General features: G+C 68.1%; 219 protein-coding genes, 3 tRNA genes, 1 other RNA gene and 5 pseudogenes (1 of these 228 cut by a window edge). 101 read left to right on the top strand and 127 right to left on the bottom strand.

Going from position 1 to position 224,026, the window contains the following annotated elements:
- Positions 1–611, top strand: the 3' portion of a protein-coding gene (locus AAHF99_RS10440; RefSeq protein WP_342164197.1) for a Gfo/Idh/MocA family protein. Its footprint begins 583 nt before the window's first position; the window shows 611 of its 1,194 coding nt (coding positions 584–1,194); its start codon lies beyond the left edge, outside the window; the stop codon is at positions 609–611.
- 23 nt (positions 612–634) lie between these two features.
- Positions 635–1,519 carry a DUF6492 family protein gene (locus AAHF99_RS10435; protein ID WP_342164196.1) on the top strand — a complete coding sequence of 295 codons (885 nt, stop codon included), beginning with the start codon at positions 635–637 and terminating at the stop codon, positions 1,517–1,519.
- Between the two features lie 4 nt (positions 1,520–1,523).
- Here the strand turns inward: AAHF99_RS10435 and AAHF99_RS10430 are convergent, their stop codons facing one another.
- The 7 genes from AAHF99_RS10430 to AAHF99_RS10400 form a co-directional block, all read right to left on the bottom strand.
- On the bottom strand, positions 1,524–2,321 hold the full coding sequence (locus AAHF99_RS10430) for a WecB/TagA/CpsF family glycosyltransferase (protein ID WP_342164195.1): 798 nt from the start codon (positions 2,319–2,321) through the stop codon (positions 1,524–1,526).
- Between the two features lies 1 nt (position 2,322).
- Complete coding sequence (locus AAHF99_RS10425) at positions 2,323–3,363, bottom strand: NAD-dependent epimerase/dehydratase family protein (RefSeq protein WP_342164193.1); 1,041 nt, start codon at positions 3,361–3,363, stop codon at positions 2,323–2,325.
- A complete protein-coding gene (locus AAHF99_RS10420; RefSeq protein WP_342164191.1) occupies positions 3,360–4,823 on the bottom strand; it encodes an oligosaccharide flippase family protein in 1,464 nt (487 codons plus the stop codon). Before AAHF99_RS10420 ends, AAHF99_RS10425 begins: the two co-directional genes overlap by 4 nt.
- Positions 4,820–6,181: an O-antigen ligase family protein gene (locus AAHF99_RS10415; protein WP_342164190.1), complete on the bottom strand. Its 1,362-nt coding sequence runs from the start codon at positions 6,179–6,181 to the stop codon at positions 4,820–4,822. Before AAHF99_RS10415 ends, AAHF99_RS10420 begins: the two co-directional genes overlap by 4 nt.
- 13 nt (positions 6,182–6,194) lie before the next feature.
- Complete coding sequence (locus AAHF99_RS10410; RefSeq protein ID WP_342164188.1) at positions 6,195–8,327, bottom strand: exopolysaccharide transport family protein; 2,133 nt, start codon at positions 8,325–8,327, stop codon at positions 6,195–6,197.
- Positions 8,328–8,590: 263 nt separating this feature from the next.
- A complete protein-coding gene (locus AAHF99_RS10405; protein ID WP_342164187.1) occupies positions 8,591–9,553 on the bottom strand; it encodes a glycosyltransferase family 2 protein in 963 nt (320 codons plus the stop codon).
- Positions 9,554–9,618: 65 nt separating this feature from the next.
- Positions 9,619–9,831 (bottom strand): hypothetical protein, encoded by a 213-nt coding sequence (locus AAHF99_RS10400; RefSeq protein WP_342164186.1) that lies wholly within the window; start codon positions 9,829–9,831, stop codon positions 9,619–9,621.
- A gap of 176 nt (positions 9,832–10,007) precedes the next feature.
- Between AAHF99_RS10400 and AAHF99_RS10395 the strand changes: the two genes are divergently transcribed.
- Positions 10,008–11,021 carry an NAD-dependent epimerase gene (locus tag AAHF99_RS10395; RefSeq protein WP_342164185.1) on the top strand — a complete coding sequence of 338 codons (1,014 nt, stop codon included), beginning with the start codon at positions 10,008–10,010 and terminating at the stop codon, positions 11,019–11,021.
- Between the two features lie 59 nt (positions 11,022–11,080).
- Positions 11,081–12,355: a nucleotide sugar dehydrogenase gene (locus AAHF99_RS10390; RefSeq protein ID WP_342164183.1), complete on the top strand. Its 1,275-nt coding sequence runs from the start codon at positions 11,081–11,083 to the stop codon at positions 12,353–12,355.
- Between the two features lie 4 nt (positions 12,356–12,359).
- Here AAHF99_RS10390 and AAHF99_RS10385 read toward each other — a convergent pair whose 3' ends face one another.
- Positions 12,360–12,488 (bottom strand): hypothetical protein, encoded by a 129-nt coding sequence (locus tag AAHF99_RS10385; RefSeq protein WP_342164181.1) that lies wholly within the window; start codon positions 12,486–12,488, stop codon positions 12,360–12,362.
- Positions 12,489–12,699: 211 nt separating this feature from the next.
- On the opposite strand from AAHF99_RS10385, the gene AAHF99_RS10380 reads away from it, so the two are divergent.
- Positions 12,700–13,065 carry a c-type cytochrome gene (locus tag AAHF99_RS10380; protein WP_243954937.1) on the top strand — a complete coding sequence of 122 codons (366 nt, stop codon included), beginning with the start codon at positions 12,700–12,702 and terminating at the stop codon, positions 13,063–13,065.
- A gap of 77 nt (positions 13,066–13,142) precedes the next feature.
- On the opposite strand, the gene AAHF99_RS10375 is transcribed toward AAHF99_RS10380, so the two are convergent.
- The 3 genes from AAHF99_RS10375 to AAHF99_RS10365 form a co-directional block, all read right to left on the bottom strand.
- The gene (locus AAHF99_RS10375; protein ID WP_342164180.1) at positions 13,143–13,661 is read right to left on the bottom strand and encodes a MarR family winged helix-turn-helix transcriptional regulator; all 519 of its coding nucleotides are present in this window, start codon (positions 13,659–13,661) and stop codon (positions 13,143–13,145) included.
- 99 nt (positions 13,662–13,760) lie between these two features.
- Positions 13,761–14,705 (bottom strand): site-specific tyrosine recombinase XerD, encoded by a 945-nt coding sequence (locus tag AAHF99_RS10370; protein ID WP_342164179.1) that lies wholly within the window; start codon positions 14,703–14,705, stop codon positions 13,761–13,763.
- Positions 14,702–14,851 carry a histidine kinase gene (locus AAHF99_RS10365; RefSeq protein ID WP_342164178.1) on the bottom strand — a complete coding sequence of 50 codons (150 nt, stop codon included), beginning with the start codon at positions 14,849–14,851 and terminating at the stop codon, positions 14,702–14,704. The genes AAHF99_RS10370 and AAHF99_RS10365 overlap by 4 nt, the downstream gene beginning before the upstream one ends.
- A gap of 268 nt (positions 14,852–15,119) precedes the next feature.
- Between AAHF99_RS10365 and AAHF99_RS10360 the strand changes: the two genes are divergently transcribed.
- The 4 genes from AAHF99_RS10360 to AAHF99_RS10345 all read left to right on the top strand — a co-directional run bounded on the left by AAHF99_RS10360 (position 15,120) and on the right by AAHF99_RS10345 (position 18,238).
- Entirely contained in the window at positions 15,120–15,713 is a 594-nt protein-coding gene (locus tag AAHF99_RS10360; protein ID WP_342164177.1) for a shikimate kinase, read from the top strand.
- Between the two features lie 10 nt (positions 15,714–15,723).
- Positions 15,724–16,842 carry a 3-dehydroquinate synthase gene (gene aroB, locus AAHF99_RS10355; RefSeq protein WP_342164175.1) on the top strand — a complete coding sequence of 373 codons (1,119 nt, stop codon included), beginning with the start codon at positions 15,724–15,726 and terminating at the stop codon, positions 16,840–16,842.
- Between the two features lie 77 nt (positions 16,843–16,919).
- Positions 16,920–16,994 (top strand) — tRNA-Thr (locus AAHF99_RS10350).
- Between the two features lie 197 nt (positions 16,995–17,191).
- Positions 17,192–18,238: a DUF2778 domain-containing protein gene (locus tag AAHF99_RS10345; protein ID WP_342164173.1), complete on the top strand. Its 1,047-nt coding sequence runs from the start codon at positions 17,192–17,194 to the stop codon at positions 18,236–18,238.
- A 6-nt stretch (positions 18,239–18,244) separates the two neighbouring features.
- Here AAHF99_RS10345 and mdcB read toward each other — a convergent pair whose 3' ends face one another.
- The 3 genes from mdcB to AAHF99_RS10330 form a co-directional block, all read right to left on the bottom strand.
- Complete coding sequence (gene mdcB, locus AAHF99_RS10340) at positions 18,245–19,066, bottom strand: triphosphoribosyl-dephospho-CoA synthase MdcB (RefSeq protein WP_342164171.1); 822 nt, start codon at positions 19,064–19,066, stop codon at positions 18,245–18,247.
- Between the two features lie 77 nt (positions 19,067–19,143).
- A complete protein-coding gene (locus AAHF99_RS10335) occupies positions 19,144–21,186 on the bottom strand; it encodes an OmpA family protein (RefSeq protein WP_342164169.1) in 2,043 nt (680 codons plus the stop codon).
- A 58-nt stretch (positions 21,187–21,244) separates the two neighbouring features.
- Positions 21,245–22,294 carry a DUF2865 domain-containing protein gene (locus tag AAHF99_RS10330; protein ID WP_342164167.1) on the bottom strand — a complete coding sequence of 350 codons (1,050 nt, stop codon included), beginning with the start codon at positions 22,292–22,294 and terminating at the stop codon, positions 21,245–21,247.
- A gap of 158 nt (positions 22,295–22,452) precedes the next feature.
- Between AAHF99_RS10330 and AAHF99_RS10325 the strand changes: the two genes are divergently transcribed.
- The gene (locus AAHF99_RS10325) at positions 22,453–22,971 is read left to right on the top strand and encodes a CreA family protein (protein ID WP_342164166.1); all 519 of its coding nucleotides are present in this window, start codon (positions 22,453–22,455) and stop codon (positions 22,969–22,971) included.
- Between the two features lie 12 nt (positions 22,972–22,983).
- On the opposite strand, the gene AAHF99_RS10320 is transcribed toward AAHF99_RS10325, so the two are convergent.
- The gene (locus AAHF99_RS10320; protein WP_342164164.1) at positions 22,984–23,331 is read right to left on the bottom strand and encodes a hypothetical protein; all 348 of its coding nucleotides are present in this window, start codon (positions 23,329–23,331) and stop codon (positions 22,984–22,986) included.
- A gap of 309 nt (positions 23,332–23,640) precedes the next feature.
- Between AAHF99_RS10320 and cysS the strand changes: the two genes are divergently transcribed.
- The gene (cysS, locus tag AAHF99_RS10315) at positions 23,641–25,023 is read left to right on the top strand and encodes a cysteine--tRNA ligase (RefSeq protein ID WP_342164162.1); all 1,383 of its coding nucleotides are present in this window, start codon (positions 23,641–23,643) and stop codon (positions 25,021–25,023) included.
- A gap of 67 nt (positions 25,024–25,090) precedes the next feature.
- Positions 25,091–25,804, top strand: coding sequence for a trypsin-like serine protease (locus AAHF99_RS10310; protein ID WP_342164161.1), 714 nt, complete (start codon positions 25,091–25,093; stop codon positions 25,802–25,804).
- Between the two features lie 66 nt (positions 25,805–25,870).
- Here the strand turns inward: AAHF99_RS10310 and ctrA are convergent, their stop codons facing one another.
- A complete protein-coding gene (gene ctrA, locus AAHF99_RS10305; protein WP_238250123.1) occupies positions 25,871–26,572 on the bottom strand; it encodes a response regulator transcription factor CtrA in 702 nt (233 codons plus the stop codon).
- A 425-nt stretch (positions 26,573–26,997) separates the two neighbouring features.
- Between ctrA and fliI the strand changes: the two genes are divergently transcribed.
- From fliI to AAHF99_RS10290, 3 genes are all read left to right on the top strand, one after another.
- Positions 26,998–28,350 carry a flagellar protein export ATPase FliI gene (fliI, locus tag AAHF99_RS10300; RefSeq protein ID WP_342164160.1) on the top strand — a complete coding sequence of 451 codons (1,353 nt, stop codon included), beginning with the start codon at positions 26,998–27,000 and terminating at the stop codon, positions 28,348–28,350.
- Positions 28,351–28,409: 59 nt separating this feature from the next.
- Positions 28,410–28,817, top strand: coding sequence for a flagellar export protein FliJ (gene fliJ / locus AAHF99_RS10295; protein WP_342164159.1), 408 nt, complete (start codon positions 28,410–28,412; stop codon positions 28,815–28,817).
- 117 nt (positions 28,818–28,934) lie between these two features.
- Positions 28,935–30,002, top strand: a complete 1,068-nt coding sequence (locus AAHF99_RS10290; protein WP_342164158.1) for a lysylphosphatidylglycerol synthase domain-containing protein — start codon at positions 28,935–28,937, stop codon at positions 30,000–30,002.
- A gap of 59 nt (positions 30,003–30,061) precedes the next feature.
- On the opposite strand, the gene flhA is transcribed toward AAHF99_RS10290, so the two are convergent.
- Positions 30,062–32,209 carry a flagellar biosynthesis protein FlhA gene (flhA, locus tag AAHF99_RS10285; RefSeq protein WP_342164157.1) on the bottom strand — a complete coding sequence of 716 codons (2,148 nt, stop codon included), beginning with the start codon at positions 32,207–32,209 and terminating at the stop codon, positions 30,062–30,064.
- Positions 32,210–32,334: 125 nt separating this feature from the next.
- On the opposite strand from flhA, the gene AAHF99_RS10280 reads away from it, so the two are divergent.
- Complete coding sequence (locus AAHF99_RS10280) at positions 32,335–32,967, top strand: hypothetical protein (RefSeq protein WP_342164156.1); 633 nt, start codon at positions 32,335–32,337, stop codon at positions 32,965–32,967.
- A 7-nt stretch (positions 32,968–32,974) separates the two neighbouring features.
- On the opposite strand, the gene AAHF99_RS10275 is transcribed toward AAHF99_RS10280, so the two are convergent.
- The 6 genes from AAHF99_RS10275 to AAHF99_RS10250 all read right to left on the bottom strand — a co-directional run bounded on the left by AAHF99_RS10275 (position 32,975) and on the right by AAHF99_RS10250 (position 40,404).
- Positions 32,975–34,210, bottom strand: coding sequence for a hypothetical protein (locus AAHF99_RS10275; RefSeq protein ID WP_342164155.1), 1,236 nt, complete (start codon positions 34,208–34,210; stop codon positions 32,975–32,977).
- A 125-nt stretch (positions 34,211–34,335) separates the two neighbouring features.
- The gene (locus AAHF99_RS10270; protein WP_342164154.1) at positions 34,336–35,577 is read right to left on the bottom strand and encodes a capsule biosynthesis protein; all 1,242 of its coding nucleotides are present in this window, start codon (positions 35,575–35,577) and stop codon (positions 34,336–34,338) included.
- A 119-nt stretch (positions 35,578–35,696) separates the two neighbouring features.
- Positions 35,697–36,350 (bottom strand): ABC transporter ATP-binding protein, encoded by a 654-nt coding sequence (locus AAHF99_RS10265; RefSeq protein ID WP_342164153.1) that lies wholly within the window; start codon positions 36,348–36,350, stop codon positions 35,697–35,699.
- Between the two features lie 73 nt (positions 36,351–36,423).
- Positions 36,424–37,209 carry a hypothetical protein gene (locus tag AAHF99_RS10260; RefSeq protein ID WP_342164152.1) on the bottom strand — a complete coding sequence of 262 codons (786 nt, stop codon included), beginning with the start codon at positions 37,207–37,209 and terminating at the stop codon, positions 36,424–36,426.
- Positions 37,210–37,395: 186 nt separating this feature from the next.
- The gene (locus tag AAHF99_RS10255; protein WP_412759862.1) at positions 37,396–38,484 is read right to left on the bottom strand and encodes a branched-chain amino acid aminotransferase; all 1,089 of its coding nucleotides are present in this window, start codon (positions 38,482–38,484) and stop codon (positions 37,396–37,398) included.
- A 126-nt stretch (positions 38,485–38,610) separates the two neighbouring features.
- The gene (locus AAHF99_RS10250) at positions 38,611–40,404 is read right to left on the bottom strand and encodes an ABC transporter ATP-binding protein (RefSeq protein ID WP_342164151.1); all 1,794 of its coding nucleotides are present in this window, start codon (positions 40,402–40,404) and stop codon (positions 38,611–38,613) included.
- 200 nt (positions 40,405–40,604) lie between these two features.
- Between AAHF99_RS10250 and AAHF99_RS10245 the strand changes: the two genes are divergently transcribed.
- The 3 genes from AAHF99_RS10245 (at position 40,605) to purH (ending at position 45,094) form a co-directional block, all read left to right on the top strand.
- Positions 40,605–41,519: a metal ABC transporter solute-binding protein, Zn/Mn family gene (locus AAHF99_RS10245; RefSeq protein ID WP_342164150.1), complete on the top strand. Its 915-nt coding sequence runs from the start codon at positions 40,605–40,607 to the stop codon at positions 41,517–41,519.
- Between the two features lie 124 nt (positions 41,520–41,643).
- Positions 41,644–43,398, top strand: coding sequence for a heparinase II/III family protein (locus AAHF99_RS10240; RefSeq protein WP_412759861.1), 1,755 nt, complete (start codon positions 41,644–41,646; stop codon positions 43,396–43,398).
- A 97-nt stretch (positions 43,399–43,495) separates the two neighbouring features.
- Positions 43,496–45,094, top strand: a complete 1,599-nt coding sequence (gene purH, locus AAHF99_RS10235) for a bifunctional phosphoribosylaminoimidazolecarboxamide formyltransferase/IMP cyclohydrolase (protein WP_342164148.1) — start codon at positions 43,496–43,498, stop codon at positions 45,092–45,094.
- A 56-nt stretch (positions 45,095–45,150) separates the two neighbouring features.
- Here the strand turns inward: purH and AAHF99_RS10230 are convergent, their stop codons facing one another.
- From AAHF99_RS10230 to AAHF99_RS10210, 5 genes are all read right to left on the bottom strand, one after another.
- Positions 45,151–46,887 (bottom strand): MFS transporter, encoded by a 1,737-nt coding sequence (locus AAHF99_RS10230; protein WP_342164147.1) that lies wholly within the window; start codon positions 46,885–46,887, stop codon positions 45,151–45,153.
- A gap of 225 nt (positions 46,888–47,112) precedes the next feature.
- Positions 47,113–48,801, bottom strand: a complete 1,689-nt coding sequence (locus tag AAHF99_RS10225; RefSeq protein ID WP_342164146.1) for a cation acetate symporter — start codon at positions 48,799–48,801, stop codon at positions 47,113–47,115.
- Entirely contained in the window at positions 48,801–49,175 is a 375-nt protein-coding gene (locus AAHF99_RS10220) for a DUF485 domain-containing protein (protein WP_342164145.1), read from the bottom strand. Before AAHF99_RS10220 ends, AAHF99_RS10225 begins: the two co-directional genes overlap by 1 nt.
- A gap of 133 nt (positions 49,176–49,308) precedes the next feature.
- The gene (gene acs, locus AAHF99_RS10215; RefSeq protein ID WP_342164143.1) at positions 49,309–51,255 is read right to left on the bottom strand and encodes an acetate--CoA ligase; all 1,947 of its coding nucleotides are present in this window, start codon (positions 51,253–51,255) and stop codon (positions 49,309–49,311) included.
- A gap of 237 nt (positions 51,256–51,492) precedes the next feature.
- On the bottom strand, positions 51,493–53,916 hold the full coding sequence (locus AAHF99_RS10210; protein ID WP_342164141.1) for a sensor histidine kinase: 2,424 nt from the start codon (positions 53,914–53,916) through the stop codon (positions 51,493–51,495).
- A 246-nt stretch (positions 53,917–54,162) separates the two neighbouring features.
- Here AAHF99_RS10210 and AAHF99_RS10205 point away from each other — a divergent pair, with 246 nt between their 5' ends.
- Both AAHF99_RS10205 and AAHF99_RS10200 read left to right on the top strand, forming a co-directional pair.
- Positions 54,163–54,654 carry a phasin gene (locus AAHF99_RS10205; protein ID WP_243955005.1) on the top strand — a complete coding sequence of 164 codons (492 nt, stop codon included), beginning with the start codon at positions 54,163–54,165 and terminating at the stop codon, positions 54,652–54,654.
- A 134-nt stretch (positions 54,655–54,788) separates the two neighbouring features.
- Entirely contained in the window at positions 54,789–55,130 is a 342-nt protein-coding gene (locus tag AAHF99_RS10200; protein WP_342164140.1) for a hypothetical protein, read from the top strand.
- A gap of 66 nt (positions 55,131–55,196) precedes the next feature.
- Here AAHF99_RS10200 and AAHF99_RS10195 read toward each other — a convergent pair whose 3' ends face one another.
- Positions 55,197–55,841 (bottom strand): L,D-transpeptidase, encoded by a 645-nt coding sequence (locus AAHF99_RS10195; protein ID WP_243955009.1) that lies wholly within the window; start codon positions 55,839–55,841, stop codon positions 55,197–55,199.
- A 207-nt stretch (positions 55,842–56,048) separates the two neighbouring features.
- On the opposite strand from AAHF99_RS10195, the gene aroC reads away from it, so the two are divergent.
- The gene (gene aroC / locus AAHF99_RS10190) at positions 56,049–57,146 is read left to right on the top strand and encodes a chorismate synthase (protein ID WP_342164139.1); all 1,098 of its coding nucleotides are present in this window, start codon (positions 56,049–56,051) and stop codon (positions 57,144–57,146) included.
- A gap of 51 nt (positions 57,147–57,197) precedes the next feature.
- Positions 57,198–58,268: a 3,4-dihydroxy-2-butanone-4-phosphate synthase gene (ribB, locus tag AAHF99_RS10185; protein ID WP_342164138.1), complete on the top strand. Its 1,071-nt coding sequence runs from the start codon at positions 57,198–57,200 to the stop codon at positions 58,266–58,268.
- A 19-nt stretch (positions 58,269–58,287) separates the two neighbouring features.
- On the opposite strand, the gene AAHF99_RS10180 is transcribed toward ribB, so the two are convergent.
- From AAHF99_RS10180 to AAHF99_RS10165, 4 genes are all read right to left on the bottom strand, one after another.
- On the bottom strand, positions 58,288–59,694 hold the full coding sequence (locus tag AAHF99_RS10180) for a vWA domain-containing protein (protein WP_342164136.1): 1,407 nt from the start codon (positions 59,692–59,694) through the stop codon (positions 58,288–58,290).
- Entirely contained in the window at positions 59,679–60,380 is a 702-nt protein-coding gene (locus tag AAHF99_RS10175) for a TadE/TadG family type IV pilus assembly protein (RefSeq protein ID WP_342164135.1), read from the bottom strand. The genes AAHF99_RS10180 and AAHF99_RS10175 overlap by 16 nt, the downstream gene beginning before the upstream one ends.
- Before the next feature lie 2 nt (positions 60,381–60,382).
- Complete coding sequence (locus AAHF99_RS10170; protein WP_342164134.1) at positions 60,383–60,976, bottom strand: TadE/TadG family type IV pilus assembly protein; 594 nt, start codon at positions 60,974–60,976, stop codon at positions 60,383–60,385.
- A 146-nt stretch (positions 60,977–61,122) separates the two neighbouring features.
- Positions 61,123–62,052 carry a histone deacetylase family protein gene (locus AAHF99_RS10165; RefSeq protein ID WP_342164132.1) on the bottom strand — a complete coding sequence of 310 codons (930 nt, stop codon included), beginning with the start codon at positions 62,050–62,052 and terminating at the stop codon, positions 61,123–61,125.
- 317 nt (positions 62,053–62,369) lie between these two features.
- Here AAHF99_RS10165 and AAHF99_RS10160 point away from each other — a divergent pair, with 317 nt between their 5' ends.
- From AAHF99_RS10160 to AAHF99_RS10130, 7 genes are all read left to right on the top strand, one after another.
- Positions 62,370–62,810, top strand: coding sequence for a hypothetical protein (locus tag AAHF99_RS10160; protein ID WP_342164131.1), 441 nt, complete (start codon positions 62,370–62,372; stop codon positions 62,808–62,810).
- 99 nt (positions 62,811–62,909) lie between these two features.
- Positions 62,910–64,913 carry an acetyl/propionyl/methylcrotonyl-CoA carboxylase subunit alpha gene (locus AAHF99_RS10155; RefSeq protein WP_342164129.1) on the top strand — a complete coding sequence of 668 codons (2,004 nt, stop codon included), beginning with the start codon at positions 62,910–62,912 and terminating at the stop codon, positions 64,911–64,913.
- A gap of 13 nt (positions 64,914–64,926) precedes the next feature.
- On the top strand, positions 64,927–65,157 hold the full coding sequence (locus AAHF99_RS10150; RefSeq protein WP_342164128.1) for a hypothetical protein: 231 nt from the start codon (positions 64,927–64,929) through the stop codon (positions 65,155–65,157).
- A gap of 138 nt (positions 65,158–65,295) precedes the next feature.
- On the top strand, positions 65,296–65,727 hold the full coding sequence (locus tag AAHF99_RS10145) for a gamma-glutamylcyclotransferase family protein (protein WP_342164127.1): 432 nt from the start codon (positions 65,296–65,298) through the stop codon (positions 65,725–65,727).
- 13 nt (positions 65,728–65,740) lie between these two features.
- Entirely contained in the window at positions 65,741–66,025 is a 285-nt protein-coding gene (locus tag AAHF99_RS10140; protein ID WP_342164126.1) for an acylphosphatase, read from the top strand.
- A gap of 55 nt (positions 66,026–66,080) precedes the next feature.
- A complete protein-coding gene (locus tag AAHF99_RS10135; RefSeq protein WP_342164125.1) occupies positions 66,081–66,830 on the top strand; it encodes a DUF599 domain-containing protein in 750 nt (249 codons plus the stop codon).
- Positions 66,827–67,126: a DUF3253 domain-containing protein gene (locus AAHF99_RS10130; protein ID WP_342164124.1), complete on the top strand. Its 300-nt coding sequence runs from the start codon at positions 66,827–66,829 to the stop codon at positions 67,124–67,126. Before AAHF99_RS10135 ends, AAHF99_RS10130 begins: the two co-directional genes overlap by 4 nt.
- On the opposite strand, the gene AAHF99_RS10125 is transcribed toward AAHF99_RS10130, so the two are convergent.
- The 5 genes from AAHF99_RS10125 to epmA all read right to left on the bottom strand — a co-directional run bounded on the left by AAHF99_RS10125 (position 67,063) and on the right by epmA (position 71,316).
- Entirely contained in the window at positions 67,063–67,890 is an 828-nt protein-coding gene (locus AAHF99_RS10125) for a YdcF family protein (RefSeq protein WP_342164122.1), read from the bottom strand. The two genes, AAHF99_RS10130 and AAHF99_RS10125, sit on opposite strands and share 64 nt — an antisense overlap.
- Positions 67,891–67,895: 5 nt before the next feature.
- Positions 67,896–68,546 carry an RraA family protein gene (locus tag AAHF99_RS10120; RefSeq protein WP_342164121.1) on the bottom strand — a complete coding sequence of 217 codons (651 nt, stop codon included), beginning with the start codon at positions 68,544–68,546 and terminating at the stop codon, positions 67,896–67,898.
- Between the two features lie 84 nt (positions 68,547–68,630).
- Complete coding sequence (locus AAHF99_RS10115) at positions 68,631–69,242, bottom strand: glutathione S-transferase family protein (protein WP_342164334.1); 612 nt, start codon at positions 69,240–69,242, stop codon at positions 68,631–68,633.
- Entirely contained in the window at positions 69,242–70,291 is a 1,050-nt protein-coding gene (locus tag AAHF99_RS10110; RefSeq protein ID WP_342164120.1) for a lysine-2,3-aminomutase-like protein, read from the bottom strand. The genes AAHF99_RS10115 and AAHF99_RS10110 overlap by 1 nt, the downstream gene beginning before the upstream one ends.
- Entirely contained in the window at positions 70,288–71,316 is a 1,029-nt protein-coding gene (epmA, locus tag AAHF99_RS10105; RefSeq protein WP_412759868.1) for an EF-P lysine aminoacylase EpmA, read from the bottom strand. The genes AAHF99_RS10110 and epmA overlap by 4 nt, the downstream gene beginning before the upstream one ends.
- A gap of 161 nt (positions 71,317–71,477) precedes the next feature.
- Here epmA and efp point away from each other — a divergent pair, with 161 nt between their 5' ends.
- The gene (gene efp / locus AAHF99_RS10100) at positions 71,478–72,044 is read left to right on the top strand and encodes an elongation factor P (protein ID WP_342164116.1); all 567 of its coding nucleotides are present in this window, start codon (positions 71,478–71,480) and stop codon (positions 72,042–72,044) included.
- Between the two features lies 1 nt (position 72,045).
- Here the strand turns inward: efp and AAHF99_RS10095 are convergent, their stop codons facing one another.
- Positions 72,046–73,029 (bottom strand): heparan-alpha-glucosaminide N-acetyltransferase, encoded by a 984-nt coding sequence (locus AAHF99_RS10095; protein ID WP_342164115.1) that lies wholly within the window; start codon positions 73,027–73,029, stop codon positions 72,046–72,048.
- 361 nt (positions 73,030–73,390) lie between these two features.
- Here AAHF99_RS10095 and AAHF99_RS10090 point away from each other — a divergent pair, with 361 nt between their 5' ends.
- From AAHF99_RS10090 to AAHF99_RS10080, 3 genes are all read left to right on the top strand, one after another.
- Positions 73,391–73,945 carry a cold-shock protein gene (locus tag AAHF99_RS10090; RefSeq protein WP_342164114.1) on the top strand — a complete coding sequence of 185 codons (555 nt, stop codon included), beginning with the start codon at positions 73,391–73,393 and terminating at the stop codon, positions 73,943–73,945.
- A gap of 195 nt (positions 73,946–74,140) precedes the next feature.
- Entirely contained in the window at positions 74,141–74,554 is a 414-nt protein-coding gene (locus tag AAHF99_RS10085; protein WP_412759867.1) for a DUF192 domain-containing protein, read from the top strand.
- A gap of 86 nt (positions 74,555–74,640) precedes the next feature.
- Positions 74,641–75,069, top strand: a complete 429-nt coding sequence (locus AAHF99_RS10080; RefSeq protein WP_342164112.1) for a hypothetical protein — start codon at positions 74,641–74,643, stop codon at positions 75,067–75,069.
- A gap of 74 nt (positions 75,070–75,143) precedes the next feature.
- On the opposite strand, the gene AAHF99_RS10075 is transcribed toward AAHF99_RS10080, so the two are convergent.
- A complete protein-coding gene (locus AAHF99_RS10075; RefSeq protein WP_342164111.1) occupies positions 75,144–76,922 on the bottom strand; it encodes a glucan ABC transporter ATP-binding protein/ permease in 1,779 nt (592 codons plus the stop codon).
- A gap of 241 nt (positions 76,923–77,163) precedes the next feature.
- On the opposite strand from AAHF99_RS10075, the gene AAHF99_RS10070 reads away from it, so the two are divergent.
- Together AAHF99_RS10070 and AAHF99_RS10065 are read left to right on the top strand one after the other, a co-directional pair.
- Complete coding sequence (locus tag AAHF99_RS10070; RefSeq protein WP_243955053.1) at positions 77,164–77,937, top strand: motility protein A; 774 nt, start codon at positions 77,164–77,166, stop codon at positions 77,935–77,937.
- 1 nt (position 77,938) lies between these two features.
- Positions 77,939–78,772, top strand: a complete 834-nt coding sequence (locus AAHF99_RS10065) for an OmpA/MotB family protein (protein ID WP_342164109.1) — start codon at positions 77,939–77,941, stop codon at positions 78,770–78,772.
- A 6-nt stretch (positions 78,773–78,778) separates the two neighbouring features.
- On the opposite strand, the gene AAHF99_RS10060 is transcribed toward AAHF99_RS10065, so the two are convergent.
- Positions 78,779–79,297 carry a CAP domain-containing protein gene (locus AAHF99_RS10060; protein WP_342164107.1) on the bottom strand — a complete coding sequence of 173 codons (519 nt, stop codon included), beginning with the start codon at positions 79,295–79,297 and terminating at the stop codon, positions 78,779–78,781.
- A gap of 126 nt (positions 79,298–79,423) precedes the next feature.
- Here AAHF99_RS10060 and AAHF99_RS10055 point away from each other — a divergent pair, with 126 nt between their 5' ends.
- Positions 79,424–80,434 carry a sensor domain-containing diguanylate cyclase gene (locus tag AAHF99_RS10055; protein ID WP_342164106.1) on the top strand — a complete coding sequence of 337 codons (1,011 nt, stop codon included), beginning with the start codon at positions 79,424–79,426 and terminating at the stop codon, positions 80,432–80,434.
- Here AAHF99_RS10055 and AAHF99_RS10050 read toward each other — a convergent pair.
- Positions 80,431–83,082, bottom strand: coding sequence for a DUF3772 domain-containing protein (locus AAHF99_RS10050; RefSeq protein WP_342164105.1), 2,652 nt, complete (start codon positions 83,080–83,082; stop codon positions 80,431–80,433). The two genes, AAHF99_RS10055 and AAHF99_RS10050, sit on opposite strands and share 4 nt — an antisense overlap.
- Positions 83,083–83,639: 557 nt before the next feature.
- On the opposite strand from AAHF99_RS10050, the gene AAHF99_RS10045 reads away from it, so the two are divergent.
- Positions 83,640–84,188 carry an HNH endonuclease gene (locus AAHF99_RS10045; protein ID WP_342164104.1) on the top strand — a complete coding sequence of 183 codons (549 nt, stop codon included), beginning with the start codon at positions 83,640–83,642 and terminating at the stop codon, positions 84,186–84,188.
- On the opposite strand, the gene AAHF99_RS10040 is transcribed toward AAHF99_RS10045, so the two are convergent.
- The 3 genes from AAHF99_RS10040 to AAHF99_RS10030 form a co-directional block, all read right to left on the bottom strand.
- A complete protein-coding gene (locus AAHF99_RS10040) occupies positions 84,189–84,449 on the bottom strand; it encodes a hypothetical protein (RefSeq protein ID WP_342164103.1) in 261 nt (86 codons plus the stop codon).
- Between the two features lie 14 nt (positions 84,450–84,463).
- Positions 84,464–85,225, bottom strand: a complete 762-nt coding sequence (locus AAHF99_RS10035) for an outer membrane protein (protein ID WP_342164102.1) — start codon at positions 85,223–85,225, stop codon at positions 84,464–84,466.
- A gap of 193 nt (positions 85,226–85,418) precedes the next feature.
- A complete protein-coding gene (locus AAHF99_RS10030; RefSeq protein WP_342164101.1) occupies positions 85,419–86,303 on the bottom strand; it encodes an outer membrane protein in 885 nt (294 codons plus the stop codon).
- 230 nt (positions 86,304–86,533) lie between these two features.
- Between AAHF99_RS10030 and AAHF99_RS10025 the strand changes: the two genes are divergently transcribed.
- Positions 86,534–86,878 carry an MmcQ/YjbR family DNA-binding protein gene (locus AAHF99_RS10025; RefSeq protein ID WP_342164099.1) on the top strand — a complete coding sequence of 115 codons (345 nt, stop codon included), beginning with the start codon at positions 86,534–86,536 and terminating at the stop codon, positions 86,876–86,878.
- A 7-nt stretch (positions 86,879–86,885) separates the two neighbouring features.
- Here the strand turns inward: AAHF99_RS10025 and glmM are convergent, their stop codons facing one another.
- The 5 genes from glmM to pal form a co-directional block, all read right to left on the bottom strand.
- On the bottom strand, positions 86,886–88,226 hold the full coding sequence (glmM, locus tag AAHF99_RS10020; RefSeq protein WP_342164097.1) for a phosphoglucosamine mutase: 1,341 nt from the start codon (positions 88,224–88,226) through the stop codon (positions 86,886–86,888).
- Positions 88,227–88,569: 343 nt separating this feature from the next.
- A complete protein-coding gene (gene ftsH, locus AAHF99_RS10015) occupies positions 88,570–90,492 on the bottom strand; it encodes an ATP-dependent zinc metalloprotease FtsH (RefSeq protein WP_243955074.1) in 1,923 nt (640 codons plus the stop codon).
- A 64-nt stretch (positions 90,493–90,556) separates the two neighbouring features.
- Positions 90,557–91,621, bottom strand: a complete 1,065-nt coding sequence (tilS, locus tag AAHF99_RS10010; RefSeq protein ID WP_342164096.1) for a tRNA lysidine(34) synthetase TilS — start codon at positions 91,619–91,621, stop codon at positions 90,557–90,559.
- Complete coding sequence (ybgF, locus tag AAHF99_RS10005) at positions 91,618–92,637, bottom strand: tol-pal system protein YbgF (protein ID WP_412759860.1); 1,020 nt, start codon at positions 92,635–92,637, stop codon at positions 91,618–91,620. The genes tilS and ybgF overlap by 4 nt, the downstream gene beginning before the upstream one ends.
- 82 nt (positions 92,638–92,719) lie before the next feature.
- A complete protein-coding gene (gene pal, locus AAHF99_RS10000; RefSeq protein ID WP_342164094.1) occupies positions 92,720–93,238 on the bottom strand; it encodes a peptidoglycan-associated lipoprotein Pal in 519 nt (172 codons plus the stop codon).
- Positions 93,239–93,595: 357 nt separating this feature from the next.
- Here pal and AAHF99_RS09995 point away from each other — a divergent pair, with 357 nt between their 5' ends.
- A complete protein-coding gene (locus AAHF99_RS09995; protein WP_342164093.1) occupies positions 93,596–93,994 on the top strand; it encodes a response regulator in 399 nt (132 codons plus the stop codon).
- Here AAHF99_RS09995 and AAHF99_RS09990 read toward each other — a convergent pair.
- A complete protein-coding gene (locus AAHF99_RS09990; protein ID WP_342164092.1) occupies positions 93,979–95,016 on the bottom strand; it encodes a WcbI family polysaccharide biosynthesis putative acetyltransferase in 1,038 nt (345 codons plus the stop codon). The two genes, AAHF99_RS09995 and AAHF99_RS09990, sit on opposite strands and share 16 nt — an antisense overlap.
- Before the next feature lie 68 nt (positions 95,017–95,084).
- Here AAHF99_RS09990 and AAHF99_RS09985 point away from each other — a divergent pair, with 68 nt between their 5' ends.
- A complete protein-coding gene (locus tag AAHF99_RS09985) occupies positions 95,085–96,152 on the top strand; it encodes a GSCFA domain-containing protein (protein ID WP_342164091.1) in 1,068 nt (355 codons plus the stop codon).
- Positions 96,153–96,180: 28 nt separating this feature from the next.
- Here the strand turns inward: AAHF99_RS09985 and AAHF99_RS09980 are convergent, their stop codons facing one another.
- Complete coding sequence (locus tag AAHF99_RS09980; protein WP_342164090.1) at positions 96,181–97,557, bottom strand: 2-hydroxycarboxylate transporter family protein; 1,377 nt, start codon at positions 97,555–97,557, stop codon at positions 96,181–96,183.
- Between the two features lie 335 nt (positions 97,558–97,892).
- Complete coding sequence (locus tag AAHF99_RS09975; protein ID WP_342164089.1) at positions 97,893–99,572, bottom strand: porin; 1,680 nt, start codon at positions 99,570–99,572, stop codon at positions 97,893–97,895.
- Positions 99,573–99,956: 384 nt separating this feature from the next.
- Between AAHF99_RS09975 and yddG the strand changes: the two genes are divergently transcribed.
- Complete coding sequence (yddG, locus tag AAHF99_RS09970; protein ID WP_342164088.1) at positions 99,957–100,835, top strand: aromatic amino acid exporter YddG; 879 nt, start codon at positions 99,957–99,959, stop codon at positions 100,833–100,835.
- Here the strand turns inward: yddG and AAHF99_RS09965 are convergent.
- Positions 100,832–101,260 carry a cupin domain-containing protein gene (locus AAHF99_RS09965; RefSeq protein ID WP_342164332.1) on the bottom strand — a complete coding sequence of 143 codons (429 nt, stop codon included), beginning with the start codon at positions 101,258–101,260 and terminating at the stop codon, positions 100,832–100,834. The two genes, yddG and AAHF99_RS09965, sit on opposite strands and share 4 nt — an antisense overlap.
- Before the next feature lie 146 nt (positions 101,261–101,406).
- On the opposite strand from AAHF99_RS09965, the gene AAHF99_RS09960 reads away from it, so the two are divergent.
- On the top strand, positions 101,407–102,033 hold the full coding sequence (locus tag AAHF99_RS09960) for a ribonuclease D (protein WP_342164086.1): 627 nt from the start codon (positions 101,407–101,409) through the stop codon (positions 102,031–102,033).
- A 199-nt stretch (positions 102,034–102,232) separates the two neighbouring features.
- On the opposite strand, the gene AAHF99_RS09955 is transcribed toward AAHF99_RS09960, so the two are convergent.
- The 3 genes from AAHF99_RS09955 to AAHF99_RS09945 form a co-directional block, all read right to left on the bottom strand.
- A complete protein-coding gene (locus AAHF99_RS09955) occupies positions 102,233–102,868 on the bottom strand; it encodes a VOC family protein (protein WP_342164084.1) in 636 nt (211 codons plus the stop codon).
- 84 nt (positions 102,869–102,952) lie between these two features.
- A complete protein-coding gene (gene glnA, locus AAHF99_RS09950; protein WP_342164083.1) occupies positions 102,953–104,362 on the bottom strand; it encodes a type I glutamate--ammonia ligase in 1,410 nt (469 codons plus the stop codon).
- Positions 104,363–104,462: 100 nt separating this feature from the next.
- Positions 104,463–104,906, bottom strand: a complete 444-nt coding sequence (locus AAHF99_RS09945) for a hypothetical protein (RefSeq protein WP_342164082.1) — start codon at positions 104,904–104,906, stop codon at positions 104,463–104,465.
- Positions 104,907–105,569: 663 nt separating this feature from the next.
- On the opposite strand from AAHF99_RS09945, the gene AAHF99_RS09940 reads away from it, so the two are divergent.
- Positions 105,570–106,607, top strand: a complete 1,038-nt coding sequence (locus tag AAHF99_RS09940) for a glutamine synthetase beta-grasp domain-containing protein (protein ID WP_342164081.1) — start codon at positions 105,570–105,572, stop codon at positions 106,605–106,607.
- A 69-nt stretch (positions 106,608–106,676) separates the two neighbouring features.
- Here the strand turns inward: AAHF99_RS09940 and AAHF99_RS09935 are convergent, their stop codons facing one another.
- Entirely contained in the window at positions 106,677–106,850 is a 174-nt protein-coding gene (locus AAHF99_RS09935) for a DUF2735 domain-containing protein (protein WP_342164080.1), read from the bottom strand.
- Between the two features lie 166 nt (positions 106,851–107,016).
- Complete coding sequence (locus tag AAHF99_RS09930; RefSeq protein ID WP_342164079.1) at positions 107,017–107,355, bottom strand: P-II family nitrogen regulator; 339 nt, start codon at positions 107,353–107,355, stop codon at positions 107,017–107,019.
- A 162-nt stretch (positions 107,356–107,517) separates the two neighbouring features.
- Here AAHF99_RS09930 and AAHF99_RS09925 point away from each other — a divergent pair, with 162 nt between their 5' ends.
- The gene (locus AAHF99_RS09925; protein WP_342164077.1) at positions 107,518–109,038 is read left to right on the top strand and encodes an NAD(P)H-hydrate dehydratase; all 1,521 of its coding nucleotides are present in this window, start codon (positions 107,518–107,520) and stop codon (positions 109,036–109,038) included.
- Here the strand turns inward: AAHF99_RS09925 and AAHF99_RS09920 are convergent.
- A complete protein-coding gene (locus AAHF99_RS09920; RefSeq protein ID WP_412759859.1) occupies positions 109,031–110,509 on the bottom strand; it encodes a multicopper oxidase family protein in 1,479 nt (492 codons plus the stop codon). The genes AAHF99_RS09925 and AAHF99_RS09920 overlap by 8 nt on opposite strands.
- Positions 110,510–110,666: 157 nt before the next feature.
- Between AAHF99_RS09920 and AAHF99_RS09915 the strand changes: the two genes are divergently transcribed.
- The 7 genes from AAHF99_RS09915 to AAHF99_RS09885 all read left to right on the top strand — a co-directional run bounded on the left by AAHF99_RS09915 (position 110,667) and on the right by AAHF99_RS09885 (position 118,421).
- Positions 110,667–110,751: transfer RNA gene (locus AAHF99_RS09915), tRNA-Leu, on the top strand.
- Between the two features lie 121 nt (positions 110,752–110,872).
- Positions 110,873–112,267, top strand: a complete 1,395-nt coding sequence (gene tig, locus AAHF99_RS09910) for a trigger factor (RefSeq protein ID WP_342164076.1) — start codon at positions 110,873–110,875, stop codon at positions 112,265–112,267.
- A 126-nt stretch (positions 112,268–112,393) separates the two neighbouring features.
- Complete coding sequence (locus tag AAHF99_RS09905) at positions 112,394–113,020, top strand: ATP-dependent Clp protease proteolytic subunit (RefSeq protein WP_243952693.1); 627 nt, start codon at positions 112,394–112,396, stop codon at positions 113,018–113,020.
- 179 nt (positions 113,021–113,199) lie between these two features.
- Positions 113,200–114,471 carry an ATP-dependent Clp protease ATP-binding subunit ClpX gene (gene clpX, locus AAHF99_RS09900; RefSeq protein WP_243930939.1) on the top strand — a complete coding sequence of 424 codons (1,272 nt, stop codon included), beginning with the start codon at positions 113,200–113,202 and terminating at the stop codon, positions 114,469–114,471.
- 241 nt (positions 114,472–114,712) lie between these two features.
- Positions 114,713–117,142: an endopeptidase La gene (lon, locus tag AAHF99_RS09895; RefSeq protein WP_243952697.1), complete on the top strand. Its 2,430-nt coding sequence runs from the start codon at positions 114,713–114,715 to the stop codon at positions 117,140–117,142.
- 107 nt (positions 117,143–117,249) lie between these two features.
- Positions 117,250–117,325: transfer RNA gene (locus AAHF99_RS09890), tRNA-Val, on the top strand.
- Between the two features lie 103 nt (positions 117,326–117,428).
- On the top strand, positions 117,429–118,421 hold the full coding sequence (locus AAHF99_RS09885) for a hypothetical protein (RefSeq protein WP_342164072.1): 993 nt from the start codon (positions 117,429–117,431) through the stop codon (positions 118,419–118,421).
- Between the two features lie 655 nt (positions 118,422–119,076).
- Here AAHF99_RS09885 and AAHF99_RS09880 read toward each other — a convergent pair.
- From AAHF99_RS09880 to AAHF99_RS09855, 6 genes are all read right to left on the bottom strand, one after another.
- On the bottom strand, positions 119,077–119,352 hold the full coding sequence (locus tag AAHF99_RS09880; protein WP_342164071.1) for a ribbon-helix-helix protein, CopG family: 276 nt from the start codon (positions 119,350–119,352) through the stop codon (positions 119,077–119,079).
- 376 nt (positions 119,353–119,728) lie between these two features.
- A complete protein-coding gene (locus AAHF99_RS09875; RefSeq protein ID WP_342164070.1) occupies positions 119,729–120,388 on the bottom strand; it encodes a hypothetical protein in 660 nt (219 codons plus the stop codon).
- A 161-nt stretch (positions 120,389–120,549) separates the two neighbouring features.
- Positions 120,550–120,984 carry a hypothetical protein gene (locus AAHF99_RS09870; RefSeq protein WP_342164068.1) on the bottom strand — a complete coding sequence of 145 codons (435 nt, stop codon included), beginning with the start codon at positions 120,982–120,984 and terminating at the stop codon, positions 120,550–120,552.
- Between the two features lies 1 nt (position 120,985).
- Complete coding sequence (locus AAHF99_RS09865; protein ID WP_342164067.1) at positions 120,986–121,477, bottom strand: hypothetical protein; 492 nt, start codon at positions 121,475–121,477, stop codon at positions 120,986–120,988.
- A gap of 398 nt (positions 121,478–121,875) precedes the next feature.
- A complete protein-coding gene (locus AAHF99_RS09860; RefSeq protein WP_342164066.1) occupies positions 121,876–122,676 on the bottom strand; it encodes a hypothetical protein in 801 nt (266 codons plus the stop codon).
- A 363-nt stretch (positions 122,677–123,039) separates the two neighbouring features.
- Positions 123,040–126,645, bottom strand: coding sequence for a phage tail tape measure protein (locus tag AAHF99_RS09855; protein WP_342164065.1), 3,606 nt, complete (start codon positions 126,643–126,645; stop codon positions 123,040–123,042).
- A 354-nt stretch (positions 126,646–126,999) separates the two neighbouring features.
- Here AAHF99_RS09855 and AAHF99_RS09850 point away from each other — a divergent pair, with 354 nt between their 5' ends.
- Positions 127,000–127,707 carry a recombinase family protein gene (locus AAHF99_RS09850; RefSeq protein WP_342164063.1) on the top strand — a complete coding sequence of 236 codons (708 nt, stop codon included), beginning with the start codon at positions 127,000–127,002 and terminating at the stop codon, positions 127,705–127,707.
- Positions 127,708–128,046: 339 nt separating this feature from the next.
- Here the strand turns inward: AAHF99_RS09850 and AAHF99_RS09845 are convergent, their stop codons facing one another.
- Positions 128,047–128,424, bottom strand: a complete 378-nt coding sequence (locus tag AAHF99_RS09845; protein WP_342164062.1) for a hypothetical protein — start codon at positions 128,422–128,424, stop codon at positions 128,047–128,049.
- Between the two features lie 95 nt (positions 128,425–128,519).
- Positions 128,520–128,975, bottom strand: coding sequence for a hypothetical protein (locus AAHF99_RS09840; protein ID WP_342164060.1), 456 nt, complete (start codon positions 128,973–128,975; stop codon positions 128,520–128,522).
- A 62-nt stretch (positions 128,976–129,037) separates the two neighbouring features.
- On the opposite strand from AAHF99_RS09840, the gene AAHF99_RS09835 reads away from it, so the two are divergent.
- Complete coding sequence (locus tag AAHF99_RS09835) at positions 129,038–129,232, top strand: hypothetical protein (RefSeq protein WP_342164059.1); 195 nt, start codon at positions 129,038–129,040, stop codon at positions 129,230–129,232.
- 532 nt (positions 129,233–129,764) lie between these two features.
- On the opposite strand, the gene AAHF99_RS09830 is transcribed toward AAHF99_RS09835, so the two are convergent.
- The 5 genes from AAHF99_RS09830 to AAHF99_RS09815 all read right to left on the bottom strand — a co-directional run bounded on the left by AAHF99_RS09830 (position 129,765) and on the right by AAHF99_RS09815 (position 132,855).
- On the bottom strand, positions 129,765–130,148 hold the full coding sequence (locus AAHF99_RS09830) for a hypothetical protein (RefSeq protein WP_342164058.1): 384 nt from the start codon (positions 130,146–130,148) through the stop codon (positions 129,765–129,767).
- Complete coding sequence (locus AAHF99_RS09825) at positions 130,135–130,869, bottom strand: Rha family transcriptional regulator (protein WP_342164057.1); 735 nt, start codon at positions 130,867–130,869, stop codon at positions 130,135–130,137. The genes AAHF99_RS09830 and AAHF99_RS09825 overlap by 14 nt, the downstream gene beginning before the upstream one ends.
- Before the next feature lie 141 nt (positions 130,870–131,010).
- Positions 131,011–131,238 carry a hypothetical protein gene (locus tag AAHF99_RS09820; protein WP_342164056.1) on the bottom strand — a complete coding sequence of 76 codons (228 nt, stop codon included), beginning with the start codon at positions 131,236–131,238 and terminating at the stop codon, positions 131,011–131,013.
- 2 nt (positions 131,239–131,240) lie between these two features.
- On the bottom strand, positions 131,241–131,453 hold the full coding sequence (locus AAHF99_RS27190; protein WP_412759866.1) for a helix-turn-helix transcriptional regulator: 213 nt from the start codon (positions 131,451–131,453) through the stop codon (positions 131,241–131,243).
- A 190-nt stretch (positions 131,454–131,643) separates the two neighbouring features.
- Positions 131,644–132,855, bottom strand: a complete 1,212-nt coding sequence (locus AAHF99_RS09815; protein WP_342164055.1) for a tyrosine-type recombinase/integrase — start codon at positions 132,853–132,855, stop codon at positions 131,644–131,646.
- 280 nt (positions 132,856–133,135) lie between these two features.
- Between AAHF99_RS09815 and AAHF99_RS09810 the strand changes: the two genes are divergently transcribed.
- Together AAHF99_RS09810 and ssrA are read left to right on the top strand one after the other, a co-directional pair.
- Positions 133,136–133,414: an adenylosuccinate synthase gene (locus AAHF99_RS09810; protein WP_342164053.1), complete on the top strand. Its 279-nt coding sequence runs from the start codon at positions 133,136–133,138 to the stop codon at positions 133,412–133,414.
- 82 nt (positions 133,415–133,496) lie between these two features.
- Positions 133,497–133,667: a transfer-messenger RNA gene (gene ssrA, locus AAHF99_RS27270) on the top strand.
- 215 nt (positions 133,668–133,882) lie between these two features.
- On the opposite strand, the gene AAHF99_RS09800 is transcribed toward ssrA, so the two are convergent.
- Positions 133,883–134,305, bottom strand: coding sequence for a GFA family protein (locus AAHF99_RS09800; protein ID WP_342164051.1), 423 nt, complete (start codon positions 134,303–134,305; stop codon positions 133,883–133,885).
- Complete coding sequence (locus AAHF99_RS09795) at positions 134,302–135,555, bottom strand: MFS transporter (protein ID WP_342164050.1); 1,254 nt, start codon at positions 135,553–135,555, stop codon at positions 134,302–134,304. Before AAHF99_RS09795 ends, AAHF99_RS09800 begins: the two co-directional genes overlap by 4 nt.
- A gap of 56 nt (positions 135,556–135,611) precedes the next feature.
- On the opposite strand from AAHF99_RS09795, the gene gcvA reads away from it, so the two are divergent.
- Entirely contained in the window at positions 135,612–136,490 is an 879-nt protein-coding gene (gene gcvA / locus AAHF99_RS09790) for a transcriptional regulator GcvA (protein ID WP_342164049.1), read from the top strand.
- 19 nt (positions 136,491–136,509) lie between these two features.
- Here gcvA and AAHF99_RS09785 read toward each other — a convergent pair whose 3' ends face one another.
- On the bottom strand, positions 136,510–137,256 hold the full coding sequence (locus AAHF99_RS09785) for a glucose 1-dehydrogenase (RefSeq protein WP_342164048.1): 747 nt from the start codon (positions 137,254–137,256) through the stop codon (positions 136,510–136,512).
- A 106-nt stretch (positions 137,257–137,362) separates the two neighbouring features.
- On the opposite strand from AAHF99_RS09785, the gene AAHF99_RS09780 reads away from it, so the two are divergent.
- Positions 137,363–137,710 carry an ArsR/SmtB family transcription factor gene (locus AAHF99_RS09780; protein ID WP_342164047.1) on the top strand — a complete coding sequence of 116 codons (348 nt, stop codon included), beginning with the start codon at positions 137,363–137,365 and terminating at the stop codon, positions 137,708–137,710.
- A gap of 15 nt (positions 137,711–137,725) precedes the next feature.
- Here the strand turns inward: AAHF99_RS09780 and AAHF99_RS09775 are convergent, their stop codons facing one another.
- From AAHF99_RS09775 to AAHF99_RS09760, 4 genes are all read right to left on the bottom strand, one after another.
- Positions 137,726–137,914 carry a putative motility protein gene (locus AAHF99_RS09775; RefSeq protein ID WP_342164046.1) on the bottom strand — a complete coding sequence of 63 codons (189 nt, stop codon included), beginning with the start codon at positions 137,912–137,914 and terminating at the stop codon, positions 137,726–137,728.
- A gap of 212 nt (positions 137,915–138,126) precedes the next feature.
- Positions 138,127–138,435 carry a hypothetical protein gene (locus AAHF99_RS09770; protein WP_342164045.1) on the bottom strand — a complete coding sequence of 103 codons (309 nt, stop codon included), beginning with the start codon at positions 138,433–138,435 and terminating at the stop codon, positions 138,127–138,129.
- Positions 138,436–138,450: 15 nt separating this feature from the next.
- Positions 138,451–138,642: a DUF3606 domain-containing protein gene (locus AAHF99_RS09765; protein ID WP_342164043.1), complete on the bottom strand. Its 192-nt coding sequence runs from the start codon at positions 138,640–138,642 to the stop codon at positions 138,451–138,453.
- Positions 138,643–138,684: 42 nt separating this feature from the next.
- Positions 138,685–140,277 (bottom strand): ABC transporter substrate-binding protein, encoded by a 1,593-nt coding sequence (locus tag AAHF99_RS09760; protein WP_342164042.1) that lies wholly within the window; start codon positions 140,275–140,277, stop codon positions 138,685–138,687.
- Positions 140,278–140,641: 364 nt separating this feature from the next.
- Here AAHF99_RS09760 and AAHF99_RS09755 point away from each other — a divergent pair, with 364 nt between their 5' ends.
- The 5 genes from AAHF99_RS09755 to AAHF99_RS09735 are packed head-to-tail and all read left to right on the top strand — an operon-like array spanning position 140,642 to position 146,149.
- A complete protein-coding gene (locus AAHF99_RS09755) occupies positions 140,642–142,237 on the top strand; it encodes an ABC transporter substrate-binding protein (protein WP_342164041.1) in 1,596 nt (531 codons plus the stop codon).
- Between the two features lie 7 nt (positions 142,238–142,244).
- Positions 142,245–143,186: an ABC transporter permease gene (locus tag AAHF99_RS09750; protein WP_342164039.1), complete on the top strand. Its 942-nt coding sequence runs from the start codon at positions 142,245–142,247 to the stop codon at positions 143,184–143,186.
- Between the two features lie 20 nt (positions 143,187–143,206).
- Positions 143,207–144,103, top strand: coding sequence for an ABC transporter permease (locus tag AAHF99_RS09745; RefSeq protein WP_342164329.1), 897 nt, complete (start codon positions 143,207–143,209; stop codon positions 144,101–144,103).
- 10 nt (positions 144,104–144,113) lie between these two features.
- Complete coding sequence (locus tag AAHF99_RS09740; protein ID WP_342164038.1) at positions 144,114–145,112, top strand: ABC transporter ATP-binding protein; 999 nt, start codon at positions 144,114–144,116, stop codon at positions 145,110–145,112.
- Entirely contained in the window at positions 145,109–146,149 is a 1,041-nt protein-coding gene (locus AAHF99_RS09735; protein WP_342164036.1) for an ABC transporter ATP-binding protein, read from the top strand. Before AAHF99_RS09740 ends, AAHF99_RS09735 begins: the two co-directional genes overlap by 4 nt.
- Here the strand turns inward: AAHF99_RS09735 and AAHF99_RS09730 are convergent.
- Complete coding sequence (locus AAHF99_RS09730) at positions 146,110–146,448, bottom strand: hypothetical protein (protein ID WP_342164035.1); 339 nt, start codon at positions 146,446–146,448, stop codon at positions 146,110–146,112. The two genes, AAHF99_RS09735 and AAHF99_RS09730, sit on opposite strands and share 40 nt — an antisense overlap.
- A 131-nt stretch (positions 146,449–146,579) precedes the next feature.
- Between AAHF99_RS09730 and selA the strand changes: the two genes are divergently transcribed.
- Both selA and AAHF99_RS09720 read left to right on the top strand, forming a co-directional pair.
- Positions 146,580–147,983, top strand: a complete 1,404-nt coding sequence (gene selA / locus AAHF99_RS09725; RefSeq protein WP_342164034.1) for an L-seryl-tRNA(Sec) selenium transferase — start codon at positions 146,580–146,582, stop codon at positions 147,981–147,983.
- Positions 147,984–148,140: 157 nt separating this feature from the next.
- Positions 148,141–148,611: a MarR family winged helix-turn-helix transcriptional regulator gene (locus AAHF99_RS09720; protein WP_342164032.1), complete on the top strand. Its 471-nt coding sequence runs from the start codon at positions 148,141–148,143 to the stop codon at positions 148,609–148,611.
- 3 nt (positions 148,612–148,614) lie between these two features.
- On the opposite strand, the gene AAHF99_RS09715 is transcribed toward AAHF99_RS09720, so the two are convergent.
- The 3 genes from AAHF99_RS09715 to AAHF99_RS09705 all read right to left on the bottom strand — a co-directional run bounded on the left by AAHF99_RS09715 (position 148,615) and on the right by AAHF99_RS09705 (position 152,715).
- Complete coding sequence (locus AAHF99_RS09715; RefSeq protein ID WP_342164030.1) at positions 148,615–149,979, bottom strand: pentapeptide repeat-containing protein; 1,365 nt, start codon at positions 149,977–149,979, stop codon at positions 148,615–148,617.
- Positions 149,980–150,033: 54 nt separating this feature from the next.
- Entirely contained in the window at positions 150,034–152,349 is a 2,316-nt protein-coding gene (locus AAHF99_RS09710; protein WP_342164029.1) for an FdhF/YdeP family oxidoreductase, read from the bottom strand.
- Between the two features lie 78 nt (positions 152,350–152,427).
- A complete protein-coding gene (locus tag AAHF99_RS09705; protein WP_342164028.1) occupies positions 152,428–152,715 on the bottom strand; it encodes an MTH1187 family thiamine-binding protein in 288 nt (95 codons plus the stop codon).
- 328 nt (positions 152,716–153,043) lie between these two features.
- Between AAHF99_RS09705 and AAHF99_RS09700 the strand changes: the two genes are divergently transcribed.
- Together AAHF99_RS09700 and AAHF99_RS09695 are read left to right on the top strand one after the other, a co-directional pair.
- Complete coding sequence (locus AAHF99_RS09700) at positions 153,044–154,420, top strand: hypothetical protein (RefSeq protein WP_342164027.1); 1,377 nt, start codon at positions 153,044–153,046, stop codon at positions 154,418–154,420.
- A 256-nt stretch (positions 154,421–154,676) separates the two neighbouring features.
- On the top strand, positions 154,677–155,234 hold the full coding sequence (locus AAHF99_RS09695; RefSeq protein ID WP_342164025.1) for a metallophosphoesterase: 558 nt from the start codon (positions 154,677–154,679) through the stop codon (positions 155,232–155,234).
- On the opposite strand, the gene AAHF99_RS09690 is transcribed toward AAHF99_RS09695, so the two are convergent.
- The 10 genes from AAHF99_RS09690 to AAHF99_RS09645 all read right to left on the bottom strand — a co-directional run bounded on the left by AAHF99_RS09690 (position 155,231) and on the right by AAHF99_RS09645 (position 159,360).
- The gene (locus AAHF99_RS09690) at positions 155,231–155,734 is read right to left on the bottom strand and encodes a hypothetical protein (RefSeq protein WP_342164024.1); all 504 of its coding nucleotides are present in this window, start codon (positions 155,732–155,734) and stop codon (positions 155,231–155,233) included. The two genes, AAHF99_RS09695 and AAHF99_RS09690, sit on opposite strands and share 4 nt — an antisense overlap.
- Positions 155,735–155,824: 90 nt before the next feature.
- Positions 155,825–156,160 (bottom strand): hypothetical protein, encoded by a 336-nt coding sequence (locus tag AAHF99_RS09685; RefSeq protein WP_342164023.1) that lies wholly within the window; start codon positions 156,158–156,160, stop codon positions 155,825–155,827.
- Positions 156,147–156,473: a hypothetical protein gene (locus tag AAHF99_RS09680; protein ID WP_342164022.1), complete on the bottom strand. Its 327-nt coding sequence runs from the start codon at positions 156,471–156,473 to the stop codon at positions 156,147–156,149. The genes AAHF99_RS09685 and AAHF99_RS09680 overlap by 14 nt, the downstream gene beginning before the upstream one ends.
- Positions 156,466–156,657 (bottom strand): hypothetical protein, encoded by a 192-nt coding sequence (locus AAHF99_RS09675; RefSeq protein ID WP_342164020.1) that lies wholly within the window; start codon positions 156,655–156,657, stop codon positions 156,466–156,468. Before AAHF99_RS09675 ends, AAHF99_RS09680 begins: the two co-directional genes overlap by 8 nt.
- On the bottom strand, positions 156,644–156,889 hold the full coding sequence (locus AAHF99_RS09670; RefSeq protein ID WP_342164019.1) for a hypothetical protein: 246 nt from the start codon (positions 156,887–156,889) through the stop codon (positions 156,644–156,646). Before AAHF99_RS09670 ends, AAHF99_RS09675 begins: the two co-directional genes overlap by 14 nt.
- On the bottom strand, positions 156,886–157,710 hold the full coding sequence (locus AAHF99_RS09665; protein ID WP_342164018.1) for a hypothetical protein: 825 nt from the start codon (positions 157,708–157,710) through the stop codon (positions 156,886–156,888). Before AAHF99_RS09665 ends, AAHF99_RS09670 begins: the two co-directional genes overlap by 4 nt.
- A gap of 34 nt (positions 157,711–157,744) precedes the next feature.
- Positions 157,745–158,116: a hypothetical protein gene (locus AAHF99_RS09660; protein ID WP_342164016.1), complete on the bottom strand. Its 372-nt coding sequence runs from the start codon at positions 158,114–158,116 to the stop codon at positions 157,745–157,747.
- Positions 158,116–158,757 (bottom strand): hypothetical protein, encoded by a 642-nt coding sequence (locus tag AAHF99_RS09655; protein WP_342164015.1) that lies wholly within the window; start codon positions 158,755–158,757, stop codon positions 158,116–158,118. Before AAHF99_RS09655 ends, AAHF99_RS09660 begins: the two co-directional genes overlap by 1 nt.
- A 64-nt stretch (positions 158,758–158,821) precedes the next feature.
- Positions 158,822–159,091 carry a hypothetical protein gene (locus tag AAHF99_RS09650; RefSeq protein ID WP_342164013.1) on the bottom strand — a complete coding sequence of 90 codons (270 nt, stop codon included), beginning with the start codon at positions 159,089–159,091 and terminating at the stop codon, positions 158,822–158,824.
- A 50-nt stretch (positions 159,092–159,141) separates the two neighbouring features.
- Positions 159,142–159,360: a helix-turn-helix domain-containing protein gene (locus AAHF99_RS09645; protein ID WP_342164012.1), complete on the bottom strand. Its 219-nt coding sequence runs from the start codon at positions 159,358–159,360 to the stop codon at positions 159,142–159,144.
- A gap of 273 nt (positions 159,361–159,633) precedes the next feature.
- Between AAHF99_RS09645 and AAHF99_RS09640 the strand changes: the two genes are divergently transcribed.
- Both AAHF99_RS09640 and AAHF99_RS09635 read left to right on the top strand, forming a co-directional pair.
- Entirely contained in the window at positions 159,634–160,503 is an 870-nt protein-coding gene (locus tag AAHF99_RS09640; RefSeq protein ID WP_342164010.1) for a hypothetical protein, read from the top strand.
- A 37-nt stretch (positions 160,504–160,540) separates the two neighbouring features.
- A complete protein-coding gene (locus tag AAHF99_RS09635) occupies positions 160,541–161,128 on the top strand; it encodes a hypothetical protein (protein WP_342164008.1) in 588 nt (195 codons plus the stop codon).
- Between the two features lie 114 nt (positions 161,129–161,242).
- Here AAHF99_RS09635 and AAHF99_RS09630 read toward each other — a convergent pair whose 3' ends face one another.
- Both AAHF99_RS09630 and AAHF99_RS09625 read right to left on the bottom strand, forming a co-directional pair.
- Positions 161,243–161,539 carry a hypothetical protein gene (locus tag AAHF99_RS09630; protein ID WP_342164007.1) on the bottom strand — a complete coding sequence of 99 codons (297 nt, stop codon included), beginning with the start codon at positions 161,537–161,539 and terminating at the stop codon, positions 161,243–161,245.
- A 148-nt stretch (positions 161,540–161,687) separates the two neighbouring features.
- Positions 161,688–162,026, bottom strand: coding sequence for a hypothetical protein (locus AAHF99_RS09625; protein WP_342164006.1), 339 nt, complete (start codon positions 162,024–162,026; stop codon positions 161,688–161,690).
- 864 nt (positions 162,027–162,890) lie between these two features.
- On the opposite strand from AAHF99_RS09625, the pseudogene AAHF99_RS09620 reads away from it, so the two are divergent.
- From AAHF99_RS09620 to AAHF99_RS09610, 3 genes and pseudogenes are all read left to right on the top strand, one after another.
- Positions 162,891–163,730: pseudogene (locus tag AAHF99_RS09620) on the top strand (aldo/keto reductase).
- A 297-nt stretch (positions 163,731–164,027) separates the two neighbouring features.
- Positions 164,028–165,082 (top strand): annotated as a pseudogene (locus tag AAHF99_RS09615) (catalase family protein).
- A 53-nt stretch (positions 165,083–165,135) separates the two neighbouring features.
- Positions 165,136–165,705 carry a type 1 glutamine amidotransferase domain-containing protein gene (locus AAHF99_RS09610; protein WP_342164005.1) on the top strand — a complete coding sequence of 190 codons (570 nt, stop codon included), beginning with the start codon at positions 165,136–165,138 and terminating at the stop codon, positions 165,703–165,705.
- Between the two features lie 110 nt (positions 165,706–165,815).
- Here the strand turns inward: AAHF99_RS09610 and AAHF99_RS09605 are convergent, their stop codons facing one another.
- From AAHF99_RS09605 to AAHF99_RS09595, 3 genes are all read right to left on the bottom strand, one after another.
- On the bottom strand, positions 165,816–166,229 hold the full coding sequence (locus AAHF99_RS09605; RefSeq protein ID WP_342164003.1) for an ester cyclase: 414 nt from the start codon (positions 166,227–166,229) through the stop codon (positions 165,816–165,818).
- Between the two features lie 428 nt (positions 166,230–166,657).
- Positions 166,658–167,770 carry an alkene reductase gene (locus AAHF99_RS09600; RefSeq protein WP_342164002.1) on the bottom strand — a complete coding sequence of 371 codons (1,113 nt, stop codon included), beginning with the start codon at positions 167,768–167,770 and terminating at the stop codon, positions 166,658–166,660.
- Between the two features lie 46 nt (positions 167,771–167,816).
- Complete coding sequence (locus AAHF99_RS09595) at positions 167,817–168,638, bottom strand: alpha/beta fold hydrolase (protein WP_342164001.1); 822 nt, start codon at positions 168,636–168,638, stop codon at positions 167,817–167,819.
- 970 nt (positions 168,639–169,608) lie between these two features.
- Here AAHF99_RS09595 and AAHF99_RS09590 point away from each other — a divergent pair.
- The 3 genes from AAHF99_RS09590 to AAHF99_RS09580 all read left to right on the top strand — a co-directional run bounded on the left by AAHF99_RS09590 (position 169,609) and on the right by AAHF99_RS09580 (position 172,543).
- On the top strand, positions 169,609–170,493 hold the full coding sequence (locus AAHF99_RS09590) for an SDR family NAD(P)-dependent oxidoreductase (protein WP_342106160.1): 885 nt from the start codon (positions 169,609–169,611) through the stop codon (positions 170,491–170,493).
- A gap of 127 nt (positions 170,494–170,620) precedes the next feature.
- On the top strand, positions 170,621–171,427 hold the full coding sequence (locus AAHF99_RS09585) for an SDR family NAD(P)-dependent oxidoreductase (protein WP_342164000.1): 807 nt from the start codon (positions 170,621–170,623) through the stop codon (positions 171,425–171,427).
- A gap of 381 nt (positions 171,428–171,808) precedes the next feature.
- Positions 171,809–172,543: a DUF892 family protein gene (locus AAHF99_RS09580; protein ID WP_342163998.1), complete on the top strand. Its 735-nt coding sequence runs from the start codon at positions 171,809–171,811 to the stop codon at positions 172,541–172,543.
- Positions 172,544–173,266: 723 nt separating this feature from the next.
- Here the strand turns inward: AAHF99_RS09580 and AAHF99_RS09575 are convergent.
- Together AAHF99_RS09575 and AAHF99_RS09570 are read right to left on the bottom strand one after the other, a co-directional pair.
- On the bottom strand, positions 173,267–173,677 hold the full coding sequence (locus AAHF99_RS09575; protein WP_342163997.1) for a response regulator: 411 nt from the start codon (positions 173,675–173,677) through the stop codon (positions 173,267–173,269).
- Positions 173,678–173,934: 257 nt separating this feature from the next.
- Positions 173,935–174,405 (bottom strand): MarR family winged helix-turn-helix transcriptional regulator, encoded by a 471-nt coding sequence (locus AAHF99_RS09570; RefSeq protein ID WP_342163996.1) that lies wholly within the window; start codon positions 174,403–174,405, stop codon positions 173,935–173,937.
- Between the two features lie 238 nt (positions 174,406–174,643).
- Here AAHF99_RS09570 and AAHF99_RS09565 point away from each other — a divergent pair, with 238 nt between their 5' ends.
- From AAHF99_RS09565 to AAHF99_RS09545, 5 genes are all read left to right on the top strand, one after another.
- The gene (locus tag AAHF99_RS09565) at positions 174,644–176,017 is read left to right on the top strand and encodes a sensor histidine kinase (RefSeq protein WP_342163995.1); all 1,374 of its coding nucleotides are present in this window, start codon (positions 174,644–174,646) and stop codon (positions 176,015–176,017) included.
- A 140-nt stretch (positions 176,018–176,157) separates the two neighbouring features.
- Positions 176,158–178,770, top strand: a complete 2,613-nt coding sequence (locus AAHF99_RS09560) for a GAF domain-containing protein (protein ID WP_342163993.1) — start codon at positions 176,158–176,160, stop codon at positions 178,768–178,770.
- A gap of 254 nt (positions 178,771–179,024) precedes the next feature.
- Positions 179,025–179,258 (top strand): hypothetical protein, encoded by a 234-nt coding sequence (locus AAHF99_RS09555; RefSeq protein WP_342163991.1) that lies wholly within the window; start codon positions 179,025–179,027, stop codon positions 179,256–179,258.
- A 76-nt stretch (positions 179,259–179,334) separates the two neighbouring features.
- Positions 179,335–180,222 carry a cytochrome b/b6 domain-containing protein gene (locus AAHF99_RS09550; RefSeq protein WP_342163990.1) on the top strand — a complete coding sequence of 296 codons (888 nt, stop codon included), beginning with the start codon at positions 179,335–179,337 and terminating at the stop codon, positions 180,220–180,222.
- The gene (locus tag AAHF99_RS09545; protein WP_342163988.1) at positions 180,219–181,142 is read left to right on the top strand and encodes a molybdopterin-binding protein; all 924 of its coding nucleotides are present in this window, start codon (positions 180,219–180,221) and stop codon (positions 181,140–181,142) included. Before AAHF99_RS09550 ends, AAHF99_RS09545 begins: the two co-directional genes overlap by 4 nt.
- Positions 181,143–181,175: 33 nt before the next feature.
- Here the strand turns inward: AAHF99_RS09545 and AAHF99_RS09540 are convergent, their stop codons facing one another.
- The 9 genes from AAHF99_RS09540 to AAHF99_RS09500 form a co-directional block, all read right to left on the bottom strand.
- A complete protein-coding gene (locus tag AAHF99_RS09540; protein ID WP_342163986.1) occupies positions 181,176–183,494 on the bottom strand; it encodes a hybrid sensor histidine kinase/response regulator in 2,319 nt (772 codons plus the stop codon).
- Positions 183,495–183,620: 126 nt separating this feature from the next.
- Positions 183,621–185,339 (bottom strand): sensor histidine kinase, encoded by a 1,719-nt coding sequence (locus AAHF99_RS09535; RefSeq protein WP_342163985.1) that lies wholly within the window; start codon positions 185,337–185,339, stop codon positions 183,621–183,623.
- Positions 185,336–185,560, bottom strand: coding sequence for a hypothetical protein (locus AAHF99_RS09530; protein WP_342163984.1), 225 nt, complete (start codon positions 185,558–185,560; stop codon positions 185,336–185,338). Before AAHF99_RS09530 ends, AAHF99_RS09535 begins: the two co-directional genes overlap by 4 nt.
- Positions 185,561–185,564: 4 nt before the next feature.
- Positions 185,565–185,759 (bottom strand): type II toxin-antitoxin system ParD family antitoxin, encoded by a 195-nt coding sequence (locus tag AAHF99_RS09525; RefSeq protein ID WP_342163983.1) that lies wholly within the window; start codon positions 185,757–185,759, stop codon positions 185,565–185,567.
- A 69-nt stretch (positions 185,760–185,828) separates the two neighbouring features.
- On the bottom strand, positions 185,829–186,821 hold the full coding sequence (locus tag AAHF99_RS09520; protein WP_342163982.1) for an HWE histidine kinase domain-containing protein: 993 nt from the start codon (positions 186,819–186,821) through the stop codon (positions 185,829–185,831).
- A gap of 84 nt (positions 186,822–186,905) precedes the next feature.
- Entirely contained in the window at positions 186,906–188,183 is a 1,278-nt protein-coding gene (locus AAHF99_RS09515) for a hybrid sensor histidine kinase/response regulator (protein WP_342163980.1), read from the bottom strand.
- An 8-nt stretch (positions 188,184–188,191) separates the two neighbouring features.
- Positions 188,192–188,617, bottom strand: a complete 426-nt coding sequence (locus tag AAHF99_RS09510; RefSeq protein WP_342163979.1) for a response regulator — start codon at positions 188,615–188,617, stop codon at positions 188,192–188,194.
- Positions 188,601–189,725: a sensor histidine kinase gene (locus AAHF99_RS09505; RefSeq protein ID WP_342163978.1), complete on the bottom strand. Its 1,125-nt coding sequence runs from the start codon at positions 189,723–189,725 to the stop codon at positions 188,601–188,603. The genes AAHF99_RS09510 and AAHF99_RS09505 overlap by 17 nt, the downstream gene beginning before the upstream one ends.
- 299 nt (positions 189,726–190,024) lie before the next feature.
- Positions 190,025–191,101, bottom strand: coding sequence for a catalase family protein (locus AAHF99_RS09500; protein ID WP_342163977.1), 1,077 nt, complete (start codon positions 191,099–191,101; stop codon positions 190,025–190,027).
- 224 nt (positions 191,102–191,325) lie between these two features.
- On the opposite strand from AAHF99_RS09500, the gene AAHF99_RS09495 reads away from it, so the two are divergent.
- Together AAHF99_RS09495 and AAHF99_RS09490 are read left to right on the top strand one after the other, a co-directional pair.
- Positions 191,326–192,408 carry a catalase family protein gene (locus AAHF99_RS09495; protein WP_342163976.1) on the top strand — a complete coding sequence of 361 codons (1,083 nt, stop codon included), beginning with the start codon at positions 191,326–191,328 and terminating at the stop codon, positions 192,406–192,408.
- Positions 192,409–192,446: 38 nt separating this feature from the next.
- Positions 192,447–193,016 carry a type 1 glutamine amidotransferase domain-containing protein gene (locus AAHF99_RS09490; protein ID WP_342163975.1) on the top strand — a complete coding sequence of 190 codons (570 nt, stop codon included), beginning with the start codon at positions 192,447–192,449 and terminating at the stop codon, positions 193,014–193,016.
- 415 nt (positions 193,017–193,431) lie between these two features.
- On the opposite strand, the gene dps is transcribed toward AAHF99_RS09490, so the two are convergent.
- Positions 193,432–193,968 carry a DNA starvation/stationary phase protection protein Dps gene (dps, locus tag AAHF99_RS09485; protein ID WP_273560961.1) on the bottom strand — a complete coding sequence of 179 codons (537 nt, stop codon included), beginning with the start codon at positions 193,966–193,968 and terminating at the stop codon, positions 193,432–193,434.
- 639 nt (positions 193,969–194,607) lie between these two features.
- Here dps and AAHF99_RS09480 point away from each other — a divergent pair.
- From AAHF99_RS09480 to AAHF99_RS09455, 6 genes are all read left to right on the top strand, one after another.
- Positions 194,608–195,552, top strand: a complete 945-nt coding sequence (locus AAHF99_RS09480) for an SMP-30/gluconolactonase/LRE family protein (RefSeq protein WP_342163972.1) — start codon at positions 194,608–194,610, stop codon at positions 195,550–195,552.
- Between the two features lie 181 nt (positions 195,553–195,733).
- Positions 195,734–197,521 (top strand): thiamine pyrophosphate-requiring protein, encoded by a 1,788-nt coding sequence (locus AAHF99_RS09475; protein WP_342163971.1) that lies wholly within the window; start codon positions 195,734–195,736, stop codon positions 197,519–197,521.
- Between the two features lie 15 nt (positions 197,522–197,536).
- On the top strand, positions 197,537–198,631 hold the full coding sequence (locus AAHF99_RS09470) for an enolase C-terminal domain-like protein (RefSeq protein ID WP_342163970.1): 1,095 nt from the start codon (positions 197,537–197,539) through the stop codon (positions 198,629–198,631).
- 247 nt (positions 198,632–198,878) lie between these two features.
- Positions 198,879–199,655, top strand: a complete 777-nt coding sequence (locus tag AAHF99_RS09465) for a hypothetical protein (RefSeq protein ID WP_342163969.1) — start codon at positions 198,879–198,881, stop codon at positions 199,653–199,655.
- Positions 199,656–199,669: 14 nt separating this feature from the next.
- Positions 199,670–200,329: a gluconate 2-dehydrogenase subunit 3 family protein gene (locus tag AAHF99_RS09460; protein WP_342163968.1), complete on the top strand. Its 660-nt coding sequence runs from the start codon at positions 199,670–199,672 to the stop codon at positions 200,327–200,329.
- A gap of 13 nt (positions 200,330–200,342) precedes the next feature.
- A complete protein-coding gene (locus AAHF99_RS09455; protein WP_342163967.1) occupies positions 200,343–202,040 on the top strand; it encodes a GMC family oxidoreductase in 1,698 nt (565 codons plus the stop codon).
- A gap of 213 nt (positions 202,041–202,253) precedes the next feature.
- Here the strand turns inward: AAHF99_RS09455 and AAHF99_RS09450 are convergent, their stop codons facing one another.
- The gene (locus AAHF99_RS09450; protein WP_342163965.1) at positions 202,254–203,333 is read right to left on the bottom strand and encodes a molybdopterin-dependent oxidoreductase; all 1,080 of its coding nucleotides are present in this window, start codon (positions 203,331–203,333) and stop codon (positions 202,254–202,256) included.
- 221 nt (positions 203,334–203,554) lie between these two features.
- Here AAHF99_RS09450 and AAHF99_RS09445 point away from each other — a divergent pair, with 221 nt between their 5' ends.
- Together AAHF99_RS09445 and AAHF99_RS09440 are read left to right on the top strand one after the other, a co-directional pair.
- Positions 203,555–204,727: a zinc-dependent alcohol dehydrogenase gene (locus AAHF99_RS09445; protein WP_342163964.1), complete on the top strand. Its 1,173-nt coding sequence runs from the start codon at positions 203,555–203,557 to the stop codon at positions 204,725–204,727.
- A gap of 84 nt (positions 204,728–204,811) precedes the next feature.
- Positions 204,812–205,618 carry an SDR family NAD(P)-dependent oxidoreductase gene (locus tag AAHF99_RS09440; RefSeq protein ID WP_342163963.1) on the top strand — a complete coding sequence of 269 codons (807 nt, stop codon included), beginning with the start codon at positions 204,812–204,814 and terminating at the stop codon, positions 205,616–205,618.
- A gap of 31 nt (positions 205,619–205,649) precedes the next feature.
- On the opposite strand, the pseudogene msrA reads toward AAHF99_RS09440, so the two are convergent.
- The 3 genes and pseudogenes from msrA to AAHF99_RS09425 form a co-directional block, all read right to left on the bottom strand.
- Positions 205,650–206,167, bottom strand: a pseudogene (msrA, locus tag AAHF99_RS09435) (peptide-methionine (S)-S-oxide reductase MsrA).
- Positions 206,168–206,845: 678 nt separating this feature from the next.
- Complete coding sequence (locus tag AAHF99_RS09430; protein ID WP_342163962.1) at positions 206,846–207,178, bottom strand: hypothetical protein; 333 nt, start codon at positions 207,176–207,178, stop codon at positions 206,846–206,848.
- 139 nt (positions 207,179–207,317) lie between these two features.
- Positions 207,318–209,276, bottom strand: a complete 1,959-nt coding sequence (locus AAHF99_RS09425) for a helix-turn-helix domain-containing protein (RefSeq protein WP_342163961.1) — start codon at positions 209,274–209,276, stop codon at positions 207,318–207,320.
- 611 nt (positions 209,277–209,887) lie between these two features.
- On the opposite strand from AAHF99_RS09425, the gene AAHF99_RS09420 reads away from it, so the two are divergent.
- The 9 genes and pseudogenes from AAHF99_RS09420 (at position 209,888) to AAHF99_RS09380 (ending at position 214,169) form a co-directional block, all read left to right on the top strand.
- Positions 209,888–210,115 carry a hypothetical protein gene (locus AAHF99_RS09420; RefSeq protein WP_342163959.1) on the top strand — a complete coding sequence of 76 codons (228 nt, stop codon included), beginning with the start codon at positions 209,888–209,890 and terminating at the stop codon, positions 210,113–210,115.
- A 95-nt stretch (positions 210,116–210,210) separates the two neighbouring features.
- Positions 210,211–210,816 (top strand): annotated as a pseudogene (locus tag AAHF99_RS09415) (N-acetylmuramidase domain-containing protein); the annotation flags it as partial.
- A 48-nt stretch (positions 210,817–210,864) separates the two neighbouring features.
- Positions 210,865–211,443 carry a peptidoglycan-binding domain-containing protein gene (locus tag AAHF99_RS09410; protein WP_342164328.1) on the top strand — a complete coding sequence of 193 codons (579 nt, stop codon included), beginning with the start codon at positions 210,865–210,867 and terminating at the stop codon, positions 211,441–211,443.
- Positions 211,443–211,619, top strand: coding sequence for a hypothetical protein (locus tag AAHF99_RS09405; RefSeq protein ID WP_342163958.1), 177 nt, complete (start codon positions 211,443–211,445; stop codon positions 211,617–211,619). Before AAHF99_RS09410 ends, AAHF99_RS09405 begins: the two co-directional genes overlap by 1 nt.
- 137 nt (positions 211,620–211,756) lie before the next feature.
- Positions 211,757–211,969, top strand: coding sequence for a hypothetical protein (locus AAHF99_RS09400; protein WP_342163957.1), 213 nt, complete (start codon positions 211,757–211,759; stop codon positions 211,967–211,969).
- Positions 211,966–212,448 (top strand): hypothetical protein, encoded by a 483-nt coding sequence (locus AAHF99_RS09395; RefSeq protein WP_342163955.1) that lies wholly within the window; start codon positions 211,966–211,968, stop codon positions 212,446–212,448. The genes AAHF99_RS09400 and AAHF99_RS09395 overlap by 4 nt, the downstream gene beginning before the upstream one ends.
- Complete coding sequence (locus AAHF99_RS09390) at positions 212,445–212,765, top strand: hypothetical protein (protein ID WP_342163954.1); 321 nt, start codon at positions 212,445–212,447, stop codon at positions 212,763–212,765. Before AAHF99_RS09395 ends, AAHF99_RS09390 begins: the two co-directional genes overlap by 4 nt.
- Positions 212,762–212,965, top strand: coding sequence for a hypothetical protein (locus tag AAHF99_RS09385; protein ID WP_342163953.1), 204 nt, complete (start codon positions 212,762–212,764; stop codon positions 212,963–212,965). Before AAHF99_RS09390 ends, AAHF99_RS09385 begins: the two co-directional genes overlap by 4 nt.
- Positions 212,966–213,311: 346 nt before the next feature.
- Positions 213,312–214,169 carry a phage regulatory protein/antirepressor Ant gene (locus AAHF99_RS09380; protein ID WP_342163952.1) on the top strand — a complete coding sequence of 286 codons (858 nt, stop codon included), beginning with the start codon at positions 213,312–213,314 and terminating at the stop codon, positions 214,167–214,169.
- Between the two features lie 89 nt (positions 214,170–214,258).
- Here AAHF99_RS09380 and AAHF99_RS09375 read toward each other — a convergent pair whose 3' ends face one another.
- From AAHF99_RS09375 to AAHF99_RS09335, 9 genes are all read right to left on the bottom strand, one after another.
- Positions 214,259–214,627, bottom strand: coding sequence for a hypothetical protein (locus tag AAHF99_RS09375; RefSeq protein WP_342163951.1), 369 nt, complete (start codon positions 214,625–214,627; stop codon positions 214,259–214,261).
- Positions 214,628–214,629: 2 nt separating this feature from the next.
- A complete protein-coding gene (locus AAHF99_RS09370) occupies positions 214,630–215,460 on the bottom strand; it encodes a metallophosphoesterase (RefSeq protein ID WP_342163950.1) in 831 nt (276 codons plus the stop codon).
- Between the two features lie 22 nt (positions 215,461–215,482).
- Positions 215,483–215,818: a hypothetical protein gene (locus AAHF99_RS09365; RefSeq protein ID WP_342163948.1), complete on the bottom strand. Its 336-nt coding sequence runs from the start codon at positions 215,816–215,818 to the stop codon at positions 215,483–215,485.
- Complete coding sequence (locus tag AAHF99_RS09360) at positions 215,811–216,032, bottom strand: hypothetical protein (RefSeq protein ID WP_342163947.1); 222 nt, start codon at positions 216,030–216,032, stop codon at positions 215,811–215,813. The genes AAHF99_RS09365 and AAHF99_RS09360 overlap by 8 nt, the downstream gene beginning before the upstream one ends.
- Before the next feature lie 10 nt (positions 216,033–216,042).
- Positions 216,043–218,544 carry an AAA family ATPase gene (locus AAHF99_RS09355; protein WP_342163945.1) on the bottom strand — a complete coding sequence of 834 codons (2,502 nt, stop codon included), beginning with the start codon at positions 218,542–218,544 and terminating at the stop codon, positions 216,043–216,045.
- Positions 218,545–218,609: 65 nt separating this feature from the next.
- A complete protein-coding gene (locus tag AAHF99_RS09350) occupies positions 218,610–219,203 on the bottom strand; it encodes a hypothetical protein (protein WP_342163944.1) in 594 nt (197 codons plus the stop codon).
- Complete coding sequence (locus AAHF99_RS09345) at positions 219,203–219,538, bottom strand: hypothetical protein (RefSeq protein ID WP_342163943.1); 336 nt, start codon at positions 219,536–219,538, stop codon at positions 219,203–219,205. Before AAHF99_RS09345 ends, AAHF99_RS09350 begins: the two co-directional genes overlap by 1 nt.
- Positions 219,539–219,540: 2 nt before the next feature.
- Complete coding sequence (locus tag AAHF99_RS09340; RefSeq protein ID WP_342163942.1) at positions 219,541–219,663, bottom strand: hypothetical protein; 123 nt, start codon at positions 219,661–219,663, stop codon at positions 219,541–219,543.
- Positions 219,660–220,685: a DUF6011 domain-containing protein gene (locus AAHF99_RS09335; protein WP_342163941.1), complete on the bottom strand. Its 1,026-nt coding sequence runs from the start codon at positions 220,683–220,685 to the stop codon at positions 219,660–219,662. Before AAHF99_RS09335 ends, AAHF99_RS09340 begins: the two co-directional genes overlap by 4 nt.
- Positions 220,686–221,019: 334 nt before the next feature.
- Between AAHF99_RS09335 and AAHF99_RS09330 the strand changes: the two genes are divergently transcribed.
- Positions 221,020–221,439: a hypothetical protein gene (locus AAHF99_RS09330; RefSeq protein WP_342163940.1), complete on the top strand. Its 420-nt coding sequence runs from the start codon at positions 221,020–221,022 to the stop codon at positions 221,437–221,439.
- Positions 221,436–221,732, top strand: coding sequence for a hypothetical protein (locus tag AAHF99_RS09325; protein ID WP_342163939.1), 297 nt, complete (start codon positions 221,436–221,438; stop codon positions 221,730–221,732). The genes AAHF99_RS09330 and AAHF99_RS09325 overlap by 4 nt, the downstream gene beginning before the upstream one ends.
- 173 nt (positions 221,733–221,905) lie before the next feature.
- Here the strand turns inward: AAHF99_RS09325 and AAHF99_RS09320 are convergent, their stop codons facing one another.
- The 3 genes and pseudogenes from AAHF99_RS09320 to AAHF99_RS09310 form a co-directional block, all read right to left on the bottom strand.
- Positions 221,906–222,787 carry a DNA adenine methylase gene (locus tag AAHF99_RS09320; RefSeq protein ID WP_342163938.1) on the bottom strand — a complete coding sequence of 294 codons (882 nt, stop codon included), beginning with the start codon at positions 222,785–222,787 and terminating at the stop codon, positions 221,906–221,908.
- 32 nt (positions 222,788–222,819) lie between these two features.
- Entirely contained in the window at positions 222,820–223,680 is an 861-nt protein-coding gene (locus tag AAHF99_RS09315) for a hypothetical protein (protein ID WP_342163937.1), read from the bottom strand.
- Between the two features lie 228 nt (positions 223,681–223,908).
- Positions 223,909–224,026: pseudogene (locus tag AAHF99_RS09310) on the bottom strand (IS5/IS1182 family transposase); the annotation flags it as partial.

The following is a 224,026-nucleotide window of genomic DNA, read 5'->3' as shown; positions in this document are numbered from 1 at the left end:
TCGAGACCGGCTGCACCTTCGAGCATGCGGGCTACGTCGTGACGCTGCTCGTCGCGATGTTCGGGCCCGTGCGGCGGGTGACGGCTCACGCCTCCCTGCTGATCCCGGACAAGGAATGCGACCAGCCGGTGCATCCGGCGCCGGACTTCTCCTGCGGTCTCTTGGAGTTCGACGGCGGCATCGTCGCGCGGGTCACGAACTCCATCGTCGCGCCCTACGACCATCGCCTGCGGATCGTCGGCGACCGGGGGGTGTTGCAGGTCGAGGAACCGTGGGATTTCGCCGGCCCGGTCCGGCTGAAGCGCACGGCGACGAGCCGGCTCGACCGCTTCCTCGAACGGCGCCTGCCGCTGCGGCGGGGCAAGGTGGTGCCGCCCGCCCGCCCGGTGCCGTTCCGGGCCGGGCGCGGGCGCCCGCCGATGGATTTCATGCGCGGCATCCGGGACTTCGCGGATGCCATCGCCTCCGGCGTGCCGGGGCGGATGGACGCGGATCTCGCGGTCCACATCACCGAAGTCACCGAGATGCTGCAGCACCCCGAACGCTTCCCGCGCCCGGCGCCGGTTTCGTCCGCGCCCGGGGCGATGCGGCCGATGGATTGGGCGGTCTGACGACCCGCAGGAGGACGCGACCCGTGGACGTTCCAAGCCCCCCGACCCTGATCACCCTGTCCTTCTCGGGCGATCTCGATTGCTGCCGCCTGCTCTGCGAGACGGCCGACCGCTTCGCCCCCGCCGGGGCGGCGCATCTCCTCGCCGTGCCGGCGGCGGACATGCCCCTGTTCCGGCCGCTGGCCGGCGGGCGCCGGGCGCTCGTCCCGCAGGAGGAGCTGCTGCCCGGTTGGCTGCGAAAGCTTCCCCTGCCGGGGCCGGAATGGCGGCGGCGCCTGCGTCTGCCCCGGCGCAACGTCTACGTCTCGTTCAAGGGGCGGCCGGTGCGGGGCTGGATCGCCCAGCAGATCATGAAGCTCAACGCCGCCGCCGGGGCGGCGACGGACACGGTGCTCCACCTCGACAGCGACACCGCCTTCGTGCGCCCGCTGCCCGCCGGGGCGCTGAGCCAGGACGGGTTTCTGCGCCTCGCCCGCTTCCCCGGCGCGGCGGACGATGCCATGCACGCACCCTGGCATCGCGCGGCCTCGACCCTGCTCGGGCTGCCGCCGACGGATTATCACGGGGCCGACTACATCGATCAGTTCGTGACGTGGCGGCGCGCCAACGTGCGCGGCCTGCTGGAGCGGATCGGCACCGTCACCGGGCGCGACCCCATCGAGGCCCTGGCCGCCACGAGCGATTTCTCCGAATACATCCTCTACGGCGTCTATTGCGAGCACGTGCTCGGCCTCGCCGCCTCCGGCCATGCCGGGGCGGAGGAGAGCCTGTGCGAGACCGTCTGGTCCGAGGGCGGCGGCATCCCGGAGGTCCGGCCGGGCCGCTACGGCCTCGGCATCCAGTCGACCATCCCGCTCTCCTGGGACGCGCGACGCTCCATCGTGGGCAAGGCCATCGCGCGGGGCTGAGGGCTCAGCGCGCCCGGCGCCGGTACTCCCAGACGCGCCGGAAGATCTGCGGGCCGTCGATCAGGTAGCGGCGGCCGAGCCGCCGGGGCTCGCAGGCGAGGCGGAAAAGCCATTCGAGGTTGAGCGTCCGCAGGATCGCCGGGGCGCGGGCGCGGTCGCCGACGAGGAATTCCAGACCGGCGCCGATGCAGAGGCCGACGCCCTTGGCGATGCCGCGCCGGGCCAGCGCGTTGGCCAGAAGCTCCTGCTGCGGCGAGCCGACCGCCAGCACGACGAACCGCGCCGGCCGCGCCTCGATGGCCTCGACGGTGGCCGCGAGCTTGGCGGGGTCCGTGCGCAAGCCCATGGGTGGGCGAATCTGCTCGACCCGCGTCAGCCCGCAGAGATCGGCCACCGATTCCGCGAGCCCGTCACCGCCGCCGACGATGAGGATACGCGAATCCGCCGTCAGCTTGGGATGGGTGAGGAGGGCGGCCACGAGGTCCGAGCCCGGCACGGGGGGCAGGTCGGTGCCGCAGGTCTTGGCGAGCAGGGCCAGCACGCGGCTGTCGTTGATGCACAGCCACGCCTCCCGGTAGAGGCGGGCGACCTCCGGGTCCTCGGTGATCCGCACCATGTGATCGACGTTCGGCGTCACGAGGTAGCGGAAGCTCTGGTTCGCCGGCACGGCGAGGAGGGTGTTCAGCGCGCCGTCGAGGTCGAGCCTGTCGAAGGGCAAGTCGAGGAAGTCTGCGCGCGGGCTGGCTTCCGACGGGAAGAAGGCAGGTTCGGCGGTGGTGGCCATGGCTCGTCCCTCGCTCACGCTACTCGTGTCCTGAAACAGTACGATCCGTCCCGTTCCGGGGCAGCGAGGCGCCGCTCCCGGCGCTCGCAGCAGGGATCGGGCCGAGGGCTTCCCCCAATCCGTCGGACAGACGGATCGCGGGGCGGAAGCCCAGTTCGGTGCGGGCGCGGGCGGTGTCGTACTGCGCCGCGCGGGCGAACAGGCGAAGCTCCCCGGAGGCGGGGACGAGGCGCAGGGCGCGGGGCACGGGCACCCGCAGCCGCGCGAGGGCCTTGGCCGGCAGGGCGAGGGCCCGCAGCAGAGCGAGCCGCCCCGGCGACAGTGGCCGCGCGGGCTTCGGCCCGGCGAGCATCGCGAAATAGGCGTTCCAGGTGGGCGTATCGGGGCCGACGAGGTTGGCGGCGATGAGGCCCTTACCCGGCCCGTTCAGCGCGGCGAGCGCGCAGCGGATGGCTTCCGCGACGTCGGAGACGTGGATCAGCGCCGCCACGCCCTGTCCGCGCGGGCCAAGGGGGCCGAGCACGCCGGCGCGTAGGGCGGCGGCGGGCCGCTCGACCCAGAGGTCGCTGCCGCGCCCGTAGACGATGCCCGGCCGCAGGATCGCCACCCGACGCCCCGGCCGCGCCGCGACCCAGGTGCGGAGCATCGTCTCGCAGGCGCGCTTGGCGGTGCAGTAGGGATCGTCCGGCGCGGCCGTGGCCGGGGGGGCGTCGGGCTCGCCGATCCGGCCTTCCTCGGGGCCATAGACCGCGATGGAGCTGAGATGGACGATGCGGTCCACCCCCGCCCGGTCGGCGGCGGCGAGGAGCGCGCGCAACTGGTCCGGCATGGCGACGGCCGAACGCCCGCCCGCATGGACGACGGACGACGCACCCGCCAGGGCGGCGTCGAGGCTGCGGGGATCGTCGAGGTCGCAGCGCACGGTGCCCTCGGCGGGGCTGCGGCCGTCGGGCAGGCGATGGAGCCCGGCGCGAACCTGCACGCCCATCTCCTTGAGCCGGGCGATCGTGGCCCGGCCGATGAAGCCGCCCGCGCCGGTGACGAGGACCGGCCCGGTCATCGCGCGCCGGCCAGGTTCGTCCGCCCGAGCAGGGGGCGGATCCGCTCCACGAGGGAGTCGAAGCTCGCGCGGCTGATGAGGAACAGCAGCGGAATATAGATGACCACTCCGGCGGGGATGGCGATGAGGAGGGCGACCACCTGACCCTGCGAGTCCGCCAGCCGGATGCCGAGCCACGCGACGATCACTGCCATCGTGGCCGCCGCGAGCCACACCCCCGAGAGACGCCGCAGCAGCGGCCAGGGCGAGAGGCCGATGCGCGGCCCGTTGACGAGGACCGTGGTGACGGTGAGCGCGAAATCGCCCGCGAGCCGCGCGAGGCCGATCGTGGCGGGGTGCATCCCCGTGGTCGCGACGAGGGTGGCGGCCAGGGTCACGAGGGCGACGACGTAGGACAGGAGCACGCTCTGCGGGCGCCCGCTCGCGGAGAGGGCGGTCTGCACCACCTGCGAGGGCAGGGCGAGGAGACCCCCGGCCGCCAGCGCCGCCGCGATGGGCTCGGCCATGGTCCAGCCCGGCCCGGCCATGAGCGGCACGACGAGGGGGCTGACGGCGGCAAGGCCCATCATGGTCGGCGCGACGAAGGCCGAGGTCTCGCGCGCCACCTCCGCCGCCGCCTCGCCGACATTGTCCCGCGACAGGGCGTTGCCACGGAAATGTGGGAAGCAGAGGTTGTGCGTCACCGCGACGATGGCGCCGCGCACCGGCTCGATGAGCCGCATGGCGATGTTGAGGTAGCCGAGGACCGTCAACCCGAACAGCGCGCCCGTGAGGGTGTTGTAGACGACGTAGGTCGCGTTCTCGACGAGGCGCGAGGCCAGGACCAGCCCGGCGAAGCGGTTGAAGCGGCGCAGGCGTCCCCACGACCAGGACGGGGCGACCCTCAGGCCGAGCATCCAGAACAGGCTCGCCGCCGTCGCGAAGACGAGGACGATGCGCAGGCTCACCAGCGCCCAGATCCCGGCCCCGGCGATGCCGAGGCCGATGGCCACGAGGGCACCCGCCACATGGCCGACGATGCTCGACGCGTTGATGACGTAGAACGCCTTCCGCCGCCGCGCGACGGCGGTCGCCATCGTCATCGGCCCCTGCGCCAGCAGGAGGACACCCGTTCCGGGCAGGAGCAGGTGCAGATCCTCGCGTCCGTAGATGTAATCGAGGAGCAGGCCCACCGGCACGCAGAGGGCGAGGAAGACGAGGGCGGCCACGGTCGAGAGACCGAGCACCGCGCCGAGATCCGCCCGGCGCACCACCTTCGCCTGGGTCAGCGCCTCCTCGTAGGGCGTGCCCACCGCCATGGAGAAGGCGGTGACGATGGAGAGCGTCAGCGCGGTCGCGCCGAAATCCCCCGGCGGGAGCAGGCGGGCGAGGAAGGCGGTCGTGGCGGACAGGATGACGAGCCGGCCCGCCGCGTCGGCGAGCCCCGCTCCGATCCAGCCGCCGATCCGGCGGATCGTCATGTAGGCTCCCGCCGGAAGGCCAGCAGACTGATGAGGATGGAGACGTTGGCGAGCACCTGCCCGCGCATCCACAGGCTCGATTCCGTGGCGTTGTGCACGAGCACCACCAGGGCGATGACGAGGAACGTCGCCGCCGCCACCGCGTCGGCGCGCTGGATGGTGCGTGAGAACAGCTTCTTGGCGAGCGCCAGGATGGTCAAGACCTGCGCCAGCACGGCGAAGATCAGCGCGGGAGCCCCGCCCTGAAGCCGCAGATCGAGGTAGCCGTTATGCGCCTCGTTGATGACCACGTCGGCCCGCTCTCCGATCTTCAGGGTGGCGAGCCAGGAGCCGGGTGGCGCGCGCAGCAGGGGATCGTTGGCGTCGCCGACGTCCCAGAATGAACCAAACCCATAGCCGGTCCAGGGCCGGCGCGCGATCTCCGAGGCCGCGAAATCCCAGATCTGGGTGCGGCCGGTGAAGCTCGAATCGTTGCCGGGGGTGAGCAGGCCGATGAAATCGCCGCCGAAGGCCGTGACGCCGAGATAGGTCACGCCGACCGTTCCCACGCCCGCCAGCGTCAGGAACAGGGCGGCGGCGGGGCCCAGGCGCCGCAGCACCAGCATGCACGGCAGAAGGCCGACGCCGAGCAGCGCCAGCATCATCGAGGTCTTGCTCTTGGTGAGCATGAGGAAGCCGAAGGCGGCCACGAAGAACGCGAAGCCGGCCAGGATCCGGCGCGGCGTCGGCCGCGCCAGCGCCCACCCGACGCTAACGATCACCGCAAGCATCGCCACGAGGCCCGCGACGTTCTTCTGCTGGTGGTAGCCGCGCACGCCGATCTCGGTGAAGGCGAAGGCCGGGTTAAGGGCGGTGACGGCGAGATCACCCGCGATCACCACCACGAGGATCCCCGCCATCAGGCCGAGCGTGCGGCGCAGGGGGCCGATCCCCGCCGCGATGGCGAGGGTGATGAGGCAGAGGAACACCATCACCATGACACGCCGCACGGCGATGTCCGGGAAGGCGGCCCAGGTGACGCTGGCGCAGAACCAGCCGAGCACCAGCCAGACCGGCCAGGAGCGCATCACGAGGGGCAGCACGACCCGCCGCCGCCGCACGATCTCGAACAGCGCGAGGCCGGTCATCGCCAGCACGGCGAGTCGTTCGGTGGAATTGCCGTCGCCGGAGGTGATGGCGCTGGCATCGGACATCGGCATCACGCCGATGAACATGTAGGCCAGGAAGGCGAGATACAGGGCGGCGGGCAGGGCCCGCAGGAACCAGGGCGCGCGCCGTGGCCGTGGGGCCGCGGCACGCGTCTCGGCGAGGGCCGCGAGGCCCTGCGCCTGCGTCAGACTCGGGAGCGCTGTCGTCACCGGAAACGCGCGCTCACGCCAGCGCCCCCTTCTCGCCGGCCAGGGCGAAGCGCTGGGGCAGGGGCCGCGAGCGGGCCGGGGCCGGCACCACCGGATCGGCGCCCGAGACCACGAACAGCGCGCCCGCGATCTTGTCGGCGCTCGATAGCAGCGCCGCGCGCAAGTCCTCGACCCGGTCGGCGGTGGCGACGCCGGCCTCGGCCACGATCACGATGGCCGTGGCGGTCGCCGCCGAGCGGCGCAGGCGCGTCTCGTCCTGGCCCTCGCCGCCGTCGATGACGACGCAATCGTAGCCTTCGTCGCGATCCGGTACGGTGTCCGGGCTCACCCGCTCGCTCGCCGCCGTGGCGCAGAAGGGCGGATAGCCCTCCACGGTGCAGGACACGACGCCCGATTGCGGATCGCGCGGGATCATCCAGGTGAGCCGGCCGGAGCGGTCGTCACCATCGACCAGGAGGGCTCGGCGCCCGCGCGCGGCCTGCGCCAGGACGAGGTTCTGCGCGATGATGGTCGAGATCGGCCCGTCCGAGGCGGAGACGATGAGCAGGCGGACCTGCCCGTGCTCGGCGGCTTCGTCGAGGTAATCCGCGAGGCGGGTGAGGATCCGCGCCGAGGGCGACCCGCGCGAGCCGGCCAGCACCGCGACGGTCTCGGTCGCCTCCCGCAGGCGCTTGCGCGACAGGGGCAGCGTGCCCAGAACCGGGATGCCGGTGCGCGCCGTGAGCCGTTCCGCCGAATGGATGCGCCCGCCGCGCCGGTCGAACAGGATCGCGCCGCCGGCACCGCCGAGGAGCCCGAGGAGCCCGGCAGCCGCGACGACCAGGGCCGGCGACAGGTCGGCCGATTGCGGATCGGGTTTCGACGTGCCGACCAGCGAGACGTTCGCGGTGCCGACGCTCTCCTGTTCGAGGAGTTCGCGCTCCCGCGACAGGGTCTTCTCGTAGACCGAGCGCTGGGCCAGGGCCTCGCGCTCCAACTGGCGTAGGGTGACGAGGGCGGTGTTGGTCCGCGACGTGTCGGATTCGGCGCGGGCGAGGTCGCGCTCCAGAGACGCCTCGCGGGTTCGGGCGGCGGCGAGGTCGGCGCGCAGCGAAGATTGCAGGCGCCCGGTCTCGCGGGAGATGGCGGCGCGCAGACTGCGGACCTGCGCATCGACCTCCACCGCCGCCGGATGGCGGGGCCCGAGCGTGGCGCGCAGGTTGTCCTGCTGGCGCACGACCTCGGCGAGGTTCAGGCGAAGCTGCGAGAGGGTGGTGGATTCCACCGTGTCGGCGCCCGCGCCGTCGGAGGGCGTGGCGCTGCGGCCTTCGAGGGCGGCCACCCGCGAGGAGACGGCGCGGGTCTGCGCCTTCGCGGCGAGGAGTTGCGAGTTCAGCTCGGCGATGCGCGCCGCGTTGAGGACGCGCCCGTCCTGATCGACCACGCCAATCTCGCGCTTGTAGGCCTCGACGGCTTGCTCGGCGGCGATGACATGCTCGCCCTGACCCTTGAGGGTCGCGCCGATGGCGTCGCGGGCCTTGATCACCACGTCCTTCCGGCGGCGCTCGGCATCGTCCACGAAGGCTTGGCCGATGGCCCCGGCGAGGCGGGACGCCTTCACCGGGTCGTCGGCGCGCACCGTCAGGTTCACGACGAAGCTCTTGCCCTCGCGCTGGAAGGTGGTCTGCTTGCCGAGGATCTTGCTGGCGACATCGACCGGGTCGGCCTCCGGGCCGGTGCTGGACAGACCGACCATCGCCTTGAGCCGGCCGACGAGGCCGGGCCGCGCCATGTAGGCCGGATCCTCGGTGAGGTGCAGGCGCTTCACGACGTCCTGCAACACCGCGTCGAAATGCAGGAAGCGTGACTGGGTCTCGATAACCGCGTCGTTCACGTCGGCCGAGGGCGGCTGCGGCACGAGTTCGTTGCTGACGACGTTCAGCCCGCGCGGGTCGAGCAGAACCTGGGCCGTACCGAGATAGTTCGGGGTGCGCAGCGCGATGACCGGCGTCGCCAACGCCACGGCCCCGAGGACGCACAGCGTGATCGCGAAGGCATGGCGCCGCATCGACGCAAAGGCCTCCCGGATTTCCAGCCGGAACGCGTCCCACTCGTCGGTCTCGGCAGCGTAGGTGCTGCGAGGGCTCTGACGTTCGACCAACTGCATCGACCGGCTTCCCCGATATCGCGACGCCCCGCACCCGGAGGGGCAGGGCGAGGCCCGGCACGAGCCGCCTCCGAACGGGACGATCCCGGCCGGAGCCGTCATGCCGGCGGGCGCGTGGCCCGTATCGACTGTTTTGTAACGCGCGGCCGCTTGTCTTGAGTTAAAACTGACCGCGAAGTCCGTGCTGCAATTGCCGACAGCGTTAACAGTATCTTTTCGTCGAATGAGACGTGCGACGATTGATCAAAACCCGAGCTGGGCGATCAAGAACTGGCGGTGGGGGCGAGAGAGGCGGCCTCGGTCCTGTAGAGAGGATAAAGCCGCCGCCACAGGAGCTTGCCCGCGATGCCCGCCGCGCGGATCGCGAAGCTGCGGCCGGGCGCCTCCATCCGGAGCAGGGCAAGCGCCGTGAGGGGTAGGAGGCCGACCTGCACCAGGGATTTGGCAAGCAGCACCGCCTCGTCGCGCAGGGGGTGCGCGCTCGTGCGGATCAGCGTCGCGGCATAGGCCTGCCCGCCCGCGAAATGGCGGCGGACGAGATAGCCGGTGCGGCAGCGGTGCGCGGGTACGAAGTCGGTCGCCCGCGCCGCCAGCAGCCAGCCGAAGCGGCGCCCGTCCCGGGCGAGGCGGCAGAGCAGGTGAAGGTCCTCGCCGCCGCATTGCCCGAAATGCGGGTCGAACGGGTCGGAACCGGGGAGGGCGGTGGCGCGGCGGAACACGCTGTTGGCCGTCGAGAGCACGAAGCCCTGCGAGGCCGGGCGGGCGAGGGCGAAGAGGTCGTGCCCCGCCGCCTGATCGCCCTGGCGGGTGAACAGAGTGCGCGAGGCCGGAGTCACCGCGCCGGGATCCTCGAAATGCGGGGTGATCGGCCCGAAGAACACGTCGTGCGGGAAGCGGTCGAGCCCATCGCGCACCGCCGCCAGCCAGCCGGGTTCCGCCTGCTGGTCGTCATCGAGGAAGGCGAGCGCTTCGCCCTGAGCCGCCCGGCAGCCGGCATTGCGGGCAACGGAGATGTTGGCCGGATGGGCCGTGCAGTAGCGGATCGGCAGGGGCGCCCCCGGCGCCAGACCCTCGACCACCGGCCGGGCGGTCTCGCCGTCGCTGTTGTCGACCACAACGATCTCGACGTCGCCGGTCTCGGCGCCGCGCTGCGCGGTCAGGGAGCGGAGGAGGGCGCCGAGTAGCGCCGGCCGCTCGTAGGTGCAGATCACCACGCTGAGCCGCATCGCAAGTCCTCCGGCGAGGAGATGCGTCTATCGCGAAAAACTCACCAAAAGGTGTGGGCGCCTCGTCAGTTTTCGGAATCGGCCCGGTCGGTCTCCAACTGCTGCAGCAACTCGGCGAGGCGCGGGTCGATGGCCTCGTCGATGACCGGATCGTAGAGGGCGCGCAGCTCCCGGCCGAGGCGACGGCGGGTGAATTCGTCGAGGACGGGCGCCTGCGCGGGGATCGGAATGGTGCGGAGCGTGAAGGCTCCGGCGCGGCGCGGGGTCTCGGACATCATCAAGAGATCGGACTCGCTATGGTCGGCGGCAAGCGCATTCGTCGAGTTTTGCGCAATAGCCCGAAGCTGCCCAGCGCGAAATGCTTGTCGGCTAAAATCTTGCGATCACGTTCTCTCGAACTTGTTGCCGGGGCATCGGTGCGGCAAGGTGGCCGCGAGGAGACCCCCGTCCCAGCATGACCGAACAGCGTATCCTGATCACGGGCGTCGCCGGCTTCATCGGCAACCACGTCGCCCATCGCCTGATCGGCGATGGTCGGGCCGTCACCGGCCTCGACAGCGTGAATGCGTATTATGACACCGACCTCAAGGAGGCCCGCCTACGCCGGCTGCCGGGCGGCCGCTTCGCCTTCCACCGCCTGGACCTGACCGACCGGGACGCCGTCGACGCCCTGTTCCGGGAGGGGCGCTTCACCTGCGTGATCCACCTCGCCGCGCAGGCGGGGGTGCGCTACTCCCTGACCGATCCGCACGCCTACGCCGCGAGCAACCTCACCGGCTTCCTCAACGTGCTCGAAGGCTGCCGCCACCACGGGGTGGGGCACCTGATCTACGCTTCGTCCAGTTCGGTCTACGGCGCGGTGACGGCGATGCCGTTCTCGGTCCACCAGAACGTGGATCATCCCGTCAGCCTCTACGCGGCCACGAAGAAGGCCAATGAGCTGATGGCCCACAGCTACAGCCACCTCTACCGCCTGCCGACGACGGGCCTGCGTTTCTTCACGGTCTACGGCCCGTGGGGGCGGCCCGACATGGCCCTCTACCTGTTCACGAAAGCGATCCTGGCGGGCGAGCCCATCGAGGTCTTCAACGAAGGCCGGATGCGGCGGGACTTCACCTATATCGACGACGTGGTCGAGGCGATCGTGCGCCTCATCGACCGCCCGGCCGCCGCCAACCCCGAATGGGATGGAGGCCACCCCGATCCCGGCACGAGCCTCGCGCCCTACCGGCTCTACAACATCGGCAATTCCGAGCCCGCCGACCTGATGGGGATGATCGGCCTCTTGGAAGCCAAGCTCGGCCGCAAGGCGGTGCTGAACCTCAAGCCGATGCAGCCCGGCGACGTGCCGGAGACCTTCGCCGACGTCGCCGATCTCGCCCGCGATGTCGGCTTCTCGCCCGCGACGCCCCTCGAAACCGGCATTGGACAGTTCGTGGACTGGTACCGCGCCTACCACCAAGCTTGACGGAGGCGGCCCGGCCGCGTCCGGTGGCGTCGCAACGGGTGCGAGCGAGGCGCGGGACAATGGGTGGTCGCAGGATCGCGGTGATCGGGCTCGGCTATGTCGGCCTGCCGGTCGCGGTGGCCTTCGCCAAGGCCGGGTTCGACACGCTCGGCTTCGACATCGATCCCGCCCGCGTCGCCGAGATCGCCGCCGGCCGGGACCGCACTGGCGAGGTGCCGGAGGCCGACCTGCCGGCCCTGACGGTCAGCGCCGAGGCGGACGACCTGCGCGGACGCGACTTCTATATCGTCACGGTGCCCACCCCGATCACGGCGGCGCGCAGCCCCGACCTGCGGGCGCTCGAAGCGGCCTCGCGGCTGGTGGGCGGGGTGCTCTCGCCCGGCGCCATCGTGGTCTACGAATCCACCGTCTATCCCGGCGTCACCGAGGAGGTCTGCGCGCCGATCCTCGAAGCGGCGTCGGGCCTGACTTTGGGCCGGGACTTCGCGCTGGGCTACTCGCCGGAGCGGATCAATCCCGGGGACAAGGCGCACCGCCTCGACAGCGTGGTGAAGGTCGTCTCGGCGAGCGATCCAGACAGCCTCGCTATCGTGGCGCGGGTCTACGGTGCGGTCGCCCTGGCGGGGGTGCACCGCGCGCCCTCGATCCGCGTCGCGGAGGCGGCGAAGGTGATCGAGAACGTCCAGCGCGACGTGAACATCGCCCTCATGAACGAACTCGCCCTGATCTTCGCGAAGATCGGCCTCGATACCGGCGACGTGCTCGCCGCCGCCCGCACGAAGTGGAACTTCCTGCCCTTCCGCCCCGGCCTCGTCGGCGGGCACTGCATCGGGGTCGATCCGTATTATCTCACCCACCGGGCGCAGGAGGCGGGCCACCATCCCGAACTCGTCCTCGCCGGGCGGCGGATCAACGAGGCCATGGCCCCCCACGTGGTCGAGACCTGCATCCGCCGGCTGCTGCGGCGGGGGCGGCCGGCGCCCCGCGTGACGGTGCTGGGCGTGACCTTCAAGGAGGACATCCCCGACATCCGCAACAGCCGGGCGGCGGACGTGGTGCGCGGGCTCGCCGCGTTCGGGCTCACCGTCCAGGCCGCCGACCCCATGGCCGACGGACAGGCGGTGGAGCACGAGCACGGCTTCCCCCTCACGCCCCTCGCTGCGCTCGAACCCGCCGACGCGGTGATCCTCGCCGTGCCCCATCGCATCCTGCGGGAGCGCGGGTGGGACGGCATCCTCCCGCTCCTCGTGGAGGGCCGGGGCGATGTCCTCGACGTGACCGGCGCCCTCGACCGGGAGACGGCGCCCCCCGGCGTCGATCTCTGGCGGCTGTAACCCCTCAACGGGGCGGGCGTGCCTCGTTCGTGGCGGGGGGCAGGGAGTTCGGGCTGCGCAGCACGATAAGCAGGCTCCCCACGACGGAGAGCCCGAGGGCGATGGAGAATAGGACGAAGATCCAGCGGGGCATCAGCGAGCCTTAGCACGGGTGGGGCGATTGGTGCGCTGCACCCATTTTAATCCGTCGCCACAGCCCAGATTCGTGACGGAAAGCGAAGAAAGTCGCATCTCGACGCATCCTTGGGGCGTTGCCAGCATTGAGCGTATCAGCTTAGACCTTTTCTAGTCGCGGCGGGTGTCACCCCTCCGCGCCGGCCTAGGCCGTAATTAGGAGGAAATTCATGCGTCAGCTCGTTCTCGGTGCCATCCTCGCCGCGATGATCCCCCTGTCGGCTCAGGCCCAGGATGCCGGCGATGCGGCAGCCGGTGAGAAGGCGTTCGCCCCGTGCAAGGCGTGCCACAACTTCCAGAAGAACGGCGTCGGGCCGGACCTGAAGGGCGTCGTCGGCCGCAAGGCGGGCACCTACGAGGGCTACAACTACTCGGCCGCGCTCAAGAACTCGGGCATCACCTGGGACGAGGCCAACCTGCATGAGTGGCTGAAGAACCCGAAGGCGAAGGTGCCGGGCACCAAGATGATCTTCCAGGGCTACCCCGACGACAAGAAGATCAACGACGTGATCGCCTACCTCAAGACCCAGTCTTAAGGCGTCCTGCCCGGTCCCCGTGGCCGGGCATCGTCACACCGCGCCCGGCCCCACGGCCGGGCTTTTTCATGGGCGCGTCAGGTCAGGTCGTTGCCGCGCAGCCCGTCGCGGAGCGAGACGAGGTCTTGCAGCAGGTCCTTGCGGCCCTTCATGTCGAACCCGGTCATGCCGCCGGCCTCGTCGGGGATGCAGGCCAGGGTGCCGCGCAGGCCCTCGCCCGCCTCGGTGAGGAAGATGCTCACCTGCCGCTCGTCCGGCCGGTCGCGGGCGCGGCGGACCCGGCCCGAGGCTTCGAGCCGCTTCAGCAGGGGGGTCAGCGTGCCGGAATCGAGGAACAGCTTCTCGCCGATCTCCTTCACGGTGAGGCCGTCCTCCTCCCACAGCACCATCAGCACCAGATACTGCGGGTAGGTGAGGTCGTAGCGTCCGAGCAGGTTGCGATAGGCGCGGCCGAAGGCATGCGCCGCCGCGTAGACCGCGAAGCAGAGCTGGTTGTCGAGCCGCTGCGACTCGTTCAGACCGGTCTCCCGCGTCTCCGGGCCGGTCTCGGTCTCGGTCGATGTTGCGCCTTGGCGCCGTGCGGCGGGCCCCGCCATTCCGTCTACCTCTCGAACATCCGCGAACGCGCGCCGTCCTGCCCCCATCGTCCATACGTAGACACTTGGCTGCGCTCGCACAATGAATTCAGTGCCAAGTCACGCCGCGTCAAGGGGGTTATCCATCAGCGGATGCAGATCTCGGACCATCGCCTTCAGGCGGTCGTCCAGAACGTGCGTGTAGATTTGCGTAGTCGAAATGTCCGCGTGGCCCAGCAGTTCCTGCACGATACGCAGGTCCGCCCCGTTGTGGAGCAAGTGACTCGCAAAGGCATGGCGGAGAACGTGTGGGCTAACCTTGTCCGCGCGCAGGCCGGCGGCGGAGGCCGCGTCCTTCAGGTCGCGCGCGAAGGCTTGGCGCGTCAGGTGGCCGCTCTCGCTGTCCGCCGGGAAGAGCCACGGGCTGTCCTCCGGTACCGCCGGCAGATGCGCGGCCATGGCGGCCCGCGCGGTCTCGGTGAGGGGCACCATGCGCTCGCGCCCGCCCTTGCCCTTCACCACGAGGAGCCGCGCGTCGAGGCTGGCGGCGGTGCGGGGCAGGGCCACGAGTTCCGAGACGCGCAGGCCCGTGGCGTAGAGCAGTTCGAGCAGGCAGGCCATGCGTCGCGCCCGCCGGGCGGGGCCGGGAGTTTGGTCGGGCAGGGCGGCGGCCTGCTGCGCCTCTGCGAGGAGGCGGTCCACCTCGGCCACCGAGAGCACCTTCGGCAGGGGGCGGCCCTTGCGCGGCCCCGAGACCGGGGCGCTCGGGTCGGTCTCGGCCGCGCCCTCGGCGTAGAGGAACTTGTGGAAGCCGCGCACGCAGGACAGGCGCCGGGCGGCGGTGGAGGGCGAGAGCCCCCGGGTTTCGAGATCGGCCACGAAGCCGCGCAGGGTGGCGGTGTCGACGTCCTCGACGCTCAGCCCGGCGCGGGCGAGGTAGGCGAGGTAATCCGTGAGATCCCGCCGGTAGGCGTCGATCGTGTTGGCGCCTGCGCCCCGCTCGGCCGCCAGCATCTCGAGGTAATCGCCGACCTCCGGCGGAAGCGGCCCCGCCGTCCCGCTCACTTGGGCGGCTGGAGCTTCGAGGCGGGGATGGACACGGTCATCTCCCGCGGGGTCGGCTTCACGAAGGTCGCCAGGGCGAACATGCCGGCGAAGACGAGCCCGGCGAGGATCGCGATGGTGGCGAAGAAACGGAACAGGGTCGGCACGTCGGTCGATCCTCGGGGCGGACGGGCGCGGGTCGGGAAGGCCGAAGGGCCGCCTTGCTGAGCCGCTACGGAAAGCCGGGTTGCACCATGCGAACGCGGCGCTGACAAGGCCGGCGGGGCCACAGGTTCCGGACGAACGGCGTGTTTCGCGCTGACCGTGAAACGCGCTAAGAGCCACCCGCAGGGTGCGGCACGTGTGGCCGCAGCCGGGGCGCTGCCCAAGGGCGACCCGGTGTCGGTGTCGAGTAGAATGTCTGTTGTGGGTCCGATGAACGAAACGGAGGCCGGCGAGCCTATCGAAGCACGGCTGCGACGGGGCCTCGGGCTCCGGTCGATCGTGCTCGTGGGTCTCATGGGCGCGGGCAAGAGCACCGTGGGCCGCCGCCTCGCGAGCCGGCTGGGCCTGCTGTTCAAGGACGCCGACAACGAGATCGAGGCCGCCGCCGGCCTCACCATCCCCGACATCTTCTCCATCTACGGCGAGCCGAGCTTTCGCGATGGCGAGGAGCGGGTGATCGCCCGCCTCCTGCGCGCCGGCCCGCTGGTGCTCGCCACGGGCGGCGGCGCCTTCCTGCGCGAGTCCACGCGCGAGCGCGTCCGCGAGCGCGGCGTCTCGGTGTGGCTCAAGGCGGATCTCGACGTGCTGATGCGCCGGGTGCGCAAGCGCGGCAACCGCCCCCTGCTCCAGACCGAGGATCCCGAGGCGACCATGCGGGCGCTGATGGAGATCCGCCACCCGGTCTATGCCGAGGCGGACGTGGTGGTCGTCTCCCGCGACGTGTCGCACGACCGCGTCGTGGACGACGTGATGGAATCCCTCGTCGCCTTCCTCGATCCGCCGCCCGCCCTGGCGGCCCAGTGAGCCACCAGACGTGACCGAACCGCTCTCCGTCCATGTCGCCCTCGACGGCGGCCGCGATTACGACATCCTCATCGGCCGGGGCCTCGTGGCGCAGGCCGGCGCCCGCCTCGCCGCCCTCGGCGCCAGGGCGGCGGGGATCGTCACCGATACGAATGTCGGCGCCCTCTACGCCGCCGACCTGAAGGCGAGCCTGGAAGCCGCCGGGCTGAGGGCGGGTATCGTCACCGTGCCGCCGGGCGAGGCGTCGAAATCCTACGCGCGTTTCGCGGAGGTCTGCGACGGGCTCCTCGCCCTCAAGATCGAGCGCAACGACCTCGTCGTGGCACTCGGCGGCGGCGTGGTGGGCGACCTCGCGGGCTTCGCCGCCGCGAGCCTCCGGCGGGGCGTCCGCTTCGTGCAGGTGCCGACGAGCCTTCTCGCGCAAGTCGATTCCTCGGTCGGCGGCAAGACCGGCATCAACTCGCCGCTCGGCAAGAACCTGATCGGCGCCTTCCATCAGCCGCGCCTCGTGCTGGCCGACACGGCGAGCCTCGATACGCTGTCGGAGCGCGAGATGCGCGCGGGCTATGCCGAGGTCGCGAAATACGGGCTGATCGCGGACGAGGCCTTCTTCGCGTGGTGCGAGGCCAACTGGCGGGGCATCTTCTCCGGCGGGCCGGAGCGGGACGAGGCGGTCGCCGCCTGCTGCCGCGCCAAGGCGGGCGTGGTGATCCGCGACGAGCGCGAGGACGGCGAGCGCGCCCTCCTCAACCTCGGCCATACGTTCGGCCACGCCCTGGAGCGCATCACCGGCTATTCGTCCGAACGTCTCGTCCACGGGGAGGGCGTCGCCATCGGCCTCGCCCTGGCCTTCCGCTTCTCGGCCCGGCTCGGACTGTGCGGCGGGCAGGAGGCGGGGCGCGTGGCGAACCATCTGGCGCTCGCCGGTCTCCCCACCCGCCTGCAGCAGGTGCCCGGTGGGAGCGGCGACGCGGATGCGATCCTCGACGCCATGGCGCAGGACAAGAAGGTCCGCGACGGCGCGCTGACGTTCATCCTCGCCCGGGGCATCGGCCGGAGCTTCATCGCGCCGGGCGTCGACCGGGCGGCGGTGCGCGCCTTCCTCGAAGACGAGTTGGCGGCGCAGTGAGGCGTCCGCGCGTCTTGCTTTGAGCGGGGCGGGGGGCTATGAGCGTTCCCGCGTCCGAGCCCTGGGTTCGGCGGGTTGCCGGTGTAGCTCAGTGGTAGAGCAGCGCTTTCGTAAAGCGAAGGTCGGGGGTTCAAATCCCTCCTCCGGCACCACTTCTTCCCCCTCATTGCAAAATGGTGCGCCGGGCCGCTGAATTGCGGCGGAAAGCGGGCCTGCGTCGGGTTTCGCCCCGAAACCGTCCGGTTGCGTCCCGGATCGATCACATCCACGCCCTGAAATCGCCCCTCCGGTTACGCTGATTGCGCCCTAGCGGGATCGCCGTCCCGCGACGAGGAGGATGGGCGTCCCGATGATCGACCGCACGCAGCCCGCCGCTGGCCCGACCCGGAGCCGCCGCCGTTCCTGCCTGCCGCCGCTTGGCCTCCTCGCGGCCGTGGTGGCCCTCGCCGCCATCGGCCAGAGCCGCGTCGCCGACCTGCCCGTGCCCCGCACCGAGGAGCGGGTCGCCCTGCGGATGCCCGAGCCGGTGCAGGATGAGGCTCCCGCGCAGGCCGCGCCGATCCCGTCGCAGGACCTGCTCGACCCCTGGCACAGCGATCTGGCGGGCAAGCTCTCGCGCTGGGCCTGGACGGCCCCCGACGCCCCCGTCGCGGAGGAGGCGCCCGCTCCGGTTCCCCCGGCCGCCGAGGCAACCTCGCCGCGCACGGCGATGACGGTGCCCCTCCCGGTGCCGCGTCCGCCGGAATTGCGAGGTACCGCGCCCCGCCGCGCCGGCCGCGCCCCCGTCCGCCAGGAGGCGGCCCTGCCGCCGCAGCCGGCGCCGGAGGACAGCCGCTCTTTCTTCGAGAAGCTGTTCGGCGTCGAATCCACGCCGGCCCGCGCCTACACGGCGCTGGAGACGAAGCCGATCGACCCCACCCCGCGCCCGCGCCTCAGCCCACCGCTGGCCCCGCCCACGGGTGACGGCGGTACCGCGATCTACGACATCACCGCCCGGATCGTGACACTGCCGAACGGCGAAAAGCTCGAAGCCCATTCCGGCCTCGGCGAGATCATGGACGACCCCCGCCACGTCAACGTGCGGATGCGCGGGGCCACGCCCCCCGGCACCTACGCCCTCACCGAGCGCGAGCAGCCCTTCCACGGGGTGCGGGCGATCCGCCTGACGCCGGTCGGTGGGCCGGAGGCGGTCTATGGCCGGGTCGGGCTCTTGGCGCACACCTTCATGCTCGGCCCGACGGGCGCCTCGAACGGCTGCGTCTCCTTCCGCGATTACAGCCGCTTCCTCGACTCGTATCTGCGCGGCGAGATTCGCCAGCTCGTCGTCGTCGCCGGTTCGGGCGGCGCCCCGCCGAACCTCGCCTCGTCCGGCACGGTGCAGATGGCGCGCAACTGAGCGTGCTCAGTCCGAGAGGCTGTCGAGGAACAGCGTCACCGCCAGCAGGTCCGCCGCCCCGCCGGGGCTGAGGCGGGCTTCCACGAAGGCACGGTGGAGGGCGAGTGCCCGCTCCCGCCACCCCGCCGCCCCGACCCCGCCCGCGTCGAGGAAGGCCAGTGCCGAGCTCTGGGCGAAGTCCAAGCCCTCCGGGCCGCCCCGGTGCAAAAGGTTAGTGTCGTCGAGTTCGGCCATCAGGGCGAACAGGCACTGGATCCGCGCCGCCTGCCCATCGCCCGGCGTGAGGTTGCGCCCCTGGCGAAGGGCCGGAAGGCCGACCTCCCGCACGGCGGGGAAGCCGGCCGCCGCCTCCGCGCTCGCCCCGCCGACACCGTAGCGCAGCGATGCCCGCCCGCCATGGGTGGCGGGGGAGGCGGGCCGCCGGGCGATCTCATTGCCCCAGAGGGCGCCGACCTGTTCCGCTCGCGCCTCGGCCGACAGGGCCGTTTCGCCCGCCAGGCCGGCGGCGGCGCAGATCAGACCCAGGGAGAAGATCGCTCCGCGATGGGCGTTGACCCCGCCGGTCGCGGCGAGCATCGCCGCCTCGGCATTGAGGCCGATCCGCCGGAGGTCGGAGAGCGGGGCCTCCGCTGCGCCGGCCCGAACGAGGTCGGCGAAGAAGGGGGCGATGGCGCCAGCGCTGTGCCGAAGAGTCTCGGCGTCCATGTCGCGATGGCTGCCCGAATCGACCGGGCTGACGAGGCCGGGCTTCGGATAGGCCTCGAGTTCGTCGATCAGCGCGCGGTGGGCGAGGTCCGCGATGCGGGTGGCTGAGGCGGGATTCGGCACGCCGCCTCATACACGCTTGAGCCCTCACGCACGAAAACGCCCCTCTCCGCGATGATGGGGAGAGGGGCGATTCTTTCTTAGCGCGGCGGCGGCGGCGGGGCCGAGCCCTGTCCGTTGCCCTGCTGCAGCAGCGGGGTGATGCGCCGGACGGTGACGCGACGGTTCTCGCGGCTGGCGCCCTGCGTGTTCACCTTCAGGTACTGCTCACCGTAGCCCTGCGTCGTCAGGTTCTCCGGCGGCACCTGGAATTGCTGCGTCAGCACCGTAGCCACCGATTGCGCCCGGCGATCCGACAGGGACAGGTTGTCGATGTCGGAGCCGACCGCGTCGGTGTAGCCCTCGATCAGGAACACCTCCTGTGGGTTGGCACGAACCGCCTTGTTGATCGCGTCGGCGATCACCGAGAGGCGGCGGGCCTGATCGGGGGTGACGGTCCACGATCCGGTGTCGAAGTTGATCGTGTCGATGTCGACCGAGCGCATCCGGGCGCGCAGATCCGGGCTGTAGCGGATCTGGTCCAGGGTGTAGCGGCGGTCCACCGCCACGACCGGCGGGGCGGTCAGGGCCTCGTAGACGAGACCCGGATCGGCCTGATCGTACTCGACCACGTAACGGTCGCGCGGGATGCGGATATCCGGCGGCGGCAGCACCACGACGTCGTCGTAGATCGGACGCGGCGGCCCGGCGTAGCTGTTGTCGATGATGACGACTTCGCGCCCGTCCGAGTAGCGGCGGTAGCGGCGCAGCAGCCGGCCGTCGTCGTCCGTGACCGTGTAGATGCGGTCGCCGCCGGGGCGGTCGATGTAGCTGATGTAGTCGTCGCCCCGGCGCTCGTAGCGGTAGCCACGGGGGTCGAGGTCGCGGAACCGCTCGTTCTCGTCGTGACGGATCAGGTAGCCGTTCCGGTCCTGCACGATGACGCGGCCGGGCTCGCGGTAATACGTGCGGCCGTCCGCGCTGAACTCGCGACGGTCGCGGCGGACCTGGTCGTAGTCGCGCACCTGATCGTTCTCGCGGAAGCCGCCGGGGATGTAGCCGGGGCGGCCGGGGGCGTTGAAGTCGCTGCGCGCCGCACCGCCGGGGCCACCCCGGTCGTCGCGGAACTGGCCCTGGCCCGGCGGCTGGCCGGGAACCTCACCCGGTGCGCCGGGGACGGCGTTCGGGGCCGGCTGGCCCGGCGGCTGGAACGGACGGCCGGGGACGCCCGGCCGCATGTTCGGCGGCAGCGGACGGTTCGGCTCGGCACCGGGCGCACCATCGGGGCGCGGGCCGGGCTGGCCGGCAGCCCCCGGAGCGCCGGGCGCGGCGTTCGGGGGCGGCGGCGGGGCGTTGCGGTCGCCGCCGGGGCGGGGGGCGTCGTCCGGGCGCTGCACGGGGCGGCCGGGCACGACCGGCGCCGTGTTCGGCGCAGGCGGCTGCGCATTGCGCTCGGCGCCGGGGGGCGCGCGGTCGGGACCGGGGCGGTTGTCGCGATCCTGCGGACCACGATCCGGGCCGGGACGGTCGGGACCACCCTGCGGCTGCGGACGCGGCGGGGCCTGACGATCCTCGCGCGGCTCGGGACGCTGCTGGCGCGGCTCCGGCGTATCCGGACGGGCATCCGGCCGACGGTCCTCGCGCGGCTGGCGCGGCTGCCGCTCGTCCTGCTGCTGACGCTGCTCCTGTTGCTGCTGCCGGCGCTCGTCGCGATCCGGCCGCTGCTCGCGCTGATCCGGGCGCGGTTCGGGCCGTTCGCGCTGAGGCTGCGGCTGGGGACGCGGCGGAGCCTGCCGCTCCTCGCGGGGCTCGGGACGTTGCTGGCGCGGCTCGGGCGCCTCGCGCGGCTCCGGCCGTTCGCGGGCGGCGGGCGGTGCGCGCTCAGGGCGCGGCTCGGGGCGTTCGCGCTGGGCCGGTCCGGGACCGCCGCGCTCGGGGCCACCCCGCTCAGGGCCTGGACCCGGACGGGGGCCGCCGGGGCCACCCGGTCCACCGGGGCCGCCATGGCCGGGGCCGCCGGGTCCGCGCTCCTCGGGCCCCCCCTGGGCTACGACGATGCCCTCCGGCCGCGCGGCGGCGACCTGGGCGAGGGCCAGGGCGGGCAGGACGGTGCCGGCCAGGAGAAGGAGGCGGAAACGCTGCATCGGCATCTCGTTCAGTACGGGCGGTACCGAACTTCGCAGAGGCCGAATGGTTCCGTGCTCAGGGCGTCATGCGGGCCGGCACGGCCACCAGATCGGGGGCGATCACACGGACGGCGACGTGCTCGCCCTTGTGGAGCTCCGCCGTGTTGACCTTCTCCTCGCCGGATTTGCCGCCGTCGATCCCGGCCCGGCCGGCGGCGTCGGCGGCGAGTTCGGCCGCCGTCCGGTCGGCGCGGCCGACGAGGGTCAGGCGCACCTTCGGACGCGACAGGGCCTCGGCCTGCATCGGCGTGACGAAGATGTCCCCCTTGTGCCGCACGAGCATGCTCTCGGCCTTCACCAGGGATTGCGCCCAGGTCTTGCCGTCCGGCTTGCAGGAGCAGTTCGGCACGAAGGCCTTGCGGAACTTGAAGGCGTTGGCGAGGCTCGTGTAGGCGCGGCTGCCCTTCACGGTCGCCGCCTGCTTCAGCGCCTCGTCGCCATGCGGCATCGAATAGGCCACCGCCTCGGTGCCGGGGCAGAGCGCTTGGCACATCTCGTCGGCGCCGCCGCGACCCTCGGGCAGGTTCGGCATCGGGAAATAGCCGCCGTCGCAGGTGCGCACGCAGATCACCTGCCCGCCGCCCCTCGCGTAGCTCTCGCCCGTGGGCGAGTTCTCCCGCGCCGGGCAGGCGCGGGCCACGAGGGACTGCAATTCGCGCTTGCGGGCGCCGTTGTCGTCGATCACCGCGCCGCCATAGGTGGCGTTGAGGGCACGGATGCGCTGCTCCACCGCGCCGCATTGCGGGGGCCGGGTGTCGAAGAACAGGAACTTGCCGCCCTCGCAATTGAGGCTGCGGAAATAGGTCTGCAGACGGCCGATCTCGTCCTGCAGGGCGCGGGTCGCGCTGGCCCCGGTCTGGACCGAGGCCAGCTCCGCCCGGTAGCGGCGGCACTCGGGGGAGGGCAGTTGCGGCTGCGGCGCCACGGGCTCGACCCTCGCGGGCGAATCCGCCGTCTCAGGCATCGGCGACGGCAGGGCGGCGGCGGGCGCCGCGCCGAGCCCGACGACGAGCGCCAGCGTCGCCAGGACGTGGCGGGCCGGGCTGGCAAACGGCGTGAAACGCATCCGTGTCATCGCTGAAATCGCGCTCAGAATCAGGCAGCGACCGCGGCGCGGCCGGTTCGTGTTCGCGTGGGAGACGAATACAACATTAGTCCTCCTCGCAGCCGGGCGTCACCCCTCCTACATCCGTCCCCGTATCGTCACGGGGGAATTCGCAGCCCATGTTGTTTCGCAGTCTCACCCGGTTCGGTCTCGCCGCCGCGCTGGCGGTGTCGGCCGCCTCGGCGGCCCTGGCGCAGGACCCCGACCGGATCTTCGACAAGTCCACGGTGTGGCGTCCGCTGACGCCGAACGACAAGCTCGTCGTCTACGGGATCGACGATCCGGCCGTCACGGGCGTGGCCTGCTGGTACACGCAGCCCGAGAAGGGCGGGATCAAGGGCACCCTCGGTCTCGCCGAGGACGTGTCGGACATCTCCCTCGCCTGCCGCCAGACCGGCCCGGTCCAGTTCAGGCAGAACAACCTGAAGCAGGGCGAGGTGGTGTTCAGCGAGCGGCGCTCGCTGATCTTCAAGTCGATGCAGATCGTCCGCGGCTGCGACGCGGCGCGCAACACGCTGATCTACATGGTTTATTCGGACAAGGTGATTCAGGGTTCGCCGAAGAACTCCACCTCGGCGGTGCCGCTGGCCCCCTGGGGCACGGAGCCGGCCGCCAAATGCTCCGACTTCGTGAAGTGACAAGCCTGCCGATCAATCCTGGCAGGTGATGCGGATCGGGCGGTCGGCCGGCTTGGTGACGGCCGGCTGCTCGATGGCGCCGGTATACTCGTCGGCGGCGGCGGTGCCGTAGGAGCCGGCGGAGGCGAAACCCTGGGATTCGCACCACGCGTTGGCGACGACCTGCCCGCACTCGCTGCCCGGCGAGGTCAGGCAATCGGCCACGCCGTAGCCGTCGCTGGAGGGGATCAGGAAGGTCTTCTCGACATGGTTCGCCGCCACGCGGGGCGTCTCGCCGTCGCTGCCCGCGAGGGCTTGCCCGGCGAGGCCGAGCGCCGTCAACGCGGCAATGGCAAGGGATCCGGCAGCTTTGCGTCGCATGGGGTTTCCTCTGTCACGGGAACGGTGACGTGACGATCGCTGAGGGGACGGTCGGAGAGGAGCGTTAAGGAACCCTTACGCCCCTGCGTGGTCCCGCCGCCCGTCTCTCTTCTCGAAATCCTCACCCTTTTGCGTTAGCCCCATCGGGCGCCAAACACCGTCGCGGCGGTGCAACAGGCGTGCGGGCCGAGCCCGGCGGATCGCCACGGTTTCGCCGCGCCGCCGCCGGACGGCCGCCTCGCCCCCTCTGGGGGAGGGGTCATGGGGAGATCGGTCGCGAGGCAGGGCGGCCGGGAGGAACGGGGTTTCATGGCGCCGATGTTGCGGCTCTACAACACGCTGACCGGGCAGAAGGACGCCTTCCGCCCGATCGATCCCGGCAACGTGCGCCTCTACGCCTGCGGACCCACCGTCTACGACGCCGCCCATATCGGAAATGCCAGGCCGATCATCGTCTTCGACCTGGTGTTCCGCCTGCTGCGCCACCTCTACGGGTCGGCGCATGTCACCTACGCCCGCAACGTCACGGACGTGGACGACAAGATCAACGCCCGCGCCGCCGAGCGCGGCATCACCATCCGCGAACTCACGGACGGGACGCTGGCGCAGTTTCACAAGGACGTGCGCGACCTCGGCATCCTGATGCCGGAGGACGTGAACCGGCCGGGCGAACCCCCGCGCTTCATCGAGCCCCGCGCCACCGATCACATTGCCGAGATGACGGCGATGATCGAGGGTCTGGTCGCGGCGGGCCACGCCTACGTGGCGGACGGGCACGTCCTGTTCGACGTGCCCTCCATGCCGGATTACGGCCGGCTCTCGAAGCGGCCCCTCGACGAAATGGAGGCCGGCGCCCGCGTCGAGGTCGCGCCTTACAAGCGCTCGCCCCTCGATTTCGTGCTGTGGAAGCCGTCGAAGCCGGGCGAGCCCTCGTGGCCCTCGCCCTGCGGGATCGCGGCGCCGGGGCGGCCGGGCTGGCACATCGAGTGCTCGGCCATGTCGGCCAAGCACCTGGGCCAAACTTTCGACATCCATGCGGGCGGGATCGACCTGATCTTCCCCCACCACGAGAACGAGGTGGCGCAGTCGCGCTGCTGCTTCGGCACGCCGGTGATGGCCAACGTGTGGATGCACAACGGCTTCCTGCAGGTCGAAGGGGAGAAGATGTCGAAGTCCCTCGGCAACTTCATCACCATCCGGCAGGTGCTGGACGATTGGCCGGGCGAGGTCGTGCGCCTCAACATGCTGAAGACGCATTACCGCCAGCCGATCGACTGGACCCTGCGCGGGCTGGAGGAATCCAGCCGGATGCTGGACCGCTGGTACGCCACGGCCGGCGATGCCGAGCCGGCGGGCGGGATGCCGGAGAGCGTCCTCGCGCCGCTCCTCGACGACCTGAACACCCCAGCGGCCATGGCCGAGCTGCACAAGCTGACGGCGCCGGAAGCCCTGCGCGCGGCGGGCACTATCCTCGGCTTCCTCCGGCAGACCCGCTCGGAGCGCGAGGATTCGCGCGTCGCCGCCTCCGGCATCGATGTTGCTGCGGTCGAGGCGCTGATCGCGGCCCGCAAGGAGGCGCGGGCTGCGAAGGACTGGGCGGCTTCCGACCGCGCCCGCGACGCTCTGGCGGCGATGGGCGTGGCGGTGAAGGACAACAAGGACGGCACCACCACCTGGACCGTCGCCGGCTGAGCGCGGATCACTCGGGAGCACGCATTTGCGCATCGTCGGTAGGGTCCGCCTCTGTCTGGCGGCGGTCATGGCGGTCTTGTCCGCCTCACCCGGCCACGCCATCGACGGCGGGTCGGTGGCGGGCGGGGATGCCCTCGCACAGGCCACGGTCGGCCTCGGCACGATCACCAAGCCGGAAGACGCGCTGCGCCTCACCCGCTGCTCCGGCGTGCTCGTCGCGCCGGATCTCGTGCTGACGGCGGCCCATTGCGTGAACGGCGATCCCCTCGGTGCCCTCGTCGTGTTCTTCAAGGGCGGCAACCCGATTCGCCCCGTTTACGCGGCGAAGGTCGCAGCCCGCTACAGCCCCGATCCCGGCGAGATGCTGCCGAACGCGGCGCCGGACATCAGCATCGCCGACCTCTCTGTCGATCTCGCGGTGCTGCGCCTCACCGAGCCGGTGCGCGGGCGCCGTCCCGTGCCGCTGGCGAGCGACCCGAGCCGCGTGCCGAAGCACCTGCGCTTCGCGGGCGCCGGCCTTTCGCGCACGGGCGTCGGCCGCCTGCGCACGGCGGGGCTGACGCCGGTGGCCTCGACCAGCACCGGGCTGACCATCGCCCGCGTCGATGGCGGCGGCCGGATCTGCCTCGGTGATTCGGGCGGACCCGTCGTCGCGACGGATCGGGGCGGCACCTATGTCTGGGGTGTTGCGAGCGCGGTCATCTCGCAATCGGCGCCCTGCGGCAGCTACGTCATCGTCGCCCCGGCGGCGCAGGTCTTCAGCGCCTCGGGCGTTCGCTGACGGCATGAAAAAGCCCCGCGCGGCGCAGGCCGGCGGGGCGTTCGAGGCTGGCTGAGGGAGGGCGGATCAGACCGCCATGCGCTCCTCGCCGTCCATCGGCTCGCGCAGCACGTAGCCGCGGCCCCAGACGGTCTCGATGTAATTCTTGCCCTGGCTGGCATTGGCCAGCTTCTTCCGCAGCTTGCAGATGAAGACGTCGATGATCTTCAACTCGGGCTCGTCCATGCCACCGTAGAGATGGTTGAGGAACATCTCTTTGGTGAGGGTCGTGCCCTTCCGCAGGGAGAGGAGTTCCAGCATCTGGTACTCCTTGCCGGTGAGGTGGACCCGGGCGCCGCCGACCTCGACGGTCTTCTGATCGAGGTTCACGATCAGATCGCCCGTGGTGATGACCGACTGGGCGTGGCCCTTCGACCGGCGGACGATGGCGTGAATGCGCGCCACAAGTTCATCCTTGTGGAACGGCTTGGTGAGATAGTCGTCGGCGCCGAAGCCGAGGCCCTTCACCTTGTCCTCGATGCCGGCGAGGCCGGACAGGATCAGGATCGGGGTCTTCACCTTCGCGACGCGAAGGTTGCGAAGCACCTCGTAGCCCGACATGTCAGGCAGGTTCAGGTCGAGGAGGATGATGTCGTAGTCGTACAGCTTCCCGAGGTCGATACCCTCTTCCCCAAGATCAGTCGTGTACGTGTTAAAGTTCTCGGACTTCAGCATCAACTCGATGCTTTGCGCCGTAGCGCTATCGTCCTCGATCAGAAGTACCCGCATCGTCGGTCCCCAGCCCAGCCGGCCGTATCAGTGCGCGCACACGTCCCCGTCGACAGCCTGCCACCGGCCTGTGGACAGGCGCCCCACCGCTCTTGACGTGAAACGCTATGAGTTAATCGTTAACAAAACCTGATTCCCGCCCGCAAGCTCTTACTTGCGCGATCGACCAGCTTGGCCGGAGAAATTTCCCCCGGCATCGATGGCGGAACGCCTCCGCGTCCCCTCGACCGCGGCGCGTTTCGCCCGCGACACGACTCTAAGTGCTTCGACCGCAACGATCCGGCGCGGAGGCGTCACCCGCCTGCCACACCCCGACGGCAATGCGTGGGGGAGGGGGCAGGAAAGTCGGCCCGCACCAGGCCGCTACAAGCCCGATGACCGCAGTGTTAAGGAGGCGGGTAAACGAACCGTTGAGGACGAGGCCGTTGGCGAACGAGCCGGCAAGAACCGTTGCGAATTTGTCGGCGGCGATCGGCGGCCTGGAGCGGGTCGAAACGCTGTCGACCTACGGCCGCGTCGTGGCCATCCGGGGCCTTCTGGTCGAGGTCGCCGGGCCGGTGGCCGCGATGCGCCTCGGCGGGCGCCTCGATATCGAAGGCGCAGGCGGACAGGGTACGATCCCCTGCGAGATCATCGGCTTCCAGGGGGACCGGGCACTGGCGATGCCCTTCGGCTCGCTCGAAGGCGTGCGCCGGGGCTGCCCCGCCTTCGTGCGCGACGAGGCCGCCGGGGCGATCCGCCCCTCGGGCGACTGGCTCGGCCGCGTCATCGATGCCCTCGGAAGACCTGTGGATGGGCTCGGTCCGCTGACGCAGGGCGGGCAGATCTACCCGCTGCGGGCCGATCCGCCGCCGGCCCATGCCCGGCAGAGGGTCGGGGCGCCCCTCGATCTCGGCATCCGCTGCATCAACACCTTTCTCACGATGTGCGCCGGGCAGCGCATGGGCATCTTCGCCGGCAGCGGCGTCGGCAAGTCGGTGCTGCTCTCCATGCTGGCTCGCTACACGGCGGCGGACGTGGCGGTGATCGGCCTCGTCGGCGAGCGCGGGCGCGAGGTGCAGGAGTTCCTGCAGGACGACCTCGGCGCGGCGGGCCTCGCCCGCTCCGTCGTCGTGGTCGCGACCTCGGACGAGCCGGCGCTGATGCGGCGCAACGCGGCCTATGTAACATTGTCGGTCGCCGAGCACTTTCGCGATCAGGGCGCGCGCGTGCTGTGCATGATCGACTCGATCACCCGCTTCGCCATGGCCCAGCGGGACATCGGCCTCGCGGCGGGGGAGCCGCCGACCGCCAAGGGCTACACGCCCACCGTCTTCTCCGAATTGCCGCGCCTGCTCGAACGGGCCGGGCCGGGGGGCGGGGCCGGCACCATCTCGGCTCTCTTTACAGTGCTGGTCGAGGGCGACGACCACAACGAGCCGGTGGCGGATGCCGTGCGCGGCATCCTCGACGGGCATATCGTGATGGAGCGCTCCATCGCAGAGCGGGGGCGCTACCCGGCGATCAACGTGCTGCGCTCGGTGTCGCGCACCATGCCGCGCTCTTGCGACCCGGGCTACCTCCCGGTGGTGCGCCGGGCGCGGCGAGTCCTCTCGACCTATGCGGACATGGAGGAGCTGATCCGGCTCGGCGCCTACCGCGCCGGCTCGTCACAGGAGGTCGATGAGGCGGTCGCGCTCATGCCAGATCTTGAGGCTTTTCTGGGGCAGGGTAAGGAAGAAGCAACGTCCATCAGCGATGGTTACGCACGGCTCGCCCAGATCGTCGGGGGAGCCTGAACGAGTCGCGCATCGGGCGGCAATGGCCGGCGCGCACCGCGTGGAGTGAGCGTCCCTCAATGAAATCGCGTGACACGCTGATCCGCCTGCGACGCTTTCAGGTCGATGAGAAGCGTCGCCGCGTGACCCAGATCGAGATGATGATGGCGGACTTCAACCGCATGGCGACCGAACTTGATCGGGAAGTCGCCATGGAGGAGTCCCGCGCCGGAATCACCGACGTCGGTCACTTTGCGTACCCGACCTATGCCCGCGCGGCGGCGACCCGACGGGACAACATGCGCCAATCGGCCCAAGCCCTCGAAGGCCAATTGGCCGAGGCGAAGGCCGAGCTCGGCGAAGCCTTCGAGGAGTTGAAGAAGGTCGAGATCCTCGACGACCGCGAGCGGTCCGCCGAGCGCGTTGCCGAGAATGCCCGCGATCAGGCGGCCATGGACGGGATCGGCCTCAACCGCGCCCGCGCTTGAGCCTGCACGAAACCGTCACGATCGGATGACATGGGAGCGCGCCGGCAACCGGGTCCACCGGGTTGCGGCGCGCCGCTTAGTGGCGCATCAGGGGCCGTTCCCGAGGCGTCATCATCCATGAAGAAGCTCAGCGAATTCCTCTGGCCGCTCATTGGCCTCGCGGCCGTCGCGATCTCGGGCTATTTCCTGTATCAGGAGCTCAAGACCACCTCGATCGCGGCGATCGGCGACGCGATCCTGGCGATCCCGCCCCACCGGATCGTGCTCGCGGCGCTCTCGACCCTCGTCGCCTACGCCGCCCTGGCCTGGTACGACCGGATCGCGCTGCTGCATCTCGGGGTGCGCCACATCTCGTGGCTGTTCGTCTCGCTCTGCTCGTTCACGACCTACGCGCTTTCGCACAACATCGGCGCCTCGGTCTTCTCCGGCGCCTTGGTGCGCTACCGCGCCTACACGGCCAAGGGCCTTACGGCGGCGCAGGTGGCGGTGCTGGTCGCCCTGTGCTCCTTCACCTTCTTCCTCGGCACGGTGTTCCTCGGCGGTCTGACGCTCGTCATCGACCCCGAACTCCTCACCCGCCTCGACGGCAAGCTGCCGAGCTTCCTCACCGATCCGAAGACCGCCTACATCGTCGGCGCCGGCATGCTCGCCTTCGTGGCGCTCTACGGGGCGGGCTCCATCCTGCGGCTTCGGCCGCTGCACATCCGTTCGTTCAAGCTCGAATATCCGCGCCCCGGCATCATGGGGCGGCAGCTCCTGGCGGCGCCCCTCGAACTGCTCGGCGCGGCGGGCATCATCTACTTCGCCCTGCCGGATGCGATGAACCCCGGCTTCATCCCGGTGCTCGCGATCTTCCTCGCCTCGTTCTCCGTGGCGCTCGCCTCGCACGCCCCCGGCGGCCTCGGCGTGTTCGAGATCGTGTTCATTACCGCCATGCACATCACCGACGCCGCCCAGAAGGACGCGGTGATCGCGGCGGTGATCGTGTTCCGTATCTTCTACTTCTGGATCCCGGCGCTGATCTCGATCGTCGTCGTGGTGGCCTTCGAGCGCTCCCGCCTCGCCGCCGCCATCGGCACGGCCGCCCATCCGAAGCCGCCGAAGCCCGTGCCGGAGGCGCCGGTCTCGGTGCCGGGCTTGGATGCCCACGAATTGGAACGGGACCTCAAGCGCAAGGCGGTCTGAGCGCGGTCGGGGGGCGGGTCCCTCCCTCCCATCCACCCCGCCTTCGCGGTCGTGACGGCCTAGATCGAGCCGACCGTCCGCAGCCGGGCGCGGGGATGGATCTCGGCCTGGCTCATGACGGGGGTCTCCCGGCGGAACCGCTCGATGATCGAGCGCACGAAGGGCCGGGACTGCGCCGAGGTCACGAGGACCGGCATCTCGCCCATGCGCGCGGCCGATTCGAACCGGTCGCGCACGGCGTTCACGAATTCCGAGAGCTTGGAGGGTTGCATCGCGAGGTAGCGTTCCTCGCGCTCGCCGATGATCGACTCCGCGAAGGCCTGCTCCCAGGCGGGGGACAGGGTGACGATGGGCAGGGCGCCGTCCGGCCCCTGGTACTGGGCGCAGATCTGCCGGCCGAGGCGGGCGCGGACATGCTCCACGACGTCGCGCGGGTTCTTTACGCCCCCGGCGACCTCCGCGATGCCTTCCACGATGGTGCCGAGATCGCGGATCGAGACCCGCTCGGAGAGGAGGAACTGCAGCACGCGCTGGATGCCGGTGGTGGAAATCTGCGACGGGCAGACCTCCTTGAGCAGGTCGCCGTGCTCCTTCGGCAATTCGCGCATCAGCTTCTGCACCTCGACATGGTTCAGAAGCTCGGACACATGCGCCTTGATGACCTCGGTGAGATGGGTCGAGACGACGGTGGCGGCATCCACCACCGTGTAGCCCTTGAGCTGGGCGTCGTCGCGCAGGGAGGCGTCGATCCAGGTCGCGGGCAGGCCGAAGGTCGGCTCCAGCATGTGCTGGCCGGGCAGCTGCACCTGCCCGCCCATCGGGTCCATCGCCATGAACTGGCCGGGGAAGATCTTGCCCGTGCCGGCCTCGATCTCCTTCACCCGCACCACGTAGGCGTTGGCATCGAGCTGCACGTTGTCGAGGATGCGCACCGACGGCATCACGAAGCCGAGTTCGGCCGCCAGCTGGCGGCGCAGGGCCTTGATCTGGTCGGTGAGCCTGTCCTGCCCCTCGCCATTTACCAGCGGCAGCAGGGCGTAGCCCATCTCCAGCTTCAGGTCGTCGAGCTTCAGGAGGTCGGTGACCGTCTCCTCCTTCGTGGCGGCGCCGCCGGGCGCGGGCTCCACCGGCTTGCCCTGCGCATCGACAACCGGCGCCTCCTTGGCCGTCTTGTTGAGCTTCCAGGCGGCGTAGCCCGCGCCCCCGCCGAGCAGAACGAAGGGCAGAATCGGCATGCCGGGCAGGAGCCCGATCAGCAGCATGACCGCCGCCGACATGCCGAGGGCCTTCGGGTAGTTGGCGAGCTGCTTGCCGAGCGCCTTGTCGGCGGCGCCGCGCACGCCGGCCTTCGAGACGAGGATGCCGGCGGCCGTCGAGACTATGAGGGCCGGCACCTGGCTCGCGAGTCCGTCGCCGATGGTGAGCAGGGTGTAGCTCTTGGCAGCGTCGCCGAAGCTCAGACCCTGTTGCGCCACGCCGATGATGATGCCGCCGATGACGTTGATGAAGGTGATGAGCAGCGCCGCCACCGCGTCGCCGCGCACGAATTTCGAGGCGCCGTCCATGGCGCCGAAGAAGGCGGATTCCTCTTCGAGGGCGGCGCGGCGGGCCTTGGCGACCTTCTCGTCGATGAGTCCCGCGGAGAGGTCGGCATCGATGGCCATCTGCTTGCCGGGCATCGCATCGAGGGTGAAGCGGGCCGCGACCTCGGCGATGCGCCCCGAACCCTTTGTGATGACGACGAAGTTCACGATGATCAGGATCGCGAAGACGATGATCCCGATCAGGAAGTTGCCGCCCATCACGAACTGGCCGAACGCCTCGATGACGTGGCCGGCGGCGGCGGTGCCCTCGTGCCCGTGGCCGAGGATCAGCCGCGTCGAGGCGAGGTTCAGGGCGAGCCGCAGCATCGTCGCGATGAGCAGCAGGGTCGGGAAGACGGTGAATTCCAGCGGGTTGTCGATCGACAGCCCCACCATCATGATCAGCACGGACAGGATGATCGACACCGCCAGCAGCAGGTCGAGCAGCACCGAGGGCAGCGGGAAGATGAGCACCGCGAGGATGCCGAGGACGCCCGTCGCGAGGAACAGGTCCGAACGGCGCGAGAGCGCCTGCAGGTCGCCCCGGCTCGGCAGGCCGATCTGGCCGAGGAACGCCGCCGCGCCGCCGATCCCCCCACCCGTCGGCGTGGCCACCTCGCTCATTCCGCTCCCCCGCCGGGCCCCGCCCGTCCCACCCGGCAAGATTTGCCGGGCGGATGGTTAGCGGCCCGTTAACCGGAACCGCGCGGCGCCCCGGGGTTTGACCGGGCAAGATCGAAGGAGGCCCCATGCCGGACCGCGCCGTCACCGCCCTGTTCGAACGCTACGCGGATGCGCAGGCCGCCGTGGAGCGCCTCGAAGCGCTCGGCATCCCCCATGCCGACATCGCCATCGTCGCGAGCCATTCCCCCGATGCGCCCGACGTCTCGGCGCCCGGCACCGCCCCCGTGGCCGGCGAGGCCGAGGCCAACGCCGCCGGGACGGGAAATGCGGGGACGGCCGGGACCGGCGCGACCGTGGGCAGCCTCCTCGGCGGCGGCGCGGGGCTGCTCGCCGGGCTCGGGATGCTCGCCGTGCCGGGCGTCGGGCCGGTGGTGGCAGCCGGCTGGCTTGTCTCGGCCCTGACCGGCGCGGGGATCGGCGCCGCGGCGGGCGGTCTCGTCGGAGGGCTCACGGGCGCCGGCATGAACGAGACCGAGGCGGCGGCCTATGCGGAGGGCGTGCGCCGGGGCGGAACCCTCGTGACGGTGCGCAGCGAAGCGGGCCGGGCGGATCAGGTGATCGCCGCGCTCAAGGAAGCGGGCTCGATCGACCTCGACGAGCGGGCGGAAAACTGGCGCGCCGAGGGCTGGACCGGCGGCACCGCCGGGGACGAGGCCGAAAAGGCGCCGCATCAGGTCTTCGGCGGCAATCGCTCCTAAGGGGGCGCTATTGCAGGAGGGCGTGGCGCTCGGACAAGATCCAGACGATCTTGCAGGTCTGCCCCGGCAGGCTCTCCGAGTGCAGGAACACCTCCGTCCCGTGCGGTGCCGTGAGCGAGGCCGACTGGCTGAGATCCTTGCTGATGACCAATTCCTGGCCCGCGATCACGATCCGCGCCCGGATCGGCGCCGGATGGCCGGAAAGGTACATGACGGTGAGGGCCAGCGATTCGAACCGCCGGGTGGTCCGAAACCGGATCTCGTGATTGCCGGCCGCGACGATGCTGAAACCGTCGCCGTCGCGGAAGGCGTGCCACTGCGCGCCCTGCTCGCCGTCGATGGACAGGATCTCGAACCCCATCGCCGTCGCCGCGCCCTCGATCGGGGCCGGCACGGCTTTCAGGGGCGCGACCAGCGACTCCGCCAGGGCGAAGGGCTGCCCGACCCGCAGGGCGTGGCCGCCATGGATGCTGTAAAAACGCCAGCTATTCAGGTATCGGATATCCGTCGTCATGTGCAGGCCCCGGATCGGGCCCGAGTCCGAGGACAGCACGACCCGGCATTGGGCGTCCCGCCCTTCCTTCACGCCGAACTTGGTGACGTAGTTCTGCGTCGCCGGTAGCAGCTTCACCCGCTCCTTCGCGCCCCACAGGTGCAGGAAGGTCGTGTCCAGGCCGTAGGTCACGCGGAAATCGGTGCCGACGCGGTTCTGGCATTCGCGGACATGGGCCGCGAAATCCTTCCAGGCCTGCGAGGTGCCGGCGATGAGCCCGGCTTGCAGGGCGCTCCCGTAGAGGTGCACCACCTCGTCCCGCACCATTTGCGTGTGAACCTGCCGCAGTGGGCCGATCAGCGGGTCGGTGACGAAATCGCAGAGATAGGCGTCCTTGCAGACATGGATGTCGGGGCCCTCGACCAGCGAGAAAAGGTCGAACGTCTCGCTCGGAAACCAGATGTCGGCGTCGTAGAGGGCGATTTTCCGCAGGCCGGGATTGAGATCGCAGATCCGCGCCACTTCGAGATAGCGGCCCACCGGCAAGGAGGGCTCCTCGGCCAGCACCACGTTGACGTGCTGGCCGCGCAATATGTCGATCTTCCGCTGGGACAGGCCGAAGCCGATTACCGCGATGTGGCCCCGGTAATCCCCCTGCCGCAGCGAGAGAATGAAGGGGATCAGCATCTCGTACCACGCCCGGTCGTTGTCGTTGATCGCGACGCAGACAGCGTGTTCGCCGGGATTCATTCCAATTCACCGTGCCGGATGCGCTGTAAAGTTGTAAACTGTAAAATCAACAACTTGTACTGTATTGGCGCGCTCGGCACAGTGTAATCGGGGTCTATCGCTCCTTCAAGCCGCTCGGGGCTCGTTCATTCCATGAGCTTGCGGACGAACAGGGCCGTGGCGAACAGGAGCGCCGCCCCCGCCGCGATGAGGCTGGTCATCAGTAGGCGCCGGGGCTGGGTCGAGGATTCCGCCCGGACCGGCTGGACGATGGGGCTGAAAAACTCGATCTGCCGCGCCGCCACGATGCGGGCACGCTCATGGGCGGCGAGCACCAGCTCGTAATACTTCGTCGCGTTCTTGCGCTCGTTCTCCAGGGCCTCGAACCGGGTCAGCGCCTCGGACAGGACGCGTTTCTGCTCCGGATCCTGGGTCGCCGAGGCCTTCTCGATCCGCGCGACGTTCTCGTCGATGTCGCGGATCTGCTGCTTGAGGTCCATGATCCGGCGGGATTCCGGTCCGAGGTCACGCTGGCCGATGGCGAGCTGCACCGCGAGGTTGATGCGGTTCGCTCGCAATTCCGAAATGACCTTGAGGTTGGCCTCGTTGCTCTTCTGCGCGTCGAGAACGCCTTCGCGGTTGCGCAGGTCGCGCACGGCGAGGCTCACCTTCCGCAGCCGTTCGTCGGCGAGCTTCAATTCGCGATTGCTCTCCGCGAGGGCGTCGTTGCGGGCGGTCATACTGAGTTCGTTGACCATCCGCTCCGCCTCCTTGAGGACGGCTTTGGAGATGGCTAGGGACTCGTCGGGGTCGAACGCCTCGACCCACAGGCTCATGATGCCGGAGGAGGATTCCACATCCACCTCGACCCGCTGCTTCCAGTATTTGATGAACTTCTCGATCGGCTTGTCGGCATCGAACCGCGACAGGAAGTCGATGCTGTCGCGGCCGAACCATTCCCGCACCGGCAGCTGCTTCTCGATGGTTTCCACCATCGGCCGGCTGAGGATGTAGCTGTAGGTGATCAGCGTATCCTGCGCGATCATCTGCTGCGGCACGCCGGCATTGGTGCCGACCGAATCCGGCGTCGCCTTCTCGGCGCTGCCGATGGCGGGGCGGATGGCGAAGCGCGCCTCGGTGACGTAGCGGTCGGACGCGATCAGCCCGTAATAGATCGCCCCCGCCAGGGCGGGCAGCACGAAGCAGACCACGAACAGGACCGGCACCCAAGGGTCGCTCTTGACGTGGCTCTGGTACGACCGGATGCCCTTACGGCGGTCGGCGAAGCGCGACATCCGCGCGAATTGCCGGAGCGATTCCGCGATCTGCTGCTGCCGGTCGGCCGGCGTGAGCGGCCTGCCCTCGGGCTTGCCGATCTCCATGTTCATCGAGTGATTCCCGATCTGTCCGAACGTCCGGCGCCGACGCGATGGCCGGCCATCGACCCCTGCAGCGATCTGCCATGCCAGGGCCTCACGGCAAAAGCATGTCGGCGGAGGGCCGAGTCTCAGGCGTTGAGGCGGTGATAGACCTCGATCGCGTCGTTCACGTCTTCGTAGACGATGGCGCGGCCGTTGAGGAGCACGATGCCCTGCGTGCACCAGCCCCGGATGACCTCCATCGAGTGGGAGATCATGATGACGTCGGCATGCTTGCGCCGCTGCGAAAACACCTCCTCGCAGCGCCGGGAGAAGCGCCCGTCACCCACCGACGTGACCTCGTCGATGAGGTAGCAGTCGAACGGGATCGCCATGCTCATCCCGAAGGCGAGCCGGGCGTTCATGCCCGAGGAGTAGGTCCGGATCGGCACGTCGAGGTAGCTGCCGAGTTCGGAGAAATCCTCCACGAAGTCGAGCACGCGCTTCGGGTCCTCGCCGTAGATGCGGGCAATGAACTTGACGTTGTCGCGGCCGGTCATCATCGGGTGGAAGCCGCCGCCAAAGCCGAGCGGCCAGGAGACGCGCAGGCCGCGTTTCACCACTCCCCGGGTCGGCTCCTCCGTGCCGGCGATGAGCCGCATCGTGGTGGACTTGCCGGCGCCGTTGATGCCCAGAATGCCGTAGGAAATGCCCGGCTTCAGGGTGAAGGACGCCTGCTCCAGGATGGTGCGGCGATGGCCGTCCGTCTTGTAGACCTTCGTGACGTTCTCGAAGCGGATCAACGAGAGGGCCTCCGTGCCGATGCGGGCGAGCCCTGCCGGAGGAAAGAGGCGAATCTGAGGATGCTGCAGGGTCTTAGAGATGACCCTGCGCGACGAGGCTCGCCCGGAAATCGCCCTGGTAGGTGTGTTGGCCGAGGTGATCCAGCTTCGAGTGAAGGTCGGCGTAGACCTTGCCGCCCATGTCGCGCCAGCGGCGGCAGAATGCGTAATCCTCCGACAGGTAGCGGCCCGAATCGGGGTCGACCATGCAATCGAAGAAGAGCCAGTAGAGATGGGCGAGGGGGTCCTTCTCCCGCCCGTCCGGGACGTATTGCAGCTCCGGGTAATGCCGCATCATCTTTTTGAAGACGTCGCGCTTGATCGCCATGAAGCCGGTCGTGGCCTCCGCGACCTCGATGAACCCGTCGCCGTCCGTGTAGGGCGGGAGCGGTTCCAGCCCCTGGCCCACGGGGTTGAAGGCGTATTGCGTGTAGCGCCACTGGAATTCCGGGTAGGTCATGCCGGCCGGCAGGCCGTCCTTCGGCCAGTAATTGATCTTCAGCGGATAGACGCCGGAGCAGATGTCCCGGTCGGCCAGCAGGACGCGGTAGACCGCCTGCGGCGTGAAGGCGATGTCGGAATCGATCCAGAACAGGTGCGTCAGCGATTCGTCGGCCAGGAAGTCCCGCACCATCCGGTTCCGGGCGCGGGTAATCAGGCTCTCGCTGCGCATCGCCAGTTGTGTCGTCATGCCCATCTGGGAGCATGAATAGGCGAGGGCGTAGATGCTGGTAACGTAGTTCATCGACACCGCCGAGATGTAACAGGGTGTCGCGAACATCACTTTCATCGAGCGCAGCGCCGTATCCGGCAGCAGCATGAGCACGTCTCCGATGGGCAATGCGGTCGAGAGGGGCCGATACCCTCGCTGTACCGCTTCGCGGAGACGATCAAAAGTGTTTTCGCTGTTCTCGACGTAAATACAATTCTGAATACTGTAGTTCGGCAGCCGCAATCGTCGGTTGTGCATCGCCGGCGACCATCATAGGCCGCCGGCGGGGCCGCCCTAGAAGACCTTCTGGAACCAGCCGTGCGAATCGTTGGTGTTGCCCCGCTGGATGTCAACCAGCAGGCTGCGGAGACGGCGCGCCACCGGGCCGGCGACAGCGTCGCCGATGGTGAAGTCGTCCTCCCGGCCGCGCACCCGGCCGATGGGCGTGATCACCGCCGCCGTGCCGCAGGCGAAGGCCTCGGTCTGGCGGCCGGAGCGCACGTCCTCGCGCCATTGGTCGATGGCGTAGAGCTCCTCGCGCACGGTCAACCCCGCCTCGCGGGCGAGCGTGATGATCGAGTCCCGCGTGATGCCGGGCAGGATGCTGTCCGACAGGGGCGGGGTGAGCAGCGTGCCGTCCTCGAAGACGAAGAACACGTTCATGCCGCCCAGCTCCTCGACGTACCGGCGCTCGGCCGCGTCCAGGAACACCACCTGCTCGCAGCCCTTGCTCGCCGCCTCGGCCTGGGCGGCGAGGCTCGACGCATAGTTGCCGCCGCACTTGGCCGCGCCCGTGCCTCCGGGAGCGGCGCGGGTGTAATGCTCGGAGAGCCACACGGTGACGGTGCCGTTCGGGTCCTTGAAGTAGGAGCCGACCGCCGAGGCGATGGTGATGAAGAGGTATTCCGTCGCCGGCTTCACGCCGAGGAACACCTCGTTGGCGATCATGAACGGGCGCAGGTACAGGCTGCCATCCGCCGTGTCGGGGATCCAGGTGCGGTCGATCTCCACGAGCTTGCGCTGCGCATCGATGAACGCTTCCTCGGGAAAGGGCACCATGGCCATGCGCTCGGCCGAGCGGCGGAAGCGCTGGGCGTTCGCCTCGGGCCGGAACAGGGCGGCGCCGCCGTCGGCGGTGCGATAGGCCTTCAGGCCCTCGAAGATCTCCTGGGCGTAGTGCAGCACCGCCGCCGCCGGATCGAGGGGAATGGGGGCCCGCGCGGTGATTCGCGCATCGTGCCAGCCGCGCCCCGCGCTGTAGCGGGCGATGGCCATGTGGTCGGTGAACACCTTGCCGAAGCCCGGATTGGCCATCAAGGCAGCGCGGTCCTCGGCCGAGCGGGGGGCCGGGTTGGTCTCGATCTCGAACGTCAGGTCGCTCACGGTCAGGTCCTCTCGGTCGGACCCGCGCCTTGCCTCACGGCGGGACGGCGCGGCTCCGGACCCATGTTCCGGCGCACTCCCCGCGTGGGACGGGCGTCCGCAGCGGCGGGGAGCACATCCGATGCCTTATGGCGTGGTCTGCGCCGGGACGCCACTGTCCTCCGGCACCATCGGGTCGTCGCTGAGTTGCAGGCGGCGCAAGCGGGCATAGGCGCCGCCGTGCACCACGAGGTCGTCGTGCCGCCCGGTCTCGATGACGCGCCCGGCCTCCATCACCGCAATCAGCCCCGCGTCGCGCACGGTGGAGAGGCGGTGGGCGATGACGAGGACGGTACGCCCGCGCATCAGCCGGCGAAGTGCCTCCTGCACGAGGCGCTCCGATTCGGAATCGAGGGCGGAGGTCGCCTCGTCGAGGAGGAGGATCGGCGCGTCCTTCAGGAAGGCGCGGGCGAGCGCGATGCGCTGGCGCTCGCCGCCAGACAGCCGCCCGCCGCCGGAGCCGACGCGGAACGCGTAGCCCCCCGGCAGGGCGGAGACGAAACCGTGCGCTGCCGCCGCCTCGGCCGCCGCCTCGATCTCCGCTTGTGAGGCGCCGGGGCGCCCGAAACCGATGTTGGCGGCGATGGTGTCGTCGAACAGCACGACCTCCTGCGAGACGACCGCCACCGCCGCCCGCAGGGAGGAGAGGGTCACGCTGCGCACGTCCTGCCCGTCGATCAGCACGCGGCCGGCATCGACGTCGTAGAGGCGAGGCACGAGGTTGAGCAGGCTCGACTTGCCCGAACCCGAGCGGCCGACGAGGGCCGTCACGCCGCCCGCCGGGGCGGTGAGGTCGATGCCCTCCAGGGCCGGTGCGTCGGACCGGTAGCGGAAGCGCACCGCCTCGAAGCGGATATCGCCCGCGCCGACCCTGAGCGGCACCGCGCCCGGCGCCTCGCGGATCGTGGGCGCCTCGTCCATCAGGTCGAAGTAGCGCCGCAGCGCCGCCGCCGCCTCCTGCAAAATGGCGTTGAGGTTGCCGAGCGCCCGCGCCGGCTGGGCGGCGAGCAGCAGGGCGGCGACGTATCCGGTGAAATCGCCGACCGTGCGGTCGCCGTTCAGGACGCGCTGGCCCACGAGGACCAGCACCACCGCGACCGCGAGGCCGCCGCCGATTTCGAGCAGCGGGTCCAGCCGTCCGCGCGCGTTGGCCGCCTTCATCTTCAGGCGGCGGACCTCATCGAGGGATTCGGCCGCGCGGCCCTTCAGGTAGCCCTCCATGGCGAAGGTCTTGGCGACGCGGGCGCCCTGCAGGCTCTCGGAGATGAGGCTCGCGGTGGCGCCCATCTGCTCCTGCGTCGAGGTCGAGACCTTCCGCAGCTTCTTACCGATCTTGCCGATGGGTCCCGCCACGAACGGCACGGTGACGCCCGCGACCAGGGTCAGGATCGGGTCCATCCAGAGGAGGGCGGCGACGAGCCCGACCAGCATGGCGATGTCGCGCAGGAGCACCGTCGAGATGCGGGTCAGCGCCTCCTTGATGAAGGCAAAATCGGTGGTGAAACGCTGAGTGAGCGCGGCGGGGCTTTCCCGCCCGAGCTGGGCGAGGTCGGCCTCGATGAGATGGCCGTAGAGGGCCGCCTGCATGTCGGCCTCGACGCGGGTGACGACCTTGTTGGTCAGCACCGTCTGCCCGTAGAGGGCGAAGCCGCGCAGCGACGTGACGAGCACCACGATGATCGGCCCGTAGGCGATGGCCGAGGCGTCCTTGCGGTCGAACGCGTCGAAGGCCGCCTTGATGAGCGCCGGGTACAGCCCCGTCGAGGCGCCGACCACGGCGATCAGCACCAGAACGATGGCGAGGACCGCGCGGTGGGGGGAAAGCCATTCCCGCCACAGCCGGGCGAGCAGAGGGGCCGTGTCGCCGGGCAGGCGTGCCATGGAAAGTCCGGTTCGAACCCGTGTGGCGGCCCCGGTGCGGAGTCGCGGAGGCGGTGTGCCGCCCCCGCCGCCGCGGATCAAGCCATTCCGGCCGAAAGAGGGTCCGGCGGTACTGCACGGCATGATCGCGAGGCGCCCATCCCCGCCTTGTGTATGTAACATTGTTACATTATCAGGCCGCGACGGCAGGGAGGTTCTGGGTGAGCGGATTGGTGCGTGTGGCGGCTGTGCTCGCCGTGTTCCTCTGGTCGGGGGTCTCGGCCTTCGCGGGGGACGGGCCCGTGCGCGCGGTGGCGACCTTCTCGATTCTCGGCGACCTCGTGCGGCAGGTCGGCGGGCGCCACGTCGAGGTGACGACCCTGGTCGGGCCGGGTTCGGACGTGCATTCCTTCAGCCCCGCACCGGGGGATGCGCGGACCCTCGCGCGGGCGGACATCGTGTTCATGAACGGGCTCGGCCTCGAAGGCTGGATCGAGCGGCTGATCCGCGCCTCCGGCACGAAGGCGCCCATCGTCATCGCGAGTCGGGGCGTTCCGACCATCGCGGAGGCCGATCCGCATGCCCATGCCGGCCACGGACACGACGACATCGATCCCCATGCCTGGCAGAGTGTCGCGAACGTGAAGATCTACGTCGCCAACATCCGCGACGGGCTGGCGAAGGTCGATCCCGCCCATGCCGCCGACTACGCAGCAGCCGCCACCGCATACGAGGCCAAGCTCGACGCCCTCGACCGGGACGTGCGCGCCGCCCTGGAGCGGATCCCCCCACAGAACCGCCGGCTCATCACCACGCACGATGCGTTCGGCTATTTCGGCTCGACGTATGGGCTGACGATCCTGGCGCCGCAGGGCCTCTCCACGGAGAGCGAGGCGAGCCCGCGCGACGTGGCCAAGATCATCACCCAGATCCGCAAGGAGAAGGTGCCGGCGGTCTTCCTCGAAACCGTGACCGATCCGCGCCAGATGGAGCGCATCGCCCGCGAGAGCGGCGCCCGGATCGGCGGCGAGGTCTATTCGGACGCGCTCTCCCCGCCGGACGGCCCGGCACCGACCTATCTCGCGATGATCGCCGCGAACGTGAAGGCCTTCGAGACGGCTTTGGCGCCGCACTGAGCGAGCCGGGTGGGCTGACACAGCGTAAACCAATGGTTAAGAGGCCCGCCCTACCTTGAGGAGGGAGGGTGCCGGCCGAACCTCGACCGTGAGGTCTCCCGGGCCTGAAGTCATGGGAGAACGCGTGGCTTGGGGGCCTGATGGCTGGGGGCCTGACCGCTGGCGATTGTACCGGCTGGTCGGGCGGGAGGTCGCGCGCACCGCGCGGGCCGCCGCCGCGCGCGTCAGTGCGCCGCCCGCGATCCTTGCGCGTGTCCGCGTCGGCGCCTTGGTGATTGCGCCGCAGGACCTGCGCACCTCCGACGCGACCTTCGCCGACGACATCTATGCCGGGCTCTTCGTCTTCGCGGGCCGCTCGCTCGCGGCCGGCGGCGGCTCGCCCTTCGATTACGCGCCGCCCTCGCCGGAATGGGCGGACGAGCTCTACGGCTTCGGCTGGCTGCGCCATCTGCGCGCGGCGGATACGGCGCTGGCCCGCGCCAACGCCCGCAGCTTCGTCTCCGATTTCATCGCCGGGCGGGGCGATCCGGTCCTGGCGCGGCAGACGCCCGTCGCCGCGCGGCGGCTGATCTCGTTCCTGTGCCAGTCGCCCCTGGTGCTGGAAGGGGCCGATCACGGCTTCTACGACAGCTTCCTGCGGGCCATCGGCCGCAACGCGCAGCAACTGGAGCGCGACCTGCGCAAGGGCGTGATGCCGGCCGCGCGGCTGAACGCGGCGGTGGCGCTCTGCTACGCCGGCCTGTGCTGCGAGGGGATCCAGTCGATCCTGCGCCGGGCGACGCGGGTGCTCTCGCGCGAACTGGAACGGCAGATCCTGGCCGATGGCGGCCACCGCTCGCGCAATCCGCGCTTCGGCATGGAATTGCTGCTCGATCTCCTGCCTCTGCGGCAGGCCTTCCTCAGCCGCTCCGTCGAGCCGCCGGCCGCTTTGCTGCGCGCCATCGACCGGATGCTGCCGCTGCTGCGGCTGCTGCGCCACCCCGATGCCTCGCTCAGCCACTTCAACGGCATGGGCGCCACCGACGCCGACCACCTCGCGACGCTCCTCGTCTATGACGACACGTTCGGGCGGCCGATGATGCACGCGCCGAATTCCGGCTACGAGCGGATGGAGGGCGGGCGCGTCGTCCTCACCGCCGATGTCGGGGCCTGCGCACCGCTGCCCTACTCGGTAAGCGCGGGGGCGGGCTGCCTCTCCTTCGAGATGTCGAGCGGGCCGCAGCGGATCGTCGTGAATTGCGGCCTGCCGGCGAGCGGGCCGGACATGCGCCTCCTCGCGCGCTCGACGGCGGCGCATTCCACCGCGACGGTGTCGGACGCCTCCTCCTGCCGCTTCGTGGTGAAGTCGGGCTGGTGGTGGGAGCGGCGCATGAGCGCCTGGATCAGCCGCCGCATGGGCCCCGTGGTGCTCCGCGGGCCGCTGGCAGTCGCCGCCGAACGCGACGAGCAGGCGGACGGCATCGTCCTCGCCGCGCGGCACGACGGCTACCTCCAAGAATTCGGGCTCGTCCACGAACGGCGCTGGCACCTCCTGTCGGAGGAGGGGCGCCTGGAAGGGCACGATGCCTTCATGCGCCAGGGCAAGGGCGCGACCTCCCGCCTGCCGGGGCGTACGCGCGGGCTCTCGGTGGCAGTGCGCTTCCACATCCATCCGGCCATCGCCGTGCGCCACGTGCCCGGCGGGATCGAGCTCGCCTCGGCGCTCGGGGAGGTCTGGCTGTTCGATGCCGAGGGCGCCGAGGTGCGCATTGAGGAGAGCGTCTATTTCGCCGGCCTCAGCGGGCCGCGCCGCACGGACCAGATCGTGCTCTACCTCGCCGTCACCGACGCGGCCGAGGTGCGCTGGACCTTCGCCCGCCTCTCGGATGGCACCCGCTGAGGGTTTCAGCGGCGGGGGAGGGTCATCCGCCGAGGCTGGCCGCGCGCGGCGGTTCCATGGTAGCGCACCGCGACATACAACCACTTCGGCACGACCCATGACCCACGATCACGTGCGGGTGTCCCGCGCGCTCCTGTCCGTTTCCGACAAGGCCGGCCTCGTCGACTTCGCCCGCGCCCTCGACGCGCGCGGCATCGCGCTGGTCTCGACGGGCGGGACCTTCAAGGCGCTGAAGGAGGCCGGCATCCCGGTCACCGAGGTCGCGGACCTGACCGGTTTCCCGGAGATGATGGACGGGCGGGTGAAGACCCTGCACCCGGCGGTGCATGGCGGCCTGCTCGCGATCCGCGACAACCCGGAGCATCAGGCGGCGCTGGCCGCGCACGGGATCGGCGCCATCGACCTCCTCGTGGTGAACCTCTACCCGTTCGAGGCGACGATCGCGGCCGACAGGCCCGAAGAGGATTGCATCGAGAACATCGACATCGGCGGCCCGGCGATGATCCGCGCGGCGGCCAAGAACCACGCCGACGTGGCGGTCGTGACCGACGTCTCGGATTACGGCACGATCCTCGATGCCCTGGAGGCCGGCGACGGCACGCTCGGCTTCGCCCTGCGCCGCAAGCTGGCGCAGAAGGCCTATGCCCGCACCGCCTCCTACGACGCGGCCATCGCCAACTGGATGGCGACGCGGTTCGAGGTGGACGAGCCGCAGCCCTTCCGCGCCTTCGGCGGCAGCCTCGCCCAGGGGCTGCGCTACGGCGAGAACCCGCACCAGAGCGCCGCCTTCTACCGCTCGCCCGGCATCCCGCGCGCGGGCGTCGCGACCGCCCGGCAGCTTCAGGGCAAGGAGCTGTCGTTCAACAATTTCAACGACACGGACGCGGCCTACGAATGCGTCGCGGAGTTCGACCCGGCCCGCACGGCGGCGGTGGCGATCATCAAGCACGCCAACCCCTGCGGCGTGGCCGAGGGCGGGAGCCTGCTCGAGGCCTACGAGCGGGCGCTCGCCTGCGATCCGGTCTCGGCCTTCGGCGGCATCGTCGCGCTGAACCGGACCCTCGACGCCGAGGCCGCGCGTAAGATCGTGGAGATCTTCACCGAGGTCATCATCGCCCCCGAGGCGAGCGAGGAGGCCATCGCCATCCTCGCGGGCAAGAAGAACCTGCGTCTGCTCCTCGCGGGCAGTTTGCCTGACCCGCGCGCGCCCGGCGTCACGGTGCGGACGCTCGCGGGCGGCCTGCTCGTGCAGGGCCGCGACGCCGTGGTGGTCGATGAGATGCCGTTCCAGGTCGTCACCAAGCGCGCGCCGACCGAGGCTGAGGCCTCCGACATGCGCTTCGCCTACCGCGTCGCCAAGCACGTGAAGTCGAACGCCATCGTCTACGTGAAGGACGGCGCGACGGTGGGCGTCGGCGCCGGGCAGATGTCGCGGGTGGATTCCTCGCGCATCGCCGCCTGGAAGGCCCGCGAGGGCGCCGACCGGCTCGGCCTCGCCGACAGCCTCGCCAAGGGCGCGGTCGTCGCCTCCGACGCGTTCTTCCCCTTCGCGGATGGCCTGCTCGCCGCCGCCGAGGCCGGCGCCACGGCGGTGATCCAGCCGGGCGGCTCCATGCGCGACAACGAGGTGATCGCCGCCGCCGACGAGGCCGGTCTGGCGATGGTCTTCACCGGTCACCGCCACTTCCGGCACTGAAACGAAGAACCCCTCGCGCCGCAGGGCGGGCGAGGGGTTTGATCATGGTCCGCCGATCAGGCCAGGAGATCTCTGTCCTTGGTCTCGGGGATGAAGATCAGGCCCACCACGAAGGTGAAGAGCGCGATCACGATCGGGTACCAGAGGCCGTAATAGATATCGCCGGTCTGGGCCACCATCGCGAAGGCGGTGGCGGGCAGGAGACCGCCGAACCAGCCGTTGCCGATGTGGTAGGGCAGCGACATCGAGGTGTAGCGGATCCGGGTCGGGAACAGCTCCACCAAGGCGGCGGCGATCGGGCCGTAGACCATCGTCACGTAGACCGCGAGGATGAACAGGATCCCGATCACCGCGAGCTTCTGGCTCGTGAAAATGTCGAGCGGATGCGCGGCCTTGATCACGGTCGGGTTCGCCGTCGCCGAGGGGTAGCCCGCCTCGGTGAGCGCCGCCGACACCGTCTTGGCGAAGGCCGGGTCGGCCACGGGGAAGTCCTTCCCCTTGACGGTGACGACGGTCGGCGTCCCGGCCGCCTGGTTCTCGGTCGTGTAGTTCACGGCGGACCGGGCGAGCAGCGCCTTGGCGACATCGCACTCCTTCGTGAACTTGGCCGTGCCGACCGGATTGAACTGGAACGAGCAATCGGCGGTGTTGGTCTTCACCACCACCGGCACGTTCGTCTGGGCCGCGTGCAGCGCCGGGTTGGCGCTGGCGGTCAGCATGTTGAACAGCGGGAAGTAGGTGAGGGCCGCGAGCAGGCAGCCGCCGAGGATGATCGGCTTACGGCCGACCTTGTCCGAGAGCGCGCCGAAGACGAGGAACCCGCCCGTCACCGCGATCAGCGACCACGCCACCATCACGTTGGCGGTGAACTGATCGACCTTCAGGATGCTCTGCAGGAAGAACAGCGCGTAGAACTGGCCGGTGTACCAGACCACCGCCTGGCCGGCGGTGAGGCCGAGCAGCGCCAGCAGCGCCCACTTGGCGTTCTTCCACTGGCCGAAGGCCTCGGAGAGCGGCGCCTTCGAGTGGGTGCCCTCTTCCTTCATCTTCTTGAAGGCCGGGCTCTCGCTCATCTGCAGGCGGATCCAGACCGAGATCGCCAGCAGCGCCACCGACACGAGGAACGGGATGCGCCAGCCCCAGACCTGGAAGGCCGTGAGCGTGGTCGTGGTGCCGTCGGCGTTCGTGACGGTGGTGGCCGGGAACGCGCTGTTCACGTAGCCCTGCGTCGACAGGATGATGATCAGCGAGAGCAGCAGGCCCAGCGTCGCGGTCGCCTGGATGAACGAGGTGTAGAAGCCGCGCCGGCCGGTCGGTGCGTGCTCGGCCACGTAGACCGCCGCGCCGCCGTACTCACCGCCGAGCGCCAGACCCTGGAGCATTCGCAGGACGAGCAGCGACACGGGCGCGACCCAGCCGATGCCGTAGGCGTTCATCGTGTTGTAGGAGGGCAGCAGGCCGACCGCGAAGGTCGAGATGCCCATGATGAGGATGGTGACGAGGAAGGTGTGCTTGCGGCCCACGAGGTCGCCGAGGCGTCCGAACACCAGGGCGCCGAAGGGGCGCACGATGAAGCCGGCGGCGAAAGCGAGAAGGGCGAAGATGTTTCGCGTGGCTTCCGGATAGGCCGAGAAGAATTGCGCGCCGATCACGGTCGCGAGGGAGCCGTAGAGGAAGAAGTCGTACCATTCGAAGACGGTGCCGAGAGAGGAGGCCAGGATGACCTTCTTCTCGCCCGCCGTCATCGGCCTTACGGTCTCTCCGGCCCGCGGTAACGCGGCTGCCACTGCCATCTGTCGTGCCCTCCCAGGTGAATGACGACGCCTTTGCGGCGCGGTCTGCGTTTTTCGCAGATCACCCATGCATTACATCACGTCTGCGGCGGACCCAACAGATAAAGCATTCGTGAATCCCAACTATCAACACAACAGACCCGAAGCGTAAGCGGACCGTGGAACGAAGAAGGGGCGCGGTTTGCACCGCGCCCCCTTTGTCACTCTTCGAAGGATTAAAGACGATCAGTGAGCGTGGGCGCCCACGGCGCCGATGCCGGTCTCGGAGCGCACGAACTGCGCCTCGAACGCTGCCCGCTCCCGTTGGGCGCGGCGGGTCCTGTCCATGAGCGACACGATCCAGATCGTCGCGAAGGCCAGCGGCATCGAGAACAGGGCCGGGTTGTCGTAGGGGAACAGCGCCACCGGATGGCCGAAGGTCGTGACCCACACGGCCTTCGAGAGCACCACCATCACCACCGCCGCCGTCAGGCCCACGAGGCCGCCCGCAAGAGCGCCCCAGGTCGTGGTGCCGCGCCAGAGGATCGACATCGCCAGCACGGGGAAGTTGCAGCTCGCCGCCACTGAGAAGGCGAGACCGACCATGAAGGCGACGTTCTGGTTCTCGAAGATGTAGCCGAGCACGATCGCCACAATGCCGATGACCACGGCGGCGATCTTGGAGAGGTTGACCTCGTGCTTTTCGGTGGTGCGCCCGCGGGCGATCACCTGGGCGTAGAGATCGTGGCTCACCGCGGAGGCGCCGGCGAGCGTCAGGCCCGCCACCACCGCGAGGATGGTCGCGAAGGCCACCGCCGAAATGAAGCCCAGGAAGTACGGGCCACCCACCGCGTTGGCGAGGTTCACGGCGACCATGTTGGTGCCGCCGACCATGTCCTTCAGCTTGTCGAAGGTCCCGGCCGCGCCGAGCTTGAAGTAGCTCGGGTCGGACATCAGCAGCGCGATGCCGCCGAAGCCGATGATGAAGGTGAGGATGTAGAAGTAGCCGATCAGGCCGGTGGCGTAGAACACCGACTTGCGGGCGGCCTGCGCGTCCGACACCGTGAAGAAGCGCATGAGGATGTGCGGCAGGCCGGCGGTGCCGAACATCAGGCCGACGCCGAGCGAGATCGCCTCGACCGGGTTCGACACGAGGCCGCCCGGCGCCATGATCGCATCACCCTTGGGGTGGACGTCCACGGCCTTCTTGAACAGGATCTCGGGGTTGAAGCCGTAGGAGTAGAGCACCGCGCCGGCCATGAAGGTCGCGCCGCCGAGCAGCAGGCACGCCTTGATCACCTGCACCCAGGTGGTCGCCTTCATGCCGCCGAAGGCGACGTAGACGATCATCAGCACGCCGACGATCACCACCGCGTAGAGGTAGGGCAGGCCGAACAGGAGCTGGATCAGCTTACCCGCGCCGACCATCTGCGCGATCAGGTAGAACGCCACCACCACGAGGGTGCCGGTCGCCGAGATGATGCGGATCGAGGTCTGGTCGAGGCGGAAGCTTGCCACGTCGGCGAAGGTGAACTTGCCGAGGTTGCGCAGCCGCTCCGCGATCAGGAACAGCACGATCGGCCAGCCGACGAGGAAGCCCGTCGAGTAAATCAGCCCGTCGAAGCCGGAGGTGTAGACGAGGCCGGAGATGCCGAGGAACGAGGCGGCCGACATGTAGTCGCCCGCGATGGCGAGCGCGTTGGTGCCCGCCGAGATGCCGCCGCCGGCGGCGTAGAAGTCCGCCGCCGACTTGGTGCCCTTGGCCGCCTTGTAGGTGATGCCGAGCGTCAGCAGCACGAAGAATAGGAACATGCCGATGGCGGGCCAGTTCGTGGTCGCTTGCTGCACGGCGCCGAGATCCGGCCCGGCCGCGTAGGCCGCCGTCGCCGCCATGGTGGCGAGGGTCAGGCCGAGGAAGAGGGGAGCGTGGCGCATCAGCGGGCGACCTTGCGCTTGAGGGCGTCGCTCAGGGCGTCGAAGCGCGTGTTCGCGCGGGCGACGTAGATGCCGGTGAGCAGGAACGCGAAGAGGATGACGAAGACGCCGAGGAACAGGCCCAGCGAGGCCGTGCCGCCACCGACCTTGATCGCCATCACCGACTTGTCGAACGCGATCAGGCCGATGAAGCCGAAATAGACCACCAGCATCAGGCCGGTGAGGATCCAGCCGAACTTGGTGCGCTCGGCCACGAGCTGCTGGAACTCCGGCGTCCGGGCGATGCGTTCCAGTTGCGGATCGACGGTGTCCAAGCCCGCCGCTCCTATGGGCGTTACTTTCGCCCCCAGCCGTCCAACCGTTGACCCACTCATCGAACCATCCTCCCGGGAAGGCGCTTCGGCCTTCCACTCCCTGGTCACGCTTTGGCGTGTTCGCTCTCGTTATAGGGGGCGGCCGCCTCTCCGGCGACCGCCCCATGTGCTTGCCCACGCAATGTGGGAAAGATCAGCCCCGGTTCTGCCGGTTGTCGATCAGGTCATCGACCACCGCCGGGTCGGCGAGGGTCGAGGTGTCGCCGAGCGAACCGAAATCGTCCTCCGCGATCTTGCGCAGGATGCGGCGCATGATCTTGCCGGAGCGGGTCTTCGGCAGGCCGGGGGCGAACTGGATCAGGTCGGGCGAGGCGATCGGCCCGATATCCTTGCGCACCCAGGCGACCAGCTCCTTGCGGAGCCCGTCGTCGCCATCCTCGCCCTCGTTCAGGGTAACGTAGGCGTAGATGCCCTGGCCCTTCACGTTGTGCGGATAGCCGACCACGGCGGCCTCGGAGACCTTCGGGTGCGCGACCAGGGAGGATTCGACCTCCGCCGTGCCCATCCGGTGGCCCGACACGTTGATGACGTCGTCCACGCGGCCGGTGATCCAGTAATAGCCGTCCGCGTCGCGGCGGGCGCCGTCACCGGTGAAGTACTTGCCGGGATAGGTCGAGAAATAGGTCTGCTCGAACCGCTCGTGGTCGCCGTAGACCGTCCGCATCTGGCCCGGCCAGGAATCGGTGATGCAAAGGTTGCCCTCGCAGGCGCCCTGCAGGGGCTTGCCCTCGGCATCGACCATCTCCGGCTGCACGCCGAAGAAGGGGCGCGTGGCCGAGCCCGGCTTCAGGGCAGTGGCGCCCGGAAGCGGGGTGATGAGGATGCCGCCGGTCTCGGTCTGCCACCACGTATCCACGATGGCGCAGCGGCTGTCGCCGACGACCTTGTAGTACCATTCCCAGGCTTCCGGGTTGATCGGCTCGCCGACCGACCCCAGCACCCGCAGGCTCTGGCGGGAGGTCTTCTTCACCGGTCCCTCGCCGCCGCCCATGAGCGAGCGGATGGCGGTCGGCGCGGTGTAGAAGATGTTGACCTTGTGCTTGTCCACGACGTCCCAGAAGCGGGAGTTCGACGGATAGGTCGGGATGCCCTCGAACATCAGCGTCGTCGCGCCGTTCGCGAGCGGCCCGTAGACGATGTAGCTGTGGCCCGTGACCCAGCCGACATCGGCCGTGCACCAGTAGACGTCGCCTTCGCGGTAATCGAAGACGTATTCGTGCGTCATCGAGGCGTAGACGAGGTAGCCGCCCGTGGTGTGCACCACGCCCTTCGGCTGGCCGGTCGAGCCCGAGGTGTAGAGGATGAAGAGCGGGTGCTCGGCCTCCACCGGCTCGGCGGGGCACTCGTCCGTCACCTGCTCGGCAGCCTCGTCGTAATAGACGTCGCGGCCGGGCTCCATGGCGACGGCGCCGCCCGTGCGGCGCACGACGATGACATGATCGACGATCGGCGTGCCAAGGCGCTTGATTGCCTCGTCCACGTTGGCCTTCAGCGGCACCTTGCGGCCGCCACGCAGACCCTCGTCGGCGGTGATGACCAGCTTCGAACCGCAGCCCTGGATGCGCTGGGCCAGGGAGTCCGGCGAGAAGCCGCCGAAGACGATGGCGTGGATCGCCCCGAGCCGGGCGCAGGCGAGCATCGCGTAGGCGGCCTCGGGCACCATCGGCAGATAGAGGGTGACGCGGTCGCCCTTCTCGACGCCGCGGTTGCGCAGCACGTTGGCCCAGCGGCAGACCTGCGCATGCAACTCGCGATAGGTGATGTGCTTGGACTCGTCCGGGTTGTCGCCTTCCCAGATGATCGCCGTCTGTTCGCCGCGCGTCTCGAGATGACGGTCGACGCAATTGTAGGCGACGTTGGTCTTGCCGTCCTCGAACCACTTGATCGAGACGTTGCCGGGTTCGAAGCTGGTATTCTTGACGCGCGTATACGGCGTCATCCAGTCGATCCGCTTGCCGTGCTCGCTCCAGAAGGCGTCGGGATCCGTGACCGACGCCTGATACATCTCGCGATACTTGGCATCATCGACGAGGGCGCCCTCGCGCCACGCGTCCTGGACTTCGACGACCCTGCCTTCCATCGTGTTTCATCCCTGTTTTGGTGCCTGATCGTATCGCGGTTCAGACCGCGCAGCCAGGACTTCCAAAGTCGTGTAGCGTCATGAAGGCCGCTCCGGTAACCCCGGATCATCCCCCTGCGCACAAGAACCGACCGGCTCGATTTAAATTGAGCGCAATGGAAACGTGATGAACGGGCCGTCACCGCGCTGTCAAGCGACTTTCCAGAACGAAACAGTCAAGCGCCACAAACAATCCGGTCAGCCGGGTTCTTGCGATGACAAAGCAGCGGACTTGTCTCGCCCGCTCGAACGGGTGCCGCGCCTTGAAGGCAGAAGGATCTCGACCAGCGTTCCTTCCTCGCCCCGGGCCGTCGAGCGCAGGCGCCCGCCATTGGCCTGGATCAGGGCGCGGGGCAGGGCGAGGCGGGGATCGTCCTCGCTCGCGGCGGGTTTCGCCGCCTCCTGGGCCGGGCTCCCGTCGCGGACGCGCAGCGCCACCTCGGCGTTCTCGCCGCTGCCCGTCGAGACGATGACCTGCCCCCCGGCCGCCGAGCGGCGGATGGCCGCCTCGATGACCAGGGTGGCCGCGCGGCGCACGCTCGCCTCATCGACCTCGAGTTCGGCGAGGTCCGCCGAGAAGCTGGTGCGCAGGACGATCCGCCCCCGCGCCGCGTCGGCGTGGAGCCCCGCGACGCAACCGGCAACCACGTCGTTCAGCGCCAGCGGGCGGGGCGAGAGGTCGATCAGCCCGGCCTCGATGGCGGCGAGGTCGGAGAGTTCGGCCATGCGCTCCACGATCCGCTCGCCCGCATCGCGGATGTCGCTGAGGCAGGCACGGTAGCGGCGGTCGCCGAGGGCGCCGTAGCGTTCCTCCAGCATGGCGTGGGTCAGCGAGAGGATCGCATCGACCGGCTCGCGCAACTCGTGATCGAGGCGCAGCAGGCTGCTGGGGCGGGGCAGGGCGGGCTCCGGCCGGGCCGCCGGAGCCGAGCCGCTCGTCGTCGAATCCGACAGGCGGTGGAGCACCGCGACCCGCTGCCCGTCCGCGCGCGGCGGGGCGAGGGCCAGGGTCATGGCCCGGCCCTGCGCGAGGACGGCCGAGGGCGCTTCGCCGCCGCCAGTCAGGGCCGCCGCGAGGGGGACGGCACTGCCCGCATCGAACAGTCCGGCGAAGGCGCTGCCCACCAGTTCGGTCGGGCTGCCACCGAGGCAGGCAGCCGCCGCGCGGTTCAGGGTGACGACCCGCCCGTCGCGGTCGATGGTGACGACACCCGCCTGCAGTGCGTCGAGGGCCGCTTCGGCCCCGAGCGCCCGCCCGGCCTGGACTTCACGGGCCAGCCGCTCGGCGGCGAGTTCGCGCCGTGGGTCGTTCTCGTCGAGGCCGCGCAGCAGCAGGATCGCCGCCGGGCCGCCGGCCCAGGCGCAGATGCCGCGCGTCACCTCCACGGGGAAGGCGCCGCCGGCTGCCGTGCCGATGGCGGTCTCGTGCGATTGGCCGCTGCGGAAGTTCGGGGGGCCGCCCGGGAACACCGCATGGATCCCTGCCGCCCGCAGCGACTCAAGGTCGGCGTGGCGGGTCATGTCGAGGAACGGGCGGTTCACCGCCAGGATCGCTTCACCACGATGCACCATGGCGGCCATGGGCAGGCTGTCGAGGAGGCCGCCGCTCTCGTCGCCCTCGTCCGTGATCGCGGGCGCGATGTCGGCCCGCATGCCGGGGAAGGGCATCACCGACCCGGCGAGGCGCGCGGCCAGGGGGGCGGCGCTGTCGTCGTCGCCGGCATAGCGCGCGCCGAGCGCCCGCGCGATCTCGCGGAAGGCGGCGTGCTCGTCGTTGGAGAGCGTGCCGTCGGCGCCGCTCATCCCATCCTCGTCCGAGGCGAAGGCGATCAGGTCGTCCGCGAGGGTCGCCGGCCCGGCATCCGCCCGCGCGACGCCCCGGATCGTGCCGAATCCCTCGAAGCCCCGGAAGGGTGCGCCGTCCCGCGCGGAGGGCGCCCCCGAGACCTCGGCATGGACGATGTTGAGGCCGAGGCGGAAGCTGATCGGCAGCTTGCGGAAGGTCGCTCGGCCCGCCAGCGCCGCGAGGAGCGCGCGCAAACCGGAGGCATCACCTCCGGCGAGCCTGCGCCAATCCTGTCCGGCGAGTCCCGAAAGGGGGCCGGTGAGGCGGGTGAGCGTCCCGGCCTCGTCGCTGCGCCACAGGAAGCGGTCGCCCTCGCGCGGCGGCTCGGGAACGGGCGAGGGGGCTTCCGGGGCAGGGGGGCGGGGCGCCTCGATCTTCGCGGCCGCGGCGGGGGTGAGGCGCGGCAGGGCCGGCACACCGGACGGCACGGCGAGATAGACCGCCCGACCTTCGTCATCCGCCGCGCGCGACACAAGGAACAGGGAGGGCGGCACGATCCGGCGCGGATCGAGTCGCAGGCGCACGATGCGATGGCCGCCCTCGGACGGGCAGCAGGCGGCAAGCTGGCGGGCGATGCCGGGCAGGTCGAGCCCACGCAGGGCGTCGGCCAGCCGCGCGGCGGCCGGCGAGGCGTGGCGCACCCGCCCGTCCCCCGCGTCGAGGACGAGATGAGTGCCGGTCGAATCCTTCAGGGCGGCTGCCAGCGCCGGATCGCGCTCCCAGAGCGCGAAGGCCGGCGACAGGCGCGCGTCCCGCTGTGTGCTGTCGGTGTCCAAGCCCCGCGACTCCGCTCCCGGCTGCGAATGTTCGTCCCGTCCGGTGCGTCCGGCATGCGTGTTGGGCATGCGAACGATCCTGTTTGTAGCCCTTAGTAGCGCCAATGGCTGGACTATGGCGCTAACCGTCACACGTTTACGTCATGTCAACCTTAATGCCTGCGGCGCGGGTGGCATATGGCTGCGAATCGATTATTGTGCAGTGCACAACGCGCCATCAACAGCCGCTAACGAGAGGACAGCCACATGAGCAACACCCCGAATTACGAAATTCCCACCGAGATGCGCGATTTCGCCGAGAAGAGCGTCGATCAGGCTCGCAAGGCGTTCGACAGCTTCATGGGCGCCGCCCGTCGCACCGCCGACACCGTGCAGGGTTCGGCCGAGGTGGCCCGCAACAATGCGCAGAGCGTGTCGTCGCGCGGCTTCGAGTACGCCGAGCAGAACGTGAACGCGGCGTTCGACTTCGCCAAGCGCCTCGTCCGCGCGCGGGACGTGCAGGAGGCCATGCAGATCCAGGCCGATTTCGTCCGCAGCCAGTTCGCGGCCATGCAGACCCAGGCCAAGGAATTCAGCGGCATCGCGCAGAGCGCCATGCAGGAAGGTGCCGAGCGCGCCAAGTCCGCCATGCAGCAGGGCGCCGATGAGGCCCGCCGCGCCATGGAGCAGGGCCGTGACGCCGCCAACCAGACGGTCGAGAACGCTCAGGACGCCACCGAGCGCGCCACCAACCACTGATTCGGATCGTCCGAGTCGCCGTGTCGGTAGACGGCCCGCCCCACCCCGGGGCGGGCCGTCTCGTTTTCGCCCCCATTCCCGCTGACAGCGGCGAAGCGGGGCCGATGCGGCCCGAGTGGAACGGGAGTGCGACGATGAACGGATTCCGTGGTGGTGCGCGCTGGCTCTGCGGCGCCCTGGGCGCGCTGGCCCTCGCCTCGTCGGTCACGACGGCCGGCGCCCAGTATTACGACGGTCCGCGCGACGGCTACGAGCGCCGTGGCCCGGCCTATCAGGAAGAGTACGCACCGCCGCGCCGCCGGGTGGTGCGCGAGGTCGGCTACAATTGCGATGCCGTGCAGCGCGGGCTGACAGGGCCGCGCCCCTATTCGTGCCCGCTGCCGGGTCCGCGTCCGCTGGGCGCCCGCTGCTTCTGCGATCTGCCGATCGCCTCGTTCAGCCCGGCGCAGACGGCGGTCGGTCACGTCGTCCCGTAACGCAAGAAGCCCTGTCCGGCGGGTCGCGCCGGACGGGGCTCCTCAAGGTTGCTGCACGAGCGGCGATCAGTTCAGGACGACGACCTTCGCGCCAACCTTCACGCGCTCGTAGAGGTCGCTGACGTCGTCGTTGGTCATGCGGATGCAGCCGGACGACACTGCCTGACCGATCGTGTCGGGCTCGTTTGAGCCGTGGATGCGGTATTCGGTGCCACCGATATACATGGCGCGGGCGCCGAGCGGGTTCTCGATGCCACCGGCCATGTAGCGCGGCAGGTCGGGACGGCGGGCGAGCATCGCCTTCGGCGGCACCCACGACGGCCATTCCTTCTTGGCGGTGATCGTCTTCACGCCACCCCAGGTGAAGCCCGGACGGCCGACGCCGACTCCGTAGCGCAGGGCCTCGCCGTTACCGAGGACGAGATAGAGGCGCCGCTCCGAGGTCGAGACGACCATGGTGCCCGGCGCGTAGTTCGCGGTGAAGGGGACGACTTCCCGCTGGATCGGCTGGACCTGCGCCTGCGGCGCGGCCTGCACACCCTGGCCGTAGCTGGGGTTGTAGGTGCCCTGATAGCCGTACGGGGATTGTTCCGTGTAGTAATCCTCCGCATCGCTCCCACCGAAGGGATCGTAGGACGAAGCGGCGAAGGCGGGAGCGGAAAGAACGCAGACGCCGAGGAGCGCAGCGAGCGCAGTGACCGAGGTCTTCATGGTGCCTACCTGTGCAGTAACCTTTGCTGTTACAAGCGGGACCATGCCACCTGAGTTCCACGAGGGTCCTGGGATTTTTATTCCCACCGCGAATACGTAAGTTTTTATGTTTCGACTGTCTCCGTCCCGGTCCGGAGCATGGCGCAGGTCCGTCCCGCTCTCATGGCGGTTTGTGACTCGCGCCGACCCGCGCTAGAGCGGGCCGCCATGTCTCACAACACGTTCGGCCACCTGTTCCGCGTCACCACCTTCGGCGAGAGCCACGGGGTCGCGCTCGGCTGCGTCGTGGATGGCTGCCCGCCCGGCTTGCCGCTGGAAGCGGAGGAGATCCAGGCCGAACTCGACCGGCGCAAGCCCGGCCAATCGCGCTTCACCACGCAGCGGCGCGAGCCCGATCAGGTGAAGATCCTTTCCGGCGTCTTTTCCGACGACCGCACCGGCGGACGCCAACTCACCACGGGCACGCCCATCGCGCTGATGATCGAGAACACCGATCAGCGCTCGAAGGACTATTCGGAGATCCGCGACAGCTACCGGCCGGGCCACGCGGACTACACTTACGATTCGAAGTACGGCATCCGCGACTATCGCGGCGGGGGACGCTCCTCCGCGCGGGAGACCGCCGCCCGCGTGGCAGCCGGCGCCGTGGCCCGGAAGGTCATTCCCGGCGTCACGATCCGCGCGGCCCTCGTCCAGATGGGGCCGCACGCCATCGACCGCAGCCGCTGGGATTGGGACGAGGTGGCCCGCAACCCGTTCTTCTGCCCCGACGCGGAGACGGCGGCTTACTATGAGGAATACCTCGACGGCATCCGCAAGGACGGCTCGTCGGTGGGCGCGGTGATCGAGGTGGTGGCCGAGGGCGTGCCGCCGGGCCTCGGTGCGCCGGTCTACGGCAAGCTTGATTCCGACCTCGCGGCGGCGATGATGTCGATCAACGCCGTGAAGGGCGTCGAGATCGGCGACGGCTTCGCGGCGGCGGCCCTGCGCGGCGAGGACAACGCCGACGAGATGCGCGCCGGCAATGGCGGGCGCCCGCGCTTCCTCGCCAACCATGCGGGCGGCATCCTGGGGGGCATCTCCAACGGCGAGCCGGTGGTGGTGCGCTTCGCGGTGAAGCCGACCTCCTCGATCCTCACTCCCCGGCAATCCGTCAGCCGGGACGGCACCGAGGTCGATCTGATCACCAAGGGCCGCCACGACCCCTGCGTCGGCATCCGGGCCGTGCCCGTGGCCGAGGCGATGATGGCCTGCGTGCTGGCCGATCACTATCTCCGTCATCGCGGTCAGGTGGGGCAGCCCTGACCGAGATGCCGTCCCCGTGGGACGGCCCGTCGCGACTTTAGGACGTCACCCGTGAGCCATTGCACCGTCACCGAAGTGATCGAAGCCTTCGCCCGAGGCGAGATCGTCGTCGTCACCGACGATGACGACCGCGAGAACGAGGGTGACCTCGTCGTCGCCGCCTCGCTCTGCACGCCGGAGAAGATGGCCTTCATCATCCGCAACACCTGCGGCATCGTCTGCACCCCGCTGACGGTGGCCGAGGCGCGGCGCCTACGCCTCGACCCGATGGTCGCCTCGAACGACGCGCCGCTCGGCACCGCCTTCACCGTCACGGTGGACGTGAAGCACGGGCTCACCACGGGCATCTCGGCCGAGCAGCGCTGCAACACCGTGCGGGCGCTCGCCAACGGCAACATGGGCGCGGCCGATTTCGTGCGGCCCGGCCACGTCTTCCCGCTCATCGCCCGCGATGGTGGTGTGCTGATGCGCTCGGGCCATACCGAGGCGGCGGTGGACCTGTGCAAGCTCGCCGAGCTGCCGCCGGTCGGCGTGATCTGCGAACTCGCCAACGACGACGGCACCGTGATGAAGGGGCCGCAGATCGACGCCTTCGCGCAGACGCACAAGCTCAAGCGGATCTCGGTCGCCGACCTCATCGCCTACCGGCAGGCCCGCGACCGGCTGGTGGAGCGCGTCGGCCATTTCCAGGTCCAGTCGGCCCACGGGACGATGACGGCGCACGCCTATTCGACGCCGTTCGAGACGATCCAGCAATTCGCCTTCGTGATGGGCGATATCGGCGACGGTCGCGACGTGCTGGTGCGCCTGCACCGCTCGAACGTCGCCGCCGACGTGATCGGCGGCGGCACGCAGATCGATGCGGTCCTGCGCCGCTTCGCGGAGAAGGGACGGGGCGTCCTCGTCTACCTGCGCGACGGGACGGCGGGCGTGCCCCTCAAGAGCGTCAACGACGAGGGCGCCGAGGCCGTGCGCGCCCGGCAATGGCGCGAGGTCGGGCTCGGAGCGCAAATCCTGCGCGACCTCGGTGTGGTCTCGATCCGCAACCTCGCGACCTCGTCTCGCTCCTATGTCGGCCTCTCGGGCTTCGGCATCGAGCACCTGGGCGACGAGCCGCTGTAACGCGGCGCCCGGGCGCGGATCAGTTGGTGATCCGCGCCTGCGCTCCGGCGGCCAAGAACATCTGCTGGACCGCGGTGTTGATCTCGCTCGGCGAGTCGGCCGCGTAGGCGTAGGTCGACGACGTCGCGCAGGACGCCAGGTTCGAGGCGATCGAGCTCGCCAGATAGGTCTTCACGAAGTCGAACACGCTGTTGAGCGTGGCGCTGCTGCTCTGGAGGTTCGAGGGCGGCACGATGTACTTCGTGTTCAGGGTCATCAACGTGTAACCCTTGGACTTGATCGAATTACAGGCGGTTGGGTCGAAGGACTGGATGATGATCGGCACCGCGAAGCCGCTCAGGCTCTTGCAGTTGGGGGTCGAGCAAGGGGAATAGGGCGAGAAGTTCGAATCGTAGCCGTCCACCCAACTGCTGCCGGACTTCACCTTCATGTCCGAATCCTGCACGCCATCGGTGATCAGCATCACGAAGCCTTGGGCGGTGGCCGAGGTCAGGCCGTTGCCGTCGGTGTTCAGCGAGTTGCCTAGGGTCTGGAGGCTGTACGTCGTGTTGGTGCCGCCGTCTTTCGCGCTGTCGGTGATGTCGAGGGCCTGAACCGTCGTGACCGCATTCGAGATCTTGTTGGACAGGGGAAACACGTTGTTGAACTGCGTGCTCATCGTCCAGACGGAGACCTGGAAGCGGGTCGCGTTGCCGGAGGAGATGATCTGCTTCAAGGCCGAGACGACGGCGTTCTTGGCCACGTCGATGCGCAGCGTCGCGCCCTTGTTGCGGGCGAGATCGGTCGTGCCGGTGTGGTGGCAGGCGACGGCGCAGCCCCCGGTGGCGTTGTAGACGATCTGCTGGTCCGCCGTGGTGGCGCCGATGCCCATCGAGGAAGAGGTGTCGATCACGATGTGGATGTTCGTGAAGGCGGGGATCGTCAGGGTCGAACCCGCCGCGCCGGTGAAGCTTGCCGTGCGCGTGCCGAGCACGCGCATGAAGATCGTCGGCATCGAGAACGAGTAGGACGCGTTCGCGCTCACCACCCGGCCGGATACGCTCATATTGATGGTCGGGGTCGGCACGGCCGCCGGCAGGGAGCCGGTATTGGCCTTGAACTGCGCCAGCCCCTGCGCTTTCCCCACGGCGATCGCGTTCGTCGTCGGGTCACCCGTGCCGGTATAGGTCACGATGTAGGTCTGGGCGCTGGTGATGGCGGCGATCACCGCCGCGTCGGCGGCATGATCGAGCTTCGACTTGGCCGCCAGTTCCATGCCGTAATCGACGGACAGGCCGATGAAGCCGATCATCGGGATCGCCGAGAAGGCGGTGATCGTGGTCAGGCTGCCCGCGCGGGCCGCCCAGGCACGGCGCGCCATCACGAGAAGGCGGCCGAGCAGGCCGGATCGCAGCGTCGATGCGCGCATGGTCAGTAGCCGGAGCATGCTTGGCCAAATCCATCATCGCCGCTGCCGGCCGTGTACTTCAGCGAGCTGACGTAGCGGGGGTTGATGTACGACGAGCGTTTCAGGGTGACGGCGTTGAGCAGCCCCGTGAACACGGCCGGCGACCAGGTGTAGGTGACGTCCGCCACCACGACGAAGAGCGGAGAGCCGTTGCCGCCCTGCGGGCTCGCGACCGGCGTGAACAGGCTCGCGGGCAGGGTCGAGGCGCTGGGGGCGTTAGTGTCGGTGGCGGAAGATTGCAGGCTGCCGCAGGCCCTCTGCTTGCCCCCGCCGGTCCAGTTGATGGCGGCCTTGTAGGTGCAACTGCTCGTGCAGCCCGAGACGGTCGGCGCGAAGCTGATCCCCGCCAGCGAGATCGTGATGTCGTTCGCCCAGGCGATGCCCTTGCGCGTCGAGTCGCTCAGCACCTTGGGGAAGGTGAGCATCGTGGAATCGACCGCGTAATGCAGGTCCGTCGATGAGACGGTGGTGTCGGCATCGGCCGCAAGGATCTCGGCGATGGAGTTGGCGGTGTCGGTCAGTTGGCGCGATTGCCGCACGAAGCTCGAATATTCGAAGATCCCCGCCGAGACGCCGAGCAGGATCGGAAAGATGAGCGTGAACTCGACGGCGGCGATCCCCGCGCGATCACGTCCGAACCGGGTGAGGCAGGCGGCGGGCGACATCGTCAGCAGCCCGCATAGGCGGCACCGCCGCTATAGGGCTCGGCCCTGAACGTCGCCGTCGACATCAGGACGTTGACCTTCTTGCCTTTGTAGGTGACGGACGACGACCCGGCGAACAGCATCGTGAAGTAGCTGGCGGGGTACAGGATCTGCACCACCACGTATTGCCCGCCCGAGCCGGGGCAGAACACGTTCTGCGTCACGTCGAGGGGCGGGACGACGAGGGCGCTCTTCGCCGTGTTGACGTAGGAATAGTACCCGGTCTGGGTCGATGTGGCCGGCACCACGCTGATGTTCATGAAAACGTCGGCGCAGGCGAAGTTTGCGGGCAGCTTCGGGCAGACGATCGTGGTGCGGAACTGGCTGGCGGTCATGCCGGCGGTGGAGACCGCGCCCGTCATCACCGCCCGGGCGCTGCCGCGGGCGGCGGAATCGAGCGCCGACATCATGAAGAACGTGTAGCCGACCTCGAACACCCCGAGCAGCGTCAGCATGAACGGCACGATCAGCAGGCCGAACTCGACAGCCGTCGTCCCCGTCCGGTCGCCACGCAGCTTCCGGATCGCCGCCGTGCAACTGTGTGAGGATGCTGCCATGGGGCCGCGAAGCACTCCGGTGTCGAGGCCGCGACCCTATTCGCAAAAGGTCTAATGATTCATTCAACCGATGCGCGAGATCCCGCCACGGTTCGTGCAACGCACAAGTGCTGCGCAAGCATCGTTTCGTTTCATTGTTTCCGGGGTCAGTGGCCCATCAACGCGTTGACGTGGGCCGCGACCGACTTGGACAGCCCTTCCAAACTGTAGCCTCCTTCGAGCACGGAGACGACGCGCCCACTCGCGCTGCGTTCGGCGGCCTCCATGAGACGTCGTGTCGCCCAGGCGAAATCCTCGGCTTCCAGGCGCAGGTTGGCCAGCGGGTCGAGCCGATGCGCATCGAAACCCGCTGAGATGAGGATGAGGTCCGGCCGGAACGCCTCGAGCCGGGAGAGGATGCCGGCTTCGAACGCCTCGCGGAACACCTCGCCGTCGTCGTTGGCGTGGAGCGGCACGTTCACGATCGTGTTCTTGTTGCCCCGCTCGGAGGCCGCGCCAGTGCCCGGATAGAGCGGCATCTGGTGGGTGGAGCAGTAGAGCACCGCGTCGTCGTCCCAGAAGATATCCTGGCTGCCGTTGCCGTGGTGGACGTCCCAATCGACCAAGGCCACCCGGTCGACGCCGAAGGCCGCGCGGGCGTGGCGGGCGGCGATGGCGGCGTGGTTGAACAGGCAGAAGCCCATCGCCTTCATCCGCTCGGCATGGTGGCCCGGCGGGCGCATCGCCACGAAGGCGTTGCTGCATTCCCCGCGCATCACCGCGTCCACGGCATGGACCGCGCCGCCGGTCGCCCGCAGGGCCGCCTCCATGCTGCCGGGGGAGAGGATCGTGTCGGAATCGATGCCGACCATGCCCTGCTCGGGCACCGCCGCCATCAGCGCGTCCACATACTCGGCCGGATGGGCGAGGGTGGCGACCGAGGGTTCGGCCCGGGGCGCCTGCACCCGGACGAGGGTCGCGAACCGCTCGTCCTCCAGCGCGCGTTCGATGGCCCGCATGCGGGCAGGGCGCTCCGGATGCCCCTCCGGCACCACGTGGTCGAAGCTGGCGGGATGGCTCACGTAGAGGGTCGTCACGCGGGCTGTCTCCCGAAATCCACCCCGCCGCGCCTCTGCGCCGGGAGCCGGCAATGTGCCACGCCGCCGCCGCGCGGACTACGGGGCGGGGGGAGCCCTGAGGTGTGAATCCGTACGATCCCACACCGGCCCGGGCCGTGGTCATTCTCCGCTAACGAAACACCGCAACCTTCGAATAACGCTCTCTCGTTGGCAGGTGTTTACCTGAAGACCCGTTCAGATTTGGCTGTTAACCTCCGGAAGATCAGCCGCCTCGTACTGTCCGATACACGGAACGACAGGGACGACCTCACAGAAGGTCGCGAAGGAAGGCTCAGATGATCCAGATCTCCGTTGAACAGTTCTGCAACCATGCCGTCTCGGCCGGCGAGATCTCGGCCGAGGACCTGCTGGTCCTCAAGCGCGAGGTGATCCCGGACGGCCTCACCCGCCGCGAGGAGGTCGACCTGCTGGTCGCCCTGGAGCGCGCGGTGCCGAGCTCGGAGGATTTCGCCGACTTCCTCGTGGCGACGGTGGTGGATTACGTGGTGTGGGGCGAGCGCTCCACCGGCTACGTCGACCGCGAGACCGCCACCTGGCTCGCCGCCACGTTCACCGGCCGCACGGGCCCGAGCCCTGTCGCCGCGCGGATCGCTCAGGAGATCGTGCGCGAGGCGCAGGGGTCGGCCGAGTCGCTCACCGCCTTCGCCCTCGAGGCGAACCGCTGGATCCGCGAGCCCGCCGCCCGCTCTCGCCGGCACTTCGCCCTCGCGGCGTGAACCGCCTATCGGTACAGCTTCCGTCCGCGTCATATCTGCTCTATCGGAACGAATAAGCCGGTCTGCAATCCGGCGATCCGATGCAGGGCGGCCCGAAGGATGTTCGATAAGATTCTGATCGCGAACCGCGGCGAGATCGCCTGCCGGGTGATCAAGACCGCGCGGCGCATGGGCATCAAGACCGTGGCGGTCTACTCGGATGCCGACCGCGACGCCGTGCACGTCGCGATGGCCGACGAGGCCGTCCATATCGGCCCGGCCGCCGCTTCGCAGTCCTATCTCGTCATCGAGAAGATCGTCGAGGCCTGCAAGCAGACGGGCGCGCAGGCCGTCCACCCCGGCTACGGCTTCCTCTCCGAGCGCGAGGCTTTCCCGAAGGCGCTCGAAGCCGCCGGCATCGTCTTCATCGGCCCCAATCCCGGCGCCATCGCCGCGATGGGCGACAAGATCGAATCCAAGAAGGCCGCCGCTGCCGCCAACGTGTCGACCGTGCCGGGCTTCCTCGGCGTCATCGACAGCCCCGAGCACGCGGTGACCATCGCCGACGAGATCGGCTACCCCGTGATGATCAAGGCCTCGGCCGGCGGCGGCGGCAAGGGGATGCGCATCGCCCATTCCGCCGACGAGGTCGCGGAGGGCTTCGCCCGCGCCAAGTCCGAGGCCTCGTCCTCCTTCGGCGACGACCGGGTGTTCGTGGAGAAGTTCATCACCGACCCGCGCCACATCGAGATCCAGGTCATCGGCGACAAGCACGGCAACGTCATCTACCTCGGCGAGCGCGAGTGCTCGATCCAGCGCCGTAACCAGAAGGTGATCGAAGAGGCGCCGTCGCCGCTGCTGGACGAGGAGACCCGCCGCAAGATGGGCGAGCAGGCCGTCGCCCTCGCCAAGGCGGTGAACTACGATTCCGCCGGCACGGTCGAGTTCGTGGCGGGGCAGGACAAGTCCTTCTACTTCCTCGAAATGAACACCCGCCTGCAGGTCGAGCATCCCGTCACCGAGATGATCACCGGCCTCGATCTGGTCGAGCTGATGATCCGCGTCGCGGCCGGCGAGACGCTGCCGCTCTCGCAGGAGCAGGTGAAGCTGAACGGCTGGGCTGTGGAAAGCCGCGTCTACGCCGAGGACCCGACCCGCAACTTCCTGCCCTCCATCGGCCGGCTGACGACCTATCAGCCCCCGGAGGAAGGTCCGCAGGGTGAGGCCATCGTCCGCAACGACACCGGCGTGGAGGAGGGCGGCGAGATCGCGATCCACTACGATCCGATGATCGCCAAGCTCGTCACCTGGGCGCCGACCCGCCTGGAGGCGATCCACGCCCAGGCCGAGGCGCTGGACGCCTTCGCCATCGACGGCATTCGCCACAACATCCCGTTCCTGTCGGCCCTGATGGCGCATCCGCGCTGGCAGGAGGGGCGGCTCTCCACCGGCTTCATCGCCGAGGAATTCCCGAGCGGGTTCGCCGCGCCGGAGCCCGAGGGCAAGGTCGCGACGCGGATGATGGCGGCGGCGGCGGCCATCGACCACAAGCTCAACCAGCGCAAGCGCGGCATCAGCGGCCAGATGCGGGCGCCGGGCCTGTTCGCCTTCGAGAACGAGCGCGTGGTGACGCTGGCCGGCGAGCGCTTCCCCGTGACCGTCGAGACCGACGGCGAGGGCGTGATCGTCACCCGCGAGGACGGTGCGGCCCTGCACGTCGCCAGCGACTGGCGCCCCGGCCAGCCGGTCTGGATCGGCACCATCGACGGCGAACGCTGCGCCATCCAGGTGCGCAGCCTGCTCAACGGCGCGTTCCTGCAGCATGCCGGCGCGGCGGCCGAGGCGCGTGTGTTCACCCGCCGCGAGGCCGAACTCGCCGCCCTCATGCCGGTGAAGGAGCAGGCGGGCTCCGGCAAGCAGGTGCTCTGCCCGATGCCCGGCTTGGTGAAGCAGATCCTCGTGGCCGAGGGCCAGGAGGTGAAGAACGGCGAGCCCATCGCGGTCGTCGAGGCGATGAAGATGGAGAACGTCCTGCGGGCCGAGCGCGACGCCACGGTCGGCAAGATCCACGCGAAGGAAGGCGACAGCCTCGCCGTCGACGCGGTGATCCTCGAATTCGCTTGAGCCGCAGGCGAACGTGACGGCGGTTCACAACGAGCAGACGAAGCTCCTGGCGACGGCGTTGAACAACGTCGCCGTCGCCTACATCGTCATCGGGTTCGTGACGCCGGTCACGGCAGTAAGCTTCGGCGTGGCAAGCGCGCCGCCGTTGAGAGCCGGAACCGTCTTCTTCGCGGCCATCTGGCTTTGTACGGCGGGCGGATTACATTGGGTGGCAAGACGCGTGCTTCGGAGTCTCAAGCGATGAGTTCCGGTGAGATTTTCGTGACCTTCGTCATCCCGGCCGTCACGCTGGCGGTCGCCTATGCGGCGATGCGGGCCAACGAATGGGCGGTCGCTCGGGCCCGCGAACGGGGCGAGTGATCGCGCCGAAGCCCCACGAGATTTGCCGCTCTACTTCGCCTACGGCGCCAACATGGACGCCGCCGCCATGGCCCTGCGCTGCCCCGTCTCGCGCCTGATCGGCCGGGGGCGTCTGGCGGGCCACCGCTTCATCGTCATGCGCGAGGGCTACGCCTCGGTGGTGCGCGATCCGGCGCGGGTCGTCCACGGCGTGCTGTGGGAACTGGCCCTCGACGACATCCCGGCCCTCGACCGCTACGAGGGCGTGGCGAGCGGCCTCTACGCCAAGGCGAGTTTGCCCATCCGAACCGATGCAGGCGTGCGCCGGGCGCTGATCTATCTCGGGCGCTCGACGGCGCCGGGGCGGCCAAGGCCCGGCTATCTCGAAGCGGTGCTGGCGGCGGCCTCGGCGGCGCAATTGCCGGCGCCCTATCTCCGCGAGATCGGCGGCTGGCTGCGCGGGCCGCCTTCGTGAAGGACAAGATTGCATGAGCGACCTGCGCACCGTCTCCGTCATCGTCCGGGGCCGCGTTCAGGGTGTCTCCTACCGCGCCTGGACTAAGGAGAAAGCAGACGGGCTCGGCCTGTCGGGCTGGGTGCGCAACCGGCCGGATAGAAGCGTCGAGGCCCTGTTCAGCGGACCTGCGGAGACGGTGGAGCGGATGCTCGGCCTGTGCCGCAAGGGGCCGCTCCTCGCCCGCGTCGATGACGTGGCCGTCAGCGAGGGCACCGCGCTGCCCGCCACGCCAGGTTTCACCGTCGAACGGGGCTGATCCTGGGTCGACGCGGGTTCTGCCCCGGCGATCCGGCTGGTAGAGCCGGTCGATCATGACCGACCTGTCCGCCGCCGCCCCCGGCTTCTCGCCCCTCGATCTCGGAGCCCTGCTCTACTTCCTCGCGGCCTGGACGGCCTACGGCGTCAGCGTCAGCCGCCTGCGGGGCCAGCGCATCTCCCTCAGCCGCATCATGGATCGCCACCGGGAGAACTGGGCGCGGCAGGTGATCGCGCGGGAGAACCGGGTGGTGGACACGCAGATCAACGCCTCGTTGCAGAACGGCACCGCCTTCTTCGCCTCGACCTCGCTGATCGCGCTCGGCTCGGTGCTGACCCTGTCGCGCTCCGGGGACGACGTGATCAACCTGTTCGCGACCTTGCCCTTCGGCACGGTGGCCAACCGCCTGACATGGGAGGTGAAGGTCGCGGGCCTCGCCTGCGTCTTCACCTACGCCTTCTTCAAGTTCGCCTGGGCCTACCGGCTGTTCAATTACAGCGCGATCCTCCTCGGCGCCGTCCCGCCGAAGGGGGCGGAGGTGCCCGAGCCTGAGATGCTGCGCACGGTAAGCCGCATTGCCTCCATGAACGTCAGCGCGGGGAGCCACTTCGCGCGGGGCCAGCGGGCATTCTTCTTCGCGCTCGCCTATCTCGGCTGGTTCGTGAGCCCGGTCATCCTATTCGGGTCCACGACCTTCGTCGTGTGCGTGATGTGGCACCGCCAATTCCTCTCGCGCATCCGGCGCGAGTTGCTCGCCTTGGGCGAATGCGAGCATGAGGGTCCTTTGGATGGGAGCAAGCGATGAGTGCGGATGCGGAGACCATCGCGACGACGATACTGCGCCTCGTGGAAGAGCGCGGCGCGGGCAAGACGATTTGCCCGTCGGAGGTGGCGCGGGAACTCGGCGGGCCGCACCCGGACGGCTGGGGGCCGCTGATGCAGCCGGTGCGGCGGGTGGCGGTGCGCCTCGCCCATGAGGGGCGCGTCGCGATCCTCCGGAAGGGCCGCCCGGTGGACCCGGACGACTTCCGCGGCATCTACCGGCTGGCGCTGCCTGAGGGCGACGGCGAGTCCGGGCCCGGCAGCCAATCGGGGATGTAGCCGGCGAGGCGATAGGCCACGAGGCCGATCCATTCCTTCGCAGCGAGGTCGAGCTGCAGCAGCCCGTCCGACGCGAAGCCGTGGACATGGAGCACGTCGCCCCATCCCTTGGTCCGGTAATCGACGGGAACCGCCTCGACGGTGAAGCCCGTTTGCCGGAAACACCCCACCGCGCGGGGCATGTGCCACGCGGAGGTGATGAGCAGCCAGCGCTCGCCGGGCTTCGGATGGACGAGATCCGCCGAGAAGATCGCGTTCTCGCGGGTGTTGCGCGAGCGGTTCTCGAGGATCATGCGGCTGCGGGGTACGCCGATGACGTCCGCATGGCGGCTCACGATATCGGCCTCGGAGACGCCGCCACCGATGAAGCCACTGCCACCGGAGAAGACCAGCCGCGCTTGTGGGAAGCGCCGGGCGAGGTCGGCGAAATAGATCGGCCGCTCGCCCGCATCGTTAACGACGACCTGATCGCGCACCTCGGACAATCCGGTCTCGATGGCCCCGCCGAGCATGATGATCCCGGTGGGCGCCGGGCCCTCCGCGTCGAAGGCCGGGAAGCGCTGCTCCAGGGGCAGCAGCGCGATTTCCGAGGCCGGCCCGAAGCCTGCGAGCAACAGGCCGAGGGTGCCGGTGAGCGCGAGGGTCACGCCCGTGCGGCGACGCCGCGTGGCGGCGAGGAGGAGGATCCCCGCCAGGCTCAGGAAGATCAGCAGGTTCGAGGGGGTGATCAGGAAAGTGATCACCTTCGAGGCGGGGAAAAACATCCTCCTCAGACCGAGCCGGTCTCGGCCTCGAATCGCGCGCGGGCGCTCGAGTCCGGCGGCAGTAGCCCGTAGAGGCTCACGCCCTTCTCGGCTTCCCGCTGCAGCCACAGGTCCAGGCGCTGTTGCTCGACGGCTTCCAGGGCGATCTGCTCGGCCATATCCGGCGGCACGATCACGACGCCGTCCGGCCCGCAGACGACGATGTCGCCGGGATGCACCGCCGCGCCGCCGCAGGCGACCGGCTGCCAGCTTCCGGCGAGGGTGAGGCCGCCCGCCGCCGCGCCCTGCGCTGCCCAGACCGGCAGGCCGACCTCCTCCGCCACGGTGGCATCGGTGACGAGACCGACCGCGCCCCGGCTCGACAGACGGCCGGCGAGGATGGCGCCGAAGGGCAGGTTGCGGCCCGTGCCGGCGGTGTCGATCACCACCACCGCGCCCTCGGGAACCGATTCGATGGCGGTCGCGAGATCGCCGATACCCTCACCGCGAGCCGGCACCATGCGCAGCGTATGGGCGGGGCCGACGATGGTCGTGCTCGACCGGCGTCCGATGCCGGCCGGGGCGAAGTCGCGCAGGCCGGCCCGTTCGAGGGCCCGCGCGATGCTCGCCGTGGTGACGGCGCTCAGGGCATCGCGCAGGGTGGGGTCGATGGCCATACGGACGCTCCGGCTCGGGTTTTCCATGGGGGGATGGCGTGACCCCGGCGGCAACGCAAGCGCCGCCGTCGCCGATCCACTACCTCAGCCCACCGGCTCGGCGAGGGCGCGGGCGGCGCCGGGCCGGGCGGCGATGCGCTCGTACCAGCGGCGCAGGTTTGGGCGGTCCTGCCGCTCGGCCGGCAGGTTCAGCCAGCGATGCGCCGCGCAGCCCAGCGCGATGTCGGCGATGCTGAAGCTCTCGCCCACGGCATAGTCGCGCCCGGCGAGATGCCCATCGAGGATCGCCGCATAGACCTCCGAGGCCGCGAGCGAGGCGGCAACGAGGGTCCGGTTCGGGTCGGCCGAGCGAAACAATTGCCAGAAGGCATCGCGCATGGCCGGGGTGAAGCTCGTTGCCTGCCAATCGAGCCACTGGTCGATATGGGCGCGCTGGCGTGGGTCGATAGGGGGCGCGAGCGCCGGGCTCAACGAGGCGACGTAGCGCATGATCGCGTTCGACTCCCATAGGACGAAGCCGTCCTCCTCCAGGGTCGGCACCAGGCCGTTCGGGTTCATGGTGCGGTAGGCGGGCTCGCGCACCACGCCGAAGGCGCCGCCCGCGTCGAGACGCTCGTAGGCGAGTTCCGCCTCGTCCAGGGCCCAGACGGCCTTCTGCACGTTCACCGAACTCAATCGGCCCCAGAGCCTGCGCATCATCGGGTCTCCTTGGGTGGGTAGGGGTGCGCCCGGCCGGCGGGGTCGGTCACGTCCAGGCCGGCTTCGGTTTCGTTGAGGTAGTTCGGCCCGATCGGCACCTTGCCGTGCCCGCCGGGGATGTCGAGCACGAAGGTCGGCTGCGCGAGACCGGAGAGGCGCCCCCGTAACCCGCGCATCAGTGCCTGCCCCTCCGCGATGCCGGTGCGCAGATGGCCCGTGCCCGGCGCGAGATCACCGTGATGGAGGTAATATGGTTTGATGCGGTTCTCCACGAAGGTCCGCATCAGCGCTTCCAGGGTGGCGGCATCGTCGTTGACGCCGCGCAGCAGCACCGATTGGCTCACCATCGGGATGCCGGCCGAGACGAGGCGCGCGCAGGCCTCGCGGGCTTGCGGCGTGAACTCGCGGGGGTGGTTGGCGTGGAGCGCCACGAAGACCGCCCCGCCGAACCCGGACAGGGCCTCGACCACCGCGTCGGTCACGAGGGCGGGCTGCACCACCGGCACGCGGGTGTGGAGGCGCAGCACCTTCACGTGTGGGATGGCGCGCAGACGCTGCGCGATCATGCCGAGTCGCCGGGGCGAGAGGGCAAGCGGATCGCCTCCCGTCACCACCACCTCCCAGATCGCCGGATCGGCCGCGATATAGGCGAAGGCCGCCGTGAACTCGGCCTCGGTGAGGGTGCCGAGTCCGTCCGGCCCGACGCTCTCCCGGCGGAAGCAGAACCGGCAATAGACCGGGCAGACATGGAGCGGCTTCAGCAGCACCCGGTCGGGGTAGCGGTGGATCAGGCCCGGGAGCTTTTCATGCTCCCCGTCGCCGATGGGGTCGGCGCGCTCCTCCGGCGTGGCGATCAGTTCCTCGGCGCGGGGCACGAATTGCCGGGCGATGGGGTCGGCCGGGTCCGTGGGGTCGATCAACTCGGCCATGTCGGGGGTGATCGACAGGGCGTAGCGCGCCAGCACCGGCCGCAGGGCCGCCAGCTCAACGTCCGTCACGAGGCCGGCTTCGGTCAGTTGCTCCGGGTGGCGCAGGATGCCGCTCACGGGGCGGTCTCCGCGACGGGCGTCCAAAGCACGTCCTCGATCCGCCCGGCGCCGCAGGCCAGCATCACGAGCCGGTCGAAGCCGAGCGCGATGCCCGAAGCCTCCGGCATCTCCGCGAGGGCGGCGAGGAAATCCTCGTCCACGGGGTAGCGCTCGCCGTAGACGCGCTCCTTCTCGTCCATCTCCGCTTCGAAGCGGCGGCGCTGCTCGGCCGGGTCCGTCAGTTCCCCGAAGGCGTTGGCGAGTTCGACGCCGCAGGCATAGAGCTCGAACCGCTCGGCGACGCGGGGATCGTGCGGTGCCGGCCGCGCGAGGGCGGCCTCGCTGATCGGATACTCGCAGAGGATCGTCGGCCGCCCCATCCCGAGATGCGGCTCGACACGCGCCACCAGCACCCGCGAGAACAAGTCCGCAAAGGTGTCGTCCGCAGCCACCCGCAGCCCTGCCGCCGTGACGCCGACCGCGAGGCGATCCCGGTCGGTGGTGCCATCGGCCGCGATGCAGGTCAGGAGGTCGATCCCGGCGTGTCGGTCGAAGGCCTCCGCCAGGGTCAGCCGCTCCGGGTCGGCGAAGGGGTCGCCCTCGCGGCCCCGCCATGTGAAGGTCCGCGCCCCGGCCGTCTCGGCCGCGAGCGCCATGAGCGCAGCGGCATCGCGCATCAGCGTCTCGTAGCCCTCGCCCGCGCGGTACCATTCGAGCATCGTGAATTCGGGATGGTGCAGCGGCCCACGCTCCCGGTTGCGGAAGACGTGGGCGAGGCTGAACAGCCGAGGCTCGCCCGCAGCCAGCAGCTTCTTGCAAGCGAATTCCGGCGAGGTGTGCAGGTGCAGGGTGGTACGCGCCCCGCTCGCGTCGATGGCCTGCGTCGAGAAGGCCGAGAGATGCGCCTCGTTGCCGGGGGAGACCTGAAGGCAGGCGGCCTCGATCTCCACGAAGTCGCGCGCGTCGAACCACGCGCGAAAGCGGGCGGTGATTCGGTTGCGCAGCATCAGCCTCGGCCGCCGGTCGGCGTGCCGGGCGGGCATCCACCAGGGGGAGGGGGCGTCAGCCACGATGCGGGCGCTCCGGGGGAAGTCGCGTGGCGCCGCTGGCAACCGAACCGCGAATGAGATAGTTGCGGACATCCGCTCGCGGAACTGCGCCCTCCGCGCGCCGCCAGAACCTCGTCAATTTAGGACCATTTCCCGTGAAGGTGATCGCCTCGACGCTCCGCAAGGGCAACGTCGTCGAAAAAGACGGCAAGCTGTATGTGATCCTGTTCGCGGAGAACATCCACCCTGGCAAGGGCACGCCGGTCACGCAGCTCGACATGCGCCGCATCACCGATGGCGTGAAGGTCTCGGAGCGTTACCGCACGACCGAGCAGGTCGAGCGCGCCTTCGTGGAGGATCGCGAGCACACCTTCCTCTACAACGACGGCGAAGGGTTCCACTTCATGAACCCCGAGAACTACGAGCAGATCGCCGTGCCGGAGGACGTGGTCGGCGATTCCGCGCCCTACCTGCAGGAAGGCATGGCGGTGATGCTCTCCGTCCATAACGGCGTGCCGCTGACCATCGAGCTGCCCCAGCGCGTGACCCTGGAGGTCGCCGAGACCGAGCCGGTGCTCAAGGGCCAGACCGCCTCGTCGTCCTACAAGCCGGCGACGCTCTCGAACGGCGTGCGCACCACGGTGCCGCCGCACATCGCCGCCGGCACCCGCGTCGTCGTGATGACCGCCGACGGCGCCTACGTCGAGCGCGCCAAGGACTGAGTCAACGCGCGCCGTCGCCTTCGGCGGCGGCGTAGCAGCCCCGTGACAGGGCCTGGGCGCGGGCGCGCTGCTCCACGGTGTAGGGGCGCCCGTCGTCGCGGAACAGATCCTCGCGCAGTAGGGCCTCGCCGGTGCAGCGGGCCGCCACCCGGCAGGGGGCGACCTCCCCGCCGCCGCGCGTGCACATGGCAAGGTAATCCGCCCGGAACGCCTTGAGCCCGGCCTTCGGGTTCGGCCCCACGACCTGCGCCAGCACGAAGGCCAGGCCGAACAGCACCGGTTGGTGGATCAGGTAGACCGCGAGGCTGTGCCGCCCGGCGAAGGTCGCGCCCCGGCCGATCACCCCGCGCGGCGCCCAGGCGCCAAGGCGCGAGCGGGCGAGCGAAGGCAGGCCAAGCCGCCCCAGCACGATCCCGACCAGCACCAGCCCGAACCACGGAAACAGCGGCACGTAATCGTTCGTATGCGGGGTGAGCCGCCCGAGGCCGAGGAACCAGAGGGCGGGGGAATCGAGCCAGTCGGCGTGCACCACCAGGGGCGCGGCCAGGACCGCGGCGGCGGCGGCGAGCGTCACCGGCCAGGGCAGGAACAGGAACGGCAGGCCGAGCACGCTCGACACGGCGATGCAGTGCAGGATGCCGAAGAACACGTAGGCATCGGGAAAGACGAGGCGCGTGGCGACGGTGACGGCGAGCGCGCCGGCCGCGATGCGCCTGAGGCGAAGCAGCGTGGGACGAAGGCGCAGGCCCCGTCCGTTCATCAGCACCAGTCCGACGCCGACGAGGATCAGAAATGAGCCGGCGATCCATTCGGCCGCATGGCGCCCGGTGGGCGTGGCGGCGTAGTTCTCGGCCGTCAGCCGCACGTTCCCAAGGTCCCAGAGCGCATGAAAGCACGCCATGGCGAGCAGGGCGACGGCGCGGGCGGCGTCGATGATGGGCAGCCGCCGTGTGGCGGGGGCGTCGGACGGGGGAAGCGCGACCATGCTCCGCTCAAACCATGGGCGGCGCGTCACCGCCACCGCTTTCATGCTCTCGCAATCGTGAGCCGTTGCACGCGAAGTCGCGGGCAGGCGCGCGATCTGTTTTCGCGCGGGTTAAAGCGGCAATTGGAGATTGCGTCACTCGACGGGCCGCCGCTCAGCTTGTCCTCGCGCGCGGCTCAAAACTGTTGCGGCCCTGCCGCCCCGCCCAAGATTGCAACCCTGGCAGGCTCGGTTGCCGGTCAAATGGGCTTCCAGCGATTCAGGACTTCGTTAATCTTATCTCGTGAGCGCGCTTCGCGATTCAGTGTAGGTAGTTTCGGCCATGTCTGACGAACGCGGATCCGGGCCGGAGATCCCCCAGATGCCCGAAGGGCAGGCGGCCGAGCGCGCCGACGAGCCGCTGGACCTGATCGAGGTTTCCGGGCGCATCAAATGGTTCGACGTGTCCAAGGGCTTCGGCTTCATCGTCCCCGATGACGGCTCGCCCGACGTGCTGCTGCATGTCACCTGCCTGCGCCGGGACGGGTTCCAGGCCGCGAGCGAGGGCGCGCGCATCGTCGTGGAGGCGGTGCAACGCCCGCGCGGTTGGCAGGCGTTCCGGGTTGTGTCCCTCGACCAGTCGGCCGCGCTCCACCCGTCCGAACTGCCGATGCCGCGCACCCATGTCACGGTGACGCCGACGAGCGGCCTGGAGACGGCGGTGGTGAAGTGGTTCAACCGCCTGCGCGGATTCGGCTTCCTCACGCGGGGCGACGGCACGCCGGACATCTTCGTGCACATGGAGACCCTGCGCCGCTACGGCATCGCGGAACTGAAGCCCGGTGAGTCGGTGCTGGTGCGCTACGGCGACGGCTCGAAGGGCGTGATGGCCGCCGAAGTGCGGCTGCTCGAGGGTGGATTGCCCACCTCGCATTGAGGCCGCACACGAATCGGTGTCGGGTCAACGCGTCGCGCTCCCGTGAAGGACGCGCTATGTCGGGTGATCCCCAGGCCGCGACGGCCCGTTCCGCGTGAGGCTCGATCCTTGACCTGCGTTTCCCGATCCGCCCGCTTCCTCGCCGCCCTCCTCGTCACCGGCATCGGGCTCGCCCCCGTCACGACCGGGACGGCGATGGCCCAGACCGTGGTGAAGGCGGCCCCGGTGCCGACCGAGTCGCTGACCATCGCCACGAAGGGCGGCCCGCGCCAATTCTCCGTCGAGGTGATGCGTGACGATGCCGGGCGCAGCCGCGGCCTCATGTTCCGCCGCCACATGGCCCCCGACCACGGCATGCTGTTCGATTTCGAACGCAACGAGCCCGTGACGATGTGGATGAAGAACACCTATCTCCCCCTCGACATGGTGTTCATCCGCGAAGACGGCACAGTCGCGCGGGTCGCGGCGGACACCGAGCCGCTGTCGACGGCGATCATCCCCTCGAACGGCCCCGTCCTCGCCGTGCTCGAACTCAATGCCGGAACGGCGGCCAAGCTCGGCATCAAGGCCGGCGACAAGGTCCAGCACCCGATGTTCGCCAAGCGCTGACCGCGCGAGGCCCCGGCCCCGACGGAACGACGACGAACAGGACGAGAACAAGCGCTTGACGCGTGTGATGTTCCAGTCCAGTGTTCGTGGAACGTTCCATTAACAGTTGGGGCTTCCCGATGAACGGCGCGGTCTCCGTCGAACTCTTCCGCAACGCCGAATGGTCTGTCCAGGAGGACGGGCTGGAGCATCGCGGCACGGGCTATTTCATCGCCCGTGGGGCGGTCGCGGCCCGGCGGGCCGAGCGCCTGTGGGATTGGCCGCTGCAGATGGCCGAGAAGGGCTGGTGCCGGCCGAGCCTGTTCCGGGAGGCGTTCCTCGCCGCCCTCGACCGGTTCGGCGTCGAGCGCGACACCGACCTGACCCGCTCCTTCGCCCTCGGCTTCGGCATCCGCGCCGTGGAAGACCGCAGCGCGGACGGCTTCGTGAAGATCTCCGAGGTGCTGCGCCCGCGCGAGGCTCCTCCGGCCGTCGCCCCCGCTCGCCGCGCCGCGCGGAGCTACGCCGCCGTCTGATTTCGTAAGCCCAACAGCAAAAGGCCCCGGCGATTCCCATCGCCGGGGCCTTTGTCGTTGTGGGGACCTGAGGATCAGGCAGCGAGGGCGAGGCGATCCTCGGCGTCGTCCGCCTGGGCGGCCATGAACTGGGCCCGGGCGAGGTCGGCGAAGCGGCCGTCCTGGGCGACGAGGTCGTCGAAGGTGCCGCTCTCCACGATCCGGCCCTCGTGGAAGACGAGGATCCGGTCCGCATCGCGGATGGTGGCGAGGCGGTGAGCGATCACGAAGGTCGTCCGGCCTTCCATCACCGCTTCGAGGGCGCCCTGAAGCTTGCGCTCGGTGGAGGCGTCCAGCGCCGAGGTGGCCTCGTCCAGGATGAGGATCGGCGGGTTCTTCAGTAGGGCGCGGGCGATGGAGAGACGCTGGCGCTCGCCGCCCGAGAGCGACCGGCCCCGTTCGCCGATCACCGTGTCGAGGCCGTCCGCCTGCCGGGCCATGAACTCGCCGGCCTGGGCGCGGTCCAGGGCTTCGAGCATCTCGGCATCGGTCGCGTCCGGACGGCCGACCTGCAGGTTCTCGCGGATCGAGCGGGCGAAGAGCATCGGCTCCTGGAACACCACGCCGATGTTGTGGCGCAGCGACGAGAGGGCGACGTCGCGCACATCCAGCCCATCGATGCGGATCGCGCCGGCAGCGGGGTCGAAGCTGCGGTGCAGGAGGCCGAGCGTGGTCGACTTGCCCGAGCCGGTGGTGCCGACCAGCGCGATGGTCTCGCCCGGCTTGGCCGAGAAGGACACCCCGTCCAGCGCCTTACGGCGACCGTCGTAGGTGAAGCCGACCTCGTCGAAGGTGACCTCGCCTTCGAAGCGGGCCACGTGCTTGGCGTGCGGCCGGTCGGCCACGGACGGCACCGTATCGTAGATCGCGAAGAACTCGGCGATCTTAGGCGCCTGCTGGAACAGGCCGTTCACGAAGCCGACCACATGGTCGAGGCGCGAGACCAGGGCGGTGGCGAGGCTCATGAAGGCCACGACCTCACCGACCGTGGTGGTGCCGGCCTGATAGAGCGAGATGCCGGTCACGAAGATCGCGGTCATGGTGATGGTCGCCGAGGCGCGGGTCGCGACGTTGGCGAGCGCCCACCACGACAGGACCGGGATCTGCGCGGCGAGAAGCTTGGCGATGATGTCGCGCATCGCGTCCTTCTCGGCCTTGGCGCGGGTGAAGGACTGGATCACCGCGACGTTGCCGAGCGCATCCGAGGCGTGGGCGGCGAGGCCCGAGTTGAAATGCTCGACCTGACCCTGAAGGGTCTCGGTGCGGCGCATGACGAAGGTGGTCAGGGCCGTGAAGGCGAGGACCAGCACAACGAGGATCGAGCCGAGCTGCCAGTTGATGAACAACGTCATCGGCAGGAGCACGCCGAGGGAAACCAGGGCGACGAGGTGGTCGCGGAAGAAGCCGAGCCACAGCCACGCCATGCCGTTCGTGCCCTCAAGCATCGCCTTCAGGACGCGGCCGGAATGGTTGGCCGAGTGGAAGGCCAGCGGCAGATCGAGCACGTGCTCGAAATAGGCCGCCATGCTGGACAGGCGGTTGCGGTGGGACAGCCGATCGGAATGCAGGGCGATGAACACCCCGGCGCCGATGGTAAAGAATCCGAAACCAACCCAGGCCAGGATCAATGGCAGCATCTGGGTCATGGCGTTGCCGCCGCGTTTCAGGTGCGTGAGCCCATCGATGATGCGGCCCATGAGCAGCGGTTCGGCGAAGGCCGCTACCGCCAACAACACGTTGGCGAGCGCGAGCGAAATCGCGAGCCGCCGCTCGGCCTTCAGGAAACCCAGAACCCGTCCGTAAAGACGAACCATCGTACCGCTCCGCCGCCGGCTTCGGCCCGTTCAGGCTCGAAGCCGCCCCTCTCGTCATTGCGCAGGGGCATTGCCCCTTGTGACGAGGTGCTTATGCCCTTTCCCGGCTGAACGGGCGATGACGCGATGTGACAGGATCCGCGACCTTTACGCTTCATTCAGCACGTCGGCCTAACGCTTCCCGCCTGTCCGCCGCGATCCCGATCCGGCCGACCCTGGAAAACGCGCCGGGCCACAGCTCATGGATCTCGCTACCGCACTGGGGCTCCTGTCCGGCGTCGGCGTCGTCATCGGCCTGATCATGCTCGATGGCGGGCATTTCGGTGCCTACGTCTCGGAGCACGCCCTCGTGGTGGTGTTCGGCGGCGCCACCGCCGCGACCATGATCCGCTTTCCCTTCTCCACCATCATGCACGGCATCCCGATGGGCCTGCGGTTCGCGTTCATGACGCGCTCCGTGAAGCCGATGGATCTGATCGAGGAACTGACCCGGATCGCCGACGTGGTGCGCAAGTCGGGGCCGATGGCTCTGGAGAACATGGAGATTTCCGACCCGTTCCTCGCCCAGGGCGCCCGCTACATCGCCGACGGCTACGACCGAGAGTTCATCCGCGACACGATGGAGCGGGACCGCGACAACTTCCTGCTGCACCTCGACGAGGGCTCGAAGGTGTACCGCGCCTATGGCGACTGCGCGCCGGCCTGGGGCATGATCGGCACCATCCTCGGCATGGTCGCGATGTTCGCCAACATGTCCGATCCGTCGAAGCTCGGCCCGGCGATGGCGACGGCCCTGCTCGCCACCCTCTATGGCGCCGTGATCGCCAACCTGATCACCCTGCCGCTGGCCGACAAGCTGCACGTCAAGCTGGAGGAGGAGGACGTCTCCCGCTCCCTCATCATCGACGGCATCCTGCTGATCCGCGACCAGAAGAGCGCGACGCTGGTGCGCGAGATGCTGGTCGCCTACCTGCCGCACAACAATCGCGAAGCGCTGCTGGAGGCGGCAGCCTGACATGGCGAGGCGGAAGCGCGGTGGAGCGCATGGCGGCCACGGCTGGTTCGTCACCTTCGCCGACCTGATGGCGCTCCTCATGAGCTTCTTCGTGATGGTCGCCGCCTACTCGACGCAGGACCAGAAGAAGCTGCAACTCGTCGCGGGCTCGATGCGCGACGCCTTCGGCGTCTCCAAGGATTCGAAGTTCGCCGGGATCACCGAGTCGGACGGCATCCCCGCCGCCGACCGCCTGAAGAACCTGCGCGATATCCCGCCGGAGAAGGCGACCGACCGCACCACGCCACCGGCCATCGACAAGAGCGCCGACGACGGCATGCGCGATAAGGGGCAGGCCGAGAATTTCGGCCTCGCCGCCGCCTCCCTGCGGCAGGCGTTGCAGGACATGCCGGACTTCGCGGAAATCTCGAAGAACGTCATGATCGCCCGCACCGAGAAGGGGCTCGACGTCTCGATCGTGGATCAGGACGGGCGCTCGATGTTCCCGGAAGGGTCGAGCCGGCCGAACGACCGCACGCGGCGGCTCATCGAAAAACTCGCCCCCGCCCTCCGGCAGATGCCGAACCGCATCGTCGTCACCGGTTACACCGCCACCGACCGGCCGGGTCGCCGCCCGCCTGCGCCCCCGTGGGAATTGTCCGCCGGCCGGGCGATCAGCGTCCGGGAGATCCTGGCCAGCGCCGGCGTGCCCGACGACCGGTTCAGCACCGTGGCCGGCAAGGCCGACACCGAACCGCTGTTCCCTGACGATCCCTACATGCCCGCCAACCGCCGGGTGACGGTGACGCTTCTGAAGGAAGCGCCCCCGACCCCGATGATAAAGGGTATCCCGTGATCCGCCTCAGCGCGCGGTGAGCAGCGCCCAGTACACCTTATACTTGGAGCCTGGCGCGTAGGCCGTGGCGATGCCCATGCGGCTCGCCTGCGAATCGAGCATCGTCGCGTTGTGGGGCGGGCTCTCCCGCCAGCCGGAGAAGGCCTCCGCCAGGGTGTGGTAGCCGGCCGAGAGGTTGGCGTTCACGTCCGAGTAACCGAGCCGCGTCACCGCCGCCTTCACCGTCTGCGCCTTGCTCGGCCGGTCGGCCGCCGCCATGGCCGCCACCTCGGTCTCCGCGAGCTTCTGCAATTCGGGATCGACGGTGAGCGGCCCCGCGCCGTGGTTGCGCCGGTAGGACGAGATCATGTCCCGCGCGGTCTCGGTATCGACCTGCGCCGTGTTCGAGGCCAGCGGCAGGTATAGGGCGGGCACGGCGTTGTTGACGGGGACGTTCGAACTGCAGGCACTGAGCAGCGCCGCCGCCGACAGCGCGCCGAGGCCCATGACCGTCTTCCGTCCGCTCGACCCGTTCACGTCCGTCATCCCCGCATCCTTGCCGTCGAACGCGCCATATAATGATCGCATCCAGAATGCGCATCGGTGAGAAAGGGTGACCGGACGTTTACCGATCGCCGGCATTCTGGTTGCGCACGAGACGAATGTGGGGCGATGTCAGAATCCGTCGGCCCTTCCCCTTCGCTCCCGGACGGTGACGACGCCGTCGCGCGATACGCGATTCAAGCCGCGATCATCCGGGCGCAGGCCGCCCTGCTGAAGCGGCAGGAAGGGATGCTGCGCCGGGTCGACCTGCCCGGCGGCGTCGGACTGTGGTCGTGCCGCCTGCGCGACGAGGCGCTGGACTGGTCGAGCAACAGCTTCGACATCTTCGGCATCCCCCGCGGGGCGGCCCTGTACCGCCCGCGCGTGCTCCAGATGTACGAGGCGGCCTCGCTGAAGCTGCTGAACGTCCTGCGCACCAAGGCCCTGTCGCGGTTGCACAGTTTCGAGTTCGACAGCGAGATCGTCACGCCGGGGGGCGAGCGCCGCTGGCTGCGGACGCGGGCGGGCATCGAAACCCGGGACGGCGTGCCCCACCGCCTGTTCGGCACCCATCAGGACGTCACCGCCGACATCGCGCGCCTCGCGGCCCTCCACCGCAGCGCCGACCTCGACCCGCTCACCGGCCTCGCGAACCGGCGGGCCTTCGAGCGCTGCTTCGGCGAACCGGAGGCCTCCGGCGGGCTTCCCACGGGCGCGCTGATCCTCATCGACCTCGATGGGTTCAAGGCCATCAACGACGTTCACGGCCATGTGGCGGGGGATGCCTGCCTGAAGCGCGCGGCGGCGCGGCTGGCGCGGATCTGCAAGGGAGCGGACCTCGTGGCGAGGCTCGGCGGCGACGAGTTCGCCGTGCTGATCCCGCGCCCGGCCGATCCCGTCGCCCTGCGCGCCCTGGGCACCGCCATCGTCGCCGGCCTCGGGCGGCCCTTCGCCCATGCCGGCCTCCTCCTGAAGGTCGGCGCCTCCGTGGGCATCGCCCGAGCGGAGGCGGACACCACGCCGGGTCTCTTCGCCCGGGCCGACGCCGCGCTCTATGCCGCCAAGGAATCCGGCCGCAACACGGCCGTCCTCGACCACGACGGGGCCGAGAGGCCGCGTGCGTCGCGCAAGCCCGCCTAGAGCGGCGCCGTCGCGGTCTTCTCCGGCGCCTGCGTGCCCTTCTCCGTCTCTTGGGTCGGGCGCACGAAGGTCTTGGCGATCTCGCCCATCGCGTTCTGCATCCCGTCGAGCCCCTGGATCGTGACGATGCTCGACCCCGGCCCCATCGGCGGGATCAGACCCTGCTCGGTGAGCGTCCGGAACACCGCGAAGTTCAGGTCCGTCTGCACCTTGAGACCGAGGGACACGTCGCTGATCCAGGCCAGGAGTTCGAATTCGAGGAACGTGTCGCCGATCTTGCGGAACACCACGCGCGGCGGCGGATCGCGCACCACGTTGGGATGTGCGTCGGCGCAGCCGGTGATGAGTTCGGCCGCCTTCACCGGGTCCTGGTTGCGCAGGACGTTGACGGTGAGCGACAGCCGCCCCGTCCGGTCGCCGCGCACCCGGTTCTTCACGATGCCCGAGATCAGGTTCGAGTTCGGCACGATCACCGCCGAGCGGTCGAAGGTCTGGATCTCGGTGGAGCGCACGGAGATGCGCTTCACGATGCCCTCGGAATCGCCGATCACCACCTGATCGCCGACGCGGATCGGCCGCTCCCAGAGCAGGAGCAGGCCCGAGACGAAGTTGTTGACGATGGATTGCAGGCCGAAACCGATACCGACCGAGAGCGCGCCGGCGACGATGGTGATCTTCTCCAGGCTCAATCCCAGATACGAGAAGGCCACGGCCAGCGAGAGCAGGAAGCCGCAATAGCCGGCCACCGTCGAGATCGAGTTGCGCAGGCCCGCATCGAGGTCTGTGGCCGGCAAATAGGTCTGATCCAGCCAGCGCTGGATCGCGCGGGTGACGATCACGCCGATCGCCAGCACCCCGATTCCCAGCACGATGGAGGACAGGGAGATCGTCACCCCGCCCACCTGGAAGCCGAAGAAGGCCGAGCGCATCGAGGCGGTGATGTCGGTGGAATCGAGGCCCCAGGGGGCCAGGATCAGCAGCGCCGCCACGAGGATCAGCACCACGCGGGCGGCGCCCGTCGCCAGCACCGAGATCTGGTTCAGCGAGCGCTTGCGCAGGCCGGTATTGGCCTGCAACGCCGTGGCGAGGCGGCTCTCGTCGGTGAGGGCCTTACCGAGGAACGTGTCGACGCTCTGCACCAGCAGGTAGAGCAACACGAGGATGCAGGTCGCCCAGATCAACTGGTCGGTGAGGAAGGTCGCCAGCGCGACGTAGCCGCCGAGCGCCGCGAAACCGATCACCACCACCGCGACCCAGCCGACGAGGCGGGCCGGGCCGCCGATGCCGGTGGTGGTCTTGGTCGGGACGTAGGGGCCGAAGCAGGCCTCCTCCTCCTGCTCCGTGTCCGCGAAGCGGTGCAGGCCGATGGCGAGGATCAGCGAGGTCGCCGCCGCGCCGAGGCCGCGCGTGGCGATGGAGATGGTCAGCGCGGCCGAGATGCCGGAATTCAGCGCCTCCACGGATTTCACCACCGTCGCGATGGTGGCGATGCTGACCGCGAGGAGCTTCAGGCGCGTCGCGGCGGAATCGCTCACCGGGGCCGGGCGCCAGGCCGGCTTGTCCGGGCTGAGCAGGCCGTCGCACAGGGCCTCGACCGCGGCGATGAAGGCGAGGCCGCCGAGGATCGCGCCGGCCACCGGCAGGAGCCGGGACGGGAGCAGGTTGGTTTCGTCGAGGGCGTAGAACACGGCGTAGGAGCCCGCCACCGCCGGCACCGTGCCGACGAGGATGACCCGCCACGCCCCCATCAGCGTCGCCCGGCGGGAGGGTTCGGTCTTGCTCTCGTCGCGGCGGGCGGCGCGCGGCGCGATGTTGCGGCGGCCGAAATACAGCGCCACCGACACGCCGAAGGCGAGGCCGAGGAGCAGCAGGTTGCCGATGCTGCCGTTGCGCGCGAACAGCACGCCGATATCCGCCACCGCGCTCTGCAGGGAGCGCATGTCGCGCGGCAGGTCGGCGACGACCTTCTCCCACAGGGTCGGGCTGATGAGCGGGTGCGTGCGCTGGAACAGGTCGCGGGTGAAGGAGGCCCGGCGGCGGTTCGAGACGCGGTCCACAAGCTGGTCGCCCTGCACCACCAGGGAGCGGGCGAGGCGCTGCGTCTCGTCGATGCGGGTCACGGCGGCTTCGCGCTCGGCGCGCTGCTGCGCGACGTCGGGGCTCTCCTCGCCCTCCTTCGGCTTCGGGCCGAGTTGCGACAGGCGCTCCCGCGCGGCGGCCAGCGGATCGTCCAGCCGGCTGACGATGGCGCGCACGTCGTCCGTCACGGTGGTGACGGATTCGCGGATCGCGGCGAGGTCGGTCGGGGCGACGTCGGTGTGGCCGAGCTCCTTCTCGCGCTTGTCGAGTTCGGCCTTGGCCTCGTCCAGCTTGGCGCGGACGGCCTTGAACTGCTCCGGCGGCTCCACCTGCGCGATGGCGGGTTTGGCCTCCGGCTTCTTCGCCTCGGCGGGCTTCGCGGGCGGCTGGGCGGCGGGGGCCTGCGGCGCCGCAGCCGGCGGGGCCTGCGGGGCGGGGTCCTGAGCGGAAGCGGGGAGGGGGGAGGCAAGGCACAGGGCCGCCCCGAGGGCGGCCAGTATCGCGAGCGGCGTGGTGCGAAGCCGGCGCGGGCCGTGCGGCGTGGTCACGCGCACTGGCGAAAACAGCATAGGCAAACCTCTCGACGGGTGGCCAGGACGGCGCCGGGATGCGGGGCCTCCGGCGATTCGCGGGCGAGTCGCGGCGGGTGGGCCGCGCGGGGCGGCCGTTTCGCCAGACGAATAAGGCCAAAGCGTGCGTGACCCAACCCTCAAGGCCCCATTGGCCCGCCGGAGCCGCGAAAACCGTAATGGGATGTGGGTGCGTCCCTGCGGACGACGCAGACAGCTTCACAAGGGTGTCACGGTGGGATTAGATGAAGCCCTTATGGACAGGGCCTTTTCGTCACCACGCGAAGGGGCGCGGCCTGCGGATCTCACGTCCCGGCCCGGCCGCGTACCGTATCCGAGTGCCAGCCCCGGCGCGTGTTCGCGCCGGCCTCCGGCCCTGTTCCCCATTCTCACCCACGTTCCGACACCGCGCGAGGCGCGCGACGGGATCCGCCCTGCGGCGGTCTCCCGACGCCGCTCTCCGCCCGTTTCCGGCCGCGAGCGCGGCGGATGGGCGGGGCGCGGGACACTTCCCGCGCGCTGGGCGCGCCAGAGATAGCCGTGAGCGAGACGCGCCGATGATGGACCTTCAAACACTCGTCCTGAACGCGGATTATCGGCCGCTCTCGTATAATCCGTTGTCGTTGTGGTCCTGGAAGGATGCGTTCACCGCCCTCTTCCTCGACCGCGTGACCCTGGTCGCCAGCTACGATGTGGAGGCGCGCTCGCCCTCGCGGTCGCTGCGGGTGCCGAGCGTGGTGGCGCTGAAGAACTACGTGGCCCTCGCGCGCAGCCCGGCCTTCACCCGCTACAACATCTACCTGCGGGACGGCTTCGCCTGCCAGTATTGCGGCCTGCGCCTGCCCTCGGGTGGCTTGACCTTCGACCACGTGGTGCCGCGCTCGCGGGGCGGCCTGTCGAGTTGGGAGAACGTCGTCGCCGCCTGCTCGCCCTGCAACCTGCGCAAGGCGAACCGCACGCCGGAGGAGGCCGAGATGCCCCTCATGAACGCGCCGCGCCGGCCGACGCGGTACGAATTGCACCACCGCCAGCCGGAGTTCGACCACCGCCAGTATCATCACACCTGGCTCGACTATCTCTACTGGGACAGCGAGCTGGAGAGCTGATCAGCGGCCGTAGGCGCCGTAGCCGGACGGCAGGCCCGGCGGCTCGTTGTACATCGGCACCGCGTTGTTACGCGGGAGGTAGCCGCTGATGATCGGCGGCGGGGAGACGTAGCGTTGCGTCGGCACGACCCGGCGGTACACGCGCACATGGCGCGGCGGCGCATCGGAGAAGGCGTCCTCGTGCGCCACGGCGGGGGTGAACCCGCCGCAGAGCAGGATCGCGAGCAGCGGCAGGCCGAGGGCCCGCGAACCGAGGGTCATGAGTGGCTCCGGGATCAGAACTTGACCGCCGCGCCGCCGCGGAAGGTGTTCAGCTGGACTTGACGACCGTTGAACTCGGGGAAATTGAGATACTGGTATTCGGCACGCAGCATCACGTTGGGTGTGATGGCGTAATCGATACCCGCGCCAGCGGCTACGCCGACCACCATCTTGGAGGTCGTCACCTGGGCGAAAGGCGCCGCCGGGTAGGGAGGGCGATACAGGCTCTGGCTGAAGTTCGCCTCGCCGATAGCCAAACCGCCGGTCACGTAGGGCAGGAAGCTTCCGATGGCGTAGCCGGCGCGTGCACGGATCGTCCCGTAATTCTCGAAGCTCGTCCGGTTCGTTGCCGTGACCGCGTATTGCGGCGGCAAGTTCGTCGCGGTTCCGATCCAGAGCGATTTGCGGCTGTTGTGCGTGTAGTCAGCCTCAAGACCGAGGACAACGTCATCGAACTGAGCATTGAAGCCGGCATAGGCGCCAAAGCTGTCGTTCGAACCGCGTGACGCGAAAATCGTCGAATTGTAGAGGCTGTAGCCAGCGGCCGAAGGCGTCGAATTGGCGTAGTTCAACAACGCCGCCTGGGCATCGGCTCGCTTCGTCAGGCTGCCGGAGGTCCAACCCCCGTGCCCGCCGATATAGAAGCCGCTCCAGTCGATGACGGCGACGGGGGGCGGGTCGTAGTCGGCGCCGCGCAGATAATCGTAGTCGAGGTCGGCGGATTGCGCCGTGCCGACCGCACTCAGGGCCAACAGTGAAACCAGGATCTTACGCATCCCAACAATCCTCGGGGCTGCGAAGCCATTGAATCTTCACGCCACGGTTTAGGGGTAACGCAGTAACCTTAATCGACCGTTGCATTAGGCAATTTCCGCGTGTTTCGCCTTGAGCTGAACTCAATTTTCAGTCCGCGACAAACACGAACGGCGCGGGAAGCCCGCGCCGTTCGGAAACGTCCTGTAGGGTCGATCAGTACTTGCGGACCAGCGGCTCGGGCATGAGCGGCGGGAGGGCGGGCACGAAGGCGCTGCCGATCAGGTAGCGGACGCCGAGCTTGATGTCGTGCGCCTCGAGGTTCTTCGCCTTCAGCACGGTGGTGCAGGCAGGTCCCGCCGCGTCGAGGCAGGTCAGTGAGCCGGTCTGGGCGTGGCCGAGGTTCAGGTAACGGTAGGCCAGTTCGACCTTGAAGTTCGGCGTCACATCGTAGGCGAGACCGGCGTGGAGCGCCCAGGCGAAGCTCTCGGTGGTCTTCGACTTGAAGACGCCCGGCGAGGTCGGCTGGTTGTAGACATACGGCGAGTAGAAGTTGGTGACGCCGCTGTCGGTAAAGCCCGAGAAGTAGTTGAAGGCCGCGCCGACGCCGCCGCCGACGAACGGCGTGATGCCGTACCACGTGCCGAGGTCGAAATAGCCGTTCGCGAGGACGACGGCGGCGTCGTAATGGCCGCTGGTCAGGTTGAAGTTGCGGCCCGTGGGATCGCAGCCGCAGCCGCTGCCGAAGTCGTTGTAGCTCGACAGGCGCAGGGAGGCCGTGCGGTACTCGCCGGTCACGTCGGCGCGGAAGAAGTTGTTGAACTGGTAGCCGACACCGACGCCCGCGAAGAGGCCGCCCGACTGGGCTTCACCGAAGAAATGCGTGCCGGGAATATCGTTCACGGCATACTTCGGGGCGGTGTAGATGCTGGCGCCCACGTCGCCGCGCAGATACCAGCCGCCGGCGAAATCGATCGGCGGGGGCAGCGGCGGGGGAGGGGGCGGAGGCAGGAGGTCGGCAGCGAATGCCAGACCGGGTGCGCCGATGCTCGCCACGAGCGTCGCGACGCGCACCACAGCATGAAGCTTGGAGCGGGCCATAAGGATTCCTTCACTCGTATCGTGTGCCGGAAGCTTAGTGCCGGCTGATTGACATTCACGAGAATGACGGGAACACCTTAAATCGGGCTTAACGTTAAGTTTTAGTCCTGACAAAGTTTTCGACCGGGGCGCGAAGTGTTGCGCAGCCGTTAAGGTCTCGGAAACAGGCGGGGCATGGGGCGAGGATTGGGTTTGGACGGTTTCGGAAGGTTTCCGGGAAGATTCGGCCGATGACCGGCGACGATGTACGCGCCCTGGCCCGCCTTCTGCCCGAGGTCATCGAAGGCGCGCATCGCGGCAACCCGGATTTCCGCGTCGGCGGACGGGTGCTCGGCACGCTCTGGGTGGAGGAGGAGAGGGTGGTGCTGCGGTTGAGCCCGGAGGCGCAGGAGGCGTTCTGCGAGGCCGAGCCGGACCTGTTCCAGCCCCTCGACGGCGCCTGGGGGCGCCGGGGCTGGACGAATCTCGACTTGTACGAATGCGAGGAGGAAACGCTGCGCGACGCCTTGCTCGCGGCGTGGCGGATCACCGCCCCGGCCGACCTCGTGTTGCGCTACGAGGGGCGGCCGGGCTGAGCCTGCGTCAGGCGGCGGCCTTGGCGACGGCGTCCACCACCTCGTCCACCACTGCGGCGACGAGGCTGCGATCATCACCCTCGGCCATCACGCGGATCACCGGTTCGGTGCCGGAGGGACGGATGACGAGACGGCCCGATTGCCCCAATCGGCCGCGCGCCTGCTCGATCGCCGTCACCACGCTGTCCTGGCGCAGGGGCTCGCCGGAGCGGTAGCGGACGTTCTTCAGGATCTGCGGCAGCGGATCGAAGCAATGGCAGACCTCGCTCACCGGCTTGCCGCTGCGCTGGACGACGCTGAGCAATTGCAGGGCGGCGACCAGACCGTCCCCGGTCGTGGTGTAGTCCGACATGATGATGTGGCCGGATTGCTCGCCGCCGAGGTTGTAGCCGTGCTCGCGCATATGCTCCAGCACGTAGCGGTCGCCTACGGCGGTGCGGGCGAGGTTCAGGCCGATGCCCCCGAGGAAGCGCTCCAGGCCCAGATTCGACATGATGGTGGCGACCACACCCGGCTGGGTGAGGCGCTCGTCCTCCTTCCAGGAGCGGGCGATGGCGGCCATCAACTGGTCGCCATCGACCACATGGCCCTTCTCGTCCACGATGAGCACCCGGTCGGCATCACCGTCGAGGGCGATGCCGATATCGGCGCGGCGCTCGCGCACCATGTCCACGAGGGCGGTCGGCGCGGTGGAGCCGACATCGCGGTTGATGTTGAACCCGTCCGGCTCGACGCCGATGCTGATGACGTCCGCGCCGAGTTCCCACAGGGTCTCCGGCGCGACGCGGTAGGCGGCGCCGTTGGCGCAATCCACCACCACCCGCAGCCCGTCGAGGGTGATGGAGCGGGGCAAGGTCCGCTTGGCGAACTCGACGTAGCGGGCGTGGACGGATTCGATCCGCTTTGCCCGGCCGAGATCGGAGGAGCCGGCGAGCCGCTTGTGCAACTCGGCGTCGATCAGCGCCTCGATCTCGCGCTCGACCTCGTCGTTGAGCTTGAAGCCATCAGGCCCGAACAGCTTGATGCCGTTATCCTCGAACGGGTTGTGCGATGCCGAGATCATGACGCCGATGTCGGCACGCATGGAGCGCGTGAGCATCGCCACCGCCGGGGTCGGCACCGGGCCGAGGAGCAGCACGTCCATGCCCACCGAGGTGAAGCCGGCGACGAGGGCGGTCTCGATCATGTAGCCCGACAGGCGGGTGTCCTTGCCGATCACCACGCGGTGCCGGTGGTCACCGCGCTGGAACACGAGGCCCGCCGCCTGCCCGACCTTCAGGGCGAGCTCCGGCGTGATGATGCCGTTGGCGCGGCCACGGATGCCGTCGGTCCCGAAATACTTGCGCAACGTCGCGTCTCCGGCGCCGTTCGGGGCGCACCCGGTCATCATAGCAGATTTCACCCGCTGGCCGAGCTTCGGCCGGGGGCGTGGTGAATCGGGTGCTCCGCGACAAAGACGGTCGAAATGCGGCGGGCACACCGCCTCTTTGGATCGCTTCGGCCCGACCCTCGCGCCATACGCCTCACCGTCGTCATTACGAGCGCATCGAAGTGATCCAGGGTTGCGCAACGTTCGGGAAGCGGCGCGTCGTGGGTAGATTGCTTCGTTCCTCGCAGCGACGAGAGGGACGTGTGGACGGACGAAAAAGGGGCGCCTCTCGGCGCCCCTCGTCACGTCAGTGCATCGAGCCTCAGACCTGCGGCTGGGGCTCCATCCCGCCGTCGCTCTCCTTCGGCCGTCCACGGCCGGCGGAGGGGACGGAGGAGGGCCGGGCCGGCGTCGAGGGCGTGTCGCCCCCGTCGCGGACTGGGGGCTGGCCCTTGATGAGGTTGCGGATCTCCTCACCGGTCAGGGTCTCGTATTCGAGGAGGCCCTGCGCCAGCGACTCGAGGTCGTCCTTGCGCTCGGCGAGGATGCGCCGGGCGTCGGTCAGGCCGGTCTCGACCAGACGGCGCACCTCGGCGTCGATCTTCTGGGCGGTCGACTCGGACACCGATTGCTGGCGGCCCATCGACATGCCGAGGAAGACCTCGTCGTTGTTGTCGCCGTAGGCGACGGTGCCGAGCTCGGGCGAGAAGCCCCAGCGGGTCACCATCATCTTCGCGAGGCGGGTGGCCTGCTCGATGTCCGACTGGGCACCGGAGGTCACCTTGTCCTGGCCGAAGATCATTTCCTCGGCGACGCGGCCGCCCATCATGATCGCCAGACGCGAGGTCATCTGCTCGAACGACATCGACAGCTTGTCGCGCTCGGGCAGCTGCATGACCATGCCGAGGGCACGGCCGCGCGGGATGATCGTCGCCTTGTGGACCGGGTCGGTCGCCGGGACGTTGAGGGCGACGATGGCGTGGCCGCCCTCGTGATAGGCGGTCAGCCGCTTCTCGTCCTCGGTCATGACGAGGGTGCGCCGCTCGGCGCCCATCATGACCTTGTCTTTGGCGTCCTCGAACTCGTGCATCGTCACGATCCGCTTGCCGCGACGGGCGGCGAGCAGGGCCGATTCGTTGACGAGGTTCATCAGGTCCGCGCCCGAGAAGCCGGGCGTGCCACGGGCGATGGTCTTCAGATCGACGTCGGGAGCCAGCGGCACCTTGCGGACGTGGACGCGCAGAATGCGCTCACGGCCGGTGACGTCGGGGTTCGGCACCATGATCTGGCGGTCGAACCGGCCCGGACGCAGCAGCGCCGGGTCGAGCACGTCGGGGCGGTTGGTGGCCGCGATGATGATCACGCCCTCGTTCGCCTCGAACCCGTCCATCTCCACGAGGAGCTGGTTCAGGGTCTGCTCGCGCTCGTCGTTGCCGCCGCCGAGGCCGGCGCCGCGATGGCGGCCGACCGCGTCGATCTCATCGATGAAGATGATGCAGGGCGCGTTCTTCTTCGCCTGCTCGAACATGTCGCGCACGCGGCTGGCGCCGACGCCCACGAACATTTCCACGAAGTCCGAGCCGGAGATGGTGAAGAACGGCACGTTGGCCTCACCCGCGACGGCGCGGGCGATGAGCGTCTTACCCGTGCCGGGCGGGCCCACGAGGAGCACGCCGCGCGGGATGCGGCCGCCGAGGCGCTGGAACTTCTGGGGGTCGCGGAGGAACTCCACGATCTCCTGAAGGTCCTCCTTGGCCTCCTCGACGCCGGCGACGTCATCGAAGGAGACGCGGCCATGCGCCTCGTTCAGGAGCTTGGCCTTCGATTTGCCGAAGCCCATGGCCCGGCCCGCGCCGGACTGCATCTGGCGCGACAGGAAGATCCAGGCGCCGATGAACACGAGGATGGGCAGCCAGCTCACGAGAAGCTGGATGAACCAGGGCGTGTTGTCGGACGGCGGGCGCGCGGTGATCTGCACGCCCTTGCCCTGGAGCTTGGTCACGAGGTTCGGGTCGTTGGGCGCGTAACTGGTGAAGTTGCCGCCGCCGACATAGGTGCCGGACACGTCCTGCCCGGAGATCACCACCGACTGGATCTTGCCGGCATCGGCATCGTTGAGCAGTTGGCTGTAGGCGATCTCGCTGCCGCCGCCCCGATGCCCAGGATTCTGGAACAGCGTCACGAGGGCGAGCACAAGCAGGAAGATGACGACCCACAAGGCGAAGTTGCGGAAATTCGGGTTCATCGATCGATCCTTGGCGCGCGCGGTCCCCCAGATGGCTCTCGCGCAGCAGCGCCAGCCCGTCCGATCACGCATCGCCAATGTAGGCGGGGGGGTGTTCGTTGCCAAGTAAGACGGTCGGCGGTGCCGCAGGCCCGGCATTCTTCCGGGGAGGAGCGGGCACAAGTGTCACCACTCTGCCGCTCTCGACCGACACACAGTACCCCGCGAGGGTTCGCCGCAGGGTCGCTCCGGTGTGCAAGGCGGGGAGTAAAGCGTCGAGCACCAAGGCTTCGAGTTTCTCCAGGCGGTAGCCGGTCGCGCCAGCGCGCGTGATCGCAAGATCGACGCAGCGCAGGGCGATGGCCTCCGGCAGGGCCCGCAGCCGTGTTCCATCGAGTCGCAGCGTTCCCTCCGGTGCCGGAAGCAGAGCGTCGCGAAGGGCTGTCTCCGCTGTCTGCCGCAGGGCGGCTTCGTCGCGGGCCGCGCGCTCGGCCAGCCGCGCGAGCCGCGCACTCGTCAGACCCTCGGCGGCGAGAGCCGAGGCCGCCGCTCGAAGCCGGGCGCGGGCGAAGCGCGGGTTCGTATTCGAGGGATCTTGCAGGAACGTCAGGCTCCGCGCCTCGCACCAGTCGACCAGCACCGCCTTGTCGAGGCCGAGGAAGGGCCGCCCGAGGCGCAGGCCCGGCGCGAGCATCCGCGCGGGGCGCATACCCGCGAGCCCCGCCAGCGCACTGCCGGCGGCGAGACGCATCAGCACCGTTTCGGCCTGATCGTCGCGGGTATGGGCGGTGAGGATGAGATCCGCGCCGATGGCGGTGGCATGGTCGGCGAGGAGCCGGTAGCGCGCGGCGCGGGCAGCGTCCTGAAGGCCGGTCGAAGGCTTGTCGCCCTGCCAGCGCAGCACCGCGTGGGGCAATCCCAGGTCGGCGGCGGCGCGGCCGACCGAGTCAGCCTCCGAGGCTGCTTCCGGGCGCAGGCCGTGATCGACGGTCGCGACGTGGAGGGGCGTATCGGGTCGGAGGTTCGCCGCCGCGTGCATCAGCGCGGTCGAATCAGGGCCGCCGGACACGGCGAGGAGGAGCGTTCGCGAAGAGCCCGGTCTCAGCCAGGGGCGGAGCGCGTCGAGGACGGGATCGTCCGGCGGGGTCACGCCGCGCAGCGGGCGCGCTTCTGTTCCCGCGTCACGCCCTGGCGCACGCCGGTCCCGGCATTCGGGAACTTGCGCTCAAGTTCGGCGAGGGTGGCGCAGGCCTGCTCTTTGGCGCCCAGGGCGTTCAGGGAGACGCTGAGCTTCAGCATCGCCTCTGGGGCCTGGGCCGAGCGGGCGTAATCGGTCGAGACCTTCAGGAACTGCTCCGCCGCCTCGCGGGTGCGGCCCCGGGCGAGGTAGCTCTCACCCAGCCAGTAGGTCGCGCCGGGTACGCGGGCGTCGCGCGGGTGCGATTGCAGGAATTGGCGCAGGCTCATCTCGGCCTGCTCGTATTGGCGAGATTGGATCAGCTCGACGGCCGAATCATAATCGGCCCCGGCATCCGGCGTGCCGGTGGCGGCGACGCTCTCGCTGGGGCGCGGTGCCACCGAGGGGATCGCACCCGTGCGGCGCGGCGGGTTCAGGTCGACGGGCTCGTCGTAGGAGCCGGTGGCCTCGCCCTCGTCGTCGAGGGCGCCGCGCGGAAGGGGCGCGGCCTCGGCGGTCTCACGAGGCGGCAACGGCGCGGAGGGTTCGGTGGCGCCAAGCCGCATCGGGGCGCCGGGCGCCTCGGGGTTCTGGTCGGGATCGAAGGCGTCGCCGCGCTTCTGCGATGGCTGACGCGTGCCGCCTCCGTTGAAGCCGGGATTGCCGCCGTTGACCGAGTTCGGCGCGGCGGGAGCCGGGGCGGCCGAGGGTGCGGGGCTGCGGGCGGGCTTCGCCGCGGCGGCGGCACCCCCGCCGCCCTTTTCGTTCAGGCGGAATTCCACATCCTCCTGGAACTTGCGCAGCTGCTCCTTGAGCTGGCGGTTCTCGTATTGGAGGGTCTCGATCTGCCCCGACATCGTGCGGGACTGGCTTTCAAGCCGTCCCAGCCGAACGACGAGTTCGGAGGCATCCTGCGCCATCGCTGGGCCGAACAGGGCCGGCAGGAGCACGAGGGCGGCGAGGAAACGTCTGGGGAGGCGGGCGTGCATGGGGCTCGGCTTGCAGTCAGCGGACGGGGCGCGCCCTAACAGAACGCCCCGTCCGCGGCAAAAAGACGGCCGGCGGGCCGGATCAGGCGCCCGCGCCCCGGTCGAGCACGATCACCGCGCGGCGGTTCTGCGACCAGCAGGAGATGTCGTTGCACACGGCGACCGGCCGCTCCTTGCCGTAGGAGACGGTCCGCATCCGGCCGGCGGCGATGCCGCGGGTGGTCAGGTAGTCGAACACGGACTGGGCGCGGCGGGCGCCGAGGGAGAAGTTGTACTCGCGGGTGCCGCGCTCGTCGGCATGGCCTTCCACGATGAACGTATAGCGCGGGTAGCGCTGCAGCCACACGGCCTGCTTGTCGAGGGTGGCGGTGGCGGTGGGCGTCAGATCGGTGGAATCCGACTCGAAGAAGACGCGGTCGCCGACATTGACCACGAAATCCTGGGCGCTGCCGGGCGTCGAGGCCCCGCCGGCGCCGTTGGCACCGTAAGCCGAGGCGTCGGCGAGATCGCTGTCCTTGCTGCAGGCGCCGAGCCCGAGGGCTGCGCAGACCGAGAGACCGAGGGCGACGGCGCGCAGGCGCCGGGTGATGATGGCGGACATCGTGTACGAAACTCCTCGCGCGGTGCCGAAGGCCGGCTGGGGTCTTCGAGGCAGGGCCGCGTCCGTTTGTCTGCGTCCCATTAAGACTACGATGGTTAAGCGCGGGTTCAGCGGGCCGCCCGAAACGGCGCTTGCGCTCGTGGCCTCCAACGGAGCGTGCGCCGACGCACCCGCGCTCCGGTGAAGCGCCCGGAATGCGGCCCGGGCACGGCATCTCCCCCGGCCCACTGCGATTTCACGGAAACGGTGTCCCCGAGGCCACAGCTGCGCGGCGGGCGCGAAAGCTCCAAGCATGTTTAACCGCGCCTTAATCGGGTCACTCGATCCTGAATCGTCGCGTTCATCGGTGCGCCCCCCATGCTCCAAAGACAGAGCGTTCTGATCGTCGAAGACAGCTATCTTCTGCTGGAGATCGTCGCGAACCTGTGCGAGGCGCGCGGCATCCGGGTGCTCGAAGCCTCGACGGGGGAGGCGGCGCTCACCCTCCTGCGCAAGCGCGGGGAGGAGGTCGATTGGCTCCTCTCCGACATCCACCTGCCGGGCCTCATCGACGGCTGGACGGTGGCGGGGGCGTTCCGGGCGATCAAACCGGAGGGACCGGTGGTCTACACTTCGGCAGACACGTCATCCCGAAACCGGGGCGTGCCCGGCAGCCTGTTCCTGCGCAAGCCGTTCCAGGTGCGCGAGATCGATGCCACCGTCCGCATCATGGCGGAGGGTTTCGCCGCACCGGCCGCGCTCTACGCGGCGGGCTGAGTCGACCCGCGAAACAGGGCCACGATCTCCGGCAGGCTCAGCCAGATCTCGACGCGCGCGCAGTGCAGGTCGGCCGCCGCCATTCCGTCGTAGAGCGCGTAGCTCGCGGCAACGAAGGCGGGCAGGTCGTAGAGCACCGGAAACGCCCCGTCCCGCGCTTTGGCCTTGAACAGGTAGGAGCCGGACAACCCGAACTGCGCGGCGATCGGCGGGTAGATCGGCCAGATCACGTCATGGACGAGTTCGTCGGCGAGGTAATCCTCCACCTCGACCGGGGCCGGCTCGATGCCGGCTTCCCGCAACAGCCGCTTGGCGATGTCGCCCACCACGAACGGCTTCGGGTGGTTCATCAGGTGCATGAAGGCGCCGCGCCGCGCCCAGCGGGTCAACTCGCGGTCGAGGCCGAAGCCGGCCTGCTCGGCGGCGCTCGTCAATTCGCGCAAAGCCGGCTCCCACCAATCGAGATAGCCGAGCCGGGCGAAGACCTCCTCGCGGAACAAACCGACCGCGCGCGCCGCATCGAGCCCGAGCCTATGCGCCGTCAGCACGATGGCCGAGTGGTACTGCCCGAGCGGGGAGGGGGCGAGCTTCAGGGAGGCGAGATCGGAGGCCGCGCCGGCATAGACCATGTCCGGGTGGAAGGCCGAGAAGACGATGGAGGGCACCAGCGTCAGGCGCGGCTCGATCTCCTTCAGCCGTGCGCTGCCTCCGCCGGGGATCAGGCCCTCGGGAAAGGCCTGGCTGAAGACGTGGTCATGCCCGTGCAGCACCCGCGCGAGGGCGTCGAGCTGGCCGTGCTCGCGCTTCAAGGTTCCCATGGAGAGGTAGCGCACGGGGCTCTGCGGCGCGAGCAGCCGCATGGCCTGGGCCAGCGCCCGCGCTTGGCAATTGCCGATGATCGCGATGGAGGGGCCTTTGCGCGCCTGATCCTCGCGGGACCGGCTTCGCCACGCTGTCGCCCAGGAAGGGGCCGACAGGGAGAGCGCATGGCGCGCGCGCCGGGGCAGATCGGTCAGGGCCACGTTGCGCGCTGGTCTTGAGCGGAGGGCGGCAGCGGCGTAACCCGCCGCGGCGGCAAGAGGGTTCGGTGATGGCGAATAATCCGTACACGGGTCTACCGGCCGAGCGTTTCTGGCGCAAGGTCGTGACCAACGTGCCGCCCTTCGCCGTCAATCCGCACCCGAAGGGCGTCTTCACCATCGCGCCGACCGATAAGGTCGCGACGGGTGGCTCCTGCTTCGCGCAGCGGGTGGCCGAAGCGGTGCGCGGGGCCGGGTTCAACTACTATCTCGCCGAGCCGCCACTTCCCGGCATGACCGAAGCCGAGGCCAATGCCCGGCAGTTCGGCACCTTCTCCGCGCGTTACGGCAACCTCTATTACACGCGCCAGTTCGTGCAGCTCTTCGACCGCGCCTACGGTCAGTTCGAGCCGGAGCTGAAGGCTTGGCTGCGCGACGACGGGCGCTACGTCGATCCGTTCCGGCCGACCGTCGAGCCGCAGGGCTTCGCCAGCGAGGCGGAGGTGATCGCCGCCCGCGACGTGCATCTCGCCGCCGTGCGCCACCTGTTCGAGACCCTGGACGTCTTCGTGTTGACCCTCGGCCTCACCGAAGGCTGGCGCTGGCGGGCGGACGGAGCGGCTTTACCGCTGGCGCCGGGCGTGGCCGGCGGCACCTTCGACCCCGAGCTCTACGAGTGCGTCAATGCCGGCTCAGCCGAGGTTCTGGCCGACCTGAACGGGTTTCTGGACCGGCTGTGGAGCGTCAACCCGACGGCGCGGGTGATCTTCACCGTGTCGCCCGTGCCGATGATCGCCACCTACATGGACCGGCACGTCATGGAGTCGAACAGCTACTCCAAGTCGGTCCTGCGCGTGGCGGCGGGGGAGGTCGTGGCGCGCAACGACCCGCGCGCCGTGTACTTCCCGGCTTACGACATCGTCACCAGCAACGTGAATGCGGGGCGCTACTACAACGACGACCAGCGCACCATCAACGATGCCGGCGTGCGCCACGTGATGCGGCTGTTCCTCGCCACCTTCGCGAAGGACAGGGTCTCGGCCGCCCCGCTTCAGGCCCCCGTCGACCTCGCCGCCGAGTTCGAGGGCAATGCCGGCGTGATCTGCGACGAGGAGGAGATCGAGCGCAGCGTCGCCTGACGCGGCACCCGAACTCCGGCCGGCGTCGTCAGACGCCGATCCACTTCATCACGATGAGGGTGCCCGTCACCGTCAGGGCGCCGCCGATGCGGGTGGCGATCTGGGCGAAGGGCATCAGCGCCATGCGGTCGGCGGCGGTGAGGATCGCCACGTCGCCCGTACCGCCCTGGCCGCTGTGGCAGGCGTTCACGATGGCCGTCTCGATCGGGTACATGTTCATCGCCCGGCCGACGAAGAACCCCACCGTCATCAGCGTCCCCACGGTCGCGATGATGGTGATGAGGTTCACGAGGGTGAACGCCGCCATCAGATCCTTCCACGGGGTCAGCGCCACGCCGATGGCGAAGAGCAGCGGGTAGGTCATGCTGACCTGCACGAACTTGTAGACCACGAAGCCGCCCGCCTGGAGTCGGGGCGAGACGGCGCTGGCGAGCTTGGCGAACACCGCCAGGAACAGCATCGCCACGGGCGCCGGCAGGCCGGTGAGGTGGTGGCACATCACGCCGAGCAGGTAGAGCGTGATCGCGGTGAGCCCGGCCGCGCCGATCGTGGCGGGGTCGATGCCCTTCTGCGCGGCCTCGGACTTGGCCTGGGCGTCGCTGGACTTGAACTCCTCGGCGTCCGGCTGGAGCTTGCCGTTGCCGGTGAGGTGCGGCTTCTTCTTGCCGACGTAATTCAGCGTGCCCGACAGCACGATGGCGGTGAGCGAGCCGAGCATGACCGGCGGCAGCACCTGCGCGAACATCACCCCCTGCTGCGTGCCAAGGATCGCGGCGTAGCCGATGGAGAGCGGGATCGCGCCTTCGCCGACGCCACCGGCCATGATCGGCACCACGATGAAGAAGAAGGTCTTGTAGGCCCCGATGCCGAGCAGCGTGCCGACGAGGGTCCCGACGAGGCCCGCCGCCACGGAGCCGACGGCGAGCGGCGCGAAGATCTTCAGGAAGCCCTTGATCAGCACCTCGCGGTCCATGCCCAGGATGGACCCGACGATGATCGTGGCGATGTAGATGTAGAGGAAGTTCGTGAACTTGGTGAAGTCGATGATCGCCTTCTCCATCTGCGGCGGCACGAACTTGTAGTAGACGAGCGCCGAGGGGATGAAGGTCGCGAAGATCGCACCCGCGCCGATGTTGCGGAGCACCGGAAGCCGCTTGCCGATCTCGGCGCAGGTGAAGCCGCCCATCACGAGCACGGCGATCATCGTCGGCCCATCCGGCTTGATCTCGCCCTCCTGGACCAGGACCACGATGAGGGCGGCCAGGATCAGGTAGACCGGCAGCGGGATGATGCCGATCTTGATGTCGATCAGGCGCCACCACCCCTCCGGCCAGAAACGGCGTGAGGCCGGCGCGACCGCTGGTGCCACAGTGGCGGTGCTCGGGCTCGAAGCTCCGGTACTCATCGCTGTCCTCCGAAATCCGGCCTCTGGCGGGCCGGTCCGTTGTCCTGTGCGAAGCCCTGGCCGGATTCGGAGCGGGCGGCGCCGTCAGATGTCGGTCTGGGGTATCAGCGCGCTATCGGGGCGGCAACGCGGCGGGAGAGACAACGAACTCGCAGTGTAGTTCATCCCACGCGGATGTCATTTCGCGGAGAGACTGGACCGGCAGTCCATTGCGCCTCGCATTTAGGCAGCAGAACAACAAAAAAGGCCCGGCGCTGGCGCCGAGCCTCGAAGACCGCATGACACGGGGTTCATCCGGGACGCCGGGGAGGATCCTCCCCGGCGCCTGATGCGACTTAGAAGTCGCGCTGGACGCGGAAGCGCGCCTGGAAGACGTCGGTGCTGGAGATCGTCTTCACCGGGATGCCCGAGTTCACCTGGGCAGCGGTGTAGTTGAACTTCTGGGTGTCGAGCACCCGGCCGTTCTGGACACCGTACTGAGCGTAGATGCCCTCGACACCGATATCGAGGTCCTTCACCGGCGACCAGATCAGGTTCGCGCCGGCATAGAGCATGTACGTGTCGCGCAGGTTGCCGTTGAGGTTGTAGAAGCGCGTGCCGGGGACGCCGACGCCGAGAGCCGAGATGGCCGTGCTGCCGGCATTGGTGCCGCCGGCGCCGGGGACGAAGCCGAAGTAGGCGCCCTGGGCGGCGCGGGCGCCGTTGGCGAAGGTGTTCTCACCGTAGGAGGCGAACACCGCCGAACGCCACTCGGGGGCCCAGTAGTGCAGGAACGAACCGACCACCGAGAAGCTCGTGGAGAGCTGGAGCTGGTTGGTGAACGGGTTGACCGTCGCGTCGGAGAAGTTCTGGTTGAACGACGCGCCCTGGATCGAGGTCGGGTTGATCGCGTAGGAGCCGCTGTACGAGCCGTTGCCGGTGTACATCTGCGCGCCCTCGGCATAGGCGCCCTGGAGGTAGAAGGCGTCGCCCGGCGCGATGAACGGGGCGTTGATCTTCAGGCCGCCCTGCACGGCCCAGCCGTACTCGCTCTGCGTGCGCGGGGCGACGGCGTTGACGGCGCTGAGGGCCTGACCGGCGCTGTTGAAGCCGAGGAAGCCGCCCTGCGTGATGACGTTGCCGGTGTTCAGCTCGTGGACGGCGGCGGAGATCTGCGCCGAGCCCCAGGGCTGGTCGTAGCGCAGCACGCCGACGAAGTCGGGCATGCGGTTGCGCTGGATGCCATCGGTGAAGCCGAAGCCGATCGGGGCGCCGGCGGCGTTGACGCCGAGGACGACCGGGATCAGCGAGTTGGCCTGACCGAAGATGGCGGTGGAGGTGCTGCCCACCGTGGCGGCGAGGGCCGAGGTCGGCGAGTAGATCGGCGAGCGGCGGAAGCTCGGATCTTCCATCGACAGGGTGGCGGAGAAGCCGTTGCCGATCGTGGCGGTGTAGGCCAGCAGGTTCGTGGACGAGACGTCCGAGCCCGACGTGCCGCCGACGAACTCGAAGTCGTGGGCGTAGAAGTCGAAGAACGAGGACGCGCGACCGGCGGTCAGGCCGGCGAACTGCACGAAGGCCTTGTCCGTGTTGAGGAACTGCTCGACGCGGCCGAACTGATCGATGCCGGTGCCCGGGAAGGCGTTGGCGATACGGATCTGGGTGCCGGAGTGCAGGGTCGGGATGCCGGTGCGGCTGGCGGCCTCGATGCGCAGGAAGGCGCGCAGGGTGCCGTAGCCAGTCTGGGTGCGGGCATCGACGTTGATGCGGGCGAGGCCGCGGTAGCCGCTGTAGTCACCGTTGCCCTGGCCGCGGCCGAGGGGAGCTTGGTAGCCGTACTCGAAGCGGGCGCGGCCCGAGAGACGGAGGCAGGTGTCGGTGCCGGGAATGTAGAAGAAGCCGGCGCCGTAGGCCGAGCAGACGCGCACGAATTCGATCGGGACCGCCTTCTTGACCGGCAGGTCGGCGGCCTGCACGGCGCCGACGGCGGCGAGCGCAGCAGCCGACCCAAGCAGAGAGCTCTTCAAGAGCTTCATCATCATCTCCAAAGCTTCGAGACCCAAGATGCGGACTGCCCGGTTTTCCGGATCACGCCGCGTTCTTTTTTGATCTGGCCCGCGTCTTAATTGGCGGGCTCCAGCGGGCCGTCGCTTGGCGATGCCCCCGTGCCCAGTCACCATGTGCGAACGGCCAAGCCGGTTCAACTTGGATTTGTCTTTCCCCGCGTCGTTCCGACGTGATGTTGCTGGCCCGCAACATTTTGGGAAGGCTATTGCCGGCAAAGGTTTGCGTCCTGTGCATGAAGCGCGCGCAAAGTGCGGTAGCTGCCCGTTGGACGTGCAGTGTTGCTGGGGCTTCCGCCCGCCGAAGGGTCGGTTTCTCCCAAGGCCGAGTCGGTTCGGCCGATCCGTGGATAAAAGATGACGGCAGCTTCGCGAGATTCCCGGGCTACTCTTATTGGGTTTGGGGCAATTCTATTGTGGGCTCTGCTTGCCCTGTTCACGGCGGCATCCGGCGGGGTGCCACCGTTTCAGCTGGCGGCGATCACCTTCCTGATCGGCGGTGCGCTCGGCTGCGCGCGCTTTCTCGTCCGGCCCGACCTCGCGCGGGCGCTGCGCCAGCCGTTTCACGTCTGGCTCCTCGGGGTCGGCGGCCTGTTCGGCTACCACGCGCTCTACTTCACGGCTTTGCGCCTCGCGCCGCCGGCCGAGGCGGGGCTCATCAATTATCTCTGGCCGCTGCTGATCGTGCTGTTCTCCGCGTGGCTTCCCGGCGCGACGGGGCTGCGGCTCGGCCATGTGGCGGGGGCGCTGATGGGGCTCGCGGGCGTCGGCATCCTGTTCGCCGGGCGGGATATCGGCTTCGGCACGGACGCGCTGCCCGGTTACGCCGCTTCTCTGGCGGCGGCCTTCGTCTGGGCCGGCTATTCCGTCTTATCCGCGCGGGTCGGCACCGTCCCGACCGAGGCAGTGGCCGGCTTCTGCCTCGCGACCGGGCTCCTCAGCCTCCTCTGCCACCTCGTCTTCGAGACGAGCGTCTGGCCGCAGGAGGCAAGCGCCTGGGCGTCCATCGTCCTGCTCGGCCTCGGCCCGGTCGGCGCCGCGTTCTACCTCCGGGACATCGGCTGCAAGCGGGGCGACGTGCGCCTCCTCGGCGTCGCGGCCTATGCGGCGCCGGTTCTCTCGACGCTCATCCTCGTGGCGACGGGCTACGCGCCGGTCCGGCCGGCACTCGCCCTCTCGTGTCTGCTCATCGTGGCCGGGGCGCTGTTCGCGGTGCGGGCGTCGCGGACGGCTTAGGCACGGGGGAGGGGGCGCCAATCCGGCGGGGCGAGTTCGAACCCGGCGAAGTCGAAGCCCGGCGCCACGGTGCAACCGACGAGGGTCCAAGCGCCGAGACTTGTGGCCGTCTGCCAATGGCCGGCGGGCACCACGAATTGCGGTCGCTGCCCGCGTCCGATCTCCGGGCCGAGATGGTGGGCGGAGGCATCGTGCCCGTTCGGGCTCACGGTGATGACGAGGGGCGCGCCCGCATACCAATGCCAGATCTCGGCGGCATCGACCCGGTGCCACGCCGAGGCCTCGCCGACATCGAGCAGGAAGTAGATCGCCGTGCCGACCGACCGGCCGTCCGCGCTGCGGGGATCGCGGAACGTCTCCTTATAATGGCCCCCCTCCGGGTGCGGCTGCAGCCCGAGCGCCTTGATCACTTCGGCCGCGCTCATGGAGGCGATGTCTTGCATGGGCTCAGGTCCTTCCCGCGCGCGATCCGCGCCCTGCGAGCTTAGGGCGCTTCCAGGCGTCCTCCCAGCCTTGTTCCCCTTCGGTTCGGGTGATACCGGCCGCAATCCTCTTTCACCGAGCCGATCCCGTGTCCCAGAACCCGAACGTCCGCCTCCACCGGGGCGACCTGCCCGCCTCCTACGATCCCGGCACCTCCGTTGCCATCGACACGGAGACGCTGGGGCTCAACCCGCACCGCGACCGGCTCTGCGTCGTCCAGCTCTCGACGGGCGATGGGACGGCGGACGTCGTGCAGATCGTCCCCGGCGGCCCGGCCCCCGCGAACCTGATCCGGGTGCTCGGTGACGAATCGGTTCTGAAGCTCTTTCACTTCGCCCGGTTCGACCTGGCGGTGCTGTTCCACCGGCTCGGTGTGATGCCGTCGCCGGTCTATTGCACCAAGATCGCCTCCAAGCTCGCCCGCACCTACACAGACCGGCACGGGCTGAAGGACGTGGTGCGCGAGACGGTGGGCGTCGATCTCTCGAAGCAGCAGCAGAGTTCGGATTGGGGGGCGGACACGCTCACCCAGGCGCAACTCGATTACGCCGCCTCCGACGTGCTGCATCTCCATGCGGCCAAGTCGAAGCTCGATTCGATGCTCGCGCGCGAGGGACGCACCGATCTGGCCGAGGCGTGCTTCCGGTTTCTGCCGTCCCGCGCCCAGCTCGACCTGCTCGGATGGGACGAGGCCGACATCTTCGCCCACACGTGAGCGCGAAAGCTCTACTCTGCGACGTTTGCGCGGCGGAAGACTGCGGATTTCCGCCGTGTCGGGATGGCAGTGAGGTTTTGGGGTGACGGTATCCCCGCAGGATACTGCTAGCTTGGACCCGCCCGAGCTTAGCCACTGGGCCAGATCCTCCTCGCCGGTCACTTCCCGATCAGGCCGGCGAGGAGGGTCCGTCGAAACCTCACGTCAATGTCCGTATCCCCTGTGGTGTGGCGACCTGTGCCTCGAAACGCAGGGTCTCGCCGCATTCGATGGCAATGGGCCAATCGAGATCGAGAGACGCATGGAGTGATCTCACCCATGCCGGATCGGGATGCGTGAGTGTGACCTGTTCGAGTGTCGCTCCGAGGTCCGGCATCGACCTCGCGGGATTGCCTCGCGGCCCCCAATCAATCACGCACGGCGCTGCGCCCTCCGCCGGCCATGCCCCGTCCGCACGGAGGCCGAAACGCCACGATAGGTCGTTGCGCGACACGGTGATGGGCTCCCCCAGCAGAGCGCGGTGAAGGTCCAGAGCGCCGTCGAGGTCGCCCGTGCGAGCGACGAAACCGCGTAACCGCCGCCCGGCATCCCAATCTGCCCTTACGGCCGCTTGATCGCTCAGGCCGAACCATCGCGCTCGATGTGGCGGGTCTGCGTCCGGATCGATCGCGATCACCTCCAGAAACGTCGCCTCGCTCAGGCGGAGGAGGTGGTTTCGCGTGCTCATCTCGCGGTGTCGTCCCCCCTCGGGCATGTCGATGCCGAGGCAGGCGCGAACATGCGCGACACCTTCGGCCAGATCCGGTGCGACGACGACAAGGTGGTCGAAGATCAAGGTCCCGGCTTCCCTGTGACCCCCTTCGCCGGTCGAGACTGCGAAGGGGAGGCCGCGGATGCGAGACCCGCGGCCCTTGCCGAATCAGAGCGAGTAGTACTGCACGAACTCGATCGGGTGCGGGGTCATCTCGTAGCGCAGGACCTCGGCCATCTTCAGCTCGATGAACGACTCGATCTGATCCTCGGTGAACACGTTGCCGGCCGTCAGGAAGGCGTGGTCCTTGTCGAGGCTGGTGAGGGCTTCGCGCAGGGAGCCGCACACGGTCGGGATGCGGCGCAGCTCCTTCGGCGGCAGATCGTAGAGATCCTTGTCCATCGCCGCGCCGGGGTCGATCTTGTTGCGGATGCCGTCGAGGCCGGCCATCAGCAGCGCCGAGAAGGCGAGGTACGGGTTGGCGGTCGGATCGGGGAAGCGCACCTCGAGTCGCTTGGCGTTCGGGCTCTTCGTCCACGGGATGCGGCAGGAGGCCGAGCGGTTGCGGGCCGAGTAGGCCAGCAGCACGGGGGCCTCGTAGCCCGGCACCAGCCGCTTGTACGAGTTGGTCGAGGGGTTGGTGAAGGCGTTCAGCGCCTTGGCGTGCCGGATGATGCCCCCGATGAAGTACAGGCACTCCTGGCTCAGGCCGGCATACTTGTCGCCCGCGAAGAGCGGCTTGCCGTCCTTCCAGAGGGACAGGTGGACGTGCATGCCCGAGCCGTTGTCGCCGTAGACCGGCTTCGGCATGAAGGTCGCGGTCTTGCCGTAGCTCTGCGCCACGTTGTGGATGCAGTACTTATAGATCTGCAGGTGGTCGGCGATCGTGGTGAGCGTGTCGTACTTCAGGCCGAGCTCGTGTTGGGCGCTGGCGACCTCGTGGTGGTGCTTCTCGACGGTGGCGCCCATCGCGGCCATGGCCGCCAGCATCTCGCCGCGCATGTCCTGCGCCGAATCCTGCGGCGGCACCGGGAAGTAGCCGCCCTTGGTCTGGATCCGGTGGCCGAGGTTGCCGCCCTCGTAATCGGTGAAGCCGTTGGTCGGCAGCTCGGTCGAATCGAGCTCGAAGCCGGTCTTGTACGGGTCGGCGGAGAACTTCACGTCGTCGAACACGAAGAACTCGGCCTCGGGGCCGACATAGACGGTGTCCGCGATGCCGACCTCCTGCAGGTAGGCCTCGGCGCGCTTGGCGGTGCAGCGGGGGTCGCGGCCGTAGGGCTCGCCGCTTTCCGGCTCCAGCACGTCGCACACGACGGAGAGCGTCGCGGCGGAGAAGAACGGGTCCATGCAGGCGGTGGACGGATCGGGCATCAGCAGCATGTCCGACTCGTTGATCGCCTTCCAGCCGGCGATCGAGGAGCCGTCGAACATCTGGCCCTCTGAGAAGAAGGCGTCGTCCACCATCGAGACGTCGAAGGTCACGTGCTGCCACTTGCCGCGCGGGTCGGTGAAGCGGAGGTCGACGTAGCGGACGTCGTTGTCCCGGATCGTCTTGAGCACTTCGGCTGCGGTGGTCATCGTGGCGTCTCTCCTGGCTTTCGTTCAGCCGGGCCGACCCATACAGCCCGGCTCGGCTCGGCACCACCCGGGTTAAGGGAATCACGCTCAAGCCGTGGGCTCAGCGAATTCGCATCGGGCATCCGCTCGCTGCGGTCCGACCTCCGCGTCGGAGCCGATCTCGCGTCATCCTCAGGAAGTCCTTAAATCCTTCTGCCGAATGGAAATAGATATCGCTGTTTGTCGCGGACCAAAGTCGCTGCGATTCTTGGTGTGTAAGGTTCGACCCGAGTATACTTTCAACAAAATTACGCAATTTATCTTTTTCCGATTCGTCATAGTTTACTGTTATGCAGTCAATGATTTCCTCCATCGAATTGCCGAACAGGTGCAGATCCTGAATGAACATGCGGCCATATTGTTCGAATTCTTTAGAAGGTAGCATGTCACTCACCGCCGTTACGTGGGGCGGTTGTAATGGTTCGATAACCGCAGGCTCTTGTTGGGTCGTGCACAATAAACAAGCCAACACTACATGTGTCTCGCCTGCCAGCGTCCAAACCATCTTTAGCATCATTCTCGCGTCCCGTGGGTAGTCAAAACGCCGAGTTACAAAACTTCGTCCGGTCTTCCCTCAGATGCCGAATATACCTCTGTCGACTTTAGCTCGAAATTCGCTTTGACGATTTTGTTCACAACATCAAATTTAAAAAATAACTGTTCCGTTTGCAAATACGTGAGACAAGCAGTGTCAATAGTGCTTGTTCATTTATTTGCGGAGGCTCTCGAGCGCCTCCGTTTCTTTTGTTCACTAGACGCTATTTGGGCCGCCAATCGGACTACGCGATTGATTAGAATTGCAGGCCTTGAGGATTAATCAGACCGAAGAAGGGTCACCTGCACCGTCAACGCCGACAGCCGCCAGCCTTGCTGCTCGACTTCGAGAGCTATCAGTTCGTCCCGCTACTCCTATCTTCTGGCGGGCCTATAATAGGACAATAGGCAGGTTTGCAAGAGAATGATGCTTGTCTCCCCTCACCGTATCGCCCCAAGGGCTCACGGTTCTGTGACCGGAAGTGATGGAACATCACGGGTTACGCCGCGCCGATGGCACGATGCGTGCTTAGGGTTCGGCGACCGTTGCAAAGGCGGCGTGCCGTTCGCCGGAGCCCCATGATCTGCGGGGCGCCGCGTCGACAAGGGATCGAGAGATCGGCGAGAGACCGGAATGACGAAATACAAGCTCGAGTATATATGGCTCGACGGCTACACGCCGGTGCCAAACCTGCGTGGCAAGACGCAGATCAAGGAATTCGACAGCTTCCCGACCCTTGAGCAGCTTCCCATGTGGGGCTTCGACGGGTCTTCCACGAAGCAGGCCGAGGGCGGCAGCTCCGACTGCATGCTCAAGCCCGTGCGCCACTTCCCCGATCCGGCCCGCAAGAACGGCGTGCTGGTGCTCTGCGAAGTGATGATGCCGGACGGCAAGACCCCGCACGAGTCGAACAAGCGCGCGACCATCCTCGATGACGCGGGCGCGTGGTTCGGCTTCGAGCAGGAGTACTTCTTCTACCAGAACGGCCGTCCGCTCGGCTTCCCCGAGCAGGGCTACCCGGCCCCGCAGGGCCCGTATTACACGGGCGTCGGCTACTCGAACGTGGGCAACGTCGCCCGCCAGATCGTCGAGGAGCACCTCGACCTCTGCCTCGAAGCCGGCATCAACCACGAGGGCATCAACGCCGAGGTGGCGAAGGGCCAGTGGGAATTCCAGATCTTCGGCAAGGGCTCCAAGAAGGCCGCCGACGAGATGTGGATGGCCCGCTACCTCCTGCAGCGCCTCTGCGAGAAGTACTGCATCGACGTCGAGTACCACTGCAAGCCGCTCGGCGACACCGACTGGAACGGCTCAGGCATGCACTGCAACTTCTCGACCGCGCACATGCGCGAAGTCGGCGGCAAGGAGTATTTCGAGAGTCTGATGAAGGCCTTCGAGGTCAACATCGAAGACCATATCGCCGTCTATGGCCCGGACAACCACATGCGCCTCACCGGCAAGCATGAGACCGCGCCGTGGAACAAATTCAGCTACGGCGTGGCTGATCGCGGCGCCTCGATCCGTGTGCCGCATTCCTTCGTGAACAACGGCTACAAGGGCTACCTGGAAGACCGCCGTCCGAACTCTCAGGGCGACCCCTACCAGATCGCCTCGCAGGTCCTGAAGACCATCGCCTCGGTGCAGGGCGCCAGCAGCTCCGCTGCGGCCTGAGACCGACACGGTCTTCTGATTTGAGAGAGCCGGGCCTTCGGGTCCGGCTTTCTCGCTTTCAGGGTATCGTCACCGCCCCCGGGGGCGGTCGTCGTCGCGGATGGCGGCTTCGTGGTACCACGCGCCGCCGCTCACCACGGGAACGGGTTTGGCGGCCTCGACGGGCCGGCGGGCCGCCTGCGCGCGACGGAAAGCGGAGAGATCGTAGACTTTCGCGGACCCGCGCAGCTCGTGTTCGGCCATCGCTCAGCCCTCCTGGCTCTGTCGAGCGGCCCATTCGGCCGCCCCGTCAGGAGGAATGTAAGGTCACGCGTTGCCGGCAACCATGCCAAAACGGATTTTGCCGGATATTCGTGCAAGAGCGAAAATCAGGCAGTCCGGGAATAGTGTCCCTCGACTGCCGATGCGCTCAGATGGCGTCCGGGCCGGTCTCGCCGGTGCGGATGCGGATCGCTTCTTCGATCGTGGAGACGAAGATCTTGCCGTCACCGATACGGCCGGTCTGGGCCGATTTACGGATCGCGTCGACGGCGCCTCCCACGAGCGCATCCGACAACACGATCTCAAGCTTCACCTTGGGCAGGAAATCCACCACGTACTCGGCGCCTCGATAGAGCTCGGTATGGCCCTTCTGGCGCCCGAAGCCCTTGGCTTCGATCACGGTGATTCCCTGAAGGCCCACCTCCTGGAGGGCCTCCTTCACTTCGTCCAACTTGAAGGGCTTGATGATCGCTTCGATCTTCTTCATGCCGCTCGGGCCTGTCTGTACACGTCACGAGACAGTAACATCGCCGCGACCGAGCCGCCACGGCGTTTTGCCGTCGCTCGGCTCGAAACTGCCTATTTCGCGCTCAATTCCTGCGCATCATTCAGGCGATCGGCGTGATTTTGTCCATTAGGTGAGCATCCGATGGTCGAGGCTAGGGCAATGAGCGGTGCGGAGACTCGGGTGCTCAGCGTTGCGGCGGTGGGCAAACTCGATGCGGCGGCCATTGCCGGCGGGGTGCCGGGCATCGCCCTGATGGAGGCGGCGGGCGCGGCGGTGGCCGACCGGGCGCGGGCGCTGACACCGCAGGGCGGGCGGGTGCTCGTTCTGTGCGGGCCGGGCAACAATGGCGGCGACGGCTTCGTCGCGGCGCGCCTCCTCGCCGCCGACGGCTACGGCGTAACGCTGGTGCTGCTGAGCGACCGGGCGGCACTGAAGGGCGACGCTGCCCTCGCGGCCGAGGCCTGGTCGGGGCCGGTGCAGGCGGACCTGGCTGGCGACCTCGCGGGCACCGACCTTGTGATCGACGCGCTGTTCGGCGCCGGGCTGTCTCGCGATCTCGACGGAGCGGCGCGGGCCATGGTCGAAGCAGTGAATGCGGCGCGCGTTCCCGTTCTGGCGGTCGATGTGCCAAGCGGCGTCGATGGTGACAGCGGCGCGGTGCGCGGCGTCGCCTTCGAGGCGGTGGAGACCGTGACCTTTGTCGCGCGCAAGCCCGCGCATCTGCTCGAACCGGGCCGCTCGCTCTGCGGCGAGATCCATGTGGCGCAGATTGGCGCGGGGGAGGCGGCCCTCGCCGCCGGGCTCGAAGCCTCCCTGCCGCCGCTCCATCACAACGGGCCCGACCTCTGGCGGGGCGCGTTCCCGCGACTTACGCGGGCGAGCCACAAGTACACGCGCGGGCACGCGGTCGTCGTGTCCGGCCCAGCGACCAAGACCGGCGCGGCGCGCCTTGCCGCCCGCGCGGCCCTGCGCGTCGGGGCGGGTCTCGTGACGATGGCCTCGCCGGCGGCGGCGCTTGCAGAGAACGCGGCCCACCTCACCGCGATCATGCTGCGCCGCTGCGAGGAGCCCGACGACCTCGACGATCTGCTGACGGACGAGCGCCTGAACGTCGTGCTGCTTGGACCGGGGCTCGGTGTGGGCGAGCCGACGCGGGATCGCGTGGCGGTGGCGGCCTCGGCGGGGCGTCGCCTCGTCCTCGATGCCGATGCGCTGACGAGCTTCGCGGGCGGGGCCCGCCACCTCGCCGGGCTGATCGCGGAGGGCGGTGGCGAGGCGGTGCTGACACCCCATGCGGGGGAATTCGCCCGGCTGTTCGACGAGACGAAGGTGATGCAGGCGGGCAGCAAGGTGGAGCGCGCCCGCGCCGCCGCCGCGCTGACAGGGACGGTGATCGTGTTCAAGGGCGCGGATACGGTGGTGGCGCATCCGGACGGCCGGGCCGCGATCAACGACCACGGCACGCCCTATCTCGGCACGGCCGGCTCCGGCGATGTGCTCGGCGGTCTGATCGCCGGGCTGCTGGCGCAGGGAATGCCAACGTTCGAGGCCGCCTGCGCCGCCGTGTGGCTCCATGGCGATGCCGGCCTGCGCCACGGGCCGGGCTTGATTGCCGAGGACCTGCCCGAACTGATGCCCGCCGTGCTCGCCGGGCTTACGTGACGTTGAACGAGGTCCAGAGGCCGGTGTCGAATCGCTCCAGCACGGTGGCGCTGATCAGCCACCGGCCGGGATTGTCCGCGAGGAACGCGATCCGCGCCGTGCGGCCTTCGAGCAGCTGGAACGTGTCGAGCCAGTAGGGCTCCCATCCGTCGTCCAGCGGATGGAGCAGGCGGAAGCAGTGGCCGTGCAGGTGTAGGGCCTGCGGGAAAGCGGTGTCGTTGCGCAGCGCCAGCACCACGACCTGCCCGCGCTTCACCGTGAAGATCGGTGCCTGCCCGGTGGTGCCGCTGATGCCGTTGATCGCCCAGACCTTGTTCGGATCGCCGGTATAGACCGGCTCCGGCGCGGGCTTGTCCTTCGCGTCGCCGGTCTCCTTCGGGACGAAGGCGCCGCCGGTGATGACGACGTCCCGTCGCATCGCGTTCTGCAGCTTCACCTCGGCGGGAAGCTTCTTGTTCTCGCCGATGGGGCCGATGGGTGGGCGCTTCTGGGAGAGCTTGTCGCCCTTGGTCGTCACGCTCGCCAGCGTCAGGCCGGAGCCGATCAGCGCGATGACGCTCGCCTTCGCGCCTTCCTCGTCGGGCAGGTCGATCATCAGGTCGTAGCGGGTGCCCGGCGGGAAGGGCAGGGTGGCGCGCAGGGGCTCGAACGTGTCCGTGGGCTGGCCGTCGACGGCGGCCACGTAGACCTTCACGCCCTCGAAGCGCAGCCGCGTGCCGCGCGCATTGCAGCCGTTGGCGACCCGCAGGCGGATCCGGCTGCCGGGGCGCGCCTCGATGCTCTGCGGCACCGGGCCGCCATTCACCGTCACCAGATTGCCGAGCCGCCCGCTCGCGGCGGCAAAGCTGGTCTGCCCGAACGGCATCAGGGTGCCGTCCCCTTCGAGCCGCCAATCCTGCAGCACCAGCCCGAGATCGGCATCGACTGCGGGCGGGTTCGCCTCCTCCACCACGAGCATCCCGGCGAGCCCCCGGCCGGAGGGCTCGCTCGATCCGCCGATCACGAGGGGCCGGATGAGGAAGGTGCCCGCGTCTGGGGGCGTGAACTCGTAGAGGAAGTCGCCGCCGGGCGGCACGGGCGCCTGCGTCACCCCGCCGACGCCGTCCATGGCGTTGACGTTGCGCACCCCGTGCCAGTGCAGCGACAGCGGCTTGTCGGTGGTGTTCTTCAGCCGGAGCCGCACCGGCTGGCCGAGCTTCACCCGCACGATCGGCGGCGTGACCTTCCCGTCGAAGCACCAGATCGCCGTCTCCTGCGCCGGCTCCGGCTTGAACCGGACCTTGCCCGGCCCCGCCAGCAGCCCCTTCGGCTCCGGCGCGGCCGGCGGGGTCTGCGCCCGCGCAGGGCCGGCGAGGCCGAGCACCGCGAGGCCGCCGACCATCGCCCGCCGCGAGGGCGCGACGGCGAGGCGCGACGGCCGGGAATCGGGCCCCGGAATCAGGACGGGATGCGGCGTGGACTCGTCGGCCATGGATCCTCGTGGGCGGCGGGACAGCGCCGCTCCATAACCGCGAGAACGCGATGGCGCCACCGGAGGCAACAGGCCGAACTTTTTTGCTGCGGCCGCCGTCGCGCGTGCTATAGGGCGCGCTTCCGGCGGCCGGCGACGGGCCGGGTTGTCGGCGCGCGCGGGCGTGGCGGAACTGGTAGACGCGCTGGATTTAGGTTCCAGTGTCGCAAGACGTGGGGGTTCGAGCCCCTCCGCCCGCACCAGGCCACCCCGCGACGGCAGGTAATTCCTGCGTCTGCCGACGCCCGCCTCCTTCCCTGCCGTTGAACCTCGGCCCGGATTCGATGGGGCGGGGCGGCACACGATTCTGGAAGAGCGACGACGATGCAGGTCACCGAGATCAACACCCAGGGCCTCAAGCGGGAATATCAGGTCCTGCTGGCCGCCCAGGAACTCGAGGAGCGCCTGACCAGCGAACTCGCCGGCATGAAGGACAAGGTGCAGCTGAAGGGCTTCCGCCCCGGCAAGGTGCCGGTCGCCCACCTGCGCAAGGTCTACGGCCGCTCGGTGATGGCCGACGTCGTGCAGAACGCCGTGAACGAGGCGAATCGCAAGATCGTCAGCGACAACAACCTGAAGCTCGCCCTCGAGCCGCAGATCGAATTCCCCTCCGACCAGCAGGAGGTCGAGAAGGCCCTCGACGCCAAGGCCGACCTCGCCTTCAAGGTGGCTCTCGAGGTGATGCCGAGCTTCGAGCTCGCCGACCTCTCAGACGTCAGCCTCACCAAGCTCGTCGCTACCCCCTCGGATGAGGAAGTGACCGAGGCCCTCGACCGCATGGCCGGTCAGAGCCGCCCGTTCGCCGACCGCGAGGAGGGCGCCGCCGCCGAGAAGGGCGACCGCGTCACCATCGACTTCGTCGGCCGCATCGACGGCGAGGAGTTCCAGGGCGGCAAGGGCGAGGGCATCGACCTCGAACTTGGCTCGAACACCTTCATCCCCGGCTTCGAGGACCAGCTGGTGGGCGCCAAGGTCGGCGAGCAGCGCCTCGTGAAGGTCACCTTCCCGGAGGGCTACGGCGCCGAGCAGCTGGCCGGCAAGGATGCCGAGTTCGACGTGACCGTCACCAAGATCCAGCAGCCCGGCGAGGCGAAGATCGATGACGAGTTCGCCAAGACCATGGGCATGGACACCCTGGCCGACCTGAAGGACGCCATCTCCAAGGCGATCGGCAGCGATTACGAGGCCGCGTCGCGCCGTCGCCTCAAGAAGGAACTGCTCGACGCGCTGGACGGCAAGTACGCCTTCGAGCTTCCCCCGTCCCTCGTGGCGCAGGAATTCGCGGCGGTGTGGGCGCAGGTCGAGCAGGACCTGAAGACCCGCGGCAAGACCTTCGAGGACGAGGGCACCGACGAGGAAAAGGCGCAGGCCGAGTATCGCAAGATCGCCGAGCGTCGCGTGCGTCTCGGCCTCGTGCTTGCGCAGGTCGGCGAGAGCGCCGATATCAAGGTCTCCGACGAGGAGGTCAATCAGGCCCTCATCGCCCGGGTGCGGCAGTTCCCGGGCCAAGAGCAGCAGGTCTGGGACTTCTACCGTAAGAATGCGCAGGCGCTCGCGGAGCTGCGGGCCCCCCTGTTCGAGGAAAAGGTGGTTGACCACGTCCTCGGTCAGGTGAAAGTCACGGAAGAGCCCGTCGCGAAGGACGCCCTGTTCGCCGACGACGAGGAAGACGACACGACCGGTGATAAGCCGGCTGAAAAGGCCGATTCGGCCGACTGAGCCCGCGCCTTCCTTGGGCAGCGGGCAACCATTTTAGGCGATGGTTAAGCATCGCCGTTGTTCGCTGGCATGCCCGGTGGCCCGTGATTCGACGGGCCCCGGGCCTCACCCCCGGGGCAGGATGAGATGAGAGATCCGATCGACGTCTACAACAATGCCCTCGTGCCGATGGTGGTCGAGCAATCGAGCCGCGGCGAGCGCGCCTTCGACATCTACTCCCGCCTGCTGCGTGAGCGGATCATCTTCCTGACTGGCCCGGTCGAGGATTACGGCGCGTCGCTCATCGTCGCGCAGCTCCTGTTCCTCGAAGCCGAGAACCCGAAGAAGGAAATCTCCTTCTACATCAACTCGCCCGGCGGCGTGGTGACCTCGGGCCTCTCGATCTACGACACGATGCAGTTCATCCGCTGCCCGGTGACGACGCTCTGCGTCGGCCAAGCCGCCTCGATGGGCTCGCTCCTGCTGACGGCCGGTGAGCCCGGCCACCGGTTCGCCCTGCCGAACGCCCGGATCATGGTCCACCAGCCCTCCGGCGGCTTCCAGGGTCAGGCGACCGACATCCTGATCCATGCCCGCGAGATCGAGGCCCTGAAGCGGCGCCTCAACGAGATCTACGTGAAGCACACCGGGCGCGAGTACGAGGCGATCCATACGGCGCTGGAGCGCGACAACTTCATGACCGCCGACGCGGCCAAGGAGTTCGGCCTCATCGACGAAGTCATTCAGAAGCGGCCCGAGCCGGCCGCCGCCTGAGCGGACACGACGCGCTGCCGCGGCCTTGATCCTGCCGCGGCAGCGTGTTTGCATCGGGGGATATGACCTCACGGTCAAAGGCGCGCAGCACACTGTTTCTTTAAGCGAACCCCCTTACGTTTCACGAAATGGCCATGCGCCCCTTTGCCGGCAGCGCATGTGGGGAATCGGAGACCGATATGAGCAAGTCTGGCGGCAACGACTCCAAGAGCACGCTGTATTGCTCGTTCTGCGGCAAGAGCCAGCACGAGGTCCGCAAGCTCATCGCCGGCCCGACGGTGTTCATCTGCGACGAATGCGTCGAGCTGTGCATGGACATCATCCGCGAGGAGTCGAAGTCCTCCCTGGTGAAGAGCCGGGACGGCGTGCCCACGCCGAAGGAGATCCGCCGCGTCCTCGATGACTACGTCATCGGTCAGGACTTCGCGAAGAAGGTTCTCTCTGTCGCGGTGCACAACCACTACAAGCGGCTCGCTCACGCGACGAAGCACAACGACGTCGAGCTGGCGAAGTCGAACATCATGCTGATCGGGCCGACGGGCTCGGGCAAGACGCTGCTCGCGCAGACGCTGGCCCGCATCCTCGACGTGCCGTTCACCATGGCCGACGCCACGACGCTGACCGAGGCCGGTTACGTCGGCGAGGACGTCGAGAACATCATCCTCAAGCTGCTCCAGGCGTCCGACTACAATGTCGAGCGCGCCCAGCGCGGCATCGTCTATATCGATGAGATCGACAAGATCTCCCGCAAGTCGGACAACCCCTCGATCACCCGCGACGTGTCGGGCGAGGGCGTGCAGCAGGCGCTCCTGAAGATCATGGAAGGCACCGTCGCCTCCGTGCCTCCGCAGGGCGGCCGCAAGCACCCGCAGCAGGAGTTCCTGCAGGTCGACACCACCAACATCCTCTTCATCTGCGGCGGCGCGTTCGCCGGGCTTGAGCGGATCATCTCGCAGCGTGGCAAGGGCACCTCGATCGGCTTCGGCGCCGCCGTGCAGGCGCCCGACGACCGCCGCACCGGCGAGATCTTCCGCTCGGTGGAGCCGGAGGACCTGCTGAAGTTCGGTCTCATCCCCGAGTTCGTCGGCCGTCTCCCGGTCCTGGCGACCCTCGAGGACTTGGACGAGGCCGCCCTGAAGAAGATCCTTCAGGAGCCGAAGAACGCCCTGGTGAAGCAGTACCAGCGCCTGTTCGAGATGGAGAACGTCGACCTGACGTTCCAGGACGAGGCTCTGTCCCTCGTCGCCCGCAAGGCGATCGAGCGGAAGACCGGCGCCCGCGGCCTGCGCTCCATACTGGAGACCATCCTCCTCGACACGATGTACGACCTGCCGGGCCTCGAGTCCGTCGAGCAGGTGGTGATCGGGCCGGAGGTGGTCGAGGGCAAGTCGCGCCCGCTCTACATCCATGGCGAGCGCGGCAAGGAAGCGCCTGCCAGCGTCAGTGCGTAAGGACGATGACAGCCCGGCGTTGTAGTGCCGGGCTGCGCTGTCCCGTTCTCCTTGAAAGGCGTCCGGGGCGTCATCATCTCAGGCTCAGCGCAGTGGCCGTACGCTCCTTAGAGGTACGGTACCGCGTCACCAGCCGCTCAATCTCCCCAATAAGACCCTCGCGGCCCGGTCGGCCGTGGCAGCGTGCTTGCTCCGTCTGCGGAGGGGCGTTCTGTCCGGCATTCCTGATGAGGTTTCCGATATGACCCAGTCGAAATCGCGCCAGCCGGTCATTCCGGGCTCGACGGGCTCTTATGCCGTCCTTCCCCTGCGCGACATCGTCGTCTTTCCGCATATGATCGTGCCGCTCTTCGTAGGGCGCGAGAAGTCGATCCGTGCGCTCGAAGAGGCCGTCCGCTCCGACCGCCACATCCTCCTCGCCACGCAGATCAACGCGGGTGACGATGATCCGGCGACCGACGCGATCTACAAGATCGGCACGCTGGCCAGCGTCCTCCAGCTTCTGAAGCTGCCCGATGGCACCGTGAAGGTGCTGGTCGAGGGTGTCGGCCGCGCCAAGATCGCGAACTTCACCCGCTCGGACGAGTATTACGAGGCGACCGCGCTCGCGCTCCATGACGAGCTCGGCGATCAGGTCGAGGCCGAAGCCCTTGCGCGCTCGGTGCTCTCGGAGTTCGAAAACTACGTCAAGCTGAACAAGAAGATCTCCCCGGAGGTCGTCTCCGCCGTCACGCAGATCGACGAGCCGTCCAAGCTCGCCGACACGATCGGCTCGCACCTGCTCGTCAAGATCGCCGACAAGCAGGGCATCCTGGAGACGCCCACCGTCGCCCAGCGCCTGGAGAAGGTGCTGTCGCTAATGGAGAGCGAGATCTCCGTGCTGCAGGTGGAGAAGCGCATCCGCACCCGCGTCAAGCGGCAGATGGAGAAGACGCAGCGCGAGTACTACCTCAACGAGCAGATGAAGGCGATCCAGAAGGAGTTGGGCGACTCCGAGGATGGCCGCGACGAGCTGGCCGAACTCGAGGAGAAGATCGAGAAGACCAAGCTCTCGAAGGAAGCCCGCGAGAAGGCGACGGCCGAGCTGAAGAAGCTGCGCCAGATGTCGCCGATGTCCGCCGAGGCGACCGTCGTGCGCAACTACCTCGATTGGATGCTCGGCATCCCGTGGGGCAAGCGCTCGAAGATCAAGAAGGACCTCCTCGGCGCGCAGGCGCTGCTGGACGAGGATCACTTCGGCCTCGACAAGGTCAAGGAGCGGATCGTCGAGTACCTCGCCGTGCAGCAGCGGGCGAACAAGCTCACCGGTCCGATCCTGTGCCTCGTCGGTCCTCCCGGTGTCGGCAAGACCTCGCTTGGCAAGTCCATCGCCAAAGCGACCGGGCGTGAGTTCGTGCGCATGTCGCTGGGCGGCGTGCGGGACGAGGCCGAGATCCGTGGCCACCGCCGGACCTATATCGGCTCGATGCCCGGCAAGATCGTCCAGTCGATGCGGAAAGCGAAGACGTCCAACCCGCTCATCCTGCTCGACGAGATCGACAAGATGGGCATGGACTTCCGCGGCGACCCGTCGGCGGCCCTCTTGGAGGTGCTGGATCCCGAGCAGAACTCGACGTTCAACGACCATTACCTCGAGGTCGATTACGACCTGTCGAACGTGATGTTCGTGACGACGGCGAATACGCTCAACATTCCGGCGCCGCTGATGGACCGGATGGAGATCATCCGCATCGCCGGCTACACCGAGGAAGAGAAGGTCGAGATCGCCCGCAAGCACCTGATTCCGAGCGCCATGAAGAAGCATGGCCTCGACAAGAAGGAGTGGTCGATCACCGATGACGGGCTGATGATGCTGGTGCGTCGCTACACGCGGGAAGCCGGTGTCCGCAACCTGGAGCGGGAAATCTCCAACCTCGCCCGCAAGGCGGTGAAGGAGATCCTGATCACCAAGGCGAAGTCGGTGAACGCGACCGAGGACAACCTGCCGACCTTCCTCGGCCCGCCGAAGTTCCGCTACGGCGAGATCGACGCGGACGATCAGGTCGGTGTGGTGACGGGTCTGGCCTGGACCGAGGTCGGCGGCGAGTTGCTGACGATCGAGGGCGTCATGATGCCCGGCAAGGGCAAGATGACGGTCACGGGCAACTTGAAGGATGTGATGAAGGAGTCGATCTCTGCGGCGGCGTCCTACGTCCGCTCGCGGGCCCTCGATTTCGGCATCGAGCCGCCGCTCTTCGAGCGTCGCGACATCCATGTCCACGTGCCGGAAGGCGCGACGCCGAAGGACGGACCGTCCGCTGGCATCGCGATGGCCACCGCCATCGTCTCGACCCTGACGGGCATCCCGGTTCGCCGCGACATCGCGATGACTGGTGAGGTGACCCTGCGTGGCCGGGTGCTGCCGATCGGCGGCCTGAAGGAGAAGCTGCTCGCCGCGCTGCGCGGCGGCATCAAGACGGTACTGATCCCCGAGGAGAACGCCAAGGACATCGCCGAGGTGCCCGACAGCGTGAAGAACGGTCTCGAGATCGTTCCGGTCTCGCGGATGGATCAGGTGCTGGAGCGGGCGTTGCTGAGCAAGCCCGAGCCGATCGAGTGGGACGAGCCACTCCCGCCCGTGAAGCCGGCCGCCCGCCCGGACGAGGAAGGCGCAGCCTTCATCGCCCACTAAAACCGAAACAGCCCGGAGCCCCACCGCTCCGGGCTTTTTCATAAGCCGGGCGTGGAGGCGGCTGCCCTTGCCTAGACGCCCGGCAATGCCGTATCGACCACCGCTGCGGGCGGTTAGCTCAGTTGGTAGAGCGTCTCCTTTACACGGAGAGGGTCGGCGGTTCGAGCCCGTCACCGCCCACCAGAAACCCTAATGATTTCAGCGATTTAGCTTAGTGCTTCCGGATCGCTGCACCCCGAGAAACGAGGCCGGGGTGCATACGGGGTGCAAATGGGGGGGTGGCGTGATGTTCCAGGTGCGCCTTCGTCTCCGCTTGGCGAAGAACCTCGGCACGCCAGATTTGACGCGGACTGTCGAAATCGCAGGACGGACAGTCACGATTCGATCTGCGCTCGGGACGGATAGGCCGTTCGCCGAGTCTGAATGGATCGTGCTCCGATCGCATGGCTTCCAAACCGAAGCGGAAGCGAGCGACTTCGGCACCCGTCTGAAACAGGCGGTCAGCGCTGCCAGCGTTTGCTGCGCCCTCGGCGTCGATCTCGGAAACGATCGGTCGGGCCCGTGGATGGACACCAATTTCGCTCGGTCGATAGGCCTGATTCAGCCGCACGAGCGCACGCACACAAACGTGCATGGACTGGTGGTGTTGGAGGATGACCCGAACATCCGTTTCCCGTCAGGCCAAGCGACACTGACCGTTCACACGAGCGTCGAGGAATTCCTTAGGGCACTGGAATGTGCGGCGGAAACTGCCGACAAGATCGAGCAGCAAGCGGCTAACGCCCTACGCCTTCTCAACCAAGCCCTTATCAATCGGCAGCCTTTGGCGAAGCTTGTCCTCGCAATCTCTGCGGTCGAAGCTCTCGGCCAGGATGCTGAATGGAGCGCAGCTCAAAACGCTCTGCGACAGCGCCTCGCCGCTTCCGCACGATTCGATCCGGGTCTCAGTGACGCGGAGCGAAACGAAGTTGCCGACATGGTGACGCGGGGACATCGCATTGGCCTACGCCAGGGCGTGAAGCGTTTGCTCACCCGCCTCGATCTGCTTCACCTCATGGGGGAGTGGGACCGCATCTATGGGATTCGCAGCGGCATCGTTCACGGCATCATGACAAATACGGAAGCGGTGATTGGTCAGCTCGCCGCCGAGGCAACGAACTTATGCGGCTTGATCGTTCTAAGGCTCGCTCAGCGCAAGGGCTTCGTTCTCCCTGAGGTCGCTGAGACCCATTTTCCTGGGTCGAATAATCCGCCCCCGTCGGCCGACAGGTCCGTTTAAGCGCCTCCCCCAACCCCGCTCATAAGATCGGCCAATAGGTCCTTAACGGCAGAACAGGCAACCCCTCAGCTCATCACAAGACTCGCGCAATCTAGAAATAGGTGGAAGCGGCCATGCAGGCAGACGGTGATGACAATCCTGTAATAACGTGGACATCAGTCGGCGCAGCACTCACGGCCTGGGAGCAATTGGAAGAGCAGATAGCAATACTTTATACAATTTTCATCGATAAGCCTCGGCAGATAAATTCTATGCAAGACTTTGGTAGAGAAGGTCGCATCTACAGCCAGCGCATCGAATTGCTGAGGAAGGCCTTAGACAGCTACTTCATACGCAAGCCTAATCAGCAATTAGAGGGTGATATTGGGCTTCTGATAAGAGATATTGAATCTAGTTCAATTTCTAGACATCAAATAGCCCATGGAACTAGAGTCGACATACCGGTATATTCCATTGAAAATAGAGATGCGAGTGGCGCAATATGGCCTCAAATGAGATCATTTCTTGCCCCTCCTTGGTATTCGCGAGACCGACTTAGGTATGATGAGTTCGCTATAGATTCTAAAGCAATCTATCGTTCGATGGCTGGATTTATCTCTCTAAGGGATCGAATTGTGGAGATCTCGAACCGAATATCTCCTCCTTCGTAGTATGATTATGCGCAGCCCCTTGGTTCGCCGATCGGATCTTCCAAAGTCTCGTTGGCCCCGTGAATCACCGCAAGTCCGTCCAGGATGGCGGCGATGACGATGTGCGGCTCATCCTGAAGGTCGAGGTAGAGGCGGACGGCATCCCGCAGGATCGAGCTTCGAGACGGAAGGTCTTCCTGCGAACGACGGAACAAGTCGAGGCGGTCGAGGTCTTCGTCCGTCAACTGAGTCGAGACCGAGCGCATGGGAAGGGCGGGGAGCTTGTCGTCTTCGTGGGTCATGATCGTAACGTGGGTTGTGTGGCTTGAGGCGGGATGCCTTGCCAGGGGGATGTTGAGGGTGCCGGCGACCGTTGAGGGTGACTGTAAGCGGCGGGTAATGGTGGATTCTCTGCGATTCATCCTGTGACGCTCACAGCGAGCCGCACAGCGGTACGAGGCCTTCCCAAGTGCTCGGCAGCTCGGAAGGTCTCGTCGGCCTCCCTGAGCCAACTGAGAAGCCTGGAACGCAAGCGTGGCTGAAACGTTTGGGATCATCTGGTGTAGCCCCGTCGCCACAGCGACTTTTCGGGGGCCCCCACCGAGTTTCCTCGCCCGTTCGGGGATGGGGAACGTGTGTCGACTCGGTCCCTAATTTCGGGGGGGATGCCCCCGAAAATCACGAAACGGCAGTGCTCCGATCACCGCCACGCGGACGGCCTGCGAGGCGGCGCAGCTCGGCCAGGATCGCGGTATCCTCAGGCGAAAGCCGGTCGGTCGGATCGATCAGCAACATCGCCTCGTCGGGCACCTCGACGTGCATAACCGGCACGTTCGCAGGGACGGCTAGGGCAGCGGCGCGGGCGAGCTGACGGGCTCGTTCCTCCTCCCGCATCCGGTAAGCGATAGCAGCCTTCAGAAAGGTCTCGGCGCGGAGTTGCGCAACCGGGTCTGCAGGCAACCCCACGTCGGCATCGGTCAATCCGCCCGTGACGGTGGCGGGTGCGAGAGTCACCGGAACCGCGATGATCTCGGCCTCGGCCAGGATCACCTTCTCAGTAACGGCGATCACGGCGGGGGTCTCGTCGGACGCCGTATCGATCCCGAAGCCGACGCGGAGAACACGCAACACCGCTCCAGGGATAAGGCCGTCCGGCGCAGCGTCGAGATGGACGGCGAGGACCAGCCCGTCGTCGGTTGCGGTGATCGGCATAACCGCGTCCGCGTCAGCCTTTCGCTTGCCACGACAAGTGAATTCGCGGGCAGCAACCGTGATGCGGATCGCGTCCGATTGGCTGACGGCCACCGTGGCGACCGGCGATCCGGCGGTGTGACGCACGGTGAGGACGCGGACTTCGTGCAGTTCGACCGCTGGTACGGGACGGCGCGGGACACGCTGCCTCTTGGGCGTTGCCTCTCTGAGAAGCGTAGCGGCGATCTGAGCAGCGGGTCGAAAAGCGCCAGGACGGCTAGCAGGCTTGCAGGATGGCATAGGGAGGCTCAGTGGTAGGTAGGGGGATCGTCGGCGGCGAGGAGCGCGGCCAGCTCGGCGTCTACGGCGGCCCACGCATCACGGGCGGCACTGACGTTGGCGGATAGACGGGCCAGGGCCTCGTGCAGGGCGGGGTCGCGTCCACCCGGCAGGTGCTGAACCCTGCGGATGAGGCGTGCGGCCTCGATGGTGATCGGCGTCGGCTCCGGCGGGCGTTGCGGCTCGACAGCGGGCGCGATCATCTCGACGGTCGGCAGGGCCTCGTCGCCACGAAGCTTCCGACGATAGGCGCGCGAGTAGAAGGTATTAGCATTGACCCCCGATCGCCGGAGTACGGCAGCCTGGGACGCATCGCGGGGTGTCGCACCCTCAGCGGCACGGCGGCGGCGCGCGGCCTCGGCCCGGATCGCTTTGCGCCGGACGAGTTCATCGTGATTTGGCATGTCACGCTTCCCAGAAAGAAGGCGAGACCGGGTGTGGAAACGCGTCAGGCTCGGGGAAGGCGACGAGGGTATTGATGAAAAACGAAACGCCAGCGCGCTCGGCGTTCAGGTAGGCGTAGAACCATCCCACCAAGAGGCCATGCGAGTGCTGGTCCGTAGGCGGGAGAGCGCGGCCGTAAGCATCGATCACACGCGGCGGCGGATTGGTCCTGGCCTTGATGTATCGTCCCCGACCGTCCTCATGAGCACGAACCGGAAGGCCGAGAATGCCATCGTACTCGGGGAAGCGCGACCGGAACAAAGTCCACGCGGCCTCCTCGAAGGCGTCGGTGTCCTCAGCGTTCAGCCGCAAGCCGACGTTGTAGGACGCCCAACGGTTCTTCGCGGGATCAGCCGCAGAAAATCTCGTGTAAAGGATTTCACCGGCAGGGGTCGAATACGGGGCTCGTACAGTCTCACGGCCCGCGAGTTTGCGATTTCTGGTCGGGGACATTGATCATCCTGATAAGCATTTCGGACTCCTTCTTCGTTGAGGATGTAGTCTACCATGTACACGCGATGCCCGCTGGACTTCCGCGCCCGTGATAAGGGTGGATCGCAAGAATTTAGGTCTGAGCTTAGCCATAAAAATCCTGGCCAGGGATTGGTGACTGGCCACTCGGTGGCTCGCGGCATGATCGGTGCGGCCTGAGGGATCGCTCGCGCCCCCGCCTCGGCTCTGGCCTCAGTCATTCCTTTGGGAGAGAGGAGCCCGGCCATCCGCGCTAATGCGGTTGGTGAGTGGGGCTCAGGTCCGGCCATTACCAATTCCTTGGCAAGGACAGCGTGGGGGTCCGCGCTCCACCCTCAGAAGTCGCGATCCACGTTCACGTCGATGGTTGGCTCGCGGATTTACGGGTGTTCGCTTTGGTGCGTGTGGTTCTTTGTTGTGGGGGCCGAAACCCCGTCGCGGCATGAACGGTATTGTGGGGGCCGAAACCCCGTCGTTTCGGTTACGTGTTGCTGTGCAATAGGCCGAGAGATCTTGTTTTCAGTGGGGGCCGAAACCCCGTCGTTCGTGGTTACGTGTTGCTGTGCATCGCCATTGCCTGCCGCCTCTGCCTTGATCCGCTCTCGCCGGTTCTTGGCGTAAATGGCGTCGTAGGTCGTTCCATCAGAGCGGGCTTTCGCAGCCTTGCTCTGAGAACGCGGTGTGTGATTCGGATCTGCAGCACGCTTGTCCTGCCGGTACTTCTTCCGCCGCGCCCGATCCTTCTCGTCGCGGGCCTTGGCGGATTCGTTGGCGGCGGTCAGGGTCTCCAGCCCGTAGGCGTCGATTTCGTCGGCCTGGACGGCGAGGAGGCGGCAGAGTTTGTCCTGGCGAGGCGTCTTTCGAGACTTCGCGTGGCACCGACGAGCCTGTTCATCGATCCAGTCACCCCCGTGTTCCACGAGGAGGATTGCGCTGTAGGCGCAGACCCAATCGCGCACCGCGTCGAGCCACCGCGTCCGCGAGACAATCAGGTGAGGCAGCGCAGCGAAGAAGTAGCGGCGCGCCCATTCCCGATCCGTGCAGATGAAGCCGTGGCGTCCCTCGATAAGCTTTCCGATATCAGAGAGGCGTAGATTGTTGACGGGTGTGCGCGTGGCGGACTTAGACGCGTTGACGCGAGCCGCGACTTGCGGCGATTCGGCGGATTTGGTATAAGGCATTCGCTAGAGTGTCTTCGCCCTGGCGTCGCTCACCTTGTGAAAGAGCGGCGCCGGGGCGTCCTTTCATTTATCGAAATGCGGTTGGACCTTCCGCATCGTTTCGTTGGCCATTTGGCTGCAACCGAATGACGCCGATATCGTAACGTAGACACCTCAGAATCGCAACTCGACGGGTGATGCCTGCCGGTTTGCCTTCGCGTGCGCGTTTTTACTTGGTGTCATTCCCTGAATGGGTGGCGAAGTATTCCAGAAAAAGTGTGATCTCTGGTAGAGACTTGCGGCGGACTTTCCCTGAAGAAGCGCCCTCAAACGCATGGCGCACCGATCGATCCGGTAGAGCCATGCGTTTACTAGTATTTCGGCCTATGCGAACGTGTCGTAGTCGTGCGTACGACGGTTCATGGACTCCTGGATCTTGCGCTGGACTGTATTAGCCAGTTCTTCAGGTGTGTGATGGGCGCCGTTGACGTGGATATCGATCTTCGGTGAGCCTGAACCGCCAGGGCCGCCAGCCGAGTTGTTGCGTATCAGGTTATTCACGCCCTCGTTCCTCAGGGGAACCTTGCCATCGGCGCCGAGACCGGCCGATGGTGCGGTTTGCCCTCCAGCAAGATCGGGTGAGCGTCCCGCCCACTCGAAATGCATCGCATCCTTCCGTCTTTTCCAGTCGCCACCCCATGTCAGACCATATTTTGCCGCCATGTCCGACACGTTGTTCGGCAAGTCGGTCTTCAGCGGACCGTATCCCATAGGGTTCTCGGCCGGATTGATGTCAATAGCATTGCCGTAAGCGTGCTGTGACCATCCAGAGCCGCCACGAATGCGTCGGGCATTGAAGCCAAACAGCGATTTGACCTTGTATCCGGTCGACTCCAACTCGTCCACGAAGCCACGGAAGGAATCGGCCGCCGCCGCGTTGACGGTGAGCCGCTTCCCGCTTGCCGTGGTAATCGTCGTTAGGTTCTGGCCAACGCCGCCGTACTGGCCCTTCATGAAGTTGGCCGAGCCCCGGATATCGTCATTGACGCCCCGGTAGGTGCCAGACCCTGCGATGCGAGTTGCGGTTGAGCCTTCGCTCCACCCCTCACGGCGCTGTTGGGCGTCTAGCAGCCGGGAGCGTTGGTCGGCTGAGAGCGAGGACAAGGGTGTATCGACGCCGACTCCGGCAGACCTAGCGAGGTCAGCGGCGTAGCTTTCCGGGTTGTTCCCATCCGATCCGGGCGCCCATTTCCGAATTGCTTCAGCGATCGTCAGACCAGAATAACTCTTGCTGTTGAACAAGAGATTTTCCTGCGCCTTTATCCCCGCTTCATACGACGGGAAAACAGCAAACCCTTTGTCATCGGCTCCCGTTGCACCTTGAGACTGTGCAAACTGCCCGAATTTGATGTTACCGGGATTCCGATTTCTCCAAGCGCGCGAACCGCCGGAACTGGCCTGCCCGCCACCGCCTCCGATGATTCCTCGCCGACGCATCCCGGTTAGGCCATGTCCGAGTGAACCTCCAGGGGTGGACGAATTGATCGCCGGCCCATCGCCACCACCGCCGACGACGCCGCTCAGGGCTGTGCGAGCCGTCGAGCGGATCGACTCTGTGACCGTCTCGCCCGTGGTGATCGAGGCTTTGTGGATTAGGGATTTGAAGCTTTCGTCTTGGAAAGATTGCTTCTGAATCTTCGCACCTTCCTCGACAGCCTCTGTGTTTTTGTCGGTGGCCTTACGTTGCTTCTCGATTTCCAAGGCGTAGGCGCCGAGACGCCGCATCAGCTTGTCTTTGTCCTCTTTCGAGGCGTCGGTTGTGAGCGGCATCGCCATCGCCGGGGCGAACCGGCTGAGGAACGCCGCCATCCGGCCGACGATGCCCGCCCCTGCCACCGCAGGGGCTGCTCCGGCACCTGTTGCACCAACCAACCCTGCGGCCTTCATGAGCCGCCACGCACCGAGCACAGCCGTGGTGAAGCCCCCTATCGCCGTCGCCAGCCCGCCCAACACCGCCACAGCCGGAGCGGCGACGAGGAGCGCGGCGCTCAGACCAAGGATGCGGGCGGACCACTTCCCCAACTCTTCGGGAGAAGCGTTCTGCCCGGCGAACAGGCCCACGAATGACCGGATCGCTGAGCCGATGTCCCGAATGCCCTGGCCCACGCCCTTGGCGAAATCACCCACGGCCCTGGCATTCATCTGAAATTGGCCTGGATCACCCAGCCACGTCCGCAGAAGTCCGCTCATCGTGCCATCGGGTGAACCTAAGCCGGTGAGGAAGCCCGTGATTCCCGATTTGAAGGCGATGTCGAAGGACTCGAACGCCTTGGGAGTCTGAATCGCCCAATCCCGAAGGTCCGACCAGAAGGGTTTCAGCACCATTCCAAGCCCATCCTTCAGGCTTTGGACGGTCGAACCGATTTGATCCATAATGAAATCGAAGCTTCCGCTTCTGATTGACATGCCAGAGTCGATTGCGTTGCCAGCTTCCTTCGATCTGACAGACTTGCGCATGTCACGGAAGCGGTGACCGACTGCCATACCAGCGTGAACGCTTCCAAATTCCTTCCCAAAAATCTCTTCGGATGCTTCGAGTCGAGCGCGTGGATCTGTGATCGCCGCCAGACCTTCGTAAATGCCTTCCATCGTTCCGGCGGCATCCTTGGAAAGGCCTTCCTTCAGTGCCTTCCAACTTCCGAAACCGAGCTTCCGGGGAAGCTGCATGATGAGATAGTCTTTCGGCGACTTATGTTTCTTCCTGGAAATTCCGGCAGCGCGCGTCGGCATAGACGCGAGTCGTTCGGTGACGCTGGACAACATGCGAGAGGCTGACTCACCATCCGCGCCGGATGACGTGGCCGCACCGCCGAATGCAAGAGTATCCTCAAGGCTGAAACCGGCGGCAGCGCCAGCACTGAGCCCGCGTCGAACAAAGGAACTCAGGCCGGTTCGCGATGCAGCGGTGGTGGCGGCAAGATGTTGCTGGAGGTTGAAGAGCTGCTTGATCTTGTCGGCACTGAGCTTACCGAAGGCGCCGAGCGCGGTGATACCGTAACCGCTCGACTCCATGACTTCGGAGGGATTGATATCATTCAAGCGAGCATACTTACTGCCGAATTCTGTGACCGCATCCACGAGCGCTTCGTCGACGCCCGCCTGAAGCGCTTCTGCACGGGCGGACAAGTATTCGCTTGTCCGAATGCCGAGCTGACGGGCGATCGGAGCCGCCTGTTTGACGAGATTTTTCCCCTTGGCGTCGGCGTCCTTGGGCGAGAGCCCGGACAAGCGCGTGTTTGCGTTGAGCGCCTTGTCGAGATCGACTCCGCTACGAGTCAGAGCTGCGACGGTGCGGTTCGCGGCGTAGACCGATGCAGCGGCGGCGGTTCCACCTACGGCGACGGCACGGCCAGCACCGGCACGAACCTGCCCGGCGCCAGTGCGGATTTGCGTTGCAGCCTTTTCTTGTTCCCGCCGTAGGGCACGGGCATCCGAGATCGCCTTTCTGGCCTCCCGATCGCGCATCCGCCCAGTCTCTCGGACTTCTCGCTGGATCGCGGTTTCCGCAGCTCGCTCTTCAGCGGCACGTTGGGCGGCGATCCTTGTGTTGAAAGCCATCTGCTCCCGGAAGCGGCGCTCGACTTCGCGGGCTTCCTCGCGGGCGGCGCGGGCGGACTCCGACTCCTCGGCCTTTCTCTGCGATGCCATCCTGCGCTCGAACGCGAACCGTTTGCGTAGTTCGGCATACAGGTCGCGCTCACCCTCGACGGCGGCGCGGGCTCCGGCATCACTGGCAGAGCCCTTAGATCGCAGGCCTGTAACGGCCCTGGCCATGGAACCGAGGGCTTTCAGGCTATCGTTGGTGTGTTTGCCGATTGCCGTGAGTTCAGCATCGATCCGGGCAAGCTCCTCTCGAAGAGCCTTGGCTTTCTCGGCATTGTGAACGTCTACGTCGAGGTTAAGCTTCAGATCAAGTTTGTCGTCCGACACGATATCTCTTCCAGGATTTGGGCAAGCGTCAGCAACACGCGGCTCATGGGGCGCGGTGACGGCTCAGTTGTTCGGGGTGGTGAAGGTCAGCTCGTCGGAAAAGACGAACAAAAATTGATTAGCGGCATATATGGGTCAGCCGCCTACCCCCCTATGCTCCCACAAAAAAGAGGGTTGGGGGTCATGATTTGGCACGACTATTGCCAAGCGCGCGGTTTCGATTGCCACTATAAATGCTTGTGCACTGCGAAAACCCTGGCGACCTAGAGAAAGTCTGTCCGACCCTCGATTTCCCGCTTGATTCACAAACCCAAACGGTCATATGAGATTGTGTATCGAGACCCGGAGCCGGCCATGACCGCCACCACCGACAAGATGCTGGACCTTCGCTCCCCGATCGTCGTCTACGTGCGGGTGTCCACGGATCGGCAGGGGCGCTCTGGCCTCGGCCTTGGTGCGCAGCGTGAAGCCATCGCCGCTTTCGTGCAGGCCCATGGCTACAGCGTCGCCGAGGAATTCGAGGAGATCGGTGGCGGCAAGGGTGCGGACGCCCTGGAAACGCGGCCTCAGCTCGCCAGGGCTCTGGCCAGGGCGCGCAAGCTCCGTTGCCCGGTGATCGTGGCCAAGCTCGACAGGCTTTCCCGTGATGTGGCGTTTATCTCCGGGCTCATGTCGAGGAAGGTTCGGTTCATCGTCGCCGAACTGGGACCCGATGTGGACCCCTTCGTCCTGCATATGTACGCCTCGGTCGCAGAGAAGGAGCGCGCTCTCATATCGGCCCGCACACACGATGCCCTGGCCAAGAAAAAGAAGAACGGGGCGATCCTCGGGAACCGCACCAACCTGTCCGAGGCCGGGGCCAAGGGCGTGGCGACCGTCAAGGCCGACGCCGACGCCTTCGCCCGGAACGTGATCCCGCTCATCGAGGCGATGCGTGGCCAGGGCTTCACCACCCTAAAGGACATCGCAGAAGAGCTGAACGTGAGGAACGTCAGCACCGCGCGGGGCGGATCGTGGTCGGCCGTGCAGGTCCACCGCGTTCTCCAGCGAAAAGCGGCTTGAACGGCAGCACCATCACCGCCACATCATGATGAAGGGCACCGACAGGCGCCCCTCAAGGACCCGACGATGCCCTGAGGCTCCCTCCTATACGGACGGGGGCCTTTTCGTCGTCCGCAGTCGTCTAGTGATGCAGACAAATTAAATGGCTTTTTTGTCGAGAGGTAGAGACAAGCTCCCCAAGCTTTCCGGTCAACGAGATCGTCGTCAGCGTCGAGCTGGAGGCGTGATCGTCTTCTACGTGATCGAGCCGAAGCCGTGATCGCCGTCCTGGCAGGGATAGTGCCTCTATGGGTTTCTCTCTCCCATGAAGGTGGAGTGGATCGGCGGCCCCCGGTGTTCTCACTCGTCCGCGAGAAACGGCGGCGGGGTATGCCGGACCTTGGGCTTCTTCGGGGTCTCGACGCGCTCCAGCTCGGCCAGTGCAGCGGTCTCCTCGGCGGTGGCGGTCTCGCTCGCTGGCATCACGGGCGCATCGGCGCGGACGGGGCGGGGGAGGATCATGTGCCTCTGTAGATACACAGGATCGGCGGCGAGGTTCTTCGAGCGATAGTATGCCAGAGCCGACGAGATGAACGCCGACTCATCCTCGGTTACCTCACCAGTGCCGGAACAGGCCGGGCATCCGCAGAGGGTGGTCCGACGCTTCTCTTCCATGATCGCCTTGTGGGCCTCAACGTCGGCGCGATCCTGGCGGTGGAGATCATCGGCGGCCTTCATATTCTCGCGGAGGCGATCCGAGATGCCGGCTTCGAGTCGGGCCTTGGCGGCGCGCTCCCTGGCAAACCAGCCGTTGTCAGTATGGCGAGACATGGCTAGTTCTTCCCGACGCTGGCGAGGTATTCAAGGTGTTCCGCAAGCTCAGGTTGCTCGCGGTAAAGGATCATCTGTTGGGTGACGTTGAGCGATCCCTTGGCAAAGGGGTTAGGTCCGACGTGCGATGACTTACCCGCGCTCTTGTCCTTGCCAGAAAAGAGATCGGGATGCTTGCTCGACAGTTCGTCCAGAAGCTCAGTCACGGGCATATAGGCGCCATGCCCATTGCCGAACCGAAACTCCCCGTTCTCGTCTACCGCGCAGAGCATCCCGTCGTTGTTTCGGCGGGTGTGCCGGGTGAGAAGGGCGGCGACGGCTTCGTGATCCGTACCGCCGCGACGCTCAACCTCGGCTCTGATGTCCACGTTGTTTCGCTCTGAGCGGATGGACGAAAGCTCAGCTTCGGCGGTGGCCAGGGCGGCTTTCAGCGCCTCGACCTCATAGTGTGTTGCCATAATCAGGCATCCAATCGGTAATTTTGGGGATCACGCTTCACCTCGGCGTGGAGGGCGCGCAGATGATGCTCGATGAGACGGGCAGCACGGGTGGCGGCACTGGTGCCAGCACAGGACGCAAGAGCCGCAAGGTCTTGATACACTTCAACAGGAAGCGTCACGGTCATCTTTACGTTAAGCGAAGTGTTGGCGGCATTTCGGCAGCGCTTCACGGCTTTACCTTCTCAGACTTCGCCGCTTCGACCTTTGCCAGATGAGAGAGGATGAGCGACCGAACAAACGTTCCAGTGCCAAGCATCGAGGCGGCGGCAAGGGCGTCAAGTTCTTCATGGACGTTAGGCGGCAGGTTGACTTTCACATACTTCGTATACCGGCTGCCGGCACCCCGGCTATTAGCTGACATGGGTGATTTATCCTGTAATTGACGAGAAAAACACGCGGAAAACCGCCCCAACGATGCGAGGGCGGCTCGACGTGCAGATTGTTGCGATGATAGCCTGTAGAGTACCCTAAAAGCCGCCAAATGTCAACTTTGCGGTTCTGTGATGTACCGTCTTGAGGTCTACATCGTTCCTGGCGGTAAGGTCTCGACGCCCGGATAATTCGCCGATAATTCGTTAGAGCCGAAAAACAGGCGGAAGTCCCTCCCTGCGGAGGCGGTCTCGGTCCTCGGCTGTGATCGTCGGGGAGCCCATCATCGCCAGAGCGACCATCATCACCCGCCGCACCTCGTCATCGCCGTCGAGCGCTTCGATCAAGAGGGTTGTGAGCATGTCGTCGGAGGGAGCGTCAGCCATTAGACGCACCCCCGGCCAGAGCATCGACCTGGGCGAGGGCAGCGGTGCTCCTACTCGCGTCGAGGAGGTACAGGGTGCGCAGCGCATCATGGAGCGCAGCACCCGCCGCGCCGGCCGCCACGGCAGACTCCGGCGAGACATAAGGAGAGAACAGAACCGCCCGCGCATCCGCGACGAGTCCGAGGTATTCGGTCCATCCCAAGCCGGTGAGAACGTACATGCTGTCAGGCGCACCGCGCATCCGGCCGAAAGACCAAGCCCGCGCCTGTCTGCGGTATCGATCCACTGCGGCGTAGAGTTCCGATCCGGTGATGGTGCAGTTGGCGAGCGCGGCGGTCTCGGCGGACGTGAGGGTGAGGAAGCTAGGCAAGATCATCTCGCGCCCCCTCAATGCCAAGGTCGAGCTGAACTCCGGCAAGCATCGCAGTGATCCGCGCAAAGCCCTTGGTCGTGACCTTGACCGAGTACGCCTCAGCGGGACCGGCAGACGTGGCGACCGGAAAGGAGTCGTGTTCCAGAATGCCCTGTTCGAGCGCGCGTTGGCTGGCCTGCCAGCGCCCATTGACGCCCCTGCGAAAGATCATTCCTCTCTCGGCCAGGACGCCGAAGAGGCGCTTCGGCTGCAACTTCATCGCCTTGGCAGCTTCCGTAATCGACAGGGAGGCCGACGACGCGGTGATTCGCGCCACGACAGCGACGGCAGGGCGCTGCGACTCAATGAGGGCGGCCTGTCGCTCAACCGTTTCAGCCTGTTCGGCGGCGAGGCGTAGCGCGTCGGCATAAGTGGCGGGGATCGCAGGGGCAGGACGAGACGCGGCTTCCAGCTCGCGGAGGCGATCAACCACCTTGGCGCGGAGGGCGATGGAATATCCCGAAGTCAGGATCAGAATTTCGCGCTCGGGGAGGATGTAACAGGTTGCGGCGGCACCGGCATCGTTCGTGTAGGTGCGCTCAAAAGTGAGCGCATCGAGATCGAGGGCCTTCAGCATCCTTCGGCAGTCGCGGAGGACATTCTTGTGCAGCTTGCCCGTCCTCTCAGCGATTTCCACCGTGCTCATCGTCGGGCCGGTCTCGTGATCCGGGGCGATGGCAGGCATAGGGGAAGGGTGCGTCAACGCGGGCGCGGTGGTACGCTTCGAAGTCATCGGCATTTTCTCGGAATGCGGGTGCGGCGGCGCTTGTGCGCGGCCAGGGCGGCGTCGGGGGAGTGCAGCCCTCGGCGCCGTTTCAGATTGCGATCAGAAGGCGACCGCGCGTTTCCTCGGATAAAGATCACGCTCGATATCTTCGGCGATGCGCATCACCGCGTCATCGACAAGCGCGGCGGCGACCGCAGCGCGGAAGGCAGGGTCAGCGGCAAGAGCTTCGCGAATCCTCATTCCGCCGACGAGGGAGTCACCACGCGCGTCATCGACGGCAGCCGCGATGAGTTCGAAAACCGAATCGAAGGTCACCTCGTTCGCCATGGTCAGACCCTCCCGCCACGGTGAGAGCGCGGAGTCGCCGGGGCGCCAAAGGCTTCGATGTCGGCGACGCGGAAGCCGATACGACGGTCAGAAATGCGAACCGGCGGCGGGAGCTTGCCGGCGGCGACCATCCTTTCCAGGGTGGAGCGGCTGACCGAGAGGGCGCGTGCGGCGTCCCTCGCAGTAAGAAGAGTCCGGGGCGGGCTGTGATTCATCATGTCCTCGCTATTGAGTGCGAGGAACATCATCTTGCTTCATGTCCGCGTCAATGTTCGCGGGTATCTTGCGCGTTTCGACCAATGCAAGATCTGTATGATTTCTGGGTTATGTCCAGGTCGGTGCGCTCTGTAGCAGGCATCGCTTCCATTGCATGCATCGAAATGGATCGGCGATAGTGCGACATCCTTACACACCGGCGAGGGCGAGGACATGGGCGCCCCACCGGTCCAGCGCGTCGCGGGTTTCGACCCGGTACTCCTGGCGCTGGTAGATCCCCACGATACCGGCGCGATAGCCGGAGAGATGATTCACAACGTGTTCGATCACGTGCGGGAGAACGCCGATATCGGCCATGCCCGTGCAGGCAGAACGGCGAAGATCGTGGAGACGCCAGGGCTCCCGGATGTGCGCGAGCTGCCCGTCGAGACGCGCCTTGGAACGGGAGAACCCTGAGAACGGACCCTCGCCGGAGCCGAACGCGAACGGCCGCTCCTCGGTTCGTCCGATCCCTCCCAAGATATCCAGGGCAGGGTGGCTCAGGTGAACCGTGTGATTCCGCTTGTTCTTGGTGCGGGTGCCGGGGATTCGCCACGTCGCCGCGTCGAGATCGATCTCGTCCCAACGCATACCGGCAACCTCGTCACGCCGCTGCCCCGTGAGGATGAGGAGCCGGACAATCCGATTGAAGTCCCCATCGGCCGGGCAGGCACGCCAAACCGCCACTAGTTCATCGGGTGTCAGAACCCGGTCTCGGCGCACATCCCTGGCCGGTGCGTTGGTTCCTGCAACAGGGGAGAATTCGGCCAGCCCTTCGCCAATGGCCCACGCATAGATCGTCGCCAGGGTGCGGCGAGCGCGGAGTGCAGCCTGAGGACCCGAAGATTCTGTGACGGCCCGGATCGTTGCGGCGACCTCGGCACGAGTCAGTCCGACGAGCGGCTTGTCACGAAGTGCGGCAAAATGGACGCGAACATGCGTGGAGAGGTTGGCCAGTGACTTGGGCCGCATCCGAGTTTCCGCATCACGCACGTAGTCCGTCAGCACTTCACCGAGGTTGAGCACAGCGGGGGCAGAGGCGGGGCTTTCGACCCGTTCCTGGCGGCGAGGGGCGCGGATGTCATGCCCGTTCATCACCTCGGCCAAACGCTCCCGTGCGGCATTCCTGGCGGCGTTCACATCGAGAACATCGGCAGCGCCGATCGTGAAAAGGCTCGACTTTCCTCCGATACGCGGGGGACGGATCACATAGGTCGCGCGGTCGCCGCGAAGCCTGTAGCCGAATCCCGCAAGGTCCGCGTCCCACCACACCCGCTCGCCCTGGTGAGGTTCGAGAACAAGCCGGGGGAGGACTTTCCGGCTCAGGGAGACGACGTTCTCGCGGTCGGCGCGACGGGGCATTTAGGCGACCCTCTCACGGAATCTCGGGGTGCATACGGGGTGCAAACGGCGAGCGAAATTGCACCCCCGTGCGATTCCATGACGTTATCACAGAGAGGGTCGGTCAACAAAAACAACGACTTGACGCCTCCTGAACCCTCTTGCGGGGTGCACCCATCCCGTTTACACGGAGAGGGTCGGCGGTTCGAGCCCGTCACCGCCCACCATCCTTGTCAGCCAGCCTTACTTCCCGCTGACCTCCGATTCGCGCGCGCTGCAACACTCCGCCGAGGTTTGAGCCATGGCATTCGCACGACGGTCGGCGTCGGAAACGAAGGCGCGGGATCTAGGCTTGGCCCTCGCGCGTCTCGCGGAGGGGGATGGCACGCCGTCCGCCATCGGCGTCGACCGCCTGAAGGCCGTCAATCCGCGCCTCACGCCGCAAGCCGTCGGACTGATGATCCGCAAGGAGCGCGCGATCGTCGAGGAGACGCTAGCCGAGCGCGGCCTCAGGCTCGCGGATTATAGCGATCAGGGCCCCGGACGCGGGATGGAGTTCGCCATCGACGCCGCCTCGTAGCTGCGCTGGCTTCGCTCAAATTCTTGCTTGGGGAATGGACCCACGGCCTCACAGCGCTTATATTGGCGGTGAGGTTGACGACCGGTTCGTAATAACGTTTCAGGACCCGGGGGCGGTACCCGGCGCCTCCACCATAAGCATCCTGCCCCAGCTATCGGAGGGGGTAGAGCGAGCGTCCGACATTGCGGGCCGCTCGCTGCCAGGGTGCTTCTGCTGGGGGCGAAACAGGATCGACTGGACGGTAAAGGGATCGCGAGTTCTACCCTGTTTCGGCAGGATAAGATGCGACTTTCGGTAAGGACTCGACCGGTCTGGCGCAGGCAACCCCTGTTCCGGGCACCTGACCAAAACTCTAAATGCCAACGATAACGTTGTCATGGATGCCCGCCTCGCGGCGTAAGCATCTTGCGGCAGGGCAGCCGTAGAAACAGAACCCAGGGCTTCGGCCCTGGGGCCCACCTTTTCCCCTCATCTCTCTTCGACAGCCGGATCGAAGCGCAGCGTGCCGACACGTCGGGTCGCCTGCCCGGTGTCGCTCGGGTGATTGACGCCATCCACCACCGGAACCTCCGCGAAATCGAACGGGCTGACGCCATCGAGGCAGGCGACGTTCACGCCGTACAGGTGTGGGTTCGATCGGCGCTGGTGGTGCGTGTAGATCCCGCAGCGTGAGCAGAAGAAATGCTGCGCCGTTCCAGTGTTGAACCGGTAGCTGGTCAGCGACTCCTCACCCCGCGTGAAGCGGATGCTTCCCATCGCCGCCGAGGCAACGACCGCGCCGCGCATCCGGCAATAGGAGCAGGTGCAGCGGCGGATGGTGCTGAATCCCTCGGCGAGTGTCACCTCGAACTTCACCGCGCCGCAATGGCATTGCCCGGTTCGGCTGGTCATGGCGTTTCCTGCGTTGAGGGGTCCGTGAGGCGAGGGGAGAGGCAAAGCATCAGCGGAACGACCATCGCGGCCGTTGCGGCGGCGGCCATCGCGGCCCAGCCCGGCCCGACGATGTCGCCCAACGGGCCGTAGAGCAACGGCGTCGCCAAGGCGCTCCCGCCCAGCGTCCAGGTGTAGAAGATCGCGAAGGCGCGCTCGACCTGACCTGCAGGCGCCAGATCCGGCACCGTCCCGTAGAGCACGGACGACGTGCCGTTCAGCATCAGCCCGAGCAGCGGCAGCACCGCGAGCGCCGGAGCGAGGGGCAGGAGGACGACGGCGAGGATCGCCACCGCCGTGCCGGCCTCCGTGAGGATCACGCTGCGCGTCACGCCGAACCGCTCGCCCAGACGCCCGAACACGGCCTTGCCCAGGGCACCGCCGATGGCGACGAGTGCGAAGGCGATGCCGACCAGGGACAGCCCCGCCCCCTTCGCCTGAAGCAGGAACGGCAGGTAGATGAGGAAGGCCGGGCGCGCGGCGTTGTCGAGCATCCCGATGGCCACGAGGAGGCGGAAGCCCGTCGGATCGGACGCACGGGTCGGGACGGGGGAGGCCGTCTTCGCGGACGCGGTGACGCGCGAAGCCGGCTCACGCGGGAGCAGGCAGGCGACGACAACTGCGACGACCAAGCCGGCGCCAGCGACGAGCCACAGGACCGGCCGCCAATCGGTGCGGACCAACAGGAAGCCGACGAGGGGCGGCAGCGCCGCCTTCCCGAGATCGCCCGTGAAATTGTAGGTGCCCAACGGCCCGCGTGCCGCCGCGCCGTAGGCGCGGGCGATGACGGAGGAGGCGAGCGGATGCTGCGTGCTGCTGCCGGCGCCGGAGAGGGCGAGGGCGCAGCACAGGCCGATCAATCCGCCGGAGGCGCCCGCCAGGGCATAGCCGCCGGCACCGAGCAGCGTGCCGAGGGCAAGCACCGTTCGCACGCCGAACCGGTCCGCGAGCGCGGCGGACGGCATCTGCAGCCCGGCCAGCGCCCCGACATAGAGGGAACGCAGCACCGCGAGGGCGACGTACCCGAGCCCGAACTCCGCCTGCCAGACCGGCAGCAGCACGTAGATCATGTCGGTGTAGCCATCGTGGAGGGCGTGGTTCACGCCGACGACGACGAGGGAGCGCCGCCCATCCGCTGCGGCGTCGGCTTGCTCGCTCCGAGCGGAGGGCAGTGTCCGGCTGTCGGTGATCATGCCCGCGAGGATGCCCATCTCCTCAGGGCCCGACAAACGCCTTATGCTGACGCTCACGTGAGGAAAGCTGACGCATGCATCGCCGCCTGCCGCCGCTTAACGCGCTGAAGGCCTTCGAGGCGGCCGGTCGCCATGGAAGCTTCACGCTGGCGGCGGAAGAGCTGCGCGTGACCCACGGCGCGGTCAGCCGGCACATCCAGACGCTGGAGGCGTGGCTCGGCATCCTCCTGTTCGAGCGGCACAACCGGCGCGTCGTCCTCACGGAGGCGGGGCGCGGCTATCTCCTGGAGATCGGCGCGGCCCTCGACCGGATGGCCCTCGCGACCGCCCGCCAGATGGAGCGCAGCCAATCGCATGTGCTGCACGTGAACGCGCTGGCCACCTTCACCCTGCGCTGGCTCATCCCCCGTCTGTCGGCCTTTCAGCGCGCGAATCCGCTAATCGAGATCCGGCTGACGACCTCGAACGTCCCGCTCGCGCACATCATCGAGCCGTTCGATGTCGCCATCCGGGGCGGCCCCGAGACGCGGCCGGGTTTCGTCGGGCGGCAATTCCTCACCGAACGGCGCATCCCCGTGTGCAGCCCCGCGCTGCGGCAGCATGGGCCGCTGGAGGAGCCCCGGGATCTGACGAGGCACACACTCCTGCACGCGGCGACGCTGACCGAGGTCTGGCCGCAATGGCTGCAGGCGGCCGGCGTGCCGAACCTCCAACCGCAGGCCTCGGTGACGCTGGAGCACTTCTACCTGACGCTCCAAGCGGCGCTCGACGGGCTGGGCGTGGCGATGGGCCCGGAACGCTTGATCGCGGACGACGTGGCGGCGGGCCGGCTGATGCTGCCTTTCGCGGGCCCCGCGCTGCCGGCGCGGAGCTACCACACCTACATCCCGGAGGCGCGCGCCGAGCACGCCGCCGTCCGGGCGTTCTGCGATTGGCTGTCCACCACCGCCTGAGGCGGGGCAGCCTCCCGCGTCAGCGGATGCCGCCGCTGGCGGTGATGTTCTCCCCGGTGAGCCAGCGGGCATCGTCGGAGGCGAGGAACGTCACGACCCCCGCGATGTCGTCGGGGTGGCCGGCGCGGCCGAGGGGCGTCATCGCGACGAGGCCGGTCTCCATGTCGGACCCGACGACGCCGGCCGTGTGCGTACCCTCGGTGACGACGAAGCCGGGGCTCACCATGTTCACGCGGATCTTGCGCGGGGCCAGTTCATTGGCGAGCACGCCCGAGATGGCATTCACCGCGCCCTTGGTGCCGGCATAGGCCGCCGCGCTCGGCGTGTTCACGTGCGTGATCGCCGAGGAGATGTTCACGATGCTGCCGCCTTCGCCGAGATGCTTTACGGCCGCCTGGGTCGTCAGCAGCATGCCGAGGACGTTGATGTCGAACTGCCGGCGGTAATGCGCTTCGGTCACGTCCTCGATCGCCGCGAATTCGTAGATGCCGGAATTGTTGACCAGCACGTCGAGCCGGCCGAACTCCTTCACCGCCGCATCGATCACCCCCTGCGCCTCGGACGCCTTCGACACGTCCCCCCGCACCGCCACGGCACGGCCGCCGGCGGAGGCGATGGCTGCCACCACGGCGTCGGCGCCCTCCCGGCTGGAGGCGTAGTTCACCACGACGGCGGAACCTTCTTTCGCCAGCGCCTTGGCGATTCCCGCACCGATGCCCTTCGATGCTCCGGTCACGACGGCGACCTTGCCCTCAAGCTTCGACATGTGTGCTAACTCCGACAGGGGGCAGCCGCGATGTCGCGGTCATCGTCCCATAGTTCGGAAATTTGGAACTAACGGACCGTAGTTCAAGACCCCATATGGCTGAAAGATGAGACCACTGCTTCACCCCGCCATCGAGGACGTGCGACCGGACGCGATCCTGCACGCCCTCGCCGATCCGAGCCGGGCGGCGATCTTCGCCAAGATCATGCAGGCGGGCTGTGTCGAGGCCTGTTCCGCCGTGGCGGCGGTCGGGGACCGGGTGATCCCGAAATCCTCGCTGTCCAACCACTTCAAGGTTCTGCGCGAGGCAGGCTTGATCCGTAGCGAGCGGCACGGCGTCGAGGTGCGCAATCATTCCCGCTGGGAGGAGATCGAGGCGCGCTTTCCCGGGCTACTGCCAGGGATCATCAACGCCTATGCGGCGGACGGTGGCTGCGGCCGGGATAAGACCTGAGAAACGGCTTCGCGCTCAGGCACGGATGTCCAGAAGCTGGCCCTGGCCGGGGGGAGCCGGGGGAGAGGCCGCATTGGCCGTCTGGGCCACCATGTCCGCGACGGATTTCTGTGCGTCGATCTGCTGCCGCGCCACCGCTGTCCCGACGGACTGCGCGAAGCTTCCGGCCTGCATCTGGACGACTTGGGCGGCGATGCTGTTCATGCGTGACGGTAACACGTCAGTCGTGAAGGTATCGTCACCGCCTTCAGTCGCTTTGGAGTGATCGCGCCGTTACCGGGACAGCTTGTTCGTGGCCCAGCGGAACGCCACGCCCGACATGTCCAACGCCGTCAGCACGGCAATGACGTACACCACGGTCATCAGCATCGCGTTTCCCCTATCACCCCTCGTGTACGGCGATCACGGGGCAGATATCACCGATTCACGGCATTGTTGCGATGGCCACGCTCGCGCTCCGGAGAATACGGATCGGCGACGGGCGGGGGCGATCCGCCGATGATCCGGCCGAGCAGGCCCCCCGGCCGGTTGCCCTGGGCGGCGACGATGCGGCGTGCCTCCTCGACACTCATGTTGCAGGGCCCCGGCATCCCTTCGAGGGCGCCCAGGGCCCGCTCGTATTCCGGGAGGTTGATGCAGCCCGGCACGCCCCAGGCCCAGGCCGGCGAGGGCGCGATCAGGACGGTGAAGAGGGCCGTCGCCGCCAGGGGGGTGGTGATCCGCACGATCAGGTCTCCCGTCTACACGATGCCGCTGCCCTCGTAGGGCCATGGCAGGCCGAGATGGGCGGCGACAGCGGACGGATCGTCGCCGACCTTGCGGACGGCGGCGATCACCGCCTCGACGGGCACCTGAAAGCGCCGCGCCCAGTAGGCGGCGGCGCTCGGATCCGCGACGTTCACGTGCTTCGGCTCTTGGGACAGATCGGCCATGTCATCCTCCGGCTGGGGCAATCCGCCGGAGGGGATTTGGTTCTAGCCGGCGCGGCTCACATTCCAGAACAGTGGCAGCCCGGTGAGCATGTTCTCGAGGTCGCTGCGATAGGCCGAGGGCTGGAAGTACTGCCCGCAGGGGAGATAGGCGCCGACCTCCAGCGCCCGTGCCTGAATCTGGGCCGCGAGCGCCTGCTGCGCGGGCAGGTCCGGTGCCTGGAACCATTGGTTGCGCAGGTCCTCGATGGGCGCGTCCGTCAGCCAACTCGGGATGCCCGAGCGGCCGTTCCCCCGCGCGGCGAGGTGGTAGGCCGGCGAGAGTTGGTCGAGCCCACCCGAGAAGACCCCGAACATCGACCAGCCGCCCTGGTCGATGGGCTTCGCGTTCAGGATGCGCTGGTTCACCGTGCCCCAATCGGTGGCGACGTAATCGAGATTCAGCCCAAGCTTTCGGCAGACATCGCCCATCACCTCGCAGATCGCGGAGATGCGCGGCACGTCGGTGCCAGCGAGCAGCACCACCTTCTCGCCCTTGTAGCCGGCCGCTTCCAAAGCGCGCTTCGAGGCGGCGAGGTCGCGGGGCCCGGTCAGGGCCTTCATGCCGGCATCCGAGGCCATCGGGCCGCCTGGGGTGAAGATCCCGCAGGGGCCACGGCGGATGGCGGGGTCGGTCCCGGCCACCGCATCCATCATCTCACCCTGGTCCACCGCCGTCAGCACCGCGTGGCTGATGGCCGGATTGTCGAAGGGCGGCTGCGTGTGGTTCAGGCGGATCTGCCCGATCAAGCCTGCGCTCTCGATGAGCGCGACCTTGATGTCCGATTGCCGCGACAGAGCGGGCACGAGGTCCACGAGCGGCTGCTCCCACCAGTCGATCTCGCCCGAGCGCAGGGCGCCGGCGGCGGTCGAGCCATCGGGAATGGTGCGCCATTCGATCCGGTCGAACCGCGCGATCTTCGGGCCGGCGGTGAAACTCGCCGTGCCGCCTTCGCGGGGTTTGTAGCCCTCGAAGCGGCGGTAGACGTTGAGGGAGCCTGGTACCCGTTCCTGCGCCACGTAGCGGAAGGGGCCGCTGCCGATCATCTCGGTGACGGCCTGGGTCGGCGGCACGGCGGCCAGCCGCTCGGGCATGATGACCGGCACGTAAGAGACCGGCTTCGCCAGCGCCTCCGGCAGGAGCGGGAAGGGGCGTTTCAGCCGGAACAGCAACTCCTTGTCGGTGGGGGCGGTGAGTTCGTTCACCGCCGCGAACAGCGCGCTGCCGAACGAATCGCGCTGGCCCCAGCGCTTCAGGCTCGCCACCGCGTCGCGGGCGAGAACGGGAGTGCCGTCGTGGAAGAGCAGCCCGTCGCGTAGGGTGAGCCGCCAGGTGAGGCCGCCATCCTCGACGCTGTGGCCCGCCACCATCTGCGGCTGCGCGCGATAGGACGAATCGAGGCCGTACAGGGTGTCGAACACCATCAGCGCGTGCGTGCGCGTGACGTAGTTCGTGGTGATGATCGGATCGAGCAGCGCCAGGTCGGCATAGGGTACGAAGCGGAGGGTGGAGGCGCTGGCCGCCCGCACCAGGGCGGGGCGTGCGATGGCGCCTGCCAGCATGGCGCCGGCACCCGTGATCACCGTGCGTCGCTTCATCGAGCCCCTCTCGAATTTTGGATATCGTGCCTTCCGCTGAGGCAACGCCCGTGCCGAACCGGCCTGCGGGAGAAATTTATTCTCTCCAACGGCAATTTGCGAACCTAACTGGACGCCGGCTGCACAGATAATAAGCTGCTCATACGTTGGTCATGCGGATGGAGAGTACGGCGAGGGTGGCCCAGCGCTTGCAACGATCCCGTCCGAGCCCGGTGATCCCGGCGTCTCACCGATCATCGCGCGGATGCGGGCTTGCCTTCGAGCGCCGGCCATCCCGGCACCGTGTGCCGCGCGAGTCCAACGAACGATTGATGCCCTCCGGGGGCTGCTCGATGGGGCGGCCAGCCCCGGCTTGGAGACGATGATGGACCGCAGGACCTTCCTGAAGACTTCCGCCGCCCTCGGCGCCGCCGGCCTCGCGGCTCCCCGTCTCGCCACCCCGGCGCTGGCGCAGAACGCCAAGGTCCTGCGCTTCGTGCCGCAATCCAACCTCGCCAACTTCGATCCGGTCTGGGGCACCCAGTACGTGGTGCGGAATGCCGGCGCGATGGTCTGGGACATGCTCTACGGCGTCGATGCCAACCTGAAGCCGCAGCGGCAGATGGTCGGCTCGGAGGAGATGAGCCCCGACGGCCTCACCTGGACCTTCAAGCTCCGCCCCGGCCTGAAATTCCACGACGGCGAGCCAGTCCTCGCCAAGGACGTGGTGGCGAGCCTCAACCGCTGGATGGCGCGCGATCCGATCGGCGTGATGATCAAGGCCATCCAGGACGAACTGGCGGCCGTGGACGACAACACCTTCCGCTGGCGCCTGCGGAAGCCCTTCCCGAAGCTGCTCTTCGCCCTCGGCAAGACCAACGTCCCCGGCGCCTTCATCATGCCGGAGCGGATCGCCAAGACCGACCCGTTCACGCAGATCACCGAATATGTCGGCTCCGGGCCGATGAAGTTCCTGAAGAACGAATGGGTGCCCGGCGCACGCGCCGCCTTCGAGACCTTCAAGGACTACAAGCCCCGCGACGAGCCGGCCTCGTGGCTCGCGGGCGGCAAGCGGATGCTGATCGACCGGGTGGAGTGGGTCATCATGCCCGACGCCGCCACCGCCTCGGCGGCGCTGCAGAACGGTGAGGTCGATTGGTGGGAGAACCCGATCCCCGACCTCGTCCCGCTCCTGCGCAAGAACAAGGACATCCGCGTCGACATCGCCGACCCGCTGGGCAATGTCGGCTCGTTCCGGATGAACCATCTGCTCCCGCCCTTCGACAATCCGAAGATCCGGCAGGCCGTCCTCGTGGGCATGAACCAGGAGGATTACATGCGCGCCATCGTCGGTGACGACGAGGCCCTGTGGAAGCCGCTGCCGGGCTTCTTCACCCCCGGCACGCCCCTCTACAGCGAGGCCGGCGGCGCGAAGGTCGGCAAGGGCGACATCGAGACCGCCAAGAAGATGCTCAAGGAGGCGGGCTACAAGGGCGAGAAGGTGGTCTGCATCGTGGCGCAGGATCAGCCAATCACCAAGGCGCAGGGCGACATCACCGCCGACCTCCTGAAGCAGATCGGCTTCAACGTCGATTTCGTCGCCACCGATTGGGGCACGGTGGGCACCCGCCGCGCCTCCAAGGCGCCCATCGCGCAGGGCGGCTGGAACATGTTCCACACGTGGCACGCGGGCGCGGACGCCATCAACCCGGCGGGCTACCCGGCGGTGCGGGCCAACGGCGACAAGGCGTGGTTCGGCTGGCCGACCGTCCCGGCTGTGGAATCGGGCATCGCCGAATGGTTCGATGCGCCGGACGAGGCGTCCGAGAAGGCGGCCATCGACAAGACCAACGCCGCCGCCCTCGACGGCGTGGTCTACGCGCCGACAGGCTTCTTCCTCGGCTACCAGGCGTGGCGCAAGAACGTCGAAGGCATCGTGAAGGGGCCGCTCCCCTTCGTCTGGGGCGTCTCGAAGGCCTGAGGTTCCGATGCTCGGCTATATCAGCAGGCGGATCCTCGCCACGATTCCGGTGATGGCGGTGGTGGGGCTGTTCGTCTTCAGCCTCCTCTACCTCTCCCCCGGCGACCCGGCCGCCATCATCGCGGGCGATCAGGCGACGCCTGCGGATATCGAGCGCATCCGCGCCTCGCTCGGCCTCGACCGGCCCTTCCTCGTCCGCTTCGGCGAGTGGGCGTGGCGGATCCTCCACGGGGATCTCGGGATCTCGATCTTCACCAACCTGCCCGTCACGACCATGATCGGGCAGCGGGTCGAGCCCACGGTCTCGCTGATGTGCGTCACGCTCGTCTTCGCCATCGTCGTGGCGGTGCCGCTCGGCGTGCTGGCGGCCTGGAAGGCGGGCAGCCTCATCGACCGGATGGTGATGGGCCTCGCGGTGGCCGGCTTCTCGGTGCCGGTCTTCGTGGTGGGCTACATCCTGGCCTACGTCTTCGCCCTGCAGCTCAATTGGTTGCCGGTGCAGGGCTACACGCCCCTGTCTCAGGGTCTGTGGCCCTGGCTCTCGAACCTGATCCTGCCCTCGGTGACGCTCGGCCTCGTCTACATCGCCCTCATCGCGCGGGTAACACGGGCGACCATGCTCGACGTGCTGAGCCAGGATTACGTGCGCACCGCCCGCGCAAAGGGCCTCGCCCAGCACAACGTGCTGTTCGTCCACGCCCTGAAGAACGCGGCGGTGCCCATCGTCACCGTGATCGGCATCGGCATCGCCCTGCTCATCGGCGGTGCGGTGGTGACGGAGACCGTCTTCGCCATCCCCGGCCTCGGGCGGCTGACGGTGGATGCGATCCTGCGGCGCGATTACCCGGTCATCCAGGGCGTCGTGCTGCTGTTCAGCTTCATCTACGTGCTGGTCAATCTCGCCATCGACCTGTTCTATACGATACTCGATCCGAGGATCCGCTATTGAGCGCGACGATCGTTCCCCACATGGACGCCGCCGCTCCGGCCGTGGCCGCTCCGCTCCCCGACGTCATCCCCCCGCGCAAGGCGCGAGGCCCGGTCTGGCGGTTCGTCCGCCGCTACCCGACCGTGGTGGCGGGTGGGGTCATCCTCACCGTCATCCTCGTCGCCTCGCTGCTGGCGCCGTGGCTCGGCACGGTCGATCCGACCGCGCTCGCCCCGGCCAAGCGCACGCGGCTGCCCTCGGCGCAATACTGGTTCGGCACCGACATGCTCGGGCGCGACATCTACTCTCGCGTCATCTACGGGGCGCGGGTCTCGCTGCTCGTGGGCTTCTCGGTGGCAGTGTTGGCCTCCATCGGCGGGCTCGCCATCGGCCTCGTCTCGGGGATGGTGCGCTGGCTCGACGGCATCGTCATGCGCATCGTGGACGGCATGATGTCGATCCCGCCGATCCTGCTCGCCATCGCCCTCATGGCGCTGACGCGGGGCTCGGTGCAGAACGTCATCATCGCCATCACCATCGCGGAGATCCCCCGCGTCGCCCGCCTCGTGCGCGGCGTGGTGCTGTCCCTGCGCGAGCAGCCCTATGTCGAGGCGGCGGTGACGACCGGCACGCGGATGCCGGCGATCATCTGGCGGCACATCCTGCCCAACACCCTGGCGCCGATGACGGTGCAGGCGACCTACATCTGCGCCTCGGCGATGATCACGGAGGCGATCCTCTCCTTCATCGGCGCGGGCGTGCCGCCCTCGGTGCCGACCTGGGGGAACATCATGGCCGAGGGCCGGGCCCTCTGGCAGGTGAAGTTCTACATCATCCTGTTCCCGGCCATCGCCCTGTCCCTCACCGTCCTGGCGGTGAACCTCGTCGGCGACGGGCTGCGCGATGCCCTCGACCCCCGCATGGCCAAGGAAGTGTGAGGTGCAGCGCATGAACGAGGCACCGCTCCTCTCCATCGAGAACCTTCAGGTCCATTTCCGCACCCCCGAGGGGGTGAACCGGGCGGTGGACGGCGTGTCCTTCGCCATCGGCGCGGGCGAGACGCTGGCCATCGTGGGCGAATCCGGCTGCGGCAAGTCCGTGACTTCCATGTCCATCCTGCGGCTCCTGCCGGAGCCTCCGGCAGCCATCGCGGGGGCGATCCGCTTCCAGGGCACGAACCTGCTCGACCTCTCCGACAAGGAGATGCGCAAGATCCGCGGCAACGACATCAGCGTGATCTTTCAGGAACCGATGACGAGCCTGAACCCCGTCCTCACCGTCGGGCGGCAGATCGGCGAGACGCTTCGCCTGCACCAGGGCCTCAGCCGGGCGCAGGCGGAGGAGCGGGCGATTGAGATGCTGACGCTGGTCGGCATCCCGGAGCCGAAGCGGCGGGTGCGGGAATATCCGCACCAGCTCTCCGGCGGCATGCGCCAGCGGGTGATGATCGCCATCGCGCTCGCTTGCTCGCCGAAGCTCCTGATCGCCGACGAGCCGACCACGGCCCTCGACGTGACGATCCAGGCGCAGATCCTCGACCTGATGCGGGACCTGAAGCGCCGGGTCGGCGCGGCGATCATGCTCATCACCCACGATCTCGGCGTGGTGGCCGAGGTCGCTGACCGGGTGGTCGTCATGTATGCGGGCCGCAAGGTCGAGGAGGCGGCGGTAACGGATCTGTTCCGTAATCCGCGCCATCCCTACACACGCGGCCTGATGGGGGCGGTGCCCCGCCTTGGCTCCGCCGAGCACGGCGAGACCGGGCGTCTCGCCGAGATCCCCGGCATGGTGCCGAGCCTGAAGACCCGCATCGAGGGCTGCGTCTTCGCCGGGCGCTGCCCGCAGGTCGCGGAGATCTGCCGGAAGGCGGCTCCCGCCCTCGAACGCAAGGGGCCGGCGCATCTCGCCGCCTGTCATTTCGCGCCGAAGGACGCGCTCGCGGCATGAGCGGCACCCCTCAGACCCTACTGGAGGTCAACGACCTCAAGAAGCATTTCGCCCTCGGCGGCGGCCTGTTCGGCCGCGACAAGAAGGTGCTCAAGGCGGTGGACGGCCTGTCCTTCACCGTGGCGCGGGGCGAGACTCTGTCGCTCGTGGGGGAATCCGGCTGCGGCAAGTCCACTGTCGCCAAGGCGCTGATGCGCCTCTACCGGCCGACGGCGGGGCAGGTCGTCCTCGGCGGCACGCGGATCGACGAGATGTCAGACGGGGCGCTGCGCCCCCTGCGCCGCCGCATCCAGATGGTGTTCCAGGACCCGTTCTCGTCCCTCAACCCGCGCATGCGGGTGCGGGCGATCCTCTCCGAACCGATCCGCAATTTCGGCCTCGCCCGGAACAGGGCGGACATGGAAAGCCGCCTCGCGGCCCTTATGGAGCGGGTTGGCCTGCCGCGCGAGGCGCTGGGGCGCTACCCGCACGAGTTCTCGGGCGGCCAGCGGCAGCGCATCGGGATCGCCCGCGCGCTGGCGGCCGAGCCGGACCTCATCATCTGCGACGAGGCGGTTTCGGCGCTCGACGTCTCGGTGAAGGCGCAGATCGTCAACCTGCTCGGCGACCTGCAGCGCGAGCTCAACCTCGCCCTGCTGTTCATCTCGCACGACCTCGCCATCGTGGAGCACATGACCCACCGGGTGGCGGTGATGTATCTCGGCAAGATCGTCGAGATCGGGCCGCGCCGGGAGCTGTTCACGGCGCCGAAGCACCCCTACACGCAGGCGCTGCTTTCGGCCGTGCCGGTGCCGGAGCCGGGGGCGGCGCGGACCCGCATCGTCCTGAAGGGCGACGTCCCGAGCCCCATCGCGCCGCCGCCCGGGTGCCGCTTCCACACCCGGTGCCCGTATGCCTTCGACCGCTGTCGCACGGAGGTGCCCGCGCTCGACCCCGTGGGGCGCGGGCACTTCGCCGCCTGCCACCTCAACGAGGCGTCAGGTGAGGCGTCGACGGATCACTTGTCGCCTTCGATGGCGCTGAGCGGCGTCCAGTAGCACTTGCTCCCGCCCTCCTTGGGGAGGAGGCAGGCATAGCCCATCGTCCGGTTCTGCATCGTCACCTCCTCACCGGTCTTCCAGTTCCGGCACTCGCCCGAGGCGAGGCTCGCTCGCAAGAGCTGGCCGAAGCCGCCCTCGTCGCCCGCCTGGACGAGCTGGAACAGGCGCTCCGTCACCTCCTGCGCGTGGCAGCCGAAGCGGTTCTTGGTGATCGTCTCGGCATGGGCGGCGTCGTAGCCCGCGCCGAGGAGGACGAGGGCGAGAGCGGACGCTCGGGCGAGGGCGGTCTTCTTCACGGAACGGTCTCCTCCGGTTGTTTCAACCTGGCGTGTGCAGGGCGATCTGGTCGGAAATCGGAACGGGAGAAAGGTGGCCGATGGGCGCGGCACCCTGGCGTCCCCCGGCGGACCCATTATGTCCTTGCCCGATGACGCACGTTCTCCCAGTCGCCGCGCCGGAGAAGCGCCGGATCCCCTCCGTCGAGCGGCTGCTCGCCCACCCGGACGGCCAGTCGCTCGCCGGATCCTTCGGGCGCAGCGCCCTGACGGATGCGATCAGGGGCGACCTCGCGCGGATCCGCTCCGGCGAGACGTCGGCGGGTGACGAGGCGGCGATCCTCGCGCGCTGCGGCGAGGCGCTGGCGGCGGAGCGGCAGCCGTCGCTGCGGCCGGTCTTCAACCTGACCGGCACGGTGCTGCACACCAATCTCGGCCGCGCCCTGCTCCCGCGCTCGGCGGCGGAGGCCGTCACGGCGGTGATGACCCAGGCGACGAACCTCGAATTCGACCTCGCCACCGGACAACGGGGAGAGCGCGACGACCATATCGAGCGGCTGATCTGCCGGATCACCGGGGCCGAGGCGGCCATCGTCGTCAACAACAACGCCGCCGCCGTGCTGCTGGTGCTGAACGCACTCGCCATGCGCAAAGAGGTGGTGGTCTCGCGCGGCGAACTCGTGGAGATCGGCGGGTCCTTCCGCGTGCCGGACGTGATGGTCCGCGCCGGCTGCAAGCTGCGGGAGGTCGGCACCACCAACCGCACGCACCTGCGCGACTTCGCGGAGGCGATCGGCCCCGCCACCGGCCTTGCGATGAAGGTGCACCCGAGCAACTACGCCATCAGCGGTTTCACCGCGCAGCCCGATCCCGATGCGCTCCACGCCCTGTGCCGCGAGCGCGGTGTGCCGCTGGCCGAGGATCTGGGCAGCGGGAGCCTGATCGACCTCGCCGCCTACGGCCTGCCCCCGGAGCCGACCGTGAGCGCGGCCCTGTCGCGGGCCGATGTCGTTACCTTCAGCGGCGACAAGCTCCTGGGCGCGGTGCAATGCGGGATCGTCGCCGGGCGGAAGGATCTCCTGGCCCGCATCCGCAAGAGCCCACTGAAGCGCGCCCTGCGGGTCGACAAGATGACCTACGCAGCCCTGGAGGCGGTGCTGCGCCTCTATCTCCACCCAGAGCGGCTGCGCGAGGAATTGCCGACTCTGCGGCTGCTCACGCGGGAGCGGGCGGACATCGCCGCGCAGGCCGAACGCCTCGCCCCCGAGGTCGCGGCGCGGCTGCGGAGCCACGCTGGCGTGGCGGTCATGGAGACGATGAGCCAGATCGGCTCCGGCGCCCTGCCGGTCGAGACCCTGCCCAGCGCCGCCCTGGTCCTGACGCCCGAGGCGGAGGGCCGCTCGCGCAGCGCGGGAGGCCGCTGCCGCCGCCTCGCCGAGAGACTACGCGGCGCGCCCGTGCCAATCATCGGACGCATCAAGGATGATACAGTCCTGCTCGATCTACGCACCCTGGAGGACGAACGGGGCTTCCTAGATAGCCTAGCGGCGTTGTAGGCCTGATATCTGCATCGTCCCCGGAACGATGCGGTGTGAAGTCTCTCATGCGTCCAGCCCACGGATGAGATTTCCCGACAATGTGCTAAGGCTGTCGATGCAGCCGGCACGAAGCCGGTCAGAACGGCCGACGTAGAGTATTGGACGAGCGTTCACGATGGCGGACACGGCAGAGACGATCGACCATCCGTCCGTTACGGAATCGCTGCGCCTCGACAACCAGCTTTGCTACGCGCTTTACGCGGCCGCGCATCGCATGACGAAGTCGTATCGGCCGCTGCTCGAACGGCTGGGCGTCACTTACCCGCAATATCTCGTGCTCCTCGTCCTGTGGGAGCAGGACGGCGTGACCGTCTCCGAGATCGGCCGGCGGCTGCGCCTCGATTCCGGGACGCTCACCCCCGTGCTCAAGCGCCTCGAAAGCGCGGGCTTCCTGCGGCGCACCCGGCGGCAGAGCGACGAGCGCGAGGTCGAGATCGGCCTGACGGACCAGGGCCGGGAGCTGCGGGTGGAGGCTGCCACCGTGCGCGAGACGGTGATGTGCCAGCTCGAAATGAGCGAGCCCGAGATCCGCAACCTGCGCCGGGACCTCAATCTGGTGATCGACCGCCTCGGCTCGCCCGAGTGACCCTCACCGCCGCAGGCGGTTGCCGAGGACGAAGCCGAACAGACCCATCAGGATGATGCCGACCGCGCCCTCGATGCCGACGAGGAGGTTGGTGACGCGCCCCGTGGGCTTCAGGCCGATTTCCGGCGGGTTCGCCGTCATCATGTTGAGGGCGCTGTAGCTCAACAGGTCGAGGGGATTGTAGGTCGGCCCGGCCTCCGGCCCTTCGAGGATGATGAGCCCGCCGGTCATCCCGTAAAGCACGGCGAAGACGCCGATCAGCAGGACGAAGGCGCGGGTGATGCGGGACAGGCTTTCGCCGTAATCGCATAGCCATTCTACGAAGCGGTCGGCGATCCAGCGGTAGCCGTGGCGGGTCACACCCCGCCAGTTCCGCGCGGCCCAGGATGCCTTCGCCTGCGCGCCGGCATGGTGGCGGCCCATCCGCCGGCCGCGCTTGTAGGCCCAGCTCGCCCCGTCCTGATCGCCGATGCTCTTCCAGTTCTGTTCGAGGGCGAGATAGCTCGCCTGCGCGGCGGCGAAGTCGCCCGCCACCTCCTCGCCCACGGCGCCGCCCAGCTGCTCGACATGCATCCGGGTGCCGTTGAGCCACGCGCCGGAGAACCGGGCGTGTCGCAGGCGGCAGGTCGCGAGGTTGAGGCGGACGAGGTTCGTGTCCGACAGGTCGGTGCCGGAGAAGTCGGCCCCGTCGAGCTTCGCCCCGGTGAAGGAGGCCCCGCGCAGCCGCGATCCCGTCAGCACCGCCTTCGTCAGGCTGGCGCCTTCGAAATCCGCGTGGGTGAGGTTCGCGTCCTTGAGCTTGGCCTCGTCGAGCCGCGCGTCGCGGAACACGGTGTCGTCGGCGTCCGCCCCGGTGAAGTCGGTGCCCCACAGGTCGGCGCGGGTGAAGTCGGCCCCGTCGAGCAACGCTTCGGAGAAGTCGGCGAAGCGCATCGCCGCGCCGCCGAACCGCGCATCCTCCAGCATCGCCTGCGACAGGCTGATCTGCCCGGCGACGACATGGGTGAAATCCGCGCCGGAGAGGTCGCTCTCGGTGAGGTCCGCCTCTTCGAGGATCGCCCCGGTGAAACGCGCCGAGCGCCCCACGGCCCCCGCAAGTTTCGCCCGACGCAGGTTCGCGCCGCCGAGGTCGGCATCGTCCAGCCGCGCCCGCGAGAGGTCCGCGCCCGTGAGGGCGAGGCCGCCGCTCTCGGCATCGCGCCAGGGGGCGTCGTCACCCTGCGAGGACAGGGCATCCCGGCCGCAATCGAGGCGCGCAAGATCGAGCCCCGGCGCGGCGAGGGGTTCGGTGCGCCCCAGCCGGTCGAGGAAGTCGCGCAGCCGTTGATCCGGCACGGGGGCGCCCGCGACCTGTGTCGTTTGGTTCATGGCCGATCCATGCCGGAGGCCGGCGCCGGGCGCCAGCCTTCCGGCCTGCGGCGCTCACGCTTCGGCGATCACCTTCACGGCAATCGACTTGGCGGCGGGCGTCTTGCTCTGGGCATCGTAATGCCAGAGGGGCAGCAGCACGTTCATCTCGGGGTAGTAGCCGCCGCAATTCCCCTCCGGGATGTCGTAGGCCACGACCCGCAGGCCCCCGAGCCGCCGGTTCACCCCATCGTCGCTCACGGTCACGACGGCGGCTTTCGCCCCGTCGCGCAGACCGAGGCGGGCGATGTCCGCCCGGTTCATGAACAGCACGTCGCGGGTGCCGTCGATGCCCCGGAAACGGTCGTGGTAGCCGTAGATCGTGGTGTTGAACTGGTCGTTCGACCGCAGGGTGATGAGGTCGAGCACGTCGCCGCCGCGCTCGGGCAGGTCCGGGTCGGCCTCCAAACCGCCTGGCACCACGAAATTCGCCTTGCCGTTCTCGGTCTCCCAGCGTCGTTGACGGGCGGGGAGGGGCTTGGCGAGGCCGCCCGGATCGAACATCCGCCCGTTCAGGTCGTGGAAGACGGTGGGATAGGTCGCCTCGATGGCCTTGCGCACCAGGGAGTAGTCGCCGACCCAGGCGTTCCAGTCGATGCGCGGGTTCGGCGGCAGGGTCGCCTTGGCGATCCCGGCGATGATGGCGGGCTCGGACCGCAGTTGCGGGCTCACCGGATCGGCGGCGCCCTTCGAGCCGTGGAAGCGTGCGGTGGAATCCTCCATCGACACCGCCTGCGGCCCTGTGGCCTGCCGGTCGATCTCGATCCGGCCGAGGCAGGGCAGGAGGTAGGCGACCTCGCCGTTCACGAGGTGGGAGCGGTTGAGCTTGGTCGCGATCTGCACGGTCAGGCGCTGCTTGCGCCACGCCGGCTCCATGACGCCCGTATCCGGCACCGCCCGCAGGAAGTTGCCGCCGAGCCCGATGAAGGCGCGGACGCTGCCGTCGAGGATGCCCTCACAGGCCTCCACCGTGTTGAGGCCCTTCTCCTGCGGCGGCTCGAAATTGTAGAGTTCGCGCAGCTTGTCGTTGGGCGCCAGTTCCGGCTTCTCGGTGATGCCGACCGTGCGCTGGCCCTGCACGTTCGAATGGCCCCGCACCGGGCAGATGCCGGCGCCGGGCTTGCCGATGTTGCCGCGCAGCAGGAGCAGGTTCGCGAGCATGCGCACCGTCTCGGTGCCACGCCGATGCTGCGTCAGCCCCATGCCGTAGACGCCGATCGTCGCCTTCGCGCGGGCGTAGATGGCGGCGGCGCTTTCCAAAGCGGTGCGGCTGAGGCCGGAGCGCTTTTCCAGCGCGGGCCATTCCTGCTCGTCGCAGAACTGCTCGAACGCTTCCAAGCCATGCGTGTGCTCGGCGATGAAGGCGTGATCGAGAACCCCCGGCTTCCCGGCGGCCCGCGCGTGTCGGTCGGCCGCGAACAGCGCTTTGCACAGGCCGGTGATGGCGGCGAGGTCCCCGCCCGCCTTCACCTGATGGTACTGGGTCGAGATCCGCGTCGAGGACCGCGTCACCATTTCCACGGGCGATTGCGGATCGGTGAAGCGCTCCAGGCCCCGCTCCTTGAGCGGGTTGAAGGTGATGATCGAGGCGCCGCGCTTGCGGGCGTCCTGCAGCGGATGCAGCATCCGCGGCGCGTTCGAGCCGACATTCTGCCCGAAGAAGAACAGCAGGTCGGTTTCCTCGAAATCCTCCAACCGCACCGTGCCGACCGGCGAGCCGATCGATTGCGGCAGCGCCACCGAAGTCGGCTCGTGGCACATGTTCGAGGAATCGGGGAGGTTGTTGTTGCCGTAAAGCCGCGCGAGCAGCGCCCACATGTAGCTCGATTCCAGCGAGGCCCGGCCGGAGGCGTAGAACACCACCGATTTCGGTTCGAGTGCCTTCAGCTCGCGGCCGATCTCGGCATAGGCGTCCTCCCAGGTGCAGGGGCGGTAGCGGTCCGTGGCCGGATCGTAGCGCATAGGGTGCGTAAGGCGCCCGGCTTCCTCGAGGGCGTAATCGCTCCACGTCAGAAGATCGCTCACCGTGTGCGCGGCGAAGAGGTCGGGCGTCGCGCGGCGGCGGGTCTGTTCCCAGGCCGTCGCCTTGGCGCCGTTCTCGCAATACTCGAAGGCCAGCGGCTTGGCCGGCTTCGCCCAGGCGCAGGACGTACACATGAAGCCGCCGGGCTTGTTCTGCTTGGTGAGCAGCGCCGTGCCGGTGATCGGCACGCCTTCCCGCGTCAGAATCTCGAGAAGCGAGCGCGCCGAGCCCCACCCACCGGCAGGCCCTTCGTAGGGTTCGATTGTGACCTTCCGGGCCCGGTCGTCCTGGCTGCCTGCTTGGTCCATGACCGTCTCCCGCCGCACCATCGTTGCTGCGTGAACGCGGCAGACGCCGTAACGATCAAAGTCAGAGGGCCGCAGGGATTAAGAAACGGCAGCGAGTTTGTCGGCCATGGTCTGGACCTTGTCCCGCCGGGTCGAGAAGATCAGCGTGAAGAAGGTCCGCTGCACACCGAGTTCGGCGAGCCGCGCCTCGCATTTCTCGGCCAGCGCGCAGATGTCGGAGAGTTCGCCGTCGATGTTGGTGCCGTTCGGATGCATCGTGGCATCGAGCCCGCTCGCCTCGATGATCGCCTTGATCTCGCGAACAAAGGGCGACACCGACGGGCCGACGCCCATCGGCACGATGCACAGGTCGGCTGACACCTTCATGGGCGGATCCTCGGCTTCCTCGCGCGCCGACCCAGCCTATACGCGAAGGCGAGCGCCATCCAAGACGGGCGAGGCGATGGGCGGAAGGGGGGGTGGAGCGGGTACCGGGAATCGAACCCGGGTATTCAGCTTGGAAGGCTGACGCGCCGGTTTTCCGTGCATCCGGCTGACGACTCCATCGTTTACCAAGCACCTGCATCCCCTGGGGAATCCCCCCGTTTCGAGTGGTGGAGACTCTTGCCAGGGGGGCGACGCCCTGGCTGGTATCGGACTGGTATCAGCCTGCGGAGCCGGGATGGCAACTCCACAATCATGGACCCGCGAGCGAGTGAAGCTGGACGCCGGCATCGTGAAGCGCGCGGGCAAGGTGCTCGCCGCCGGCGTCGACGGACGAGCTCACGAATGGGCCGACACCCAAGAGCGCGGCCTCGTGCTGCGCGTGGGGAAGACGGGCGGCGCGTTCTACCTCAAGACGGAGCACCGCACCGTCCGGCTCGGCGACATGGACCTACCGGTCGCCGCGGCGCGCGAGGCGGCGCAGCGGTCGCGCGTCGAGCTTCGGGAGGGCAGGGTGCCCAGCCGGGCGAACCTCCGCGTCTGGCAGGAGGCGCACCGGCGTGGCCTGTCCCCGGCCGAAGCTATCGACGCCGCGTTCCCGGAGATCGCCCCGGAGCGGAGCGAGGAAGATCGCCGGCGCGAGGGGCCCTGGCAGTGGGGGGACCTGATCGAGATCTACCTGGCGTGGAAGCTGCCGTCGTTGAGGGCGCGTTGGGCCGGGCAGTACGAGAAGCACCTTCGCCGGGCAGGCGAGGGTGCCCTCGGGTTGAAGCTGGCGTCGGCGGTGACTCAGGAAGATCTTCTGAAGGTCCGCAACCGGGTGGCGGCCGAGAGGACGATGTCCGCCGCCGCCGATACCATCGAAGCGGTCAAGGCCGCGATGGACTGGGCCAAGCGGAGCGAGCCCGTGATATCCGGCCTCGGGAAGGTTCCGTACCCGTGGTGGCGGGACGGGCTGCATGTCGACTGGTCATCGAGCGAGCGGGAGCACACGCCGACGCTCCCCGAGCTCGCCCGCACCCTCGTGCTCGCCGAACGCCACCGCTCCCTCGGGGGAACGGCGAAGGAGACTAGCAACGGCACCCTCGCGGCGCTTTGGGCCGTGGTGCTCACTGGGCAGCGAGCCGGGGCCCTGACGGGGACGCTCCGGGCGACGACCCGGGACTGGCCGGAGCGGCCGGGCTGGAAGATATGGACCTGGACGCGGGAGGAGATGAAGGGCGGACGGCGTCCCCGGCCGCAGGCCATCCCCGTGCCGCCCGAGGCCCTGGCGGTGCTGGCGCGGTTCCCGGTCGACCCCGACAGCCCCTACCTGTTCCCCTCCATCGTCGCTGGAAAGTCAGTCTACCCGACGGTCCTGACGCAGCTCCTCGGTCGAATGCAGGGCGATCCGAAGGGCGGCCGCGGGGGCAAGGAGACGAAGCGTCCCGAAGCCGACTTGTTCGCACGCCATGGGATCCGTCCGTGGACGCCTCACGATGTCAGGCGGACGATGCCAGTGTTCCTCGACCTGGAGAGGCTCGCCGGCTCCGCATCGGCCATCCTTGCCCACAAGCACGCTCGCAAGGGCGGCGCCGACGAAGAACGCGAGCTCGCCGCCGCGATAACCCTGAAGCACTACCTCCACAGTCAGCGCTTGGAGCTTTAGGCCGAGGGGATCGAGCGCTGGGTGAAGGCCGTGCTTGAGGCGTATGACGCCGAGGCGGCCGCCCTGCAAAGGGTGTGAAAATTCCGCACGGGTTTCGAGAATGCCTGGACCCCGGCCAGGGAGCCGGTAATCCCCATCTGATAGGGTCGAGATTCCTCCCGGAGACCGTCATGCGAAAACCCGCGCCCGTCCCGCCCATCCCCCCATTCTCGGAGGCGTGACGCCGCGCGCGTAGCCTCCCGCGTAGGAGTCTGCCGTGACCACGTACCTGACCGCCGACACGCATTTCGGACACGAAGGGCTCTTGTCCGCCCGCATGGCCCGCCCCCGCCCATTCGCATCCATTGAGGACCACGACGAGACGATGATCGCAAACTGGAACGCGGTGGTGCGTCCCGGCGACGAGGTCTGGCACCTTGGCGACTTCGCCTTCGCCTGCGGCCTGCCGCACGCCCGGGGCGTCTTCGACAGGCTGCGCGGTACGAAGCGCCTCATCGCCGGCAACCACGACGCCAAGCTCGGTCGCAAGCTCCCGTGGGCGAGCCAGCACGACGGGATCCATCAGATCGCCGTCGACGCGCACCGGCTCGTCCTGTGCCACTACGCGATGCGCGCCTGGCCGGGCATCTGGCGAGGAGCCCTCCACCTCTACGGGCACACGCACGGGAGCCTGCCCGGCACGCGGCGCAGCGCCGACGTCGGCGTCGATGCCTGGGATTTCCGGCCCGTCTCGATGCCCGAGATCCTGGATGCGATGGCGCTCTCCGACGTCTGGCCCGAGGAGCTCCAGGGCAGCGAGGGGGCGGGGGGCTAGCCGAGACCTGCCAGGGCGTCGAGATCCTCGCCCTCGGGCAAAGCGCCGGGGTCATGAAGAGGTGCGCCCCCCCCGATTGTGATGAACGCGTCCCGCAACGCCCGCCCCCGAGTCGCCTGAGCGCGCATCACGATGTTGCCCTCTCCGATGACAATGAACGGACGAGCCGCGTTCAGGGGATCCCTGCAGCGCTTGTAAGCCGTGTTCGTAAGCCGGCGGACGCATCTGTACGTGAGCAAGCATCGCTCACGGGGGACGGGATCGATCCTCAGCAGCACACCGAGCTCAGTCCCGTCCAGCTTGTGGATAGTCATCCCTGAGCTGGGACGATAGAATCTCCCCAGATCAGCTGGCAGGGTGCTATTGACGTAAGTCGGGTAAAACCACGGTTCGCGGATGTTCTCGACGAGACACTTGCCGTAGGCCATGCCGGTGATGTGCCGATTGAAATCGACATCCGGATTGTCCGCTATGTCATACCGAAACTCGAATTCCCGCAACACATCATAGCTCCACTTAGGCCGCGATGACCGTACTCGGGCCGCCTGAACCTGGCGGTCGAGATCTCCTTCAAATCCGCCCGGTCCCGTTCACCTCTCGTCAGGAGGCGGGACCGCGATAGCCGCCATCCGGATACCCATCTCCGTCCGCTCCCACACCGCCTGGCGCTCCCGCACCCTCGCCAGAGCCGCATCGAGATACGCTTGAGACGACGGGTAGACGACCGGCTCGGGCTTCCAAGCGGCGCCGGGGTTGCGGAGCGTGGCGCGGGGATCGCCCCGGCGCCGGGCATTCATGATGACGCAGAACGCCCTGCGCGCGTCCGTGCCTACCTGCGCGGCGAGCTCGCGCGCCGTCTTGCCGGCGGCCCAGCCATCGAGGATCGCCTCGCGCGCGTCCGGCGCGATGGGGCTACGCCTGGGCATCGAGGGCCTCCTCGGTGACGCGCTCCCAGCGGCGGCGGCGCCGGTTCCAGTGAAACGGGCGGCGGTCCGCCCCGAAATTGGCCCAGGTGTAGCAGCCCGCCCCGAGGGGGCCCTCGACGCGGATCCGGCACGTTCCGCCATCGAACACCACCAGGTCCGCAGTGAAGCCGCGGCGGTCGCGGAAGAACCATGAGACCTTGCGGACGTAGCTCGGCACCCCCTTGGGGAGGATGTCGAGGACGTATGCGTGGACCGTCTCCTCGTCCGGGGAGAGCGTCTGGACGAGGTCGAGGGATAGCTGCGCCTCAACCATCGGCCGGCCCCTCATCGTCGTGCATGCCGTCGATACGCCGGGCGAGATCGCGGAGCTCGGCGCCGACGGGCGGCAGCGCATCCAGATCCCCTAGGGGCGATTCGTGCACCGCCTTCGCGACCTTGCGGACGGCGGCCGCCTCTGCCGGAGTCAGCTCAGGGAGCGGTTTGTCACTGATCGGCATGGGCGCCTTCCTTCGTAGGGTCGTCTTCGAGGACGCTGGTCCAATGGCCGACGACAAGCACGAGGAAGAAGATCGCGGAGAACGCCAGCGACCCGCTGGCGAGCATGAACAGGGCGTACGCGAGCTGGCCGGCGTAACCGGCCACCAACGCGATGATCGCGGTGAGCGCCACGGCGGTGATGATGCACGCGCCGACGGAGCCGAGGGTCGTCCGGAGGAGGCCGCGGATCACGACGACCTACCGGCGCGGGGGTGGTGCATGAGCCCCGTCAGGGCCTCGATGCCGCTCCACCCGATCTCGGCCGCGGCGACTTCGAGCAGGGCGGCCGCCTTGACGGCCTTTGCCTCAGCTTCACCTTCCCGGAGCTCGATCTCCTTCTCGCGGAAACGGTTGACCGCCGCGATGAGGCGCCGGCGCGGCCCGACGAGATCGCCGATCTGGGGGCGGCCGCGGCCGACGCGTCGCTTGTCATCGAGGCTACCCTCGACGGTGTCCATCCACTCGACGAGTGCCTCTAGGTCGAACACTGGCCCGTCCTTGCGGTAGCTGTGGACAGGAGCCCCGCTTCGCGTCCAGCGCAGGATCTCGCGGCCATGGACCTTGGCGAGGAAGACGACCCGACCCATCGTGGCGGTGAGGGGCTCCCGCGTGGGTGGATCCTCCTCGCCGTCGCCCTTGGCATCCTCGGCGGCCTCCCAGGCCGTGCCCTGCTCCTTGAACTCAGGCATCTCCGACACCGGAAGCCGGGTGGCGTGGCGCCGGTCGAACAAGGCCCACACGTTGCCTTCCTCTCCGTCAGGCGCATCGCTGCCGAGGGCGCGGGCGATGGCGGCCGCCGATGTCTCGCCGCCGCGGATCAGGCCGACGGCCTCGTGGTAGGGGCTCCCGGGGAGAGTAATCTCCCCCTCGTGCCAGTCGCTCAGCAGGCGCTGGTACGACCGGAACTCGCCCTCTTTCAGGAGGCTCCAGGACTCCTGCACGAGGGCCTTCATGATGCGGTCGCTGTCGGGGAGGAACTCGATGTGGGTGCCGGAGGGCAGCTTCGTGTCCATGTGAGTGCTTCTGTGTCGGGGGTTCGTGGGGTGGTTAGAACGGGATCCAGTCGTCGGCGGGGTCGATGGGCGGGCCCACCGACATCACCGGCGGCCTCTGGGGTTTCGGGGCCGGGGACTCCTCCCGGATAGCCGTCGCCAGTACGGGGGGCCGCGGCGGCGCGACGGGGCGCATTGGAGCCGGGACGGGGGCGCCCGCCTCCGCACCGGTGTCGGTGGAGTGAGCGTCGATGCCGCTCGCCATCGACCGGATGGCGTTACGCATGACTGTCTGCATCGCCCGCGTGGCGGCGTACGCGTCGATCACAGCACCGGCGGCGACGGCCGCCTTGCGGGCCTCGTGGAACCTCGCCTTGAGGGCCGGCCCGTCGAGGCTGTCGAGGTTGGCGAGCAGGGGGTTCGGCATCAGGCCGCCTCACCCTCCGGGGCGGGCAGCTCGCTCATGAGCTCGGACACCGCGTCGTAGCCGAGGACCGCCGCGGCGCGGTGCTGGAAACGGCTCGCCTCCACGCAGTCGCGGATGGCCTGCGCCCAGGGCTCGATGGCGTGCTGGGTGTCGATGCCGATGCCCGTGCCGACGACGGCGAAGCCCCTGGGGAGCTCGACAACCGCGCCCTTGCGAAGGGTATCCCCGGACGCGTAGGTCGCGCTCCTCGCGGCGGCGAGGATACTAGGATCGCCCTGGGTGGCGTCGGCGGGCTTGGCCTCGTCAACCTCGTCGTGGGTGACAACGCGCTTGACGGCCCACAGCACCTTATTCCTCAGCGACAGGATCGCGGCGTAATTGGCCTCGCTGAGTTCGTCGTAATTCCCCTCCGCCACGGCGTTCACGATGCGCTCGCCCTCCTTGGTCAGGATGGCGACCGTGCCAAGCTTTGGGGTCTCGTCGGGGTGGTCGATCAGGGCAACTTCGTATTCCTGATCGGCCAGATCCTTCACGATGCGCTTGGCATGTTCGTCCGGCGAGATGTCGAAGGGAGCATTCGCCTGCAGAGTGCGGGCGATGGTAGCCCGGACGAGCGTGTCGTCCTTGATCTTGATGGGCATCGCGTGGTCCTTCCTGTGTCGGGGCTGGGATTGGCGCCCCTCGCCGGGCGCCCTGGCGTGAATCTCAGGCGGCGTACTGGAAGAGGTCGAGCTGAGACGGCGGCGACCGCCGGATGCGCATGCCCGCGCGGATGCCAGCCATGTAGACGGCGTTGCGAGTCACGCCGCGCCTGTCAGCGACCTGCGCGGCGGTCTCGCGCCCCGACAAGATCGACTGGATGTCCGGCAGGGTGACGACCGCGCGGGACGGGAAGCGGATGCCCAGCCCATGGCAGTGCCTTTGGATGGTGCTTTCACTCCAGCCCTCCGCCGAGGCGATCTGGCTGATCGTCATGCCGGCGCTGACGTACCGCTCGCAGCGCGCGCGGGGGATCCTGCAGAGCCTCACGTCCGGCCCCCCGCGTCGACGGCGACGTAGCGGACGATGCGCTCGACGCCGAGCGCCGCGAGCACCGGCGCTCCGATGCCGCGACGGCCGCGGAGCACGTCGTGAATGTACTGAGGCGTGACGCCGGCCGCGTCGGCCCAGGCTTTCTGAGAACCTCGCTGCTCCACCTGCCGCCGCAGGCGCGCGAGCACTTCCTGCTCCGTGAGCTCCAACACCGCTTGTCTCCGGAAATCCGCTGATACGAGATGTTAGCCGCTCGATTTCGGATTTCCAGGGGCCATGGAGCCCGCATGCGAAATAAAGTCCCGGCCTCTGCCCCTTGAACACTGTTCAAACGGGCGGTCCTGATTTCACCAACGGCGGGATGCGATTTCAACAACGGTTTCCCCAACAGCCTGTTGTTGAAATCGTTGGTGAAAGAAGGGCGTTGTTCCTGGAGGGTGGCGACGTATATTGTCGTCGGGTCAGCCGAGACGCGGAGACAGACGATGCCTGAGGGGATGGAAATCGCGGACGAGTTCGAGCACCCGCCGACGTACGTGGGGCCGCCCAACGTTGCGGATCTCGTCTGGCGCGAGGGCCGGGTCATCCAGACACGCTACGGGGAGAGGCGCCTCGCGAAGGCGTCGCTCACGCCTGAGTTCCGGGAGACGTGGAAGTACGCCGCCGGGAGCCTGCGGAAGGCGGGGTTCCAGATCGAGGACTACAGCGACAGCGTCCTCTACTGGGAGCGCCTCGACATCGACCGCGACGAGCTGGCCGAACTCGTCGATTCGTTGCCCGACGTCATCGCCCGCGGGCAGGCAGAGGACGCCCGCATCGAGGACGAGCGCCGCGAGCGTCAGGAACGTGAGGCGGCCGCACTGCAGGCGTTCATCGAAGAGGCGCGGGAGGCCGCCCGCCAGTCCCTGCGCACCCGCCGGTGGACCTGGGCGAAAAACGCGCTCATCGACGAAGCGCAGGCTCTGATCGACGACGCGGGCCTCGACCGTACCGGTGCCGTGCGCCTGATGGCGCTTACCGCGCAGGCACACAAAAACGTGGTGCGTGGTGAGCAGCGCATCGCCATCCGACATGAGCCGGAGATGGTCCGCGCGACCGACCCGGAGATCGTCGCCGCCGCCCGGGCGGCCGTCATCGATATCACGACGTACGACGCCGACTGGGCGCTACTACGCAATGACATCGGCTGGAGCCGCGCGACGACCGTTGACGGCCACATCCTCGCTGGGCTCGACGCGTGGACGCCGGAGCAGGCGAGCCATGCCCTGCGCCTCCTGCGGGTCCATCGCAAGCAAGTGCCCTCGCGGCTGGAGGCGATCCTGTTCCCAACGTTGTCCCTTTCCTCGGCGGCCTGATCATCGGGGACGGCATCACCGCCAAAGGAAAAATCCCATGCGCCTCCTTGCCGTCCTCGCCACCGCGCTTCGCGCCATCGCCCTTGCCCCGATCCTCGTTTTCAGGGCGGGGCGATGGGTCCTCCGTGCTGTCGCCGGCCGCCAGCCCGACCCGGTCCTCCCCGCCACCTCCGCCGCGGCGGAGTATCTCGAAGCCTCGACCGCCCCGGGCCCCCGGCTCGCCACCGTCGACGGAGTCCCCGTACGGTCTGAAACGGGCGTCACCCTCGTCCTCGCCGCCAGGCATGCCGTTGCCGGGGGGCCGGCTGTCGACGTCGGGGGCCTGTCCGATGAGATCCAGGTGTGGCTCGCCTCGCTCGGAGAGGACGAGCTTCATCTCCTGGCGCGGACGCCCCCACACGTCGCTGAGAGCATAGCGCGGGGCGAGCCGGTCCCGGGGCTCCCGCCGCTGCATGCGGACACGTCCGCATCCCAGGCGGACATTTCCGCGCCGTCGGCGGACATGTCCGAAGACGCTGGGGTCGCGTACTCCTGGCCCGAGGGTGATGAGCCGGCCGACGATGCGATGCGGTCGCTGATGGCCCACCTGCAGGCGCAGCACCTCAGGCTTCGTCGCACCGCCTGAGCCCAAACCTGGAATGAGAAAGGCCCGCCGGTCATCCCGGCGGGCCTTTCTTTTTGAAGATGCGGGATTGACCCTTTCCCCGTGCGTCCGCGTGGGGCCGCTGTGCGTCTCCTGTCAGGCCGCGGACCGGCGACGGAGCCCGAGGAGCTGGCCCTCGGCCCGGCAAGCGCGCGACCGCTGCGCCTGAGCCTCAGCCCGTGCGGCCGCGAGCTCCGCGAGGAGCGCACGCTCCCGAGCCTGAGCCTGCAGGAGCCGCTGCCCAAGGGCGTGGACTGCATCCTCCGCCGCGGCGTACGCCCGGGCCCATGCCGCCTGCTCGCGGGCGGCCCGGGCGCCGTCGGAAGCGGCCAGCAGGGCAGCCCCGAGGAGGCCGCCGACGCCGTCATGGAGGTTCTGCGCGTGGTCGGTCATGGCGGCCTCCTGCGTGTCTCCCTCACATAGATTCAGACCAGGACTCCGGGGGCAAGGACGGCGTGCGATCGGGGTAAATGAAGCCCTGGCCGGGGTGTGGAAAACCGGCGAAATCCGCCGCCCGTGTCCGCTTGGATTTTCGTTGCAATCACTTGAAGTATCGGGGGACGTCGGAAAATTTGGGGGGTCGTCTCTGCGGACGCGGCTCGCCGGTTGCAGGGTCCTGAGGCACCCTGCCGGCATGCCCCTCCAGATCACCGTCACGACTGAGAAACCCGGGCCGGACGAGCTGACGCCCGTCGACATCCGGGAGGCCTTCGGGGACGCCATCGACGATCTCGCGCAGCGTGCCCGGTTGCACGTCGTCGAGGCGATGCCGTCGTACCTCGACCGGCCGACGCCCTTCACGCTGCGCGGCATCGGGGTCCTGAAGTCGAAGCCCGGGGCGCCCGAGCCCTACGCCGAGGTCGACGTCCTGCCGCAGCAAGCCCGGTACCTCCGCTATCAGATCCTCGGGGGCGTCCGGGTCGCGGGCGACTATGCCACCACGAAGAAGGGCGTCCTGATCCCAGGGCCGGATGCATCCCGCAACGCCAATGGCAATCTGCCCCGGGGTTTACGTGAAGCGCATGTTTCAGCAGCTGGGCAAGGTGTGGGTCCAGATCCATCAAGGCCAGTACGTCGGCCTCATCCGGCACCGCGGCCGCAAGATGGTGGCGCTGGCCGTACTGTTACCCAAGGCTCACTAAACCGCCGCGGCTCCCGCTCTACGACCTTGTCGAGGAGGCTCTGGTCGGAAGCGGCGTGCAGAACCTCGTCTGCTTGCACCTCGAAACCTTGTCCAGCCAGCATTCAACATCTCAGGTGCTCGAAATCGCAAGCTTTGCAAATGTTTGGGTGCCGTAACTGGGGCACCCGATAGCCACCGGTCCGCTTTGCGCCCATTCCAGCCACTAGATGGCCCTCGTGTGCGTCTCCGAAGCAGACATCGATCAAGCCGGCGGCCACAACATTCTCATGTTTTGACACATCAGCGGGCTTTGGAAGGCACGCCTAAGCGCAAGATCGCAACATCCAGTTCTTTAGGCGGGGTACAGCAACGACGGAATGCGCGATCAAACGGTGCGGTATGACGGTGCGCACCGCCCAACAACATGCACAAGCCTACATGGACCGGCTGCTGACGCACGCCCTGAAGGGCGAGCTCAACCCAGCCTGCCTCGCCAACCACCGTTTCTCCCTTGAGGACGGACCGCGCGGCTACGACATGTTCAATCACAAGACGGACAGCTGCGTGCGCGCGGTGTTCGCGCCTAAGGCGCACGTGCCGTCCACGGATGGAGGGAAATGCATGGAGCGGCGCCCGTTTGGTCCCGTGCCGCGCGAGGTTGCGGTGATCGGCCAGGGAACCTGGTACATCGACGACGCGCACCGGCCCACCGCGGTCGCAGCGCTCCGCCGCGGCCTCGACCTCGGCATGACCCACATCGATACCGCCGAGATGTACGGCGACGCCGAGACCGTGGTCGGCGAGGCGATCGCCGGGCGGCGCGATGACATTTTCCTCGTTTCCAAGGTCCTTCCCAGCAACGCCTCGCTTGCCGGGACGGTGGCGGCCTGCGAGCGCTCGCTCGCGCGCCTACGCACCGACAGGCTGGATTGTTAACTGCTGCACTGGCCTGGCTCGCATCCGCTTGAGGACACCTTCACCGGCTTCGAGCGGCTGCGCGAACAGGGCAAGATCCTATCCTGGGGGGTGAGCAACTTCGATGTGCCCAACCTTGAGGCCGCTTGGAAGGCCGGGGGCGAGGGCCGCATCGCCTGCAATCAGGTCCTCTATCATCTCGAGGAGCGCGCAATCGAGCACGCCGTCCAGCCCTGGTGCGAGGATCACGGAATCGCCGTCGTCGCCTACAGCCCATTCGGCCATGGCAGCTTCCCCGGCCCACGAACACCGGGGGGCCACGTCCTGGAGGAGGTCGCGGCGAACCACGGCGCGACCGCCCGTCAGGTCGCGCTTCGGTTCCTAGCGCGGAGGCCGTCCACCTTCACGATCCCCAAGGCGTCCAGTCCCGAGCATGCCGCCGACAACGCCAGCGCTGGCCAGCTGCGGCTGACGGAAGCCGAGATCATCCGGATCGACGCGGCGTTTCCGCGGGGTCCCCGACCACGCCGCCTCCCTATGTTGTAGGCCCGTGATACCGACTTGGTCAGGGCAGATGGTCGTACCCCCGTCTCGCATTCCCGCCCGGCAACGGACGATTCCGGCAATAAGCGGGGGTTCGCGGATCGGCGGATCGTCCGAACGACCTACGCTGCCTGCTGAGGGGTGAAAGCGCCTCGAACATGCGTCGTGGCGACCGTTCGGCGGAGGGGCTGCCCTTGGGCTGCCAAGGAACTCGCTCGCATCCCGGGAGATGCCTTGGAACGACGGTGATCGATCCGCCGAGGAGCGACGAGCATGACCTACCTTTGATATGCCCCCGGCATCGAGACGCCTGCTGCGGACGAGCAGAAGACGATTGACGGCATCATCGCCGGCATGACGCAACAATCCGAGACGGTGGAGAGGCGCGAGCACCATGCGGTGCGAGCCAGCCACGCAAAGAGTTCGGCCTGCGTCACCGGCGAGTTGACGATCTCCGCCGGCCTGCCGCCCGAACTGGCGCAGGGGTTGTTTGCCACGCCCGGCACCCATCCCGTTGCGGTTCGCTTCGCTCAGGGACCGGGCGAGACGCTGGGCGACCGGGTCTCGACCCACCGCGGCATGTCGATCAAGGTGTTCGACGTCCCCGGCGAGAAGCTGCCCGGCCACGCGGCCGACACCCAGGATTTCGTCCTCGCGACCGGGACCACCTTTCCGTCCGGCACGGCGGCCGGCTTCCTGCACGACGGCACGGTCATCGGCAAGTCGACCGGCCTGCCGGAGGGCGTGAAAAGCGCGGTGTCCTCCACCATGCGCAACCTCAACAAGGCGCTGCATGCCTTCGGCACCGAGAGCGCGCTCGCCGACTTCTTCGGTCATCCCTACAGCCACCCGCTGGCCGACAGCTACTTCAGCCAGGCGCCCGTGCGCTTCGGCGACCACGTGGCCAAGCTCGGGGCCGTGCCGACGGCCGAGGCCCAGCGTGCGCTATCCGAGTGGAGGCTCGACCCGAACCAGGACGAGGACGGCTTCCGGCACGCCACCGTCGCGTTCTTCCGGGAAAACGACGTGATGTTCGAGATCAAGGCGCAGCTCTGGGCCGATGCCGAGCGGCAACCCATTGAGGATGCTTCGGTCGACTGGCCGGTCTCGGTGAGCCCCTACCGGACGGTGGCGACGCTCGCCTGCCGCGCCAGGACGCCTACTCGCCGGAGCGGGTGCGCTACTTCGACGAGGTGATGACCTTCCGCCCTGCGCACAGTCTCGCGGCGCACCGGCCGCTCGGTTCGGTGATGCGGGCGCGCCTCCAGGTCTACCAGGCGCTGAGCGATTTCCGCCACCGCGAGAACGGCGTCGCGGCCGAGGATACCGCCGGCATCGACCGCATCCCGGCGTGAGGAACGGCGCGAAGGCGCCCCCGTTAGATCCCGACACCCGGAAGGACGATGACATGAGTTTGCAGGGCAAGAAAATCGCGATCCTGATCGCACCGCGCGGCACCGAGGAGCCGGAGTTCGCCAAGCCGCATGAGGCGGTGAAGCAGGCCGGGGCGACCGTGACGGTCATCGGGTTGGAGGCCGGCGAGGCCGAGACCGTCAACAACGACCTCGATCCCGCCAACCGCTACAAGGTCGACAGAACCATCGAAGGGGCGTCGGCCGCGGACTACGACGGGCTCGTCATCCCCGGCGGTTGCGTTGGCGCCGATAAGCTCCGGGCGAGCAAGGATGTCGTAGCGTTCGTCCGGGACTTCTTCGCCGCGGGCAAGCCGGTCGGGGTCATCTGCCACGGGCCGTGGACTCTGATCGAGGCCGACGTCGTGAAGGGCCGGACGCTGACCTCATACCCCACGGTTCGCCGCGACATCGAGAACGCCGGCGGCACCTGGGTCGACGAGGAGGTCGTCTGCGACAAGGGGCTGGTCACCAGCCGCACGCCCAAGGACCTGCCGGCCTTCTGCGCCAAGATCGTCGAGGAGTTCGCCGAGGGCCGCCATCCCGACCAGGCCCGGAGCGCCTGAGGAGTCGGGAAGCCGACGATTGGCTCTTGAGACCCAGGGCGGCCCATGGGTCGCCCCGGGTCATTTCCCGAGGACGTCCCGCGGCCGGGACGCCTTCGCGGAAGCCTCCGTCAACCCTCGATGGCGCCGATCTGCTTCAGGATGCCGAGCTCGTCGGACGAGCCCCACCGCTCGACCATCTTGCCGTCGACGAAGCGGCCGATCTGCATGCCGCGGACCTTGATGGCCTTCCCGGTGGGCTTGTGGCCGTTGAAGTCACCCTGGTGCGTGCCGGTGAGCGTGTAGGCGAAGGCGACGCTATCCCCGTCGGCGACGAGCTTCTTCACCTCGACCTGCATGTCGGGGAACGCGGTGCGGAGTTCGGTGAAGAAGGCCTTGTATCCCTCGGGACCCATGCGCTGGCCCGGAGCCGGGTCGTGATCATGGCAGTCCGGGGCGACGACCTCGGGGAAGGCGTCGAACTGGCCACCGTTGACGAGTTCTCCGAACTTCTCGGTCGCCTGGATGCTGCTCTCGCGGGACATGGTGCTCCTTGGGTTCGGTTCGGTAGGATCGGGGCGTCTCACTCGAAGGCTAGGAAACCCGCGCCATGCCCGGTCGTTGCACGCCGCCCTCGCGAGGCCGCGCTTGGACCCGGTGCCGGAGCGACGCGGCGCGCCGGCCCGCATGTCGGCACGGGTTGTAGGCGACCGAGGACGCATCCTCGGCGCCACGTCGCATACTCACCGACTTGGCCGCCTCGGAGGCTCGGAGCGCGGTTTCGAGCAACTTGCCCCTGGTGGTGGTGGTGACCCACGCCCGATGCCGGCCGGGGTACACACCGGCCGCTCGGTTCGCTCCTGCCGGCAAGGCCGAGGTTGGCCGAGCGCTCTCCCGCGCGCAGCAAGACACTCATACGATACCGGCCGTCGCCTCGGTCACAATCGGCGACGTGCCGATCTCCGTGATCAGTTCAGCGCCGTACCGGTACCGGCCCGTCCATGCCCGGCCAGTCGGAGTAACCGGTCGCACCGCCGCCGTACCAGTATTGCTTGGGTGCCTCGGCCAGCGGTGCCGCGCTCGCCAGCCGCCCGACGAGGTCCGGGTTGGCAAGGTAGGGCCGGCCGAAGCTGAACAGATCGGCGCGGCCCTCGGCCAGTTCCTTCTCGGCGAGATCCAGGGTGTTCTGGTTGTTGCCGATATAGGCGCCCTCGAACCGGCGCCGCAGGTCGAGGAAATCGACGCCGTCCGGCACATCCCGGGTCTGCTGCGTGACGCCCTCAATCGTATGAATGTAGAGCAAGCCGAACTCGTTGAGCGCATCGACATAGGCGCCGAAGGTGGCATGCGTCTCGGAATCGAGCGGTGTCTCACCGGGCTGCGTCGTGGCGGGCGACAACCGGATGCCGACGCGGCTTCCGCCGTCCCAGGCCTCGGTCACCGCACGGACCACCTCAAGTGGGAACCGCAAACGATTCTCGATCGAGCCGCCGTAGCGATCGGTTCGCTTGTTGGTCGAATCTCGCACGAACTGCTCCAGCAGGTAGTTGTTGGCCGAGTGGACCTCGACCCCGTCGAAGCCGGCGCGCTTGGCGTTCACGGCCGCGCGCCGGTAATCCTCGACGATGCCGGGGATCTCGTCGGTCTCCAACGCCCGCGGGGTGACGTGGGGCTTCATCCCCTCCATCGTGAAGGCAGTTCCCTCCGGCTTCACCGCCGAAGCGGAGACCGGGAGGCCGCCCCCTGGCTGCAGGTCGGGATGGGATATCCGCCCAGTGTGCCACAGCTGGAGGAAGATGCAGCCGTCGTTGGCGTGGACCGTCGAGACGATGCGCGTCCAAGCCTCGATCTGCTCGTCCGACCAGATGCCCGGCGTGTAGGCATAGCCCACGGCCTGGGGCGAGATATTGGTGGCCTCCGTGATGATCAGGCCGGCGCTGGCACGCTGGCCGTAATAATCGGCGGCGAAGTCCGGCGGTACGCCCGCGGTCGAAGACCGGCTGCGGGTCAGCGGCGCCATCACGATGCGGTTCTTGAGGTGCAGATCGCCGATTGTCACGGGTTGGAGGATCGGGCTCGTCGTCATGGTACCTCGGATTGTGTGTGCGGGGTAATGGTGAGCGGAGCGCGGGTCAGCCCTTCAGGAAGGTGATCAGATCCGCGTTCAGCCGTTCGGCATGGGTGAACGGCACGGCATGCGGCGCGCCGTCATAGACGACGAACTCGGCGCCGGGGATCGCGGCGGCTGTGGCCTTGCCCGACACGTCGATCGGCACGGTCCGGTCGGCATCGCCGTGGATCACGAGGGTCGGCACGCGAAACGCGGCCATGTCGGCGCGGAAGTCGGTCTCGGCGAAGGCCGTCACGCAGGCGGTCGTCGCCTTCGGCGACCCGCGCATCGCGAGGGTGCCGGTCCATTCGATCAGGTCGGAAGAGACCGGCGATGAGAGCATCCCAACCCCGAAGAACGTCTTTGCGAAAGTCGCCATGAAGTTCGGGCGGTCCTTCTTCAGCCCGGCGATCATGCCGTCGAACACCGCTGGGTCGACGCCGTCTGGGTTGTCGACCGTCTTGAGCATATAGGGCGTCACCGACGAGACGAGCGCGGCCCGAGTGACCCGGGCGCCGCCATGCCGGCTCATGTACCGGGCGATCTCGCCGCCGCCCATTGAGAACCCGACCAGCGCCACGTCCTGCACATCGAGGGCGTCGAGTACGGATTTCAGGTCGTCGGCGAGGGTGTCGTAATCGTAGCCGTCCCAGGTCTGGTCAGAGCGGCCGAATCCGCGGCGGTCGTAGGCGATGGTGCGAAAACTAGCCTCGGTGACCGTCCGCTGCTGGAACTCCCACATGTCGGCATCGAGCGGCCAGCCGTGGACGAGCACGACCGGCCGACCGCGTCCCCAGTCCTTGAAATAAAGTTGCGCGCCGTCGTGGGCCGCGATGAAGGGCATGATGGTCTCTCCGGTCGGACGATCGTCTCTCACACGACCGGTTCCGGGCCGCCTCGGTTCCCCGGGGTGAAACCTGCGCGGATGGCGCACACCGCATTAAGTGCGCTGCGGAAAGCGCCGGTGGACCGCCGAGGAAACGCGCCGGATCATGCAGCGGCAACGGCTCGTCCGCACCTGACGAGTTCGTTCAGCCCGCAGCGCCAGACGAACCGGTGTCTCCGAACCACCAAGCCAGCGATCACAATCGCTAAACGCCTGCCTTGAGCGAGCGTTTATCCGCTTTCAAGCGCCGGATCTGAAGCGGTGAGCGGCTGAGTTGGGTCAAAAGCAGACCCTCGCCTGGTAGATTGAGCTTCGACCCTGTTGCGCCCACCGCTCCACGTCTGCGAGGGTCCGAGGGACAACAAGGCACGCGGGCTCTGGGGGGAGCGCGACCCCGACCGCCTCGCGTGGTCCTGTCGCCTGATTGAAACGGTCGTGCCCGGCGATACGCGACGGGCCGAGCTGCAGGCCATGCTGGAATAGCGCTCACACGGGCCTTCGGCGTGTAGAAGGTCATCGCTCGCGACCTCTCCGAGGTCGAGGATCGTTGCAGGCGTGCGATGGGCGAGGCGCGGACCGGATCATCAAGCGTGCGAACCGAGGCCGAGGACGGCAGCTTTCCTTTGGCTAACCGGTTCAGGAAGCGGTCGCCTCCCACGCGTCCCGCCAACCCCCAGCTTACGGGAAACGGGAGCGAGCCAACCATGCAGAGAAAAGTCCTCGTCGCCGGCGCCCAGGGCGTCATCGGCCGCGCCGCGACGCTTCCGTGGATTTCTTCGCGAACCCCTGCCGTCGGAGTGCTCGCCTAGGCCAAGGCCGACGAGACCACGGCGGCTTCACATCGCGCAGTCGTTACATGCCGCAGTTCCATCCGGTGCGTTCGGGTCTACGACAGCCCTTCGACGGGGCGAGGATTCCGAGGCTCGCGATGGCAGATTCTAGTTCGAACTCCCTGTTCCGATTGGACGGTAAGGTCGCGGTGGTGACGGGTGCGGCCCGCGGCATCGGCCGGGCCTCCGCGGCCGCCCTCGCCCAGGCCGGCGCGGACGTTGTCGGCATCGACATCGCCGGGCCGGTCAGCTCGATCATGGAGGCGGCGAAAGCGACACCCGACGAGTTGGCGGATACGGGACGCATGGTCGAGGCCGCGGGGCGTCGCTGGCTCGGGCTGACGGCCGATCAGCGCGACATCGGCGCACTGCGGAACGCTGCCGACAGGATCGTTCAGGCCTTAGGCGGCATCGACATCCTGTTCGCTAACGCCGGCATCCAGGCGTTCAAGCCCCTACTGAAGATGGAGGATGCGGACTGGCATGATCAGATCGACGTCAACCTGACCGGCACCGCCAACGCGATCCGGGCCTTCGCTCCCCACATCGTCGCCCGCGGCGGCGGCCGCATCATCGTCACGTCGTCGACCCAGGGCCAGCACGGCACCCTGAACGGCTCGGCCTACTCGGCCTCGAAGTGGGGCATCATCGGGCTGATGAAGTCGGCCGCCCTCGAACTCGGCAAGCACCGCATCACAGTCAACGCCGTCATCCCCGGCCTGATCGACACGCCGCTGACGCGCCACGAGGAGCGGTACACGCAGGCCCTGCAGGTCGGCAACAAGGCGCCGTCCGGGAACGAGGCCGAGGACGAGGAGGCCGCCAAGGCGGCGCTCGCCGGCAAGTCGCCGCTCGGCGTGCCCTGGATCGATCCCGACGACGTCGCCCCGGCGGTCGTGTTCCTGGCTTCCGATGCCGCCCGCATGGTCAGCGGCACGAGCTACGCCGTGACCGCCGGAGACAGCGCCAACGTGACGGCCTGAGGCGAGAGCGTGCGGATACAGCCAGACAGAGAGTGAACCGGGCCGACAGCATTTGCCGCAGGATGGGTGGCCGCCGGAGCTCGGCGGTCCGCGTTCTCCATCCATCATCGCAAGGGAGTGCAGGCACATGGATCTCGGGATCTCAGGTCGCGTCGCCGTCGTCACGGGCGCGAAATCGGGCATGGGCCGCTCGACCGCCGAGCACCTGCTGCGCGAGGGCGTCCACGTCGTCCTGACCGACAAGGAAGGTCCCGAACTGCAGGCTACGGCCTTGGAGCTGGCGGCGCTCGGCCAGGTTCGCGCGGTCGAGGCGGACCTCAGCACGGCGAAGGGCATCGAGGTGCTCGCTGCCTTCGCCAACATGGCCTTCGACGACAAGCCCACCATCCTCGTCTGCGCCGCCGGCATCACGGGTGCGTCCGGCGACTTTCTCGAACTCACGGACGAGGACTGGATCGAGGCGATTCAGACCGACCTCATGGCCGGCGTGCGCGCGACCAGGGCCTTCATCCCGCATATGCGCACGGCAGGCTGGGGCCGGGTCGTACTGTTCTCATCGGAGGACGCCGTGCAACCCTACATCGAGGAGCTTCCCTACGCCGCCGCGAAGGCCGGCGTACTGAACCTCGCGAAGGGACTGTCGAAGGCCTACGGACCGGAGGGCGTGCTCGTGAACGCGGTCGGCCCGGCCTTCATCGCGACGCCGATGACCGACGCTCAGATGGAGAAGAAGGCCAAGGAGAAGGGCATCTCGTTTGACGAGGCGATCAAGCTGACGCTGGACGAGGAGCGCCCCGGCATCGTCGCCAAGCGCCGAGGCCGGGCTGAGGAGGTCGCAGCCGCGGTTACGTTCCTCTGCTCGGAACATGCCAGCTTCATCACCGGCGAGTTCCTCCGGGTCGACGGTGGCTCCGTGATGACAATGGGTGGTTGAGACTCGGTCGCGAACTAACGGCCGTTCGATGCGTGAAATGGCACCGAACGGTCGCTTTCCGAAGGCCTGTATCCTCACGGCAATGGCTGGGTTGTGTCGGCAGGAGGCCGTCCGCTTTTGCGGCGGGCTGCTCCGAACCGGACCGGCCGTTTGCGGCCAGCTCCAGCCGCGTGAGCGGACGCCCTCGAACGGCTGGGTTGGGTCGGTAGCGGGAAGACCGCTTGGGTAGGATTGCTTACGGTGCGCGGCGGGGCAGATCCTGTGGCAAAACGGACCTCGCAGCCGGAGCCATTCACAACCGTTCCAGATAGTTGGAAAGGTCGACCCTGAGTGAACTCCACAAGCTCGGACTATCGCTCGCAGAGCTGAAGTGATCCTGAGTTGGACCCGGCGTTCGCCCGCCGCGTTGGCCGTTGTGGTCGCTCGCATCAACCGAACGGCTCGAGTGGTCAGGTCTGCCAAACAGACACTGAGCCAAGAACGGCGAACACGAAGCAGGAAACGATGTCAGGGAACCGGCGACTTTTCGAGGACGGGTTACATCTGCTCCACGAAGCGCATGGGCAGGGGGCGGCACAGGCGGCACGCAACTACAAGACGTCGACGCTGCCAAAGCTCAAGCAGATGCTCGAGGCGGGATCTAAGCAGAACATCGTTCAGCAGAAGCGGTTGGACGAAGTATTTGAATTAATCAGCATCAGGCCCGATCCCAAACAAGATCCAGCCATGCAGGGCATCTGCGATCTCAACGAAGCAGAAATAGCCAAGCACAGGAGCGCCGCCGACCGCGATCTCATCAACATTGAGTACGGTCAAGTTGCGGCTCATTTCTACATCGCCCGGTATGGGACGCTACGTAGTGCTGCACACGCGCTCGGACACGCCAAAGCCGCCAAGCTTTTAGATCGTACGCTTGTCGAGACCCGCGCGATCGATCAGGCCTTCACACAGCTCTACAATCATCTACTGGCACGCCGCACCTCGACTAGCTATCCGGACGAGACCGCGCTCGCCACCACGGCGTACATGCACCCCCGCCTTACGGTTGGGCTAGCGCTTGGCGGTATCTTGGTTGCGGTCGCGCTCTTGGAAGCAGGGCGATCCAAGCGACGCTGAAGGGCGAACGCAGCATGGCTCTTATGTGGGGCCTGCTGCCGTCTGCTTCAGGGGACGGGCGAATATATCTCGAATGGCCGGGTTGGGTCGGTAGGAGGCAGTCTGCTTTTCCGGCCTGCCTTCCCCGAAGCGGTCATTCCGCTTCCGGCCAGACTCCGTCACCCCAATTTGGCAGCGTACGCATAACCAGACATTCGGCTTGGCGCCCAACCCGGTCATTCGGCCCACTCCGGCGCCTACTCCGAAGCGGACGCTCCAGCAGCTTAGCGCCTTAGGCAACGGACCGAGAGCACCTGAACACGCTCATCGACAAGCTCAAGGCTGAGAACGCTGCCGCCCGTCCCGTGGGTAGGCCGCCGAGGACCAGGCCGCGCGTCCGGTCTGCTTCGCCAAGGTCGAGAACCAACCCGATCGCTTCTGCGCCGAGAAGTTCTGGGACCGCGTCATGCGCGAGGTCGCCGAGGTCCCGGCCGAGCGCGGGGCCCTGACACCGGCCGAGATCCTTCCCGAGCTCAGGACCTGGACGGTCCGCGGGGCGGCGCTCCGCCGGGCGCCGCCCCGCCGCCGTGCTTAGGAAGAAGATGGACGTCCGCGTCTCCTTCAAACGCTACTTCGAGCACCGGGACGAAGGGCGCTACTCACGCAGGGCCGGATAGGCCGCAACAACGACGGTCCATCCCGTCCCGCCGGCCTCGACCCGAACCGAGAGCAAACACCCCTGAATCAGCCGCGGAGCGGCGGCGGCTTGCGGCCCTCGGGGAGCATATCCCGCAAATGGTCGTGCACGATCCGGGCGCTGAACGGCTTGGCGATGAAATGCGCGCCGTCCGGAAGGTCGTCTGGACCCGGCGTGGCCTGCCCGGACGCGACGATGATGCGGATGGGCGGCCAGTGGCCGGCCGCGTGCCGGGCGAGTTCGAACCTGTCCAAATCCCCGGGCATCTGGACGTCGGTGAACAGCACGGAAAGGTCGGGGTGCCGTTCCCGCAGCAGGACCAGCGCCGCGTCGGCATCCGTGGCTTCCAGGGTCTCGAACCCGGCGTCTTCGAGGATGTCCAGCTCGTCCATGCGGATGAAGGCATCATCGTCGACGACGAGGGCGCAGGGGCGGGACTGTGGGGTGGGATCGGTCATGGCGGGGATTAAAGCCCGTCCGCCGTGAAAGGCTCCCTGGCCTCCGGCGTCGATGAAAACCCGTCGTGCGTGTGCCCGGTGTCGTCAGGCTGCGCCATGTGAGTCCAGCAGAGTTCGCGCATCACGCCCGCGGCCGGCGCCACGACCCGGCAACCATGAAACGCGAGCCGCGGGACACCGACCTGGAAAAAACAGTCCCCGCATCCGCTACGAGTTCATCAAGAGTTGCCGCGTGTACGCCGGCGTCCGGAGCGTCCTCAGTTCGGCTCGTCGCCCCGGGGCATGCCCGTCGTCGCAACACGCTCGGCGAGATCCTTTAACTCCTGGCGAAGGTCGGCGAGGTCGCGTTCGCCGAGGCCGGTGCGGCAGACGACGGCCTGCTGCGCCTCCGAGACCCTGTCCTCCAGCAGCCGGCCCGCCTCCGTCAGGCCGACGAGGACGACGCGCCGGTCCGCGGCGCGGACCCGGGTGACGAAACCCGCCGCCTCCAGCCGGTCGACCAGGGGCGTGACCGCGCTGGACGAGAGTTGCAGGCGGGCGGCCAGGTCATGCACCGCCGTCCCCCCGTCTTGCCAGAGCGCCAGCATGACGAGGTATTGCGGGTAGGTCAGGCCGAGCTCGCCCAGCAGCGGCCGGTAGGCGCGCACCACCGAGTTCGTCGCGGCGTAGAGGGCGAAGCAGAGCTGGTCATCCAGCATGAGCCCGCGTTGCTTCGTCGATGTCGCCATTGACCGGCGCTCCGTCCAGACGTTAATCGTTCACGCGTGAGCGATGCTGTCAACCAGCCGCCACGGTGGATCGCCTCGGGGTTCAAGGAACGCTCCCGGACCGGATGGAGGGCGCCGCGGCGACAGCCTCGGTGGGGTGCCTGGGCGACCCACGGTCGCCGGCCGGTTCCTCGGTGTCGTCCGGTTACGTCGACGGCGCAACCGACATGGCGAAGGTCGGGACATCGGGAGCGGGCTCATGGATGCGGTCAGCGCGCAGGACATCGTCGACACCGTTCCGTCGAGCCTGCTCGTGCTCGACCTCGACCTACGGGTGCAGTCCGCCAACCGAGCCTTCTACCGAACCTTCGCGGCCGCTCCGGACGAGACCGTCGGGCAGGCCTTGTTCTCGCTCGGGAACGGGCAATGGGACATCCCGAAACTGCGCAGACTGCTCCTGGAGATCGTGCCGCGCGACGAGGCGGTCGAGGGCTACGAGGTCGGGCACGACTTCCCCGGCATCGGGGTGAAATGCATGCGGCTCAACGCGCGCAAGGTCCATCGCGAGGGCGACGGCATCCCGTTCCTGCTCCTGGCCATCGACGACGTCACCGAGGCTCACCAGGCCCGCAAGGAGGCCGAGCGTCAGAGGAGCCTCGCGCAGAGCATCGTCGACACCGTGCGCGACCCGCTCGTCGTCCTTGAGCAGGACATGACCGTGGTCGCCGCCAGCCGGGCGTTCCTGCGCCTGTTCGGGGGCGAGGCCGGCGACCTGACGGGGCGGTCCTTGTACGACCTCGCCCAGGGCCAGTGGCGGGTCGGTCGGCTGCAGGAACTGCTCGGCCGGATCGTGCCCGACGACGAGACCATGGACGGGTTCGAGGTCGAGGACGAGTTTCCAGATCTCGGCCGGCGCATCTTCAAGCTCAACGCCCGGAAGGTGTTCCGCCCCGGCAACCACGTCACCCGGCTGCTGCTGGTGTTCGAGGACGTGACCGAGGCGCGCATGCTGGAGCGTCACCGCGACCTGCTCGCGGCGGAACTCGCCCACCGCATCAAGAACAGCCTGCAGATCATCACGGCCTTCGTGTCGTTCGAGATCCGACGGGCCGCCGAGCCTTGCCTTGCCGGATACCGGGCGATGCAGGCGCGCATCGGCGCCGTGGCCGAGCTGTACGACGTGATCTCGCGGTCGGCCACGCTCGGCCCGGTGCCGGCGGACGCCTACCTGAACGGCATCGCCGGCAGCCTGCGGTCGAGCCTGCTCGGCGAGGGCCGCGGCGTGTCCATCGCCGTGGCCGCCGACCCTCTCCCGGTCAGGGCCGAGCATGCCGTGACGCTCGGGCTGATCGTCAACGAACTCGCGACCAACGCGGTCAAGTACGCCTTCCCGGACGGCAAGGGGCGCATCGAGATCGGCTTCCGACGTCAAGAGGACAAAGTCACCCTGACCGTCAGCGACGACGGCATCGGCCTGTCGGCTCCTGGTGCCGGCAACGCCTCGTCGGGCCTGGGATCGCGCTTCGTCGAGGCGTTCGTCCGGCAGCTCGGCGGGACCATGGCTACTGCGGCCGGGTCCCCGGGGACCACCTTCACCGTGCGGCTGCCCCTCTCAATCTTTGCCGAACCGTGATCCGGAAGTGGGCGAAGGGCGTTCGCTCGACGTTGCCGCGGGAATCGTCGAGATGACCCGATGCCGAAGTTGCAGGCCCCGTCGACCCCATGCCGCGATTGGATGATCTTTTGCCGCCTTGCACTCCGACCGTCATACACGTGGAACGACAGGGCGCAGAGGCGACGGGCCGGGAGGCGCGGCGGCTCGCGGCGCTCGCCGGATACGCCATGCTCGACACGGCGCCGGAGGCGGAACTTGACGACATCACCCGCCTGGCCGCGCGGATCTGCGGCACGCCGGTCTCGCTGATCACCCTTGTCGACGACGTCCGCCAATTCTTCAAGGCGCGGTCGGGCTACGCGGGCGCGGAGGACGCGCCGCTCGATTCCGGCTTTTGCCCCCTGGTCGTGAGCGCCGGCGCGCCGCTCATCATACCCGATGCAAGCTCCGACCCGGCCTACGCGGAAAACCCGGCGACCCGCGACGCGGGCGTGCGGTTCTACGCCGGCGTGCCCCTGCTCACGATGGATGGCCTGGTTCTCGGGACGCTGTGCGTCGTCGACCGCGACGCGCACCCCGACGGCCTGGATGCGACGCAGGTCGAGGATCTCCAGGCGCTCGCCCGGCAGGTCATGGCCCAGTTCGAGCTTCGCCGCGCCGTGCGCGACCGCGACGAGGCCTTGCATCAGCGCCGGACGGACGAGGCTCGGCACCGGCAGGTCCTCGCCAGCGCGGTGGATTACGCCATCCTCACCACGGACCTCGACGGTCAGGTCACCGGCTGGAATGCAGGCGCCGAGACCATCCTCGGTTGGAGCGAGGCCGAGGCGCGCGGGCGCCACGCCGACCTGTTCTTCACCCCGGAGGACCGCGCCGACGACATCCCCGAAAGCGAGATGCGGGCGGCGCGCGAGGAGGGGCGCGGGAACGACGAGCGCTGGCACCTGCGCAAGGACGGGTCGCGCTTCTGGGCCCTGGGCGAGATGATGCCGCTCACCGCCGAGGACGGCGGCCACGTCGGCTACCTCAAGATCCTGCGGGACCGCACCGAGCAGCGCCGCCGCAGCGAGCGCCTGCATCTCCTTGCCCGGGCCGCCGCCGAGTTGCTGTCGGCCGCGGACCCGGACGCGGCCCTGGTACCGATCCTTGAGGCCGGCACCGAGGCGCTCGGCTTCGACCAGACCTACATCTACGTCGCGGCGGCGGACGGGGAGCGGTTGGCGCTGACCCAGTCCGTCGGGCTCGGGCCGGAGTTCAGGGCGGTCCTCGGCGACGTGTCCTGCGACCTACCCCTGTGCGGGATCGTTGCCCGGACGCGCAAACCCTTCGTGCTCCCGGACATCCAGTCGAGCGACGAACCCCGCCACGCCATGGCGCGCGAGGCCGGGCTGACCGCCTTCGCCGGCTATCCGGTGATCAGCCATGAGAGGCTGTCCGGGGTGATCTCGTTCGCCTCGACCCAGCATGCCACTTTCGACGGGGAGACCCTGGCCTTCTTCGCCACGGTCGCGAAGTTCCTCTCCACGGCGCGTGGCAGGATCGACGACGAGGCCGCCCTGCGGGCCAACGAAACGGACCTGGAGCGGCAGGTCGGCGAACGTACCCGGGCCCTGATGATGGCCGAGGAGGCGCTGCGCCAGTCGCAGAAGATGGAGGCGGTCGGCCAGCTCACCGGTGGCGTCGCGCACGACTTCAACAACCTGCTGACCATCATCCGTTCGTCGGTGGACTTCCTGCGCCGGCCCGACCTCGCCGCCGAGCGCAAGCAACGCTACCTCGATGCCGTCTCCGACACGGTCGAGCGGGCCGCCAAGCTCACGGGACAGCTTCTGGCCTTCGCCCGGCGCCAGGCGCTCACCCCGGAGGTGTTCGAGGTCGGGGCTCGCCTGCGTGCCGTCGGGGACATGCTCGATACCGTGACCGGTGCCCGCATCCGAGTGGTGACGGAGATCGAGGGAGCGCCCTGCCACGTCCGCGCCGACGTCAGCCAGTTCGAGACGGCCCTCGTGAACATGGCGGTCAACGCGCGCGACGCCATGCAGGGAGAGGGAACCCTCACCCTGCGGCTCGTCTGCGGCGCCGCCCTGCCGTCGATCCGCGGACATGCCGGATCGGCCAGCCCGTTCGTCGCCGTGTCGCTGACCGACACGGGCAGCGGCATCCCGGCGGAGGCGCTGCCACGGGTGTTCGAGCCGTTCTACACCACGAAGCCCGTCGGCCAGGGCACGGGGCTCGGTCTGTCCCAGGTGTTCGGCTTCACCAAGCAGTCCGGCGGCGACATCGCCGTGGAGAGCGAGCCGGGCCGGGGGGCGACCTTCACCCTGTACCTGCCGGAGGTGCCGGCACCGGTCGTCGTCGAGGACACCCGGGCGGCCGAGGTCCCGACCGCGACTGGGCTATGCCTGCTCGTCGTCGAGGACAACCTGGAAGTCGGTCGCTTCGCCACGCAGATCCTGGAGGACCTCGGCAACGAGACGGTGTGGGCGACGAACGCAGAGGAGGCCCTCGTCGAGATTGAGCGGACGCCGGGCCGGTTCGACGCGGTGTTCTCCGACGTCGTCATGCCCGGCATGGGCGGGGTCGCCCTCGCGGAGGAGCTGCGCCGACGCCTTCCGGACCTGCCGGTGGTCCTGACGTCCGGCTACAGCCACGTCCTCGCCCAGGACGCCTCGCACGGGTTCGAGCTCGTGCACAAGCCGTACTCGGCCGAGCAGCTCTCGCGCATGCTCGGCAAGGTCACGGCTGTGCGCCGCGACCGCATCGCCCGGTAGGCCTGCCGACGGTCGCAGGCGGGACAGGGCGCGCCTCTTCTGGAACTGGCTGAAACTTTCCGGGACGAGCCCTCGTACAGGCCGGCATACGCCCGGCCAGGGCGTGGCGCGGGGCCCGGCCCCGGCGCCCGAAAAGTTGCGCCCGACAATCACCGGGCGGGCGTAATTTATTCGTGAAATCAGGAACTTGCAGCAAGATAATTGTCTTGCCTCCTTGTGCGAACGGTATTCCTTCCCCGTACAGGAGACGTCGAATGAAGATCACCACCCTCGCCCTCGCCGCCTCGGTCCTCGGCGGCCTCGCGCTCGGAACCGGTGCCGCCTCCGCCGCCCCGATGGGCCCGAACGGCCTTCAGGCCACCCCGGCCGGCGTGACCCAGGTTCGGATGAGCAGCAGCGAGCGCATGATGATGAAGAAGCGCATGATGCATAAGAAGATGATGAAGCGCCGGATGATGAAGCGGAAGATGATGATGAACCGCATGTAAGCGGCCATCCCGAACGCGGCGGCCCGGCCTGCGGGTCGGTCGCCGCGCCCCGCGCATACCAGGATATGCTGCCTACGTGCCCCGCACCTACCTGACGCGCTCCGCCCCCGACACCGGCGAGGTTGAGCATCGGCGCTGGATGTTCCGGCACCCCGCCGTCATCCGCATCACCCACTGGCTCAACGCGCTCTGCCTGCTCGTGCTGCTGATGAGCGGCCTGCAGATCTTCAACGCCCACCCGGCCCTGTACTGGGGCAAGGTCTCGACCTTCGACCGTCCACTGCTGTCAATGACCTCGACCGAGGACGACCCGCCCAAGGGCGTCACCACGGTCCTGGGCCGCACGTTCGACACGACCGGCTGGCTCGGCTCCTCCGCCGGCGCGGACGGCGAGCCGGCCGATCGCGGCTTCCCGTCCTGGCTGACGCTCCCCAGCGACCAGGACCTCACCGGCGGGCGCAGCTGGCATTTCTTTTTCGCCTGGGCCTTCGTCCTGAACGGCGCCCTCTACCTGATGTACGGCCTGCTCAGCGGTCAGTTGCGCTTCCGCGTCGTCCCGCAGCGCGATCAGGTCCGGCACCTCGGCGCCTCGATGTGGGAGCACCTGACGCTCCGCTTTCCGCACGGCGACGAGGCCAAGCGCTACAACGTCATTCAGAAGCTCACCTACGCCGTCGTGCTGTTCGTGCTGCTGCCGGTGCAGGTTCTGGCCGGCCTTACGATGTCTCCGGCCATGGACGCGGCCTTCCCGTTCCTGCTGACGCTGTTCGACGGGCGGCAATCGGCGCGGACGGTCCATTTCGTCGTGGCCGCCCTGCTGGTCCTTTTCGTGGTCGTTCACGTAGCCCTGGTCGTGCTCTCGGGCTTCTGGAACAACATGCGCGGCATGCTCACCGGCTGGTTCGTGATCGAGCGCCGGATCGAGCCCGCCCCGGTGGCCGACAACCTGGAGGACCGCGCATGATCCGGCAGCCCAGCCGACGGTCCCTCCTGCTTGGTGCCACCGCGGCCGCTGGCACCGCGATGCTCGGCGGATGCGACCGCCTCGGCGAGGCCGAATGGTTCCGGCGCACGCTCAAGACCGGCGAGGACGCCAACCTGTTCGTCCAACGGCTGCTGCTGACGGAGCGGACGTTGGCCCCTGAGTACGCCGAGGCCGACATCTCGCCGTGGTTCAAGCCGAACGGCACCGAGGACCCACCGGACAAGGCCTACAAGACGCTGGCACGGCGCAAGTTCGCGGATTACCGCCTGGAGATCGGCGGGCTGGTCGAGACGCCGCTGAAGCTCTCGCTGGCGGAGCTGCGCAGGCTCCCGTCCCGGACGCAGATCACCCGCCACGATTGCGTCGAAGGCTGGAGCGCCATCGGCCAGTGGACGGGTGTCCCGTTGGCCGACCTTCTGGGGCAGGCCAAGCTCAAGCCTGAGGCGCGCTACGTCGTGTTCCACTGTGCCGACACGATGGACCAGGGCGAGGACGACGGCGTGGATGCGCCGAACGATGGCGACCCGGGCGGCCAGGAGGCTGGCGGCAACGCCAACCCGGCCATGACGAAGCAGTCAGGTGGTGGAGAGGACAAACGCGACTCCGGCGGGCAGCAGGCCGCGGATGCCGAGCCGGCATCCGAGCCGGTGCGATACTACGAAAGCATCGACCTGGTGGACGCGTTCCACCCGCAGACCATCCTGGCCTACGAGATGAACGGCAAGCCGCTGCCGGTGGCGAACGGGGCGCCCTTGCGCCTGCGGGTGGAACGCAACCTCGGCTACAAGCAGGCCAAGTACGTGATGCGCATCGAGGTCGTGGAAAGCTTCGCCGGCATCGGCGAGGGCAAGGGCGGCTACTGGGAGGACCAGGGCTACGCTTGGTACGCGGGGATCTGACCCGCTGCGGCAAGCCCCGGTCCGGCGCCGGGGCTAGTGCTCCGCGATGAGTTCCCTGATCCGCGAGGCGAGAGCCTCCATCGCGAACGGCTTGGTCAGCACCTGCATGCCGGGTTCCAGGTGCCCGTGGCCGAGCACCGCGTTCTCGGCATAGCCGGTGATGAACAGCACCTTGAGGTCCGGGCGCCGTTCCCGCCCGGCGTCGGCCATCTGACGCCCGTTCATTCCACCCGGCAGGCCGACGTCGGTCACCAGCAGGTCGAGGCGTACGTCCGACTGCAGCACCTTGAGGCCCGCGACGCTGTCGGCCGCCTCGATGGCCGTGTAGCCCAGATCCTCCAGAACCTCGGTGACGAGCATGCGCACGGAGGGTTCATCGTCCACGATCAGCACCGCCTCGTCCCGCCCGGCGCGGGCAGCCTCGGTTAGCCTCGGCATCGCGTCGTCGGTATCGGCGTCGCCGTAGTGGCGCGGCATGTACAGGCACACGGTCGTGCCCTGCCCGACCTCCGTGTAGATCCGGACCTGTCCCCCCGACTGCTTGGCGAAGCCGTGGATCATCGAGAGACCGAGGCCCGTGCCCTGGCCGATGGGCTTGGTCGTGAAGAAGGGCTCGAACACCCGGGCGACCACCTCCGGCGACATGCCGGTGCCGGTATCCGTCACGCACACCGAAAGGTACTGGCCCTCCGGGACATCGTGCCTGACCGCGGTCGGTCGATCCAGCCACTTGTTGGCCGTCTCGATGGTGATGCGACCGCCGTCCGGCATGGCGTCGCGGGCGTTGATGCACAGGTTGAGCAGCGCGTTCTCAAGCTGGCCCGGGTCGATCAGCGCCGGCCACAGGCTCGCGGCCCCCACGACCTCCAGGGCGACCTGCGGACCGATGGTCCGGCGGATCAGTTCCTCCATGCCGGCGATGAGGCTGTTCACGTTCGTCGGCTTGGGCGTCAGCGTCTGCCGGCGCGAGAAGGCGAGCAGGCGGTGGGTCAGCGCGGCGGCCCGCTTGGTCGCCCCCTGCGCGACGGTCATGTAGCGGTCGAGGTCGCCGAGCCGTCCCTGGCCGATGCGGGCCTGCATCAGTTCCAGCGAGCCGGAGATGCCGGCCAGCAGGTTGTTGAAGTCGTGCGCCAGGCCGCCGGTCAACTGCCCGACCGCCTCCATCTTCTGGGACTGGCGCAGGGCCTCCTCGGTCTGGGCCAGTGCCTCTGCCTGCTCCCGTTCGACGGTGACGTCCCGCCCCGTCGCATAGGCATAGTCGCCGGCGGGCGCAGCGACCCAGGATATCCAGCGGAGGGAGCCGTCCCTGTGGCGGTAGCAATTGACGATGCGGGGCTGGCCGCCGACGGCGGCGAGGGCGTTCGCATCCGCCGTCCCGGCCCGGTCGTCGGGAACGATGAACTCGTTCACGTGATGGCCGACGAGTTCCTCGGGCGCGTAGCCGAGCATCGTCGTCCAGGCCGGGTTGACGCGCCGGAACACGCCGTCGAACCCGATGACCAGCAGGAGGTCGGGCGAGGTGTTCCAGAGGGTGTTGAGCTCCAGGGTGCGCTCCTGGACCTGCTGTTCGAGCGTGTCGTTCAGCGTCCGGAGCTCCTCCTCCGCACGCTTGCGGGCTGTGACGTCGTTGAAGAAGATGGCGATGTGCCGCTCGGCCGGGTCGCCGACCCGGATGGCGCGCACGTCGAACCAGCGTTCGAACGCCTCCGCGTAGCTCTCGAAGTTCGCCGGCTCGCCGGTCGAAGCGACGCGCCCGTAGGTCTCGAACCAGAACCGCTCAAGGTTGGGCGCGAACTCGGTGACCCACTTGCCGCGCAGGTTGACGCCGGCCTGTCGCTCGAAGGCGGGATTGGCCTCCAGGAAGCGGTAGTCCACCGGCCGGTCGTCGACGTCGAATTTCACCTCGACGATGGCGAAGGCGGTTTCGACCGTCTCAAGCAACGTCCTAAAGCGGTCCTCCGTCCGACGGAGCCGCTGGCCCGCCTCGTGCTGGCCGGTGCGGTCGCGCACGATCTTGACGTAGCCGCGGTGGCTGCCGTCATCGCCGCGCAGCGGCATCAACTTGCCGGAAGCCCAGAACTCGGTGCCGTCGCGGCGGAGGTGCCACCGTTCGTCCTCCGCCCGATCCTCGGCGAGGGCGGTCCGCATCTCCGTCGCCGGTATTCCGGCGGCTCGGTCCCTTTCGGTGTAGAGACGGTCGGCCGGCGTACCGAGGATCTCCTCGCGTCGCCAGCGAAAGATGGCCTCCGCCCCTGCGTTCCAGTCCGTGACGATGCCGTCGAGATCGGTCACCACGACCCCGAAGTCGATGGCGCTCTCGATGACATGCTGAAGGTGGCGTCGTGCGGGCATGGTTCCCTGTAGCCGATTCCCCGGCGAAAGTTGGGCCCGCCCGTCCGAACCGTTGGCGGTCGCCATGCCGCGAAACGGGCCATGGAACTCGTATGGCTTCGCGTCGGCCTTGCCGTCGCACCGTCGTCAGTGGGCCGCGGACGACCGATGGGGCTCGAGCATGCCGGCGCTGGCGGCCAACGGCACGTCGAGCGTACAGCGCAGCCCCATGGCTCCCATGTCGAGGGCGACGCGACCGTCGAGCTCGCGTTCCACGCTGGCGCGGATCAGGCGCGACCCGAAACCCGGCCGCCCAGGCGCCCCGCCCGACGGGGTGCCCTCCTCGACCCAGTCCAGGCACAGGCGGCGCGCGCCGACGTCGTCGACCGTCGTCCGCCAAGTAATGCACACCGTCCCATCCTCTACCGACAGCGCGCCGTGCTTGGCCGCGTTCGTGACGAGCTCGTGGATCGTCATGCCGAGCGACAGCACGTGCCGGGCCGGGAGGTCGATATGTGGCCCGTCGACGGCGAAGCGGTCGGGGCCGTCGCGGTAGGGGCCGATCTCGCCCTCAAGCACCTCGTGCAGGGGAGCGCCCGACCAGTCCTCCCGGGTGAGCAGGTCGTGGGTCTTCGACAGCGCCAGGATGCGCGCCTCCAGCCGCTCCCCCGGAGCCTCGCCGCCGCGGCTCGCCTGACGGGCGAGGGCCTGGACGGTGGCAAGGGTATTCTTCACCCGATGGTTCAGCTCGTGCAGCAGCGTGACCTGCCGTTCCTGCATCTCGCGCCCCCGGGTGATCTCGTCCCGCAGGTCGGCCTCGTTGCGCTGCAGGCTCGCGGCCATGCCGTCGAGCTTGTGCCCAAGACGACCGAACTCGTCGCCGCGGGTCATGCCGATCCGGGCGGACAGGTCCCCCTCACGCCACGCGGCGGCGGCTCGGAGCAACCGGTCGAACGGGCGGCGGATGAAGAAGCGTGCGGCCAGGAGGGCGGCGCCGAGTGCGAGCAGGACGCCGAGCCCGATGAGGACCAAGCCGCGGCGGGTCGCAGCGTCGACGTCCGCGAAGGCGACGTCCCGGTCGCGCCCCACCGTGACCCAGACCCCGGCGGCCGGTCCCTTGGGGGTGGCGTTGGCGAGGACGCGCTCGCGTCCGTCGATGCCGAGGTCGACCCGTACGCCCTCGCCGCGTTCCGCGAGGATCTTCTGTCGCTCGCCGGGAATGGGCTTGCCGACCCACTCCTGCCCGTCGGGCCGGCGGATCATGATGACCTTGTCAGGGTCCGCGACGGTCAAGGTGGTCGACGGAAGCCGCAGGTCCTTCTGCAGGTGCAGCGACAACCAGTCGAGGTCGACGGCAGCGACGAGGACGGAGGCGACCGCGCCGTCGGGCCCGGGGAGTGGCTTGGCGAAGTGGACGCTGTCCTTACCCGTGGCGACCCCGCGGGCATAGCCGCCCATGGCGAAGCCACTTTTGGCCATTGCGGCGCGATGGTAGGCCCGGCCGGCGTTCGAGTAGGACCCTGGCGGCGAGCCGATGCTGTTGCATACGACGGTCCCGTCCGGGCGCGTCAGCGCGAGGAGGTTGAGGTGGGGCAGATCGGTGGCGGCGCCGCGGAGGTAGTCGGTACACGCGGCGGGATCGAGGGCGAGCACCCGCGGGTCGCGGGCGACCAAGTCGAGCGACTGCCGGACCGTGTCGGCGACCTGGGCGAGGTCATCGGCCACCGCGCGCGCGGTGGCGACGGTGTCGGCTCGCACGGCCTCGTCGCGGGAGGCGCGTAGCGCGTACTCGTTATAGCCCTGGATGACGAGCGCCGGCGCCAGGGCGAGCAGGATCAGCAGGACGATGCGCGTGGTAAGCGTCATTCCTCGGTCATCCCGCGGACGAGGGCCGCGAGGGCGTCGACAGGGAACGGCATCGTCGGCACCGCCCTCGCCGGTTCGAGGTGGCCGGGGCCGGGCGCGGCGCTTCCGGGGTAGCCGGGGAGGCCGAAGTCCATGACGCGCGGGTGAGCGGACCGGTCTCGCCGCGGGACCGCCGCACGCATGGCCTCGCCGCCGCGCGGGGAGTTGTCTTTGGTACGCATAATCTCAGCGGCTTACCGCGTGAACGGTCGAGTGGGCGTTCCGGTGGTCCCGAAAGTCGTTCTCGCGCTCGTCCAACAGGCGCAAGGCCGCGCGGACGACCTCGCTGAAGTTTCCGTAGCGTCCCGAGGCCAACAACCGTTCGGCGACGGCGTGCAGCTCCGGACTGAGCGAGATGGTGACGGATCGGCGTGCGGCCACGACGGTCCTATCGCCTGTGTGAACTGTTCACACAATCCGCCAGGTCGTCACGGCTTTGGGGCTCGCATCTCACGCGCGGGGGAGCGGGATGCGGACGCCGATCCGCAGCCCGTCGGCCTGGTGGCACGCATCGACCTTCGCCGCCGTCTGGGCCGTGAGGATCTTGTTCAGCAGACGCGTCCCAAACCCCGTGCGGGAGGGAAGCGTCGGCGGCGGTGCGCCATGCTCCGTCCATGTCCAGGCCAGCCACGGCCCGTCCGGGCCATCCTCGACCCCCCAAGTCACCTCGACGCTCCCGCCCGGGCGGGACAGCCCGCCATGCCGGAGGGCGTTGGTGGTCAGCTCGTGCAGGGCCATGCTGACCGGCACCGCGAGCTCGGACGGGAGTTTGAGGCTGGGCCCGTTCAACGTGACCCTTCCTCCCTCGTCGTAAGGGTCGAGCTCGGCGCGGAGCAGGCCCTCGAACGAGGCGACCTGCGCCTGGTCCTCGGTGATCAGCGCATGCGTCCTGGCGAGCGAGAGGATGCGGCCGCCGAACGCCCGGGCGAATTCTTCCATCGTGACCGAGGATCGCATGGTGGCGTTCAGCACGGCCTGCACGGTAGCCAGCGTGTTTTTCACCCGGTGGTGGAGCTCGCGCACCATTAGGGCCTGGCGGTCCTCGAAAGCTCGGCGCCCGGTGACGTCGCGCTGGGCCGAGACCCAGTTGGTGATGTGCCCGTCGGCGTCCCTGACCGGAGTGATCAGCCATTCGACCCGGTAGGTCGAGCCGTCCTTGCGATAGTTGAGCGCCTCGCCCTGGAAGGCCTCGCCGGCGAGCAGGGACTTCCGCGCCGCGTCGAGTGGGGCCCGTTCCGTCCCCGGCCCCTGGAGGAAGCGGGGAGAGCGCCCGACGACCTCGTCGGGTGCATACCCGGAAAGACGTGTGAAGGCGGGATTGGCGTAGAGGATGGCGGGGCCGGGTTCGTCGAGGACAGCGGTAGTGATCAGGACCGCCTCCCCGGTAGCCTCAACCGCGGCTAAGAGGAGACGCAGGTCTACCCCGCCCAGGCTTACATCCACTCGCCGCGACAACTCTACACCCCTTCACCCGAACCGGCAGCTTCCAGAACCCGCGATGGCCCGGATCGAGCGATGCACCCGGCCTTACAACCCGCCGACTGACCCCCGGTTGCGGCCAGGTTTGCGACGACTCGGAACGTTGCGGGCGTCCCCACCGGCGGGCGTCCGCTTTTCGTCATGGACGCCGCCGCCAGGTTCTATCCCCGTCGTGGTGGACATGCCGGTCGTGGCTGCGGGGGCCGGGAGCACGAAACTGAAGGTCGTTCCTCCGTCGAGGACGCTTTTCGCGGTCAACACGCTTCCCTGGCGCTCGACGAGGTCTCGGCACAGCAGCAGGCCGAGGCCGCTCCCGCGCTCGCCCGCCGTCCCGTTCGTCGTCGTCCGCCGGTCCAACCGGAACAGGTCGTCGACCTTCCCCGGCGGCATGCCGACCCCGGTGTCGGCGACCGAGATCTCGACATCCCCGCCGTCGCTCCGGCCGGCAAGCGTGATGGTCCCCCCGGGGAGCGTAAACTTGACGGCGTTGCCGACGAGGTTGCGCAGCACCGTGGTGAGCATGTCCCGCTGGGCCCGGACGACGACCCCGCCGCAGGAGGTTTCCAGGTTCAGTCCCTTGTCGGTGGCGGCCTCGGCCGCACCTTGCATCACCTCGGTCGCGACGGCGCCGAGGTCGACGTCGGTCAGGGTCACCGCCATCGTGTCCATCTGCAGGCTCGCCCAGGAGAACAGGCTCTCCAGCAAGGCGTAGGCCTGCGTCGCCGCCTCGTGGATGCCCTTCGCCCGGCGCTCGATGGAGGCGGGGTCGCGCGCCGCGACGGCCTTTCCCAGCACCTCGGACAGGCCGAGCAGCGCCTGGAACGGGTTGCGCAGGTCATGGGCGATGATAGAGAACAGGAGGGACTTCTGCCGGTTCAGGGTGTCGAGTTCGAGCGACTTCGCCTCCGCCTCGCGGCGCGCCGCGGCGAGCTCCGCCTGGAAGGCCTGCCTGGCCGCGGCGTAGCGGATCGCACGGGCCAGGCCGGAGGGCGTGACCTCCGCCTTGTCGAGGTAGTCGAGCGCGCCGGCCCGCATCAGCCGGGTCGCGAGGTCCGGGTCGGCCTCGCCGGTCAGCATCAGCACCGCCCTGGCCCGCCCCTCGGCCGCCAGCAAGGTCTTCAGCAACGCGAAGGTGTCGATGCCCGGCAGCCGGTAGTCGAGCAGCACGCAGTCGAAGGTTTCCGCCGCGGCGAGGCGCAGGCCCTCGTCGCCTCCGGACGCCTCGGCCAGGGTGTGCGCGAGCCCGGACTTGGCCAGCGCGCGGCGCACGGCCGCCCGGTCGACCGCGTCGTCGTCGATCAGCAGGATGCGGGTCGGGCTCGCCACCGAGATGGCTATGCCGGGAACTCCACGACCTTCCAGTAGTGCTCCAGCAGCGCCACCGCCTCCATGAAGGTGTTGGCCGGGTCGCGCTTGACTATGTAGCCGGCGACGTTGTGCCCGTAGGCGCGCATCCGGTCCTCGTCAGCCTTCGACGTGGTGATCATGAACACCACCGCCGAGCGCAGGTACTCGTCAGCCCGCACGGCCTCCAGGAACTCGATGCCGTTCATGCGCGGCATGTTCAGATCGAGCAGGATCAGGTGCGGCCTTGACAGCGGCTCGCGCCCGTCCCCGCCGCGCAGGATCTCCAGCGCCTCGATGCCGTCGCGCGCGACCGTGATCGGGTTGCCGATCTTGCTCTTCTTGAAGGCGCGCTTGAGGCCCTGGACGTCGACCTCGTCGTCGTCGACCAGCAGGATGTTAACCGTCGAGCCCATCCGCCTGTCCCTTCCGGCCGTCGAGCGGCCACTTGAAATGCACCGCCAACCCCCGCCCGTCCGCCCCGTCCGCAAGCCAGACCTTGCCGCCGTGCCGGTCGACCAGCTTTCGCACGATGGCCAGCCCCATGCCGCTGCCCTCGACCTCGTCGCGAGGCTTGAGCGTCTGGAACATGCCGAAGACGCGCTCGCGGAACTGCTCAGGGATGCCTGGGCCGTCGTCGGTCACGACGAACTCGACCGCGTCCCCCGTCGGCTTGGCCTCGACCCGGATGTGCCCCTCGGCCGGCCGATCGTGATGCTTGATGGCGTTGCCGATCAAGTTCTGCAAGGCCTGGGTGAGGGGCGCCCGAGCCGCCTGCATGGTCGGGAGGGAGTTATCCGCCGTGATGGTGAACCCCTCGGGCGGGCTGACCAGGACCGCGAGCTCCTCGACGAGCGCCCTGGTGTCGATCCGGTCGACGGCGGCCTCGCCGCGTCCCGCCCGCGAGTAGGCCAGGAGGTCGTCGAGCAGGCTGTCCAGCCGACGCACCCGGCTCTTCAGCAACTCCATATTCGTCTGGACGTCGCCGGTCAGCGACCCTTCCAGATCCTCCTCGATCCACCCGACGAGGTTCTCGATTCCGCGTAAGGGAGCCTTCAGGTCGTGCGAGGCGACGTAGGCGAACTGCTCCAGTTCCTCGTTGGAGCGGCGCAGGTCGATGGCGTGCCGGGCGAGCCGGCGTTCCATTCCCTTGCGCTCGGTGATGTCGGTGTTGGTCCCGAACCAGCGCAGGATGCGACCGTCCGGCCCGCGGTGCGGTTGAGCCAGCGACAGGAACCAGCGGTACTTGCCGTCGGCGCCGCGGAGCGGGAAAGTGTCCTTCCAGGGCTCGCCAGTCCGGAACGCCTCGCCGATGCGTTCCACCACACGCTCGACATGGTCGGGGTGGTGGACGTCGCGCCAGCCCCACCCGCGCATCTGTTCGAGGGTGGTGCCGGTGTAGTCGTACCAACGCCGGTTGTACCAGATGATGTCGCCGCCCGGCTCGGCGACCCAGGCCATCTGCGGCAGCGCGTCCGCGAGGGCTCGGAAGTCGTCCGCCGTGAGGTTCGCGGCTCGCTCCACGCATCCACTCCTTCGTCTATGGCGGTGACAGGGAGGATGCCCGCCACCCGCTCCGGGACGGGCATGGCGCCCCATGCGGTGACAAAGCGGCGGCGCCAAGGCTCACCGACGCCCGAGCGGATTGACCGACATCGGTTGCGTGGACATCCCCACCTCGACGGACCCGGCTCACTCGACCAACGGAGTGGCGCGCTCCGGGTCGCCTGACGGTGCCGATGGCTGGCCGAAGGTTCGAGGCCTCCCACGCGAGAAGGCTCACCCTTCGCAGCGAGCGAAATGCATTCCCGGATCGAGGAGCCTCACCGCCCCGCAGCGGGCTCGTGGATCGGGCAACCATTGAAGCGCTGCCGGAACTCCGCCGAATGCCTGTAGGGCGCGTTGCGGGCGCGGTTGACGTTGCCGAGCGGCTGATGCGCCGCGAGCCCGGTCCACACCGCGAACCGCATGCGCTCGTCCACGTCTTCGACGCGCCCGGCGTCCCAACTGTCCTGCGGGCGCACGGTGATGGTGGCGACCCGCTGGAACGGCGCCTCGTCCTCGCCCCACGGCACCGTCGGGTCCTCGACCGGCTGGCGTTCAAGGTCGCGGCAGAGCTGCACCCGGAACTCCCAGACGCCCTCGATGCCCGCCATCTCGGCCTGCACGGTCTCACGGATCGCGTCCGGGCGGCCGGAGGCGTCGATCTCGGTGCCGGTCAGCGCCGTCAGCGCCGGGGCGACGGGAGCGACAGAGAACTTGGCGATGTGATCGCCGTACCGGAACGGGGTTACGCTGTAGTAGGTCTCGCCGAGCGGGTCGACGTTCGGCGCGCCGCCGAGCGAGCCCAGGGTCGGGCTCTCGATGCCGACCGCGGTCAGCGCCTTGTTCACCCCGCGCAGCACGGTGGAGGCGGCGACCTTCACGCCCTCGATCCGGTCGGTGGTCCTGGCCAGCAGCTTGAGGCTGCCAAGGAACTTCTCTGCGTTCGGCGCCTGGAAGACGGGGCCGTTCACCATGACGAAGTCCTGGGTCGTCCCTTCCGCGTCGGGAAGGCGCTCCCCGGCCACGTCCAGGACCTTGATCGCGAGGCCGCGCGGAAGGGAAACCGCGTCGGGCAGGATGTCGCCGGCGTTCGTCGACATCCGCATGTAGACCTTGTGCTCGCCCGGCTTGGCGAACAGCCCCTGGGCGAGCTCGGGCGGCAGCCCCGCATCGATTGTCAGCGTGCCCTCCAGGATGCCGTGCGACTTCGCGTGGACCGAGCGGACGGCGTGGCCGGAGTCGTTCGCGACCGTCTCCAGGATGGTGTCGAACGTCTCGTTGAGCTGCTCGATGGTCCGGCCCTCGTCGGGCCGCACATGCTCGACGTCGGGGCTGTATCGGACGGGTGCTTGCAAGGTGTGATGTCCTTCGTCGGTCTTCGACAGAACCGGTCGAAGCGGCCGACGTTCCGGGTTGCGGGTCACTCAATCGCCCGTGAACGAAGTCGGGAACGCCGCGTTGCCGGCATGCTCGTCCCGAGGCGGTCCCCGTGGGGTCCGCGGTCCCACGACGTTGAGGCGGGGCGGGAACGGAACGCCTTCGGCTCACCCGGTGGCCGAGGCGCACGGGAAAGACCGGCATGACCTACCTGCGCTACGCCCCCGAAATCGAGCGGCCCGCCCCGGACGAGCAGGAGACCATCGACGGCATCATCCAGGGCATGACCCAGCAGTCGCAGACGGTGGAGAAGCGCGAGCATCACGCGGTCCGCGCCAGCCACGCCAAGAGCTCCGCCTGCGTGACGGGCGAGTTGACGGTCGCCCCCGGCTTGCCGCCCGAGCTGGCCCAGGGCCTGTTCGCAACCCCGGGGACGTACCCCGTCGCGGTGCGCCTGGCGCAGGGGCCGGGGGAGACCCTGGGCGACAGGGTCTCGACCCACCGCGGCATGTCCATCAAGGTCTTCGGCGTGAGCGGCGACAAGCTGCCGGGCCACGACGTCGACACCCAGGATTTCGTCCTCGCGACCGGCACGACCTTCCCGTCGGGCACGGCGGCGGGGTTCCTGCGGGACGGCACCGTCATCGGCAAGTCGACGGGGCTTCCGGAGATCTTGAAGAGCGCCGTTTCCTCGACCGCGCGCAACCTCAACAAGGTGCTGCACGCCTTCGGCACGGAGAGCGCGATGGCCGATTTCTTCGGGCATCCCTACAGCCACCCGCTCGCCGACAGCTACTTCAGCCAAGCGCCCGTGCGCTTCGGCGACTACGTCGCCAAGCTCGGGGCCGTGCCGGCGACCGATGCCCAGCGCTCGCTCTCCGAATGGCGCCTCAACCCACGCCAGGACGAGAACGGCTTTCGGCATGCCGCGCTCGCCTTCTTCCGTGAGAACGACGTGGTGTTCGAGCTCAAGGCGCAGCTCTGGGCGGACGCCAAGAAACAGCCCATCGAGGACGCCTCGGTCGACTGGCCGGTCTCGGTCAGTCCCTACCGCACGGTGGCCACGGTCCGCCTGCCGCGCCAGGACGCCTACTCGCCGGAGCGGGTACAATACTTTGACGAGGTAATGACCTTTCGCCCGGCGCACAGCCTTGCCGCCCACCGCCCGCTCGGCTCGGTCATGCGGGCTCGTCTCCAGGTCTACCAGGCGCTGAGCGACTTCCGCCATCGGGAGAACGGCGTGACCGCCGAGAACACTGCCTCGCCCGAGAGCATCCCGGCCTGAGCCGGCCCATCTCCAAGCCACGCAGAGAGGAAGAACCGATGACCCTTCAGGGAAAGACCATCGCCATCCTGATCGCCCCCCGGGGGACGGAGGAGCCCGAGTTCACCAAGCCGCGGGATGCGCTGCTAGCGGCCGGCGCGGCCGTCACGGTGGTCGGGCTTGAGGCGGGCGAGGCCGAGACGGTCAACAACGACCTCGACCCCGCCGGGAAGTACCCGGTCGACAAGGCCATCGATGCGGTGTCCGCCTCGTCCTTCGACGGGCTCGTCATCCCCGGCGGCAGCGTCGGGGCCGACAAGCTCCGGGGCAGCGAGGCCGTGGTCGGCTTCGTCCGGGACTTCTTCCAGCAGGGCAAGCCCGTCGGCGTCATTTGCCACGGGCCCTGGACGCTGGTCGAGGCCGACGTCGTGAAGGGCCGCAAGCTTACCTCGTTTTCTACCGTGAAGACCGACATCCGCAACGCGGGCGGGGAATGGGTCGACGCGGAGGTTGTGGTCGACAAGGGCCTCGTCACCAGCCGCAACCCGAAGGACCTGCCCGCCTTCTGCGCCAAGATCGTCGAGGAGTTTGCCGAAGGACACCATCCTGACCAGGCTCGCAGCGCCTGAGGCCGCCCTTCGTCAAGGCGTCGGGCCGGTTGCCCGGCGCCCAATTTCAGGAATCGATATCTCACGTTTTTCGACCAAGGTCGTCCTGGTCGCCGGTGTCGCATCCCGCATCGGTGACACCACTGCACGCCGCTTCGACGAGGAGGCGGCGAGCCTTGCCCTCGCCGACCTGAACGGCAAGGGCCAGGATCGGGGCGTCGCCGGGATTGGGGACGGACCGGACGCTTGCCCGGGTCGCCGACCTCTCGCACGCCGACCGGTGCCGGGAGGTCGTCTTACCCCCTGGTCGGCATCGCGCCGTACCACCGCTGGTGAACCTCGTGTCGGCCAAGAAGCCTCGGCCGACACGACCATATGGATTGATGGCCGTTGGCCGCCCCTCCGTTGGGTCGGACATGGAGAGGCGGGGCTTTCCTCAGTTGCGAGCGTCTCCATCCCGCATCTGGCCCGTCGGCTCCTGGACGTGGGCTTCGAGGAACCAGAGCTGCTTGTCGACGGCGCGGGAGACCTCGGTGAACAGGTCCGCCGTGTCGGGGTCGCCTGCCTCATCCGTCTCGTCGATGTTCTCGCGTACGGCGTTGGCGTAGGCGGCGTAGCTGTCGATCAGCGCGGCGACGTGATCGGCGATGGCGTAGATCCCGGTCGGGTAGGCCGGCAGTTTCGTCGCGTCCGCAACGACCTGCGCCGTCCCCAACGCCGTGCCGCCGAGCTGAACCGCCCGCTCCGCGACCTTGTCGTTGAGGTCGCTGATCTCGGCGCGAAAGCCGTCCAGCATCAGGTGGATGCCGATGAACTGCGGTCCCTTGAGGTTCCAGTGGGCTTGCTTGATCGCGAGCGCGAGGTCGATGCCGTCGGCCAGCCGCGCGTTCAGGGCGTCGATGGACACCCTCTTGGCGTTGGAATTGGTGTTGTTGCGGGTCTGGTGAGTGCGCGGGGTGCTGCTCGTTGCCATGCTTCTGCTCCGTGATGTCGAGGCGGCAATTGTGGAGCGTAGGGGAGGTTCCTTCCGCCAAGTTTAGGCCTCGAAGGTTCCTGGCCCCGATTCTTCGGCGGGATGGCGCCGGTCCGTCGTGGCTCGCGGCGGCGCAGGCTTGTGGCTGTCCGGGGGCGGGGACGCCCGAACGTCGGACATGCATCATGTCGGCATGTCGGTGGATGCCCAAAGGCCCCAAGAACCCTACGGGTACCGAACTCCCCATTCATCGCTCCCACCTGCCGAGATGCGGTCCTCCCCCCACGCTGGCGAAGCGGCACAAATGGATCTCGGCATCGGCGGACGGGTGGCCGTCGTGACCAGCCGAGTCGATCCCGTCCGAGGGGATCGTACGAACATCACCTCGGGATCGGTCCCGCGGACTCCCCAGCGCAGGTCAGGTGGCACGGACGCGTCAACATTGCCGTGCCGGTTGCGTAGGGACATCGAACGGCTCGGCGTCATCCTCGACCCATGGCCTTCGACGGCCACGTGTCCATCCCGCAGTACCCGATGAGTAAGCCGGGGATGGCGGGAGAACGACATCCACCGAACGGGATTAGCTGTCCGAGACATGCCTCACTCGGAGGCCTCACCGATTTCGTTCCGGGAGGGATCATGAACGCCGAACCCGCGTCGAACCTGCTGCGGCGCCCCGGCCCGCCCGAGCCCGTCCCCCACGTCGATCCACCCCGGGCGTCCGACCCGCGCTTCACCGAGGTCCTGCCCCACCATGCCCGCCTCGTCTCGCTCTACGACCAGGCAGTATTCAGCGAAGGGCCGACCTGGTGGCCCGCACGGGACATCCTGGCTTGGTCGGACGTCGAGGGCCGCCGGGTGCTCGGCTGGCACGCAGACGGCTGCGTGCGGGTCGTCATCGACGCCACCCCGTTCATCAACGGCAACACGGTCGACCGCGACGGCAACCTCGTCCATTGCGAGCACGGCAACCGCCGCCTGTCACGCACGACCCCGGACGGACGCTACGAGGCCCTCATTGAGACCTATGAGGGCCGCCGGTTCAACGCTCCGAACGACGTGGTCTGCAGCGCCGACGGCGCCCTCTGGTTCACCGATCCAGCCTACGGTCTGCGGCTACCCAGGCAGGGGGTGTTGGCCGCGTCCGACCTGGGCCATCACAGCGTCTACCGCTTCGACCCGACGGACGGCTCCGTTCGGCGCATGGCCGACCTCGGCCAACCGAACGGGCTGGCCTTCTCGCCGGATGGGCGCACCCTGTACGTCAGCGACACTTCACGGACCGAGGGCGGCGATGGGCACACGATCCACGCCTATCCTGTCCTCGCTGACCGAACCCTGGGCGAACCGCGGGTCTTCGCCGAGATCGAGCCCGGCGTGCCGGACGGCTTCCGTGTGGATTATCGCGGCTGGATCTGGACGAGCTCAGAGGCAGGGGTCCAGGTCCTCTCCGCCGAGGGGCACCGGCTCGGACTGATCCCGACGCCCCAGGTGTGCTCCAACCTCTGCTTCTCCCCAGAGCAGCGACGGCTGTTCATCACGTCCAAACAGCACCTGTACGCCCTGGACCTCGCCGCCCGGTAGATCGGGATGAGATCACGGCATCGTCAGAACGCTTCGGAAACTCCTAGGAACCCGGGTTCTCACGCGAGGTTGGCCTCGGACGAAGGGAGCCGTGTGCCGGTACACGCAGGCTCCATCCCATGCCGCCCCCGACCACATGCGCCAAGCGGGCGGCACTGATACCCATCGCCGAGGACCCGACATGGCTGAAGCCGTCGCCGACTTTTTCTGGAAGCGCCTGGCCGAGTGGGGAGTGAAGAAGATCTTCGGCTATCCCGGCGACGGCATCAACGGCCTGCTCGGCGCCCTCCAGCGCAACGACCTGCCGTTCGAGTTCATCCAGGTCCGCCACGAAGAGATGGCGGCGTTCATGGCCGCGGCCTACGCCAAGTTCACCGGCGAGGTCGGCGTCTGCATGGCGACCTCCGGTCCCGGCGCGACGCACCTGCTCACCGGGATGTACGACGCCCATCTCGACCACGTGCCGCTTCTCGCCATCTGCGGGCAGCAGGCGCGCAACGTCAACGGCGCACACTACCAGCAGGAATTTGACCTCACGAGCGTCTTCAAGGACGTCTCGGCCTACGTACAGCAGGCGTCCTCGCCCGCGCAGGTTCGCCACATCGTCGACCGCGCCATGCGGATCGCCAAAGCTGAACGGAAGGTCTCGGCCATCATCCTGCCTAACGACCTGCAGGACGTTCCCTACGAGGAGCCGGTACGCAAGCACGGCAACACCTTCTCCGGTGTCGGCTACACCGCCCCGAAGGTCGTGCCCTTCGACGCCGATCTGCGCCGCGCCGCCGACGTGCTGAACGCCGGCAAGAAGGTCGCGATCCTGGTCGGTGCTGGCGCCTTGCACGCCACCGACGAGGTCATCGCGGTCGCCAACAAGTTGCAGGCCGGCGTCGCCAAGGCGCTGCTCGGCAAGGCGGCCCTACCCGACGACCTGCCCTTCGTGACCGGCACCATCGGCCTGCTCGGGTCCAAGCCGTCCTCTGACATGATGGAAGACTGCGACACCCTGCTGATGATCGGCTCCGGCTTCCCCTGGGCCGAGTTCTTGCCGAAGGAGGGGCAAGCCCGCGGTGTGCAGATCGACATCTCTCCGGAGATGCTGTCGCTGCGCTATCCGATGGAGGTGCCGCTGTGCGGCGAGTCCGCCGAGACCTTGCGCGCCCTGCTGCCGCTGCTTGACCAGAAGAAGGAGGGCGGCTCCTGGCGTACCGGCATCGAGAAAGGGATGGTTTCCTGGTGGAAGGAGGCTGAGGACCGGGCCATGGCCAAGGCCAACCCGGTCAACCCTCAGCGCGTCACGTGGGAGCTGTCGCCGCGGATGCCCGAGCGGGCGATCATCACCTCGGATTCCGGGTCCTGTGCCAACTGGTTCGCCCGCGACTTGAAGATGCGCCGCGGCCAGATGTGCTCGCTCTCCGGCGGCCTCGCCTCCATGGGTGCCGCGGTCCCCTATGCCATCGCGGCGAAGGTAGCCCATCCCGACCGGCCGGTGATCGCGCTGGTCGGGGACGGGGCCATGCAGATGAACAACATGGCCGAGTTGATCACCGTGGCGAAGTACATGCACCGCTGGTCCAACAAGACCTGGATTTGCTGCGTGTTCAACAACGAGGACCTGAACCAGGTCACCTGGGAGCAGCGGGTGATGGAGGGCAACCCGAAGTTCGAGGCGAGCCAAACCATCCCGAACGTGCCCTACCACAAGTTCGCGGAATTGATCGGCCTGAAGGGCATCTACGTCGACGATCCCCAGCGCATGGGGGCGGCTTGGGACGAGGCCCTCGCTAGCTCCGTGCCGGTGGTGCTGGAGGTGAAGACCGACCCCGAGGTGCCGCCGCTGCCGCCGTTCTTCACCTTCCAGCAGGTGCAGAACTTCATGTCGATGCTTGGCAAGGGCGATCCGAAGGAGCGCCATCTCCTCGTCGACACCGCGCGTCAGGTGCTGAGTTCCGTCCTGCCCGGCAGCAAGTAGGACGGCTTCCGCGGCATGCGTGACGATCCGAGGATCGGAACGGTGCGGGCGCGAGCCTACACCGTTCCCACCGACGCGCCGGAGGCGGACGGTACCTTCGCCTGGGACCAAACGACGGTTGTCGTCGTCCATGTCGAGGCCGGTGGTGAGACCGGCCTCGGCTACAGCTACACCGACGCCAGTGTCGCGCGCTTGATTGTAGGCACGCTCGCATCGCGTCTTACCGGGTTGTCCGCCTTCGACATCCCGCGGGCCAATGCCGTGCTGTGGGGTGCCGTGCGGAACCTTGGTCGCTCCGGGCTCTCCGCCACGGCGATCTCGGCATTGGACACCGCCTTGTGGGACCTCAAGGCACGCCTCCTCGACGTATCCCTGGCGAGCCTGTTCGGACAGGCGCGGGAACACGCGGAGATCTACGGAAGCGGCGGCTTCACGAGCTACGACGACCAGCAATTGCGCCAGCAGCTTGCCGGATGGGTCGAGCGGGATGGCTGCCGGGCGGTGAAGATGAAGGTCGGCAGCGCTTCCGAGCGTGACCCAGCCCGCATGGCGGTCGCGAAGGCGGCCATCGGCGATGCGCGCCTGTTCATCGACGCCAACGGCGCTTCCACCCCAAAGCACGCCATCGGCGCCGCGCAGGTGGCGGAGCGGTTCGGCGTCGCGTGGTTCGAGGAGCCCGTGTCCATTGACGATCCCGTCGGGATGGCTTCCGTCCGCACCTCGGCGCCTGCCGGCATGGAAATCGCCGCGGGCGAGTACGTCTATACCCTGGACGACTTGCGTGGGCTGCTCGACGTGGGGGCGGTCGACGTGGCCCAAGCGGACGTAACCCGCTGCGGCGGTTACAGCGGGTTCCTGAAAGTAGCGGCCTTATGCGAAGCGGCGCATTTGGACCTGTCCGGCCATTGCGCCCCCGCCTTGCACCTCCCAGCGGCCGTTGCCGCCTGCCGCTTCCGACACCTCGAATGGTTCCACGACCACGTCCGCATCGAGCGGATGCTGTTCGACGGGGCGCCCGTCCCGCGCGACGGCGTGATTACCCCCGACCTGACCCGGCCGGGACACGGCCTCACCCTCAAGATCCGGGATGCCGATGCCTATGCCGTCTGACCGCGCCTCCCAAGCACCGGGACGACGCGCTGCCAGCGTCAAGCGTCGTGTCGCACCCGTACGGGTCGAGGCGACAGTCCACCCGGTGGTGGTTCTCGCCGCCGTGGCAGCGGGGGCCGGTTTGTTGACCTGGTTCGCGGCCGGGCGTTCAAAGCCCTTAGGGCGTGCGACCGGCAACCGCAGATACAGCCCACGGGGGCGCGAGGTCACCGCGAGCGCTGCCCAGCGCCTGAACCACGCCTCGACGATGCTTGCGGCCTCGGTCCTGTTCGATTCCGGCCTGGAGCACTACCGAGGCCAGTTCTTCAACCGGGCGATGTACACGCCCATCGTCGTGTCCAGCGTCACTCTGGCGGCGTCCCTGCACGGGGCCGGCGACACCGACCCCAGCAGCTCCCGCGTCCGGCACGGGGTGCAGGCGCTCGCCGGCCTGACAGGGCTGATCGGCTTCGGCTTCCACGCATACAACGTCGGCAAGCGCGAGGGCGGGTATTCCTTCCAGAACCTATTCTATTCCGCCCCCATCGGCGCGCCGATGGCGCTGACGCTGGCGGGCGTCCTTGGGGTGGTCGCCGAGCGCGTGCGCGACGCCGACCCCGACGAGCCCCGCCTCGCCGGTCTGCCGGCCGGGCGTTCCCTGGCAGTCGCCACGGCGGGCATGCTCGCCGGAACGACTCTGGAGGCTGGGCTGCTCCACTTCCGGGGTGCTTTCCAGAACCCGGCGATGTTCGTTCCCGTCACCCTGCCACCGCTTGCCGCCGCCCTTCTCGTCCGCGCCGCGACCAAGCCGGAGGGAGCGAGTCAGGCCGGCGCCAAGTGGGGGATGTGGGCGGTGTCGGCGATGGGCGTCGGCGGCGTTGCACTCCACGCCTACGGCGTCGCCCGGATGATGGGCGGCTGGGCCAACTGGCGCCAGAACCTCATCGACGGGCCGCCGCTGCCGGCCCCGCCCTCCTTTTCGGGAGTGGCGCTCGGGGGGCTCGCGGCCCTCGAACTCATCGAACGCAGCCGCTTCCGCTTTTGAGCCGAGAGATCATTATGCGTTCGAGACTGGACCTTTATCCGGGCTACGACGTGCTCGCGAAGCGCGACGGCCCGTCCTGGAACGCCAAGACCCGCGAGGTCCTAGAGGAACGGCTCGCCATCGGACCCGAGACGCGCCGCTTCTTCAACGATATCGAATGGTCGACGATGACAGCGCTGGCCGAGCGGATCGTCCCGCAACCCGCCGACCGGGGGGATCCGGTCCCAGTGGCCGCCCTCGTCGACCATAAGCTCGCGACCGATACCCGCGATGGCTACCGCAACGCCGAACTGCCCGAGGAGCGTGATGCGTGGCGCCTGGGACTACGGGCCCTCGATAGCGAGGCAAGGGCACGGTTCGGAGCACGCTTCCACGAACTCGGCGCCTGGGCGCAGGACGAGCTACTGAAGCTTGCTGAGAAGGGCGACCTGACCGGCGCGGTTTGGGAGGGCATGCCCTCGAAGCTGTTCTTCCACCAGCGCATCCTCGCCGACGTGGTCAAGGCGTACTACGCCCACCCCACCTCCTGGAACGAGATCGGCTGGGGCGGCCCGGCAAGCCCGCGCGGCTACGTCCGCATGGATTTCGACCGCCGCGACCCCTGGGAGGCTGCCGAGGCCAAGCCCGGCCGCGAGGATGAGGCCTACCAAGAGAATCTCCAGGTTGGCCGATAAGGATTCCCCTACGATGCGCATCCCCGGCCTCGGCAACGCCGCCGACAACCCCAAGCACGCCACGCCCGGCGACGACCCGGAGCACCATCCCCGCGCCCGCGACGGTCGCGCGCCCAACGTCATGCGGATCGGCGAATGGGTGCCGATGCGCCAGCACCGGGACGAGGAGGAGGTCGACTTCGCCATCGTCGGCACCGGGGCGGGCGGCGGAACCTTGGCGTGTCGGCTCGCGGAGGGCGGCCTCTCGGTGGTGGCCTTCGATGCCGGACCGTATTTCCGGCCGCTGGAGGATTTCGCCTCGGACGAGAGCCACCAGTCCAAATTGTACTGGACGGACGAGCGCATCGTCGACGGCGAGAACCCGCTGCAGATGGGCTCGAACAATTCCGGCAAGGCAGTGGGCGGCTCTACCGTCCACTACGCCATGGTGGCCCTGCGCTTTCGACCGGAATGGTTCAAGACCCGCACCCTGATGGGCTACGGCGCAGACTGGCCGCTCGATTGGCGGGAGATGTGGCGCTACTACGATCAGGTCGAGGACGATCTGAAGATCTCCGGTCCGGTCAACTATCCCTGGGGGCCGCACCGGCGGCGCTACCACCGCCGCGCGCACGAGATTAACGCCGCCGCCAAGGTGCTGGCGCGGGGCGCCGAGGCGATGGGCATCGGCTGGACGCCGACGCCCCTCGCCACGGTCTCGGCTCCGCATGGTGACGCGCCACCATGTGTGTACCGGGGCTTCTGTACCCTGGGCTGCTCGACCAACGCCAAGCAGAGCGTGCTCGTGAGCTACCTGCCCCGCGCCCTGAAGGCCGGCGCCGAGATCCGCGACCTCGCAATGGTCGGGCGGATCGAGACGAGGAACGGTCGTGCCACCGGCGTCCACTACTTCCGCGAGGGGAAGTGGCGGTTCCAGCGGGCGAAGAACGTGGTGGTGGCGGGCTACGCCATCGAGACGCCCCGGCTCCTCCTGAACTCGGCGAACCAGGAGTTTCCGGACGGGCTCGCCAACTCCTCGGGCCTCGTCGGCAAGAACCTCATGGTTCAGGGTAACCAAGCGGTCTGGGGCGTCTTCAACGAGGAGATCCGCAGCTACAAGGGCCCGCCCTCCCTGGCGATCAGCGAGCACTGGAACTACGACGATAAGGGCTATGGTCCCTTCGCCAAGGACTTCTTCGGCGGATACTCATACATGAGCCAGGGGCCGCTACCGCAGCTCTGGGCCAACACCCAGGCCTCGGCGCACGGCCTGTGGGGCGAGGCGCTCGTCTCGGAGATGCAGCGCTACAACCACGTCGCCGGGCTGAAGGTCGTCTCCGAGTACATGCCGCAGGAGCGCAACCGGGTGACGCTCTCGGACGTGAAGGACCAGTACGGGTTGCCGGTGGCCCGCATCACATACTCCTGGTGCGACAACGACAAGGCGCTGAACCGCCACGCCCTGAAGTTCATGCGCGAGGCCCTGTCAGCCGCGGGCGGGCGCGAGGTCTGGGACCAGGGCGACGACACCTGCCACCTCAACGGCACGGCTCGCATGGGTGCCGACCGGCGCACCTCGGTGGTGGACGCCGATTGCCGGTCCTGGGACATCCCGAACCTGTACGTTTGCGATGGTTCGGTCTTCCCGACGGTTGGAGGCGTGAATCCCTCGCTCACGATCCAGGCGGTCGCGTTGCGCACCGCGGACCGGATACTCGCGGGAAGGTGGTGACCGGCATTGCTGGTTGGTGACATGACGATCGGGTCGGAATGGCTGGCTATCGTGACATCGGATCGTCACACCGTCTGGGGCGCTGCCAGTCACCGGTTGGCGTCTACTGTACGGGTCGCACTCGATATGGAACGCATGACCAGGGCTGGGTCGACCGCCGGCGGGGACGTCGTTTACGATGGCGAAGGTCGTTGACCGTTTGGTCGCCCGTCCCTAGGTGACGTTCACCCGCACCCGATGCCAGCAGGCGCACAGGTAGCCCTTGTGGTTCCACGTCTCGTCCGGCAGTGCCGGCTGCGTCTGCCCCGCCTCGTCCCAGGCGCGCACGACGAGCTCATGCCCGCCCGGGCACAGGTCGAGGTCCGTGCTCCAGAACGTCCAGGCGAACGGAGCGTCGGCCTCGTGTTCGAGCTCGGCCTGCACCCAGGACCGGCCGCCGTTCCCGGAGACGTTTACGCGTACGACGGCCCGGTCCCCGCTCACCGCGTAGCCGCGGACCCTGTTGCTCCCCGACTTGAGGGCGGCCCCGGACCCGGGCTCGCAGATCGCTGCATTCAGCGGCATCGTGTCGATGGTGTGCCCCTTGGCAGGATCGGCGGTCTCGGCGGTCACGTCGGCCGGGTACAGCTTGTAGTCGCCGGCCTGGATCGGGTTGTCCGAGGGGTGGTTCTGGACGCTCAGGCGCCGGAGCCATTTGGGGCTGCGCACGCCGGCGAAGCCCGGCACCACAGCGCGGACCGGAAAGCCATGCTCCGGTAGCAAGGCCTCGCCGTTCATGGCGTAGGCCAGCAGGGTCTCGTGAGCCATGGCCTTAGCGAGCGGGATCGAGGCGCCGTAGGGATGGCCCTCCACCGTGTCGTGGCTCTCAAGGGCGACATAAAAGCCCAGGCGCTCGACGACCCCCGCCGCGCGCAGGACATCGCCGAGCCGTACCCCGGTCCAGTCCGCGGTGCCGATGGCGCCGGCGTCCCACGGGTCGCCCGATACCGGGGCGACCGCTCGCATGTCGGCGCGACGATTGCCGGCGCACTGCATCGTGGCCGTGACTGCGGTTTCGGGGAAGCGGGCACGCAGGTCCGATAGCGACAACTCAAGCATGGTGCCGGTTCCGCCATCGACGGTGAGGCGCCAGGTTGCCTCGTCGAGGTCCGGCAGGTCGCCGTGCGAACGGACGTAGAAATCCTTCGCCGACGTCCGGTAGGTGGCCCGCAATCGGTCGAGGGGCGGTTCGGCGTTGTAGGGTCGGTCGCCGTGGACGATCAGGCGTGTCTTGCGCTCGGTCAGGCTCGACATCGGGGTTCCCGTAACGGTTAGGTCACGGGTGTGAACGCGCCGGCGACGGTAAGGGTCATTCAGCGGTCCAGGTGGGTTTGAAGGTGGGCCGCAATCGTTGCGGCACGTGGACGGGCGCTACGGAACCCCCGTCAACGAGGTTGACTTCCCAATGGAAGCCTCGTTCGCGAACGCGTTCCTCTCGGGAGGAACATGGCTTCGCCCTCGACCGGAGAATCTCGATGAAGGCACTGTGCTGGCACGGCAAGGGCGACATCCGCTGCGACACGGTTCCCGATCCGCGGATCGAGGACTCGCGCGACATCATCCTCAAGGTGACGTCCTGCGCCATCTGTGGCTCGGACCTCCACCTGATGGACGGCCAGATGCCGACCATGAAGGCCGGCGACGTGCTCGGCCACGAGTTCATGGGCGAGGTGGTCGAGGTCGGCCCCGGCTTCACCAAGTTCAAGAAGGGCGACCGCGTCGTCGTCCCCTTCAACATCAATTGCGGCGAATGCCGGCAGTGCCGCCTCGGGAACTGGTCGGTCTGCGAGCGCTCGAACCGCAACGGCGAGATGGCGGCGGCGCAGTTCGGCTACCCGACCGCGGGCCTGTTCGGGTACTCGCACCTTACCGGCGGCTATGCCGGAGGGCAGGCCGAGTACGTCCGCGTGCCGATGGCCGACGTGGCGCCGATGCTGGCCCCCGAGGGCGTCGATGACGAGTCGCTGCTGTTCCTCACCGACATCCTGCCCACCGGCTGGCAGGGGGCCGAGCACTGCGAGATCCAGGGCGGCGAGGTCATCGCGGTCTGGGGCGCGGGTCCGGTCGGCCTGTTCGCGATCCAGTCGGCCAAGATCATGGGGGCCGAGCGCATCATCGCCATCGACACGGTGCCGGAGCGCCTCGCGCTCGCCCGCACGTACGGCGCCACCGACATCATAGACTACGCCAAGGAGGACGTGTTCGAGCGCATCAAGGAGATCAGCAAGGGCGAGGGCGCCGACGGCGTCATCGACTGCGTCGGCATGGAGGCCAGCGCCGGCCACGGTGTCGCCAGCCTCGTCAACACGCTGCAGGAGAAGCTGACCTCGACCGAGCGCCCGTATGCCCTGATGGAGGCGATCAAGGCGGTGCGGCCCTGCGGCATCGTCTCGGTGCCGGGCGTCTACGGCGGCCCGATCCCAATCAACATGGGCATGATCGTCCAGAAGGGCCTGACCATGAAAAGCGGGCAGACCCACGTGAAGCGCTACTTGGAGACGCTGACCAAGCTGATCCAGGAGGGCAGGATCGACATGACGTCGATGATCACCCACCGCTCCACCAACCTCGCCGACGGTCCGGACCTCTACAAGACGTTCCGCGACAAGAAGGACGGCTGCGTGAAGGTCGTGTTCCACCCGAACTGAGCGACTGCGCCGATCCCCGTCAACTCACGCATCCAAGGTTCTCGTCATATCTGGTGGGACCTGGGCGCCAACGGAACGAAACAGATGGATCTCGGAATGAAAGGGCGGGTCGCGGTCGTGACGGGCGCCAAGTCCGGCATGGGTCGCTCGACCGCGGAGCATCTTCTGCGCGAGGGCGTACACGTCGTCCTCACCGACAAGGAAGGACCCGATCTGGAGGCGACCGCCGAAGAGTTGTCGGCGCTGGGTCAGGTCCGTGCCGTCCAGGCCGACCTCAGCGAGGCGAAGGGGATCGAGGTGCTCGCCGCCTTCGCCAACATGGCCTTCGAAGACAAGCCGACCATCCTGGTCTGCGCCGCCGGCATCACCGGCGCGTCTGGGGACTTCCTCGAACTCACCGACGACGACTGGCTAGAGGCGATCCAGACCGACCTCATGGCCGGCGTCCGGGCGACCAGGGCCTTCATCCCGCACATGCGCAAGGCGGGTTGGGGCCGGGTCGTGCTGTTCTCCTCGGAGGATACCGTGCAGCCCTACATCGAGGAACTTCCCTATTCGGCCGCGAAAGCCGGGGTCCTGAACCTCGCAAAGGGCCTGTCCAAGGCCTACGGTCCGGACGGCGTGCTCGTGAACGCGGTCGGCCCGGCCTTCATCGCCACGCCGATGACGGACGCACAGATGGAGAAGAAATCCAAGGAGAAGGGTATCTCGTTCGACGAGGCGATCGAGCTGACGCTCGACGAGGAGCGTCCCGGCATTGTCGCCAAGCGCCGTGGCAAGGCGGAGGAAGTCGCGGCGGCCGTGACGTTCCTCTGTTCCGTACGTGCCAGCTTCATCAACGGCGAGTTCCTGCGGGTCGACGGTGGTTCCGTGATGACCATGGGAACCTGAGACGCCGGACATTCCGCCGGCCCGGGCAGGCTTACGCGTCCTGCGTCGCGTGAGCACGCGAGGGCAGCACCCCGTTCGGCCTGATGAAATGGCAGGTATACCCATTGGGGATACGCTCTAGGTAAACCTGGTGCTATGGCTCGGCCTCCCAGAACGGCCCGGCCGGGGCTATCTCCGTCACGACCCCGCCCGGCCAGAGACCGGAGGCGTCGACATCGGCGATGGTCTCTTCCGCCACCCGGCGCTGGTCGTCGTCGGCGTAGAAGATGGCGGAGCGGTAGCTCAGGCCCCGGTCGTTGCCCTGCGGTTCGGCGTGGTTGGGTCGTGGATCTGGAAGAAGAACTTCAGCATGCGCCTGAAACTCGTCCGGGCCGGGTCGTAGACGATCTCGATGGCCTCCGCATGGGTTCCGTGCTTGCGGTAGGTCGCGTTCGGCACGTCGCCGCCGGTGTAGCCGACGCGGGTCGAAACCACGCCCTCCTGGCGCTGGATTAAGTCCTGCATGTCCCAGAAGCACCCACCGGCCAGCACGGCCCTTTCGGTTCTCATCGCAACTCCTCGATAGTCGTTCCGCTCGTGTCCTGGATATTGGGATGTGGCGAGCGCCACGCCCAGTGACCCGGCGCCACGTCTGCGCAAGCGAGGCGAGGCCGGAAGCACATCTCTCGTTGGGCGGCGCACGGCTAATCACGCTGCTCCGGGTCAACCCAGTTTTCTAAAGGCCGCCCATTCCCTGGGCGGCCTAATTGCCTCTGGTTGTTGCGATGCGGAACTTTGGGATCCGAATGCGGATCTTTGGGGCGGCTATCACCGGTATCGGCTAGCACGGCGGTCGCCAGCAACGCTGTGATGTTGGTGATCCAGATCGCTGGGTTCACGGCGAGGTCCGCGTCGCCGTAACGGGGTACGTGTGCCTGATGGAAGAACACCGCGTTTGACGAAGCGAAAGCTCAAAGGCAGTGGGAAACGTCCGCTTACCTGCAGCCTGAGCTCCGAAGCGGACCGGCCGCTTTCGGCCAGGTTCGGTCATGCGTCACCCCTCGCCTGAGGCTCGCGGCCTGCCGTGCAACCGACAATCCCTCATCGATCGGCACCTCGATGCAGGGCATCGGACAGGGCAAGGCCCGCCGCTGGCTGGCAGGGCGGGCATCGTGGGCAAGATGGCTCACCTGGCCGGGACGCTGGTGGCGAGGGTACGTTACGGGCTCCCCACGGTCTCGGGCTGGGCTAGTTCCTGCGAGGTGCGAGGCGATTGGCGAGGGAGCGATGCATTTCCGCCCTGTCGAGGGCGATGCCCTGTTGGGTGCGGCCCTGCAGGCTCCTGGCGGCCAGCCGGAGGACCTCCCGGAGGGGGATTGTCGTCGACCCGTCCGGCCCCCCCCCGGCGGCTATCGCGTCACGCATTGCGTCGACGATGGCCGCGTCCAGCATGCGTGGATCGGGCACGCCGGCCTGCCTCATGGCCTTGCGAGCCTCGCGCTTGCGTTCCCGGTCAGCCGCCTTCCTGGCAGCCTTGGAGGCGGTCACGGGATGGGCCAGGGGGATGGAGGCGAACATCATGCCCTCGATCCTGCCTACGGCCCTAGCAAGGCACCAGGAGCCCTGAACGACGACACCCGCCGCGGTTTCCCGGCAGCGGGTGTGTGTCTGTCGACAGTGTGGTGCAAAGCGACCGAACAGGGTCGAGACGACCCAGAGCTTAATGTAGCGTGGGAGCCGCTCTACCACAACGGTGCCAGTCGCGAGGACGGGGCTTGGGGGCAGTGAAAATGGGCTCCTCGGTTGGCAGGCCGACCATCAGCTTGCCGTCCTCGATCTCACCCTGCAGGGTCATGATGGCGCTCTCGATGGCCTCACGACGGACGTGCTGGCGCATCCAGGAGTTGACGTGGCCCCGGGCACGGAGGAAGTGCCAGAACAGGCGCTGCAGGCGGTCTCCGTGATCGGCATGGACCTGCCCGTCCGGGAGAGGGCGATGCTCGGCCTCCCACCGGTAGAACTGGACCAGATCGGGGTTCGGGTCGGCCTCCACCCAGGCCGGGACAGGCATCTCGACCTGCGGCAGGACGGGGGCAGCGGGGCTGGCTACGCCACCCTTTAGATAACGTGCCGTTTCTGAGACACCCCGCGAGATGGTCTGATCCTGTTCGGTGGCCGTGATCTCGACGGCCGGATGGGCATCGAGGGCGCGGTACACGGTGGCTCGCGAGCAGCCCAGCAGGCGGGCGATCTCGGCCACCGGCAGATCAGTGGCCGCCTGGATCTCCCGGGTCAGCCTGGCGACCTCGGCAAGGGTCTGGGCGTGGTCGGCGCGGGCCGTAGCCCCCTCGCGCTGCCGGCGAGCGGCGGACCGCTCGGTGGCCGTCCTGGTGGGCGCGTCGGGGCGGAGCAGCGTTAGGCCGAGCTCGTCGCACACGTCCGCCGGCAGGGACAGGTCCGTCCGGACTTTCGCGAGCTTCGGCGTGTAGAGCGGCGAGACGGCCCGGCCTTCATGCATCCGCACCTCACCCGCCTCGTCCGCCCTAAGGCGCTTGTCGACCGGCCGGAGGTACGAGCGCAGGTTGTCCTGTGAGAGCCCCTTCCCGACGACGTGCGGTGCGAACTCGGCCGCCCAAGAATCGGCATCGCCCCCCATGCCGGAACGGGCACGGGCGACGGCGATATGGAAGCATAGCCGGTCGCGCAGGCCCATGCGGGCGAGACGCTCGGGTCCGAGACCGAGCACGCTTATGAGCTCGCCCTCGACGGCGCCCCACAGCCCGCGGGAATGGGAGCGCGGCCGCCGCGGCGTGACAGGCTGGCCATCGGCCTTGGCCTGCTCCTCGCGTGCGGCCTTCTTGGCTGCCTGCGCCTCGCGGTAGGTTCGCATCTCCTCGCGGTCGAACGGGAACACGGCGTCGGCAAGCGTCTCCAGGTCGTGGCGCTGCACGTCCGCCCAACTCTCGGGCCACAGGAGACGCACGCGCTCGCCGGACTTTTCATTGAGGCTGCCGGCGACTCTGTGGACGCGGGCCATATCGCCGACGGACCAGTCGAGATCCATGCCGGCCCATACGGATGCGTTGGCAGCCGCCTTGGCCTTTACGCGCTCGAAGGTGTCCTTTTTGGTCGCGACGGCCTCGCCCCACAGGCAGCGCAGGAGCCGTCGGATACGGGTCTGGACGCGGGCGGTGAGTGGGTGCCGGGACAGCCAGACGCACCACAGGCCGCGGCCTGAATAGAGGATATATGACGGCCGCGGGATCCCGGCGGCATCCATCCTCGCGAGTAGGATGCCGGCGATTTCGTGGGCGGGCATGCCGTGGAAGGGCGAGCTCGGCGAGATTTCGCAGTCCGCCCACATCAGGGCGTTCACCTGCGCGAGGGCGCCGCGGCCCTCATAGTGGCGCTGAAGCGAGACGTGGCTGGCAGTGTGGGCGGCCGGGCTCTTGGCGAGCTCGCGGGTGCGGAGCTGGACGCCGGCGTCGAACGCGCTGTCAACGATGACGGTGGCGTTGCCCCTGTTCCGGGTGCCGTGAAGGGTGTGGAGGTGGGCGATCTTCGCTTCGAGGGCGACCCGCTCCTCCCGCTCGCGCAGGATCGTGGCTGCGTCCGGCCGCTCCATGAGGAACGACGGCGCCGGCGGGATCTCGCTGATAGTGGGGGACAGCAGGGCCATGCGTCTCGACGAGGGTTGGTCGCGCGGGGCACCACACCCGCTGCATCGCCCATGTTAGCCTCGTCGCGCCCTCCCACAAGCGTGACCGCAAGCGCTCGAATGCCTAGGCTTAACGGTACAGGCGGATGGAGCGACGCCGCGAAACCTGCCCCGCCCAGGCCCTTGCGTCGCCGCCACGGCACCGAACGCGACGCCGCCCGATCCCGGACGCATCGCCGCCCGATCCCGGACGCATCGCCGCCCGCGGGACCATCATACGGGCACGTGAGCGCCTCGAAATATAGTTTGCGCGATCCTTTGCGGCGGTCTCGCGACCCAGCAACGCCAGGTTGAGTGGAGGATCACCCCGATTGTAATCATGTTGAAATTTGCCGTTGTGCACGATTTAATCGCGCCCAGGTCACGCGTCGGCACGAATCGATGTGGGCCTGGGGGCTGCCATCATGAAGCTGTTGCATCCGAGCACGCCTGAGCCGTGCTCGCCTCGTACGTACGTCGCCAAGAAGGAGGAGATCCTGGATCGCGTCCGGAAGGCCATCAAGGCCCGGAAGTGGTAGTGCCAGGATCTCCATGCGGTCTACCCGAGCATCCGGAAGAAGAAGTTCGACCTGATGATGGACGAGGAGGGGTTGGAGGACTGGCGGTTCAGCATGCGGTTCGCGTGCGGTGTCGCCGAGGCCGTCGGCATCGATCCCTGGAATGGCGGGCCGCCGATGGTCCTGCCGGTGCCGGCTCCGCTGCCCACCATCGAGTACGTCCGCGTCCCAATGCCGGCTCCGCCGCGGCGGACGCAGCGCGGTCCGATCCCCGGCCAACTGGCTCTTGATCTCGCCGCCTAGGGCGGGTTCGTCGGTTGCACGGACCGGGCGCACTCCTGATCGCATAGCCCCGGCACACACGACCATTCGGGCCCGGGCATGCTCCGGAGCCTCCCGTGCGTCTGTCCGAAACCATCGTCGCCGCCGTGCTGGCCGCGGCGCCCTACGCCGGCATCGAGCCGGCAGGCCTCCTCACCGTCACGCAGGTTGAGACAGGCGGCCGCCCGTTCGAGACCGCCGACCTGGATCCGTCCGACGGCATCGAACCCTGCATGCTGTTCGAGCGGCACCAGTTCACCCGCGCCCTCGCGAAGCTGGCCCCCGACCTCCTGCCTGAGGCAAAGCGCCAGGGCCTCGCGATCCCCAAGTGGCTCGGTCCCGGGTCCAGCCAGTACGCCGACCAGAAGACCAGCGCCGGCCGCCTCGCCGCCATCGCCCGCGCCGCGGCCATCCACCCCGAGGCCGCCTACCAGTCCTGCAGCATGGGCCTGTTCTAGGTCATGGGCTCGAACCACGGCGCCGCCGGGTTCGCGTCCGCCGTCGAGATGCACGACGCCCTGACCCGCGGCGGCATCGAGGCCCACATCGGCGCCGGCGTCGCGTTCATGCGGTCCAAGGGCCTCGTGAAGTACCTCGAAGCTCGCGGCTGGAAGGCGTTCGCCAAGGGCTACAACGGCACCGCCTACAAGTGGAACGCGTACGACACCAAGCTCGCCGACGCCTATGCCGAGTGGAGCACCAAGCTCCGCGCCGCCCCGGCGCCGGCGGCGGTGGCCGATGCCTCGACCCTCAAGCTCGGCGACGCCGGCCCCCGCGTCCGCGCCTTGCAGGAGACAATCGTCGGGTTCGGCATCGCCCTGAAGCCCGACGGCAAGTACGGCCCGGCTACCCGCCGCGCCGTGGCGGCCGCCCAGGTCGAGCTCGGCCAGCCCGGCGACGGCGTCGCGTCCCCCGCGTTCGTCGCCGCCCTCGAAGCCGCGCCCACCATCGCCAAGGGCGCCCGCGAGGTCGCCTCCAAGTCCGAGGTCAAGCAGGTGTCGGTCACCGCCCGGATCGGCGACCGCCTCCGCAAGCTCGGATGGGGCGGGGCCGGCGGCGCCACCGGCTACGTGGCGCTGTTCAACGACAAGGCCTCTACCGTCCGGGACGGTATCGACCAGGCCCGCAGCGCCAAGGAGACCGTCACCAGCCTCGTCGGCGACGGCGCCACCGCAACCGCCACGGCATGGCTCGCCGAGCACTGGCAGGCCCTGGCGCTGGCCGGGGGCTGCGCCACCGTCGCGGTCATCGGCGGCACGATCCTGAAGGCCTCGGTCGAGGCCTACCGCGAGGGGAGGCTCGTCGCCTGATGAGCACCTGGCTCCTCATCTCCGCCGGCGTCCCGGCCGCGGCCGCGGTGGCGCTCATGTTCTCCCCATGGGGCGCGGCCGCCCTGGCGTTGCTGGCCAACAGCCGGCTCGCCCGGGGCGCGGCCATCGCGGCCGCCGTCGGCTGGGCCCTGCTCGTGGCGGCTGCCCGGATCTGAAAGGCCGGCCGCGACGAGGCCCTCGTCGAGGTCCAGCGGGCCAACGCCGCGGCCAAGGCCGACCGCGAGCGCATCGAGGCCCAGGTGAAGGCGATGCCGGCCGACGCCGTCACCCGCGAGCTGGAGGAGTGGTCTCGATGAGAGCCGTGCTCAGGGCGACTCTGCTCGCCTCCGTGCTGTCGACCATGCTCATGGCCGGGCAGTGCACCACCACCAGCGGCAACTTCTGCGACGTCGCCTCGCCGCGGCGTCCTTCGAGGGGCCAGATCGCGGTCATGTCGGACGAAGCCAAGCGCCAGGACCTCGCCTTCAACCGCTATGGCGCCGAGCACTGCGGGTGGAAGCCATGAGGTCGATCCGGAGCCTACCCACGGTATTCACCCCCAGCCGTGCCCTGGAATGGCACTGCGCGGGCACAGATGCCCTCCTGGCCCTCGTCCTCGCCCTGCCGGGCAAGACCTTCGCGACCGGCGCGGTGTGGGACCGGTTCGCCGCCGTCATGCCCGAGAACGATTGGGCCATGCTGATCGGGGCGGTGGCGGTCGTGCGCATCGCCGCCCTGGCCATCAACGGGCACTGGCGCCGCACGCCCCTCCTTAGGGCCCTTACCGCCGCGATGGGCGCGGGCCTCCACGCCTACCTCGCCACCCTCTTCTACGTGCCGTCGGTCGAGGCCTTCGGGACCGGCGCCGCCTTCTCGGCCGCGCTGGCGATCTCGGACATCCGGTCCGCCTTCAAGGCCGGACGCGACATCGTCGTCGCGGGCCGGGTGTTCGAGATGATGCGGTCAGCCCCTCCGGCCCCGCTCCCGAGGAGCTTCGCGCCGTGAACCTGTCAGCCATCCTGGCCGCCTTGGAGCCCTGGAAGGGCGTCATCGCCTCGGTCGGCGGCGTGCTGGCCGGCGTCCTCGGCATCGTCGGCGGCGTCCTCAAGCAAACGAAGGTGGCGGACACCACCGCCGCCGACACCGCGCCTCCGTTCGGACCCCGCCCCGGCGTGGTGCGGCTGCATGCCGACGACCGCGACCTGATTGGCGACGCGCGCGAGGCGGCGAACGAGCTGACGCGCGCGGTGCGCAGGCTCACCGGCGTCATCGAGGACCAGGGGGAAACCTGCCACCGCTCCCGCCCCCGGGATCCCGAATGAGCGACGCGGCCGCCCTGCTGCCGGCGCCCGACGCCGGCGCCGACGACAGCGACATCCTCCTCCGGCTCGCGGAAATCCTCGCGGGCCGGCGTGAGGGCGACCTCTCCCTCGACGAGGCCGAGGCCCTCGCGCCGCGGACCGCCTATGCCCCCGAGGACATGGCGGACCGTCTCCTCCCGCTCGCGCTGAGGCGGACGTGATGGGCAGGCAAATGCACAATGCCCACGACATCTACCCGACCGTGCGGGAGATCGACCCGACGCGCGTCGCGAACTTGATGATCGATCAGGGGGCCGCGGCGTGTGCTGAGCGATGGTTCTGGCTCTGCGAACACGCCATCTCCGACCTCGCGACCGAGGGTAAGGAGCTGATCAAGGCCGGCCGGAAATGGTCCGGGCCGCGCGCTCGGAAGCCCCGGGGCCCGCGTCCAGGCAGGCCAAAAACGAATCGCTAAAATCAGTCACCAGCACCCCGACGGGGTGTCGGTCCCTCGGAGGCGCTGGAACGCCTCGACGAGGGACCTGACCCTAGACACGGATGATCCCGATGTCCCAGGCTGGCTCCCAGGTTACCACGCTCCCCTCCGACACGGCCATCCCGCGGCCGGCGCTCGCCCCGGTCGACGGCGTCGCGATGGCGGACAGCCGCAACGTGGCGATCATGTTCGGCAAGCGGCATGACAACGTCATGCGCGACATCAGGGGTCTCCTCAATTTTGAGGACACCCCCTGCGGCCGCCATTTCAGGGCCTCGACGCACGTCGACCCGCGCAACGGCCAGACCTACTCCCATTACCTCATGGACCGCGATGGCTTCTCGCTCCTGGCCATGGGGTTCACCGGCGCCCGCGCCACCCGGTGGAAGCTGTCCTTCATCGAGGCGTTCAGCGCCATGGAGACCGAGCTCCGTCGGCGCGCGACGCCGGTCATCGACCTCGACGACAACGCGACCCTCCGGAGACTCCTGCTGGGCCGGGTCGAGCGTGTCGAGGCGCTGGAGGCTCAGGTGGAAGAGACGACGCACGCGCTGGCCATCGCTCACGAGACCATCGAGCAGGACAGCCCAAAGATCGAGGCCTACAAGGCCCTCATGGACGATAAGGGCACGTGCTGCCTCGCCGATGCCGCGAGGCACATTGGGGCCGACCAGGTGGCCTTCTTCAGGTGGATCCGCTCCTCGGGCTTCGTCTTCGAGAAGGCGGGCGAGACGCTGCCGGTCGCTGAGTACCGGGCGGAAGGCCAGTTCAAGGTCAAGCTCACGAAGCTGTCCCGCAACCGCTATGCGAGCCAGACCCGGGTAACCCGACAGGGCCTCGTCTGGCTCAATCACCGCTGGCAGGCGCACCTCGCCCGAAAGGCGAAGGCAGCCGCGGCGGCGCGGATCCAGGGTGAGCTGGGGGTCTGAGAACCGCTGCAAGTAATCGATAGCTAAGACGCGATAGCTACGAAGGCCGGGGCGATACCCCGGCCTTCAGCGTTTCAGGCCGATAGGGCTTAGTCCCCTGTCCCGAGGTCGACCGCCCCCTCCGCGCAGGCCCGGGCGTTCCCGAAGAGCTCGTTGTTGCCCGGGTTGTACACGAGGCGGCCGAGGGGCGGGACGTCGATCAGGACGAGCCCCATCGACCGGACCGCCACGCCGGCGCCCATCCGGGCCGACCACCGACCGTTGCGCGTGTCCCGCGTCTCGCACCGGGCCCGTACCTTCCACTCACCCGGCGCCGTCCGGACGAAATCCAGCGACGTCGTCAGCTCGTCGTGACCGCGGCGCTCGACCGTCCCGGCCTGCCACCGGTCCTGATCCATGACGCCGGCGACGGCGGGGGCGGCCGCCACCATGGCGACCGCGAGGAGGAAGGCGCGCATGCTCAGACCTCCACAACGAGGGCAGCGTCAAAGTCCGGGTTCTCCGGCTTCCGCTGCTCCGGTTGGCCTCGCGTGCCGGGCGTGACCTCCACGTACCCCCTCGGGTTTGAGAGTACGCGCGTCCCGCCGACGCGGTAGTCGCGAGACTCGTGCACGTGCCCGTGGACCCACAACGTCGGCGCATGCGGCCCCTCTAGGACCGCGGATAGGTCGGACGCGTACGCGGCATCCAGGGGCGTCTGCCATTCGCCGCCGCGCAGGCTCCGCTCGTGCGGGGCGTGGTGCGTGACGACGACTGTCGGCCCAGCATAAGGGACTGCTAGGGCGGCCTCCACCCGACGGCGCTGATCGCGATGAAGCTGTGCGGTGACGACTGGCAGAAACGCGCTATAGCTCCCCGGCCCGCGCCGGTTCTGGATCTTACGGACGTCATGCATGCCGGTCGTACGATCCGCGCCGTCGGACATCGCCCGGGCGCGCTGGTCGGGACACAAGCCCCAGTCGGTCCACAGCGTCGCCCCGACAAACCGAACGCCAGCGTGAACCGCGACCTCGCCTTCCACGAGCAGGTCGACACCGGCAGCCGGCGCGAGCTCACGGGCCTCGGCGAGCTGCGGCTGGTACTTGCCCTTCCACCAGTCGTGGTTGCCCGGGACGTAGACGACGGGCTTACCGGTGCGGGCGCGGAGATCCGCGAGCCACGGGAGGACGTGCCGGCAAAGGCGCTCGGACACGTCTCCCGCGATGACGGCGACGTCGTGCTCGGGCGGGTCGAGATCGAGGGGATACACATCGAGGTGCAGGTCCGAGAGGACCCATAATCTCACGGTCATGGCAGAATCCTCCGGCCCGCGCTCAGAGGAGCGCCCAGGCTTTTCCGGCTGTCGTGAATGCTATGACCCTAGCATCCAATACTTTCAGAAACCCTGGCCGGAGGGTGAAAAACTCATCGCACCATGGGTTATACCCAACCTCGATCGCACCGGGCGGCATACCCTCGTATGGGATCCGCGTCCCGCGCGCGTAGGCATGCACGGACCGGCGGGCCGTCCTGATCACCGCCGCGCGGCCGCCCGGCTGGACGATCAGGCGCACGTCCGCGAGGGCGATCTCCCGGACGTGCTCGACGACGCGGCCGCCCTCGCGCACCGACCAGCACCGGCGGGCGAGGTTGCGGTAGACGTCAGTCACAGGCTGGTAGCGGGCTGAAAGCCAGGGCGAGGGCCTCGGTCTCCAGCGCCATGCGAAGGGCTACGTCGGGCACCAGGCGGCCCCGGGCTTCCAGGCGGATGATACGGTCGACCCGCAGGCCGGCCGCGACCGCGATGAGCCCGCAGACCCGCCGGAGCGCCCACGCCCGGCGGATGCGCGCCCGGATTAGGGGGAGAGTGTCGTGCTGATGCATGACCGCCTCCTCAGCGCCGCAGAACCGGGCCGGCCTCGGCGACGAGCCGTGCCACGCGCGCGCCGTCGAGGCGACGCTCCACGAGGAGGGCATCCGCGAGCCGGCGGATCGCCCCCGCGTGCCGGCGGACGGTGTCGCGCGTCTCGGCGTACAGCCTGTCGAGGAGCGCGGTCGTGTCCGCCTGCAGGCGGGGGTCCGTCGCCAGGGCGGTGACGGGATCCCGCTCCACGGCGATGAGGCTCCGCTCGCCCAGCCCCCACTCCCCGAGCATCCTCACGGCGATGCCCGTGACGGTGAGCAGGTCCTGGCGCGCGCCCGACGAGGCACTGTCGAGGACGACCTCCTCCGCTGCCCGCCCGGCTAGGCCCACACGGATCCGCGCCTCGGCCTCCGCGCGCGTCCAGATCCCGCTGTCCGCCCCGACGATTTCGACCCACCCGCCCGTGCCCTCCCGGCTCTGCAGGGCGACGACGAGGTCGCGTTCCGGATGTGCGAGGTGAGCCAGTAGAGCGTGCCCGGACTCGTGCACCGCCAGGCGGTACCGCACCGCCTCGGGCAAGTCCTCCTCGCCGGCGCCCGCCACCGCCAGCAGGTCGTCGAGGACAAGCGGCCGCCCCGCATGGCGAGCCTGGCGGCGGGCGTCCTCGACAAGGGCCTCGATCATTGCGCCCGTGTACCGCTCCGTCCGGTACGCGACAGGCAGGAGATCGGCGTCGCGCAGGTCGTCGCCGAGGCGGACGCGCAGCATCGCGACGCGCTCCTCGACGTCGGGCAGGCCGATGAGGATCGTCCTTCCGAGGCGCCCGGGGCGCCGGATGGCGGGGTCGACACGCTCGACGTCGTTCGTCGTCCCGATGACGATGACCCCCTCGCGGCCGCCGGCACCGTCAAGTTGCTCCAGATAGGAGTTTGTGACTTGCAAGACGTAGTCAGCGTGCCGGTGCTGTACCGAACGCCGGTCGACGAACGCATCTACCTCGTCCACGAGCAGCAGGCAGCCTCGCCGACCCGACGCCAGGGCCTTGGCCCGCGCGAAATCCTCCCGCATGGCCTTGAGCAAGGTGCCCAGGTGCGCCTCTCCCGTGCCCTGCCATGCCATCAGGGATGTGCTGATGAGGGGCAGCCCACTGCTGTTTGACAGGGCCTGCGCGAAAAGCGTCTTGCCCGTGCCCGGCGGCCCGCCCAGCAGCAAACCGTTTCGGACTACCGCCCAGGGTTCGCCTCCGCGCCATGCCGCCAGGTCGGCGATGAGGCCGCGGCCCCACTCGACGGCCTCCCGGGCGCCGTGGAGTTGGTCGAGCGCAAGGTCCCGCCCCCGGCCCGACGCCGGCGTCGGCGTGACGAGCCGCACGATGTGCTCGACGCAGTGTGCCGGATCCCGTCCCGGGCGGACCGCCGCGGCGAGATCAACCGCCGTGAACGCCAGCTCCTCCAGCTTCGCGCGATCCGCCTCTGAGATGGGCTGGCCGCTCGTGCTGCGGATCACCGCGGCGACGTCCGCCCCGGTGATCGAGGACAGCGTGAGACGATGGTCGGCGGCCCGCAGCGCGACGGCCGGCAGGCACGTCCCCGCGTCAGGCGACAACGCCAGGACCGGCTTCTCTCGCCGCATGTAGGCGACGTACTGCCGCTCGCGCTTTGCGACGTCGGTCCCCTTCGGTGGCGCATCCTCAACGACGATCTCGACGCCGAACGGGACCGCCTTCTTGCTCTCCGCGACGTCCTTGAGGACGGCGAGCGTCAGGGCGTCCGGCACGTCCAGGATGACGACGCCTCCATTGCCGGCCAGCGCCTCGCGCACGCCGGGCACGTCGAGCGTGCGCCGGAGCTGAAGCGATGCCGCGTGCGAGATCGGCGGGAGGCCGGGGTCCACGTCGTCGAGCCCGTCGAAACAGGCGTCGTCGGCCGGCTCAGCGCGGGGGGCCGCGGCGGTGATGACGGCCGCCTCGTCAACGAGGTCCTCCCACGCCATCTGGCGGGACAGCAGGCGGCTCTCGGGACGCCAGGCATGCTCGGCGTCGTACGTCCCGAGCTCGATCTGGCGTGCGGCGTACGAGACCTCGGCACGCGTGCAGAGCGTCCGCCTGCGATCCACGGGATCCGCGAGCGTCGCGAAATGCACCTCCAAGGAATGCATCGTGCGCACGGCGGACTCGTAGTGCCCCGCGATGGCCGCGCAGAAACGCGCCCGGCTTGCCCAGTCATCGAGCACCTCGCGGATGCGGGCGGGCAGCGCCTTGTCGACGGCGGCGAGCTCGCAGGCCTGCGCGAAGCCAAGCACGTGGACGACGTGGCAGTCCACAGTCAGGGCGTCGGCGGCGTGCCAGATCCCGGCGGGGATACCCGAAAAATCGGTCCCGAAAGCCCACGCAGCCATGTCGGCGCATGGGTGGCCCACGGTCGGGTGCCCGATGGCGAGCTCGTGGAACGTCGGTATGTCAGTGAGAGTGTTTGTGGGCGTGTGGTCGCCCGCACGGGCGTGCTGCGCCCGACGCTGTGCGTCGTCGGTCATGTGATCTCTCCGGTCACTGCCCTGCATCGAGGCCGGGCGGTTCGGTCAGATGATCACAGGACCAGTTAAGATCTCGTGTCTCCTGACCGGAAGGCGTGCACAGCCGCCCGGATATCGTCGACCTGATCGAGCGCCACCCCGACGACTTGCCGGAGATGCTGCCCGAGCTCCTCGCGCGCGGACGCCGACATGCGCCCCTGCGACTCTGACGGATCGTCGTCGGCGGTCGCATCGCGCCATGAATGCGCGACTGCTAGCATCGTGAAACCCAAGGCCCGCGGCATCGGATGGGCGCATGACCGCGCGAGGAGCTGGAGGACCGGGGCCGGGAGCCCCGATTTCCCGATGCGGTCACGCTGGCACGACCGCGGCGTCAGGCCCGTGATCATGGCGAGGTGCCCGATCCATTCCGCGCCGAGGACGCGCTGGGCAGCCTGCTCGATGGCATCGAGCATGTCCGCCCGGAACGCCTCGTCCGTGTCGACGGGCGCGCCATTCACGAGCGGCCGGCGCCCATCATAGGAGAGCACCGGCAGGCCCTGCCAGCGGGCGCGGCTCGCGTAGGGCCCGCCTTTGAGCCCCTCGATGGAGGACGGGGTGACGCCGACGTAGCCGACGGCGTCGGGCTTGCCGGGAACCGAGATCAGACGAATCGCCATCAGGCGGCCACCTGCGCGATCGTGGCCTTGGCCTCGGCCGTCAGTCGCTCGATCTCGGCGAGCGCGGTCTCGATGTCGAGGGTGAAGTGGCCCTCGATGTCCGGGTCCGAGCGTCCCGGAAACGAAACCTCAGGAGCGAGGTAGCCGTCGTCCGTGAGCCATATCGAGCGGTTGATCTTGCCGCCCGGGACCTTGTCCTGGCGGTCCCACTGCATCAACAGCCGGGTCGCGTCCTGGTACTCGTACATCTTGAGCGTGGGGACGTAGCCCTCCGCCTGCAGGCGCGCCGCCAGGGTCTCGGCCTTGCCGCGCGTGATGAGATTGACGGTCTTCATGATCAGCCCCCGAGCGTGAGGTAGTGGACGTTGCGGAACGCGATGGCGTGTCCGTTGGCAATGACGGCGATGCCGTAGCGGACCGCCCAAGGGCGACCCGCGATGGTGATGACGGGGAACCTCACCGGGGGAACTCGGCGGACGACACGCGGCCGTCCTGGTCCGTCTCGATGCGGGCGACCTCGGTGAACGCGGCCGCCCCGGCGGAGAGGAAATCCGTCACGGACATCACCGTGACCGGCGTGGTCTGGATCCGGCGTCGGGCGATGACCTCCAAGGCCTCGCACCGGTGCCGGACGTTGATGGACCGGAATCCGGCGAACCGCCCGTCCTGCACGACGATCTCGTCCCAGACCCCCCTCGTATCCCTGTAGATTAGGGACAGGTGGGTGAGGTCGATCTTGCGGTAGACGAGGTCCGCAATGACGGCCTCGACGTTGTTCGTGATCGTAGGCCCCCCCTGGTCGAGGTCGATGAGGCAGAGCACGTCGCCGACGATCTCGCTCTCGTAGTCCGCGCCCGCGAAGAACTCCCACATGTGCAGCTGGCGGCGCGTATGACCGTGCGCCCGGCAGACGGGTCCGACGCCGGCCTTGACGCTCTCGGGATCAGACAGGGGCCTGCCACACGCCTCGCACGCCGGGCCGCTGGCCGGCTTCGACGCGTCGGCCTGCTGGAGCTGGGCCTGCTGCTGGATCATCGCCGGGGCGGGCTCCGGCTCGGGCTTCACTTCCTGCCAGACGAGAATCGCCCCGGCCTCGCGCTCGGCGCTGTTGAACCGGAACGGGTCCCGACCCCCGAGGAGGGAGACGATCTCGCCGGTGGCGTCCTGCGCCCGCTCGTAGACGAGAGGGAAGACGCGCTTATGGACCACGTCGTCCTTGTCGACCCAGAGCTTGACGACTTGCCAGCCCGCCTTCGCCGGCGACTTCATGGCCTCGGCGTCGAGCTCCTTGAGGTCCTCGCGCATGTCGCGGCCATGCACGCGCAGGCGGTCGAGGGTCTCGTAGAGGTGGTCGGTGTTGCCGAGGCCGTAGACGGCGATGTGGCTGTCGATCACGGACTGCTGGCAGTCCATCGACTCGTCGTTCGCGCGGATTTTGTAGAGCAGCGCCTCACGCGCCCGGGCGCGGGTCAGGTAATCCATGGTGGCTCTCCTGGTCACAGACCCGCGTTGACGCGAGCCGGTTTGTCCGAATTAAACGGACGTTTACCATAAGTCAAGGCCCCCTGACGCGAGCGGGCAGCGAGTGCGAACCCGCGAAGCCAGGGGGTGGCACCCAGATTTTCTGGAGAGGCGCCGCGTTTTGCGGCCATGGGTGATGAACGCACGGACCCTGCTCACGGTCTAGCTGGCTCGAATGTCGAGGGTTAACGGAACGCACACTTGTCAACGTCGACGTGAGGTCCGCCCGGCGCCCCCTTCTCCTAGGGAGCGACCAGGATAACCTGTTCTGAGCTCATGAAATCGAGAACAGGCAATGTCCTACACGGTCGACGACCTGGCGGAACGCGTCGCCGCTCTGACGCCCGACGAGGTTAACGAGTTAGAGAAGAGGGTCTCCGGCCTGCGCGCCGAGAAGGTCCGCGCTGAGGAGGCACGCATCGCCGGGCTTCGGGCGCTCTCGGACTATGAGGCCCTCGACGCCGTACTGGTTTCCACCGGTATCGACATCGACGCCGATGGATCCATCGATGCGATCCTGGTGCGGTTGAGAGAGACGGGCTTCGTCAGGGGCGTCACCCTGGAGGCGGCCTACCGCGAGGGCTACGAGCGGGGTGCCTACGATATCCACGTCGGGTCGGGCGTTCCGAACATCTACGCCGTCGATGACCTCGACTACACGCTTCGCCGCGACCTCTGGCTCGAAACTCAGGCCAAGGCGGCCGCGGCGTCATGAAGAAGTCCCACTCCCTCCGCCACCGCATCCTGGCTGCCCGGCGCGCCCGTCGGGCCCGCACGCTCGCGGCCCGGCGCCAGGTCGAGGCCCTCGCCTCCCGGATCGCGTGGCGCCAGGCCCTGCAGAGAAGCCAGGCCTACCGGTACTCCCCGCGGGCGACTGTGACGGAAGCGCTGAATGCCTTGCTGAAGAATCTCCGCGAGGGCGGCGTCCTGTCGAGGCTCGGCATCGTGCGCCTGCCCCCGGGCGTCCGCACGATCACCTACACCGCCGCGAACCTCAGGAGGGCCTGATGGATGCCTACCTAGATACCCTCGCCCTGTAGGCGATGCAGGCGATTCGTCAGCTCGAATGGCGCGTGTTCCCGGGCGGCCCCGCCCAGCGCGAGGCCGCCATCCAGGTCGTCGTTCGGGAGGCCCTGGAGAAGGCGCGCCGGGATGCGCGGGTCGGGGAACCGAAGCCCGCGTTAAAGAGCGAGTTCCCCTTGTTCGAGTAGAGTGATCGAACCCGAAAGCTCCGGCACAAGTAGCTGATCATCAAAAAACATCACCTCGGCCCCTTTGTGGTTCCTCCGTGCCGAGTAACCTATCCCATATGAAACACGCTGACGATCTGAGTAGAGGTCTCGTATTTCAGGAACGTCATCGTAGGATACTATCCAGCGCTGATGCTTGATAGCAGTTTGCATCACTGAAGCGATATTGACGTGATCGTCATGGACGTAAAAATCGTAGTATAAATCGCGACCCTTAACATAGTAGGGCGGATCGCTGTATATAAGCGTATTTGCGGGCCATTGTTGTGCGCCGCGCCTCAAGAATCGTTCTGCATCCATGCCGGTTAAGGTAATCTTGCTGCGGAGCTTAGCAATAGACTCTATGCGATGAATAAGCTCGTTCGCGTTATACCTCGCATCGATCTTGTATGGGCCTGTCTGATCGCGACCGCCGATGATGCCAGCGTTGAGGATGCCTGACCTGTTCGTGCGATTGAGGAAGAACATCGCAAACCCGAGGTCGAGCGTAGATGCATCTTTCTGCCGCTGGAAGACCGCCTTCTGAGCATCCCACGCCTCAACCGTCAGGGGCGTATCGCGGATCAGCTTGCAAAGACCTTCTGTCTGATCGAGTACGCAACGCCAAAAACTATAGACGGGCCTGCTCACATCATTGATGTGGATGCGAGATACATATTGGTGAAATAGTAATTCGAGAGCGATCGCGGAGCCGCCTGCAAATGGCTCGACATACTCTCCGTCAAGCAATTGATTTTGAGCGATAATTCGCTTGACATAGGACGCAAGTTTTCCCTTGCCCCCGGGATAACGAAGGGGCGTGAAATGTACCAAGCGTGGTGGTCGAGGAAGCGGTTCCTTCCTCGTCATTTCCAAATGCTTTCAAAAAACAGTTGCGAATTATCCCAGGACACCTTTAGCTCTCTTTCCTGCGGCGAATAAAATCGGTTGTGCACGTAGTTGTGCAGCGTGTCTACGTACAGCGGACTGTTTTTGTCGTCTATACCCTTGGAGATGCCATCAAGATTCTTCTTGGGTACACCGGCATTTTCGAGATGGTCGATGACCATCTTCACCTTCTCACGGAGCTTTTTATCCTTCGCCCCGGCGGGGGTCTGCGTGGTCGATGGTAGGCCTTCTTTGTCCAGATAATGGTCGACCGAGAGCTCTAGAAACACGCGGAAGAGCACCGAGATGGCGTGGGGGCTATCCTGCATGCTGAGGGCGCGCAGCTCCTTCACAATCTCAGCGACCTTCGGGTTCGATACGGTCAGCGCGCAGTCCCGGGGGATGAGTGCCCTGCGCTTGTAAGACCGCTGCTTACCCGATTTTGGCGGCGCTGGCGCTGGGGCAGGCGGGGGTGGTGCAGGAGGAACAAAATCGCTGTCATCAAGGGTCTCGACCGCGGTGGCGCTCCCGGTCTTGGTAGTGAGGTCTGGCAGGTCGTCAGCGAGGCTGGCGACGTAATCGGTCATCTGATCCCGCTTCTTAAGCATCGTCACGTTGACCGCGCCGCTGGCCAGATCCTTGACCATGCGTTTCAGTGGCTTGATCACTTCATCAGGCGGGAGATCAGAGAGGAGCTTCTGTCCTTTAATCTCGATGCCAATTTGCTGGCGCACAGCAGGCGTTGAGAGCAAGCGATCCAAGGTTGTGATCGGGAAACGATCTAGAACCTCCTCCTTCTCATCGTCTGTCAGCCCGCCATGTTTCAATACCAAGTCCATGGCTTGCAGTGCCGGGTCAGTTCCTCTGAATCGAGCCGTCGCAACGCCGTTCCAGTCAACGATGCCGCGCCCGCCATTGGCGCCTGTATGTCGCTGCGTTATCCAAGGCGCACCCTCAGCCCGCGTTTTCAGTTCGAAACAATCGATGGGTTCGATGCTCGCCGGATCGAACTCCTGGGCTAGCTTCTCGAACCGACGCTGGAGATGGGGTCGAACCTCTAAGAGCGCCTAACAAAACCATCGTTCGATGAAGCGCCAAACGATGAGGGCGGCCGCCAGGGTCGAGAAGGCCAGATGGATGTCGGCCCGTCGTTCGTAGCGGATGGCAAGGCGGCGGAACTGGGCG

This window comes from Methylobacterium litchii (assembly GCF_038442315.1).
GTDB classification, from domain to species: Bacteria; Pseudomonadota; Alphaproteobacteria; order Rhizobiales; family Beijerinckiaceae; genus Methylobacterium; species Methylobacterium litchii.
Note: the sequence above shows the minus strand (reverse complement) of the source record. Positions and strands in the feature narration are given on the sequence as shown.

Coding starts and splice junctions, on each gene's coding strand:
- AAHF99_RS10425 (WP_342164193.1), bottom strand. CDS start 3,363: ATGACCGGGCCGGTCCTCGTCACCGGCGCGGGCGGCTTCATCGGCCGG.
- AAHF99_RS10420 (WP_342164191.1), bottom strand. CDS start 4,823: ATGACGATCCGCCGGATCGGCGGCTGGATCGGAGCGGGGCTCGCCGAC.
- AAHF99_RS10410 (WP_342164188.1), bottom strand. CDS start 8,327: ATGCAGTTGGTCGAACGTCAGAGCCCTCGCAGCACCTACGCTGCCGAG.
- AAHF99_RS10405 (WP_342164187.1), bottom strand. CDS start 9,553: ATGCGGCTCAGCGTGGTGATCTGCACCTACGAGCGGCCGGCGCTACTC.
- AAHF99_RS10400 (WP_342164186.1), bottom strand. CDS start 9,831: ATGATGTCCGAGACCCCGCGCCGCGCCGGAGCCTTCACGCTCCGCACC.
- AAHF99_RS10395 (WP_342164185.1), top strand. CDS start 10,008: ATGACCGAACAGCGTATCCTGATCACGGGCGTCGCCGGCTTCATCGGC.
- AAHF99_RS10390 (WP_342164183.1), top strand. CDS start 11,081: ATGGGTGGTCGCAGGATCGCGGTGATCGGGCTCGGCTATGTCGGCCTG.
- AAHF99_RS10385 (WP_342164181.1), bottom strand. CDS start 12,488: ATGCCCCGCTGGATCTTCGTCCTATTCTCCATCGCCCTCGGGCTCTCC.
- AAHF99_RS10380 (WP_243954937.1), top strand. CDS start 12,700: ATGCGTCAGCTCGTTCTCGGTGCCATCCTCGCCGCGATGATCCCCCTG.
- AAHF99_RS10375 (WP_342164180.1), bottom strand. CDS start 13,661: ATGGCGGGGCCCGCCGCACGGCGCCAAGGCGCAACATCGACCGAGACC.
- AAHF99_RS10360 (WP_342164177.1), top strand. CDS start 15,120: ATGAACGAAACGGAGGCCGGCGAGCCTATCGAAGCACGGCTGCGACGG.
- AAHF99_RS10345 (WP_342164173.1), top strand. CDS start 17,192: ATGATCGACCGCACGCAGCCCGCCGCTGGCCCGACCCGGAGCCGCCGC.
- AAHF99_RS10335 (WP_342164169.1), bottom strand. CDS start 21,186: ATGCAGCGTTTCCGCCTCCTTCTCCTGGCCGGCACCGTCCTGCCCGCC.
- AAHF99_RS10330 (WP_342164167.1), bottom strand. CDS start 22,294: ATGCGTTTCACGCCGTTTGCCAGCCCGGCCCGCCACGTCCTGGCGACG.
- AAHF99_RS10325 (WP_342164166.1), top strand. CDS start 22,453: ATGTTGTTTCGCAGTCTCACCCGGTTCGGTCTCGCCGCCGCGCTGGCG.
- AAHF99_RS10320 (WP_342164164.1), bottom strand. CDS start 23,331: ATGCGACGCAAAGCTGCCGGATCCCTTGCCATTGCCGCGTTGACGGCG.
- cysS (WP_342164162.1), top strand. CDS start 23,641: ATGGCGCCGATGTTGCGGCTCTACAACACGCTGACCGGGCAGAAGGAC.
- AAHF99_RS10310 (WP_342164161.1), top strand. CDS start 25,091: ATGGCGGTCTTGTCCGCCTCACCCGGCCACGCCATCGACGGCGGGTCG.
- ctrA (WP_238250123.1), bottom strand. CDS start 26,572: ATGCGGGTACTTCTGATCGAGGACGATAGCGCTACGGCGCAAAGCATC.
- fliJ (WP_342164159.1), top strand. CDS start 28,410: ATGAAATCGCGTGACACGCTGATCCGCCTGCGACGCTTTCAGGTCGAT.
- AAHF99_RS10290 (WP_342164158.1), top strand. CDS start 28,935: ATGAAGAAGCTCAGCGAATTCCTCTGGCCGCTCATTGGCCTCGCGGCC.
- flhA (WP_342164157.1), bottom strand. CDS start 32,209: ATGAGCGAGGTGGCCACGCCGACGGGTGGGGGGATCGGCGGCGCGGCG.
- AAHF99_RS10280 (WP_342164156.1), top strand. CDS start 32,335: ATGCCGGACCGCGCCGTCACCGCCCTGTTCGAACGCTACGCGGATGCG.
- AAHF99_RS10275 (WP_342164155.1), bottom strand. CDS start 34,210: ATGAATCCCGGCGAACACGCTGTCTGCGTCGCGATCAACGACAACGAC.
- AAHF99_RS10270 (WP_342164154.1), bottom strand. CDS start 35,577: ATGAACATGGAGATCGGCAAGCCCGAGGGCAGGCCGCTCACGCCGGCC.
- AAHF99_RS10260 (WP_342164152.1), bottom strand. CDS start 37,209: ATGCTGCTGCCGGATACGGCGCTGCGCTCGATGAAAGTGATGTTCGCG.
- AAHF99_RS10250 (WP_342164151.1), bottom strand. CDS start 40,404: ATGGCACGCCTGCCCGGCGACACGGCCCCTCTGCTCGCCCGGCTGTGG.
- purH (WP_342164148.1), top strand. CDS start 43,496: ATGACCCACGATCACGTGCGGGTGTCCCGCGCGCTCCTGTCCGTTTCC.
- AAHF99_RS10230 (WP_342164147.1), bottom strand. CDS start 46,887: ATGGCAGTGGCAGCCGCGTTACCGCGGGCCGGAGAGACCGTAAGGCCG.
- AAHF99_RS10225 (WP_342164146.1), bottom strand. CDS start 48,801: ATGCGCCACGCTCCCCTCTTCCTCGGCCTGACCCTCGCCACCATGGCG.
- AAHF99_RS10220 (WP_342164145.1), bottom strand. CDS start 49,175: ATGAGTGGGTCAACGGTTGGACGGCTGGGGGCGAAAGTAACGCCCATA.
- acs (WP_342164143.1), bottom strand. CDS start 51,255: ATGGAAGGCAGGGTCGTCGAAGTCCAGGACGCGTGGCGCGAGGGCGCC.
- AAHF99_RS10205 (WP_243955005.1), top strand. CDS start 54,163: ATGAGCAACACCCCGAATTACGAAATTCCCACCGAGATGCGCGATTTC.
- AAHF99_RS10200 (WP_342164140.1), top strand. CDS start 54,789: ATGAACGGATTCCGTGGTGGTGCGCGCTGGCTCTGCGGCGCCCTGGGC.
- AAHF99_RS10195 (WP_243955009.1), bottom strand. CDS start 55,841: ATGAAGACCTCGGTCACTGCGCTCGCTGCGCTCCTCGGCGTCTGCGTT.
- aroC (WP_342164139.1), top strand. CDS start 56,049: ATGTCTCACAACACGTTCGGCCACCTGTTCCGCGTCACCACCTTCGGC.
- AAHF99_RS10180 (WP_342164136.1), bottom strand. CDS start 59,694: ATGCTCCGGCTACTGACCATGCGCGCATCGACGCTGCGATCCGGCCTG.
- AAHF99_RS10175 (WP_342164135.1), bottom strand. CDS start 60,380: ATGTCGCCCGCCGCCTGCCTCACCCGGTTCGGACGTGATCGCGCGGGG.
- AAHF99_RS10170 (WP_342164134.1), bottom strand. CDS start 60,976: ATGGCAGCATCCTCACACAGTTGCACGGCGGCGATCCGGAAGCTGCGT.
- AAHF99_RS10160 (WP_342164131.1), top strand. CDS start 62,370: ATGATCCAGATCTCCGTTGAACAGTTCTGCAACCATGCCGTCTCGGCC.
- AAHF99_RS10155 (WP_342164129.1), top strand. CDS start 62,910: ATGTTCGATAAGATTCTGATCGCGAACCGCGGCGAGATCGCCTGCCGG.
- AAHF99_RS10140 (WP_342164126.1), top strand. CDS start 65,741: ATGAGCGACCTGCGCACCGTCTCCGTCATCGTCCGGGGCCGCGTTCAG.
- AAHF99_RS10135 (WP_342164125.1), top strand. CDS start 66,081: ATGACCGACCTGTCCGCCGCCGCCCCCGGCTTCTCGCCCCTCGATCTC.
- AAHF99_RS10130 (WP_342164124.1), top strand. CDS start 66,827: ATGAGTGCGGATGCGGAGACCATCGCGACGACGATACTGCGCCTCGTG.
- AAHF99_RS10125 (WP_342164122.1), bottom strand. CDS start 67,890: ATGTTTTTCCCCGCCTCGAAGGTGATCACTTTCCTGATCACCCCCTCG.
- AAHF99_RS10120 (WP_342164121.1), bottom strand. CDS start 68,546: ATGGCCATCGACCCCACCCTGCGCGATGCCCTGAGCGCCGTCACCACG.
- AAHF99_RS10115 (WP_342164334.1), bottom strand. CDS start 69,242: ATGCGCAGGCTCTGGGGCCGATTGAGTTCGGTGAACGTGCAGAAGGCC.
- epmA (WP_412759868.1), bottom strand. CDS start 71,316: ATGCCCGCCCGGCACGCCGACCGGCGGCCGAGGCTGATGCTGCGCAAC.
- AAHF99_RS10095 (WP_342164115.1), bottom strand. CDS start 73,029: ATGGTCGCGCTTCCCCCGTCCGACGCCCCCGCCACACGGCGGCTGCCC.
- AAHF99_RS10090 (WP_342164114.1), top strand. CDS start 73,391: ATGCCCGAAGGGCAGGCGGCCGAGCGCGCCGACGAGCCGCTGGACCTG.
- AAHF99_RS10085 (WP_412759867.1), top strand. CDS start 74,141: ATGGCCCAGACCGTGGTGAAGGCGGCCCCGGTGCCGACCGAGTCGCTG.
- AAHF99_RS10075 (WP_342164111.1), bottom strand. CDS start 76,922: ATGGTTCGTCTTTACGGACGGGTTCTGGGTTTCCTGAAGGCCGAGCGG.
- AAHF99_RS10070 (WP_243955053.1), top strand. CDS start 77,164: ATGGATCTCGCTACCGCACTGGGGCTCCTGTCCGGCGTCGGCGTCGTC.
- AAHF99_RS10065 (WP_342164109.1), top strand. CDS start 77,939: ATGGCGAGGCGGAAGCGCGGTGGAGCGCATGGCGGCCACGGCTGGTTC.
- AAHF99_RS10060 (WP_342164107.1), bottom strand. CDS start 79,297: ATGACGGACGTGAACGGGTCGAGCGGACGGAAGACGGTCATGGGCCTC.
- AAHF99_RS10055 (WP_342164106.1), top strand. CDS start 79,424: ATGTCAGAATCCGTCGGCCCTTCCCCTTCGCTCCCGGACGGTGACGAC.
- AAHF99_RS10050 (WP_342164105.1), bottom strand. CDS start 83,082: ATGCTGTTTTCGCCAGTGCGCGTGACCACGCCGCACGGCCCGCGCCGG.
- AAHF99_RS10045 (WP_342164104.1), top strand. CDS start 83,640: ATGATGGACCTTCAAACACTCGTCCTGAACGCGGATTATCGGCCGCTC.
- AAHF99_RS10040 (WP_342164103.1), bottom strand. CDS start 84,449: ATGACCCTCGGTTCGCGGGCCCTCGGCCTGCCGCTGCTCGCGATCCTG.
- AAHF99_RS10035 (WP_342164102.1), bottom strand. CDS start 85,225: ATGCGTAAGATCCTGGTTTCACTGTTGGCCCTGAGTGCGGTCGGCACG.
- AAHF99_RS10030 (WP_342164101.1), bottom strand. CDS start 86,303: ATGGCCCGCTCCAAGCTTCATGCTGTGGTGCGCGTCGCGACGCTCGTG.
- AAHF99_RS10025 (WP_342164099.1), top strand. CDS start 86,534: ATGACCGGCGACGATGTACGCGCCCTGGCCCGCCTTCTGCCCGAGGTC.
- ftsH (WP_243955074.1), bottom strand. CDS start 90,492: ATGAACCCGAATTTCCGCAACTTCGCCTTGTGGGTCGTCATCTTCCTG.
- ybgF (WP_412759860.1), bottom strand. CDS start 92,637: ATGCACGCCCGCCTCCCCAGACGTTTCCTCGCCGCCCTCGTGCTCCTG.
- pal (WP_342164094.1), bottom strand. CDS start 93,238: ATGTCCGCCATCATCACCCGGCGCCTGCGCGCCGTCGCCCTCGGTCTC.
- AAHF99_RS09995 (WP_342164093.1), top strand. CDS start 93,596: ATGCTCCAAAGACAGAGCGTTCTGATCGTCGAAGACAGCTATCTTCTG.
- AAHF99_RS09985 (WP_342164091.1), top strand. CDS start 95,085: ATGGCGAATAATCCGTACACGGGTCTACCGGCCGAGCGTTTCTGGCGC.
- AAHF99_RS09980 (WP_342164090.1), bottom strand. CDS start 97,557: ATGAGTACCGGAGCTTCGAGCCCGAGCACCGCCACTGTGGCACCAGCG.
- AAHF99_RS09975 (WP_342164089.1), bottom strand. CDS start 99,572: ATGAAGCTCTTGAAGAGCTCTCTGCTTGGGTCGGCTGCTGCGCTCGCC.
- yddG (WP_342164088.1), top strand. CDS start 99,957: ATGACGGCAGCTTCGCGAGATTCCCGGGCTACTCTTATTGGGTTTGGG.
- AAHF99_RS09965 (WP_342164332.1), bottom strand. CDS start 101,260: ATGAGCGCGGCCGAAGTGATCAAGGCGCTCGGGCTGCAGCCGCACCCG.
- glnA (WP_342164083.1), bottom strand. CDS start 104,362: ATGACCACCGCAGCCGAAGTGCTCAAGACGATCCGGGACAACGACGTC.
- AAHF99_RS09945 (WP_342164082.1), bottom strand. CDS start 104,906: ATGGTTTGGACGCTGGCAGGCGAGACACATGTAGTGTTGGCTTGTTTA.
- AAHF99_RS09940 (WP_342164081.1), top strand. CDS start 105,570: ATGACGAAATACAAGCTCGAGTATATATGGCTCGACGGCTACACGCCG.
- AAHF99_RS09935 (WP_342164080.1), bottom strand. CDS start 106,850: ATGGCCGAACACGAGCTGCGCGGGTCCGCGAAAGTCTACGATCTCTCC.
- AAHF99_RS09930 (WP_342164079.1), bottom strand. CDS start 107,355: ATGAAGAAGATCGAAGCGATCATCAAGCCCTTCAAGTTGGACGAAGTG.
- AAHF99_RS09925 (WP_342164077.1), top strand. CDS start 107,518: ATGGTCGAGGCTAGGGCAATGAGCGGTGCGGAGACTCGGGTGCTCAGC.
- AAHF99_RS09920 (WP_412759859.1), bottom strand. CDS start 110,509: ATGGCCGACGAGTCCACGCCGCATCCCGTCCTGATTCCGGGGCCCGAT.
- tig (WP_342164076.1), top strand. CDS start 110,873: ATGCAGGTCACCGAGATCAACACCCAGGGCCTCAAGCGGGAATATCAG.
- AAHF99_RS09905 (WP_243952693.1), top strand. CDS start 112,394: ATGAGAGATCCGATCGACGTCTACAACAATGCCCTCGTGCCGATGGTG.
- clpX (WP_243930939.1), top strand. CDS start 113,200: ATGAGCAAGTCTGGCGGCAACGACTCCAAGAGCACGCTGTATTGCTCG.
- lon (WP_243952697.1), top strand. CDS start 114,713: ATGACCCAGTCGAAATCGCGCCAGCCGGTCATTCCGGGCTCGACGGGC.
- AAHF99_RS09885 (WP_342164072.1), top strand. CDS start 117,429: ATGTTCCAGGTGCGCCTTCGTCTCCGCTTGGCGAAGAACCTCGGCACG.
- AAHF99_RS09880 (WP_342164071.1), bottom strand. CDS start 119,352: ATGACCCACGAAGACGACAAGCTCCCCGCCCTTCCCATGCGCTCGGTC.
- AAHF99_RS09870 (WP_342164068.1), bottom strand. CDS start 120,984: ATGCCAAATCACGATGAACTCGTCCGGCGCAAAGCGATCCGGGCCGAG.
- AAHF99_RS09865 (WP_342164067.1), bottom strand. CDS start 121,477: ATGTCCCCGACCAGAAATCGCAAACTCGCGGGCCGTGAGACTGTACGA.
- AAHF99_RS09860 (WP_342164066.1), bottom strand. CDS start 122,676: ATGCCTTATACCAAATCCGCCGAATCGCCGCAAGTCGCGGCTCGCGTC.
- AAHF99_RS09850 (WP_342164063.1), top strand. CDS start 127,000: ATGACCGCCACCACCGACAAGATGCTGGACCTTCGCTCCCCGATCGTC.
- AAHF99_RS09845 (WP_342164062.1), bottom strand. CDS start 128,424: ATGAAGGCCGCCGATGATCTCCACCGCCAGGATCGCGCCGACGTTGAG.
- AAHF99_RS09840 (WP_342164060.1), bottom strand. CDS start 128,975: ATGGCAACACACTATGAGGTCGAGGCGCTGAAAGCCGCCCTGGCCACC.
- AAHF99_RS09835 (WP_342164059.1), top strand. CDS start 129,038: ATGATGCTCGATGAGACGGGCAGCACGGGTGGCGGCACTGGTGCCAGC.
- AAHF99_RS09830 (WP_342164058.1), bottom strand. CDS start 130,148: ATGATCTTGCCTAGCTTCCTCACCCTCACGTCCGCCGAGACCGCCGCG.
- AAHF99_RS09825 (WP_342164057.1), bottom strand. CDS start 130,869: ATGCCTGCCATCGCCCCGGATCACGAGACCGGCCCGACGATGAGCACG.
- AAHF99_RS09820 (WP_342164056.1), bottom strand. CDS start 131,238: ATGGCGAACGAGGTGACCTTCGATTCGGTTTTCGAACTCATCGCGGCT.
- AAHF99_RS27190 (WP_412759866.1), bottom strand. CDS start 131,453: ATGAATCACAGCCCGCCCCGGACTCTTCTTACTGCGAGGGACGCCGCA.
- AAHF99_RS09815 (WP_342164055.1), bottom strand. CDS start 132,855: ATGCCCCGTCGCGCCGACCGCGAGAACGTCGTCTCCCTGAGCCGGAAA.
- AAHF99_RS09810 (WP_342164053.1), top strand. CDS start 133,136: ATGGCATTCGCACGACGGTCGGCGTCGGAAACGAAGGCGCGGGATCTA.
- AAHF99_RS09800 (WP_342164051.1), bottom strand. CDS start 134,305: ATGACCAGCCGAACCGGGCAATGCCATTGCGGCGCGGTGAAGTTCGAG.
- AAHF99_RS09795 (WP_342164050.1), bottom strand. CDS start 135,555: ATGGGCATCCTCGCGGGCATGATCACCGACAGCCGGACACTGCCCTCC.
- gcvA (WP_342164049.1), top strand. CDS start 135,612: ATGCATCGCCGCCTGCCGCCGCTTAACGCGCTGAAGGCCTTCGAGGCG.
- AAHF99_RS09785 (WP_342164048.1), bottom strand. CDS start 137,256: ATGTCGAAGCTTGAGGGCAAGGTCGCCGTCGTGACCGGAGCATCGAAG.
- AAHF99_RS09780 (WP_342164047.1), top strand. CDS start 137,363: ATGAGACCACTGCTTCACCCCGCCATCGAGGACGTGCGACCGGACGCG.
- AAHF99_RS09775 (WP_342164046.1), bottom strand. CDS start 137,914: ATGAACAGCATCGCCGCCCAAGTCGTCCAGATGCAGGCCGGAAGCTTC.
- AAHF99_RS09765 (WP_342164043.1), bottom strand. CDS start 138,642: ATGGCCGATCTGTCCCAAGAGCCGAAGCACGTGAACGTCGCGGATCCG.
- AAHF99_RS09760 (WP_342164042.1), bottom strand. CDS start 140,277: ATGAAGCGACGCACGGTGATCACGGGTGCCGGCGCCATGCTGGCAGGC.
- AAHF99_RS09755 (WP_342164041.1), top strand. CDS start 140,642: ATGGACCGCAGGACCTTCCTGAAGACTTCCGCCGCCCTCGGCGCCGCC.
- AAHF99_RS09750 (WP_342164039.1), top strand. CDS start 142,245: ATGCTCGGCTATATCAGCAGGCGGATCCTCGCCACGATTCCGGTGATG.
- AAHF99_RS09745 (WP_342164329.1), top strand. CDS start 143,207: ATGGACGCCGCCGCTCCGGCCGTGGCCGCTCCGCTCCCCGACGTCATC.
- AAHF99_RS09740 (WP_342164038.1), top strand. CDS start 144,114: ATGAACGAGGCACCGCTCCTCTCCATCGAGAACCTTCAGGTCCATTTC.
- AAHF99_RS09735 (WP_342164036.1), top strand. CDS start 145,109: ATGAGCGGCACCCCTCAGACCCTACTGGAGGTCAACGACCTCAAGAAG.
- selA (WP_342164034.1), top strand. CDS start 146,580: ATGACGCACGTTCTCCCAGTCGCCGCGCCGGAGAAGCGCCGGATCCCC.
- AAHF99_RS09720 (WP_342164032.1), top strand. CDS start 148,141: ATGGCGGACACGGCAGAGACGATCGACCATCCGTCCGTTACGGAATCG.
- AAHF99_RS09715 (WP_342164030.1), bottom strand. CDS start 149,979: ATGAACCAAACGACACAGGTCGCGGGCGCCCCCGTGCCGGATCAACGG.
- AAHF99_RS09710 (WP_342164029.1), bottom strand. CDS start 152,349: ATGGACCAAGCAGGCAGCCAGGACGACCGGGCCCGGAAGGTCACAATC.
- AAHF99_RS09705 (WP_342164028.1), bottom strand. CDS start 152,715: ATGAAGGTGTCAGCCGACCTGTGCATCGTGCCGATGGGCGTCGGCCCG.
- AAHF99_RS09685 (WP_342164023.1), bottom strand. CDS start 156,160: ATGCCCAGGCGTAGCCCCATCGCGCCGGACGCGCGCGAGGCGATCCTC.
- AAHF99_RS09680 (WP_342164022.1), bottom strand. CDS start 156,473: ATGGTTGAGGCGCAGCTATCCCTCGACCTCGTCCAGACGCTCTCCCCG.
- AAHF99_RS09675 (WP_342164020.1), bottom strand. CDS start 156,657: ATGCCGATCAGTGACAAACCGCTCCCTGAGCTGACTCCGGCAGAGGCG.
- AAHF99_RS09665 (WP_342164018.1), bottom strand. CDS start 157,710: ATGGACACGAAGCTGCCCTCCGGCACCCACATCGAGTTCCTCCCCGAC.
- AAHF99_RS09660 (WP_342164016.1), bottom strand. CDS start 158,116: ATGCCGAACCCCCTGCTCGCCAACCTCGACAGCCTCGACGGGCCGGCC.
- AAHF99_RS09655 (WP_342164015.1), bottom strand. CDS start 158,757: ATGCCCATCAAGATCAAGGACGACACGCTCGTCCGGGCTACCATCGCC.
- AAHF99_RS09650 (WP_342164013.1), bottom strand. CDS start 159,091: ATGACGATCAGCCAGATCGCCTCGGCGGAGGGCTGGAGTGAAAGCACC.
- AAHF99_RS09640 (WP_342164010.1), top strand. CDS start 159,634: ATGCCTGAGGGGATGGAAATCGCGGACGAGTTCGAGCACCCGCCGACG.
- AAHF99_RS09635 (WP_342164008.1), top strand. CDS start 160,541: ATGCGCCTCCTTGCCGTCCTCGCCACCGCGCTTCGCGCCATCGCCCTT.
- AAHF99_RS09630 (WP_342164007.1), bottom strand. CDS start 161,539: ATGACCGACCACGCGCAGAACCTCCATGACGGCGTCGGCGGCCTCCTC.
- AAHF99_RS09610 (WP_342164005.1), top strand. CDS start 165,136: ATGAGTTTGCAGGGCAAGAAAATCGCGATCCTGATCGCACCGCGCGGC.
- AAHF99_RS09605 (WP_342164003.1), bottom strand. CDS start 166,229: ATGTCCCGCGAGAGCAGCATCCAGGCGACCGAGAAGTTCGGAGAACTC.
- AAHF99_RS09600 (WP_342164002.1), bottom strand. CDS start 167,770: ATGACGACGAGCCCGATCCTCCAACCCGTGACAATCGGCGATCTGCAC.
- AAHF99_RS09595 (WP_342164001.1), bottom strand. CDS start 168,638: ATGCCCTTCATCGCGGCCCACGACGGCGCGCAACTTTATTTCAAGGAC.
- AAHF99_RS09590 (WP_342106160.1), top strand. CDS start 169,609: ATGGCAGATTCTAGTTCGAACTCCCTGTTCCGATTGGACGGTAAGGTC.
- AAHF99_RS09585 (WP_342164000.1), top strand. CDS start 170,621: ATGGATCTCGGGATCTCAGGTCGCGTCGCCGTCGTCACGGGCGCGAAA.
- AAHF99_RS09575 (WP_342163997.1), bottom strand. CDS start 173,677: ATGACCGATCCCACCCCACAGTCCCGCCCCTGCGCCCTCGTCGTCGAC.
- AAHF99_RS09570 (WP_342163996.1), bottom strand. CDS start 174,405: ATGGCGACATCGACGAAGCAACGCGGGCTCATGCTGGATGACCAGCTC.
- AAHF99_RS09565 (WP_342163995.1), top strand. CDS start 174,644: ATGGATGCGGTCAGCGCGCAGGACATCGTCGACACCGTTCCGTCGAGC.
- AAHF99_RS09555 (WP_342163991.1), top strand. CDS start 179,025: ATGAAGATCACCACCCTCGCCCTCGCCGCCTCGGTCCTCGGCGGCCTC.
- AAHF99_RS09545 (WP_342163988.1), top strand. CDS start 180,219: ATGATCCGGCAGCCCAGCCGACGGTCCCTCCTGCTTGGTGCCACCGCG.
- AAHF99_RS09540 (WP_342163986.1), bottom strand. CDS start 183,494: ATGCCCGCACGACGCCACCTTCAGCATGTCATCGAGAGCGCCATCGAC.
- AAHF99_RS09535 (WP_342163985.1), bottom strand. CDS start 185,339: ATGACGCTTACCACGCGCATCGTCCTGCTGATCCTGCTCGCCCTGGCG.
- AAHF99_RS09530 (WP_342163984.1), bottom strand. CDS start 185,560: ATGCGTACCAAAGACAACTCCCCGCGCGGCGGCGAGGCCATGCGTGCG.
- AAHF99_RS09510 (WP_342163979.1), bottom strand. CDS start 188,617: ATGGGCTCGACGGTTAACATCCTGCTGGTCGACGACGACGAGGTCGAC.
- AAHF99_RS09495 (WP_342163976.1), top strand. CDS start 191,326: ATGACCTACCTGCGCTACGCCCCCGAAATCGAGCGGCCCGCCCCGGAC.
- AAHF99_RS09490 (WP_342163975.1), top strand. CDS start 192,447: ATGACCCTTCAGGGAAAGACCATCGCCATCCTGATCGCCCCCCGGGGG.
- dps (WP_273560961.1), bottom strand. CDS start 193,968: ATGGCAACGAGCAGCACCCCGCGCACTCACCAGACCCGCAACAACACC.
- AAHF99_RS09480 (WP_342163972.1), top strand. CDS start 194,608: ATGAACGCCGAACCCGCGTCGAACCTGCTGCGGCGCCCCGGCCCGCCC.
- AAHF99_RS09475 (WP_342163971.1), top strand. CDS start 195,734: ATGGCTGAAGCCGTCGCCGACTTTTTCTGGAAGCGCCTGGCCGAGTGG.
- AAHF99_RS09470 (WP_342163970.1), top strand. CDS start 197,537: ATGCGTGACGATCCGAGGATCGGAACGGTGCGGGCGCGAGCCTACACC.
- AAHF99_RS09465 (WP_342163969.1), top strand. CDS start 198,879: ATGCTTGCGGCCTCGGTCCTGTTCGATTCCGGCCTGGAGCACTACCGA.
- AAHF99_RS09460 (WP_342163968.1), top strand. CDS start 199,670: ATGCGTTCGAGACTGGACCTTTATCCGGGCTACGACGTGCTCGCGAAG.
- AAHF99_RS09455 (WP_342163967.1), top strand. CDS start 200,343: ATGCGCATCCCCGGCCTCGGCAACGCCGCCGACAACCCCAAGCACGCC.
- AAHF99_RS09450 (WP_342163965.1), bottom strand. CDS start 203,333: ATGTCGAGCCTGACCGAGCGCAAGACACGCCTGATCGTCCACGGCGAC.
- AAHF99_RS09445 (WP_342163964.1), top strand. CDS start 203,555: ATGAAGGCACTGTGCTGGCACGGCAAGGGCGACATCCGCTGCGACACG.
- AAHF99_RS09440 (WP_342163963.1), top strand. CDS start 204,812: ATGGATCTCGGAATGAAAGGGCGGGTCGCGGTCGTGACGGGCGCCAAG.
- AAHF99_RS09430 (WP_342163962.1), bottom strand. CDS start 207,178: ATGATGTTCGCCTCCATCCCCCTGGCCCATCCCGTGACCGCCTCCAAG.
- AAHF99_RS09425 (WP_342163961.1), bottom strand. CDS start 209,276: ATGGCCCTGCTGTCCCCCACTATCAGCGAGATCCCGCCGGCGCCGTCG.
- AAHF99_RS09420 (WP_342163959.1), top strand. CDS start 209,888: ATGATGGACGAGGAGGGGTTGGAGGACTGGCGGTTCAGCATGCGGTTC.
- AAHF99_RS09405 (WP_342163958.1), top strand. CDS start 211,443: ATGAGCACCTGGCTCCTCATCTCCGCCGGCGTCCCGGCCGCGGCCGCG.
- AAHF99_RS09400 (WP_342163957.1), top strand. CDS start 211,757: ATGAGAGCCGTGCTCAGGGCGACTCTGCTCGCCTCCGTGCTGTCGACC.
- AAHF99_RS09395 (WP_342163955.1), top strand. CDS start 211,966: ATGAGGTCGATCCGGAGCCTACCCACGGTATTCACCCCCAGCCGTGCC.
- AAHF99_RS09385 (WP_342163953.1), top strand. CDS start 212,762: ATGAGCGACGCGGCCGCCCTGCTGCCGGCGCCCGACGCCGGCGCCGAC.
- AAHF99_RS09380 (WP_342163952.1), top strand. CDS start 213,312: ATGTCCCAGGCTGGCTCCCAGGTTACCACGCTCCCCTCCGACACGGCC.
- AAHF99_RS09375 (WP_342163951.1), bottom strand. CDS start 214,627: ATGCGCGCCTTCCTCCTCGCGGTCGCCATGGTGGCGGCCGCCCCCGCC.
- AAHF99_RS09370 (WP_342163950.1), bottom strand. CDS start 215,460: ATGACCGTGAGATTATGGGTCCTCTCGGACCTGCACCTCGATGTGTAT.
- AAHF99_RS09360 (WP_342163947.1), bottom strand. CDS start 216,032: ATGCATCAGCACGACACTCTCCCCCTAATCCGGGCGCGCATCCGCCGG.
- AAHF99_RS09355 (WP_342163945.1), bottom strand. CDS start 218,544: ATGACCGACGACGCACAGCGTCGGGCGCAGCACGCCCGTGCGGGCGAC.
- AAHF99_RS09350 (WP_342163944.1), bottom strand. CDS start 219,203: ATGGCGATTCGTCTGATCTCGGTTCCCGGCAAGCCCGACGCCGTCGGC.
- AAHF99_RS09345 (WP_342163943.1), bottom strand. CDS start 219,538: ATGAAGACCGTCAATCTCATCACGCGCGGCAAGGCCGAGACCCTGGCG.
- AAHF99_RS09335 (WP_342163941.1), bottom strand. CDS start 220,685: ATGGATTACCTGACCCGCGCCCGGGCGCGTGAGGCGCTGCTCTACAAA.
- AAHF99_RS09330 (WP_342163940.1), top strand. CDS start 221,020: ATGTCCTACACGGTCGACGACCTGGCGGAACGCGTCGCCGCTCTGACG.
- AAHF99_RS09325 (WP_342163939.1), top strand. CDS start 221,436: ATGAAGAAGTCCCACTCCCTCCGCCACCGCATCCTGGCTGCCCGGCGC.
- AAHF99_RS09315 (WP_342163937.1), bottom strand. CDS start 223,680: ATGGACTTGGTATTGAAACATGGCGGGCTGACAGACGATGAGAAGGAG.